At 42.0% G+C, this 230,686-nt stretch carries 207 protein-coding genes, 13 tRNA genes, 6 rRNA genes, 3 pseudogenes and 1 riboswitch (2 of these 230 running past the window's edge); of the genes and pseudogenes, 117 read left to right on the forward strand and 112 right to left on the reverse strand.

The features are described from left to right. The 3 genes in view from ACSC9N_RS02255 to rnr are tightly spaced (at most 58 nt apart) and all read right to left on the reverse strand, a layout consistent with a single transcriptional unit that may run on beyond the window. Positions 1-1,126 carry the 5' portion of a M3 family metallopeptidase gene (locus ACSC9N_RS02255; protein ID WP_171503109.1) on the reverse strand. Its footprint begins 917 nt before the window's first position, so the window shows 1,126 of its 2,043 coding nt (coding positions 1-1,126); it begins with the start codon at positions 1,124-1,126; its stop codon lies off the left edge, out of view. A 52-nt stretch (positions 1,127-1,178) separates the two neighbouring features. Further along, positions 1,179-2,060: a VanW family protein gene (locus tag ACSC9N_RS02260; protein WP_159151617.1), complete on the reverse strand. Its 882-nt coding sequence runs from the start codon at positions 2,058-2,060 to the stop codon at positions 1,179-1,181. Between the two features lie 58 nt (positions 2,061-2,118). Continuing rightward, on the reverse strand, positions 2,119-4,557 hold the full coding sequence (gene rnr / locus ACSC9N_RS02265) for a ribonuclease R (RefSeq protein WP_216070741.1): 2,439 nt from the start codon (positions 4,555-4,557) through the stop codon (positions 2,119-2,121). 264 nt (positions 4,558-4,821) lie between these two features. Between rnr and ACSC9N_RS02270 the strand changes: the two genes are divergently transcribed. The 6 genes from ACSC9N_RS02270 to ACSC9N_RS02295 all read left to right on the forward strand — a co-directional run bounded on the left by ACSC9N_RS02270 (position 4,822) and on the right by ACSC9N_RS02295 (position 6,933). After that, a tRNA-Ser gene (locus ACSC9N_RS02270) sits at positions 4,822-4,911 on the forward strand. 14 nt (positions 4,912-4,925) lie between these two features. Then, a tRNA-Arg gene (locus ACSC9N_RS02275) sits at positions 4,926-5,002 on the forward strand. Positions 5,003-5,050: 48 nt separating this feature from the next. Next, positions 5,051-5,127, forward strand: a tRNA-Arg gene (locus ACSC9N_RS02280). Positions 5,128-5,401: 274 nt separating this feature from the next. Continuing rightward, positions 5,402-5,478, forward strand: a tRNA-Arg gene (locus tag ACSC9N_RS02285). A 270-nt stretch (positions 5,479-5,748) separates the two neighbouring features. Then, positions 5,749-6,246, forward strand: a complete 498-nt coding sequence (locus ACSC9N_RS02290) for a YcxB family protein (protein ID WP_004691260.1) — start codon at positions 5,749-5,751, stop codon at positions 6,244-6,246. Between the two features lie 42 nt (positions 6,247-6,288). Beyond that, the gene (locus ACSC9N_RS02295; protein WP_131230646.1) at positions 6,289-6,933 is read left to right on the forward strand and encodes a fumarylacetoacetate hydrolase family protein; all 645 of its coding nucleotides are present in this window, start codon (positions 6,289-6,291) and stop codon (positions 6,931-6,933) included. A gap of 58 nt (positions 6,934-6,991) precedes the next feature. Here ACSC9N_RS02295 and ACSC9N_RS02300 read toward each other — a convergent pair whose 3' ends face one another. Then, the gene (locus ACSC9N_RS02300) at positions 6,992-7,798 is read right to left on the reverse strand and encodes an AraC family transcriptional regulator (RefSeq protein ID WP_131230644.1); all 807 of its coding nucleotides are present in this window, start codon (positions 7,796-7,798) and stop codon (positions 6,992-6,994) included. A gap of 104 nt (positions 7,799-7,902) precedes the next feature. On the opposite strand from ACSC9N_RS02300, the gene ACSC9N_RS02305 reads away from it, so the two are divergent. Next, on the forward strand, positions 7,903-8,838 hold the full coding sequence (locus ACSC9N_RS02305; RefSeq protein ID WP_131230642.1) for a DMT family transporter: 936 nt from the start codon (positions 7,903-7,905) through the stop codon (positions 8,836-8,838). 111 nt (positions 8,839-8,949) lie between these two features. On the opposite strand, the gene ACSC9N_RS02310 is transcribed toward ACSC9N_RS02305, so the two are convergent. Beyond that, positions 8,950-10,200, reverse strand: a complete 1,251-nt coding sequence (locus ACSC9N_RS02310; RefSeq protein WP_131230640.1) for a YihY family inner membrane protein — start codon at positions 10,198-10,200, stop codon at positions 8,950-8,952. 115 nt (positions 10,201-10,315) lie between these two features. On the opposite strand from ACSC9N_RS02310, the gene wrbA reads away from it, so the two are divergent. Beyond that, on the forward strand, positions 10,316-10,909 hold the full coding sequence (gene wrbA, locus ACSC9N_RS02315) for an NAD(P)H:quinone oxidoreductase (protein ID WP_125274120.1): 594 nt from the start codon (positions 10,316-10,318) through the stop codon (positions 10,907-10,909). Between the two features lie 43 nt (positions 10,910-10,952). Here the strand turns inward: wrbA and ACSC9N_RS02320 are convergent, their stop codons facing one another. The 6 genes from ACSC9N_RS02320 to ACSC9N_RS02345 all read right to left on the reverse strand — a co-directional run bounded on the left by ACSC9N_RS02320 (position 10,953) and on the right by ACSC9N_RS02345 (position 15,077). After that, entirely contained in the window at positions 10,953-11,327 is a 375-nt protein-coding gene (locus ACSC9N_RS02320) for a hypothetical protein (protein ID WP_004691247.1), read from the reverse strand. Positions 11,328-11,538: 211 nt separating this feature from the next. Next, on the reverse strand, positions 11,539-11,940 hold the full coding sequence (locus ACSC9N_RS02325; RefSeq protein WP_227518538.1) for a GGDEF domain-containing protein: 402 nt from the start codon (positions 11,938-11,940) through the stop codon (positions 11,539-11,541). A gap of 156 nt (positions 11,941-12,096) precedes the next feature. After that, complete coding sequence (locus ACSC9N_RS02330) at positions 12,097-12,591, reverse strand: GAF domain-containing protein (protein WP_227518665.1); 495 nt, start codon at positions 12,589-12,591, stop codon at positions 12,097-12,099. Positions 12,592-12,867: 276 nt separating this feature from the next. After that, positions 12,868-13,443, reverse strand: a complete 576-nt coding sequence (locus ACSC9N_RS02335) for a xanthine phosphoribosyltransferase (protein WP_004691243.1) — start codon at positions 13,441-13,443, stop codon at positions 12,868-12,870. Between the two features lie 90 nt (positions 13,444-13,533). Continuing rightward, positions 13,534-14,244, reverse strand: coding sequence for a DUF3108 domain-containing protein (locus ACSC9N_RS02340; RefSeq protein ID WP_078389870.1), 711 nt, complete (start codon positions 14,242-14,244; stop codon positions 13,534-13,536). Between the two features lie 155 nt (positions 14,245-14,399). After that, complete coding sequence (locus ACSC9N_RS02345) at positions 14,400-15,077, reverse strand: hypothetical protein (protein WP_125274119.1); 678 nt, start codon at positions 15,075-15,077, stop codon at positions 14,400-14,402. Positions 15,078-15,337: 260 nt separating this feature from the next. On the opposite strand from ACSC9N_RS02345, the gene ACSC9N_RS02350 reads away from it, so the two are divergent. Further along, positions 15,338-16,195 (forward strand): energy transducer TonB, encoded by an 858-nt coding sequence (locus ACSC9N_RS02350; protein WP_062032467.1) that lies wholly within the window; start codon positions 15,338-15,340, stop codon positions 16,193-16,195. Between the two features lie 45 nt (positions 16,196-16,240). On the opposite strand, the gene ACSC9N_RS02355 is transcribed toward ACSC9N_RS02350, so the two are convergent. From ACSC9N_RS02355 to miaB, 4 genes are all read right to left on the reverse strand, one after another. After that, complete coding sequence (locus ACSC9N_RS02355) at positions 16,241-16,651, reverse strand: hypothetical protein (RefSeq protein ID WP_125274118.1); 411 nt, start codon at positions 16,649-16,651, stop codon at positions 16,241-16,243. 101 nt (positions 16,652-16,752) lie between these two features. Continuing rightward, positions 16,753-17,232, reverse strand: a complete 480-nt coding sequence (gene ybeY / locus ACSC9N_RS02360) for an rRNA maturation RNase YbeY (protein WP_078389867.1) — start codon at positions 17,230-17,232, stop codon at positions 16,753-16,755. Positions 17,233-17,289: 57 nt separating this feature from the next. Further along, positions 17,290-18,366, reverse strand: coding sequence for a PhoH family protein (locus tag ACSC9N_RS02365; RefSeq protein WP_004977846.1), 1,077 nt, complete (start codon positions 18,364-18,366; stop codon positions 17,290-17,292). Positions 18,367-18,404: 38 nt separating this feature from the next. Then, on the reverse strand, positions 18,405-19,862 hold the full coding sequence (miaB, locus tag ACSC9N_RS02370) for a tRNA (N6-isopentenyl adenosine(37)-C2)-methylthiotransferase MiaB (RefSeq protein WP_078389866.1): 1,458 nt from the start codon (positions 19,860-19,862) through the stop codon (positions 18,405-18,407). A 310-nt stretch (positions 19,863-20,172) separates the two neighbouring features. Here miaB and ACSC9N_RS02375 point away from each other — a divergent pair, with 310 nt between their 5' ends. From ACSC9N_RS02375 to ACSC9N_RS02395, 5 genes are all read left to right on the forward strand, one after another. Further along, positions 20,173-22,140 carry a lytic transglycosylase domain-containing protein gene (locus ACSC9N_RS02375; protein ID WP_131230638.1) on the forward strand — a complete coding sequence of 656 codons (1,968 nt, stop codon included), beginning with the start codon at positions 20,173-20,175 and terminating at the stop codon, positions 22,138-22,140. Between the two features lie 18 nt (positions 22,141-22,158). Next, on the forward strand, positions 22,159-22,821 hold the full coding sequence (locus ACSC9N_RS02380) for a ribonuclease T2 family protein (protein WP_131230636.1): 663 nt from the start codon (positions 22,159-22,161) through the stop codon (positions 22,819-22,821). 169 nt (positions 22,822-22,990) lie between these two features. Further along, positions 22,991-23,977: a malate dehydrogenase gene (locus ACSC9N_RS02385; RefSeq protein WP_004691225.1), complete on the forward strand. Its 987-nt coding sequence runs from the start codon at positions 22,991-22,993 to the stop codon at positions 23,975-23,977. Positions 23,978-24,151: 174 nt separating this feature from the next. After that, complete coding sequence (locus ACSC9N_RS02390) at positions 24,152-24,412, forward strand: DUF2789 family protein (protein ID WP_004691222.1); 261 nt, start codon at positions 24,152-24,154, stop codon at positions 24,410-24,412. Between the two features lie 105 nt (positions 24,413-24,517). After that, positions 24,518-24,775 (forward strand): DUF2789 family protein, encoded by a 258-nt coding sequence (locus tag ACSC9N_RS02395; protein ID WP_004691219.1) that lies wholly within the window; start codon positions 24,518-24,520, stop codon positions 24,773-24,775. Positions 24,776-24,860: 85 nt separating this feature from the next. Here the strand turns inward: ACSC9N_RS02395 and ACSC9N_RS02400 are convergent, their stop codons facing one another. Both ACSC9N_RS02400 and ACSC9N_RS02405 read right to left on the reverse strand, forming a co-directional pair. Next, positions 24,861-25,388 (reverse strand): hypothetical protein, encoded by a 528-nt coding sequence (locus ACSC9N_RS02400; RefSeq protein ID WP_131230633.1) that lies wholly within the window; start codon positions 25,386-25,388, stop codon positions 24,861-24,863. Between the two features lie 72 nt (positions 25,389-25,460). After that, positions 25,461-26,063, reverse strand: a complete 603-nt coding sequence (locus tag ACSC9N_RS02405) for a 2OG-Fe(II) oxygenase (RefSeq protein WP_131230631.1) — start codon at positions 26,061-26,063, stop codon at positions 25,461-25,463. A gap of 115 nt (positions 26,064-26,178) precedes the next feature. On the opposite strand from ACSC9N_RS02405, the gene ACSC9N_RS02410 reads away from it, so the two are divergent. From ACSC9N_RS02410 to rrf (ACSC9N_RS02445), 8 genes are all read left to right on the forward strand, one after another. Next, positions 26,179-27,036, forward strand: a complete 858-nt coding sequence (locus tag ACSC9N_RS02410) for a 23S rRNA (adenine(2030)-N(6))-methyltransferase RlmJ (RefSeq protein ID WP_004691214.1) — start codon at positions 26,179-26,181, stop codon at positions 27,034-27,036. A gap of 43 nt (positions 27,037-27,079) precedes the next feature. Further along, positions 27,080-27,910, forward strand: coding sequence for a CDP-diacylglycerol--serine O-phosphatidyltransferase (gene pssA, locus ACSC9N_RS02415; RefSeq protein WP_004977822.1), 831 nt, complete (start codon positions 27,080-27,082; stop codon positions 27,908-27,910). 27 nt (positions 27,911-27,937) lie between these two features. Beyond that, positions 27,938-29,011, forward strand: coding sequence for a DUF6670 family protein (locus ACSC9N_RS02420; RefSeq protein ID WP_131230629.1), 1,074 nt, complete (start codon positions 27,938-27,940; stop codon positions 29,009-29,011). A gap of 437 nt (positions 29,012-29,448) precedes the next feature. Further along, a 16S ribosomal RNA gene (locus ACSC9N_RS02425) occupies positions 29,449-30,986 on the forward strand. Positions 30,987-31,047: 61 nt separating this feature from the next. After that, positions 31,048-31,124 (forward strand) — tRNA-Ile (locus tag ACSC9N_RS02430). Positions 31,125-31,191: 67 nt separating this feature from the next. Then, positions 31,192-31,267: transfer RNA gene (locus ACSC9N_RS02435), tRNA-Ala, on the forward strand. A gap of 395 nt (positions 31,268-31,662) precedes the next feature. Next, positions 31,663-34,556 (forward strand): 23S ribosomal RNA (locus tag ACSC9N_RS02440). A gap of 238 nt (positions 34,557-34,794) precedes the next feature. Beyond that, positions 34,795-34,909: ribosomal RNA gene (gene rrf, locus ACSC9N_RS02445) — 5S ribosomal RNA — on the forward strand. Together the 16S, 23S and 5S rRNA genes with 2 tRNA genes alongside form the textbook arrangement of a ribosomal RNA operon. Before the next feature lie 628 nt (positions 34,910-35,537). On the opposite strand, the gene ACSC9N_RS02450 is transcribed toward rrf (ACSC9N_RS02445), so the two are convergent. The 3 genes from ACSC9N_RS02450 to ACSC9N_RS02460 all read right to left on the reverse strand — a co-directional run bounded on the left by ACSC9N_RS02450 (position 35,538) and on the right by ACSC9N_RS02460 (position 37,878). Further along, positions 35,538-36,914 (reverse strand): dihydrolipoyl dehydrogenase, encoded by a 1,377-nt coding sequence (locus ACSC9N_RS02450; RefSeq protein ID WP_171503115.1) that lies wholly within the window; start codon positions 36,912-36,914, stop codon positions 35,538-35,540. Positions 36,915-37,124: 210 nt separating this feature from the next. Then, the gene (locus ACSC9N_RS02455; protein WP_281199335.1) at positions 37,125-37,550 is read right to left on the reverse strand and encodes a beta-lactamase hydrolase domain-containing protein; all 426 of its coding nucleotides are present in this window, start codon (positions 37,548-37,550) and stop codon (positions 37,125-37,127) included. Further along, positions 37,543-37,878 (reverse strand): TIGR01244 family sulfur transferase, encoded by a 336-nt coding sequence (locus ACSC9N_RS02460; protein ID WP_087014709.1) that lies wholly within the window; start codon positions 37,876-37,878, stop codon positions 37,543-37,545. Before ACSC9N_RS02460 ends, ACSC9N_RS02455 begins: the two co-directional genes overlap by 8 nt. A gap of 124 nt (positions 37,879-38,002) precedes the next feature. On the opposite strand from ACSC9N_RS02460, the gene ACSC9N_RS02465 reads away from it, so the two are divergent. The 3 genes from ACSC9N_RS02465 to ACSC9N_RS02475 are packed head-to-tail and all read left to right on the forward strand — an operon-like array spanning position 38,003 to position 39,771. Beyond that, positions 38,003-38,899 (forward strand): alpha/beta hydrolase, encoded by an 897-nt coding sequence (locus tag ACSC9N_RS02465; protein ID WP_281199334.1) that lies wholly within the window; start codon positions 38,003-38,005, stop codon positions 38,897-38,899. Then, positions 38,900-39,331: a thioredoxin TrxC gene (gene trxC / locus ACSC9N_RS02470; protein ID WP_281199333.1), complete on the forward strand. Its 432-nt coding sequence runs from the start codon at positions 38,900-38,902 to the stop codon at positions 39,329-39,331. Between the two features lie 17 nt (positions 39,332-39,348). After that, positions 39,349-39,771, forward strand: a complete 423-nt coding sequence (locus ACSC9N_RS02475; protein WP_004697616.1) for an acyl-CoA thioesterase — start codon at positions 39,349-39,351, stop codon at positions 39,769-39,771. Between the two features lie 74 nt (positions 39,772-39,845). Here the strand turns inward: ACSC9N_RS02475 and ACSC9N_RS02480 are convergent, their stop codons facing one another. The 3 genes from ACSC9N_RS02480 to ACSC9N_RS02490 form a co-directional block, all read right to left on the reverse strand. Beyond that, entirely contained in the window at positions 39,846-40,343 is a 498-nt protein-coding gene (locus ACSC9N_RS02480) for a nuclear transport factor 2 family protein (protein ID WP_395475052.1), read from the reverse strand. Positions 40,344-40,478: 135 nt separating this feature from the next. Next, entirely contained in the window at positions 40,479-40,979 is a 501-nt protein-coding gene (locus tag ACSC9N_RS02485) for a DUF4442 domain-containing protein (protein ID WP_010327555.1), read from the reverse strand. 28 nt (positions 40,980-41,007) lie between these two features. Beyond that, positions 41,008-41,496: a YajQ family cyclic di-GMP-binding protein gene (locus tag ACSC9N_RS02490; protein ID WP_004697619.1), complete on the reverse strand. Its 489-nt coding sequence runs from the start codon at positions 41,494-41,496 to the stop codon at positions 41,008-41,010. Between the two features lie 91 nt (positions 41,497-41,587). On the opposite strand from ACSC9N_RS02490, the gene ACSC9N_RS02495 reads away from it, so the two are divergent. Further along, on the forward strand, positions 41,588-41,902 hold the full coding sequence (locus tag ACSC9N_RS02495; protein ID WP_004983438.1) for a rhodanese-like domain-containing protein: 315 nt from the start codon (positions 41,588-41,590) through the stop codon (positions 41,900-41,902). Positions 41,903-42,003: 101 nt separating this feature from the next. Here ACSC9N_RS02495 and mnmC read toward each other — a convergent pair whose 3' ends face one another. From mnmC to ACSC9N_RS02515, 4 genes are read right to left on the reverse strand one after another with little or no spacing between them, the layout of a single operon-like run. Next, on the reverse strand, positions 42,004-43,917 hold the full coding sequence (gene mnmC, locus ACSC9N_RS02500; protein ID WP_394854089.1) for an FAD-dependent 5-carboxymethylaminomethyl-2-thiouridine(34) oxidoreductase MnmC: 1,914 nt from the start codon (positions 43,915-43,917) through the stop codon (positions 42,004-42,006). Positions 43,918-43,947: 30 nt separating this feature from the next. Continuing rightward, positions 43,948-44,451 carry a hypothetical protein gene (locus ACSC9N_RS02505; protein WP_131230615.1) on the reverse strand — a complete coding sequence of 168 codons (504 nt, stop codon included), beginning with the start codon at positions 44,449-44,451 and terminating at the stop codon, positions 43,948-43,950. A gap of 4 nt (positions 44,452-44,455) precedes the next feature. Next, the gene (locus ACSC9N_RS02510; RefSeq protein WP_004697623.1) at positions 44,456-44,758 is read right to left on the reverse strand and encodes a YciI family protein; all 303 of its coding nucleotides are present in this window, start codon (positions 44,756-44,758) and stop codon (positions 44,456-44,458) included. Positions 44,759-44,787: 29 nt separating this feature from the next. Continuing rightward, the gene (locus ACSC9N_RS02515; protein ID WP_078390224.1) at positions 44,788-45,402 is read right to left on the reverse strand and encodes a septation protein IspZ; all 615 of its coding nucleotides are present in this window, start codon (positions 45,400-45,402) and stop codon (positions 44,788-44,790) included. A gap of 44 nt (positions 45,403-45,446) precedes the next feature. On the opposite strand from ACSC9N_RS02515, the gene ACSC9N_RS02520 reads away from it, so the two are divergent. Next, on the forward strand, positions 45,447-46,298 hold the full coding sequence (locus ACSC9N_RS02520) for a PHP domain-containing protein (protein ID WP_131230613.1): 852 nt from the start codon (positions 45,447-45,449) through the stop codon (positions 46,296-46,298). A gap of 67 nt (positions 46,299-46,365) precedes the next feature. Here the strand turns inward: ACSC9N_RS02520 and ACSC9N_RS02525 are convergent, their stop codons facing one another. Beyond that, positions 46,366-47,277 carry a bestrophin family protein gene (locus ACSC9N_RS02525; RefSeq protein ID WP_004697627.1) on the reverse strand — a complete coding sequence of 304 codons (912 nt, stop codon included), beginning with the start codon at positions 47,275-47,277 and terminating at the stop codon, positions 46,366-46,368. A 75-nt stretch (positions 47,278-47,352) separates the two neighbouring features. Then, positions 47,353-48,045: a RadC family protein gene (gene radC / locus ACSC9N_RS02530; protein ID WP_004697628.1), complete on the reverse strand. Its 693-nt coding sequence runs from the start codon at positions 48,043-48,045 to the stop codon at positions 47,353-47,355. Between the two features lie 111 nt (positions 48,046-48,156). On the opposite strand from radC, the gene coaBC reads away from it, so the two are divergent. Both coaBC and ACSC9N_RS02540 read left to right on the forward strand, forming a co-directional pair. Next, positions 48,157-49,431: a bifunctional phosphopantothenoylcysteine decarboxylase/phosphopantothenate--cysteine ligase CoaBC gene (coaBC, locus tag ACSC9N_RS02535; protein ID WP_286406668.1), complete on the forward strand. Its 1,275-nt coding sequence runs from the start codon at positions 48,157-48,159 to the stop codon at positions 49,429-49,431. A 76-nt stretch (positions 49,432-49,507) separates the two neighbouring features. After that, complete coding sequence (locus ACSC9N_RS02540) at positions 49,508-49,897, forward strand: cytochrome b562 (RefSeq protein WP_286406669.1); 390 nt, start codon at positions 49,508-49,510, stop codon at positions 49,895-49,897. Positions 49,898-49,958: 61 nt separating this feature from the next. Here ACSC9N_RS02540 and secB read toward each other — a convergent pair whose 3' ends face one another. From secB to rsgA, 4 genes are all read right to left on the reverse strand, one after another. After that, positions 49,959-50,408 carry a protein-export chaperone SecB gene (gene secB / locus ACSC9N_RS02545; RefSeq protein WP_004697631.1) on the reverse strand — a complete coding sequence of 150 codons (450 nt, stop codon included), beginning with the start codon at positions 50,406-50,408 and terminating at the stop codon, positions 49,959-49,961. A 27-nt stretch (positions 50,409-50,435) separates the two neighbouring features. After that, on the reverse strand, positions 50,436-50,690 hold the full coding sequence (grxC, locus tag ACSC9N_RS02550; protein ID WP_004697632.1) for a glutaredoxin 3: 255 nt from the start codon (positions 50,688-50,690) through the stop codon (positions 50,436-50,438). A gap of 19 nt (positions 50,691-50,709) precedes the next feature. Then, positions 50,710-51,117 (reverse strand): rhodanese-like domain-containing protein, encoded by a 408-nt coding sequence (locus ACSC9N_RS02555; RefSeq protein ID WP_004697633.1) that lies wholly within the window; start codon positions 51,115-51,117, stop codon positions 50,710-50,712. A 97-nt stretch (positions 51,118-51,214) separates the two neighbouring features. Further along, entirely contained in the window at positions 51,215-52,273 is a 1,059-nt protein-coding gene (rsgA, locus tag ACSC9N_RS02560) for a ribosome small subunit-dependent GTPase A (protein ID WP_286406670.1), read from the reverse strand. 124 nt (positions 52,274-52,397) lie between these two features. Between rsgA and orn the strand changes: the two genes are divergently transcribed. From orn to ACSC9N_RS02575, 3 genes are all read left to right on the forward strand, one after another. Continuing rightward, a complete protein-coding gene (gene orn / locus ACSC9N_RS02565; protein WP_004697635.1) occupies positions 52,398-52,952 on the forward strand; it encodes an oligoribonuclease in 555 nt (184 codons plus the stop codon). 158 nt (positions 52,953-53,110) lie between these two features. Continuing rightward, on the forward strand, positions 53,111-53,845 hold the full coding sequence (locus ACSC9N_RS02570; RefSeq protein ID WP_004697636.1) for a Bax inhibitor-1/YccA family protein: 735 nt from the start codon (positions 53,111-53,113) through the stop codon (positions 53,843-53,845). Between the two features lie 144 nt (positions 53,846-53,989). Then, positions 53,990-54,793: an enoyl-ACP reductase FabI gene (locus tag ACSC9N_RS02575; RefSeq protein WP_004697637.1), complete on the forward strand. Its 804-nt coding sequence runs from the start codon at positions 53,990-53,992 to the stop codon at positions 54,791-54,793. Between the two features lie 94 nt (positions 54,794-54,887). Here the strand turns inward: ACSC9N_RS02575 and ACSC9N_RS02580 are convergent, their stop codons facing one another. Further along, a complete protein-coding gene (locus tag ACSC9N_RS02580) occupies positions 54,888-56,510 on the reverse strand; it encodes a TIGR04141 family sporadically distributed protein (protein ID WP_395475053.1) in 1,623 nt (540 codons plus the stop codon). Positions 56,511-56,796: 286 nt separating this feature from the next. Here ACSC9N_RS02580 and ACSC9N_RS02585 point away from each other — a divergent pair, with 286 nt between their 5' ends. Beyond that, entirely contained in the window at positions 56,797-57,213 is a 417-nt protein-coding gene (locus tag ACSC9N_RS02585; protein WP_286406673.1) for a hypothetical protein, read from the forward strand. Positions 57,214-57,237: 24 nt separating this feature from the next. Here ACSC9N_RS02585 and ACSC9N_RS02590 read toward each other — a convergent pair whose 3' ends face one another. The 7 genes from ACSC9N_RS02590 to ACSC9N_RS02620 all read right to left on the reverse strand — a co-directional run bounded on the left by ACSC9N_RS02590 (position 57,238) and on the right by ACSC9N_RS02620 (position 66,923). Then, entirely contained in the window at positions 57,238-58,647 is a 1,410-nt protein-coding gene (locus ACSC9N_RS02590) for an efflux transporter outer membrane subunit (RefSeq protein WP_395475054.1), read from the reverse strand. A 9-nt stretch (positions 58,648-58,656) separates the two neighbouring features. After that, positions 58,657-60,648, reverse strand: coding sequence for a MacB family efflux pump subunit (locus ACSC9N_RS02595; RefSeq protein ID WP_183175122.1), 1,992 nt, complete (start codon positions 60,646-60,648; stop codon positions 58,657-58,659). Positions 60,649-60,650: 2 nt separating this feature from the next. Then, a complete protein-coding gene (locus ACSC9N_RS02600; RefSeq protein ID WP_094148273.1) occupies positions 60,651-61,985 on the reverse strand; it encodes a MacA family efflux pump subunit in 1,335 nt (444 codons plus the stop codon). 114 nt (positions 61,986-62,099) lie between these two features. Next, positions 62,100-63,089: a DNA polymerase III subunit delta gene (gene holA, locus ACSC9N_RS02605; protein WP_010327542.1), complete on the reverse strand. Its 990-nt coding sequence runs from the start codon at positions 63,087-63,089 to the stop codon at positions 62,100-62,102. Between the two features lie 9 nt (positions 63,090-63,098). After that, the gene (locus ACSC9N_RS02610) at positions 63,099-63,608 is read right to left on the reverse strand and encodes an LPS-assembly lipoprotein LptE (RefSeq protein ID WP_010327541.1); all 510 of its coding nucleotides are present in this window, start codon (positions 63,606-63,608) and stop codon (positions 63,099-63,101) included. 214 nt (positions 63,609-63,822) lie between these two features. Beyond that, positions 63,823-66,444 (reverse strand): leucine--tRNA ligase, encoded by a 2,622-nt coding sequence (gene leuS, locus ACSC9N_RS02615; RefSeq protein WP_286406675.1) that lies wholly within the window; start codon positions 66,442-66,444, stop codon positions 63,823-63,825. A gap of 134 nt (positions 66,445-66,578) precedes the next feature. Continuing rightward, the gene (locus ACSC9N_RS02620; RefSeq protein ID WP_395475266.1) at positions 66,579-66,923 is read right to left on the reverse strand and encodes a DUF4124 domain-containing protein; all 345 of its coding nucleotides are present in this window, start codon (positions 66,921-66,923) and stop codon (positions 66,579-66,581) included. A gap of 789 nt (positions 66,924-67,712) precedes the next feature. On the opposite strand from ACSC9N_RS02620, the gene ACSC9N_RS02625 reads away from it, so the two are divergent. The 20 genes from ACSC9N_RS02625 (at position 67,713) to ACSC9N_RS02720 (ending at position 88,675) form a co-directional block, all read left to right on the forward strand. After that, positions 67,713-69,440, forward strand: coding sequence for an acetolactate synthase 3 large subunit (locus ACSC9N_RS02625; RefSeq protein WP_286406676.1), 1,728 nt, complete (start codon positions 67,713-67,715; stop codon positions 69,438-69,440). Then, positions 69,437-69,928 carry an acetolactate synthase small subunit gene (gene ilvN / locus ACSC9N_RS02630; RefSeq protein ID WP_004697653.1) on the forward strand — a complete coding sequence of 164 codons (492 nt, stop codon included), beginning with the start codon at positions 69,437-69,439 and terminating at the stop codon, positions 69,926-69,928. The genes ACSC9N_RS02625 and ilvN overlap by 4 nt, the downstream gene beginning before the upstream one ends. A gap of 105 nt (positions 69,929-70,033) precedes the next feature. Next, entirely contained in the window at positions 70,034-71,050 is a 1,017-nt protein-coding gene (gene ilvC / locus ACSC9N_RS02635) for a ketol-acid reductoisomerase (RefSeq protein ID WP_004983494.1), read from the forward strand. A 1,005-nt stretch (positions 71,051-72,055) separates the two neighbouring features. Further along, positions 72,056-72,568: a hypothetical protein gene (locus tag ACSC9N_RS02640; protein WP_094148270.1), complete on the forward strand. Its 513-nt coding sequence runs from the start codon at positions 72,056-72,058 to the stop codon at positions 72,566-72,568. A 72-nt stretch (positions 72,569-72,640) separates the two neighbouring features. Beyond that, positions 72,641-73,345, forward strand: coding sequence for a fimbrial biogenesis chaperone (locus tag ACSC9N_RS02645; protein WP_184118602.1), 705 nt, complete (start codon positions 72,641-72,643; stop codon positions 73,343-73,345). A 20-nt stretch (positions 73,346-73,365) separates the two neighbouring features. After that, a complete protein-coding gene (locus ACSC9N_RS02650; RefSeq protein WP_439036135.1) occupies positions 73,366-75,669 on the forward strand; it encodes a fimbria/pilus outer membrane usher protein in 2,304 nt (767 codons plus the stop codon). 13 nt (positions 75,670-75,682) lie between these two features. Beyond that, positions 75,683-76,099, forward strand: coding sequence for a hypothetical protein (locus tag ACSC9N_RS02655; RefSeq protein WP_004983505.1), 417 nt, complete (start codon positions 75,683-75,685; stop codon positions 76,097-76,099). Between the two features lie 140 nt (positions 76,100-76,239). Continuing rightward, positions 76,240-77,520 carry a glycosyltransferase family 4 protein gene (locus ACSC9N_RS02660; protein ID WP_286406677.1) on the forward strand — a complete coding sequence of 427 codons (1,281 nt, stop codon included), beginning with the start codon at positions 76,240-76,242 and terminating at the stop codon, positions 77,518-77,520. Between the two features lie 192 nt (positions 77,521-77,712). Next, positions 77,713-78,264 carry a phosphatase PAP2 family protein gene (locus tag ACSC9N_RS02665; RefSeq protein ID WP_286406678.1) on the forward strand — a complete coding sequence of 184 codons (552 nt, stop codon included), beginning with the start codon at positions 77,713-77,715 and terminating at the stop codon, positions 78,262-78,264. Positions 78,265-78,354: 90 nt separating this feature from the next. Then, on the forward strand, positions 78,355-78,555 hold the full coding sequence (iscX, locus tag ACSC9N_RS02670) for a Fe-S cluster assembly protein IscX (protein ID WP_004697668.1): 201 nt from the start codon (positions 78,355-78,357) through the stop codon (positions 78,553-78,555). A 110-nt stretch (positions 78,556-78,665) separates the two neighbouring features. Beyond that, complete coding sequence (gene ndk / locus ACSC9N_RS02675) at positions 78,666-79,097, forward strand: nucleoside-diphosphate kinase (RefSeq protein ID WP_004697669.1); 432 nt, start codon at positions 78,666-78,668, stop codon at positions 79,095-79,097. A 122-nt stretch (positions 79,098-79,219) separates the two neighbouring features. Next, positions 79,220-80,455, forward strand: coding sequence for a 23S rRNA (adenine(2503)-C(2))-methyltransferase RlmN (gene rlmN / locus ACSC9N_RS02680; protein WP_004697671.1), 1,236 nt, complete (start codon positions 79,220-79,222; stop codon positions 80,453-80,455). Positions 80,456-80,471: 16 nt separating this feature from the next. Then, positions 80,472-81,272: a type IV pilus biogenesis/stability protein PilW gene (gene pilW / locus ACSC9N_RS02685; protein ID WP_004983514.1), complete on the forward strand. Its 801-nt coding sequence runs from the start codon at positions 80,472-80,474 to the stop codon at positions 81,270-81,272. After that, positions 81,263-82,039, forward strand: a complete 777-nt coding sequence (locus tag ACSC9N_RS02690; RefSeq protein ID WP_168159468.1) for a helix-turn-helix domain-containing protein — start codon at positions 81,263-81,265, stop codon at positions 82,037-82,039. Before pilW ends, ACSC9N_RS02690 begins: the two co-directional genes overlap by 10 nt. 18 nt (positions 82,040-82,057) lie before the next feature. Beyond that, positions 82,058-83,173 carry a flavodoxin-dependent (E)-4-hydroxy-3-methylbut-2-enyl-diphosphate synthase gene (ispG, locus tag ACSC9N_RS02695; protein WP_004697677.1) on the forward strand — a complete coding sequence of 372 codons (1,116 nt, stop codon included), beginning with the start codon at positions 82,058-82,060 and terminating at the stop codon, positions 83,171-83,173. Further along, positions 83,170-84,465, forward strand: a complete 1,296-nt coding sequence (hisS, locus tag ACSC9N_RS02700; protein WP_004983518.1) for a histidine--tRNA ligase — start codon at positions 83,170-83,172, stop codon at positions 84,463-84,465. Before ispG ends, hisS begins: the two co-directional genes overlap by 4 nt. A gap of 27 nt (positions 84,466-84,492) precedes the next feature. Next, positions 84,493-85,191 carry a YfgM family protein gene (locus tag ACSC9N_RS02705; RefSeq protein WP_279745513.1) on the forward strand — a complete coding sequence of 233 codons (699 nt, stop codon included), beginning with the start codon at positions 84,493-84,495 and terminating at the stop codon, positions 85,189-85,191. Then, entirely contained in the window at positions 85,188-86,333 is a 1,146-nt protein-coding gene (gene bamB, locus ACSC9N_RS02710) for an outer membrane protein assembly factor BamB (protein ID WP_058870298.1), read from the forward strand. Before ACSC9N_RS02705 ends, bamB begins: the two co-directional genes overlap by 4 nt. Positions 86,334-86,500: 167 nt before the next feature. Then, the gene (der, locus tag ACSC9N_RS02715; RefSeq protein WP_010327527.1) at positions 86,501-87,910 is read left to right on the forward strand and encodes a ribosome biogenesis GTPase Der; all 1,410 of its coding nucleotides are present in this window, start codon (positions 86,501-86,503) and stop codon (positions 87,908-87,910) included. 90 nt (positions 87,911-88,000) lie between these two features. Next, complete coding sequence (locus ACSC9N_RS02720) at positions 88,001-88,675, forward strand: 4'-phosphopantetheinyl transferase family protein (protein WP_171519361.1); 675 nt, start codon at positions 88,001-88,003, stop codon at positions 88,673-88,675. A gap of 32 nt (positions 88,676-88,707) precedes the next feature. Here ACSC9N_RS02720 and secF read toward each other — a convergent pair whose 3' ends face one another. The 6 genes and pseudogenes from secF to ACSC9N_RS02750 form a co-directional block, all read right to left on the reverse strand. Beyond that, positions 88,708-89,682 (reverse strand): protein translocase subunit SecF, encoded by a 975-nt coding sequence (gene secF / locus ACSC9N_RS02725; protein WP_005401700.1) that lies wholly within the window; start codon positions 89,680-89,682, stop codon positions 88,708-88,710. Positions 89,683-89,690: 8 nt separating this feature from the next. After that, positions 89,691-91,592, reverse strand: a complete 1,902-nt coding sequence (gene secD, locus ACSC9N_RS02730) for a protein translocase subunit SecD (protein ID WP_004983529.1) — start codon at positions 91,590-91,592, stop codon at positions 89,691-89,693. Positions 91,593-91,647: 55 nt separating this feature from the next. Then, on the reverse strand, positions 91,648-91,977 hold the full coding sequence (gene yajC / locus ACSC9N_RS02735) for a preprotein translocase subunit YajC (RefSeq protein WP_004697692.1): 330 nt from the start codon (positions 91,975-91,977) through the stop codon (positions 91,648-91,650). Between the two features lie 104 nt (positions 91,978-92,081). Next, positions 92,082-93,212, reverse strand: a complete 1,131-nt coding sequence (gene tgt, locus ACSC9N_RS02740) for a tRNA guanosine(34) transglycosylase Tgt (protein WP_004697695.1) — start codon at positions 93,210-93,212, stop codon at positions 92,082-92,084. 315 nt (positions 93,213-93,527) lie between these two features. Continuing rightward, a pseudogene (locus ACSC9N_RS02745) lies at positions 93,528-93,719 on the reverse strand (LemA family protein); the annotation flags it as partial. Between the two features lie 36 nt (positions 93,720-93,755). After that, positions 93,756-95,156: an RNA-guided endonuclease InsQ/TnpB family protein gene (locus ACSC9N_RS02750; RefSeq protein ID WP_058951639.1), complete on the reverse strand. Its 1,401-nt coding sequence runs from the start codon at positions 95,154-95,156 to the stop codon at positions 93,756-93,758. Positions 95,157-95,238: 82 nt separating this feature from the next. On the opposite strand from ACSC9N_RS02750, the gene tnpA reads away from it, so the two are divergent. Continuing rightward, a complete protein-coding gene (gene tnpA / locus ACSC9N_RS02755; protein WP_010327522.1) occupies positions 95,239-95,706 on the forward strand; it encodes an IS200/IS605 family transposase in 468 nt (155 codons plus the stop codon). An 18-nt stretch (positions 95,707-95,724) separates the two neighbouring features. Here the strand turns inward: tnpA and ACSC9N_RS02760 are convergent, their stop codons facing one another. Beyond that, positions 95,725-95,901, reverse strand: coding sequence for a hypothetical protein (locus ACSC9N_RS02760; protein WP_010327521.1), 177 nt, complete (start codon positions 95,899-95,901; stop codon positions 95,725-95,727). 9 nt (positions 95,902-95,910) lie between these two features. After that, positions 95,911-96,951 carry a tRNA preQ1(34) S-adenosylmethionine ribosyltransferase-isomerase QueA gene (gene queA, locus ACSC9N_RS02765; RefSeq protein ID WP_010327520.1) on the reverse strand — a complete coding sequence of 347 codons (1,041 nt, stop codon included), beginning with the start codon at positions 96,949-96,951 and terminating at the stop codon, positions 95,911-95,913. A 184-nt stretch (positions 96,952-97,135) separates the two neighbouring features. On the opposite strand from queA, the gene ACSC9N_RS02770 reads away from it, so the two are divergent. The 4 genes from ACSC9N_RS02770 to ACSC9N_RS02785 all read left to right on the forward strand — a co-directional run bounded on the left by ACSC9N_RS02770 (position 97,136) and on the right by ACSC9N_RS02785 (position 102,636). Further along, a tRNA-Leu gene (locus ACSC9N_RS02770) sits at positions 97,136-97,222 on the forward strand. A gap of 359 nt (positions 97,223-97,581) precedes the next feature. Beyond that, a complete protein-coding gene (locus ACSC9N_RS02775) occupies positions 97,582-98,808 on the forward strand; it encodes a sensor histidine kinase (protein ID WP_439036110.1) in 1,227 nt (408 codons plus the stop codon). A gap of 123 nt (positions 98,809-98,931) precedes the next feature. Further along, positions 98,932-101,676, forward strand: a complete 2,745-nt coding sequence (gene glnE, locus ACSC9N_RS02780; RefSeq protein ID WP_348958147.1) for a bifunctional [glutamate--ammonia ligase]-adenylyl-L-tyrosine phosphorylase/[glutamate--ammonia-ligase] adenylyltransferase — start codon at positions 98,932-98,934, stop codon at positions 101,674-101,676. Positions 101,677-101,709: 33 nt separating this feature from the next. Beyond that, positions 101,710-102,636: a branched-chain amino acid transaminase gene (locus tag ACSC9N_RS02785; RefSeq protein WP_004983545.1), complete on the forward strand. Its 927-nt coding sequence runs from the start codon at positions 101,710-101,712 to the stop codon at positions 102,634-102,636. Positions 102,637-102,687: 51 nt separating this feature from the next. Here ACSC9N_RS02785 and ACSC9N_RS02790 read toward each other — a convergent pair whose 3' ends face one another. Further along, the gene (locus tag ACSC9N_RS02790; RefSeq protein WP_130234999.1) at positions 102,688-103,857 is read right to left on the reverse strand and encodes a nucleotide sugar dehydrogenase; all 1,170 of its coding nucleotides are present in this window, start codon (positions 103,855-103,857) and stop codon (positions 102,688-102,690) included. Between the two features lie 174 nt (positions 103,858-104,031). On the opposite strand from ACSC9N_RS02790, the gene ACSC9N_RS02795 reads away from it, so the two are divergent. Genes ACSC9N_RS02795 through ACSC9N_RS02810 form a run of 4 tightly spaced genes read left to right on the forward strand, consistent with a single transcriptional unit; the run spans position 104,032 to position 107,560 of the window. Beyond that, the gene (locus tag ACSC9N_RS02795) at positions 104,032-104,802 is read left to right on the forward strand and encodes a glycosyltransferase (RefSeq protein WP_130234998.1); all 771 of its coding nucleotides are present in this window, start codon (positions 104,032-104,034) and stop codon (positions 104,800-104,802) included. A 35-nt stretch (positions 104,803-104,837) separates the two neighbouring features. Then, positions 104,838-105,821, forward strand: a complete 984-nt coding sequence (locus tag ACSC9N_RS02800) for a Stealth CR1 domain-containing protein (RefSeq protein WP_130234997.1) — start codon at positions 104,838-104,840, stop codon at positions 105,819-105,821. A 14-nt stretch (positions 105,822-105,835) separates the two neighbouring features. Further along, positions 105,836-106,594: a glycosyltransferase family 25 protein gene (locus ACSC9N_RS02805; RefSeq protein WP_004697713.1), complete on the forward strand. Its 759-nt coding sequence runs from the start codon at positions 105,836-105,838 to the stop codon at positions 106,592-106,594. A 54-nt stretch (positions 106,595-106,648) separates the two neighbouring features. After that, a complete protein-coding gene (locus ACSC9N_RS02810; protein ID WP_131230602.1) occupies positions 106,649-107,560 on the forward strand; it encodes a glycosyltransferase family 32 protein in 912 nt (303 codons plus the stop codon). A 3-nt stretch (positions 107,561-107,563) separates the two neighbouring features. On the opposite strand, the gene ACSC9N_RS02815 is transcribed toward ACSC9N_RS02810, so the two are convergent. From ACSC9N_RS02815 to ACSC9N_RS02825, 3 genes are all read right to left on the reverse strand, one after another. Continuing rightward, entirely contained in the window at positions 107,564-109,492 is a 1,929-nt protein-coding gene (locus ACSC9N_RS02815) for an acyltransferase family protein (RefSeq protein WP_348958149.1), read from the reverse strand. A gap of 74 nt (positions 109,493-109,566) precedes the next feature. Continuing rightward, entirely contained in the window at positions 109,567-110,514 is a 948-nt protein-coding gene (locus ACSC9N_RS02820; RefSeq protein ID WP_004697717.1) for a hypothetical protein, read from the reverse strand. Positions 110,515-110,574: 60 nt separating this feature from the next. Continuing rightward, positions 110,575-111,483, reverse strand: a complete 909-nt coding sequence (locus ACSC9N_RS02825) for a hypothetical protein (protein ID WP_004697719.1) — start codon at positions 111,481-111,483, stop codon at positions 110,575-110,577. 159 nt (positions 111,484-111,642) lie between these two features. Between ACSC9N_RS02825 and ACSC9N_RS02830 the strand changes: the two genes are divergently transcribed. Then, the gene (locus ACSC9N_RS02830) at positions 111,643-112,458 is read left to right on the forward strand and encodes a glycosyltransferase family 25 protein (RefSeq protein WP_125280189.1); all 816 of its coding nucleotides are present in this window, start codon (positions 111,643-111,645) and stop codon (positions 112,456-112,458) included. A gap of 76 nt (positions 112,459-112,534) precedes the next feature. Here ACSC9N_RS02830 and ACSC9N_RS02835 read toward each other — a convergent pair. The 5 genes and pseudogenes from ACSC9N_RS02835 to ACSC9N_RS02855 all read right to left on the reverse strand — a co-directional run bounded on the left by ACSC9N_RS02835 (position 112,535) and on the right by ACSC9N_RS02855 (position 117,700). Further along, positions 112,535-113,416, reverse strand: a pseudogene (locus ACSC9N_RS02835) (lysophospholipid acyltransferase family protein). 5 nt (positions 113,417-113,421) lie between these two features. Beyond that, the gene (locus ACSC9N_RS02840; protein WP_125281242.1) at positions 113,422-113,643 is read right to left on the reverse strand and encodes a hypothetical protein; all 222 of its coding nucleotides are present in this window, start codon (positions 113,641-113,643) and stop codon (positions 113,422-113,424) included. Between the two features lie 152 nt (positions 113,644-113,795). Continuing rightward, on the reverse strand, positions 113,796-114,680 hold the full coding sequence (locus tag ACSC9N_RS02845; protein WP_131230597.1) for a lysophospholipid acyltransferase family protein: 885 nt from the start codon (positions 114,678-114,680) through the stop codon (positions 113,796-113,798). 319 nt (positions 114,681-114,999) lie between these two features. Beyond that, entirely contained in the window at positions 115,000-116,784 is a 1,785-nt protein-coding gene (gene aspS / locus ACSC9N_RS02850; protein ID WP_131230595.1) for an aspartate--tRNA ligase, read from the reverse strand. Positions 116,785-116,935: 151 nt separating this feature from the next. Then, on the reverse strand, positions 116,936-117,700 hold the full coding sequence (locus ACSC9N_RS02855; RefSeq protein ID WP_131230593.1) for a DUF4184 family protein: 765 nt from the start codon (positions 117,698-117,700) through the stop codon (positions 116,936-116,938). A gap of 138 nt (positions 117,701-117,838) precedes the next feature. Here ACSC9N_RS02855 and znuD point away from each other — a divergent pair, with 138 nt between their 5' ends. Together znuD and ACSC9N_RS02865 are read left to right on the forward strand one after the other, a co-directional pair. Beyond that, on the forward strand, positions 117,839-119,872 hold the full coding sequence (gene znuD / locus ACSC9N_RS02860) for a zinc piracy TonB-dependent receptor ZnuD (protein ID WP_348958151.1): 2,034 nt from the start codon (positions 117,839-117,841) through the stop codon (positions 119,870-119,872). A 164-nt stretch (positions 119,873-120,036) separates the two neighbouring features. Then, on the forward strand, positions 120,037-121,500 hold the full coding sequence (locus tag ACSC9N_RS02865; RefSeq protein WP_148825505.1) for a phospholipase D family protein: 1,464 nt from the start codon (positions 120,037-120,039) through the stop codon (positions 121,498-121,500). 108 nt (positions 121,501-121,608) lie between these two features. Here the strand turns inward: ACSC9N_RS02865 and ACSC9N_RS02870 are convergent, their stop codons facing one another. Beyond that, positions 121,609-122,061, reverse strand: coding sequence for a hypothetical protein (locus ACSC9N_RS02870; protein WP_131230589.1), 453 nt, complete (start codon positions 122,059-122,061; stop codon positions 121,609-121,611). 197 nt (positions 122,062-122,258) lie between these two features. On the opposite strand from ACSC9N_RS02870, the gene ACSC9N_RS02875 reads away from it, so the two are divergent. After that, the gene (locus ACSC9N_RS02875; protein WP_148827059.1) at positions 122,259-122,711 is read left to right on the forward strand and encodes an RcnB family protein; all 453 of its coding nucleotides are present in this window, start codon (positions 122,259-122,261) and stop codon (positions 122,709-122,711) included. 70 nt (positions 122,712-122,781) lie between these two features. Here ACSC9N_RS02875 and ACSC9N_RS02880 read toward each other — a convergent pair whose 3' ends face one another. The 4 genes from ACSC9N_RS02880 to ACSC9N_RS02895 form a co-directional block, all read right to left on the reverse strand. Next, positions 122,782-123,279, reverse strand: a complete 498-nt coding sequence (locus tag ACSC9N_RS02880; RefSeq protein ID WP_348958153.1) for a phosphate-starvation-inducible protein PsiE — start codon at positions 123,277-123,279, stop codon at positions 122,782-122,784. A gap of 140 nt (positions 123,280-123,419) precedes the next feature. Next, positions 123,420-125,201, reverse strand: a complete 1,782-nt coding sequence (locus ACSC9N_RS02885; protein ID WP_348958154.1) for an acyl-CoA dehydrogenase C-terminal domain-containing protein — start codon at positions 125,199-125,201, stop codon at positions 123,420-123,422. Positions 125,202-125,394: 193 nt separating this feature from the next. Then, positions 125,395-127,197 carry an acyl-CoA dehydrogenase C-terminal domain-containing protein gene (locus tag ACSC9N_RS02890; protein WP_348958156.1) on the reverse strand — a complete coding sequence of 601 codons (1,803 nt, stop codon included), beginning with the start codon at positions 127,195-127,197 and terminating at the stop codon, positions 125,395-125,397. 305 nt (positions 127,198-127,502) lie between these two features. Further along, positions 127,503-128,120, reverse strand: coding sequence for a hypothetical protein (locus ACSC9N_RS02895; RefSeq protein WP_348958158.1), 618 nt, complete (start codon positions 128,118-128,120; stop codon positions 127,503-127,505). Between the two features lie 137 nt (positions 128,121-128,257). On the opposite strand from ACSC9N_RS02895, the gene baeS reads away from it, so the two are divergent. The 3 genes from baeS (at position 128,258) to ACSC9N_RS02910 (ending at position 132,183) form a co-directional block, all read left to right on the forward strand. After that, the gene (gene baeS / locus ACSC9N_RS02900) at positions 128,258-129,910 is read left to right on the forward strand and encodes a sensor histidine kinase efflux regulator BaeS (RefSeq protein WP_205680394.1); all 1,653 of its coding nucleotides are present in this window, start codon (positions 128,258-128,260) and stop codon (positions 129,908-129,910) included. A gap of 19 nt (positions 129,911-129,929) precedes the next feature. Beyond that, positions 129,930-130,616 carry a response regulator gene (locus ACSC9N_RS02905; RefSeq protein WP_151836114.1) on the forward strand — a complete coding sequence of 229 codons (687 nt, stop codon included), beginning with the start codon at positions 129,930-129,932 and terminating at the stop codon, positions 130,614-130,616. Between the two features lie 211 nt (positions 130,617-130,827). Further along, positions 130,828-132,183, forward strand: a complete 1,356-nt coding sequence (locus tag ACSC9N_RS02910) for an amino acid permease (RefSeq protein ID WP_279664740.1) — start codon at positions 130,828-130,830, stop codon at positions 132,181-132,183. Between the two features lie 970 nt (positions 132,184-133,153). Here the strand turns inward: ACSC9N_RS02910 and ACSC9N_RS02915 are convergent. From ACSC9N_RS02915 to ACSC9N_RS02945, 7 genes are all read right to left on the reverse strand, one after another. Beyond that, positions 133,154-133,525, reverse strand: coding sequence for an MmcQ/YjbR family DNA-binding protein (locus ACSC9N_RS02915; RefSeq protein ID WP_287166246.1), 372 nt, complete (start codon positions 133,523-133,525; stop codon positions 133,154-133,156). Between the two features lie 68 nt (positions 133,526-133,593). Continuing rightward, on the reverse strand, positions 133,594-135,039 hold the full coding sequence (locus tag ACSC9N_RS02920; protein ID WP_439036111.1) for a protein adenylyltransferase SelO: 1,446 nt from the start codon (positions 135,037-135,039) through the stop codon (positions 133,594-133,596). Between the two features lie 78 nt (positions 135,040-135,117). Next, positions 135,118-135,447 carry a DHCW motif cupin fold protein gene (locus ACSC9N_RS02925; RefSeq protein ID WP_348958163.1) on the reverse strand — a complete coding sequence of 110 codons (330 nt, stop codon included), beginning with the start codon at positions 135,445-135,447 and terminating at the stop codon, positions 135,118-135,120. A 74-nt stretch (positions 135,448-135,521) separates the two neighbouring features. Continuing rightward, positions 135,522-136,688, reverse strand: a complete 1,167-nt coding sequence (locus ACSC9N_RS02930; RefSeq protein ID WP_058951655.1) for an acyl-CoA desaturase — start codon at positions 136,686-136,688, stop codon at positions 135,522-135,524. Between the two features lie 276 nt (positions 136,689-136,964). After that, a complete protein-coding gene (locus ACSC9N_RS02935; protein WP_234954228.1) occupies positions 136,965-137,687 on the reverse strand; it encodes a glycerophosphodiester phosphodiesterase in 723 nt (240 codons plus the stop codon). A gap of 308 nt (positions 137,688-137,995) precedes the next feature. Further along, on the reverse strand, positions 137,996-138,574 hold the full coding sequence (locus ACSC9N_RS02940) for a cob(I)yrinic acid a,c-diamide adenosyltransferase (protein WP_348958164.1): 579 nt from the start codon (positions 138,572-138,574) through the stop codon (positions 137,996-137,998). 100 nt (positions 138,575-138,674) lie between these two features. Next, the gene (locus ACSC9N_RS02945; RefSeq protein WP_348958166.1) at positions 138,675-140,504 is read right to left on the reverse strand and encodes a TonB-dependent receptor plug domain-containing protein; all 1,830 of its coding nucleotides are present in this window, start codon (positions 140,502-140,504) and stop codon (positions 138,675-138,677) included. 35 nt (positions 140,505-140,539) lie between these two features. Then, a riboswitch (cobalamin riboswitch) is annotated at positions 140,540-140,747 on the reverse strand. Between the two features lie 142 nt (positions 140,748-140,889). On the opposite strand from ACSC9N_RS02945, the gene ACSC9N_RS02950 reads away from it, so the two are divergent. From ACSC9N_RS02950 to ACSC9N_RS02965, 4 genes are all read left to right on the forward strand, one after another. Further along, positions 140,890-141,531 (forward strand): phosphoribosylanthranilate isomerase, encoded by a 642-nt coding sequence (locus tag ACSC9N_RS02950; protein WP_348958167.1) that lies wholly within the window; start codon positions 140,890-140,892, stop codon positions 141,529-141,531. After that, on the forward strand, positions 141,515-142,744 hold the full coding sequence (trpB, locus tag ACSC9N_RS02955) for a tryptophan synthase subunit beta (RefSeq protein ID WP_010327485.1): 1,230 nt from the start codon (positions 141,515-141,517) through the stop codon (positions 142,742-142,744). Before ACSC9N_RS02950 ends, trpB begins: the two co-directional genes overlap by 17 nt. Positions 142,745-143,254: 510 nt before the next feature. After that, complete coding sequence (locus tag ACSC9N_RS02960; RefSeq protein WP_004983617.1) at positions 143,255-143,767, forward strand: DUF1543 domain-containing protein; 513 nt, start codon at positions 143,255-143,257, stop codon at positions 143,765-143,767. Between the two features lie 162 nt (positions 143,768-143,929). Then, the gene (locus ACSC9N_RS02965; RefSeq protein ID WP_308469516.1) at positions 143,930-144,922 is read left to right on the forward strand and encodes a DUF2804 domain-containing protein; all 993 of its coding nucleotides are present in this window, start codon (positions 143,930-143,932) and stop codon (positions 144,920-144,922) included. Between the two features lie 50 nt (positions 144,923-144,972). On the opposite strand, the gene ACSC9N_RS02970 is transcribed toward ACSC9N_RS02965, so the two are convergent. Both ACSC9N_RS02970 and ACSC9N_RS02975 read right to left on the reverse strand, forming a co-directional pair. Beyond that, positions 144,973-146,805 carry a DUF3413 domain-containing protein gene (locus ACSC9N_RS02970; protein WP_171519360.1) on the reverse strand — a complete coding sequence of 611 codons (1,833 nt, stop codon included), beginning with the start codon at positions 146,803-146,805 and terminating at the stop codon, positions 144,973-144,975. Between the two features lie 113 nt (positions 146,806-146,918). Beyond that, positions 146,919-147,794, reverse strand: coding sequence for a metal-dependent hydrolase (locus tag ACSC9N_RS02975; protein WP_234954212.1), 876 nt, complete (start codon positions 147,792-147,794; stop codon positions 146,919-146,921). Between the two features lie 135 nt (positions 147,795-147,929). On the opposite strand from ACSC9N_RS02975, the gene ACSC9N_RS02980 reads away from it, so the two are divergent. After that, complete coding sequence (locus ACSC9N_RS02980; RefSeq protein ID WP_234954210.1) at positions 147,930-148,952, forward strand: AraC family transcriptional regulator; 1,023 nt, start codon at positions 147,930-147,932, stop codon at positions 148,950-148,952. A gap of 51 nt (positions 148,953-149,003) precedes the next feature. Here ACSC9N_RS02980 and ACSC9N_RS02985 read toward each other — a convergent pair whose 3' ends face one another. Then, positions 149,004-150,335: a Na+/H+ antiporter NhaC family protein gene (locus ACSC9N_RS02985; protein ID WP_348958169.1), complete on the reverse strand. Its 1,332-nt coding sequence runs from the start codon at positions 150,333-150,335 to the stop codon at positions 149,004-149,006. Between the two features lie 372 nt (positions 150,336-150,707). Here ACSC9N_RS02985 and trpA point away from each other — a divergent pair, with 372 nt between their 5' ends. The 4 genes from trpA to ACSC9N_RS03005 are packed head-to-tail and all read left to right on the forward strand — an operon-like array spanning position 150,708 to position 154,688. Beyond that, positions 150,708-151,511, forward strand: a complete 804-nt coding sequence (gene trpA, locus ACSC9N_RS02990) for a tryptophan synthase subunit alpha (protein ID WP_004983629.1) — start codon at positions 150,708-150,710, stop codon at positions 151,509-151,511. Further along, positions 151,508-152,404, forward strand: coding sequence for an acetyl-CoA carboxylase, carboxyltransferase subunit beta (gene accD / locus ACSC9N_RS02995; RefSeq protein WP_004697788.1), 897 nt, complete (start codon positions 151,508-151,510; stop codon positions 152,402-152,404). Before trpA ends, accD begins: the two co-directional genes overlap by 4 nt. Beyond that, positions 152,401-153,684: a bifunctional tetrahydrofolate synthase/dihydrofolate synthase gene (gene folC, locus ACSC9N_RS03000; protein WP_010327478.1), complete on the forward strand. Its 1,284-nt coding sequence runs from the start codon at positions 152,401-152,403 to the stop codon at positions 153,682-153,684. The genes accD and folC overlap by 4 nt, the downstream gene beginning before the upstream one ends. Further along, positions 153,675-154,688, forward strand: a complete 1,014-nt coding sequence (locus ACSC9N_RS03005; protein ID WP_395475057.1) for an SPOR domain-containing protein — start codon at positions 153,675-153,677, stop codon at positions 154,686-154,688. Before folC ends, ACSC9N_RS03005 begins: the two co-directional genes overlap by 10 nt. Positions 154,689-154,714: 26 nt before the next feature. Here ACSC9N_RS03005 and ACSC9N_RS03010 read toward each other — a convergent pair whose 3' ends face one another. From ACSC9N_RS03010 to ACSC9N_RS03020, 3 genes are all read right to left on the reverse strand, one after another. Continuing rightward, positions 154,715-155,290 (reverse strand): dual specificity protein phosphatase family protein, encoded by a 576-nt coding sequence (locus ACSC9N_RS03010; protein ID WP_348958171.1) that lies wholly within the window; start codon positions 155,288-155,290, stop codon positions 154,715-154,717. Further along, entirely contained in the window at positions 155,287-156,111 is an 825-nt protein-coding gene (locus tag ACSC9N_RS03015) for an MBL fold metallo-hydrolase (protein ID WP_010327475.1), read from the reverse strand. The genes ACSC9N_RS03010 and ACSC9N_RS03015 overlap by 4 nt, the downstream gene beginning before the upstream one ends. A 309-nt stretch (positions 156,112-156,420) precedes the next feature. After that, positions 156,421-157,062: a peroxiredoxin gene (locus ACSC9N_RS03020; RefSeq protein WP_010327474.1), complete on the reverse strand. Its 642-nt coding sequence runs from the start codon at positions 157,060-157,062 to the stop codon at positions 156,421-156,423. A 343-nt stretch (positions 157,063-157,405) separates the two neighbouring features. Here ACSC9N_RS03020 and ACSC9N_RS03025 point away from each other — a divergent pair, with 343 nt between their 5' ends. From ACSC9N_RS03025 to ACSC9N_RS03065, 9 genes are all read left to right on the forward strand, one after another. Then, positions 157,406-157,831, forward strand: coding sequence for a hypothetical protein (locus ACSC9N_RS03025; RefSeq protein WP_010327473.1), 426 nt, complete (start codon positions 157,406-157,408; stop codon positions 157,829-157,831). Between the two features lie 214 nt (positions 157,832-158,045). Next, the gene (secA, locus tag ACSC9N_RS03030; RefSeq protein ID WP_395475058.1) at positions 158,046-160,769 is read left to right on the forward strand and encodes a preprotein translocase subunit SecA; all 2,724 of its coding nucleotides are present in this window, start codon (positions 158,046-158,048) and stop codon (positions 160,767-160,769) included. A gap of 192 nt (positions 160,770-160,961) precedes the next feature. After that, positions 160,962-161,309, forward strand: coding sequence for a hypothetical protein (locus tag ACSC9N_RS03035; RefSeq protein WP_010327471.1), 348 nt, complete (start codon positions 160,962-160,964; stop codon positions 161,307-161,309). Between the two features lie 157 nt (positions 161,310-161,466). After that, a complete protein-coding gene (argJ, locus tag ACSC9N_RS03040) occupies positions 161,467-162,687 on the forward strand; it encodes a bifunctional glutamate N-acetyltransferase/amino-acid acetyltransferase ArgJ (protein WP_010327470.1) in 1,221 nt (406 codons plus the stop codon). 143 nt (positions 162,688-162,830) lie between these two features. Beyond that, entirely contained in the window at positions 162,831-163,898 is a 1,068-nt protein-coding gene (gene nadA, locus ACSC9N_RS03045; protein WP_010327469.1) for a quinolinate synthase NadA, read from the forward strand. A gap of 153 nt (positions 163,899-164,051) precedes the next feature. Next, positions 164,052-164,128, forward strand: a tRNA-Pro gene (locus tag ACSC9N_RS03050). A gap of 46 nt (positions 164,129-164,174) precedes the next feature. Continuing rightward, positions 164,175-164,251, forward strand: a tRNA-Arg gene (locus tag ACSC9N_RS03055). A 35-nt stretch (positions 164,252-164,286) separates the two neighbouring features. Next, a tRNA-His gene (locus tag ACSC9N_RS03060) sits at positions 164,287-164,362 on the forward strand. A gap of 18 nt (positions 164,363-164,380) precedes the next feature. Then, a tRNA-Pro gene (locus tag ACSC9N_RS03065) sits at positions 164,381-164,457 on the forward strand. A 115-nt stretch (positions 164,458-164,572) separates the two neighbouring features. Here ACSC9N_RS03065 and ACSC9N_RS03070 read toward each other — a convergent pair. The 3 genes from ACSC9N_RS03070 to ACSC9N_RS03080 are packed head-to-tail and all read right to left on the reverse strand — an operon-like array spanning position 164,573 to position 166,789. After that, positions 164,573-165,052 carry an OmpA family protein gene (locus ACSC9N_RS03070; RefSeq protein WP_010327468.1) on the reverse strand — a complete coding sequence of 160 codons (480 nt, stop codon included), beginning with the start codon at positions 165,050-165,052 and terminating at the stop codon, positions 164,573-164,575. Continuing rightward, the gene (locus tag ACSC9N_RS03075) at positions 165,046-166,284 is read right to left on the reverse strand and encodes a sensor domain-containing diguanylate cyclase (protein WP_063454543.1); all 1,239 of its coding nucleotides are present in this window, start codon (positions 166,282-166,284) and stop codon (positions 165,046-165,048) included. The genes ACSC9N_RS03070 and ACSC9N_RS03075 overlap by 7 nt, the downstream gene beginning before the upstream one ends. Before the next feature lie 4 nt (positions 166,285-166,288). Next, positions 166,289-166,789, reverse strand: a complete 501-nt coding sequence (locus ACSC9N_RS03080; RefSeq protein ID WP_010327466.1) for a YfiR family protein — start codon at positions 166,787-166,789, stop codon at positions 166,289-166,291. A 506-nt stretch (positions 166,790-167,295) separates the two neighbouring features. Here ACSC9N_RS03080 and ACSC9N_RS03085 point away from each other — a divergent pair. From ACSC9N_RS03085 to rrf (ACSC9N_RS03105), 5 genes are all read left to right on the forward strand, one after another. Continuing rightward, positions 167,296-168,833: ribosomal RNA gene (locus ACSC9N_RS03085) — 16S ribosomal RNA — on the forward strand. A 61-nt stretch (positions 168,834-168,894) separates the two neighbouring features. Next, positions 168,895-168,971 (forward strand) — tRNA-Ile (locus ACSC9N_RS03090). Between the two features lie 68 nt (positions 168,972-169,039). Beyond that, positions 169,040-169,115: transfer RNA gene (locus ACSC9N_RS03095), tRNA-Ala, on the forward strand. A gap of 338 nt (positions 169,116-169,453) precedes the next feature. Beyond that, a 23S ribosomal RNA gene (locus ACSC9N_RS03100) occupies positions 169,454-172,347 on the forward strand. A 243-nt stretch (positions 172,348-172,590) separates the two neighbouring features. Further along, positions 172,591-172,705, forward strand: a 5S ribosomal RNA gene (gene rrf / locus ACSC9N_RS03105). Positions 172,706-172,866: 161 nt separating this feature from the next. On the opposite strand, the gene ACSC9N_RS03110 is transcribed toward rrf (ACSC9N_RS03105), so the two are convergent. The 8 genes from ACSC9N_RS03110 to ACSC9N_RS03145 all read right to left on the reverse strand — a co-directional run bounded on the left by ACSC9N_RS03110 (position 172,867) and on the right by ACSC9N_RS03145 (position 177,223). Beyond that, entirely contained in the window at positions 172,867-173,211 is a 345-nt protein-coding gene (locus ACSC9N_RS03110; RefSeq protein WP_010327465.1) for a roadblock/LC7 domain-containing protein, read from the reverse strand. Positions 173,212-173,229: 18 nt separating this feature from the next. Next, positions 173,230-173,778 (reverse strand): GTP-binding protein, encoded by a 549-nt coding sequence (locus ACSC9N_RS03115; protein ID WP_004695077.1) that lies wholly within the window; start codon positions 173,776-173,778, stop codon positions 173,230-173,232. A 9-nt stretch (positions 173,779-173,787) separates the two neighbouring features. After that, positions 173,788-174,345: a hypothetical protein gene (locus ACSC9N_RS03120; RefSeq protein WP_228127582.1), complete on the reverse strand. Its 558-nt coding sequence runs from the start codon at positions 174,343-174,345 to the stop codon at positions 173,788-173,790. A gap of 191 nt (positions 174,346-174,536) precedes the next feature. After that, positions 174,537-174,752: a hypothetical protein gene (locus ACSC9N_RS03125; RefSeq protein WP_224216478.1), complete on the reverse strand. Its 216-nt coding sequence runs from the start codon at positions 174,750-174,752 to the stop codon at positions 174,537-174,539. Then, on the reverse strand, positions 174,745-175,056 hold the full coding sequence (locus tag ACSC9N_RS03130) for a roadblock/LC7 domain-containing protein (protein ID WP_010327464.1): 312 nt from the start codon (positions 175,054-175,056) through the stop codon (positions 174,745-174,747). Before ACSC9N_RS03130 ends, ACSC9N_RS03125 begins: the two co-directional genes overlap by 8 nt. Positions 175,057-175,452: 396 nt before the next feature. Continuing rightward, positions 175,453-176,112 (reverse strand): hypothetical protein, encoded by a 660-nt coding sequence (locus ACSC9N_RS03135; RefSeq protein ID WP_010327463.1) that lies wholly within the window; start codon positions 176,110-176,112, stop codon positions 175,453-175,455. A 17-nt stretch (positions 176,113-176,129) separates the two neighbouring features. Then, on the reverse strand, positions 176,130-176,561 hold the full coding sequence (locus ACSC9N_RS03140; protein ID WP_010327462.1) for a ClpXP protease specificity-enhancing factor: 432 nt from the start codon (positions 176,559-176,561) through the stop codon (positions 176,130-176,132). 8 nt (positions 176,562-176,569) lie between these two features. Beyond that, complete coding sequence (locus tag ACSC9N_RS03145; RefSeq protein WP_004695093.1) at positions 176,570-177,223, reverse strand: glutathione S-transferase N-terminal domain-containing protein; 654 nt, start codon at positions 177,221-177,223, stop codon at positions 176,570-176,572. A gap of 123 nt (positions 177,224-177,346) precedes the next feature. Here ACSC9N_RS03145 and ACSC9N_RS03150 point away from each other — a divergent pair, with 123 nt between their 5' ends. Further along, positions 177,347-177,676 carry a hypothetical protein gene (locus ACSC9N_RS03150; protein WP_029575104.1) on the forward strand — a complete coding sequence of 110 codons (330 nt, stop codon included), beginning with the start codon at positions 177,347-177,349 and terminating at the stop codon, positions 177,674-177,676. Between the two features lie 125 nt (positions 177,677-177,801). Here ACSC9N_RS03150 and rpsI read toward each other — a convergent pair whose 3' ends face one another. Next, positions 177,802-178,188 carry a 30S ribosomal protein S9 gene (rpsI, locus tag ACSC9N_RS03155; RefSeq protein ID WP_004695095.1) on the reverse strand — a complete coding sequence of 129 codons (387 nt, stop codon included), beginning with the start codon at positions 178,186-178,188 and terminating at the stop codon, positions 177,802-177,804. A gap of 12 nt (positions 178,189-178,200) precedes the next feature. Next, the gene (rplM, locus tag ACSC9N_RS03160; RefSeq protein ID WP_004695096.1) at positions 178,201-178,629 is read right to left on the reverse strand and encodes a 50S ribosomal protein L13; all 429 of its coding nucleotides are present in this window, start codon (positions 178,627-178,629) and stop codon (positions 178,201-178,203) included. A gap of 492 nt (positions 178,630-179,121) precedes the next feature. Here rplM and pdxA point away from each other — a divergent pair, with 492 nt between their 5' ends. Genes pdxA through ACSC9N_RS03175 form a run of 3 tightly spaced genes read left to right on the forward strand, consistent with a single transcriptional unit; the run spans position 179,122 to position 181,785 of the window. Beyond that, positions 179,122-180,090, forward strand: a complete 969-nt coding sequence (gene pdxA / locus ACSC9N_RS03165) for a 4-hydroxythreonine-4-phosphate dehydrogenase PdxA (RefSeq protein ID WP_010327460.1) — start codon at positions 179,122-179,124, stop codon at positions 180,088-180,090. Between the two features lie 32 nt (positions 180,091-180,122). Further along, positions 180,123-180,935: a 16S rRNA (adenine(1518)-N(6)/adenine(1519)-N(6))-dimethyltransferase RsmA gene (gene rsmA, locus ACSC9N_RS03170; protein ID WP_004695098.1), complete on the forward strand. Its 813-nt coding sequence runs from the start codon at positions 180,123-180,125 to the stop codon at positions 180,933-180,935. A gap of 1 nt (position 180,936) precedes the next feature. Then, entirely contained in the window at positions 180,937-181,785 is an 849-nt protein-coding gene (locus ACSC9N_RS03175; protein WP_004695099.1) for a symmetrical bis(5'-nucleosyl)-tetraphosphatase, read from the forward strand. A gap of 43 nt (positions 181,786-181,828) precedes the next feature. Here the strand turns inward: ACSC9N_RS03175 and ACSC9N_RS03180 are convergent, their stop codons facing one another. From ACSC9N_RS03180 to hflX, 5 genes are all read right to left on the reverse strand, one after another. Beyond that, complete coding sequence (locus ACSC9N_RS03180; protein ID WP_004695101.1) at positions 181,829-182,278, reverse strand: DUF2147 domain-containing protein; 450 nt, start codon at positions 182,276-182,278, stop codon at positions 181,829-181,831. Positions 182,279-182,558: 280 nt separating this feature from the next. Continuing rightward, a complete protein-coding gene (locus ACSC9N_RS03185; protein WP_010327459.1) occupies positions 182,559-183,002 on the reverse strand; it encodes a DUF2147 domain-containing protein in 444 nt (147 codons plus the stop codon). 87 nt (positions 183,003-183,089) lie between these two features. After that, positions 183,090-183,764, reverse strand: a complete 675-nt coding sequence (locus tag ACSC9N_RS03190) for an LrgB family protein (RefSeq protein ID WP_004695104.1) — start codon at positions 183,762-183,764, stop codon at positions 183,090-183,092. A gap of 10 nt (positions 183,765-183,774) precedes the next feature. Next, complete coding sequence (locus ACSC9N_RS03195) at positions 183,775-184,146, reverse strand: hypothetical protein (protein WP_004695106.1); 372 nt, start codon at positions 184,144-184,146, stop codon at positions 183,775-183,777. A gap of 43 nt (positions 184,147-184,189) precedes the next feature. Continuing rightward, positions 184,190-185,521 carry a ribosome rescue GTPase HflX gene (hflX, locus tag ACSC9N_RS03200; protein ID WP_395475267.1) on the reverse strand — a complete coding sequence of 444 codons (1,332 nt, stop codon included), beginning with the start codon at positions 185,519-185,521 and terminating at the stop codon, positions 184,190-184,192. 387 nt (positions 185,522-185,908) lie between these two features. On the opposite strand from hflX, the gene ACSC9N_RS03205 reads away from it, so the two are divergent. Then, positions 185,909-186,733 (forward strand): lysophospholipid acyltransferase family protein, encoded by an 825-nt coding sequence (locus tag ACSC9N_RS03205; protein ID WP_029575103.1) that lies wholly within the window; start codon positions 185,909-185,911, stop codon positions 186,731-186,733. 4 nt (positions 186,734-186,737) lie between these two features. Here ACSC9N_RS03205 and ACSC9N_RS03210 read toward each other — a convergent pair whose 3' ends face one another. Beyond that, positions 186,738-188,366: a phospholipase D family protein gene (locus tag ACSC9N_RS03210; RefSeq protein WP_010327456.1), complete on the reverse strand. Its 1,629-nt coding sequence runs from the start codon at positions 188,364-188,366 to the stop codon at positions 186,738-186,740. 101 nt (positions 188,367-188,467) lie between these two features. Here ACSC9N_RS03210 and ACSC9N_RS03215 point away from each other — a divergent pair, with 101 nt between their 5' ends. Beyond that, entirely contained in the window at positions 188,468-189,478 is a 1,011-nt protein-coding gene (locus ACSC9N_RS03215) for a metallophosphoesterase (protein WP_010327455.1), read from the forward strand. Positions 189,479-189,485: 7 nt separating this feature from the next. Here ACSC9N_RS03215 and ACSC9N_RS03220 read toward each other — a convergent pair whose 3' ends face one another. From ACSC9N_RS03220 to trhA, 3 genes are all read right to left on the reverse strand, one after another. Further along, the gene (locus ACSC9N_RS03220) at positions 189,486-189,908 is read right to left on the reverse strand and encodes a hypothetical protein (RefSeq protein WP_010327454.1); all 423 of its coding nucleotides are present in this window, start codon (positions 189,906-189,908) and stop codon (positions 189,486-189,488) included. A gap of 142 nt (positions 189,909-190,050) precedes the next feature. After that, on the reverse strand, positions 190,051-191,364 hold the full coding sequence (locus ACSC9N_RS03225) for an MFS transporter (protein ID WP_010327453.1): 1,314 nt from the start codon (positions 191,362-191,364) through the stop codon (positions 190,051-190,053). A gap of 143 nt (positions 191,365-191,507) precedes the next feature. Beyond that, positions 191,508-192,149 carry a PAQR family membrane homeostasis protein TrhA gene (gene trhA / locus ACSC9N_RS03230; protein ID WP_010327452.1) on the reverse strand — a complete coding sequence of 214 codons (642 nt, stop codon included), beginning with the start codon at positions 192,147-192,149 and terminating at the stop codon, positions 191,508-191,510. Between the two features lie 106 nt (positions 192,150-192,255). Here trhA and ACSC9N_RS03235 point away from each other — a divergent pair, with 106 nt between their 5' ends. Next, positions 192,256-193,470, forward strand: a complete 1,215-nt coding sequence (locus ACSC9N_RS03235) for a class I SAM-dependent methyltransferase (protein ID WP_010327451.1) — start codon at positions 192,256-192,258, stop codon at positions 193,468-193,470. 59 nt (positions 193,471-193,529) lie between these two features. Next, positions 193,530-193,964, forward strand: coding sequence for a GNAT family N-acetyltransferase (locus ACSC9N_RS03240; RefSeq protein ID WP_010327450.1), 435 nt, complete (start codon positions 193,530-193,532; stop codon positions 193,962-193,964). A gap of 32 nt (positions 193,965-193,996) precedes the next feature. Here ACSC9N_RS03240 and ACSC9N_RS03245 read toward each other — a convergent pair whose 3' ends face one another. The 4 genes from ACSC9N_RS03245 to ACSC9N_RS03260 all read right to left on the reverse strand — a co-directional run bounded on the left by ACSC9N_RS03245 (position 193,997) and on the right by ACSC9N_RS03260 (position 199,077). Next, positions 193,997-194,338: a hypothetical protein gene (locus ACSC9N_RS03245; protein ID WP_010327449.1), complete on the reverse strand. Its 342-nt coding sequence runs from the start codon at positions 194,336-194,338 to the stop codon at positions 193,997-193,999. Between the two features lie 188 nt (positions 194,339-194,526). Continuing rightward, on the reverse strand, positions 194,527-196,659 hold the full coding sequence (locus tag ACSC9N_RS03250) for a 3-hydroxyacyl-CoA dehydrogenase NAD-binding domain-containing protein (RefSeq protein WP_010327448.1): 2,133 nt from the start codon (positions 196,657-196,659) through the stop codon (positions 194,527-194,529). 11 nt (positions 196,660-196,670) lie between these two features. Further along, positions 196,671-197,876: an acetyl-CoA C-acetyltransferase gene (locus ACSC9N_RS03255; protein WP_010327447.1), complete on the reverse strand. Its 1,206-nt coding sequence runs from the start codon at positions 197,874-197,876 to the stop codon at positions 196,671-196,673. A 190-nt stretch (positions 197,877-198,066) separates the two neighbouring features. After that, positions 198,067-199,077, reverse strand: coding sequence for an AraC family transcriptional regulator (locus ACSC9N_RS03260; protein WP_004695134.1), 1,011 nt, complete (start codon positions 199,075-199,077; stop codon positions 198,067-198,069). A 209-nt stretch (positions 199,078-199,286) separates the two neighbouring features. Here ACSC9N_RS03260 and ACSC9N_RS03265 point away from each other — a divergent pair, with 209 nt between their 5' ends. From ACSC9N_RS03265 to ACSC9N_RS03290, 6 genes are all read left to right on the forward strand, one after another. Next, complete coding sequence (locus ACSC9N_RS03265; protein WP_010327446.1) at positions 199,287-200,405, forward strand: CaiB/BaiF CoA transferase family protein; 1,119 nt, start codon at positions 199,287-199,289, stop codon at positions 200,403-200,405. A gap of 119 nt (positions 200,406-200,524) precedes the next feature. Beyond that, positions 200,525-201,799, forward strand: coding sequence for a carbohydrate porin (locus tag ACSC9N_RS03270; protein WP_010327445.1), 1,275 nt, complete (start codon positions 200,525-200,527; stop codon positions 201,797-201,799). A gap of 184 nt (positions 201,800-201,983) precedes the next feature. Then, the gene (locus ACSC9N_RS03275; protein WP_010327444.1) at positions 201,984-204,386 is read left to right on the forward strand and encodes a glucose/quinate/shikimate family membrane-bound PQQ-dependent dehydrogenase; all 2,403 of its coding nucleotides are present in this window, start codon (positions 201,984-201,986) and stop codon (positions 204,384-204,386) included. 380 nt (positions 204,387-204,766) lie between these two features. Further along, positions 204,767-206,410, forward strand: coding sequence for a nitrite/sulfite reductase (locus tag ACSC9N_RS03280; RefSeq protein WP_004695142.1), 1,644 nt, complete (start codon positions 204,767-204,769; stop codon positions 206,408-206,410). Next, positions 206,403-206,888: a DUF934 domain-containing protein gene (locus ACSC9N_RS03285; RefSeq protein ID WP_010327443.1), complete on the forward strand. Its 486-nt coding sequence runs from the start codon at positions 206,403-206,405 to the stop codon at positions 206,886-206,888. Before ACSC9N_RS03280 ends, ACSC9N_RS03285 begins: the two co-directional genes overlap by 8 nt. A 103-nt stretch (positions 206,889-206,991) precedes the next feature. After that, entirely contained in the window at positions 206,992-207,345 is a 354-nt protein-coding gene (locus ACSC9N_RS03290) for a DMT family transporter (protein ID WP_010327442.1), read from the forward strand. A 14-nt stretch (positions 207,346-207,359) separates the two neighbouring features. Here ACSC9N_RS03290 and ACSC9N_RS03295 read toward each other — a convergent pair whose 3' ends face one another. The 3 genes from ACSC9N_RS03295 to ACSC9N_RS03305 form a co-directional block, all read right to left on the reverse strand. Continuing rightward, positions 207,360-207,812, reverse strand: a complete 453-nt coding sequence (locus tag ACSC9N_RS03295) for a VOC family protein (RefSeq protein WP_010327441.1) — start codon at positions 207,810-207,812, stop codon at positions 207,360-207,362. Positions 207,813-207,995: 183 nt separating this feature from the next. Continuing rightward, positions 207,996-209,171 carry a thiolase family protein gene (locus ACSC9N_RS03300; protein WP_005400250.1) on the reverse strand — a complete coding sequence of 392 codons (1,176 nt, stop codon included), beginning with the start codon at positions 209,169-209,171 and terminating at the stop codon, positions 207,996-207,998. Positions 209,172-209,271: 100 nt separating this feature from the next. Continuing rightward, positions 209,272-209,796, reverse strand: a complete 525-nt coding sequence (locus ACSC9N_RS03305) for a GspH/FimT family pseudopilin (protein WP_010327440.1) — start codon at positions 209,794-209,796, stop codon at positions 209,272-209,274. Between the two features lie 375 nt (positions 209,797-210,171). Here ACSC9N_RS03305 and omp38 point away from each other — a divergent pair, with 375 nt between their 5' ends. Further along, the gene (gene omp38 / locus ACSC9N_RS03310; RefSeq protein WP_010327439.1) at positions 210,172-211,194 is read left to right on the forward strand and encodes an outer membrane protein Omp38; all 1,023 of its coding nucleotides are present in this window, start codon (positions 210,172-210,174) and stop codon (positions 211,192-211,194) included. A gap of 649 nt (positions 211,195-211,843) precedes the next feature. On the opposite strand, the gene ACSC9N_RS03315 is transcribed toward omp38, so the two are convergent. The 3 genes from ACSC9N_RS03315 to ACSC9N_RS03325 form a co-directional block, all read right to left on the reverse strand. Beyond that, positions 211,844-213,307, reverse strand: a complete 1,464-nt coding sequence (locus tag ACSC9N_RS03315; protein WP_010327438.1) for an amino acid permease — start codon at positions 213,305-213,307, stop codon at positions 211,844-211,846. Between the two features lie 9 nt (positions 213,308-213,316). Beyond that, positions 213,317-214,342: a class I SAM-dependent methyltransferase gene (locus tag ACSC9N_RS03320; RefSeq protein WP_010327437.1), complete on the reverse strand. Its 1,026-nt coding sequence runs from the start codon at positions 214,340-214,342 to the stop codon at positions 213,317-213,319. A gap of 67 nt (positions 214,343-214,409) precedes the next feature. Next, a complete protein-coding gene (locus tag ACSC9N_RS03325) occupies positions 214,410-215,780 on the reverse strand; it encodes a uracil-xanthine permease family protein (protein ID WP_058951674.1) in 1,371 nt (456 codons plus the stop codon). 171 nt (positions 215,781-215,951) lie between these two features. On the opposite strand from ACSC9N_RS03325, the gene typA reads away from it, so the two are divergent. The 3 genes from typA to ACSC9N_RS03340 all read left to right on the forward strand — a co-directional run bounded on the left by typA (position 215,952) and on the right by ACSC9N_RS03340 (position 218,897). Beyond that, positions 215,952-217,790 carry a translational GTPase TypA gene (typA, locus tag ACSC9N_RS03330; protein WP_010327435.1) on the forward strand — a complete coding sequence of 613 codons (1,839 nt, stop codon included), beginning with the start codon at positions 215,952-215,954 and terminating at the stop codon, positions 217,788-217,790. 201 nt (positions 217,791-217,991) lie between these two features. Then, positions 217,992-218,426: a large conductance mechanosensitive channel protein MscL gene (gene mscL, locus ACSC9N_RS03335; protein ID WP_004695171.1), complete on the forward strand. Its 435-nt coding sequence runs from the start codon at positions 217,992-217,994 to the stop codon at positions 218,424-218,426. A 126-nt stretch (positions 218,427-218,552) separates the two neighbouring features. After that, positions 218,553-218,897, forward strand: a complete 345-nt coding sequence (locus tag ACSC9N_RS03340; RefSeq protein ID WP_439036112.1) for a gamma-glutamylcyclotransferase family protein — start codon at positions 218,553-218,555, stop codon at positions 218,895-218,897. A 39-nt stretch (positions 218,898-218,936) separates the two neighbouring features. On the opposite strand, the gene ACSC9N_RS03345 is transcribed toward ACSC9N_RS03340, so the two are convergent. Together ACSC9N_RS03345 and mutM are read right to left on the reverse strand one after the other, a co-directional pair. Continuing rightward, positions 218,937-219,221 carry a peptidylprolyl isomerase gene (locus ACSC9N_RS03345; RefSeq protein WP_004695176.1) on the reverse strand — a complete coding sequence of 95 codons (285 nt, stop codon included), beginning with the start codon at positions 219,219-219,221 and terminating at the stop codon, positions 218,937-218,939. Beyond that, positions 219,218-220,072, reverse strand: a complete 855-nt coding sequence (gene mutM / locus ACSC9N_RS03350; protein ID WP_010327433.1) for a bifunctional DNA-formamidopyrimidine glycosylase/DNA-(apurinic or apyrimidinic site) lyase — start codon at positions 220,070-220,072, stop codon at positions 219,218-219,220. The genes ACSC9N_RS03345 and mutM overlap by 4 nt, the downstream gene beginning before the upstream one ends. 353 nt (positions 220,073-220,425) lie before the next feature. On the opposite strand from mutM, the gene ACSC9N_RS03355 reads away from it, so the two are divergent. The 3 genes from ACSC9N_RS03355 (at position 220,426) to ACSC9N_RS03365 (ending at position 223,963) form a co-directional block, all read left to right on the forward strand. Then, positions 220,426-221,706: a carbohydrate porin gene (locus ACSC9N_RS03355; RefSeq protein ID WP_010327432.1), complete on the forward strand. Its 1,281-nt coding sequence runs from the start codon at positions 220,426-220,428 to the stop codon at positions 221,704-221,706. A gap of 108 nt (positions 221,707-221,814) precedes the next feature. Continuing rightward, positions 221,815-222,930, forward strand: a complete 1,116-nt coding sequence (locus ACSC9N_RS03360; RefSeq protein WP_010327431.1) for an NADH:flavin oxidoreductase/NADH oxidase — start codon at positions 221,815-221,817, stop codon at positions 222,928-222,930. 109 nt (positions 222,931-223,039) lie between these two features. Further along, complete coding sequence (locus ACSC9N_RS03365) at positions 223,040-223,963, forward strand: AEC family transporter (RefSeq protein ID WP_010327430.1); 924 nt, start codon at positions 223,040-223,042, stop codon at positions 223,961-223,963. 40 nt (positions 223,964-224,003) lie between these two features. Here ACSC9N_RS03365 and ACSC9N_RS03370 read toward each other — a convergent pair whose 3' ends face one another. Then, positions 224,004-224,813 (reverse strand): tetratricopeptide repeat protein, encoded by an 810-nt coding sequence (locus ACSC9N_RS03370; protein ID WP_010327429.1) that lies wholly within the window; start codon positions 224,811-224,813, stop codon positions 224,004-224,006. 292 nt (positions 224,814-225,105) lie between these two features. Here ACSC9N_RS03370 and ACSC9N_RS03375 point away from each other — a divergent pair, with 292 nt between their 5' ends. Both ACSC9N_RS03375 and ACSC9N_RS03380 read left to right on the forward strand, forming a co-directional pair. Beyond that, entirely contained in the window at positions 225,106-225,351 is a 246-nt protein-coding gene (locus tag ACSC9N_RS03375; RefSeq protein ID WP_004695190.1) for a hypothetical protein, read from the forward strand. A 337-nt stretch (positions 225,352-225,688) separates the two neighbouring features. Beyond that, positions 225,689-226,878 (forward strand): annotated as a pseudogene (locus ACSC9N_RS03380) (PQQ-dependent sugar dehydrogenase). A gap of 73 nt (positions 226,879-226,951) precedes the next feature. Here ACSC9N_RS03380 and ygfZ read toward each other — a convergent pair. Beyond that, positions 226,952-227,674: a CAF17-like 4Fe-4S cluster assembly/insertion protein YgfZ gene (ygfZ, locus tag ACSC9N_RS03385; protein WP_010327426.1), complete on the reverse strand. Its 723-nt coding sequence runs from the start codon at positions 227,672-227,674 to the stop codon at positions 226,952-226,954. Between the two features lie 261 nt (positions 227,675-227,935). Between ygfZ and acnD the strand changes: the two genes are divergently transcribed. Further along, complete coding sequence (gene acnD / locus ACSC9N_RS03390) at positions 227,936-230,542, forward strand: Fe/S-dependent 2-methylisocitrate dehydratase AcnD (RefSeq protein WP_010327425.1); 2,607 nt, start codon at positions 227,936-227,938, stop codon at positions 230,540-230,542. A gap of 79 nt (positions 230,543-230,621) precedes the next feature. Then, positions 230,622-230,686: the 5' portion of a hypothetical protein gene (locus ACSC9N_RS03395; RefSeq protein ID WP_010327424.1), read on the forward strand. It continues 157 nt past the right edge of the window; the window shows 65 of its 222 coding nt (coding positions 1-65); the start codon lies at positions 230,622-230,624; its stop codon lies off the right edge, out of view.

Genomic DNA, 230,686 nt, shown 5'->3' on the forward strand with positions numbered 1-230,686 from the left:
AAAGACGATTCACAATGCTAAATAAGCCCTGCAAAATCTTGGGTGCAGGGAAGTAGGGCTTGAGTGCTTCTTGAGATAAATTGAACTGCTGGACTTTCAATTTTTCCGAATAATACGTGCTGTCCCACGGTTTTAAATCCTCAATGCCATCTTCAGCAGCAATAGCTTTCAGCTCCGCCACTTCTTTGAGCGCAGGGGCACGTGAATGTTCAGCTAAATCACGTAAGAATTGATCCACCGTTGCTACATTTGGTGCCATTTTGCTGGCCAATGAAAGCTCGGCGTAGTTGTTGAAACCTAACAGTGCAGCCATTTCCTGACGCAGGCTTAAGATTTCTTCCATCGCCGCGGTGTTATCAAACTCAGCGTGTTCAGACTGATCAGATGCACGTGTGGTATAGGCACGATACAGTTCTTCGCGTAAAGGACGGTTTTCCGCGTAGGTCATAATTGCCAGATACGATGGGAAGTCTAAAGTGGCAACGGGTTGATCAAGTTCGCGCTGCTGACCATATTGTTTTAACAGCTCAATACTGCTTTGTGGTAAGCCTGCCAGTTCGTGTTCCGCTAAAGGTTTGAAATAGGCTTGGGTGGCATCCAGAACATGGTTGGAAAAGTCGGACGATAGTTGTGATAAACGTGCGGAGATTTCTGCATAACGTTTTTTGGCTTCACCTTCTAAAGCCACCCCAGACAGTTTGAAGTCGCGCAGTGCAAGTTTAATCGCACTTTGTTGGGCTTCAGGGAGGTGATCAAATTGCGCAGCATCATGAATGTGTTGATAGGTTTGATACAGCGCTGTGTGTTGACCTAACTCGGTATAGTATTCACTTAAGCTTGGTAATAGTGACTGGTACACCTCACGAGTTTCAGCATTGTTCATGACCGCATTGAGGTGGGACAGCACGCCCCATGCTTCACTCATATTATTTTCTAAATGATCGACTTGTTCTAAGACCGCAAGCTGTCCCTGAATTGATTCAGGGACTTCGCTCAGGTCTTTTAAAAAACTTTGGCCCTGTTGAATTGCCTGTTCGATCTGCTGTTGGAGTTGTACTAAGGTGATTTGATCAAACTGTGGAACAGGCAAGGTTGCTTTTTCTAATGTCATGCGTTTAAGCCAAATTAAATGTTCAGTTATCACTAGATGTAAGGGTGATGCCGTGGGAAATCAAGTTTTAATTGGTTTTGATGTTTTGCGCTGCTTGAAATTCAGCCCATGATGGGTAGTGCTGATCAATGCGTGAGGGCTGATAAAGCACTTTGGCAAAGTTACGGGTCATGCATTCAGTGGCTAAGATTTCACCGCTTTTATATTTTTCTTTGCGGTGTCGCCAAATTTCGTTTTGTCGGTAGTAGTCCGTCCCGATTTTTAGGAAGGCATGCTGTTGTTCAAATACATGGTAGACATAGCCTAAATCGGCGGAGCAACGCAGTTCACCTTCTAAACATTTCTCACTAAACCACAGCCGAATTTGAAAGCTATGCGGGGTGGGGTTGTAAATTTGATAATCAATATAGTTATAAAAAATTGCAGCGCCACTACCAAATGGAAGTACACGACCATGATCTGGAAAAGGGTCAAAGGAGTGCTGTGAACGCTGTACCACTTGCAATGGGCTATGCAAGACAAGCCAGTGAATGAGATTGGCAATTTGGCAAATACCGCCGCCAATACCACCGCGTGCTTGACCAAAGCTGAGTTCCATTCCCTCAACATAGCCTTTTTGAGCTGTTGGTTGTCCTACCAACTGACAAAAAGAAAAAGTCTGTTGTGGGTGGATTAAAATCCCAGAAATACACGGACTGGCAATTTTGAGATTGATGACTTTATTGTGTTGCCAGTGCTGATCGATGTCGCCTAATTTACGAAACAGAACGGACTGATGCTTTTTGACGCGAAAAGCCAAAGGAGCGTTAGAAAATGAATGTGCGTAGTCTTTCCCATCTGTTTTCCATTGCCAATAGCGCATCATACGTCGGCTACGCGTGGCCATGAAGTAAAGCAAGGGATGATATTGGCTGATGGGTTTGCTTAAAAATAAACGCAAAAAATTCATGTTGGCCCTATGAAAAAAGGTGCTAGGACACATTAAGCCCTAGCACCTTTTTCATCATTTACTCAGTTTTCGCTTTTGCGTTTGATTTTTTCTTTTTAAGTTTAGCCTTTTTCTTCACTTTATCTTTAACCTTTGTTTCAGACTTTGATGAAGATTTTTTACCAGGCTTTTTGCTGTAGGAGCTAGGTTGGGATTTATCTTTTTTGCGTCGTATGGGCTGGTCTCCGCTGTTACTGGGAGAGGCGTTTGTCGACTCGCTGAAGACTTCTTCTTTACTTTCGCTTCGTGCTGTTTTGGCTTTACCAACACGGGGTGCTCGACTACGTATGGGCCGACCACCATGTGAGAGTTGCTGCAATAATTCAAAATCAATTTTGCGGTCTTCTAAATTCACTGCTGCAACTTTGATTTTCACTTCATCGCCCAAGCTAAAGCTTTGACCACGTGCTTGCCCAATCAAGCTCTGACTTGGTTGGTCATAGACAAAGTAATCATCGCCCAGTTGGCTGACATGGATCATGCCGTCAACATATAAGTCTTTGAGTGTCACAAACAGACCAAATTCTGCTACTGCAGAAATGGTGCCGACAAACTCTTCACCCAAATGCTGCTGCATATAATGACATTTCAACCATGTGGTGACAGAGCGAGATGCTTCATCTGCACGACGTTCAGTCGCTGAGAAATGTTGACCAGCATCATCTAGCGCAGCCCCTGAAAGAGGTGCCGGTTTATGTTTTAACTTGGCTTTAATGGCACGGTGTAATAACAAGTCTGGGTAACGACGAATTGGAGAAGTGAAGTGCGTATAGGCTTCATATGCCAAACCAAAGTGACCTGCGTTATTCGCGCCGTAGTAGGCTTGCATCATCGAACGTAACAGCACGGCATGGATACTTGGGGCATCAATACGGTCTTTGGTTGCATCAATCACGGCTTGGTAGTCTTTCTGAGTCGGCTGTTCTGGGAACGGTAGACCGAGCAGTTTGACAAAGTCGCGTACTTTTTGAATACGTGAAAACTCAGGTGGTTCATGAATACGGTATAACATTGGCACATCATGTTGTAGCGCATATTCAGCCGCTGCCACGTTTGCCAACAACATACATTCTTCAATCAGTTTATGCGCATCATTACGCGTACGCGGTAAAATTTCCTTAATGCCGCCCAGCTCATCAAAGGTCATGTAAGTTTCAACAGTTTCAAATTCCATGGCATGACGTTCAGCACGTAAACCTTTGAGGACTTGATAGAGTTGGAACAGGGTGTTCAAGGATTTGCGAACATCACGGTCTTCAGGAATGGCACTGCTGTCGCCGTCAAAGTATTGGGCAACATTGGTATAGGTTAAACGTGCTTTTGAGTGCATCACAGATGGGTAGAACTCAAACTTGGTGACCCGACCTGCACGTGACAGGTTTAAATCACAGACCATACATAGACGGTCTACATGCGGATTGAGTGAACATAAGCCATTCGAAAGAGCTTCAGGCAACATCGGTAAAACAAAGTGCGGGAAATACACCGATGTACCCCGTTCTTGAGCTTCATCATCCAGTGGTTTGCCAGAACGGACATAGTGACTCACATCTGCAATCGCCACCACCACACGATAACCGCCACCTGGACGTTTTTCTGCATAGACCGCGTCATCGAAGTCGCGTGCATCTTCACCATCAATAGTGACTAAGGCTAAATCACGTAGGTCAATACGACCTTCACGGTCTTGCGCTGACGGCTCTTTAAAGCTCTCTGCTTCTTTTATGACTTCTTCTGGGAACTCATACGGCAAACCAAACTCTAAAATGGTTTGCGGAATAATAATTTCAGTATCGGCCTTGTCTGCCATCGATTGCACAATATGACCTGTCGCCAACTCATCTTTGGTTGGGTAGTCATCAATTGCGACACGAACCGAATCGCCCACTTTGACTTGTGCGTGTTCGATTAACTCTTTTTCTAAAGTAATCGGTTGGTGCGCATTCGGATTTGCTGGTTGAATAAAGTATTCACCATCATGTATTGATACTTTACCAATGATTTGCTTCACACGATGTTGCACTACCTCGGTAATAAAGCCCCAAGCTTTACCTTTGCGGTCTACTGAGGTTTGACGCACTTTAACACGGTCACCATTAAATACTTGGCGTAGTTCACGTTCAGGCAGAAGTAAGTCTTCATGACCTGCAATATTGGCCGTGCCAAAGCCTTTACTATTGATGTAAACCGTTGCTTCATGTTCAGGTTGCTCTTCGGCAATTTGAAATTTGAAGCCATCTTTCATCAGTTGACCATCACGAACCATCGCAATTAAGCGATGGCTGAGCGCTTCAATGCTTTTTTGGTCTGCAATTTCAAAAATTTCGACCAAGTCCGCATGCGATAAAGCCGTCTTTTTTTCTTCGATGGTTTCTAAAATGAGCGTGCGGCTCGGAATAGGGTTGTCATAACGTTCAGCTTCAGCTTTTGCTTCAGGATCGACCCAATTTTTCATAATGTCTTTGGCTGTATGTCAGTAGATAGGATTAGCATAAGTCATGCGAAGACAGACTGCACGCAAATGATTGCAATATTGTGTTTTATGTCGGCAATTTAGAATATCTGCTGTTTTATTCAACATGCAGATCTAGATAAAAGAATAAATTTAGCTGAATCCGCCCTAAATTGTTTAAAAAGTATTTAATTGAACAGAAATATGCAAAAAATTGAGTGTCTGTGCTTGCAGTGCTAGCATGAAGTTTGTATTATGGCCGCACGTTACGGTGAGATGGGTGAGTGGCTGAAACCACATCCCTGCTAAGGATGCGTACGGGTAACTGTACCGAGGGTTCGAATCCCTCTCTCACCGCCAACTTTACTTATGTCGCGCTCATAGCTCAGCTGGATAGAGCACTTGGCTACGAACTAAGGGGTCGGGAGTTCGAATCTCTCTGAGCGCACCAATAAGTAAACTGTATGTAACGTATCGCCTGAATTGGCACACAAGTAATGCGCTCATAGCTCAGCTGGATAGAGCACTTGGCTACGAACTAAGGGGTCGGGAGTTCGAATCTCTCTGAGCGCACCAACTTGAACAATTAACCGCACATGTTGCGGTTTTTTTGTGTCCGTAAAAATGAAGTGTTTCGCTTGAGAAAGTGATTTATCAAGAAAGATTCGATATAAATAAAGCTCTACTCTTGCGTGATTCCCCAGCTATTTTCATATGCAACGATCAATATGTTGGTTTATGCAGCGTTTTATACCCACTATGCTTAATAACTGGGCAGTTGATCGGCTTTTATGAAAATAAGACTTAACAAAAAATAAGATTCACGTATAATTCACCCCATCAAGACGTCGCGCTCATAGCTCAGCTGGATAGAGCACTTGGCTACGAACTAAGGGGTCGGGAGTTCGAATCTCTCTGAGCGCACCAATTTGATAAATATTGAAAAAATCGCACATGTTGCGGTTTTTTTTGTGCCTGCACTTTCTGTTCAGTAGAAATCCATAGCAGGGATGGATTTTTTGCCGTAGTTATTCAGTTGTTTCTTACATCTTAGTTTTATCATGCGGTTCTGATATCGGTATGGCCTCGGCTTGAGTGGATCGCCGCTAATCAACATCGATCTGCTAAAGTCCTAAAAAAATGACCGATTGTGTTGTAGTATTGAGCACAATATTTTTAGCTATTTGATATGACCCTATGTCAGAGAACAAGCCTGCATTATCGACACGTTATTTCCTCACTTTAGAAGAGTCCCAAGATGGTTTTGCCTTAGCGACCTTTGGTAAAAAGCAAATGACGCGTTTTATCACGCCGTTGATTAGTGTCGGGATTATTGTGTGGGGCTTTATGCTCGGCTTTTCAGGCGTCGGTCGCTACTATGTGGCATTGGGTATATTTTTCTTGGTTTTACAAATTCTCATGCGCTATTGGTTTCTGCCGATGATGTTTAAGCGCCAATTTGTGAAATATCAGTTTGGTAAAAGTGAGCAAGGCATCGATTTATACCAAGATTATGCGGAAATTTATGCCAATGGTCGCAAGCAAGTGGTCCATTATAATGAAGTGCAAAAGTTTGCCAGTGGCAAGTTGACCTATATGCTTGAGCTGAAAAACCGTACTGTGGTGATTGTGCCTAAGCGTGCGTTGGCCGATAGTGCGGATCAAGCAAAATTTGAAAATACTTTCAAAAAATAAACATTTTGCTCCATAACACCATCAACAAATCAGAGGAAGATCATGAGTACACGTCCATCTAAAATTGTCTGTGTCGGTCGTAGTTATGCAGACCATGCCAAAGAATTAGGCAATGCGATTCCTGATCGTCCGGTTTTATTTATTAAACCACCGAGCAGTTTGCTCAGTTTAGATGCGGGCATCTCTTGGAATCCTGCATGGGGCAGCTGCCACTATGAATGTGAACTGGTTTTACGCATTGACCATCGCCTAAGCAAAGCAACCGATCCAGCTCAAGCCCTGCAAGCAGTGGGGGCTGTGACTTTAGGTTTGGACTTAACCTTGCGTGACTTGCAAGATGACTTGAAAACCAAAGGCCAGCCTTGGGAACGTGCTAAAGCCTTTGATGGTTCGTGTGTACTGGCAGACTGGGTTGCTGTTTCCGATGTGGTACAGGACTGGGATGATGTGCATTACAGTTTTCATGTCAATGATGAGCTGCGCCAAGCGGGCAACACTGCACACTTAATTTTTGACATTGGTACCTTGTTGGCCGACATTAGCCAAGTCTTTACTTTGGAAGCAGGCGATGTGGTCATGACAGGCACACCTGCTGGGGTCGCTGCATTACAGGCGGGTGAGCAGTTGAAAATGACCCTAAAAGGCAAAAAACAAGACTATTCTTGGAATACCTTTGTTAAAGCTTAATTTACAGGCTTTCAAACCCCATCATTCAAAAAGATCACTTCGGTGATTTTTTTTAGCGTTATTGGTGGCTATGGTACAGTTTACGGAACTGATCGGGGATATATACCATCCAGCGTTTAAACATATTAATAAAGGCCGATGCATTGGCATAGCCCAAATCCAGCGCGATACTTTCGACCTTTTTTCCCTCTGTCAGCATGCTCATGGCTTTCATGACTTTTAAGCGCTGTCGCCATTCATTCAAGGACATGCCAAGTTCTTTTTGACTATAACGTGCGAGTGTGCGTTCAGTCATATTGTGCTGTACCGCCAGTTGTTGCAAAGAACTGTTGTCCGCAGGGTGCAGATGTAAAAAATCTAAAATACTTTTCAGGGTCGGGTGTTCAGAGTGCGGTAAATAGCTACTGACCAATTCTGCATGGTGTAATTGATCAAGCAAGACATAGAGTAAGCGCATGTGTTCAGGTGCATCATCTGGCAGGCTGTGTTGTCTCAAATGCTTAAATAGTGCCGTGACCAAAGGTGAGCTGAGCATAATACCGGCTTGTTGAGGCAGATGAGTGCATAAGCTTTCATGGATATACAAGGTACCATGCGAAACATCGGTACGATTTAAGCTACTATGGGCTACATTGGGTGGAAGCCAAATGCCATAAGGTGGCGGGGTAAGGTAGTCAATCTGGTTGATATTCACTTCCATCACACCATTAAAGGCGTATACAAATTCGCCCCATGCATGTCCATGCACGGGATAAACCGACTGCGCGGGATCTTCGCGAAAGCTGATCCATAATAATTTATCAATATGATCATTGGTCGGTAATTGTTTGAGTTGCGCGCTCTTTTTTTGTTGTCGTTGGGGCATGGCTGAAATTGCCTGAATAAGAAGATCTCTTGTCTGTTTTAAATTATATGTTTTATTTCAGACAAATCTATAGTGAGCTTTGATCTTTTTCAGTGGAGCAGGTCGTGAGTAGTCGTCAAGCGCTGGACAGTAAAGCTTCAGGGATTATGTTTGGGCTGTGTATTTTGTGGGGATTACAACAAGTGGTGTTAAAGCTTGCTGCCCCCGATATTTCTGCAGTGATGCAAATTGCACTTCGCTCAGGCCTCTCTGCGTTGATGGTTTACCCCATGATCAAGTTGGCAAAGGGTACATCTTTATGGGGGCGAGACTATTTACTTGCAGGAATTTTAGTCGGGCTTTTGTTTGCAGCTGAATTTTTTCTGGTCGCGCAAGCTTTACGCTTTACCTCAGCGGCGCATACTGTAGTTTTGCTTTATACCGCGCCTATTTTTGTAGCATTGGGTTTGCATTGGAAATTACCCTCTGAACGCTTATCACTCATCCAGTGGTTGGGCATTGCATGTGCATTTTTCGGGATCGTGATTGCATTTTTATTTCGCCCTACAGCTTCACAAGCGGCTGCGAGTTCGGCACTTTGGGGTGATGCTTTAGCACTTTTGGCAGGGGTATTGTGGGCAGCCACAACTATTGCAGTTCGGTTGACTAAACTAGCAGAAGCACCTGCCACCCAAACTTTGTTTTATCAGCTCTTTATCGCATTTTTAGTGTTATTGCCTGTGGCTTTCTTCATGGGACAAGCGACGATTCACTGGTCTGTATTATCTCTTACAAGTTTGCTTTTCCATACCGTTGTCGTGTCATTTGCCAGTTATTTGATTTGGTTTTGGCTGTTGAAAAAATACTTGGCATCCCAGTTGGGGGTCTTTTCTTTTTTGACCCCAATCTTTGGGATGTGTTTTGGTGTGATATTACTCAATGAGCAGCTGGAACTCAACTTTTTGGTGGGAACATGTTTTGTGTTGATGGGGGTGATGGTGGTGAGTTTGCATCACAAAATTAAGCAGTATGTACAGGCCTTTAAAATGGCTTTGCAGTAAATACTGGGTAGGCTCGAATCTATCTCAATTCAGGGTGAAGGTTGAACTTAAATTGATTTGAGTTAGCGGATAAAAAAACGTGTCATAGACACGTTTTTTTTTATAGAAGGCTTAAGATTTATCATCAAAAATTGTAGACAGCGGAATGGCGAGTTTAGCCGCCAAGTAATCATCCGATTCTACTAACGCTGGGCCAATTTTCTGCATCCAGACATCATCAGGATGGACATTACCCAAATCTTTACGCTTTGGTAAAGGGTAAGGAAGTTTGCTGTAAAAACTCCAAAAATCGACTTGAGATAAATTACGTACCAGCACATATTGGTTGTCATCGGTACGTTTGACTAAGTTTTGCTGTTCAAGCATAAACACGTAACTCGGCCAACGCCCCAATTCATCTCGCCCTAATACATCTAAAGCTTCATCATCAGAGACACTGAGTCCTTGCTGTTGCTTTTTATAAAACAGCTCCAGCAAATCTAGTAGCATAATGACAGGGTGTCGTTTTTGCTCTTTATGGGAGGTAAATGCGGTCAGTGCATAACTAATTTCGACCCCAATCAGGACAATATTCCAAGACAGAAAAATCCATAACAGGAAAATTGGAATCGCGGCAAATGCACCATAGATAATTTCATAACTGGTAAAGTTCGACATAACGAAGCCGAATAAGTTTTTTAGGAGTTCAAACACGACGGCACTAAATAAACCTGCAATCAAAGCGGATTTCATTGGGACACTGCGGTTTGGAATGGTCCAATTCAGAATAAAAAAGCCGACGACAGTTAAGCAGAATGAAATTAGCCACAGGACAAATGCGCCATTAAGCTCATAGCCTGCAAAATTATTACTCAGAACGTTGAGGGAAGCCATTGTCGACGAAATAACAAAGGCACTACCAAGTAGAATGGGGCCTAAAGAAATAATGGTCCAATAGCGCATAAAGCCAATAATGCCGCCGCGGGTTTCACGAACGCGCCAAATTCGGTTAAAGACTGTTTCAATACTGGTTAGCATCATGACGGTGGTGACGAATAAAAATAAGATCCCAATAATGGTTAAATTACTGGATTTATCGGTAAACGCATTTAAGGCCTTATCAAAAGCAATCGTGGTTTTCGGTAAAAAATTACTATAGATCAGTTGTTGTAATTGCTGCCGTGCAGGTTCAAGTGCTTTGATTGAGGAAATGATCACCAAAAAAACGGTTAGCATCGGAACGACGGCAAATAAGGTGGTATAGGTCAGTGAACCTGCTTGTTCACGACATCGATCGGCCTCAAAGCGTCGCAGTACAAATAAAACGAACTGAAACCAAGTTTTCTCATAGAAAGGAAGTTTTCTTAAGTACTGTTCTAACATAGGCAAAGTATCTCTTTTGTTTTCTTCATCTTTTCTACATTTTTCACCCTAAGCTTAACCAAAAAATAGGAAAAATACCGTATAGTTTTATTTTTTCTGTTACCGAACTCTATTCATGCAAACCTATGTTTTAGTTTTATATTACAGCAAATACGGCAGTACCCGTGAAATGGCGCATCTGATTGCAAATGGAATTGAAGCCAGTGGTGTTGCAGTTAAAATTCGAACGGTGCCAAATATTGCGGCTGTGGTGAAGGAAGCAGAGCCGAGTATTCCTGCAGAAGGCGATATTTATTGTAGTTTAGCGGACTTGGAAAACTGTGCGGGTTTGGCGCTAGGCTCACCCACTCGCTTTGGTAACATGGCTTCTGAAATGAAATATTTCCTCGATCAAACCACCAGTCTTTGGCTCAATGGAGCTTTGCATGGCAAGCCGGCTTGTGTGTTTACCTCATCAGGTTCGATGCATGGTGGCCAAGAAAGTACTTTATTGACCATGCTGCCACCATTGTTTCATCATGGCATGATGATTTTAGGATTGAACAATGCCATTCCCGCATTGTCACATACTAAAACAGGTGGAACACCTTATGGCGCTAGCCATGTCAGCGGGCCTCGACATGATCAGCGCTTAAGCCAAGATGAAAAAGTGCTGTGCGAAGCTCAAGGTAAGCGTCTTGGGGAAGTTGTGAAGAAACTACAAGCCTAGAATATTTAGACATGAAAAAAGCCCATCAATGATGGGCTTCTTATTATTGGGCTGGCTTCAGATGCTGTTCTTTGAACTTTGTACCGCACTTGAGACATTTATAGTCAAGAAATACATTTTTATCGACAATCACACCCGCTTTTTTACCAAAACGATGTCCTAAAAAACCACCTGTCACACCAATACTGACTGCACCGACAAAAGTGCCAATGGTACCACCCATAATCACCCCAAGAGGTCCAGCCGCTGCACCGATCGCCGCACCAATAGAGGCTCCAGATGCTGCACCACCGACGGTACCAGCAGTTGCACCTGCCGAACTGAGCAATACGCCCCCAATTTTAGTCAGTTGTTGCTCGTGATTGCGTTTTTCAACATCACTAGAGCCACATTTTGGGCAGAGAATTGTATTTTCCATAGTCTATTGGCCTATTGGGATACCAGTGATTGAAGCTGGCAGCCGTTTTACGGTGTGGATGACACGTTGCGCAAAACAACCGTGTTTTGCGCTTGAATTTGAAAGATCTAAACAACTGAATCTAGAGTAAATCTTAGTTGAACTTGCAGCAATAATATTTATTAAACTTGTAATTTTCTTGAGTAGTTTATGCTGTGTTTTTAAATATGGTTTAGTTGGCAAAGTGAATTCGGTTTCTTCCTGCTTGCTTGGCACAGTACAAGGCTTTATCTGCACGTTTAAAGACATCCTCTGCATCTGCGTCATGTTTGCCGACTTCAGCAACCCCTATACTGACTGTGAAACACAGCACTTCTTGCTCATAATGCACTTCCATGGCTTCAATCGTTGAACAAATGCGTTTAAAGACCCGCATGGCTTCATCACCCAAGCAGGCGGGTAAAATAATCGCAAACTCCTCACCACCGATACGGGCTAAAAAGTCTTCGTCACGCAGTACGCTGCGGATTTTTTTGGTCATCTTTTTCAGCACATGGTCACCTGCGGTATGCCCATAACAGTCATTCAGCTGTTTAAAGTGATCAATATCTAAGATACCTATCGTAAATGGCACGCGAGTATGGCTGAAGTGCTACATGGTTTGATTACTTTCTTGCAGAAATACTCGACGATTAAAGGTTGCTGTGAGTTCATCTGTAGATGTTAAGACCGCCATTTCTTGCACTTGTAAATGCAGTTTAATATTTAAAGCTAACCATGTGGCGAGGCTCTATAAAAGAATCGCTTGTTGTAGGGTGTAGTGATATTTACGTTGATCTGCCACATTTAAGGTGCCAATACACACGCCATTGTGAATCATAGGCGCATCCATACAGGTGCCCATGCCATGCTCGGAAAGCATTTTACAATCCAGCTCATCCGACTGAGCGAGGTCATCGCAAATGATCAGTTGAGACTGAGCAAAGACTCGTCCGACAAAAGTCTGCTCAATCGGAATTTTAAAATCCATCAGAATCGCATGATTGCCTGAGATCGAATACAGCTTGAGATATTCTTCAGTATCTTGCAGGGTAATACTGGCCCGATCCGCATCAAACACGTGAGAAATCCAGTAAGCAATGGTATCTAAAACAGCTTGTAAGGAGTCTGCTTTACTCAAGTCGTGAATGAAGTCTACAGGGAGTTGAATGGAGTGTACGCCATCAAATCCAGATAATTGGCTTGGGGTAAATGATCGTTCAGTTAATTGTTTCTTATTTATCATTCAATACGGTATCTCTATAAAATAGTATCCAGTTTAGTCTTTATTGGTTTTGCTCTTAGAAAGTGGACATTACCTTTTAGATTTGATCATGCTATATAAATCGCGTTTCTCCAACTTCAGTGTGTAATTAAATTGAAAAAAAACGATATATTTTTACTTTAAATTAAAAATAACCTACAGCGCAAATGTGGCATTTACATGTGGATGACCCGCGGGTCATCTGAGTGACAAAAAAAGAGCACCTGAAGTGCTCTTTTTTGAAGTTAAACGCCGTGATTAGTCACGAACAAATTCAACAGTACCATTTGCCAAAGACTTTACGCGTGCCAAAGATTCAACGCGGTAGCCTTTTTCAAGCAAAATGTCACGACCAGGTTGGAATGATTTTTCAATCACAATACCGACACCGACAACTTCTGCTTTCGCTTGGTGAATTAGGTCAATCAGCCCCAATGCTGCTTGACCGTTAGCCAAGAAGTCATCAATCACGAGGGCTTTATCTGCTGAGCTGATGTGCTTATTTGAAATTGCAATCGTGCTTTCCGTTTGTTTGGTAAACGAAAAGACTTTTGAGCGGTAAAGGTCATCTTTTAAGGTTAAAGATTGGTATTTACGCGCAAAAATAACGGGCACGCCCAGTTCTAAACCTGCCATGATTGCAGGTGCGATACCTGATGCTTCAATCGTGATGATTTTAGTGATGCCTGCATCTTTAAAACGAGCAGCAAATTCTTTACCGATTAATTGCATCATAACCGGATCGATTTGGTGGTTTAAGAAAGCATCAACTTTCAGAACTTCATCAGATAGAACGATACCTTCGCTTAAGATTTTCTGTTCTAGTGCGTACACGGGAGAATCCTCTAGGGGCAGGTGCTTTTTCAAGCAAAAGCGTATTTTAGGAAGCACCTGAAAAAATGCAAGTAAAATTCGTCAAAATGACTAATTGCTTGCACCTTTATAACCCGTTAATAGCAATCCATAGGATGTTTTCTTATCAACATGGCTGACTTTGACTGGAAGGTAGTCCAATTTAGGTGCTAACCAGAAAATGGTTTCGCGGCCAGGTTTGTCATGTTTCATGACTACTTTAATCGTGTCAAAGGTGCCATAATCGGTTTTGATTGACTCAGAGCCTTGCTTCACAAATTTACGTGCTTCGACTTCTTTGGCATCGGCCAAATAATAAGTCGATTTTAAACCGCCATTTTTGATGTCTTCCCGAAGTTGTAATTCAGCATTCAGTTCATCCAGTACGCCAGCTTTCCAAGCGAAAGAACGCGCTTCTTTGTCTTTCTTGGTGTTGATGGTTTTTGCCGCTGGATTGAAGTTAATACTCATGGTGTTGTTATGCACCAAAATTTTACTGCTACGACTAAAACTGCTGGACTGAATTTGCTTACCGTTGAAACTAAAGCGACTGCTTTCGGTTGCAGAGGCGATACCACCAGCTTTGGCTGCAAAGACATAGTTCCAGTTGTTGCCCGATTTCGATAACGTACGTGACGCTGAGCCCATGTTTTTGCCATTATAGTTAAATTGATAACTGGCTTGGAATGGACTCATGGCAAAGGTTTGACTTGAGAAACCGACAAATAGCAAGGTGCTGACACCTGTTGCCATTGCGACTGTTTTCAACATTGATTTAGCCATAAGAAAAAGTTTCCTATTCAGTTGTAGGCACAAATTTTTTGCATAGAAATATTATGCACGTTGATTATGAAGAAAAAATTCGAAACATAGGGCAAACTGTAGTTTTATGTTTCTTTTACCCACCTTAAGTCACATTTTAGTCGCAGCATCCCGAGTTATTTTTGTCGAATTGGCGAGACCGTGCTTTCGTCTAGATTGGGTTCAATCAAGTCATGGATAGAGGTTTGCGAAAACTTATTAAATAACGCTGTTAAGTTGACATTACCGATCACCACCAATTCTGCTTCACGCAATACGGCATGATTGACATGGACTTTACCTAAAGTATCGATAATGGAACGGTTTTTCCCTAACCAGCGATTCAGATCCAAATGCAGCAGATCATCTTTGACTTTAATCACATTCAGTTTTTCTAAAATCATGCCTAAGGGGTCTTGATTCAGGACTTTTTGATAAAAGAATAGGGCACAGCGCACGCCAATTTTATGAAATACCGTTGGGTATTCAGCATCCAGAACACTGGTGTCACTGATTTGCTCAAATACAATCAACTGCGTTTTTTTATTTAACTCCATTTGTGCCAGTTTCAAATCTACCGAAAGCGTGAGTTTGAGCCCGTTATAGTCGAGTGTGGCATATAAGCGTAACCAATCATCATGTAAGTCGGCATGCAGGTCTTTCAACATTCTCACGTTATCGGTCACAAAACGTTGAAAAGTGGCATTTAAAAAGACTTGAGACATTGGAAACTCGCGCTCATCCTCAATAAATCCTTCCGCCTTTTGATAAACTTGGCGTAAACGATTTGAAATGTTGGAAATAAGCGTTTGCATAAGAGGCGTCCTAGCTAATCAACGTGTTTGAGCGATCAGATCTCTGGTCGAAATGTTTAAAAAATACTGTTCATGAACCTTGCAGTTTAGCAAAATTAATTGCACCATTTTCATGATTTTACGAAACAGTGAATCTAAAGGGCACAAGGTCTCATTCTACGCAATAAAATGAAGACTGTGTCTATTTTATACTGCGCGCATGCGCTTTGGGGAACAAGACAAATTGTCGGTTTGGTGTGATGCTTAGAAAAATAAATGTAATGCCTTTGGCTCATGATTGGTGGAAAGACCCAATTTTTACAGCGACCGTCGTACTGGCGGTATTTTTGCATCTCGTGATTTTGACTTTGCAATTTGCGATGCCTCAAGAAAATGATGCGGCAGTGAAAGAAATTGCCGTTACCTTGCGTCCTTCTGATCAAAAAATTGAAAATGCAGATTTTTTAGCGCAAGCCGATCAACAAGGTTCAGGGACCTTTCGTGAATCACATCGCATGTCGAGTGACATGCCTGCACCGATGCTTGAGCAAAGTACAGGTGAGCAGCAGCGCGAGACTTTAGAGCAGATTCAACAAAAACGTGAGCTGAATTTTGAAGAAAAACTGTTGATGACGACTTTAAGCTGGCAAAAACAAGCTGAGGATAATCAGCGCAAAAAAGCCATGGAAGAAATGAACAGTCAGTTTCAAGCCAAAGCAGCAATGGTGGCCAGCCTTGAAGCGCAATATTTACAACGCCAACAAAACTTTAGCCGTCAGCAAAAAATTAAAACAGTCGATGGTATTCAAGCCAAGCAAGATATTTCGGCCGCCTATCTTGAAAAGTTCCGTCAGAAAGTTGAATTTTATGGCAACCGTTACTATCCAGAAGCAGCTAAACAGCAGCGGCTGGCGGGTGAAGTGCGTTTAATGGTGATTCTAAATGCATCAGGAGGCATCCGCGCTATTCGCCTGATTGATAGTTCAGGCCATGAGATGCTTGATGAGGCTGCAAAAGCGTCGGTGCGTAAGGCCGCACCATTCGGTGGATTTGATGCCAAAATGAAGGATATTTCTGAGTTACGCATTGTGCGTACATGGCGTTTTGACCCAGCAGAGGCGGAGTTTGAAGTGCACTGAGCTGTGCACTTTTAAGTATACTCTGATGATTTTGCTTACTTCGATTTATTGGGTTGCGCGGACATAGGCCCCGTCTTGACGTCCACCGATCCAAGTCACAGTTAAATGAGACTCTTCCACATCTAGGCGGCTAGGAAAGATTTCTAAATGCTTGCTATATTTCGGCAATGCCTTTAAACCAATGCAGTTGCCATTTTTCCACCATGTCCCCTCAGCATATTGATCTAAAGAGCCGACAGCTAAGTACCATTTAAATTTACCGTTGGTCTCTAGTAAAAGCTCGGAACCGACCTCCATAACACCCTGCAAATAATAATGTCCAGCCCACGCCTGAGCTGTGTCTTGAAACTTTACTTTCTGACAGGATGTTTGATTTTCATCATTGCTCTTGGCATAAAGTGGCGTGGTGCAGAATAGGGTAATAACGCAGAGTAGTTTTGAAATCGATGTATGCATTTTTATAATCTCTTCATTTATTTTTTCATCTTGCATTATTTTTAACATAAATAAACCCGACACATCGAGATGAATCAGGTGAGTTGTTTCAGATCTAATAGCTATTGTTCTAAATAAGGGTTTTCAAAACCGAGTTTAGCCAAAATTTCAATTTCGATACCTTCCATTTCTTCAGCATCTGCTTCTGACGTTTCATGGTCATAGCCCATGAGGTGCAAAGTGCCATGTACCAACATATGAGTGAAATGCGTCAGTGGCGCTTTGTTTTGTTCTTTCGCTTCCAACAGCACCACAGGAATGCAAATGACTAAATCGCCAATAGGAAATGAGTCAAGAATTTGCGCCATTTCATCGGGCAAGTCACTCGGGAAAGATAACACATTGGTTGATTTATCTTTGCCGCGATATTCCAAATTCAATTTATGACTTTCATCATGGTCGACACAAGCAATGCCAATTTCACAGTTACTCTGTGTGTCAATATGGCGTAAAACAGTTTCTACAACTTTTTTGATATAACCACGTTTCAAGACCAATTCAGGTGCTTGAAAGTCCTGTTGTAGAGAAAGACTCAGTTTCAAAATAGATCCTTAAATAATGACATCTGCGGGCATTTTAAAATGCCCGCAGGCTTTAACTTAATGCTGAGCATCGGCAGCGGCATCATTTTCAGCCACTAAGGCCTCTTGACGCGCTTTGCGTTCAGCACGCGCTTCAGCCGTTAAGCGATGTTGTTCTGCATCCCATCCCTCATAAGCTTCAACAATTTTTTGCACTAATTGGTGGCGTACCACATCACGAGAGTGGAAGCGGGTAATGTGAATTTCTTTGATTTTGTCGATGATGCGTAAAGCATGCGCCAGACCAGATTGCTGACCACGCGGTAAGTCGACCTGTGTGATATCGCCTGTAATCACTGCGCGCGAACCAAAGCCTAAGCGTGTGAGGAACATTTTCATTTGTTCAGGCGTTGTGTTTTGTGCTTCGTCTAAAATCACGAAAGAGTGGTTTAAAGTTCGACCACGCATATAAGCCAGTGGTGCGACTTCAATCACTTGACGTTCAATCAGTTTGGCTACTTTTTCAAAACCAAGCATTTCATACAAGGCATCGTAGAGTGGGCGCAAATAGGGGTCGATTTTTTGGCTTAAATCACCCGGCAGAAAACCAAGTTTTTCACCTGCTTCAACGGCAGGGCGAACCAATAAAATTCGTTGAATTTCATTACGTTCTAGCATGTCAACTGCGGCTGCAACTGCGAGATAGGTTTTACCTGTACCCGCAGGTCCAATACCAAAAGAAATATCGCTTTGTAGAATACGCTGCACATAACGCTTTTGGTTGGCACCGCGTGGATTGATACGACCTTTACGGGTTTGGAGCCACACTTCATCTAAACCAGTGTGCTCTTGTCCGTCGAGGTCTTCTTGCAATTCACGGTCAGTCTGACTGCCTTGAATCATGAGGTGTAAGGTATCGGCACTGATTTGTGCTGTATTTTCTGCTTCTTCATGCAGGCGATGGAGCAGACCTTCTGCTCTCTCAACTGCATCCATTTCACCATCGACATAAAATGCATCACCTCGATGGGAAATAGTGACATCTAAACGCTGTTCGATTTGTTTCAAATGACCGTTATAAGCACCGAGCATGCTCTTTAAACGTTCTATTGAAACCCCAGGAAAAGTTACTGTACGTCGAATCGCTGCAGTCAAGAGAATTCCTTTAAGTAGTCAGAATCTATTCCCTTACATTACGCCACGTCAGGCTCAAGATTCAAGAGTTCACCATAAACAAAATTCAAAGTTTTAATCTCGGTCACTTCGATTTCGGCGAAACGTCCGATCCATGCTGCATCACCAATAAAACTCACATAACGAGTGTTATCCGCCGTACCAATCAGTAAGTTTGAATCTTTGTCTGAAACTTTCTCGACCAAAACACGTTGAATGGTGCCGAGCATGGCATCGGTCTTGTCAATACTCGAGCGTTTGATCCATTTTTGAACTTTACTGAGACGCTCTTTTTTTACCTCTTCAGAGGTAGTGTCTTCAAGATCAGATGCAGGTGTACCTGGACGTTTTGAATAGACAAAACTGTAGGAATGGTCGAAGTCCATATCTTTGATGAATTGATAGGTTTCTTCAAAGTGAGCATCGGTTTCACCCGGGAAGCCAATGATGAAGTCACTGGATAAATGCATATCAGGACGGACTTTACGTAATTTGGCAATTTTGTCGATATACACATCAATGGTGTGGTTACGCTTCATGGCTTGCAATACATCGTTTGAGCCACTTTGTACAGGCAAATGCAGATGCGACACCATTTGCGGTAGGTCACGGTAACATTCAATCAAGTCATCATTAAATTCAAGCGGATGTGAAGTGGTGTAGCGTAAACGCCCAATCCCCGGGATTTCTGCAACAAGACGTAACAAGTCTGCAAAAGTACAGATATTGCCTTCGAACGTTTCACCGCGGTAACCATTCACGTTTTGACCCAATAAAGAAATCTCACGTACGCCTTTTTCGGCTAATGTCGCAATTTCTGCTAAAACATCATCCAATGGGCGAGAAACTTCTTCACCACGGGTGTAGGGCACTACACAGAATGAACAATATTTTGAACAACCTTCCATAATTGAAACAAAAGCCTTGTAACCTTCCACACGCGGTTCAGGTAAAAAGTCGAATTTTTCAATGTCAGGGAAAGAAATATCGACCAATTTGATTTTTTCTTTCTTGGGTTTTTCGATTTGATCAAAGTGCTGATCCAGCATTTGTGGCAAACGGTGCAAGGTTTGCGGGCCAAAAATCATGTCGACATAATTGGCACGTTTTTGAATGTTGTCGCCTTCTTGCGAGGCCACACAACCACCGACACCAATGATGAGATCCGGATTTTTGTCTTTCAGCTTGCGCCAGCGACCCAATTCAGAGAACACTTTTTCTTGGGCTTTTTCACGAATCGAGCAGGTATTCATGAGTAGAATATCGGCTTCTTTCGGGTCTTGGGTCAGCACATAACCGTGCGAGTCGCCAAGTAAGTCTGCCATACGGTGACTGTCATACTCATTCATCTGACACCCTTGCGTTTCGATATACAGTTTTTTAACTGATCCATCGATGGCTGGGGTGTGCTGTGGCTGGGTAACAGTGTTTTCTGAGGCAGCTTGGGCACCATTTGGAATGAAGGTTTGAACCGTCATGTAGGCTCCTAAGGGGGGATAAATCTAGGTTTTTGTGTCTGATCGGTATCTGTGGCGGCGAAAGCAGAGCTTGGCTGGCGACAAAAAAGGGCGATCAAACACCATGTGAAATCTACGAAAGGCGCATATTTTAGCAGGAAATCTGAATAAACTTATAGCTTTAAATCTGAAGCTAAAAAGATTGATTTGTGAAGTGAAAATGCAGGAAAATTAATATTGTCTAATCATAAGGTTACATAAGAGAACAATAGAGTCTGTTATGAGTTATTAAACTAATGAAAATGATGAGACGAGACTAGGCAATCCAAAGATGACTGAAGGCAAACCCATGTTAAAACGATTACAGAATAAATATTATCAAGTGTTTGCGTTGGGTGTGGCTGCCTTGGGTCTATCTGCAGCGACACATGCCGCAGATGAACAATTTAATGATGCCTTGCGTGCAACAAATACAGGTAATGTTGGTTTATTACAGCAATATCAAAGCAGTATGCAGGGTGATGTGCTGGGCTATTATCCTGAATACTGGGTGCTTAACAGTAATTTGGCGTTGCAACCTGCGGCGAATATTGTTGGATTTGCACAGCGCTATCCGCAATCTGCCATGGCTGAGAAGTTAGCAGCAGATTACATCGAAGAAAAAGTCAAAATGGCCGATTTTGCTTCCGCGCAGCCGGTATTGGCCTATGTGTCCAATGCAGATCGCGCAGAAAGCTGCGCCATGGCGCAAGTCCGTGCCAAGTCAGGCGATCCTTTGGTTTTTGCCGAATATAAAGATGTTTGGCTCACCACCAACTCACAACCTGAGTCTTGTACAGGGCTGGGGCGCATGATGTTGTCTAGTCCACTGATGACGGAACAAGACAAACAACAACGTTTATGGGCGCAGCTGCGTGCAGGGCAGTCAGGTCAAGCGGTTGCAACCGCACAAACCATTGGCATGAATCTGTCTTTGGCGCAGCTGAATAGTATTCAAGCCGATCCACTGAACTATCTCTGGTCCGCACCGAAAGCGTCGGCGGCAGATCAAGCATATTTAATTTATGCCATTGGCCGTTTAGCCGACAGTGATCTAAATACTGCACTGGCGTCGGTCAAGCGTGCTGCAGAGGGAACACCAGAGTCGGTGCAAAAAGCGTTGTACCGTGCTGTGGGGTATATCGGTGGCACAACCGTCATGAAAAATAATTTTAATGTCGAAGTGTTGCAAGCTTTCGATCGGAGCTATGGTTTAGCACTGAGTGAAGAAGAAGCTGAAATTTATGCACGCCAAGCCATTCGTTTCGGCGCATGGGAGAGTGTCATTCGTGCCATTGATGGCATGAGTGTGACGCAGAAACAAGAAGATCGCTGGCAGTATTGGTTAGCCCGTGCTTCAGAACAACGTGGTGATGCAAAATCAAAAGCACTGGCGCGCGAGATCTTCAAAAAATTGTCAGTAGGTGACGATTATCATAACTTATTGGCAAAAGATCGTATTGGTCAGCGTTATCAAACGATTCCAGCAAATACCCAACCGAGCAATGCGGATGCGCAGCGTTTGAGTCAAGATATTCACTTTAGCCGCGCTTTTGCACTGCGCAACGTCAATGCGCCAGACAATTATGTCAACCGTGAATGGAATTGGGCAGTTCGACAAGCGTATTTAAAACAAGATGATGGCTTAATTTTGGCTGCTGCCAAACGTGCAACCGAAATGGGATGGTATGACCGCGCGATCTATGCAGCCGATCGAACCGTCAAGCAACATAACTACAGTTATCGTTATGCCATGCCGCATCAAAGCTATGTGGTCAGCCATAGTCGCAATGCAGGCATAGATCCTGCATGGGCGTATGGATTAATGCGCCAAGAAAGCCGATTTGTTACCCATGCTCGCTCGCATGTGGGGGCAGGTGGTTTGATGCAAATCATGCCAGATACGGCAAAACTAGTCGCTAGACAAATGGGTGAAACCTATAATCCTGCTGCACTGAGTGATATGAATACCAATGTTCGTTATGGCACATTCTACTTGTCCATGATTCAAAGCCAATTAAGCAACAGTCCTGTACTTGCCACAGCAGGTTATAACGCAGGGCCAAATCGTGCGCGCCGTTGGCAGCCTGATAATCAGCCGATTGCGGCGGATCAATACACAGAAAGTATTCCTCTGACTGAAACTCGCGATTACGTTAAGCATGTCATGAGTAATGCGACACATTATGGTGTTCTGCTTGGACAGGGCCCACAGTCAATCACCCAGCGCATGCAAAATATTCCATTTAGAAGTCAATAATAAAGGCCTAGGCATTTTATGGTTTTGATGTCATCCCAATCAGTCTTAACGCAAAAGCTTCTGCTGTTGATCAGCAGCGGCATTGCTATGGGGTTTTTTGCGACATCAGCCCATGCAACACCGACCGTGTTTGGCTATGTGATGGAAGTTCAAATGACACCCGCCGTGTGTTTGTTCGATAACCAAGGCTCAAAGAAACGGAAATGTTTGGAAGGCTATTCACTCAATATTACAGGCTTGTACCCTGAAACCACGACACGAGAGTGTCAGACCAAGTCTTCAGCTGTATTGTCTCCGCTTCAAACTAAAGTGGTGGCTAGGGTCATGCCCGATGAGCATGCACGTCGTCAGTTGTGGGCAGAGATTGGGGGGTGTGTGCCGATGAGTGCCAGTCAATATTTCCGTAACGTGATTAATTATGCAGAACGTTTAAAAATCCCCGCAGATTTGACTTCATCTGAAAATAAAACCGCGCAACTGCATAGCTTACGTGGACAGTTCCAACGTTTGAATCCTGGACTGCCTGCAAGCGGGTTACGTTTTAGCTGCCGTACTCACCGTCAAACCAATATTTTGACCGAAGTCAAAGTTTGTTATAAACCCAATGGTCAGTACAAAGGTTGTGCAGAGAATATACAAGAAAACTGCCCAAATTCTTTTGCGATCAAGGGTTCTTACTAATCTCTTTCCCTAAATTAATTTATATTTCCTATCATACTTTTGTTGGAATTCATTCTCTTTTACATGCATCTGCCAAAGTATTGGAGTACAATCTTTGCCGTTTATGATTATTAAGATTAGATAGAACAGCTATTTAATCATATAACGTTCCTCAAATGGAGATAAGTACATGAAGCAACCTGTTCGCGTTGCCGTTACTGGCGCTGCTGGTCAAATCGGTTATAGCCTATTATTCCGTATCGCTAGTGGCGAAATGTTAGGTAAAGACCAACCAGTTATTCTGCAATTGTTAGAAGTTCCTTTTGAGAAAGCTCAAGCTGCGCTTAAAGGCGTAATGATGGAATTAGACGACTGTGCTTTCCCATTATTGGCTGGCATGATCGGTACTGATGATCCAAAAGTTGCATTTAAAGATGCTGACTACGCGTTATTGGTTGGTTCACGTCCACGTGGTCCTGGTATGGAACGTGCTGACTTATTGAAAGTGAACGGTGAAATCTTCATCGGTCAAGGTCAAGCACTAAACGAAGTTGCTAGCCGTGACGTTAAAGTACTTGTTGTAGGTAACCCTGCAAATACAAATGCTTACATCGCAATGAAATCTGCTCCAGATCTTCCAGCGAAAAACTTTACAGCAATGTTACGTCTTGACCACAACCGTGCGTTGACTCAAATTGCTCAAAAAGCGGGTGTTGCTGTAGCAGACATCAAAAACATGACTGTTTGGGGTAACCACTCTCCAACAATGTATGCTGACTACCGTTTTGCAACTGTAAACGGCGAAAGCTTAAAAGACAAAATCAACGATGCTGACTGGAACGCGAATGTATTCCTTCCAACTGTTGGTAAACGTGGTGCTGCGATTATCGAAGCGCGTGGTTTGTCTTCAGCAGCTTCAGCTGCGAACGCTGCGATCGACCATATGCGCGATTGGGCTCTTGGCACAAATGGCGAATGGGTAACGATGGGTATTCCTTCTGACGGTTCTTATGGTATTCCTGAAGGCGTAATGTACGGCGTTCCTGTAACTTGCGAAAATGGCGAATACACACGTGTTGAAGGCTTAGAAATCGATGCGTTCAGCCGTGAGCGTATGGACAAAACTCTTCAAGAACTTGAAGAAGAGCGCGCAGCAATTGCTGACATGCTTAAATAATTAAAAACCGATCGGTTCAAGATCTGTTTTGAAAAAGCACTCCATTTGGGGTGCTTTTTTTATATGGGGCCCGTATTGAACAAAAAATAACATGCTGTGATGTAGATACAACTGAGCATAGATGGGCAAAGGTTTATTCTAAAAGGGCATGATCAGGGCTTGAGGAGAACAATGATGTTTGACCAACAACCGACTTTAGAACTTTTATTTGAACAATTGGGGCTTGATGCGAGTGCAGAAGCAATCGATCAGTTTATTGAAACACACCAACTTACTTCAGACGTTCCATTGCATAAAGCACCCTTTTGGTCAAAAGCACAGCATGACTTCATTATCAGTAATTGGAAAAAAGATGATGAATGGGCAATGGTGGTCGACCTGTTAAATGAACAATTGCATACAGAACATACGCTTTCAGGATCGTGTCATTTATAATCACAAATTGAAACAACAAACCTAGTTTTATGACTAGGTTTTTTTAGAAAATACATATAAGTTAATTTAATAATAATTGACAGTAGTATTGATAAGGAGGCCGAGATGCTCAGTCAACATAAACCATCCTTAGAGCTTTTATTTTCGCAACTGGGACTCGCCAATAGTGCGGCTGCCATCGAATTATATATTCGTACGCATCAACTTCCTGCTCATCAGTCTTTACACGATGCACCGTTTTGGAATTCCGCTCAACGTGCGCTATTAATCAGTCATTTGGTTCAAGATGATGATTGGGCGATTATGGTTGATGAACTTAATCAACAGCTACATCTCGATGCTTATAAACTTCAAACTGCCTAAATTGATTTTATGCCGTTGTCATTTGAATAGTAGAATTGACCCATAAGAAAACGCCTGATTTCAGGCGTTTTTTTATTTGTACATTTTAGTGCAATTTACTTTGCATCAGCTTGATAAACCAATCTTCTTGATGAAGGTCAACAAAAGCGGCATGTTCACGTAGTAAAACGAAATCAAACTCGTTACTTTTCGTATATTTGCCAAGCCAGTGTCGTGCCAATGCCAACTCTTTTCGACTGACCGAGGCATAGGCCAAAAACAGGTAAATATCGCCCTGACCATAGCTGGTCAATGGTTTTAAAATTTGCTGTGTAATCAAAGCAAAGCGATCTTCTTTGGTGATTTCAAAGTACAGCATATAAGCCTTGGCAAGGTGCAAAGACAAATTGAGGTACAAAGACAGAGGCATTTCCTCAAACTCAATTCGACCTTGCTCAAGTAATACCACCGCTTCTTGTAAAAAGTGGACTTGCTCTTGGCGCAGCTGGCTTAGTGTGACTAACTGTAAGCGCAAATCAGCACGCTCAAGGGCTAATTCAGGGCTATTGCCTTGTAGGTAGAGTTGATCTGTTTCACCAATACGCTGAATAATTTGTTGACTGCTGGCACGCATCGGTTACATCCTCATCAATTGATGTTCAGTATATGAGGATACTTCTTACAATTTAAAGTCTTTTTGCTTGAATCACAGGATTGTACTGTCACTCCGTAACCATCCAGTAATCGATAAACGCTGATGTTTAGCTTCTAAGACCTCATGCAGTAAGTCACTTTGAAACAGCGCAATACGATTCGGTTTAGGCTGTAGTACATGCCAAATGTCATTTTTATCTTGCAGATGAAGTTCACCGCCCCAATCGTCTTGCCAATCTTCGTGTAAATAATAGACCGTAGAAATCATGCGGCCATTTTTGCCTTGAGGATTATCACGGTGTAGGGCATAAAACTCGCCAGCGTTATAGCAAGCAAAATGCGCTTCGACGTCTCGAATACCGAGATAAAAGGCACGATTTAGTTCCTGACCCAAACTATAAAGGGCTTGAACATGTTGATTGGAAATAACGAGCTCGGGATTGAGCCATAAAATGTGATCACTACGGATCTTGCTGATGACACCGTTTTGAATAGCGGCTTCACGAAAGCGGTTTAAGTTCGAAGTACATTCTTCAATGAGTTGATGTACATAGTCATTAGAATAGGCGTCATCAATGATGGCAAAACCATGTTGATCTAAATCATCTAGGATTTGATCAACATTCCAAGACTTTGGGAGAAGAACTGCTTCCATTACATTAACCTAAAAAAGACAAAGAAAAGCCACGGTTATTCTAGTGTATGAAAGCAATCTGAACGAAACTATTTTTCATGCTAAAATACTCATTGATTTTAGGAATGATAGAAACATGAATTACCGTCACCACTTCCATGCAGGTAACTTTGCAGATGTCATGAAGCATGTCCTTTTGCTTCAGATTTTGACTCGCCTCAATCAAAAAGATAAACCGTATCGTTATATTGATACGCATGGCGGTGCTGGTAAATATGATTTATCGACTTCAGAAGCACAAAAGTCGGGTGAGTTCTTAAATGGTATTCACCGTTTAGTAAAACTTGATGACTCGATTAAGCGTAATGCGCCTGAAGGTGTTCAGCAGTATTTAAAAATTGTTGAAAAAATGCGTGAAGGTTCAGGTAAGGGCGCTTATCCAGGTTCGCCGTGGTTTGCATTGGAAGGTATGCGCGAAATCGATAAAGCCACCATTTTTGAAATGCAGCGTGATGTATTCCAACAGTTGTATTACAACGTTCGTGACAAACGCGCGGGCTTACATGAGCGCGATGCGTATGAAGGGCTATTTGGCGTTATTCCACCCAAAGAAAAACGCGGTTTGGTGATGATTGATCCACCTTACGAAGTGGAGCGTAAAGATTTCCCTCAATTGGTTGATCTCATAGCGACTGCATATAAAAAATGGCCAACGGGTGTGTTTGCAATTTGGTATCCAATCAAAGACCGTGCCATGATTGATCGTTTTGAAAAGAAAATGATTAAAACCGGTATTCGCCGTCAGTTGATCTGTGAAGTATGTGTTTGGCCAGATGACACTCCAGTGGGCTTAAACGGTTGTGGTCTATTGGTGATTAACCCACCTTGGAAGTTTTCTGAAGATGCAGATGAAGCGCTACAATGGTTATTCCCACATTTGCGTATGAGTGAAAATGGTGGTCATGCTGCTGTTCGTTGGTTAGTTGGCGAATAAAGATAGACTATAAGAGAAAAGGCTACATTAGGATCGACAGAGAATGACAAATATAAATAAACCTGAAAGCGAATCTTCACCCCGCAGTACGCCTACTTTTGATGGGATTACTTTTGAGGTAGAAGAAGAAGAGCACACACAGGAAGGTCAAAAAGTAAAACGTCGAGGTATTTATTTGTGGCCGAACCTGATTACAACGGCAGCGTTGTTGTCAGGCTTTTATTCCATCATTGCCAGTATGAATGGCAACTTCCAGCAAGCGATTTATGCCATTTTCTTGGCAGCGTTGTTGGATGGCTTAGATGGCCGTGTTGCACGAGCCATTGGTGCGCAGAGTGCTTTTGGTGAACAGTATGATTCTTTATCTGATCTATTGGCGTTCGGTGTTGCACCCGCTATTTTGATGTATAGCTGGAGTTTGGATTCGCTCGGTCGCATAGGTTTGGCGTGTTGTTTTGTCTACACTGCCTGTGCTGCGTTCCGTCTAGCTCGTTTTAATGTGCAAATTGGTGTGGTCGATAAGCGTTACTTTATTGGTGTAGCTAGTCCACTTGCTGCCATTATTATTATTTCATTGGTTTGGGTCGGACTCGATTTCCCCGAAATTTTTGATATTCGTGAGCGGGGTATTCAAGCCATCAGTGCAGCAGTGATTGTGTCTGTGGGGCTCCTCATGATTTCGAATATTAAATATTATTCATTTAAAACGGTAGATCGTAAACGAGTACCATTTTTTGTCCTTCCTATCGCGGTCTTTATTTTTGCTGCAATAACTTACAATATTCCTGTCGGTATTTTGGTCATTTCCTTGATTTATGCATTATCTGGCTTTATTACTACGTTTTTAGCACGACGTCAGCACAGCCCATCATGAGTTAATGATATGTAGAAGGAGTATGATATGTGGTTGTTTCAAGATTTTCTCGATCAGTCTAAACAACTTAATCAGGCTCCTTCAGGGTCACTCCCTGCTTATCATCCGCCCAATAAAAAATATAAAATTATTCATCAAGCTTTAACCATTCCCAATCTTCCTGCACCACTGCATTATTTAAATTTTTTGAGCATGATTGGTCAGCCCAATACGCCTATGTTTCGCAATAATAGTGCAATCAGAACTACACCTTTAGATACTGCTACGGTATTGGCCAGCAGTAGCCCACATATGGCTGGGCAACTGAACCGCTATTCAATTTCTGTGGAATGTTCATTTCAAGAAAAAACATTTAAATTTGCCAACAAAGAACAACTCATGGGAGCGTTCCCAAAATTTCAAATTCAAAGAAAAGACACAGAATTGAGTTTTGAGATTGAAATTACAACAACGCCGCTGATTTCACATTTCACCAAATTGCGTTTTGGTCTTGCTGAGCATTGGTCTGTATTGTGTCGATGTCAGGGAGAAGTTAAATATAAAGAACAGTGCTTTGACATTGACCAGTTGGGAGCTTTTGAATACGCGCGCAGTATCGACTTTAGTTATTTACCCTTAGCGTTTTTCACATATCAAGTCATTAATCTAGTAGATCAGCGTCAGTTATTGTTAGAACAAATTCGAGATTCGTTTAATCGAATTGTACAGTCACGTATCTATATACGTGATTTACAAAAACAACAAACCCATATGTTTGATCGGATGGTGCGCTTTCAAGTTCATCGTGTTTATCCTGCTGTGAAAACTCCCAATGGGCAAAAAATGTATTTACCGCGAGAGTTTGAATGGCATTATCAAGATGAGCAGGGACATCACATTCATCTTTACGCTCAAAGTCGTGGTGATTTTAAATTTGGTTTGGCTGCGGGTTATGTAGGTAGCTTTAAATATCAACTCAAAATGGATAATTATGAGGAACAAGGCGAAAGTGGTTATTGTGAATATGTGGATTGTCGTGCATTAAAGTGGCAAGAAAAAAAATCACAAGAAAAAAATCGAAATGAAATTGGAGAAATTGTTCCCTTTTCACTCAAAAAATAAGAAAAAAGCGACATTTTGCCGAATAAGTAAACAGTTGGAGGTTTTTTTATAAATAATTGAGTAAAGGGGGTTGTGTTGGTTTGGAAATACTGTAGAATGCACATCCATCGGTGGTGATATTGATTAAAACTTGTTGAGAAACAAGGATTTAGCCCAAGCGGTAGAATCTGGAAGTCTTGAATAGGTTTAAAAATAATTAACAAAACCAGTTGACTTCTTCTTGAAAGAGAGTAGTATAGCCGACCTAGCTTGCTGATGACGAATCAGCAAGAAGATCATTAAGAGATTATGAAGAACAACTTGTGTGGATTTTTACTGATTGATCGATCGAAAATATTTCATTGATTGATGGTAAGAATTACTCGAAGTTTATTTGAGAAATATTTGTCAGAAAATTGATGAGCCAAGATTTGTAGCCATAAGCTACTAATGATTTTTAACTGAAGAGTTTGATCATGGCTCAGATTGAACGCTGGCGGCAGGCTTAACACATGCAAGTCGAGCGGGGTGATGTAGCTTGCTACATTACCTAGCGGCGGACGGGTGAGTAATGCTTAGGAATCTGCCTATTAGTGGGGGACAACATTCCGAAAGGAATGCTAATACCGCATACGCCCTACGGGGGAAAGCAGGGGATCTTCGGACCTTGCGCTAATAGATGAGCCTAAGTCAGATTAGCTAGTTGGTGGGGTAAAGGCCTACCAAGGCGACGATCTGTAGCGGGTCTGAGAGGATGATCCGCCACACTGGGACTGAGACACGGCCCAGACTCCTACGGGAGGCAGCAGTGGGGAATATTGGACAATGGGCGAAAGCCTGATCCAGCCATGCCGCGTGTGTGAAGAAGGCCTTTTGGTTGTAAAGCACTTTAAGCGAGGAGGAGGCTACTTGGATTAATACTCTAGGATAGTGGACGTTACTCGCAGAATAAGCACCGGCTAACTCTGTGCCAGCAGCCGCGGTAATACAGAGGGTGCGAGCGTTAATCGGATTTACTGGGCGTAAAGCGTGCGTAGGCGGCTTTTTAAGTCGGATGTGAAATCCCTGAGCTTAACTTAGGAATTGCATTCGATACTGGGAAGCTAGAGTATGGGAGAGGATGGTAGAATTCCAGGTGTAGCGGTGAAATGCGTAGAGATCTGGAGGAATACCGATGGCGAAGGCAGCCATCTGGCCTAATACTGACGCTGAGGTACGAAAGCATGGGGAGCAAACAGGATTAGATACCCTGGTAGTCCATGCCGTAAACGATGTCTACTAGCCGTTGGGGCCTTTGAGGCTTTAGTGGCGCAGCTAACGCGATAAGTAGACCGCCTGGGGAGTACGGTCGCAAGACTAAAACTCAAATGAATTGACGGGGGCCCGCACAAGCGGTGGAGCATGTGGTTTAATTCGATGCAACGCGAAGAACCTTACCTGGTCTTGACATAGTAAGAACTTTCCAGAGATGGATTGGTGCCTTCGGGAACTTACATACAGGTGCTGCATGGCTGTCGTCAGCTCGTGTCGTGAGATGTTGGGTTAAGTCCCGCAACGAGCGCAACCCTTTTCCTTATTTGCCAGCGGGTTAAGCCGGGAACTTTAAGGATACTGCCAGTGACAAACTGGAGGAAGGCGGGGACGACGTCAAGTCATCATGGCCCTTACGACCAGGGCTACACACGTGCTACAATGGTCGGTACAAAGGGTTGCTACCTAGCGATAGGATGCTAATCTCAAAAAGCCGATCGTAGTCCGGATTGGAGTCTGCAACTCGACTCCATGAAGTCGGAATCGCTAGTAATCGCGGATCAGAATGCCGCGGTGAATACGTTCCCGGGCCTTGTACACACCGCCCGTCACACCATGGGAATTTGTTGCACCAGAAGTAGGTAGTCTAACCGCAAGGAGGACGCTTACCACGGTGTGGCCGATGACTGGGGTGAAGTCGTAACAAGGTAGCCGTAGGGGAACCTGCGGCTGGATCACCTCCTTAACGAAAGATTGACGATTGGTAAGAATCCACAACAAGTTGTTCTTCATGACGATGTATCTGAGGGTCTGTAGCTCAGTTGGTTAGAGCACACGCTTGATAAGCGTGGGGTCACAAGTTCAAGTCTTGTCAGACCCACCAAATCTGACTAACAAGCATTGTTAAATGCTGAATACAGAAAACAGAAACATTGACTTATTGATAAGCTGGGGACTTAGCTTAGTTGGTAGAGCGCCTGCTTTGCACGCAGGAGGTCAGGAGTTCGACTCTCCTAGTCTCCACCATATATTGTTCATCAATATATAAGTTAAGTAGTTAGATTATAGAAATTAGTAAGAAGTAGACATTAGTTTGCATTTTATTAACTTCTGTGATTTATCACAGTTTCCTGACCTGACGAAGGCTGGAAAAATCATTAACAGAATATATTTGAGTTGAAATAATTTGTTCATACTCGTTTTTAAGATTGACATTAACAGTGATTTATTACTGATTGATGAAGATTGAAGAAATGAGTTACTAGCGAAATTAACTGAATCAAGCGTTTTGGTATGTGAATTGAATTGAAGCTGTACAGTGTTTAAGTGCACAGAACAACAAACTGTAAGGAAGTGATGAGAAATCATCATAGACTGTCTTAATCCTACTTGTAGGGATTAACGACTGTTTGGGGTTGTATAGTCAAGTAATTAAGTGCATGTGGTGGATGCCTTGGCAGTCAGAGGCGATGAAAGACGTAATAGCCTGCGATAAGCTCCGGGGAGGCGGCAAATATCCTGTGATCCGGAGATTTCTGAATGGGGAAACCCACCTGTCATAAGGCAGGTATCGTATGATGAATACATAGTCATACGAGGCGAACGAGGGGAAGTGAAACATCTCAGTACCCTTAGGAAAAGAAATCAATTGAGATTCCCTCAGTAGCGGCGAGCGAACGGGGAAAAGCCCATTAAGTCATATAAGTTCTAGTGGAATGCTCTGGGAAGTGCAACCATAGTGGGTGATAGTCCTGTACACGAAAGGGCTTATATGATGATGTCGAGTAGGGCGGGGCACGTGAAACCTTGTCTGAATATGGGGGGACCATCCTCCAAGGCTAAATACTCCTGACTGACCGATAGTGAACCAGTACCGTGAGGGAAAGGCGAAAAGAACCCCTGTGAGGGGAGTGAAATAGATCCTGAAACCGCATGCATACAAGCAGTGGGAGCCGACTTGTTCGGTGACTGCGTACCTTTTGTATAATGGGTCAGCGACTTACATTCAGTAGCAAGGTTAACCGCATAGGGGAGCCGTAGAGAAATCGAGTCTTAATAGGGCGTTTAGTTGCTGGGTGTAGACCCGAAACCGGGTGATCTATCCATGAGCAGGTTGAAGGTTGGGTAACACTAACTGGAGGACCGAACCCACTGTCGTTGAAAAGCCAGGGGATGACTTGTGGATAGGGGTGAAAGGCTAATCAAACTCGGTGATAGCTGGTTCTCCCCGAAAGCTATTTAGGTAGCGCCTCGGACGAATACCATTGGGGGTAGAGCACTGTTTCGGCTAGGGGGTCATCCCGACTTACCAAACCGATGCAAACTCCGAATACCAATGAGTACTATCCGGGAGACAGACTGCGGGTGCTAACGTCCGTAGTCAAGAGGAAAACAATCCAGACCGCCAGCTAAGGCCCCAAAATTATAGTTAAGTGGGAAACGATGTGGGAAGGCATAGACAGCTAGGAGGTTGGCTTAGAAGCAGCCACCCTTTAAAGAAAGCGTAATAGCTCACTAGTCGAGTCGGCCTGCGCGGAAGATGTAACGGGGCTAAAACTATATGCCGAAGCTGCGGATTTGCAATTTATTGCAAGTGGTAGGGGAGCGTTCTGTAAGCCGATGAAGGTGTATTGAGAAGTATGCTGGAGGTATCAGAAGTGCGAATGCTGACGTGAGTAACGACAATGCGAGTGAAAAACTCGCACGCTGAAAGACCAAGGGTTCCAGTCCAACGTTAATCGGGGCTGGGTGAGTCGACCCCTAAGGCGAGGCCGAGAGGCGTAGTCGATGGGAAATTGGTTAATATTCCAATACTTCTATGTAATGCGATGAGAGGACGGAGAAGGTTAAGTCAGCCTGGCGTTGGTTGTCCAGGTGGAAGGTTGTAGGCATGTATCTTAGGCAAATCCGGGGTACTGTATGCTGAGAACTGATAGCAAGCTGTACTTGTACAGTGAAGTGGCTGATACCATGCTTCCAGGAAAAGTCTCTAAGCTTCAGTTACATAGGAATCGTACCCGAAACCGACACAGGTGGTCAGGTCGAGTAGACCAAAGCGCTTGAGAGAACTCTGCTGAAGGAACTAGGCAAAATGGTACCGTAACTTCGGGAGAAGGTACGCTGCCGACGGTGATAGGATTTACTCCTTGAGCTATTGGCAGCCACAGAAACCAGGCCCCTGCAACTGTTTATTAAAAACATAGCACTCTGCAAACACGAAAGTGGACGTATAGGGTGTGATGCCTGCCCGGTGCTGGAAGGTTAATTGATGGGGTTAGCGTAAGCGAAGCTCTTGATCGAAGCCCCAGTAAACGGCGGCCGTAACTATAACGGTCCTAAGGTAGCGAAATTCCTTGTCGGGTAAGTTCCGACCTGCACGAATGGCATAATGATGGGGGCGCTGTCTCCAGCAGAGACTCAGTGAAATCGAATTCGCCGTGAAGATGCGGTGTACCCGCGGCTAGACGGAAAGACCCCGTGAACCTTTACTGCAGCTTGACATTGAACTTTGATCTTACTTGTGTAGGATAGGTGGGAGGCTTTGAAACCGAGACGCTAGTTTCGGTGGAGCCAATCTTGAAATACCACCCTGGTAATATTGAGGTTCTAACTCTGTCCCGTTATCCGGGACGAGGACCATGTCTGGTGGGTAGTTTGACTGGGGCGGTCTCCTCCTAAAGAGTAACGGAGGAGTACGAAGGTGCGCTCAGCGTGGTCGGAAATCACGCGTAGAGTATAAAGGCAAAAGCGCGCTTAACTGCGAGACCCACAAGTCGAGCAGGTACGAAAGTAGGTCTTAGTGATCCGGTGGTTCTGTATGGAAGGGCCATCGCTCAACGGATAAAAGGTACTCTGGGGATAACAGGCTGATACCGCCCAAGAGTTCATATCGACGGCGGTGTTTGGCACCTCGATGTCGGCTCATCTCATCCTGGGGCTGAAGCAGGTCCCAAGGGTATGGCTGTTCGCCATTTAAAGAGGTACGCGAGCTGGGTTTAGAACGTCGTGAGACAGTTCGGTCCCTATCTACCGTGGGCGTTGGAAATTTGAGAGGATCTGCTCCTAGTACGAGAGGACCAGAGTGGACGAACCTCTGGTGTACCGGTTGTGACGCCAGTCGCATCGCCGGGTAGCTATGTTCGGAAGGGATAACCGCTGAAAGCATCTAAGCGGGAAGCCTACCTCAAGATAAGATTTCCCTAGGACTTTATGTCCTCTAAAGAGCCGTTGAAGACTACGACGTTGATAGGTTGGATGTGGAAGCATAGTGATATGTGAAGCTGACCAATACTAATTGCTCGTGAGGCTTGACTATACAACACCCAAACAGTTGGTGTTGTGGTTCAAATCACTGCAAACAACTTGATTTAGTTATAAAGCTAGATACATGAGCGAGGAATAAACAAACATTAATTATGTTTGTCCGAGCGCAAGACATAAAGCTATGCTTTATGTTAAAATCAACTCAAGTATACCTGTTAATAACTCATTTGATGAAAGTTAGGCATACACAATGTGTAAATAAGACCCAACGAATAGTCATAAACAGTTGTGCTGGCGACAATAGCAAGAGTGAACCACCTGATCCCTTCCCGAACTCAGAAGTGAAACCTCTTAGCGCTGATGGTAGTGTGGAGTTATCCATGTGAGAGTAAGTCATCGCCAGCTCATTAATTCTAAATCCCCCTAACTTAATAGTTAGGGGGATTTTTTTATGCTGAAATACTAGGGAAGAATAAGAAGACGCGGCTAAAACATAGCCTTTAAAATTTAATAGGGAAAAATAAGAAGAAGTAAACAGATGAAAAGAGCCGAAAATAAGCTATCTATAAGGGTCTAAATGCTAAAAAGCCAGTATTTGCTGGCTTTTATGTCTTATTTACAAGAGATTATAGAGCATCTTTTAAGTTTTCTTGATGTGCTTTAACTTGTTTTGTTGGCATGCTTTCTATAATCTTAATAAATTTATTCTCTAAACAAAAGCAAGAATATGATGGAATTATTTGCCAAGTAAACAATTATTTGAAGAGAATAGCCATTTATGAACCAAAATGGATCAGGAATGACTGACTTATGTATTACAACACATGGTTTATTACGGTTATTAATGTGTTTTAGATCAGTTAAGTTACGCACTAAAATAAGAACTTTACCGCTAATCTAATAAGGTGTGTGTCTTGTAATTAAATCAACGTATGCCGCGAATGATTTATAGTTCACTGCACAGTGTTGATGAAATCGTTTAATTGCACACAGCAAACCTTATTAAAAGAATATGAATCATAAATTTCGCAGCCTACGTATCCAACTGTCGGCGTGCATGCTTTAATGCTGTTCTTAAACCTTCTTCAAGGGTTGGGTGATAAAATGGTTTTTCCAAAATCTCATCGATGGTCAGTTGCTCTGAAATCATCCATGCCAGTAAATGGGCCAAATGTTCAGTAGAGTCTGTGAGTAATTCAGCACCCAGCAACTTTCGGCTGCTTTTATCCACATATACCTCGATGGCCCCATGGTTTTTACCCAGAACTAATGCACGTCCTTGTTTAGAATAAGAGACTTCGCCGATGACAAAATCGATAGGTACACTTTGTAGTTGCTTAAAGTTTTGTCCAACCATTGCCATTTCTGGGCTACTAAACACGATACCTAAAGGCGTTAGGGTTTTACATGATTCTATAGTGGGAAAGTTCAATGCATTTTTGACCGAAACTTTACCTTCGTGTGCGGCTTCATGTTGTAGTGGAGTATCAGTATATGCATCGCCAATGATAAAAATCGGGTAGTCTGCAAGTTGTTTGCTATCAGAATCAACAGGTAAATGTTTTAAGTCTGTGAATGAGGTGTTGATATTTTCGAGTTGAAGAGTATTTAAAAGGCTGCTTCGGCCAGTGGCAACCAGTAAATAATCGACATTGAGTGTTTTAGGTTGACTATTTTCAGTAAAACTAATTTCAACTTGATCATTTGTATAATTAACTTCAGTGGGTAAAACTTCGAATTTGATCTCAAGTTCAGCGCTAATCTCTGTTTGTGCCAACTGTTGCAATTTTGGACTAGTCAGAATCCCGACTTTACGACTACGTGCAAAGACTGTGGTATTGACGCCAAGTCGTTGCATGGCTTGCGCAAGTTCAATCGCGATGACGCCGCTTCCAATAACGGCTAAGGAGTTAGGCAAAGCATCAAGTTCAAAGATTTGATCGGAGGTGATGAGTCGATCACCGAGTTCATTCTTCCATGCTGGGTCAAAGCTAGGTGTGGAGCCTACAGCTAAAATAAAGCTTTTGGCTTGGTAGTGTTGCCCATTAACTTCGACCGTTTTTTCATCGACAAAGCGAGCACGGCCCTGTATTTTATGAGACTCAGGCCAGCTCTCTACGGTTTTAAGGGTACTATGAGTAAAGCGATCACGGAGTTTTTGTACGTGTTGCATTACCTGACTGCGGTCTATTTTTGACTCTACTTGCAATCCGACACGATCCGCATGTTGAATATCATGCATGCGATTTGCTGTAGAAATCAGCACTTTTGACGGCATGCAGCCGACACGTGCACAAGTGGTGTCCCATGGCCCATCATTAATGATTAATAGATTTTGTGTGGACTTCACGGCTTGTTGGTAGGCTGCGATACCCGCAGTTCCAGCCCCAATAATAATCAGATCATACATAAGCTAACGTTTATCTAAGCGAGACATACTCTATAGTTAACATATTCAGGACTGTAGATGATTATATTTTGTAAAAAAAACGGCACTAGATGCCGTCTTTACTTTCATTTGACTTATAAGCCAGTACCAACGCTTACCCCAACAGTAGGACGTACATTCATTGAACTACATGCTGTCATTAATGTACAGCAGAGTAAAAGCAGCAACAGTTTATTCATGGAGTAATCCTCGTTGTTTTGCCTGATTGAACAGCAGACTAGAGCGAGCACCACTCTTACAGACCATTAAAATAGGCTTGGGCAATTCATTATAATATTTAGCAAATTCGACCACGTCTGTTTCTGAAATTTTATTGCTGGTAACTGGTTGGTAAATTACGCTGACTTTGGACTGTTCCGCGATATTACGAAGTTGATCAACGCGAACGGTATTACCTTGTTCTTGATCTGGTCGGTTGACAATGACCGACTTAAAACCTTGTTTTATCAACTGTTGAAACTTGTCTTGGGTCATTTCCCCTGAAACGCTGAGCTGTGGGCTGAGTGCTTGACTCAGGTTGTTCGTTGTCGCCCACAATGCACTGCTCGTTAAAATTAGAGCAGTGCAGATGACACTTTTAAACAACCGTTTAGTCATCTAACAGGTCCATTTGTTTCGCAAGTTGATATAAGTTGTTTGAGCGATTACCGGTACGGCAGAACATTAAAACAGGTTTTGGTAGCTCATTGAAATGATTAGCAAAAGTGCGTACATCAACTTCTGTGATTTGTCCTGCAACTACAGGTTGATAGACATAATCTAGACCTGCAACACGAGCTGCTTCTTCAATTTGAGCGCTAGTTGGTTGTTCTGGACCACCTTCCATATCTGGGCGGTTATTGATCACAGATTTAAACCCTTTTTCAACCACTTGAACCAAATGTTCTGGGCCAATTTGACCTGCAAAGCCTACATTTTCGCTCATGCTGTCACTCCAAAATTAAACTAATCAAGATATGCTTTATGATAGCATTAAGCTGAAAGTTCAGCCTATGCTGTTGAAATATTTATAAGCGATTACAACCATAAAATAACGCAATGGAGCAGGTATGCACGCCTATACCGTTGAACCGCTATATGTCAAAAGTGGCCAAGAGGTCATTGCTGCGGATTTCTATCGTCCGAAAACCGAAGAAAAACCAGCAGTGATTGTGATGGCCCATGGTTTGGCTGGGCTTCGCCAATTCAAACTGATCCAATCTGCGCAGCGTTTTGCACAAGCGGGCTATGCAGTCGTGTTATTTGACTACCGTTATTGGGGCGGGAGTACCGGACGTCCACGAGAGTTGGTCTCGATTAAGAAGCAGCTTGAAGATTGGCGGACCATGATTAACCACCTCAAAGAACGTAAGTCGATCGATAGTCGACGGATCGTGTTGTGGGGGACGGCGCTCAGTGGTGGTTATGTACTCGATATCGCAGCAGAGTTCAAAAATGTACAGGCCGTGATGGCGCAAGTGCCTTTTGTGGATGGGGCAGCCAGTGCGAAGTTATATCCTTTGCAACAATTCCCCAAAGCCTTAAAACTATCCAGCCAAGATTATATGGGGGGAAAAGTGGGGATGTCCCCAACCACTTTACCTGTGGTTGATCCACGAGAATTATGTTTTTTGCCAACGCAAGATGCCTATTTGGGGTATCGTTCGATTCTTAATCCTGATTATTATTGGAGTGGTGAGATACCTGCCCGATTATTTTTTAATTTAATTCGTTATCGTCCGATTCAAAATGTTAGGCAAATTAATATTCCTGTACTGTTCATTGCAGCCAAGCATGATAGTTTAATTCCGATTGAATCCAGTCGTGAAGCAGCGACCAATATTGCCCCTTTTGTTCAATATCATGAATGGGAGATGCAGCATTTTGATATTTATCATGCCAGTTGGTTTGAAAAAGCCATTTCGACCCAATTAGAATTCTTACATCAACATATTGGAGTCAACTAAATGATTATCGTCTGTCCTACTTGTTTAGCCAAAAATCGTGTGCCTGAAGAGAAATTGAGTGCCAATCCGAGCTGCGGTCAGTGCCATGCAGCGCTTTTACCTGCGGCGCCGATTGAGTTGAATGAGCAGAATTTTAGCCAGTTCATTAGCCATAGCGATTTGCCTGTGTTTATTGATTTATGGGCAGAGTGGTGTGGTCCATGTAAAATGATGGCTCCGCACTTTGCTGAAGTGGCCAAGCAAAATCCGCAGGTTATTTTTGCTAAAATTAATACCGAAGAGTCTCCGCGATTGAGCAGTGCGTTTAACATACGTAGCATTCCGACCCTAGTTTTAATGAATAAAACCACCGAAATTGCTAGAATAAGCGGTGCGCTCCGTGCGCCACAATTGCAACAATGGTTAGATCAACAGTTGCAAGCCCAGTCATAATGAAAATTGGAGTCAACGTGTCAGAGATTCATGTGAAACCAGAAGGGATGTTGTCTCTTCAGACAATTGCAATGCCAGCCGATACCAACTGGAGTGGAGATGTTTTTGGTGGTTGGATTGTGTCACAAATGGATTTGGCGGGTGCAATTCACGCAGAGCGTTTTAGTAAGGGACGCTGTGCAACGATTTCAATTAATCAGATGACGTTCTTAGTTCCAGTGAAAGTCGGCGATGTCATTAGTTGTTATACTAAACTGTTAAAAGTGGGCAATACGTCTATTCAGATGGAAATTGAAGTATGGGATAGTCATGACAGTTCACGTCCGCCTGTACGTGTGACTGAAGGTGTATTTACCTTTGTTGCGGTTGATGTCAAAGGCAATAAGCGTCAGATTCCAGCGGATGTTAAAGAAAAGTTCCTTGCGAGCCAATCCAACTAAGGTTTGAGCCAGTCTGCAAAAAAAGCCAGTGTAATCACTGGCTTTTTTATTGCTATTAAATACAGTCCGATGGATTAAAACATAGTATTGCGGTTGGCGGACTCCGCGGGAATACTTTGTATCACATCCCAATGTTCTACAATTTTGTCTTGTTCGACGCGGAAAATATCGACAACGGCTTCACCACAATCTTGTGCATTTTGAGTGGAATGTACATGGAGCACCACCAAATCACCTTCGGCTATGACACGCTTGATGGTGTTTTTTGCATTTGGATGTTCTTTAAAGTACTGGGTGAAGTAGTTTACAAAAGGCGCTTTGCCGTCTGCAACATAGGGATTATGTTGAATGTATTGTGTACCAATATAGCGGTCAGAATAGATTTGAACCTGATGCTTGCTAAAAACGCCTTCATAAAAGTCCACTACAAGCTTTTTATTTTGTTCGGTTAGGGTAGAGGTCGAATGGTCATTCGGCGTTGTTGAAATCGATGAGTTGGCTGGGTTGTGCTGTTGGCAAGCCACCAGCCCTAAAGAAAATAAGGCAGTCGCTAAAATTAGTCTTTTTTTCATCAAGTCAGCTCAAATATTCATATTATGTAGCATAATTTTGAGCCGAGTCGAAGTACAGATATAGTAAGTTTTAGTCGCAGCTTTAGTGTAATGTTGTAAATTTTACTTACCAAACAGTAAGTTATATTTACATTTTTACTTTTTTAATGATGCTTTGTCGAGCCACGCCCATAACATTTCACATTGAACGGGTGCTTCACCAGACTCATCCATCACTGTCACAGAAACTAAAGTTTCACCCTTGGCGGTGGTTTGCATCAGTTGCTGTTGTTCTGGTGTTAAGGTGGCTGTCGCTGTCATGGCACCTTTACTCGGACGTTTAAAGTCAACGTGCATGCTTTTAATCAGAACGATGCAATGATCAGGTACATTCATTCCTGTTACAAAACCCGTTGCCGTTTCAGCAATTAAGGCCATGGCACAGGCATGCAGTTGACCAATATGGTTTTGCATGGCACGGTGATTTTCGATTTTGACTACGACTTCGCTGTGACTGACTTGCAAATAACGAATATTGGCACTGCCGACCATGGGAACTATGCGACCAAAAGCTTGACTCCATAATCGCGTACGTAATGCTTTCGGCAAGCGTGACGTGGTTTTTACAAGTTTTGATAAGCGATTGGCCTTTGGCATAGTTACCTCAAATGATCAAACAAGAGTATTAGTCTTTAAAGTTATTGAACTGTAAAGGCAGACCAAATTGTTGTTCTTTTAAAAAGGTCATTACTTGCTGTAATGTATCGCGCTTTTTATCAGTCACACGAATTTTGTCGCCTTGAATTGAAGATTGCACTTTAATGCCGCTTTCTTTAATGGCCTTGTTAATTTTTTTTGCGGTATCTGAGTCAAGTCCGTCTTTTAATTTCACCACTTGAAGTACATTTTTACCTGAAGCAGTCATTTTTTGTGGATCAAGCGCTTGAATATCGACTTTACGCTTAAAGAAATGGTTCTCTAACATGGTATAAACTTGTTCACACTGGAAATCACTTTCAGTTGAGATTTTGATTTCTTTGTTTTTTTCATTGAGTTCAATTGAAACGTCCTGACCACGGAAGTCGAAACGGGTTGCGATTTCCTTTTGGGTGTTCTGAACGGCATGATTTACTTCAAAAATTTCTAATTCTGAAACAATATCAAAAGATGGCATGGATTAAACCTTTACAAATGGAAAGAATATCTGAGATGCTAGGGATGTTTTCTTCATTTGCCAAGTGTTGTTTACATCAAAGGAGTGCGCAATGATCCGTAAACAAGAAATTACAACATTTGAGTTCCCAGAGGATGCGATCATCTGGGATGTACGCGATTCAAGTGCTTATGCTGAAGCACACGTGAAAGGGGCGATTAATCAGCCAATCACAGAACTTTCAGCACAGAGCCTTACTCAAGTGTCGACGGATCAACCGATTTACATTTTATGTGGTGGCGGTAGTAAAGCGCCACGTGCTGCAGAGTTACTCGAAGGTTTTGACAGTGCGCGTGAGTATGTGATTTTAATGGGTGGTACCCGTGCTGCTCGTGATGCTGGTTTAGCCTTAGAACAAAGTAATTAAGCAGAAGCAAAAAAAGCGCCGTCAGGCGCTTTTTTAATGTCTTAGAAATTTACATTTCTCTATTTATAGCTCTATATGCTGTACTTGAGTCATAAGCAGAACTAAGACTGCGCTTTAAAATAAGGCTTTTTGGCTTTGAGCTTTCTATGGAATCGGGTCGGACTGAGCTTTTGTAGCAGTGACTCAGGAACGGGGCAGGCCTCTTTCAGTATCTGCGCCGCTAAAATTTCACTACATAAAGGTGCAAACAAAAAGCCTTTAGAGCCCAAGCCCGCAAAGCTATAAATTTCAGTCTGTTCAGACATTTTTCCAAGGACTGGAAAATAGTCCAAACTTTGCGCACGAACGGATGCACGGCCTTGCCAAGTCCTCACATCAGGAAGCGATTGTGCATAATCTGGAAAGACACTGTGGATAAGCTCGTAGTTATGCACATGGTCTTCAAGCAAAACATCGTTGTCATCCCGATTGGGATAGAAGGATGCACCTAAAATGAACTGTTGAGCATCAAGCTGCATACAGTAGCCGCCATAGCTATAGGCTTGATCGAGGGCCAAAGGTTGTGCAGTATTCTCCACCCAACTGACTTGTCCGCGAATGGGCTTCAGCACAGGGTACTGCTCAAAGAAAGCAGCCGTGTGGCGTGCACAACAGACAATCACGTGATCAAACTGACCGAGAGATTGGGTTTGCTCATTGAAAAGTTCATTGTGCTCTGGATGGATTTGAGTAATGTTGGCTTGTACGAACTGAATGAGCGGATGCGCTAAGATTTGATCTTTGAGTTGATGTGGTGAGACAGCGCCAGCTTCAGTTAGATTCAGACTTGGATATTCAGTAATTAACGCAGAATCAGCAGCGGTTTCGGCTGTCATAAGACCTGCAGGATATTGTTGTTCGAGATCGAGTAAGTCTTCGGCTTTTTTCAGCGCCAGTTGATGTACTTGAATGGGGCGAAAAGCCTGAAACTTGGGATAGTGCTGTAAAGCATGTTGCCAAGCTAAAGTCATTAAATGTTCATGACTTTGTTCAATCGGACAAAGTTTTGGGTTGAGTAAGGCGAGCGGATTGCCTGAACCTCCTGCAAGTGGCTCAGATTGGTCGTAGAGCGTGACTTGGTGTCCGCGCTCAGCAAAGGCCCATGCGCTAGTTAAACCTGCAATCCCTGCGCCAATGATAGCAATTTGGCGTTGCTTAAAAGCGTGTAGTACTTGATCAGGTTGATTTTGATTCAAAATTGATTTGGTATCGACAGCGTTTGATATGTTTTTAGGCTCAGCAGCTAACCAGATGGCTTTGAGCATTTCGCGTTTATGCCTATAGCCGCGCGGACGTGAAATAGAAATACCATGCTGTGTTAAACCACGTTTGAGCACGCCTGCGACACTAAACGAAGAAAATGTCGTTCCAATACCAGATAAGCGAACGATGTGATTCAGCACTTGCTCTTCCCATATGTCTGGGTTACAGGCAGGCGCGAAACCATCGAGGAACCATGCGTTAACGCTATTGGTTTTTGCCATACTGGGGAAAACATCGTGGGCATCGCCTAACCAAAGGTCAAGGCTAAAACGTTCCTCAGGGAAGTTCAGGCGATGACAACCCGCAATTGGGTGCGGGTACTGTGCGATCAGTTGATCGGCGATCGGTTTGAGGTCAGGCCAGACATTGAGTGCACGTATCAGATCCGTTTTAGACAGCGGAAATTTTTCAACTGAAATGGCATGAAGGTGGCTGTGGTTATTTGGGCGAACCTGTTGCCAAAGTTGCCAAAGCGCCAAGATGTTGAGCCCTGTGCCAAAGCCTGTTTCACCAACACTAAAATATTCAAAGGGCTGAAGATTGGACAGACGCTCAGGTAAATCATTGCCATTTAAAAACACATGGCGAGTTTCGAGTAGACCATTGTCTTTGGAAAAATAGACATCGCCAAATTGTTTTGAGACTGGCACATCTATGCCATCAATCTGTTGCCACTCTAAATCGGCAGTTTGAATTGCACGCGACACAACCACAGCACCCTATTGTTTTCAATAGGGCTTAGCTTACCACTGACGACGACGTTTGGTATAAACGTAACTGGCAATTAAGAAACCTAGTAATACACCAACAGCGATGGTCGCTGCGCCGTAGAGGAACATTTGCGCACTGCGTTCGCTTTGTAAGACTTGCACTTGTACACCGAGGCTGTCATTTTTGAGTTGTAGCTCTTGGTTTTGCGCTAAAGCATCAAGATTAGCTTTTTCCAATTGTGCAAGACGTGAAGCTTGGTCTTTGACCAGTGCTTTGACTTTTGCATCTTGCAATGCTTTGTTCTTAGCAAGTTGTTCAGCGGTGAGTGGTTTGGCTTCTTGCGGTTGACCTGTTGGGCTAACTGTGGCCACTGCAGGAATGATTTTCGGTTGAGTCGTACTGCCTTGCACCAGAACAGGTGCGGCAGTCGTTGCTGGTACAGCAGAGGCTACACTCGGGACAGGAGCGGTTTCAACGGCCCACGCCATAGAAGAAAGAAGAGATAAGCCCAATAAGCTTGTGACAACAACGCGCATGACCTTATCCTTGAGGGAATGCTTTATTAAATGGTTTAACATCAATCTGACGATAAACCCCTGCTTTTAAGAATGGCTCTTCCTGTAACCAGACATCGAGTGCTTCACGTGAGTCAAAATCAACAATGATCGTACTACCGTAAAAGCCTGCTTGCGGATTACTTGGATCTTTCGGCATCGCTCCTGCAACAATTAAACGACCTTCATCATTGAGCTTTTGTAAACGAGCAAGATGTTCTGGACGTGTAGCAAGACGTTTTTCGACTGTACCTTCTTGATCGGTACATGTGACGACGAATAGCGGCATATGAGTTCTCGATGTATATTCTGGCTAAATTACTCTTCAGAAGATTTAAAGTATTTACGCAATACAATAAACTGAATAATGATAAAGGAAAACATCACGATCATGTCACCAAAAGCCGTGAATTCTCCCCAATATTTTCCGTCCATAAATAAAAATGCGAAAAATACGTGTAAAAAAGACATGAGGGCAAACATAGCAGCCCATGCAAAGTTTAAATTTATCCAACCCGAGTCGGATAAATTGAAGATTGGGCCGAACAAGCGTTTGATCAGCGGTTTGCGTTCTTTGCCAAAATAAGGAGAAAGTAAGAAAGCGCCTGAGAAAATAATATTCAGTAAGGCCGCTTTGAGTTTGATGTAAAAGTCATCCGACAGCATTAAGGTGACACCGCCGAAAATAACCGTCATAAACAACACAATCCACTGTTGTTTGTCTAAACGGAACTTTTGCATGAAGAACAGTGCGCCGTAAACTACTAGCATCGAAATAATCAAACCTGTGGTCGCTACAAGAATATTATTATTATCGACACCCCCAGCAGAACCAATCAATTGGAGCAATGGGTGATCAGTATTTTTAGGATCTACAGTTTTATATAAATAAAAGAAAATTATCAGCGGCACAAAGTCTAAAAGTGCTTTCATGTTAGAGTATCTAAATCTGTTCAAATAAATAGCTAGTATAAGTGATGGAAGGCGTAGATTTACATACTCACAGCAATATTTCTGATGGTACTTTCACACCGAAGCAATTGGTTGATGCTGCCGCGGAAAAAGGCATCCACACCTTGGCTTTGACAGACCATGACACCATGGATGGTCTTGCGTTGGCAGAGTCGGCTGCAAAGTCGCATGCGATGCGTATTATTTCGGGGGTAGAAATTTCGAGTCAGTGGTCGAGACCCTCAACCCAGAAAAACTATGGTGTACATGTGGTTGCATTGAATATGCAAGACTTAGAACCACTGCAAAAATGCCTTGAACAGCAAAAACAAATCCGTGCGCGACGGGCTAAGCAAATCTGTGATTTGTTGATTCCACTGATTGGTGAAGATATTTATCTCGATGTTTTGGCGAAAGTTGAACAGATGCCTGACCGTGTGACTCGAACCCATATTGCCAAGACCTTGGTTGAAAAAAAGTATGTGAGTCGTGCGCAACAAGCGTTTGATAAATATATTAAGGAAGGTAAGAAAGCCTACGTGAAATTTGATGGGCTGGGCTTAGAAGAAACCATTCAAGTGATTCATGCCAGTGGTGGTTTTGCCGTATTGGCGCATCCGACACGATATGACTTATCTGCGACTAACATTCGTTATCTGATTGAAATATTTGCGCAGTTTGGTGGGGATGCGGTTGAATTGCCGCCCAATGTTGAACCGACATCTACCCGTCAAATGGTGGACCGGATGATTGCCGAGAATGGTTTGAAAGTATCGGTCGGGAGTGACTTCCATGGTGATAATATGCCGTGGATTAAGTTGGGCAATATTCCCAGAGTCAAAGACGGGCAAGTGGGGATTTGGGAAAGTTTTGTCTAAAGAGCACTGGTCATTTCCACCTTCTCCATGAGCTATATAGCCTAAGAGAAGGTAAGCGTGCGCTCGATTAGAGTAGATTATTGTCTTGTGCTTGAATGGGAGGGGGAGTCGGTTTACCTAAAGTGCCAAGCAGTTCAATTTCGATGGTACGTACCATCGAGTCCAGCGGCAAGTCATTACTTTGCGTTCCGAAAGGTTCTTCAATTTCCGAGCTCAAAGCATCGAGTCCTAAGAAAGTATAGGCTAACACACCAACTAATAGTGGGGTGAAAATACCCAAAGTTGAACCCAAGCTAAACGGTAAAATGAGACAGAAAAAATACACCGTACGATTGAGTAATACCGAGTAGGCAAAAGGTAGCGGCGTTGTCGCAATACGGTCACAACCAGTTTGCACCACACTCAAGTCAGCAACGTGCTGGTTCAACTGCGCATAGACAATGTCACTAATTTCACCTTCTTTTAATGCCTGCATTAATTCCCATTGAATCAAGCTGAGCGTATACTGCGGGGCATTGGCTTGTTGATACAGTTGAGTCAGCGCATTTTGACTTAAGCCACTGGTCTGCACCAATTCTGTTGGATTGGCTGTTTGATGGCGTAAACGGTCACGTAAGACATTGGCAAAGACAATCACATGTTGAATTACACGTTCACGACGACCTTGGGTCAAGATACGACAGTCACGGTCAAAGTGCCGCGAGTTAGCAATTAAAATGCCCCATAACTTTCGCGCTTCCCACCAACGGTCATAGCAGGCACTATTTTTAAAGCCGAGGAAAATAGAAAGTACCACCCCAATGAGGGTGAAGCCGACCAAGGGCAGTTCAGGGAAGTGGAAATAGCCGACATAGGACAAAATGCCAATAATGGCAGAGACCAACATGACCACACCCAAAGGGGGTAAAACTTTGGGAAGAATGGTGCCACGCCATGAAAAAAGCACCTTAAAAATACTTGGCTGATCACGCACAATCATGTGATTAGAATTCTTTTAAAATTTTGCTTGATCTTCATATTTGTCGCGGTATTTGTCAATCATTTGTCTGCATATTTAAACGGATTGGATCAGGCTGTGTTCAGCAAAAGAAAAAGCACCTTCGGGCGATAAAATGAAATGATCAATCAGTTGAATATCCACGAGCTGACTGGCTTGAAGAATGCGCTCGGTCAGTTCGATGTCCGCTGTGGAGGGCTGAGCTTTCCCAAGTGGATGATTATGGGCAATCACGATAAAGGTAGCATGTTGAGCAATACAATAACGTAGCAATTGATTGATCGAAATTTCACAAGAATTTACTGCACCAAAGAACAATTTTTTAAAGTTTATTTTTCTTAAATGTGCATCCAAGCAGAGCACCGCAAAGACTTCTTGGTTTTCGCCTGAAAACTCATACTGTAAAAATTTGAGCAGTTGAGCTGAATGATTGAGTTCCAACTTGTGTTGCTTGAGCTGCTGGCTACTGTAGCGTCGCCCCAATTCTTTGACGGCCATTAATTGTGAATACTTGGTCGGGCCAATGCCGTGAAATTGGCTGAGCTCGGGCAGTTCAGCATCAAAAACCGCATTCAGACTACCAAAATGTTGCAACAAAAGACGTGCCAATTCGACTGCAGAATGTTGTGTTGAACCCGAGCGGATGAAAATAGCCAGCAGTTCTGCATCGGAGAGGCTGGCTGGTCCTTGTTGTAATAAGCGTTCACGTGGCCGTTCTTGTTCAGGCCATTTTTTTATGGATAAGTGCATTATTTTATACTTTTTTATTCTTAATTTGAGAAACAGGGTCCAATCGATGATTGGGTACGAGACTATTTAATGCTATTGTGAGCGCCACTGCAACAGAAAGGTAGCCTGTTCGTGAGCTTTGATCTCAGTGTAATTCCAAATAAAAATATCCTTTTAGCTGTTACGGGCGGTATTGCTGCCTATAAAAGTGCCATTTTGGTTCGCCGTTTAAAAGATGCGGGTTTTCAAGTCCGTGTGGTGATGACCGAAGGTGCGCAGGCTTTTATTACGCCGCTAACTTTTCAAGCTTTGTCGGGTAACCCCGTCCATACTGCACTTCTCGACCCTGAAGCCGAAGCGGGCATGGGGCATATTGAGCTAGCACGTTGGGCAGACTTGCTCTTGGTTGCGCCTGCCAGTTGCAACACCATTGCAAAGTTTGCTGCGGGTTTAGCCGATGATCTGCTTTCTACTTTATATTTAGCCACCAAAGCCCTTGTATGGGTCGCACCAGCCATGAACCAACAAATGTGGGCAGCAAAAGCAACGCAGCGTAATTTAGCGACTTTGGTGGAAGATGGCGTGCATGTGATCATGCCAGATGCAGGTGCACAAGCTTGTGGTGATGTCGGTTTAGGCCGTATGCCTGAGCCTGAGGATTTGGCACATCAAGTGACAGAATACTTCCATAAAGCGCAGCGTGCCATGGCTGAAAAATTTGGGATGTTGGCGGGTAAAAAAGTCACCATTACTGCTGGGCCAACGCGTGAAGCAATTGATCCTGTGCGTTATATTTCCAACCACAGTACCGGAAAAATGGGCTTTGCTATTGCTGCTGCCTGTTATGCGGCAGGAGCCAAAGTGACTTTAATTGCAGGTCCCGTCAGCTTAGACACACCGAACGGTGTACGCCGAATCAATGTTTCATCTGCCATGAAAATGCTGGATACCAGCATGCAAATGTTAGATGAAGGCTGTGATGTGTTTATCGCTACGGCTGCTGTTGCGGACTATCGTGTTGCAGAAGTCGCAGAGCATAAGATTAAGAAAGCAGGGGACGAGCTCAATGTTTCTTTAATCAAAAACCCTGATATTGTGGCGACAATTGCACAGCAAGATAAACGCCCATTCATGGTGGGTTTTGCAGCAGAAACACGCAATGTCGAGGAATATGCCGCAGGTAAATTGGTGGCGAAAAAGCTCGATATGATTGCCTGTAATGATGTGTCACGTCCTGATATTGGTTTTGCTTCTGATGAAAATGCGATGACGGTCTTTTTTGCAGAAAGCTATAAAATGGAAAAGCGCGATTTGGAAAAAGCGTCGAAACAAGAAATTGCTTTACAGTTGGTTGAAGCGATTCACGATGCTTTACATCGAGAACCTGAAAGTGATGATGATTTTTAATTTACATCGGTCTTCATTTTTGCGATATTCAATGCAGCCTTAGGCTGCATTTTTTTGCAAACTCATAGGAATAAGAATGAAAACATTATTAAAGGTTGTGCTGTTGAGCAGTGGTTTATGTTTGGCAGGACTTGCACAAGCGTCGGAAGTGCTAGAAGGTGCGATGAAATCTTTGGCGAAGAACTCAAAAGCTTTTGCTCAAGCCAAGACTGCCACAGAGGCGAATACCGCATTAACTGAAATGCAAAAAGCCGCGGCAACTGCCAAACAAAACAAGCCTGACAGTTTGGTGAAACAACCAAAAGACAGTGTTAAAGTGAAACAATATGAACAAAAGTTTGATGCATTAACTCAAGAAATTGAACATGCTCAACATTTGGTACAGGTAGGGAAACTTGCGGAAGCCAAACAAAGTTCAGCCAAGTTTGAGGCCATTAAGCAGCAAGGCCATAAAGCATTTAAATAATTCAGTACAATAAAAAAGACCGCAAAAGCGGTCTTTTTTTATGTTTGAAGGGCTTAAAGTTTTAAGCTTGACCTTCAACAGCAGCTGCTTGAGCACGCTGCATATTTGCTTCGAACTCAGCATCAAAGTTAATTGGTGTAAGCAACAATTGTGGGAAACTGCCTTTAGTCACCATATCATTCACCGCTTCACGAAGGAACGGGAACAAGATGTTCGGGCAATATGCACCTAAGATGTACGGAAGACGTTCTTCTTCAACACCATCTACAAGGAAAATACCCGCTTGAGTAACATCGACAATAAATGCCGTGTCGCCTGCATTGTTTGCTTGTACAACCACTTTAAGTGAAACTTCATAGTGAGTTGGATCAACTTTTTCAGCAGAAGATGACAAGTTGATGTTCAACTCTGGTTGCCATTCTTTGGTAAAAACTTGCGCCCCAGGGACTTCAAAAGAAATATCTTTTGTGTAAATACGTTCTAAAGCAAGTTGTGGTTGAGCTTCACTCATTTTCTAATCCTTAATATGCTGAGCTAATTATGCCAATAGTTGGTCGAGTTTGCCTTCACGCTCTAAAGCATAAAGTTGATCAAAACCACCAATAAATTGGTCATCAATAAAAATTTGTGGAACCGTACGGTGATTGGTGCGTTGCATCAATTCAATGCGGACTTCTGGCGCTTCTTTAGATAAATTAATTTCTTTATATTCGACGCCTTTACGCTCAAGGAGCTGCTTTGCGCGAACGCAATATGGACATACAGTCGTTGAGTAAATAGTGACTTGAGCCATGAGTTTCTCCTTGTGCGAATTATTTAGCTTTAACCAGTGGTAAGCCTTGAGCCTTCCAGTTGCTAATCCCGCCATCTAAACGATAGCTGTCAGTATGTGCAACTTGTTGTAAAGCGGTACCTGCCACTTGGCCTAAGTTACAGATGAACACGAGTGGACGATCTGCAGCTTTTAACTCTTCAGCATGTTTTGTAATTTGGCTGTAGGGAATGTTGCGACTTCCACTAATATGACCTTCACGGAAATCTTTGGCATCACGTAAGTCAATCAACATGGCATTTTTAGCTTTCACTAAAATACCTAAAGATTGTGGTGAAATTTTGCGACCATTGCGTTGTCCTTCAAGTACGAAAAACAAAACAACCAATACCGCAAGTGTTCCAAATAAGAAGGGGTGATTCCCCATAAACTCGAACCAACGTTCCACAAGTCACCTAAATTACAATTCAAAAATTGCTAGAGAGTATAGCTCATAAAATATGGTGATCAAAATCACCGCTTCAAGGGCTAAGGTTGAATAAAAATTAATTTTTTTGCTGAGCTTCAGCAATTTCATCAATCAGACGTAAATAGCTGTCTAAACGGCGCGTTAAAATTTCACCATTTGCCGCAGCTAAGCGTAAAGCGCATTGTTTTTCATGTTTATGGGTACAGTTACGGAACTGACAGTAGCCCAATAAGTTTTCAATTTCAGGAAAGCCACGTTGCACTTTGTCGGTATCTAAATGCCATAAACCAAACTCACGAATTCCCGGTGAGTCAATCAGCGAGGCGCCTTCGCCAAAACCAATCAAACGGGTAGAGGTCGTGGTGTGCTGCCCTAAGGCTGAGTTTTCAGAAATCACATTGGTTTTCTGTGCAGCGTCTGGCACGATGGCATTAATCAGCGTGCTTTTACCAACGCCAGACTGACCGACAAAGGCCACAGTTTCATTTTTTAAACGCTGGGTCAGTGCTGTTAAGTCACCATCGGCTTGTGTTTGCATCACTTCATAGCCTAAGGCTTGATATTCCGCAATCAACGCTAAAATCGGGTCATTGTCTTTGAGCAAATCGGTTTTGTTCAGTACCAAAAGTGCTGGAATGTTGGCATCGGCACAGGCTACCAAATAACGGTCAATCAGACCTGGTGCAGGCTCAGGCAGTGGCGCAAACACAATTACAATCAGGCTGATATTGGCAGCGACAGGTTTTACTTTATGGTAACGGTCTGGACGAGTCAGTAGCGACTGACGTGGCTGTATGGCATTGATGATCCCGAGCCCCGTATTTGGGTCGGCTTGCCATTTAACACGATCACCTGTGACCAGTAGTTCGAGGTTGGTGCGTGTATGACAGCGCCAAATGCTGCCGAGTTCAATCGGTTTCCAAAACGGTTCAGGTTCGCCTGCTTGTACCGTTGGTTTAATGGGATGTGGATCTGGAGTCGTAAGGGCTTGCACTTCAAGCTGACGGCCGTAGTGTTGTACCACCAAGCCTTCTAAATCATTTGAAGTGTCGATATCTTCTTGACGTGTTTGCTGTTGTTTCTGAATGCGACGTTGTTGCTGTTCAGTTAAACGACGTTTACGAATTAAAGCCATTCATATCCTAAAAAACCATGAATTCAAGATGGCAAAAATAGCACGAAGCAGGGTATCAGTTACAGCATCGAAGCAATTAATTTGCTACTATCATCGTTTTTAAGCCGAATAAGATTGCACATTTATGAGCAGCACCGCTGATACGCGTTTGATTTGGATTGACCTTGAAATGACAGGTCTCGATACTGATAATGACCAAATTATTGAAGTTGCTACAATTGTGACGGATGATAACTTAAATATTTTAGCTGAAGGGCCTGTGCTTGCTGTTCATCAGCCAGACCGTGTGCTGAATGCAATGGATGAGTGGAACACTCGCCAACATGGTCAATCAGGCTTAATTGAACGTGTACGTCGCAGTAAATTGACTGCGCAAGATGCGGAGCAGCAAACTTTAGAATTTCTAAAAAAATGGGTCAATCCAAAAAGCTCACCGATGTGTGGCAATTCAATTTGCCAAGACCGCCGTTTTTTACACCGTTTAATGCCTGAAATGGAACAATATTTCCATTATCGTAATTTAGATGTGTCTTCGGTAAAAGAGTTGGCTAAACGCTGGCGTCCAGAAATTATGAGTGGCTTGAAAAAGAATGCTTCACACTTAGCGATGGATGACATTCGTGATTCGATTGCGGAACTGAAGTATTATCGTGAATACTTTTTTATTATGAATAAATAAGTAGTAAAGAAAGAGGCGCTAGCCTCTTTTTTATTGAAATCGAATAGAATAGAGCTGAGGGTATTTGTATAGAAAAAAGAAACACTTTTTTGCTATACAAGTTTAAAACAAGCTTTATGATAAAGTAAATTAATTAAATTATAACAAAGAGTTGAGTTATGCAAAGTAATAACCCTATTTTGAATCGCGTGGAAACACATGCGGACTATAGTCAACCGATGACTGTTCAAGGTGCCATTCAAAAGTCTGTATTACTTACAGTGATTGCAGCTGTGGTCGGTATGGCACTGTTTTTATACTGTTTCATGACCTTAAATATTTCACTGGCTTATGCTGCAACCTTAGTCGGTGCGATTGGTGGTCTAATTTTAGGCCTGATTGCAACTTTTAAACCAAATACCGCACGTACCCTTGCCATTCCGTATGCCTTGTTTGAAGGTGCTTTTTTAGGTGGGGTATCGGTCATTTTCCAATTGAAATATCCGGGTGTACCTTTACAAGCGTTGTTGGCAACTTTTGTCACCACTTTAGTGATGTTTGGCCTGTATCGTTTTCAAATTATTCGTGCCACTGAAAAATTCAAATCGGTAGTGATGTCAGCATCGATTGCCATCGCGATTGTGTTTGTGGTGCAGATGGTTATGCGTTTGGCTTTTGGTTCAAGCATTCCATTTTTATTTGAAAACAACTTATTAGGTCTAGGTTTTGCCGCTTTTGTTGCAGTGATTGCATCACTGAACTTAATTCTAGATTTTGATTTGATTGAAAGTGCTGCGGCACAACACGCTCCGAAAGCGATGGAGTGGCTGTGTGGTATTGCGCTACTAGCAACTTTGGTGTGGATGTACTATTCATTCCTACGTCTACTCAGTATGCTGCGTGGCGACGACTAATCTCCTTAGTTTTAACAAATACGCCCCTTCATTGGGGCGTATTTGTTATTGAATGTTGATGAATTGAAAAAAGGCGCATTATGCAATTTCGGTTTCAACTTAAACTTGGCATTATGCAGATAAATTATTTTGAGTGAGAGTCACATGGCACAAGGACTATTGGCTGGAAAGCGTTTTTTAGTAGCGGGTATTGCAAGTAAATTATCAATCGCATTTGGTATTGCTCAAGCACTTCACCGTGAAGGTGCGGAACTTGCGTTTACATATCCAAATGAAAAACTGAAAAAACGTGTAGATGAATTTGCAGCACAATTTGGCTCAACGATTGTTCTACCATGTGATGTGGCTGTCGATGCTGAAATTGAACAAACTTTTGTTGAATTGGCAAAACACTGGGATGGTTTAGACGGTGTGGTGCATTCGATTGGTTTTGCGCCTGCGCATACCTTGGATGGTGACTTTACCGATGTAACGGATCGTGATGGTTTTAAAGTGGCACATGACATCAGTGCATATAGCTTTATCGCTATGGCGCGTGCTGCGAAGCCATTACTTTTAGTTCGTCAAGGTTGCTTGTTGACCTTGACTTACCAAGGTTCTGAGCGTGTGATGCCAAACTACAACGTGATGGGTATGGCGAAGGCGTCGCTAGAAGCGGGCGTACGTTATTTGGCATCAAGCTTGGGTGCAGAAGGGATTCGTGTAAATGCGATTTCAGCAGGTCCAATCCGTACTTTGGCGGCATCAGGTATTAAGTCGTTCCGCAAAATGTTAGATGTAAACGAAAAAATTTCACCACTTAAACGTAATGTGACCATTGAAGATGTGGGTAATGCTGCATTATTCCTTTGCTCACCTTGGGCAAATGGTATTACGGGTGAAATCATGTATGTTGATGCAGGTTTCAACACTGTAGGCATGAGCCCAGACTTGATGCTCGATGACTAATTAGATTTATCTAAATTATTTGATAAAGCCGCTTTTATAGCGGCTTTGTTTTTTTAGGAGATGGATGAAACTATAAAAAACTATTACATTCAGATTATATGCTATTACGTACTACCTTTTCGGCTCCAGCAATTTTGACTGTATAGCCTCTCTGTGAAAGATTGTCGAATACACGAGTCAAATTAACTTTACTGAAAAAAGGAAGGTTCTCTTTGACACTGACATTAGTGTCACCCAAGATCAAAAATACAATTTCATAGTCCGTGCTTTTCAATCCGTCGAGTGGAACGAGCTCACGAGCATCAGGAGCAACACGGTACAATACCTTCCGTGCTTCCTTTCTAAATACTCTGTCGCCGAGCATGACTTCTGCCGATACACTACCTTGCGCGAAGAGGTGGCTTAAACCTGCTGATCCACCTTTTCTGTGTTTGACGTGAATAAGTTGTTTGTCTTTCGTCAAAAGGTCACATAGCTCGATAGGTGATGTAGTTTTTGAACATTTCACAAGCCTCTTATCTAATAAATAACAGTCCAAGTGACCAGCTACCCGCTCATTATAAGAGCCTTCCGTCTCTATCTTATTCTTTTCCTCTTCCTCCCAAACTTCAATACATGGAAATGCAATATCACTCAGATTAATCAAGGCTAACGTGGAATCAATGCCGCTCATGAAAGACTTATCAATTTCGTACCAATTGCCACCGAAAATTACATTTTTAGTATTACCGCCATCCAACTCGAAATATAGACAGTTATAGACCGAATAATTGGACTCGTTATCGTGTATATCTGTGATGTAAAGTCGGTCTGTGCAAATGGATTTGATAGATAGTGAATCGGGATTAATGTTCTCAAGATATGTGCTAGTGTCGATGGTCGGTGATAGCTCTCGCTTGGATCGGGTGAAGCTGAAACCAAGCACTGAGTCCCATTCGATGAACTCGGGCAATGTGATAACGATAGAAGTATCTTTAGCCTTCACCGCTTCAAGTAATAACTCATCCAAAGCCGAAATTGATGCTGTATCTTTCACACGCCTGATGTTGTCCACCCAGCCAAACGAATCTTTATAAAGCTCTAACTCATAGTATTCAAGAATTTGTGCTGCAATCTGCGGAATCTCTTCCACCAACATTTCTAGGCCAAATGAATAGATCGCATCGCCACCAGAAATATTGTTGTACCTGACATCTGCTCTAGGGGAACCAGTGACTGCGCGAAGTACATCTCGAAATATATCAATGCCAAATACGCTGGCTTCTGAACCTCGAGTTGCTTGGGATTTCTTTTGAATTGGTTGATCTTCAAGTGTGTGAAGATCAACACTACGTAAGCTCTGATGATTAAGCGTATTTAACGCTGTTTTTAGCCCAAAATCCTGTTCGAAATACCCTATGTTAAGAAGAAATCGACCATATCCAAAAGTAAATGCGAGCACTTTGCCATTAACACGAATCAGTAGAACCGCAGAACTAGACTTATTCGAAAGCTGACCTATTTCCCTACCGACGATTGCATCTGTCAGCTGCGCCCAGCGCGGTCGCTTTTCTTGGGAGTTTTTTATGTAAAGAACACCTTCAAAGCCGTGCTGTTCCAAAATATCCAACTGAGTAACGTCTGCATCTTCGCTAAGAAACTCTCTGAAATCAGTTGCTCCATATTCAGCTTTTGCTAGCAAGGTGTTTAGGTATCTATATAGTTTTTGATCTGGCATATTTCCCCTATAATGAATAATTATAGTTATACGGTATGACATCATATAACCAATTGGATTTTCTATGTTATTTGGGTTTATTTTAATCAGAATATAAAACCGTGCTATTTACGTCAATACATAAACGATTTTCAATTTAGTATTTATCTATCTATTCGACAAGAATAACTAATCATTTGTCATCGAATATTTTATATGCTAATAAATCCTAGTTTTTGTTGAATTAAAATTCTAAAGATAATGTCGATAAAAATATAATTTTTAGCTTTCGGGGTAGGGAAAAAGCGTGAAAAAGATAACTGTTGTTTTTGGATTAGTCACTCTTCTTTCACTTCAAGGTTGTGCCGCAGTGATGGCGAGTAACCAGCCACATAAAAAGAATTTGACGGTTTTAGAGGTTGGAAAACATCGTAATTATGTGATTTCTGAATTGGGTGCACCAGTTACTTCAGAAACCGTCAATGGAGAGCGTAAAGAGATTTATACTTTCCAACAAGGCTACTCAAAAGCAGCCAGAATCAGTCGTACGTTATGGCACACGACTGCGGATATTGTCTCGATTGGTCTATGGGAAGTGATTGGCTCTCCAGCCGAGATGTATTTCGATGGTCAGCAACTTTCGTATGAAGTTGTTTTTGATGATCAGGACAATATTAAACGTATTCACCAGATCCAGAATAATCCAGATCTGGTGAAAGAATAACAGAGCAAAACCATAGCGCTAGGACTATTGTTTTACTAGTTCTTTTACAGGACTTCCACCCAAGGCTTGCATCAACGTCACATAAGCGTTGTATTGGCTTTGTTTGGTATTGACCAAAGTTAAGCGCGCAGTGCGCGTGGTTTCCTGTTGATCCAACAAGGTTTTTAAAGCCACGGCACCATAGCGATAACGCACTTGGGTCAACCGTTCCACTTTTTCAGCCAGTTCTAAATTACGCTGTTGCAATTGTACCTGTTGACTGAGTTCAGTACGTGCTGACAATGCATTTTCCACATCGGCAAAGGCTTGGTACAAGGTCTGACGATATTGCACGATGGCTTTTTCATAGTCCAATTGGCTAATCGCAAGGTCGCGTTTCATGTCGTTATATTGCAAGAACGGCAGACTTAAACTTGCGCCTAAGGTTAGGGCTGGGTTCTTGAGCAATTGCGTTAGTGAGGTACTGCTTGAACCAAGATTTCCAGTCAAACTGATCGAAGGATAATAGCTCGCCGTGGTGGCATCTTTGGTCGCTAAACTCTCACGTAAACGTAGCTCAGCCGCTTTTAAGTCTGGGCGGCGCGACAAAATGTCGGCAGGTAAGCCCGCTGCGATACTTGGCAAAGCTAAGCGTGGTAAACGCTGAGGTTCATCAATATTCAACTGCTGTACAGGCATATGCAGTAACACTGCAATTGCGGTACGGGTCTCGACCAAACTTTGCTGAATTTGACTCAGACTGGCTTTTTGACTTTGTACTGACTGTTCAGCTTGGGTTAAGTCCAGTCCTGATACAGCCCCAGCTTGATACTGAACTTTAACCAAGTCATACAGTTTTTGTGAGGTCGCAAGGCTTTGCTCGGCCGTTGTACGGCTTTCATTATAATAGGCCAACTGCCAATATAATTTCGCCGTGGTGCCAATTAAACTTTGAGCAGTGGCTTGCAAATCTTGCTCAGTTGCCAGTGCTTCCCATCTCTTTGCTTCAGTTTGGCGGGCCAATTTACCAAATAAATCGACTTCATAACTTAAGCCAGCACCCAAAGACAGACCACTTGAGCTGTCATTGCCTGAGTTTAAGTCAAACTGATGGCCTGTAGACACCGTAGAGTTCACCCGTGGCTTTTGCTGATTCTCAGCCAGTTCTGCTTGTAAGCGCGCTTGTTTTAAGGTCATCCCTGCAACGGCCAAATCAGCATTTTTTGCGAGCACAGCATCGACCAGTTGATTGAGTTGTGCATCGCCAAATAACGTCCACCATTGATCGGCATAGAGGGCTTGTTGACGTTGTTGTGATGTTGCTTTGTCGTATTGAAACTGAGTCGGCGTCTGTACTGCTGGTGCTTGATAAGGGGTTTTAACCACAGCTATACAGCCAACCAAAGTGCTGCCAAGCAGCATCGCGGTACAAAGGCGCGTTAATAAAAAAGGCATATTTTTTCCTTATTCTCTGGCAAGTGCTGCAACAGGGTCGAGTTTGGCTGCATTTTTTGCAGGCAAGAAACCAAACACCACACCAATTAAAGTCGAGCATACAAATGCGGCGATAATAGACGTGGTTGAGTAAGCAACCCCGAAATTGCCCCCAGCAAATTTTTGAATGATTTGTCCTAGACCCAGCGAGAGCAACACGCCTAAAACCCCACCAATCAGGCAGACTAAAATGGCTTCAATTAGGAACTGCTGCAAAATATCACTTTGACGCGCACCCACTGCCATCCGAACTCCAATTTCTTGCGTGCGTTCGGTCACTGAAACCAACATAATATTCATTACACCAATACCGCCCACCACCAAAGAAATCACGGCAATCGCAGAAACCAGCAGAGTCATGGTACTGGTGGTCTTTTCAATGGTTTGGCGAATACTGTCGCTGTTCATGGTGAACACATCTTGTTGACCATGGCGCAAGGTGAGTAAGTTCACAATTGCGTTTTCAGCCGCGCTAGTGGAGTACTTATCATTGATTTGCACCACGATATTGCGCACATTACTTTGACCGAGCATACGACTCATGACCGTGGTATAGGGCATATAGACATTCAAAGTATCATCGGAACCCATGGCACTGGTTTGTGGTTCGACTACACCAATAATTCGTGCAGGGACACTTCCTAAAAGTACGACCTGCCCAATCGGACTGCTACCATCACTAAAAAACTGTTTTTGTGTGTTGGTGTCAATGACCACGTCTTGAGTACGGTCGCGGACACTTCGCTGGTCAAAGGTTTGTCCATTTTTGAAGGTCAGGCCTTTCACTGTGAAATAATCGCCACCGACACCATTAATGGTGGCATTGGCTTCACTTTGTTGATAGCGAATGGTTTTAGATGAACTCACCATTGGACTGACCGCACTCACATACGGTTGGGTGGCGAGCGCTTCAGCATCGGCAGGAACAAGAGTTTTAAAGTTGGCCGTTTTGGAGTTGTCACCAAAACCACGACCTTGGAACACCGTAATGGTGTTGGTTCCTAAACTACTGATGTTACTTAAAATCTGTTGTTGTGATCCATTTCCTAAAGCCACTACTGTCACGACGGAGGCAATCCCGATAATAATGCCGAGCATGGTCAAAAAGGTTCGCATGCGGTGTGCATTCATGGACAAAATTGCCATACGAAAGGCTTCACCTAAACGGTCGAGTAAGGAACGCCATGCGGAAACACTTTTATTTTTTTCTTGCTGGGCAGAAATCGCAGTTTCTGCATCAGGGTCACTGTGTAGTTCAGTGTCGTGCTCAGGTTGATTGACACGGTCTGCAATGATTTGCCCATCGCTGATCTCGATAATCCGCGAGGCATTTTTTGCCACTTGCATATCATGAGTGACCAAAATAATGGTATGGCCTGCGGCATTTAACTCACGCAAAATCCGCATCACTTCCACGCCACTATGCGAGTCTAGGGCACCTGTCGGTTCGTCAGCGAGAATGACATCACCGCCATTCATCAAGGCACGTGCAATCGAGACACGTTGTTGCTGCCCCCCAGAAAGTTGACTTGGACGGTTTTGAGTTTTATTGCCCAGCCCTAATTCTGTCAGTAAAGCAGTGGCACGTTGTTTACGTGCATACGGTGTTGCCCCTGCATAAACCGCAGGGACTTCAACATTACCTTCTGCGGTTAAGTCGCCTAAAAGGTGGTAACGCTGGAAAATAAAACCAAAATACTCACGACGTAATTCGGCCAATTGATCCGGTTCGAGTTTGCCAGTTTCGCGACCATTGACCTGATAACTCCCAGAGGTCGGGCGGTCGAGACAACCCAAAATATTCATCAGGGTCGATTTACCTGAACCCGACTGGCCGACAATGGCAACCAATTCACCTTCGTAAATGGTCAGATCAATGCCTTTGAGAATTTGGACAGTACTTTCGCCAGCTGGAAACTCTCGCACCAAATTGCTGACTTCAAGCAAGGCTTTTTTGGTCATGCTTACATTCCCATTGGTGGACTGTTACGACGGCGGTTGCTGCTATTGGCAGAAGCGGCAGTATTCTCCGAACTGTCTGCAATCACCACTTGATCACCTTCTTTTAAGCCTGCAAGCACCTGTGCATTGACGCGGTTATTGATACCCACCAAAATTTGTTTGGGTTGAGCTGAGCCATCCGCTTGTAAGACACGGACTACGCTCAGCGTAGCTTTACCTTCTTTGACCAATTGTTGTTGCGCTGCATTTAAATTTAGACGTTCAAGTCGCGGACCTTGAGGTCGGTCTGAGTCCGATTTGCTTTGTGTCGATGACGCTGCTTGCGTATTTGAACCGCTGTTCCGCTTTGCATTTGCAGGACGAATGGAAATTGCAGAAGAAGGGACTAATAACGCATTTTTTGCAGAATCGAGCACGATGTAGACTTGTGCAGTCATATCAATACGTAGCTTGCCATCATGGTTGGGTACATCAAATAGAGCATTGTAGTAAATTGCGGTGCTGGTTGATGTGCTGGTGGTACTTTCATCGGTAATCGAGTCTGGCGCGGGCTCAACTTGACGTAAGCTAGCATAACGCTTGCTGTCATCACCTAAAGTGGTGAAATACACCTGTTGGCCTTTTTCAACTTTCATGATGTCCGCTTCACTGACCTGCGCCTTAATGGTCATGTTTTGCAATTTTGCAATTTTAACAATAGTCGGCGCACTTTGATTGGCGTTTACAGTTTGACCTTCCTCAGTCACGATCGCCACCACAGTACCATCAGTAGGTGCCACAATGCGGGTATAACCGATATTGGTTTGTGCTGTCGACTTGGTTACTTTTGCAGATTCAATCTGTGCATCAATGGCTTTAATCTGTGCTTGTGCTGTTTTATAGCTGGCCTCAGCCGATTCTAATTCTGCTTTTGATGTAGCATCTTGTGCATACATTTGTTGTTGACGCTTATATGCCAGTTGCGCCTCATTAAGACTGGCTTCTTGTTGTAGACGCTGCGCCTGCAAATTTTTAATATTGGCTTCTGCTGTTTTAAAGCTGTTTTCTTGGGTGGTTGAATCAATCTGTGCAATCAATTGACCTTGTTTAACTTCATCGCCCAGTTGCACATACATTTTCTGTACTTGACCTGAGACCTGTGCGCCGACACTCACCAGTTTGGTTGCATCTAAAGTACCTGTCGCCAATACCGTATTTTCAAGATCACCACGAGTGACGGATTCGCTAATATACTGTGGTTGTTCTTGTTTTGGTTTGAAATATGTCCACGCGACATAAGCAAGTACGGCAACACACAGTACCGCGATAACCATTTTGACAGCTTTTATTTTTTGCATTGGAATCAGGGAGTAAACAAATTGCAGATAGTATAAAAGCGAAATACGGATAAATCGTGAATTTTTTGAACAAATAGAAATGATTATTATTTTAAAAAGACTCGTTGCGGTAATTTAAGCGGGAAAGAGTGACTTTCCACACAGCGTTGCAATGGCTTGCATCACGATATGTTCCGCATTTTCATGCCCCAAACCTTTGATCGAAGCATCGATGCGAAGCAGGAGACTGGGCCACGTTAAAAAGCACTGCGGATTCAGCCGACGTAAGGCGTGTTGATAGACGCTGACTTTATTCTTCCAAATCCCCAGTTGCAGTGCATTTTGCGGTTGCTCAAACAGTTGCATGAGTAAACGCATTTCTTTACTGATGCTCCACAAAATCAAACTGAGGGGTTCACCTGAGGCAATCAGGTATTGGTAAATTTTAATCGATTGCGCCAGATTGCCTTCGAGCAGAGCATCACTTAAATCGAAAGTACTATAGCGGGACTGATCTTGTAAGCAGGCATGTAAATGATCAATCTGAATCAGCTCAACCTCGGCAAAGGTGTCGCTGACACGCATTAAGCTATTTTTAGCTGCGAGTAAGTTGTGTTCATGGTGTTGTTCTAACCACTGCCATGCATCCTGACTCAGTTTAACCCCAAGCTTATCTGCTTCAATGCTTAAAATCTGCTGACGGTCACGCGGATAATTCGCGGTCAGGGCAACATGCACACCATTGGCTTCAACCGTTTGAAAAAATCCCGTTTTTAGGCTGGCGCTGTCCTGTTTTGGCATCACCACCAAAAGCAAATTCTGTTCATTGCTTTGGATATAGCTTTTTAGCAACTTTAAAGCATTAGCATCGGGCTTAATATTACCATGAACCTCAATGGCAAGCTGACTTGAAAATAAGGACAAACTATTGAGTGCATTAAAGACATTTTTCCAGTCATTGACATTGTTGATGTCATGCCGTTGTCGTTCAATCTCTTGCTTTTGCCAACTTGCTCGAAAGGCATCCAGTAAATTTTGCTCAAGCAATGGTTCTTGACCTTGCATAATCCACGCGCCGCGAGCTTCATCGACACGTTTTAGGGCCTGCAAATAGTCAAGTTTCATTGTTAAACCTTACTGCTGTGCTGGTGGTAGGCGGTTCGAAGAAATCTGACGCACAATTTGCTGAGCGACATCATCTACGATGACTTGATTCAAGTAGTATTTCTCTTGGTCATCGGTGTTGACGGTTTCAACGTTGTATTGATAACTACGCGTTGCAACTACGGTTCGTGGTTCAGTGATTGGACGGCCTTGGGCATCTTCAATACGGAAGGTGACATTGAGGCGCAATAACACTTCAATCAGTTTGCCGTTCAACTCTAAACGCTGCGGTTTATAATCTAGCACGCGAAGCACATAGGCATCTGAACCACTGCTCAGCTGTACACCCGACGCACCTAAATAAATGGCCAATTTTTCATGCAATTCATCGGAGTTCTTCGGAAGCACCAAATTCATTTTTGAATAAGCAATCGGTGTTGCGCTTGGATTGGTGCCTTTTAAATGAAAGCCACACCCGACCAAGCCAGCACTTAGGCCACAAGTTAAAACAATAGCTGCCAAACGTTTGCCTAAATGCATGTGTTGTCCTCTGTTTGCTCTTTTTGATAAAAGAAAAATAATATGTCGTGATTGTATGTGCAAAGCCCGTTGACTGGCAACGGGCTTTGTTTGGGTTTTGTTTATCGTTTTCAGTTCCTTCTCCCTTAGGGAGAAGGTTAGGATGAGGGGAGTTTACCTCTCCCTAGCCCTCTCCTTGAAGGAGAGGGAACTTAAGAAGGAGTTTTAAAGCTTTTTAAACCACCAAATTCACTAATTTATTTGGCACCACAATTTCTTTCTTGGTTGGACCAGTCAAGAATTGTTGAACTTCTGGCAATGCTTTAGCCAGTGCAAGCAATTCATCTTTCGATGTATCGACAGACACTTCTAATTTGCCACGCAGTTTACCATTCACTTGAACCACAATCGTTTGCGTATTACGTGTGAGTGCAGATGCGTCCACAGTTGGGAACAACACGCTGGTTAAGTCCAGTCCAAATTCAGCCAATAAAGTTTGGCTTAAATGTGGTGCAAATGGTGCAAGTAAAGTTAAAAGTGTCGTAATCGATTCGCGAGCAACCGCAACATCGTTATCATTTTTCGCTTCAAATTTGTTGTTCGCATTCAACAGTTCCATCATCGCTGCAATAGCCGTGTTAAAGGCATGGCGGCGTTCGATGTCATCACCCACTTTTTGAATGGTTTCATGCGTTTTACGACGTAAGTCTTGTGCTTCTGTAGACAATTGAGCGGTATCAATAACAGAGGCTGTATTGCCTTTTTCAAGGAAACTTGCAACCAAACGCCATACACGTTTCAAGAAACGGTTTGCGCCTTCCACACCTGCATCAGACCATTCAAGAGATTGATCTGGTGGCGCTGCAAACATCATGAACACACGTGCCGTATCTGCACCGTACTGATCAATAATGGCTTGTGGGTCGATACCGTTATTTTTCGATTTCGACATTTTCTCTTGGCCGCCAACAATCACGTCTTGACCATCACCTTGGTATTTTGCAGACAGAATACGACCTTTTTCATCACGTTCGAGGTTGATATCCGCGGGGTTAAACCAAGTTTTCTTGCCTGATTCAGCTTCACGGTAATAAGTGTCTGCCAAAACCATACCTTGAGTTAACAGGTTGGTAAATGGTTCATTGCCTTGCACTACACCTTCATCACGCATTAGCTTGTGGAAGAAACGTGCATAAAGTAAGTGCAGAATCGCGTGTTCAACACCACCGATGTATTGATTTACTGGAAGCCATGTTTGAGCAGCTTCGGGTTTAACTAAACCATCAGTAAAATCAGGAGATGCATAACGTGCATAGTACCAAGATGATTCTACAAAGGTATCTAAAGTATCAGTTTCACGACGTGCTTCGCCACCACAGCTTGGGCAAGAGGTTTGATAAAACTCAGGCATCTTGTTCAATGGGTTACCCGAGCCATCAGGTACGACATCAGTCGGTAAGACCACTGGAAGTTGCTCTTCAGGTACAGGAACCTGACCACATTTTTCACAGTTGATCATTGGAATTGGGCAACCCCAATAACGCTGACGCGATACACCCCAGTCACGTAAACGGAACTGAACTTTCGTGCTTGCAAGAGTTGTTGGTTCTAATTTCGCAAGGAACGCATCATAAGCAGCTTGGAAGTCTAAACCGTCAAATTCTGCTGAATTGACCAATTTACCTTCTTTAGAGCCGTACCATTCTTGCCATTGCGCAGCATCAAAGTCTGCATCGTCTGCACCTTGAGCATCAATCACTTGTTTAATGGTTAAGCCGTATTTATTAGCAAATTCAAAATCACGTTCGTCGTGTGCAGGTACAGCCATCACTGCGCCAGAGCCATAAGACATCAACACGTAGTTGGCAATCCAAACAGGAATTTCTTCGCCAGTGACAGGATGCTTCACAGACAGACCTGTTGCCATGCCTTTCTTTTCAGCAGTGGCAAGGTCAGCTTCAGCCACAGAACCCATACGGCATTCTTCAATAAATGCTTTAAGTTCAGCATTATTTTCCGCAGCTTTCAGCGCCATTGGATGTTCTGCTGCAACTGCAACATAAGTCACACCCATTAAGGTGTCAGCACGTGTGGTGAATACAGTAAGGCCGTCTGCGTAAATTTCAGGATTCGCTGAAGGGAAGGTGATATCCATTCCTTGTGAGCGACCAATCCAGTTACGTTGCATGGTCAAGACTTGTTGTGGCCAACCGTCTTTTAAGGTATCTAAATCGTCTAATAATTCTTGTGCATAGTCGGTAATGCGGAAGTAATACATTGGAATATCACGTTTTTCAACCAATGCACCTGAACGCCAGCCACGACCATTTTCAACTTGTTCATTGGCAAGTACAGTCTGATCCACAGGATCCCAATTTACGGTAGATAATTTACGGTAAATAAGGCCTTTTTTATAAAGTTGCACGAACAACCACTGTTCCCAGCGGTAGTATTCAGGGGTACACGTTGCAAATTCACGATCCCAATCGACGGATAGACCTAATTTTTTTAATTGGTCACGCATATATGCGATGTTTTCAAAGGTCCATTTTGCAGGTGCAACTTGGTGTGCAATCGCAGCGTTTTCAGCAGGTAAACCAAAAGCATCCCAACCCATTGGTTGCAGGACGGTTTCCCCTTTGAGACGGTGGAAACGACTGATGACATCACCAATGGTGTAGTTACGCACATGACCCATATGCAGTTTGCCACTTGGATAAGGGAACATCGAGAGGATATAACGACGTGGACCTTCTACAGAGTCGGCAACTTTAAAGGCTTTACGAGCTTCCCAGTCTTGTTGGACGGTAGGTTCAATCGCGCTCGCTTGATATTCAGGGTCAATGTGAGTAGTCATATACGTATGTAGAACAATGGTTAAAAAGTTTGTTGCACAGCATAGCGCAAAATGCACCTAAAAGTGAATTTTGCGCTATGTTTTGTGCAGGAAATTAAACAAGCTGAAAATATATCTGGAACCGTACGGAATGATTAAACCGCAGGGCGGACTTGTTGGCCTTGTTGAAGTGCTTCATTCGCTTCACGTCGTTGATTTTCTAAATCAACCGCTGGTGCTGGGGCTGCGCTTGGTACAGCATTGGGGGGAGCTGGTACGGTATTTGGCATATTGGCAGGTGGGGGTGCTTCCGGTGAAGCAGCTTGTGGCGAATTTTTCCAACCATAGGTATCGACTTTGCCTTTTTTCTTTGCTGTTTTGGGTGGAGGTGTCGTGGTGTAATGTGTCGAGCCTTGGCTATCAACCCACTTATAATACGTCTTGGCAAAGCTTTGTGTACTGCCCATTGCAAGCCCCATCCCCACCAAACATGCTGCCATTTTTGCAAACTGAATACTCATCTACCATTGTCCTTTTTATATCCGTAATCATTGGATTTTATCGGGTTTATCGTTGTCGTTATTTTATGCCAATTTTAGAGCAATAAGCATTATTTGATGCATTTTTCATCTGAGTTTTTTGAAATATTTTGCAGGCCAAATCCTCAGTTTAATACGTGAAATATGCGTTATGACACAGTATGAAAATAAGATGGTTATGCTAAAACTTGATGAACAAATGCTGATCTATATTTAAAACTGAAAAAATCTGAGATAGATGTTGGATTTAAATTTGGGTGAATATCTTATTAAACTTATTTATGGGTTTTATTATGTTTTTTTATTAATAAATTCAGTGAAATAGAAATCTATTTGTTTTTGCACTAAAAACCAAGAAAAAGCAGCTCAGTTTTCTTTGTCCGCGATGAATAAAAAACAAACGCTCTGTAAATAAACAAAAAAAAGCTAATTTTTAAACTTGACTTTAGTCACGAAACTCCTAAAAATGCTGTCTTTAGTTTTATATGCCTTTACTCGATCACCCTTCGATAAAGTGTCATTTCATGCAATGGACACGCTTTCTAGCCGAGACCGTGAACAAAGTAAAAAAATGTGTTTATCCCAACACGTTTTAGATCTCATATTGCTCAAACAGCATACAGATCAGAATTTTTTCCTATTGCTATGAAAACTAAGAAATATGTGTGCTATAACAGTGCAGACAATCAATGAATGAAACACTGCTGGTGCCTTCCACCATTGCAGTGATAAAGATTAGGGTGAATCACGTTGGAACTTTTATCTGGTGGTGAAATGCTCGTTCGCGCATTGGCGGACGAAGGCGTTGAACATGTATTTGGATATCCAGGCGGCGCAGTTTTACATATCTACGACGCGTTCTTTCAACAAGACAAAATCAATCATTACCTCGTGCGCCATGAACAAGCTGCTGGTCATATGGCAGATGCTTACTCACGCGTAACAGGTAAGACGGGTGTGGTCCTCGTGACTTCAGGTCCGGGTGCAACCAATACTGTGACTCCAATTGCAACGGCTTATATGGACTCAATCCCAATGGTGATTTTGTCAGGTCAGGTTGCGTCACATTTAATTGGTGAAGATGCATTCCAAGAAACAGATATGGTCGGTATTTCTCGTCCGATCGTAAAACATAGTTTCCAAGTGCGCCATGCCAGCGAAATTCCTTCGATTATTAAGAAGGCATTTTATATTGCAGCTTCTGGTCGTCCGGGTCCAGTTGTGGTCGATATTCCAAAAGATGCAACCAATCCTGCTGAGAAATTTGCTTACGAATACCCAGAAAAAGTGAAGATGCGTTCGTATCAACCGCCGCATCGTGGTCACTCAGGTCAAATTCGTAAAGCGATTGAAGAGCTGATTCACGCTAAACGTCCTGTGATTTATACTGGCGGTGGTGTGGTTCAAGGTAATGCTTCTGCACAGTTAACTGAACTGGCGCACATTTTGGGCTTCCCAGTCACCAATACCTTGATGGGGCTTGGTGCATTCCCAGGCAATGATCCACAGTTTATTGGCATGTTGGGTATGCATGGTACGTATGAAGCCAATATGACTATGCACAATGCTGATGTTATTTTGTGTATCGGTGCGCGTTTCGATGACCGTGTAACCAATAATCCAGCAAAATTCTGTCCAAATGCCAAAGTGATTCATATTGATATCGACCCTGCGACGATTTCAAAAACCATCATGGCACATATCCCGATCGTGGGTGCGGTAGAACCTGTCCTTCAAGAAATGTTGACACAGTTGAAACAAATGAATGTGTCTAAACCAAATCCTGAAGACATGGCTGCTTGGTGGGCGCAAATCAATGAATGGCGTAAAGTTCACGGCATGCGTTATGAGTCAGGTACAAATGGCGTAATGAAACCACAACAAGTGGTGGAAGCTCTGGATAAAATCACCAATGGTGAAGCGATCATTACTTCTGACGTAGGTCAGCATCAAATGTTTGGTGCGAACTATTACAAGTATAAACGTCCACGCCAATGGATTAACTCAGGTGGCCTAGGCACCATGGGTGTGGGTTTACCCTATGCAATGGCGGCGAAATTGGCTTTCCCTGATCAACAAGTGGTTTGTATCACGGGTGAAGCATCCATCCAGATGTGTATCCAAGAATTATCAACATGTAAGCAATATGGCTTAAATGTGAAAATTCTTTGCTTGAATAACCAAGCCTTAGGCATGGTGAAGCAGTGGCAAGATATGAACTATGAAGGACGTCACTCAAGTTCTTATATCGATTCATTGCCTGACTTCCCTAAATTGATGGAAGCGTATGGTCATGTAGGTATTCAGATTAACCATGCCGATGAGCTTGAGTCTAAGCTTGCAGAAGCAATGGCAATCAACGATAAATGTGTATTCATCAACGTTATGGTTGACCGTACCGAGCATGTTTATCCAATGCTTATTGCAGGTCAGTCAATGCAAGATATGTGGTTAGGTAAAGGGGAGCGCACGTCATGAGACACATTATCTCTGTACTTGTAGAAAACGAAGCTGGTGCGCTTTCTCGTTTGGTGGGTTTATTTTCTCAACGTGGTTATAACATTGAGACCTTAAACGTTGCGCCAACCGAAGATCCGACCTTATCTCGTTTGACATTAACGACTTATGGCGATGACCATAAAATTGAACAAATCACCAAACAGCTCAACAAATTGGTTGAAGTGGTGAAAGTGGTTGATCTGTCTGAAGGTGCGCACATTGAGCGTGAGTTGATGTTGATTAAAGTCAAATCACTTGGCTCAGCACGTGCTGAAATTAAACGAACTGCGGACATTTTCCGTGCGCAAATTGTTGATGTCACCCCAACGACCTACACCATTCAAATCGCGGGTACGACTGAAAAAATTGATGGTTTTATTGATGCACTCGCAGAGAACACCATTCTGGAAGTTGTGCGCTCAGGTGTTTCAGGCATCGCGCGTGGCGAAAAAGTTTTAACCATTTAATTAATTAACACGATTCAACCTCCTTTTGAGAAAGAGGAGGATTTCATCAAACAATAAACCCCTTGATGGAATTACAGAATACCAAGCATTTTAGCGGAGACAGCAATGCAAATTTTTTACGATAAAGACTGCGACTTATCTATCATCCAATCTAAGAAAGTAGCGATCATTGGTTACGGTTCACAAGGTCACGCACACGCGCTTAACCTTAAAGATTCTGGTGTAGACGTAACTGTAGGTTTACGCGCTGGTTCTACTTCTTGGAAAAAAGCTGAAAATTCAGGTCTTAAAGTTGCTGAAGTTCCTGCTGCTGTAGCACAAGCTGACGTAGTCATGATCTTGACTCCAGATGAGTTCCAATCACAACTTTACCGTGACGTGATCGAGCCAAACATTAAAGAAGGCGCGACTTTAGCATTTGCTCATGGTTTCTCTGTTCTTTACAACCAAGTAGTTCCACGTGCTGACCTTGACGTAATCATGGTTGCACCAAAAGCACCAGGCCATACTGTACGTTCTGAATACCAACGTGGTTCAGGCGTTCCTGACTTAATCGCGATTCATCAAGATGCGTCTGGTAATGCACGTAACCTAGCACTTTCTTATGCTTCAGGCGTAGGTGGTGGTCGTACAGGTATTATCGAGACTTCTTTCCGTGAAGAAACTGAAACTGACTTATTTGGTGAGCAAGCAGTTCTTTGTGGTGGTGCAGTAGAACTTGTGAAAATGGGCTTCGAAACTTTGGTTGAAGCAGGTTATGCGCCTGAAATGGCTTACTTTGAATGCTTACACGAACTTAAGTTAATCGTTGACTTAATGTTTGAAGGTGGTATCGCGGATATGAACTATTCAGTGTCAAACAACGCTGAATATGGTGAGTACGTAACTGGCGTTGAAGTAATCAACGAACAGTCTCGTGAAGCGATGCGCAATGCACTTAAACGTATTCAATCTGGTGAATATGCAAAAATGTTCATTAACGAAGGTGCGTTGAACTACCCATCAATGACTGCGCGTCGTCGTCAAAACGCAGCGCATGGTATTGAGGTAACAGGTGGTAAGTTACGCGCGATGATGCCTTGGATTCAGGCAAACAAGATCGTCGATAAAGAAAAGAACTAAGGTTACGTTACGTGCCTTTAAAAAAGGGAAAACAATGCTTTCCCTTTTTTTTCGTACCTTAGATTTAAGCAAACAAAATTGTAGATAAAAAAGAACTAAGTTTCTAATCTAGCTTATTTTAAGTAATAAAACCCTGCTTCGGTAGGGTTTTTTATTGATCTACTATCATGTTTTATGTAGGGCAAAGCTATTAATTAAAAAAATGTGAGTATAAATAGGGCCATGATATGGCTATCGGTACACAGCTATAAGTTGATCTTACCCGTGTTCAAAATCGTTATATGGAGTCCACGTTTATTTCATTTCAGTGCTAGATATATGGGCACCATATATCGTCAAAAAACTATTGGATTAATAACGTATCCATGGGCTTTATTGCAATAAATGAAACTCTCAAAAAAGTGTACCTATCATTACGTTTGGGTTTTTAGTGTGAGTTTTTGATTTCTAAAATAGTAGGTCATGTAAATTTAAGGCTTGATTATGTGATTTTAGTCATATTGTTCAATCACTGAAATTGGGTAAATAGCATGTGAATAAACTTTGGATTTTAGCAAGATGATCGACCTGAATTGAAAAATTTATGGAAATGTAAAGTAAAAAAAAGATGAAAAATGAATTTTTTAGCGATTTAAGAAATTATTCAACTGAAGATGTAATGAAATGTAAAAGTGAATTTCTAATATAAAACAGAGATCTATTTAAAATATAAAAAAGGACTAAAATTGTGTATCACTGAAAGTGGTGTAACTGTTTTTAGGGATTTATAAAGTTAATAAATAAATAAAATAGAAATAAAAACATTATTTTAATTTTATTTTTTTGGAGTTTTAAAGTTGGTCCTCTATTTGAGTGAAAAAGGGTGCATAGGTGGTTTTTTGTACAGAACAATTAGAATAAACACACACTTAAGAAAAGCTTGGTAGCCATGCAAGGCCCAGTTTGATTAAGGGTAAACACCATAACAATTAATTTGGTTTAGAAGAAAAATCTCGGAGAATAGCTATGAATAAAATACTTCAAGCATCATTAGTTGCAACACTATTAGGTGCAGGTTCTACAGCCCTTTATGCAGATGATGATACAGCATCACGCCCTAGTTATAACTGGGGGAACTGTACTTCTCTAGGTTGTGAAAAAGATATTCCTATTAAATTAGAAATCCCTAAAAAATGTGAAGTGCTTGGCGGTAGTGCCATTACGCTGAATAAAAATGGTGGAACACAAAGTTCAAATTACACTGTACGTAGTAATACGCACTATACACTTAACATTCAAACAGCGAACACAGGTACAAGTGCAAGTACTTATGTTAAACATGAGGACGATGGCAGTGTTCGTGTACCAACAACAATTGTTACAAATAAAACAGGTGGCGGTGTAATTCCATTTGGTAACTCAAATCACAATGGTCTAGCTGATGATGTATATTCTGTATCTGTTACAAATGCAGCAGTAAGTGCCTTCCAACGTGCGGGTACATACAACGATACTTATAAAATTAAAGTTTACTACTAATCTGGTTAAACTAAGCCTAACTTGATCACAGTATCAGGTTAGGTTTTTTAAAATTATAATAAGGGGCGTAACATGAAAAGAATAATACCAATTCTGGTGTCTTCGATGCTGTATATGTCGGGAACACATGCTGGTGTTTCAGTTGACCCAGTCCAAATGTATATTCAAAATCCCGCAAAGCAAAGAACAACAACATTAACCCTAGAATCTAAAGATGAGACAGAAAAGCGAATTTTTGAAGTTAAAGCATTTAAGTGGACTCAAAAAGATAATGGTGAAAATGTGCTTGAGCCTGACAATAGTTTAATTATTAACCCTAAGAATTTTATTTTACAAGCCAATGGCAAGCAAACCATTCGTATCGGTTTTAATCGTCCGGTAGAGTCGGTTTTAGAAGGGCAACAAGAAGGGACATGGCGTGTGATGGTTGATGAAATTCCACAGGCTGTAAAAGAATCTTCAGTAAATTTTCTGGTTAGCTTTAATTTACCCCTCTTTGTTGGTAAGCAGGAAGATGTTAAACTAAATTTCAACGTTGAAAATAATAAACTCGTTGTTAAAAATAACGCGAATTCGCATATTCAAATTGCAAATTTGAAGATTGTCGATGCTAATAAAAAAGAAGTTTTTAAAACGGAAACTATGAGTTATTTGCTTGCAAATAAAAGCACGTCCTATGATTTAAACAATACACGAATATCAAATCCTAAAAACTATTATGTTCAATTGTTTACTGATAAGAACGATAAAATGGTGGAACTCAAATTCTCGGATTAGTCTGAGGTGGGGAGTTTATGATGAATACGAAAATAAGAATACTTATCGTTATTCATATTTTTTTTGCACTAAATGTGAATGCCAGTGAAGCTGTGCTGGAAGAAAATATTGCAAATTTATGGATTAATGATTTAGATCATCATACGGATGTTGCCTTATTAAAAGAAGGCGATCAATACTATATTGAATGTAATATACTGGCAGAACGTCAAATTACAACGAGCCAATTAAAAACGCTCTCCTCTCGGCCAGAGTTTTGTTCAGTGTCATCAGGAGTAATTCAGTCAGCGTTTGATGACTCATCACAATCCATTAAATTGACTATTCCTACAGACTCTTTTGAATCTGATTTTAATAACTTAAATGCAAGTGTTATTCCAGAAAAAGCCAGTTTTGGTGGTTTCATAAATTATGATTTTCTTTATGCAAATAGTAATTCTAATAACTCATATAGTGGACTTATGGAGCTAGGGGTTTTCAAAGATTATTGGATCATGAAAAACTCGATGTTGTATCAGAATACCCCCACTGATGAGCGGGTGGTTCGCCTAAGTAGTAGTGTCGATTTTGAATTTCCTAAACATATGACCCGCTTAACGATAGGGGATACTACAACTACATATAACCCTTTGATTAATTCTTTACGTTTTGCAGGTTTAAATTGGGGGACGAATTACACTGAAAGACCAAATTTTGTGTACTGGAATATGCCAAGCTTACAAGGGAGTGCGCGCGTTCCTTCTACTGTTGACTTATATATAAATGGCGTAAATATTTATAATCAAAAGGTGAGCCCTGGTGATTATAACTTACTGATGGGGGCACAAATCCAACAGGCAGGTAATGCGCAAATTGTAGTTGAGGATGTACTCGGGAATCGAAGTGTACAAAGCTTTCCTATTATGGTGACCAATAGACTATTACGATCTGGTTTGCATGAATATAGTGTTGCAGCAGGTAAACTTCGTTATAACTATAATTTGGATAGCAGTGATTATAGGGACTTCTTTGTGAATACTTATTTTCGCAGAGGTATGTCAAACTCAACTACGTTAGGAAGCAATTTATCTTACAGTAAAGATATACAAAATATAGGCTTCATGTGGACACAAGCGATTAGTAATATTTTTGTTCTCGATAGTGTTGTTCTTGCTTCTCATGATGATGAAAACCAATTTAATTATTCCTATGGGTTATCCGCAAGTAAAGACTTTGGTCGATTTTCAATGGGGGCGAGTTCAAAATATACAGAAAAAGATTTTAAATTTTTAGGAGATGAGTTAGGTGCCAATTCTAACTATCCGAAGTTTGAAAATCTTGCATATTTTGGTATGAGTAATGTGCCCTATTTACATAATCTAAATATTAACTATGCAGAACAAAAATACTATGAAAATCCTGAGTTTCCTAATAGTAACCAAAAGGTAATAAATGTTGGGTTTAATCGGAATTTTGGTCGTCGAATTTCATTTGGTTTAAGCTATTTCAACTCTTTTGGTGACAGGAAAGACTCAGGCGGCATTCTTTCACTTAGCTACAGTTTTGATAATAAGTCCGTTTACTTTAGTCAATCAGCTGACCAAAATACAAATCTCCAGTTGGTGAAATATGATTCCAATCAAGTCGGTTTCGATTATTCTCTTGGCGTAAACCGTCGTAGTGAAGATACGATGTTTAACTTTAATGGTGTTGTTAAAACAGATGTAGGAGATTTAGATTTCTATCATGTGCAGGGTCGTAAAGATCGTGAATCACAGTTAAATTATCGAGGAGCAGTTGTTTGGTTGGGTAATAAAATCAGTTTTACTAAAATGGTTGATAACGCATTTACTCTAGTCAAAGTAGGGGATTATCAAGATATTGATATTTTAAGATCGCTGACCTATGTTGATAAAACCAATAAAAAGGGGTATGCCTTTATTCATGATGTTATTCCTTATGTTAAATACGACATTGCATTTGATCAAAATCAACTACCTATCGAAGATAAAATACAGTATTCAAGCAAACAATTAACAGCTTTAAATCAACGCGGTTATATCATCAATTTCCCAGTATTCCATGCGAAACAAGTCACTGTTAAACCAGTAGACAGTAACAATCGGTCTTTTGCTGCTGGTTCGGAGCTTTATATTGATAATAATGGTGAAGGAGAGGTTTATCCGATTTCTACCGATGGTAGCGTAACGCTTTCTGGTTTGATTCCGGGAATATATAAGATACAAATTAAAACTAAAGAAGCACGCAGTTGTTCGGCAGAACTTACAATTACAGATACTAAGAATGATGACAACTCATCAGTACTGGATCTTCAGTGTAAATAAATGGAGTAGAGCCATGAAACTGAACATTATTATACTGCTGTTTTGTGTAGCGGCCACCCCAATAGCTTATGCAAAACAGTGTCAAATTGAGCGTTTAACTTCAAGCCAGTTGAATCTAAGTTCATCGTATCTTAGTCAAGCTGCAACTTCTTTCTCAGTGGCTTGTGATAGTAATTACGCGATTAAATTCAATTCGCGTAATTTAACTAATGCAACAGGGAGTAGTTATTTAGTCAATGAGAAAAACTATAAATTGAGAACTCAAATGAATATTTCAGGAGCAAGTGCATCACGTTGGAATAGCCCTATTGCTCAACCAGCAACTGAGCAAAATAAGTTTGTAGTCTTGGTGCAATTGATGGAGCGCCCAACTGCCTTAACCCCAGCAGGTGTGTATAAAGATAGCTTGTATATTAATTTGATGTTTTAAATTTTAGGTCTTTAAACTATTAATATGTAAAAAGATACCTACTAATCATAGGTATCTTTTTATTTGATTGCATTCATTATCATAAAACTGTCAAATAGTTTGCCTAAACTTGGAGGAAAATAAGAAAAGTTTGGAATAGTATGATCGGTTCAATTACAACAAAATTATTCAAACAGCACAATTTCCCAGAACCTCAGCGGTTTTATCTCAAGCAACAACATCAGCATAATATTCAGCAAGAACTCTCTATCCTTGAAGAAACCCTCAAACCCAAGTTAAAAATAACCATCGTGACGGAAACATGGTCACCAGAAATTAATGGTGTGGCGAACTCTTTATTACAACTGTGTAAAGGTTTGCAGACACTGGGACATCGTATTCAGCTCATCCGCCCAATACAAAAAAACATATGTACCGACTTTCAGGCGGAACAGGAGTGTTTGGTTTGGGCAAAAAGCATTCCTAAATATGCCGACATGCAGTTTGGTATGCCACAGTATGTCAAAGTCAGCAAAGCGATTGAATGCTTCGCACCAGATGTGGTCCATATTGTGACGGAAGGACCGTTGGGGTTGACGGCACTGTATGCTGCTCAAGCACATCAAATTCCAGTGTCGAGTGGTTTTCATTCAACTTTTCATGATTTTAGCCGCTTCTTTGATTTGGCTTTGCTGGTCAAACCGATTGAAAGTTATCTTCGCTGGTTTCATAACCATACGGTACTCACCTGTGTGCCGAGTCAAACGACGTTAAATCAACTCCAGGCCTTTGGGGTGACTTGTCCTTTGGTTGAGGTTGGGCGAGGGGTCGATACAACTCGCTTCCATCCAGAGCACCGCTCAGAACAATTGCGTCAGCGTTGGCAAGCAGATGCAAATACTACGGTGCTGTTATATGTGGGGCGTTTATCTCCAGAAAAAGAAGTCGATGTGCTCATTGAAAGCTATTTGAATATCAAGAAGCAGCAATCACGCAAGTTGAAAATGGTGATTGTGGGGGATGGCCCGGATCGTAAGCGTTTAACTGACATGGCAAATGGCTCAGATGTTATTTTTACGGGAAGCTTAACAGGGCAGTCACTTGCTCAAACCTACGCCAGTGCAGATGCTTTTGTTTTTGCTAGTCAAATAGAGACTTTTGGTAATGTGGTACTCGAAGCCATGGCCAGTGGCTTACCTGTGGTGGCCTATAACTATGCCAGTCCGCAGCGTTATATCAAGCAAGGTATAACAGGGTGGTTGAGTCCTTTTGGACAAGTGGCACACTTTATGCAAACTATTATTCAGTTGCCAGAGCAAAAGGTGCTTAGATGTATGGGAACTCAAGCACGTCAAGACATTGAAAGTGTGGGCTGGCAGTATCCTGTAAAACAGTTTGAGCAAGCCTTATATCACGCGGCAAAGATTAAGGCAGCACCTTAACCAATAGCTATATTAAAAGCGTCGGTGATAAAGATGAGTTGGGTAATTTTGATGGGTTTTAACTTAAATCATCAAACTGTCAAAAATACCCTTTAATATGAGCCTAAAGAGAAGCGATTTTGATGAATTAAATCGTCATATAACAATGATTTTCCAGCTGAACTTTCAACATTGTTGTTAAGGAGAAGTGGTATGAATCTTAAAACTGCAAAAATAAGAATATTAGATTTAGATTTAAAAGGCTGTGTCTATCTCAATCATTTCTCCCATTCGCATGCTGTAGCTAATTTTTTTAAGCGGATCAGTCGATTGGGAGATGGCATCTTTTGGTACACGATGTTGGCTTTAACTTGGTTGTTGCAAGGATTGGTCTACAGTTTGCAAATCCTGTATTTGGTTCTCGGTTCATTGTGCGGGACTTTAATTTATAAAGTCTTAAAAATCAAAACTATTCGCCCAAGACCCTATCAAGTACATCAAGTGATTCGAATGGGTGAGCGACCTCTCGATCACTTTAGTTTTCCTTCGGGTCATACTTTACATGCAGTGATGGTCAGTACGTTATTAGGCTTTGTACAGCCAATTTTATTGGTGCTCATGTTGCCTTTTACTGTTTTGGTTGCCGCGTCACGCATGATTTTAGGGCTACATTATCCAAGTGATGTGTTGGTCGGAGCGGCTATAGGTGTGGTTGTAGCCGTCGCTTTAATTTGTAGTGCACCATTTTTAAATATCGTGTTGTAAAAAAGCCCAATTTTATCCCAAACAAACTAGCGCTTAAATTTCAGAGTTTGCTACAGTACAGCATCTTCTACATTGTGATGAGACTCCACCATGGGCTTACGTTGGTCAGACACTATTGATATTGCTATTGAGTTGTATGAAGCTCATCCAGATGTCGATCCGCAGTGGATTCGCTTTACAGACTTACATGCTTGGGTGTGTGCCTTACCAGACTTTAGTGATGATCCGACCAAGTCGACTGAAGGTTTGCTTGAAGCAATTCAAATGGCATGGATTGACGAAGCGCGATAATCCTTGTATCGAAAAAAGCAACTTTTTACAGAGTAAAAGCAGAAAATTGTGCATTATGTCGGTATAATGCGCCAAAATTTTCATGTCTACATTGACTTAAGGAGCCAATCATGGCTATTGAACGTACTTTATCTATCGTAAAACCAGACGCAGTTGCTAAAAACCACATCGGTGACATTTTTGCTCGTTTTGAAAAAGCTGGTCTTCAAATCGTTGCAACTAAAATGAAACACTTGACTCAAGCTGAAGCTGAAGGTTTCTACGCAGAGCACAAAGAACGTGGTTTCTTTGCTGACCTAGTTGCGTTCATGACTTCTGGTCCAGTTGTTGTTTCAGTTCTTGAAGGCGAAAACGCAGTTCTTGCTCACCGCGAAATCCTTGGCGCAACTAACCCTAAAGAAGCTGCTCCAGGTACTATCCGCGCTGACTTCGCTGTAAGCATCGACGAAAATGCTGCTCACGGTTCTGACTCTGTAGCATCTGCTGATCGTGAAGTTAACTACTTCTTCGCTCAAACTGAGATTGCTCCACGTACTCGTTAATTCGAAGTATTCAAACCAGATAAGTGTTATTATACTTATCTGGTTTTTTTATTCCCTGAATAAATTTCTGCTCGTTTATTGAGCTTCTCCTTTCATCGTTAGACATGGTTTAGGTAATACACATGAGTACTGAAGTGGTCGCTGTCTCTACAGTTTCGGCTGAACAGCAACAATCTCCATCCGCTCCTGCACAGCAAAACTCTGTTGCGAAAGTGAACTTACTTGGCATGTCACGTCCGCAGCTTGAAAAATTCTTCGAAGATATGGGAGAAAAAAAGTTTCGCGCAGGACAGGTGATGAAATGGATTCACCAGTTTTTTGTGACTGATTTTGCTGAGATGACCAATATCTCAGGCAAGTTGCGTGAAAAACTTGAAAAACTTTGTGAAATTAAAGCGCCAGAAGTGGTGCATAAAAATTATTCTAAAGATGGTACGCGTAAGTGGGTCTTTCGTGTCGGTGAGGGCGAAGGCTCTTTGGTTGAAACCGTATTGATTCCTGCTGAACATCGCAGTGGTTTGCGCCGTACTTTATGTATTTCATCTCAAGTGGGCTGTGCACTGGATTGTTCATTCTGTTCAACCGGTAAACAAGGCTTTCAGCGCGACTTAAACCCAGATGAAATTATTGGTCAGTTATGGGTCGCAAACTATTCTTATATGGAAGATGTGCCTGTAGCTGAGCGTGAGCGTTCGGTGACCAACGTCGTAATGATGGGGATGGGCGAGCCATTACTCAACTATGATGCCGTATTGAGTTCAATGCGTATTATGCTAGATGACTTTGCTTATGGTATGTCTAAGCGCCGTGTGACCTTGTCGACTTCAGGTGTAGTGCCGAAAATTGATCAATTGGCACAAGATATTGATGTTGCATTGGCAATCTCCCTACACGCGCCAAATGACGAACTACGGAATGAATTGGTTCCAATCAATAAAAAATATCCATTGGCACAATTGATTGCAGCATGTCAGCGTTATATCGCTAAAGACGGTAATGAAAGTGCGCGTAAGCATGTCACAATTGAATATGTGATGTTGGATGGGGTGAACGATCATCCTGAGCATGCGCAGCAGATGATTAAGTTGTTGAAGAACTTACCAAGTAAAATTAATTTAATTCCGTTTAATCCATTTCCACATGCGCCTTATGGTCGTTCAAGTCGCAACCGCATTATTTCTTTCCAAAAAACTTTGTCTGACGCTGGATTTGTGTGTACGATTCGTCAAACGCGTGGCGATGACATTGATGCTGCCTGCGGACAATTGGTCGGTCAAGTGGCCGATCGAACACGTCGTGCTGAGCAGTGGAAAAAGAAAGTAGCAGAGAAAAACGAGATTCTACGTTCACAAGGATAATATAAGGGGATGCCAATTGAAAAAACCCGTTTCTAAACTTTGCCTTGCGCTGACACTGGGTGTGTCAGTGTGGTACTTGGTGGGTTGCCAAACCGTGAATACGAAAGGTGATCCAAGTAAAGCAGTACAAGTTAGAACGCAGTTGGCGGCTGAATATATTAAGTCGAATGATTACGATGCTGCGAAACGTACATTGGATCAAGCATTAGACATCGACTCTCGTGATGCATCTGCAAATATGATGATGGGCGTATTGTTACAGCGTGAAGGCAGTCCACAAAATGTGGAAAAGGCAGAGCGTTATTTTAAGCATGCAATTGCGGCTGAGCCAAAAAATGCACAGGCTCGTAACAACTACGGTACGTATTTATATCAAATTGGGCGTTATAATGACGCGATTGATCAACTTCAAGTTGCAGGTTCAACTTTAGGGTATGATCAACGTTATCGAGCATTGGAAAATTTAGGTCGTGCGTATCTACAAGTAGGTCGAGTGGCGGAAGCAGAAGCAGCTTTTAAACAAGCCCTACAGGTAAACTCAGGTGCCTATCTTGCCATGATCGAAATGGCGGAAATTTCATATTTACGTCAGCAAAATGCTGAAGCTACGCAGTACTATGAACAGTTTGTGCGAGCGGTTGGCGAGAAAAACTTAGATGCACGTGCGCTTTGGATTGGGATCCGAATTGCGCGAGCAAATCATGACACGATGGGTTCGCAAGTACTGGTCAACCAGTTACGTGCATTGTATCCAGACAGTCAAGAATACAAACGTTATTTGCAATTACAGTACACTACTGAGGCCGTATGGAAGTAAATCCTAATTCACCACAATCGAATGGTTCTAGCAATGCTTTAGGAAATATCCAACGTCCGGGTGATTATCTTCGTCAAATTCGTATTACGCAAAAACGTGAATTAAGCGACGTTGCCAAAGAGTTGAATATTCCACTCAAGACTTTAACTGCGCTTGAGCAGGATGAATATACGGCGCTTCCAGAAGCAACTTTTATTAAGGGTTACTATCGTACTTATGCGAAGTTCCTAAAAGTGGATGCTACTACGATTATTCAGCGTTTTGATGATATCTATGCCAATGATACGGGGCTATTGCCAAATCATGCATTGAATAATTCACCGATTAAAATCATGGGTAAATTACCTGGCTCTAACCGTGACCGTAACCGTAAATGGTTGAAACGTGGACTGATTGCGATTATTGTAATTGCGATTTTGGCAGCGTTGTTCGGCATGATTCAGAATTGGTCAGGCAGTACAGATGAGGCTACGACTCCGCAGACTGAATCTGATGTACAAATCATCAATATGAATGGGGCTGCTGCAACTACAGGGGATCAGTTGAAACTTGAGTTCAATCGTCCTACGTCTGTACATATTGTCGATTCAACTGGGAAAGTACTGGCAACAGGGCGTCAAGCCTCTACACTTGAGCTTGCTGGCGAGACACCTTTTCAAATTCGTATCGATGATGCCGCTGCTGTGTCACTCAGCTTAAATAATGAAAGTATTTCATTGTCACCATATACCGTCGGTGGAAAAGCAGATTTCCGCTTGTCACGTTAATGGGATCAAGGAAAAGCAATGATTGTAAATCCAATTAAACGCAAGCCTACTCGCAAGATTCGTGTAGGTTCGGTCTATGTCGGTGGTGATGCACCTATCAGCATTCAAAGTATGACCAATACTGAAACTTGTGATGTGGAAGCAACGCTGGCGCAAATTCAGCGTTGTGCAGATGTGGGTGCGGACATCATGCGTGTTTCTGTACCGACGATGGAAGCGGCAGAGGCTTTTGGTGAAATTCGCAAGCGTTCATCAGTGCCGTTGGTTGCAGATATTCATTTTGATTACAAGATTGCACTGCGTGTTGCAGACTTGGGTGCGGACTGTTTAAGGATTAATCCCGGGAATATTGGCTCTGAAGCTAAAATCCGTGAAGTGGTAGCTGCAGCGCGCCATAACGATATTTCTATGCGTATTGGGGTGAATGCAGGTTCACTGGAAAAAGATATTCAAAAGAAATATGGTGAGCCAACTGGTCAGGCTTTGCTTGAATCGGCGATGCGTCATATTGATATTCTAGACCGTTTAGATTTCCACGAATTCAAAGTCTCAGTGAAAGCATCCAATGTGTTTTTAACCATGGACGCTTATCGCCTACTTTCACAGCAAATTGATAATCCGTTACACCTGGGTGTAACGGAAGCTGGGATTTACCGTACAGGTTCAGTGAAGTCTGCGATTGCATTGGGCGGTTTGTTATTGGATGGCATTGGTGACACCATGCGTATTTCCTTGGCAGCGGAACCTGAAGAAGAGATTAAGATTGGTTTTGATATTTTAAAATCACTCAGTCTTCGCTCAAATGGAATCAACTTCATTGCTTGTCCAAGCTGTTCACGTCAAGAGTTTAACGTGATTTCAGTGATGCAAGCCTTAGAAGAGCGTTTAGAGGATATTCGTACCCCAATGGATGTGTCGGTGATTGGGTGTAAAGTGAATGGTCCAGGTGAAGCCAAAGAAGCCGATATTGGTGTAGTTGGTGCAAGTCCACGTTCACTGGTGTATCGTAATGGTGAAAAGAGCCATTTAATTGACACAAATCAGTTGGTTGACGAAATCGAAACGATGGTTCGTCAGCGTGTTTCAGAGCTTGAAGAAGCTAAATCTAAAGAGATCATCCGTAGTTCATCATGAGTTCAATTGTCGCAATCAAAGGTTTTAATGACATTCTTCCTACGCAAACACCAGCGTGGAGACGTCTTGAACAGCATCTCGCATCATTGATGGATGCGTATGGCTACCAGCAAATTCGTTTGCCTATTGTTGAGCAAACCAATTTGTTCAAACGTTCGATTGGTGATGCAACGGATATCGTTGAAAAAGAAATGTACACCTTCTTGGACAAAGGTAATCCGCCTGAGTCTTTGACTTTGCGTCCTGAAGGAACAGCGGGCTGTGTACGTGCCATGCTGGAGCATAACTTGCTTCGCGGTGCGACGCCTCGTGTTTGGTATATCGGGCCGATGTTCCGTTATGAAAAGCCACAAAAGGGTCGTTACCGTCAGTTCCACCAATTTGGCGTGGAAACCTTTGGTGTTGCAACCCCAGATATGGATGCTGAGCTGATTTTGATGACGGCACGTCTGTGGAAACGCATGGGTGTGGCAGATAAAGTTCAACTTGAGTTGAATACTTTGGGTGAGTCTGATGAGCGTGCAGCTTATCGTGCGGCATTGGTGGAGTTCTTAGAATCACATAAAAATGATTTGGATGAAGATTCACAGCGTCGTTTAACCACCAACCCACTACGTATCCTTGACTCTAAAGATGCAAAAACCCAAGCCATTTTAGAAAATGCGCCGAAGTTGCATGACTTTATGGGGGAAGAGACGCTACAGCACTTTGCAACTTTGCAGCAGTATTTAACTGATGCAGGTGTGAGCTTCGTGATTAACCAAAAACTGGTGCGTGGCTTAGATTATTACAACAAGACAGTTTTTGAGTGGACCACCACGCATTTGGGCTCACAAGGTACAGTCTGTGCGGGCGGTCGTTACGATGGCTTAGTGGGTCAGCTTAAAGGCAAGGCTGATCAGTCTGTACCTGCAGTTGGCTTTGCGATGGGTATGGAGCGTCTGTTGTTGTTGCTTGAGCAAGTCGAAGACGCTACGCCTATACGTGACTGTGAAATGTTTTTATTGGCTGATCCAGCGTCACAGGGCAAAGCTTTGGTGCTTGCAGAACAGATTCGTAACCAGTTAGATGCAGCATCAAGCACGCTTCGTTTAAAAGTGGGTTCACATGGTTCAATGAAGTCACAAATGAAAAAAGCGGATCAATCGGGTGCTCTTTTCGCGCTGATTTTGGGTGAGCGCGAGGTGGAAGCTGCACAGTTTGCCGTAAAAGAGTTGGCAACAGCTGAACAAACTTTGGTTGCGGTGGATGACATCGTACCATTTATGATTGAAAAATTTTCTTCAAAATAAGCCAAAATATAAGGAAAGGGTAGTCACATGAGCGCATTAAGTGATGAAGAACAACTTGATAGTTTAAAGTCTTTCACTAAGAAATATGGTTCAGCCATTATTAGTGGGATTTTAATTGCGCTGATTGCCTTTTTTGGATGGCAATACTGGCAGAAGAAGACTTTAGCCGAGAACCAAATGAACACGGCTAAAGTTCAGCAATTGATGGATGAAGCGCGTGCAACGCAAGGTGATGCATTTACAGCCTTGTCTGCAACTGCGGACAAAATTGTGAAAGAAGCACCAGATTCGGCGCAGGCCATTCAAACGCAATTGTTGATGGCAAAATTGGCCTATGATAAAGCGGATTATGCAAGTGCTGAAAAAGCATTGAAGAAAGTTGAAAACTCTAAAGTGGATGACGACGGCTTAGTGCAAATTGTGAAATTGCGTTTAGCGTATTCGCAATTGGCGCAAAAGAAGTTTGATGATGCGATTAAAAACCTCGCATTGGTAAAAGATCCTGCTTTTAAAGCGACAGCCGATGAAGCTTTGGGCGATGTCTATGTGGCTAAAAATGACATCGAAAATGCGAAAAAAGCCTACCAAAGTGCATGGGATCAGTTGGTTGAACGTAAACAAGAACGCCAAATTTTACAAATTAAACTCGAAAGTGTTGGTATTTTAGTTGATGATCCTGAAATCGAACGTCCACTTATAGAAACAGCAGCGGAAGAAACTGAATGAATAGAAAATACAAAATTTCGTGCGCATTAACTGTATTGACTTTAGCGCTTGCAGGTTGTGCAAGTAGCGGAAAAGTAGAAGAAGTTAAGCCGAATCCACTTCCAAAACTGACTCAGGCGAAAACTCTGACTCCTGTATTTTCTCAAAGTGTGTCTTCAACTTCGACAGCTGATCCTTTACGTTTACGCTTAGATGCAGACAACGGTGTAGTTTTTGCGCTTGACCCTAAAGGTGTCGTGACGGCATATCAAGGCAAACAAAAACTATGGCAGAAAGAAGTATCTAAAGCCGGTTTGAGTTCAGGTGTTGAAGCTGCTGATGGTCATGTCATTGTAGGCAACGCCAAAGGTCAATTGTTTGCTTTAGATCAGGCAACTGGCGAGCAAAAATGGACCGCACAATTAACGGGTGCACTTCTTGCGCCATCGTTGATTCAAGCTGGTCGTGTAATTTCTGTAAGTAATGATGGCACTGTTTTTGCGCATGATTTGGCAACAGGTCAGCAAGTGTGGACCTATAACTTACCGAATGTACAACTTAGTTTGCGCGGCAATGCTGCGCCTGTTCCTGTCGATGCGCGTACAGTGCTGATTTCTTCAGCTAATGCCTATGTTTATGCTTTAGATGTGCTCACAGGTGTGCCACGTATGCAGCGTCGTGTAGCTGTGTCGGATGGTCGTTCGGATATTCAACGTTTGAATGATGTCGATGGTGATCCTGTAGTAGCAGGTCAGTACTTGATTACGACCAGCTATCAAGGTCAAGTGACCATGACAGATTTGGCTTCACAGCAAGTGGTGTGGAGTGAAGACTCAAGCAGTACGCAGCGCCCTGAAGTGGTGGGTAATGGTGTATTTGTGGCGCAAACTGACGGCAAATTAGTGGCTTATGAAATTAGCACGGGTCAAAAGCTTTGGGAAAATGACAGCCTGCTGAACCGTCAATTGAGTAATCCTGTGATGTTAGGTCAAGACCTGATTGTCGGTGATCTAGATGGCGTATTGCACATGTTGAACCCTGCGACAGGTGAACTGATCGGTCGTGCGAAGACGTCTGGCGAAGTGCGTACGTTACGTGTGATTGATGATCAGCTCTATGTTGCGACACGAAAGGGTGCATTAAGCATTTGGCAGAATCGTTAATTCTGTTCGACTTATGTTAAACTAGTCGAAATTCGTATTTTTTAAATTCCTCGGGGTGTTTGCTTAGTCAAAACCCCGAGTTTTTATTCAGGTTTTTCACCTAATTTTCTTCCAGTTTCTGATGTTCAGACCAGTCTCACTGGCTGATCTTGAATAAAGGTTAATCTATGAAACCCGTAATTGCGCTCATTGGTCGTCCGAACGTCGGAAAATCAACGCTATTTAACCAGATCACCAAAAGCCGAGACGCGCTTGTTGCTGACTTTGCCGGTCTGACTCGTGACCGTAAATATGGTGATGCTGTATTTCAAAATAAGTCTTTCATTGTGGTTGATACTGGTGGTATTGGCGAAAATGAAGGCGGTATCGACTCTTACATGGCAGAACAGTCTAAAACTGCCATCAATGAAGCCGATATTATTGTATTCGTAGTTGATGCACGCGCAGGCCTGCTCGCATCGGATGAGCAAATTGCGCGTGAGCTACGTACACTCGGTAAGAAAGTTTACCTTGTGGCGAATAAAGTTGATGGTGTACATGCCGAAGCTGCACTTGTTGAATTTTACAAGTTGGGTATGGGCGAACCTATGCAAGTGGCTGCGAGCCATGGTCGTGGTGTACAGCAAATGCTTGAAGATGTGCTTTCAAGTGTGCCTGAAGATGAAGATGCAGATGAGCACGACAAGAACACAGGCTTACGTTTAGCGATTATTGGTCGTCCAAACGTCGGTAAATCGACGCTAGTGAACCGTTTGTTGGGTGAAGAGCGTGTAGTTGCATTTGACCAACCGGGGACAACCCGCGACTCGATCTATATCCCGTATGAACGTGATGGCCGTCATTACACCTTAATCGATACTGCAGGTGTGCGTCGTAAAGGTAAAGTCGATGAAATGATTGAGAAGTTCTCAATTGTGAAAACGCTACAGGCCATTAAAGATGCCCATGTCATTGTGGTTGTTCTTGATGCACGTGAAGGTGTGGTTGAGCAAGATCTACATTTGATTGGTTACGCGCTTGAAGCGGGCCGTGCGATGGTGATCGCGATTAACAAATGGGACAATATGTCTGAGTATGATCGCAAACAATGTAAGTTGGATGTTGATCGTCGCTTTGACTTTATTCCTTGGGCGAAAGTGCATTTGATTTCTGCATTGCATGGTACGGGTGTGGGGGATCTATATCCATCGATTCACCGTGCTTATGATTCGTCACATTTGAAAGTTTCACCTGCAAAAATCACACAAATTTTAAGTGATGCTACGGATGCGCACCAACCGCCAATGGTCGGTGGTCGCCGTATTAAAATGCGTTATGCCCATATGGGTGGACAAAATCCACCTACGATTGTGGTGCATGGTAACAAAGTTGATAAAACGCCTGCGGATTATCGTCGTTATTTAGAAAACGTATTCCGTAAAGTGTACAAACTTGAAGGTACGCCAGTACGTATTGAGTTTAAAACCTCTGAAAACCCATTTGAAGGACGTAAATCACAGGTGGATGAACGTACAGCAGCGCGTAAGCGTCGTTATGTTCAGAAATTTAAGAAAGCTGAGAAGAAATTCAAACGCTAATCAGGCATTAAGGTTTTGATGCTGAAAAGCCCAAAGTGATCTTTGGGCTTTTTTATTTTATGATGCATGAAACTATGATAGGAAGGCAAAGTGGCAAGGACAATACGTGTTGAGCTGAAAAAGATTGAGGACATTGTGCTGGTGGATCACAACCTGTCACGTGTTGAGCAAATTGCACAGCGAAAACAAGCCATTTATCAATATCGCAATCAATGCTTATCCGAACAACGGCAGATGATTGTGGATGATCACTCCATTGCGTTGAGTGAGACAGGTAAACCTTATTTGCTTGATCAGCCCTCCTTTCATTTTAATCATAGTCACAGCCAAGATTACTATGCTTTAGCTACCAGTGAGTGGATGCAAGATTTAGGCGTGGACGTGGAAGAATTAAGCCGAAAAGTACGCTTTGAGGCTTTGGCTAAACATGCTTTTCACGTAGAGGAACTTCGCGTGTGGCACGAGTTTGATCAGGACAAAGCATACTGGTTTAAGGTCTGGACCACCAAAGAAGCGGTGCTTAAAGCCTCGGGTTTAGGCATTCGTTTAAACTTAAATGAACTGAACACTCAAGCACATCCAACGCATAATGGCGGCATGTGTAGTCATCCGCTGATTGGGAGTTTTGCCTATCAAAATTTTGAGTTGGGAGATGTGATGTTGACCGTGGCTTGGCGGGCAGAACAGTCCTGCCGTGGCTATGCGTTGCCTCAGATTGAGCTGGTACAACACCTTCTCACCGACATAAAAAAGCCTCTCGATTGAGAGGCTTTCTTTTTTCATACTATGGTAAGTATTTATGGAATTTCATTTTCTTCTTCAAACTCAGGCTTCACTTGAACAATGAAGTCTTGACGGTTTAAGCCACGCCATAAAGCAAAAGCTGTACCGATGTAGATTGAAGAGTAGGTACCCACAAAGACGCCCACAAACATTGCAACAGAGAACCATTTAAGGCCATCACCACCGAGGATCATCATTGAGATCACCACCAACAATAAAGTCATTGAGGTGTGAATGGTACGACGTAGGGTCTCAGTTAAAGCGATGTTAACGATCTCTAAAGGCGAAGCGCCACGAATCTTACGGAAGTTTTCACGAATACGATCCGAAACGACAATGTTGTCATTCAGTGAGAAACCAATCAGAGCCAGAATTGCAGCCAATACAGTTAAGTCAAATGGCCACTGCATCATGGCAAAAATACCAATGGTGACCACCACGTCATGGAACAAAGACAGTACCGCACCCATCGCCAGTTTGAATTCAAAGCGAATCGTTACGTAGACCAACATCAGCAGTAATGCTAAAGCCACAGCACCCGCTGAGCGAATGTAGAGTTCATTGCCGACTTGTCCACCCACCACATCAACTTTGTTAACTGAGGCTGAGTTACCCGGTAGCTGTACAGCTTGGGTAATGGTTTTGGTTAAGTCTTCTGCCGCTGTGTCTTCTTGTACAGGCATACGTACAATCAAATCACGATCTGAACCAATGGTTTGTACCACAGGGTCATGAAAACCTGCTTTGGTCAGTGCGGCAGAGACATCGGCCGATTTCACTGGTTTGCTATAGTTTAGTTCGGCAGAAATACCACCAGTAAAGTCCAAACCTAAGTTGAGACCCTTGGTGAAAATAAAGAATAGGCTGCCGATGGTTAAGACAATAGAAAGAATGGCTGCAGGCAGCGCAATCTTCATAAAATCAATCACACGTTCATCATCTGGACGGCCGTATTTTTTTGAATCTTGTTGAGTCACATCAGTCATCATCGATCTCCTTATATGCTCAACTTTTTCAAGTTACGTTTTTTTCCATAAATGAGCTGTACAATCGCACGTGTTACTGTAATAGCAGTAAACATAGAGCAGATAATACCGATCATTAAGGTCACAGCGAAGCCTTTAATTGGGCCTGTACCGATAGCAAATAGGATAAACGCAACCAAGAACGTGGTTAAGTTTGAGTCGAAAATGGTGTTATAAGCACGGTCATAACCCGCCACAATGGCTTGTTTGGGCGATGCTCCCCACTTTATTTCTTCACGTATTCGCTCACAGATCAAGACGTTGGCATCGACCGCCATACCAATGGTAATCACGATACCCGCAATACCCGGCAGGGTAAGGGAAGCACCAATCCAAGACATGACCGTTAGAATCATGGCTAAGTTGAAGACCAAGGCAAAGTTAGCAATTAAACCAAAGAGACGGAAGAAGACGACCATCCAGATTGCTACCAGTAAGAAACCGATTTGAGTCGATAGCACACCTTTATCAATGTTTTCTTGACCGAGGCTTGGACCAACAACACGTTCTTCAACAAAGTACATTGGCGCAGCAAGTGCACCGGCACGTAGCATTAGTGCGAGTTCAGACGCTTCTTGAGGTGAGTCTAGACCCGTAATACGGAATTGAGAGCCGAGTACTGCTTGAATGGTTGCAGCGTTAATCACGACAGACTCTGCATAGGGGGTACGGACTTCAGTTTGCGCACCAGTTGCAGGATCGGTGATATAGCTAATACGTTGTTTATTTTCAATAAACAACACAGCCATACGCTTGCCCACAGCATTACGGGTTGCATCGGCCATCAGTTTGCCACCTGCTGTGTCTAAGGTAATGTTTACCTCAGCACCGCCAGTGTCTTGGCTAAAGCCACTTGATGCGTTTTGAACACGTTCACCCGTTAAAATACGGTTACGGTTTAAAAGTAATTCACGTCCGCTGTCTAAAGACTGATATGCAAAAAGTTCGGTTCCTGGTGGAAGCGGTTGACCATTGCTCTTGCCCGTATAAGGGTCAATCACTTGGTCATTTTGGTCAGAGACCAAACGAAACTCTAGGTTTGCTGTACGACCCAAGACACGTTTTGCCTCAGCAGTGTCTTGAACACCTGGAAGCTCAACCACGATGCGGTTACTACCTTGTGTTTGTACCAAGGCTTCTGCCACACCTAACTCGTTAATACGGTTACGTAAAGTGGTTAAGTTTTGGTTCACGGCATAAGATTGAATTTCTTGGCGGCGAACATCGGTATAGGTTAAGCGTAAGGTTGAACCTGTCGCAGTTGCGACTGCTTGCTGATTAAACTCATTACCATTACTACGTAAGTAGTCTTGAGCCGCAGTACGATCATCATTGTTGGCGAACTGAACGGTAATGGTGTTGTTGTTTAATGCAAGGCTGTTAAATTTAATTTTGTTGTCACGGAACTGACGACGTAAATCTGTCGCAGAGGTTTCCATGCGCTGAGCAATCGCTTTATCCATATCCACTTCTAATAAGAAGTGAACACCACCACGTAAGTCCAGACCGAGCTTCATTGGTTTTGCACCAATTTTTTGTAGCCACTCTGGCGTGGTTGGTGCCAAGTTCAACGCGACAACATAGTCATCACCAAGGCCACGACGTAACGCTTCTTTAGCTTTTAATTGTGCTTCGCTAGAGTCAAGACGCAACAGTGCAGCATTATTGCTAAAACTGTTGTCATGGCTTGAAATACTTTCAGATTTTAAAATCTGCTCTGCTTTTTGTACGATGCTTTGGTCAATTTGGGTACCAGCTTTGGCACCAGAAATTTGAACCGCAGGCTCATCCGGATACAAACTAGGCAGGGCATATAATGTACTGATCGTCAAAACCACGAGAATCAGTAGATATTTCCATGCTGGGTAACGCATTTGTTTTCTTCTTAAAATGAAAAAAGTCGTGCGGATGCACGACTAATTTTTTTGATTAAAGGTTATTTAATGTGCCTTCAGGAAGAACTGAAATCACACTTGCGCGTTGAATTTTTACGTCTACACCGCGGCTCAGTTCAACCACTGCAAAGTCACCTTCGAGTTTAGTGATTTTACCCATTAAGCCACCAGCAAATACCACTTCGCTGCCTACGCCAAGACTTTCAACCAAAGAGCGGTGCTCTTTGGCACGTTTTGCTTGAGGGCGCCAAATTAAGAAATAGAAGATTGCAATAAAAACAGCAATCATCAATAAGTTTGCGACCATACTTGGTTGTTGTGCAGCTTCACCCGCTGCGTGAGCTGTAGAAATAAAAAGGCTCATTTCAAATTCCTAAACTAAAAAAACGGTGACCAACGAATTGATCATAAATAGACTTGTTCTGCAATTTACCTTGTCTTTTTACCAAGCGCAAATGCTCACAACAATTAATCTTGGGGGCAAGGTGGAACTTCTAAACCACGACGTGCATAAAAATCTTCAACAAAGGCATCAAAGCGATCATTATCCAATGCATCACGAATGTCTTGAGTGAAGCGTTGGTAGTAACGTAAGTTGTGAATAGTACCGAGCATTGAACCCAGCATCTCGCCACATTTTTCCAAATGGAATAAGTACGCGCGAGTAAAGTTGGTACAGGTATAACAGTCACAGTGTGGATCCAGCGGACTTTGATCATGACGGTATTTACTGTTACGGATACGTACTAAACCGTCGGTCACAAAATAATGTCCATTTCGGGCATTACGTGTAGGCATGACACAGTCAAACATATCGACGCCACGGCGGATGCCTTCTACGATGTCCTCAGGTTTACCCACGCCCATCAGGTAGCGCGGTTTGTCTGCTGGCATTTTTTCTGGAAGATAATCCAGCACTTTAATCATTTCTTCTTTCGGTTCGCCGACGGACAGACCACCAATGGCATAACCGTCAAAACCAACTTCAAGCAAGCCTTTTAAAGACTCATCACGTAAGTCTTCATACATACCACCTTGAATAATGCCGAATAGCGCATTTTTATTTTCAAGCACATCATGATGCTGAGTCTTACAACGCTTTGCCCAACGCAATGACAATTGTAGAGACTTTTGCGCTTCTTCATGCGTTGCAGGATAAGGCGTACATTCGTCAAAAATCATCACGATGTCAGAGTTCAATGTATGTTGGATGTCCATTGAGATTTCAGGAGACAAAAATACTTTAGAACCGTCAATTGGAGAGCGGAACGTTACGCCATCTTCTTTAATTTTACGCATCGCGCCCAAACTGAAGACTTGGAAGCCGCCTGAATCGGTTAGAATGGGTTTATCCCACTTCATGAATTTATGCAGACCGCCGTGCTCTTTAATCACTTCAAGGCCAGGGCGTAGGTATAGATGGAAGGTGTTGCCTAAAATAATTTGCGCTTTGATGTCTTCAATATCACGCGGGAGCATGCCTTTCACCGTACCATAAGTACCGACAGGCATGAACACAGGGGTTTCAACCACACCATGCTCTAAAGTTAAACGACCACGACGGGCGCGACCCGACTGACCTAATTTTTCAAACTTCATAAAATATCCTGAACAAGAGCAAAGCACTGCTCTGCTTGCAGTGCAAGAGCGAAAAAACAGTTCGCCGCTAAAAGGAGGCTATTTTCCTTGATTATGCAAATAAACACCAGTGTTGTAACACTTTTAACGCAAAGCTTTTCTGTACGAAATTGTGTGCGGTGACAACGGTTTTGATTTGAGTATGTTGGGGAGAGTGGGAGATGAATTGCCGTGGCATAGCAAGCGATAGCTGCCAGAAGTGAAGTAAATGTAGATATTAAAAAAGGCAATCAAAATGAGTGCCTTGGATGTGTTCTTTGTGTTAGCGCGATCTTTTTAGTTGAAATTGGGACGGTAATCAAAATTTTGCAGCGCAGCAGCGTCACGGAATGGACGCACAGCTTTTTTACCGACAGTCATGGTGTTTACAATGTTGTTGGGAAAGATTTGAATGTGGTTGTTAAACAGTTCGACATTGCGGTTAAAGATGCTGATCGCAGCACCGACATTTTCGTTTTGCTCATGAACTACTCGCAGCTAAAGCAACGAGTTTCTGAAAGCAACTTAAGCTGCAATCATCTCTTTTGACGTTTCATCGGCAATGCGAGAAAGAGTTTTAACACTCTTTTTCGTCTTACGACTACCTCCACGCCCACTAGAGGAAGACATTAAGCCTTTCTCCAACACCGTTCCAGTGTCTAAAATTAATTTTATTGCTCGGCTTTTTATCACTTTGGATGCGTTTTTATCCGCATTATCAGTGTGACCACAACTCACGCATTTAAACTTTTCTTGAGTTTTGCGATTGTCGGGATGAGTGTGACCGCATGAAGCACACTCCTGACTTGTGTAAGCTGCCTGAACCTTAAATACAGCTTTTCCTAAACGAATGGCTTTGTATTTAACATATGCCTCAAGCATATACCAACCAACATTTAGAATTGCTTTATTTAAACCTGCTTTTGCCTTTGCCTTGTTGGGGATAAATCGACCTAATTCATCCTTTTTAGGGTTTGGCTTTTTCGTCATTTTTTGAGTATTTAACTTCTCAAAAATGAATACTTTATTTCGCTCATTGCTTACTAGGCTATGGCTAGTCTTGTGATTGAAATCCTTTCGGATATTGGCTTTCTTAGCGTGATGGATCGCAATACGGTGCTTGGTTTTAGCTCTACGGTTTGACCCTTTTTGCTGTTTGGCTAACTTGCGCTGTAATCGTTTAATGTAGCGCTCAGCTTTGGTTAGATGGTTCTTTTGTTCCCTGGTAAAATCAAATTCTTGCGCTGGTGTACAAACAGGGATTGCCACGCCACGATCAATACCAACAACGTGCTTATTTAGTTCATTGGCATCAGTATCACTTAATAATGCTAATTGCTTTTCCAGGTACTTATCTTCATTGAATTTTTTGCCATCAAAATCCTCCATCTCAATTCCATCTTCATAGCAGAATGAAACAAAGTATTGACCACGCTCTTTACGGATATAAAGAGATTTTGGCTCATTAAAATCGGCATGTTTATTGAAGCTCAGATAGCCAATATTGTATTTACGACCACCAATTTGAAGTCGTGTTTTACCAAATTGATCTTTCTCGAAAGAGAACAGGTCACGAGTCAGGTAGATGCTACCTTTATCGGTTTTGGCTTTGCGCTTTGGTCGGCCACAAATCCCCTTGGTTGATTTTTTGAGGGTGTTGTACCAATTCACAGTCGAGTTCTTGAGAATGGTACTTGGACATTTATCAAGCCATGGGGTCAGTTCTTCTGACTTAAACTGAGCGTATTTCTGATCTTGAGTATCAAAATACTGCTTAAACGGTGTGAACTTACGAGCAAAACCTCGGAAATACTTATCCTCATCACATTTAGCATTCCAAGCAAATCTCGCACAGCCCATCCATTGGCTCAGAATTAACTTCTGTTCCTCCGTTGGGTATGCTCGAAATTTAATGCCTGAAATCATTACTAAGTGAAGTGTTCTTGCTATTTATATGCTGGAATTTTATACTATCTTTTATCTTAAGTAAATCTAGTATGTGATAAAAATGTATGAGTGGAGAACAGGTAGAAGCTGTATTTTTAAGAATTATGTTCATCTAGTATTTGTAACTAAATACCGTAGAGATGTGCTAACCCAAGAAATGTTAGATTCATTAAAAGAAATAATGAAGGAAACCTGCGAACAAATGGATTGTGAGTTGATGGAGTTTAATGGCGAGGATGACCATGTTCACATGATGGTTAATGTTCACCCTAAAATTGCTATCTCTAATCTAGCTGGAAAACTAAAAGGGAAAAGTTCTTATTTGCTACGAAAAAGCTTTTGGGACTCAATTAAAACAAAGCTATGGGGTAATCATTTTTGGTCGCCTAGTTACTGTGTAGTTTCGTGTGGTGGTGCAAGCCTTGAAACGGTTAAACAGTACATTGAAAACCAAAGACAACCACCATCTGAAATAGCAGTTAAACGCTCAAAAAACCTGAGTGCTAAAAGTGGCTTGACTCGCCCCTAAAGAAGCGAGAATGCGCCACTAAACTTGTTCAAATTTAAGGGTAATCGGTGCTTTCCATGGATGCAACCGATCCAAGATTTCTTGGGCAGTGTCCGCACTCCGAGCAATGCCCCAAAGCTTGTCGATATTATCAAACACGACCTGATTCTTTTTACGTCGAATATGAATAGAATGTTTGATCGTATCGAGAGGCATGTGAGGTTCTTATTTGGGTTGAAGTTGGTCAACTAACATGGCATCGCCATAACTAAAGAAGCGGTACTGGTTTGCAACTGCATGTTGATAAGCCATCAAAATATTATCACGATTTGATAGCGCTGAAACCAACATCAAGAGAGTCGATTCAGGCAGATGGAAGTTGGTGATAAGACGATCCACCACTTTGAACTCATAACCTGGGTAGATAAAAATTTGGGTATCTCCAGTCCAAGCTTTTAGTTCACCATCATGTGCCTGCGCTGCACTTTCAACCGCACGTGTCGCTGTCGTTCCGACAGAAATGACTTTATTACCACGCGCTTTGGTTTGACGAATAAGCTCAACTGAATGCTCAGGAACATCACACCATTCACTGTGCATAATGTGATTGGCAATGTCATCGGTACGTACAGGCAGAAAGGTACCAGCACCCACGTGTAAAGTGACAAAGGTTTTCTGAATACCTTTGGCTTCAAGTTGATCCAACAGCTTTTGGTCGAAGTGTAAGCTTGCGGTAGGTGCAGCGACACTGGCTAACTTGGTTGGATCATTAAATACTGTTTGATAACGCTCGGTATCAATGGCTTCAGCTTCACGGTTGAAGTAGGGAGGGATCGGAAGTTGTCCGTATAATTCCAGCACCGTTAAAATTGGCTGGGAAAACTCCACAATAAATAAATTTTCATGACGACCTAGTATAGTGATTTTAACGGCATCTGGGCCAATAAAGAGCTCAGCGCCTGCTTTGGGTGTGTTACTAGCTTTGATGTGGCAGTGTGCAATAAATGCATCTTGCATGCGTTCTACCAGAACCTCGACAGCTCCACCGCTGGCACGTTTGCCTTTGAGGCGTGCTTTCATCACTTTGGTGTCATTTAAGACCAGTAAATCACCTGCATTGAGCAAATCTAAAATGTCGGTGAATTGAAAGTCATGATGCTGACCTTGAGCATCGAGGTGTAACAGTCGAGAAGCACTACGCGTGTCTAAAGGGTAACGGGCAATGAGTTCATCAGGGAGGTCGAAATTAAAATCAGAAAGTTGCATGATCGGAAAGCAGCGTCAAAATAAGGGAGGTCAAAATTGCGCTTAGTATATGCGTTTTTGCAGAAAAACGCTGAAATTGCACAAATATAAAGCTAAAAAATCAAATATGACTTAAAAATAGCCAATCACTATCAACTTGCGTTGACAAGTTTTTCAAAAAGTTTAATATACGCATCAACACCTTCCCGAGGTGGTGAAATTGGTAGACGCGGCGGACTCAAAATCCGCTGTCAGAGATGACGTGTCGGTTCGAGTCCGACCCTCGGGACCAAGATATTAAAAAACCCAAGCATATTCAGTCTTGGGTTTTTTATTGCCTGAAATTTAAGATTTGAATCAAATCGCCATAAAACATTACAGATGACTTAAAGCAATTGAATGTTTGTTGCGGGTTTGCTTAATTATGTCCTCATATGATGGACTCACAATTTTGTTTTAATCCTTCTGATAAATAACGAGTTTTCTAAAAAGAGAAAGTAGTCACAATATAAAATTCTGAAATAATTAATTTTTTTTTTAAATGCCACGCTTGTATTGTTGTATTTTTATATTGTTTTAATGTTGAAAATTTGCTAATAAATACAAGTAAATAATAGGTTTGTGCCGAAAATCACAAAAGATGAGGCAGAAATGGGTATTCAATTGCTAGATATCGGGTCTGATACAGAACAGTTAAGTGCTTGTCACTTATCTTTATTGTTGGGCGTGAACAGTAATGACAATAAAATTAAGAGCTTTCTCAAATTTGCGCGAAAAATTTTAGGTGCAGATGCCGCAATTTTAACGTTTAGCAATGAACCTTATAGTTGGTATGCGGGCAAACACGCATTCAATGCTTTTCAGTTACCCGCTGCAGCCAATTTTGCTACTCATTTTGAAGGGGAGATTGCGATTGATAGCCTGCATTCCCATTATCATCATCTTTCTCAGCAGGTGAGTGCTTTAGGGTTTAAACATCAGCGGATCATCGCATTGGATTTAAAGGTATCGGATAAATCTGTAGGGCAAGTGATTTTCTTTGATGAACAGTTGGACGCTTTTACGCAAGATGCTATAGAAAATGTCTATGAACTGGCCTCTGGGTTTCTTAATCTGCTGCATTTACGCATGGAAAATGCGGAGCTCAAAGAGTTATATGAACAACAGGTGGCTATGAATGTCAGTAAAACCAAATTTTTCCAAATTATTGCACATGACTTAAGGGCGCCTTTTCATGGCTTAATTGGTTTCTCAGAAGTGTTGGCTGAAGAGCGCGAAAGTTTGGATGAGTCTGGTGTGCAAAGCATTGCAGATTATTTGCATGATACCGCGCAATCGACTTATAGCTTGTTAGAGAGCCTACTGAATTGGGCGATGGCAGAGGGCGGACGTTTTGTTTATCACCCCATCCATTACAAACTTAAGCACTCCTCTCAAATTGTTTTTGATGTGTTGCATGCGTTGGCTATCAATAAAAATATTCAACTGATTGACCGTGTCCCCGATGATTTAAAAATTTTTGCAGATATCAATATGGTGACCTCAGTGATCCAAAACTTGGTCTCAAATGCACTGAAATTTACCCATATGCATGGCGAAGGTGTTGTGACGATTGATGCCAAACAGCGTGATGATTTTATCGATATCTACATTCAAGATACAGGTTTAGGTATGACCTTAGGGCAAATTGAATCTTTGTTTGAACCGAAACTAACCGTTAGTTTTAAGGGGACAGCTGGGGAGAAAGGTACGGGGCTAGGTCTGGTGTTGTGTAAGCGTTTTGTTGATTTGAATAAAGGTGAAATTTCAGTCACATCGAAAGAAGGTGTAGGTTCAACTTTTATCGTCAGCCTGCCCCGTTCGAACAGCGCACATTAAGCATTGTCACTCGAGACATCCCAGCAAGAATTTAGTGAATAATCATACTTTTCTTATAAAATAATTCACCTAATCTCATGATCTGCTGTTATAAATAACCAAAACAATGCGAAAGAGTCGATCATGAATGCTGAGCAATTGCAAAAGACATTGCGCGCAAGTCAATATGCGGAACAAGTCCTATCTATACATCAGGTTTATCTTGAACAAGATTATGCAATTGATCAATTTTCTCAGCCATTGACCACCGAACAAATTTTCGATGTCGTTCAAAACACCTTAAAAGACATCAGTGATGAAATCACGTGGATGCGCACCATCCGAATTTTACGTGCGCGTTTAATGTTTCGCTGGATTTGGCAGGATGCCAATCAATTGATCGATGTGATGACGCTAACGCGGGAGTTATCTGATTTTGCCGATGCGGCCATTTGTGTGGCAAAAGCATTTGCCTTGGCGCCATTGGTGGCTAAACATGGTCAGCCTGTGGGTTATAACCATAAAATTCAAGATTTAATTGTGGTCGCAATGGGGAAGCTCGGTGCGCAAGAGCTGAACCTGTCCAGTGATATCGACTTGATTTTTGCTTTTGATGAGCAAGGTGAAACCGATGGTCGTAAATGCATCGATGTACAACAGTTCTGTATTTTGTGGGGGCAGAAGCTCATTTACTTGTTGGACCATATCACGGCTGATGGTTTTGTCTTCCGTGTGGATATGCGCTTACGCCCTTGGGGTGATGGTTCTGCACTGGCGATTAGTCATGCGGCGCTGGAGAAGTATTTAAGCCAGCATGGTCGCGAGTGGGAGCGCTATGCGTGGATCAAGGCGCGGATTGTAACAGGGGGCAAAGAGGGGTATGAGTTGTTGGACATGACTCGTCCTTTCGTGTTCCGTAAGTATGTCGATTACACCGCTTTTGAAGCCATGCGCGAAATGAAAGCCATGATTGAGCGTGAAGTATTACGCCGCAATATCGAAGATGATATTAAGCTGGGTGCGGGCGGTATTCGTGAAGTCGAATTTATTGTGCAGGTTTTTCAGCTAATTTATGGTGGGGCAAAATTAGAATTACAAGACCGTCAATGTTTAGTGAGCTTACATCATTTGGGCGAAGTGGGTTTGCTGGATGGGCAAGCGGTCAGTGAGCTGGAAGATGCCTACTTATTTCTGCGCCGTGTAGAGCATGCCATTCAAGCTCTGAATGATCAACAAACCCAGTCTTTGCCAACGGAACCAGAACTTAGACAAAGGATGATTGACACCTTGGGTTTTGTAAGCTGGGATGCATTTATTGAACATTTAAATCAAAAGCGCGCCAAAGTCATTTACCAGTTTGAGCATTTAATTAAAGAAAAAGAACATGACCCTTTCGTAGAAAGCTTTAGTCAGTTAGAAGCGCGTTTAAATGAGGTGTTGGATGCGAATGCAAAAAACCTCATTCATGAATTTTGGAATGGTCATGCGCTGAAAAAACTGCCTGCAAAAGCGGTGCAGCGTTTAAAAATGTTTTGGCCGCATTTGATTGAAGCGATTTTACAGTCAGATAAGCCGCAAGCCGCGCTGCTTCGCCTCATGCCTTTGGTTGAGTCGGTGATGCGACGCACCGTATATTTGGTTATGTTGATTGAGAGTAAAGGGGCTTTACAGCGCTTAGTGAAAATGGCAACCGTAAGTCCATGGATTTGTGAAGAATTGACCCATTATCCAGTGCTCTTGGATGAATTTTTGTCCATGGACTTTGAGCTGCCGCGCCGTCAAGATTTGGAAGATTCACTGCGTCAACAGTTGCTTCGCATTGAGCTTGATGACGTTGAGGATTTGATGCGTGTGCTGCGCCTATTTAAAAAATCCAATGTTTTGGCAGTTGCGGCTAGTGATGTCTTGGCTGAAAGTCCGTTGATGAAAGTATCCGATGCCTTGACCGATATTGCAGAAGTTTCGGTCAGTACGACTTTAAATTTAGCCTATCAAATGACGGCAAAGAAACATGGTTATCCGCTCGATGTAGAAGGGCAGCGTTGTTCGATTGATCATTTGGCATTTGCTGTGGTGGGCTATGGAAAAGTTGGTGGGATTGAGTTGGGTTATGGCTCGGACTTAGATCTGGTCTTTATTCATTATATGGATGAGCAAGCCGATACCGATGGGCTGAAGTCGATCAGTGGATTTGAGTTTGCAATGCGTGTTGCGCAGAAATTTATGTCGTTGATGACCACGCAGACCCTCGATGGTCGGGTTTATGAAATCGATACGCGCTTACGCCCATCGGGTGAAGCTGGGGTCTTGGTCACCAGTTTAAAAGCTTTTGAGCAATATCAACTGAAAAATGCATGGGTCTGGGAGCATCAAGCATTGGTGCGTGCTCGCTCGATTGCGGGTGAGCCAAGTTTGCGTGATAAATTTGAAGCATTACGTTGTCGGATTTTGATGCAGCCGCGAGAGGAAGAAAATGTACGCGCAGAAGTGCTGAAGATGCGTCAAAAAATGAAAGACCATTTGGGTTCTTCTAAAGAACAACAAAAAGATGGAATTTTTCATTTAAAACAAGACGCAGGTGGTATCGTCGATATCGAATTTATGGCACAGTATGCTGTGTTGGCATGGAGCGGATCTCATCCAGATCTTGCCCATTATTCCGACAATGTACGAATCCTTGAAGACGCCGCAAAAGCCAGTTGCTTATCCAGTGACGATGCGACTGCATTGATTCAAGCTTATCTCAGTGAACGAGCCGAGAGCCACCGTTTAGCCCTTGCGAATCAATCCATGCAAGTAAATGCTGCGGACTGGCGCGATACCCGAGTGATCGTTTGCAAATTATGGCAAAGATTAATTGATCCAAGCTCAATCGTGAGCATTGGGTAACATGACTGTGTATATAAATTTGGAGTGTGTGTCATGAATTTGGCTGATCGTGATGGTTTTATTTGGCAAGATGGACAATTGGTTGACTGGCGTGAGGCAAAAACTCACGTATTAACACATACCTTGCACTACAGCATGGGTGTGTTTGAAGGTGTCCGTGCCTATGAAACACCGAATGGCACGGCTATTTTCCGTCTAAAAGAACACACTAAGCGTTTATTGAACTCTGCAAAAATTTATCAAATGAAAGTCCCATTTGATCAAGCAACACTAGAGCAAGCTCAAATTGATGTGGTTCGTGAAAATAAATTAGCGTCTTGCTACTTGCGTCCAATTATTTTTATTGGATCGGAAAAATTAGGTATTGCTGCAACAGACAATACGATTCATGCAGTAGTAGCGGCATGGAGCTGGGGTGCGTACCTCGGTGATGAAGCAATGGCGAAAGGTATTCGTGTGAAAACCTCATCGTTTACCCATCACCATCCAAACGTGACGATGTGTAAAGCGAAAGCGTCAGGTAACTATACCTTGTCGATTTTGGCTCACCAAGAAGTAGCGCACTCAGGTTATGACGAAGCAATGTTGCTCGACCCTCAAGGTTATGTATGCCAAGGTTCTGGCGAAAACGTATTCTTGGTGAAAGATGGTGTTTTACATACGCCAGATATCGCAGGTGGTGCACTTGATGGTATTACGCGTCAAACTATTATTACCATCGCAAAAGACTTGGGATATGACGTGGTTGAGCGTCGTATTACACGTGATGAATTCTACATTGCAGATGAAGCATTCTTTACGGGTACTGCTGCTGAAGTTACGCCTATTCGTGAATATGATGACCGTGAAATCGGTTCAGGTACGCGTGGTCCAATCACTGAACAAATTCAAACCACATTCTTTAATGCGGTTAAGGGGAAAGACCCGAAATACGCACACTGGTTAACTTATGTAAAATAAGTAATTAGGTGGAAAAGGGCTCTTCGGAGCTCTTTTTTGTTGCTCTGTAGTTTAGTCATCGATACCGAAAATATCTCGAGTGTAGAGTTTATTTTGGACGTCATTTAGTTCTGATGTTTGACGATTGCTAATAATTAAGTCAGCTAGTTGCTTAAATTTTTTTAGATCGCGAATAACTTTACTATTGGCAAATTTTTTTTCTGAAATATTTGGCTCATAAATAATCACCTTAATGCCTTGCGCCTTAATTCGGCGCATAATCCCTAAAATTGCGGATGAGCGGAAATTATCAGATCCTGATTTCATGACTAAACGGTAGATGCCAACCACTTTGGGATTTTTATGAATAATTGTTTCAGCAATGAAATCCTTGCGGGTTCTATTTGCATCTACAACTGCTTGAATTAAGTTACTTGGGACTTGCTCATAATTTGCTAAAAGTTGTTTAGTGTCTTTAGGGAGACAATATCCTCCATAGCCAAAAGAAGGGTTGTTGTAAAACTTTCCAATACGCGGATCAAGACACACGCCATCAATAATTTGACGAGTATTTAAATCAAAAACTTGAGCATAGGTGTCAAGTTCATTGAAATAAGCGACACGCATGGCAAGATAAGTATTGGCAAATAATTTGATAGCCTCTGCTTCAGTGGAGTCAGTAAATAGTACAGGGCAGTCTTTTTTAATGGCACTATTAAGAAAGAGTTGTGCCAATGTTTCAGCACGTTCCGATTGCTCACCTATAATAATTCGAGAAGGGTAAAGATTATCCTGAAGTGCTTTGCCTTCACGTAAGAATTCAGGTGAAAAAATAATATTGTTTGTGTTAAATCGCTGTCGCATTCTTTGTGTAAAGCCGACAGGTACAGTCGATTTAATTATTATGGTCGCAATCGGGTTAGTGAGTTGGATGTCGTGAATGACTTGCTCCACACTTGAAGTATCAAATTGATTGGTGATGGGGTCGTAATTGGTGGACGTTGCAATCAGAATAACCTCAGCATTGATGTAACTGTCTATTTTATTTGACGTTGCTTTAAAATGAAGCTTGTCATTTTCTAGGAATAATGAGATGTCTTTATCTTGAATTGGGGAGATTTTTTGATTTAACTGGTGAATACGATTTTCATCGATATCAAATGCAGTGACACAGTGCTGCTGCGCTAAAATCAAAGCATTAGAGAGTCCAACATAGCCTAAACCGACCACTGTAATTTTCATTCTGTTGATTCTGAATTATTTTTTATTACGGTGCAGGAACAAGATGTCATGTAAATGAACAATACATTTCAGTTTAATTACCGTGTAATTACTTGGGATTTTATGGCTCTAATCTTCAATCAAACCTAGACTATGTTATGATGCAAAATACTATGTAGATCGGTAGTTTCAAAGATGTCTGTACATGAAAATGATGACGTTTTAAATACGACAGAGCAACAAAATCAGAATATTGTGCTGTGTATGAAGTGGGGAACCAAATATGGTTCGGACTACGTTAATCGTTTGTATAACATGGTAAAACGCCACACTACTATTGACTTTAAAATGGTGTGTTTAACGGACCGTACCGATGGCATTGATCCTGCGGTACAGTGTTTTCCTATTCCTCCATTAGCACTTCCAGAGGGAAGCCCTGAACGTGGCTGGAATAAATTGTCCACTTTTGAGCCTGATCTGTATGGTTTGGAAGGCAATGCACTCTTCCTCGATCTTGACGTGGTGATTGTCGATAATATCGATGAGTTCTTTACCTATCCGGGCGACTTTCTGATTATTCATGACTGGAAACGGCCGTGGCGTATTACCGGTAACAGTTCGGTTTACCGTTTTAAGCTGGGTGCTTTCCCGGGGCTTTTGCCTTATTTCCGTGAAAACTTTGATGAAATCCGTAAAAAATTCCGTAATGAGCAAGCCTATTTGTCTTGGTATGTCGATCAAGAGAAAAAGCTCTCTTACTGGCCTGACAGTTGGTGTAAAAGTTATAAGTATCATTGCTTGCAAAAAATACCTTTGGCGTACTTTAAAGCACCAGTAAAACCCGAAGGTGCAAAAATTATTGTTTTCCATGGGGAAATTAATCCACCTGATGCAGTAAATGGTGGTGGTGGTAAATGGTATCGCTATGTGTTGCCATCAGATTGGATTAAAGAGGCTTGGCATTAAAAACCCAATGTTGGTTTACTTTTGATTAGAAAATTATGAAAAAACTAGATTTTGTTATTGCTTGGGTTGATGGAAGTGATGAAAATCATCGATTGAAACGTCAACAATTTCAACCTGAAAATGTTGTAAAAGGTGCAGCGGAAGACACTCGATTTGCCCATAATGATGAAATCTATTTTTCGATTGCTTCAATTCTGAAATATGTTCCGTATTGTGGAACGATTTACATTATAACTGATCACCAACAGCCGAGTTTTGTTGGGGAGTTTGAAGCGCAGGGGCTATGTCGCTCTGGTCAAATTCAAGTGGTTGATCATCAAGAAATATTTAGAAATTACCAACAGTATTTACCTACTTTCAATTCATTAAGTATTGAAAGTATGTTGTGGAATATTAAAGGGATTTCAAATCATTTTATTTATCTGAATGATGATTTCTTTCTCAATCAACAGTCTGATTTAAGTGATTTTCTTATTGATGGTCAGATGGTGATATATGGACATTGGCAAGCAACACTCATCAAGAAAATGAAATATATTTTCCGAAAATTCTTACAGCAGAATTTTGGAATGGTAGCTGAAGCGAAATATTCAACGGCTCAAATGCTGAGTGCAGATCGTGTGGGAATGACTAGATATTACGAAATTCATCATCGCCCTCATATTCTCAGTCGTGATTTGCTCAGTACTTACTTTAAGAATAATAAAGAGCTTTTAGAGCAGCAAATTCAGTTCAAATTTAGGAACATTGATCAACTGTTACCAGTGGGATTGTCTAATCATTTAGCAATTCAATCTGATCAAGCCATTTTAAAAGATGATATTGATATTGCTTATTTAAAAGATGGTCGTGATTTGGAAAAATTTATATTAGCTTTATCTAATTCTGAGATTAAATTTGGCTGTATACAAAGTCTAGATCAATTGGAATCATTAGCTGAAGGACGCATCCGAGCCGCACTGATTCAAAAATTTACAGGGTTTTTACCCAGCCAAATTCAACCGACTACTGTGGTCTAAACGAAGGAAAGCAAATGAAAGTTGTGACTTATCTTATTAATTTAGACGGCAGTGATCAACGTTTAGCAAGTGCGACAGCTCAGCTCAATCAAGCGGGATGGGATTTTAGCCGATTCTCTGCTTATGATGGGCGAGGTAAAGCCTTATCTGAATTTGAAAACTACGATGATCTTGCTGCTCAGAAAATATTAGGGCGTAGTTTAATGAATTCTGAGTTGGGTTGTTATCTAAGTCACTACGGTTGTGCTGAAAAATTTCTAGAAACGGATGCCGATTATTTAGTTGTCTTAGAAGATGACATTGAAGTGTTGCCTAACTTTAAACAGAAGCTTGAATCTTTATTAAGTTATTTAGATCAACATAAAGAGTTGGATTGGTATACCGTCAATATTGCTGCTAAAAAGAAAAAATTAGCAAAAGACATTGTTGAGTTTGATCATTATACCTTGTGGCATGCATATTATTTCCCAATACGTGGTGTAGGCTTGGTTTGGTCTCGAAAAGGAGCTGAACAGTTTGTACAACTGGGTAAAATCATGACCGTTCCAGTCGATATTTTCTTCCAAAGTTGGTTAAGTAAAACAGGAAAAGGGCTTGGCGTTTGGCAGCCATTTGTGCAGCCAGCAGGTCTGGATAGTGATATTTTAGGTACTGTTGCTGCTCAAGGTATCAAACGGAAGCAACTTGAGAATCGAAGTGCTTCTCATGGATTTAAGAAACAGAAGCGTATGTGGCGTGATCGCTTTTATGCAATTAAACATTTAATGTCTTGAGTCCTAGTTATAGACTGTAATAAATAATTTTCTTTATTTTGTTGAGTACATTTTATGAAGTTTTTTAAGAAGCTCTTCTATCTTTTGAAATTTTATACAATGTATTCAAACCAAAAAAGAGAAATCAATGAGTCAATAGATAACTACGCGGACCTGATCGTTCTCAATCCTGGTCAGAAAAATGCAGTTATTCCCAAAATTATCTGGATGTATTGGGAAGGCTCACTCCCTGAGTTTGTGCAGAAGTGCGTTGATAATATAAAAAAGAACAATCCAAACTATGTTGTAAACTTTCTAACACCTAATAATGTCAAAGAGTTTTGTGATATTGATTATGGTCGTTTAAAGCATGCGACACCACAACAGAAAGCTGATCTCATTCGATTTGAATTAATTTATCAACACGGTGGGATATGGTTAGATGCCAGTACAATTGTTTATGAAAATCTAGATTGGATTGAAAGGTTAGTTACTCAACATCAAACTAACAGTTTTGCCTATTATCGAAAGAAAAATACGACTTGCCCAGACTTTCCTGTTTTAGAGAATTGGTTATTGGCAAGTTCTGCCAAAAATATGTTTTTTAAGTCTTGGTTTGAGGAGTTAATAAAAGCTATAGAATTAACACCAAAGGTTTATATTCAGCAGATTAAAGAAAATAACGAAAATTATCAGGACTATTTTCAAGAGATAGGCCGTTTAGAATATTTGGTTGCTTATGTTGCCTGCCAAAAAATTATGCGTACAACTTTACCGAGTATGACCTTGATTAACTGTGATCGGAATGCTTTTTTCTATCAAGTAAAAAATAAATGGATGAAAGAAAAAGTGTTGATTGATCTTGCCCTCAATTATCCGCCAGTTGAAAAGCCTAAGCTGATCAAACTGGCAGGAAAAGAAAGGGGAATATTAAGTCGTTATTACAGTAAAAAAATGTATTTTAACGACTCGTTTATTGATATCTAATCACTACTTTTTAGCAATAAAGTTTTCTAATACTTTAAATTTTGGTCGTGTTTCAAAGTATTGTTCAGATGCTAATGACCCAACAATTGAGATATGACGTCCATCAAATGAATACGGTGTGTTTTTGGTTGCCATATGATCTGATTTAAATAGATCTGCTTGGCTTAACAAGAGTGTATTCGGATGTTCTGAAACGATTTTATTAATCACACTCGTTGCATATTTTTGCTTTGTAGCGAGTGGATTGTTCATATACTCATTTAGATTAAAGTTTCGCTCTAACCATATTGCACGTTTGAAAATTGAGCTGATGTTTTGATCAAAAGTATATGGTTCAGACATTACAATCACTTTCTTATTATTCATTTGTGCAACTTTGAGTAGCTCACTAAATGAATTCTGCTGATTTTGACGAACAATATCAGTCCAACGACCAGCAAAAATAAGAACGTCATACTGAGCTATATGATTCTTCAGATAGTTTCGGTTGATTAAGCACTGCTGATAAGCGGTAGATGACTTGTCACCTGTAAATTCTTTATCAAGACTTGGATAGCACCAATTCGTACTGATCGTATGGATGTTCAAGTTTAGCTTTTTGCCTAGATGATCCCAAAATGGAATATTGTGACCTGCAAATGAATCTCCAAACAAAAGAGCTGATTTAGCATTTGTTGAGTTAGATGCTATATGACATTTTAATCCATTTTCTCCAACAGTCAGACTATGATCATCTTTAATGTTATAGAAACACCAACCATTCGAGACCATAGGCATCTGTATTTTCTCAATACGCTTTAGGTATTCTGCATCGGCTCGATTTTCTAACCCATCCTTACCTAGAAACTTATAAAATGGATAGAGAATCGCAATACTTAAGATAAAAAGTAGATAAACATACTTTTTATTGATTTTATTCAGATGAATACGACAGGGTTCAATATGTTTGTAACTCAACCATCCTAAAATAAAAGATAATAAAAGAGCAAAACTGATATTGATAATATTTTTTTGAATTAGGAAATAGCTCAATAAAAATGAGATCGGCCAATGCCACAAATAAATAGAATATGAAGCACTGCCTAAACTCTGTATAAACTTGGGTTTCGTTAGTATAGAGTTTTGACGGTTGGCGATTAGAATTAAAACTGTACCCAAAACAGGAAGGGATGCAGCATAACCAGGCCAAGGCGTATCTTTGGTTAAAAAAATCAAGCTTAGCGCTAAAAGTCCAAAACCTGTATATTCAATAATTTTTTGCTTAATCGATGATAAAGAATATTGGTTAAAATAAAAGTACACCAGTCCACCTGCAATTAACTCCCATGCACGTGTTGAGAGTTTAAAGAAAGCATATATCGGATTTTCTGGTGTAAGTTTTACAGACAACAAAAATGAGCAAGAAAATAATATTAGAAGTAATATGCCTATATATTTAGTTTGTTTTGTAAGCTTTTTAAATGTGTACAAAATGATGGGAAAAAGGATGTAGAACTGCCATTCAACAGCTAAAGACCAGGTATGCAGTAATGCTTTATCATGTGAACTAGTTGCAAAATAGTCTCCTGATTGTTCATAGAAGAGATTATTTGATAAGAAAGTGAGACTGTATCTCGCATCTTTAGCAAAGTTTTTTAGATCTTCTGGGATAAACACAAATAGCCCCAAAGCCGTTAAAACTAAGACTAAGAATAATAGTGCGGGATATATACGAATAATTCGAGATAAGTAAAAATCAACAAAAGAAAAATTATTGTGTTCAAGCTTTTCCACAATGATTTTTGTCATCAGATAGCCTGATATCACGAAGAAAACATCAACGCCCAAGTACCCAGCAGAGAAACCGAATACATTGAAATGGAAAAGAACAACAAAAACTACAGCATATGCTCGAAGTCCATTAATATCAGTTCTAAATTGATGATTATTCATATATTTGGGATGACTACAGAAAGAATTGAGCGTTCACATAAGGATGGAAGGAAATTACAGGTGAATTGTAAGTTCTACTCACCACTTTGTGTCAATAGAGTATTTTGTAATTGTTCAGGAGGTATTTTTTCAAAAGCTTTTACTGCACTGTTCTGAGATAAATTATAGACATTTATTTGCTGAGATTTTAGAAAGCGGGCAGCGGCATCGAATGCAGGCAATGTTACATCTAAATACTGATTCAACATAGTGGGTTGTTTATTTTCTTTATTTTCATAGAATCTGGGTTGGGAAAAATTATTCATATCCAAACCTGCAATATAAATGTCTTTATATTTCAAATGATAAGTGATTTGAAGTGCAACATAAGCCACTGTAAAATAGTCAAAAACAGCATTAAAAATGTGACTAGAAAACCCTAAGCGGTCATAGATATGAAAATAATTTGGAGTTTCAGTCACGCGTATCCGCTCACCTAAAAATCGCTCAATTTCACCTTCAGTTATAGGCTCAACAACTTTAATGTCGCAAAGAATATTTTCTAATTTTATTTTTCTTAAAATCAGGTCTAAACAACGTGGTGTTGTAAATAGTGTACAAAAGGAAGTTTTAAGTACATTTTCAATTAGATCAAAACGATTGTTGGTGAAATTGTGATCAATGATCACATAATATTTAAATTTGACACCACTTAAGGCAATTGCACCATTTACACCAATATAATCAATATCCGATCGCTGTAAATATGACGTTTCTAGTTGATGCACAGATGGACCTGTTGCAATTAGCATACATTTTCGATTGGGACTAAAATTTAATTGGGAATTATCGACAATAAGTTGTTTTTTAAAATAAATTTTTTGCAAATCACCATCGGGACTACGTTCTACTTGATAGTATGGCCAATAGCGACGATTGTGTTTATATGATTTTGGATGACTATACTTGTAAATAAATTTATACAGATTTCTAAGGATATAATTTGAAAAAAAACGTTGGGCTGAGATTATTGGTTGAGACATAAAGATCAAATTCTATGTAAGAAAATATGAAACAGGATACAACGTAGCCTGCTACCAATTTTAGTCATCTAAAGTAAAATTAGGTTTTTTACTAAACTTTGATTTTATGGCTTTGATGCTAGCTGTAAGCCAAGTTGTCCCTTTGACAGGGCGTGTAACTTTATTGCCTTGATAATTGATTTGAGTCGCTTTTTGAAATGGACCATAAGCTTTTACTAAATAGTCTTCAGGTTTATAACCATTATCCAATGCTTCTTGATAATATTGATCAAATAACTCAACTAAGTCTTGTCTTGGATGAGGCATGATTTTTCCATCAAACCAATGTTTTTGATTGTTTTTTTCTAGGCGCGGTAACGAGTATTTATGGCTAAACTGAGTACCCATGTCGGAGTAATGTAGAATTTTGATGTCTTCTATTTTTAAGCCTTCACCATCAATACAGTTATATGAATTATTGTAGTTTTGGACTAAATGAGGTTGGTCTTTGATTAGTTGCATTAACTTCTTGTGACCATCTGGATCCGATTGCAACGTTTTAAGTGAAGGTAAATATTGTTTAGCTTTTTTACAATCCCAAACACAAGTACATAAACGAGCTGAACTTTTGCCACCTTTGGCGATGACGATTGCATCATCTTTCATCGGATGCGACCATAACTCTGCGATATCACATAAAACGATGACATCAGCATCCATATAGATCGAACGCCCTTCAAAGTTGGATGATTCAGGAATTGCCCAACGGAAACCAGAAAATGGGGTTGCCCATTTCTCAGTATGCCATCCTTCATGCGTTTCTTGATTGCTATACCACGGACTAGTAGGATCATGGCTCAACTGCATCCATGTAATTTCAATTGGGTGCTGTGTATTTTTACGGATGCTATAATCAAGCACCATCATTTGTTCTAAATCACAGTTATTTGGATCACAGCCAACAAAAATTTTAATTGTTTCTTTGGGCATTCTGATTCTCGTCACGCAGAAGATAGCAAGCAGTTTGATAAGTATAATCTGAAAGCAAATAATACAAAACCCTTTGTTAAAATGAATTCAAATAATGTCTAGTTTAATTTTATAGAAAATTGTTATTATTGAATTTAAGAATAAATTTAGCCTTAGTTTATGAGAAATTTTGTTATTAGTTTGTCTAGCGCGACTCTTCGACGAGCGCATATAAGTTCGGAGTTTGCTAAAGAAAAGGTCGATTTCGAGTTTTTTGATGCAATTACCCCTGTGACATTACAAGCAACTTCATCTGCAATAGGCTTAGTAACTAAGCAAACTGATTTACATCAGAATGAAGTTGCTTGTCTATTGAGTCATGTGGTGTTGTGGAAAAAAGCAGTAGATGAACAGTTAGACTATATTGCTATTTTTGAAGATGATATTTATTTGGGTAAACAGGCTGTTTCGTTTCTTACCAATGTTGCGTGGATACCATCTTTCTGCGGCATCATTAAATTAGAAACCTTAAATAAAAAGATTCAACTTCCTAAGATGCAATCAATTATTCCTTTGCATTTGAATAGAAAACTCATGTTATTGGGCGAGCCACATATGGGTGCAGGTGGTTATATACTTTCATTAAATGTCGCGAAGGAATTATTGGAGTATGTATTGCGAAGTCCAAAACTAATACCAATTGATCATATTCTTTTTAGAGAATTCCCTGAGTCCTCAGGCGAAAAGATTTTTCAATTGTCCCCAGCAATATGTATTCAAGATGTGATTTTAACCAAAGGCAAGACAAACTTTCCAAGTTCACTTGAAAACGTGAGAAATGCGCGAAAGGGTGAGGATAAAAGTAAGAAGAAATTAACTTTATTGGGCAAAATGAAACGTGAAATGAGTCGTTTAATCTTGCAAGTTCATGTATTTTTCCAAGAAAGAATTCAATCTATCAAGGGTAAGGCTTTGATTAAAATAAAATTTAAGTAATACGGCGGCGGTTATGAGTGATGAACAGACTTCTGAGTCGATTATTTGCTTAGTTAAATTTAGGAAGGAATGATTATTATTGAGATGATGGTTGGTAGTAATTTTCAAAATTAGGATTTCCCTTAAACCGCTTATATCCCCACATATATTCAGCAGGAAAGCGGTTGATCATTTGCTCTACCGCTTTATTTAATGCAGTTGTCGCAACTTCTATAACTCGATCATAGAGTTCAGGATCATTGAGATCATCACAGTAGACCTCAAAACCTTCACCATCCTCTCTACGGAAACAACTTAATCCCACTAAGCGGCATTGAGTTTTTTGTACCATTTTGCTGGCTAAAATACTGGTTAAGCAAGGAATTCAAAAAAAAGGAACCACGACACCACCAGAGGGTTGAGGGACATGATCTGGCAGAATTACACTGAAACCACCTTGTTTGAGGTTTTTGAATAATGCTTTAACACCGTTGGCATCAGTTGGAACTAATGTCGCGTTTAACCGTTGGCGAGCATGTAAAGCAAAAGCATTAAATCCTGAGTCTTTCATGGGTTTATACATAATGGTAGGAATACCATATTGGTGTACCCACGCATTCATCATTTCCCATGTACCGAGGTGAGGGGTAATAATTAAAGCACCGCGGTGATCATTTAATGCATTTGTTAGTACATCTAAGTTATGAACCGTCTTTATTTGCTGGATACTCCATTCGGGAGGCATTGCCCAGCATTTCCCAGATTCGATATAACTTAGACATTGCTTCGTTACGCTTTCTTTAGCAAGCTTTTCACGCTCACTCTCAGGAATATCTGGATAAGTAAGACTTAGATTTACCCGTGTTTTCCAAAGCATACTTTTATCTGAGTTTTGATTAATAAAGTAAGCCGCCACTTTTGCAATACTGCGCAAAAATGCTAAAGGTAGGATACGGAGTAAAGTGGTATAAAACGACATTGCGATTAATCTTGTTTATTCGCGTTGCCTTTCAGCACCATATAAATCAAACCGACAAAAATGACAAAAGCACCTGCCAAGCTACTTACACAGAAAAAGACAATACGGTCATAGGTGGTTAAATTAAATAATTGATTGTCTAAAATATAGCGCATGAAAAACCATTGTACGATTGCAAACACAATTAGCACAATACCGCGACGACGGACTTCAGGACGCATAGCCATTTGGTTGCTCACAACTTATCTAAAACAGTGCGCTATTATGCCACTGCTGAGAATTGATCTCAAATGAATAAAAGTATTCTATTCAGGCCTCTAGGAAATAACATACATTATTGTTTTCGAATTACTTGAGATCACGTGTTGGTTTGTGGAGCCTACATTGGTGGCTGTATCCGATAAGCATTGATATTGCCATAACAATTTCTAAAACGTTTATAGGACCAAATATACTGTTCAGGTGCTTGGTTAATTATGTCTTGCATGGCAAGATTTAAACTGTCTACAGATAGCTGTAGATCTTTCGATAAAATATCTTGAGATAGCTCAGTACAGTACACATCAAAACCTGCTGCGTCAGTATTACGAATACAACTTAATCCGATCACATTGCATTGTGTTTTTGCCGCCATTTTAGAGACCAGTGTCGTGGACAAAGTATTCTGCTGGAAAAAATATGAATAAATACCGCCACTCGGTTTTGGCAGATGATCTGGTAAAACAACAGTTAACCCACCTTGCTTGAGGTGTTTAAAAATCTGACGAATCCCTGTTTCATCAGTAGGAACAAGGGTTGCATTAAACTTTTGCCGTGCAGCTAGAATATAGCGGTTAATCCCTTTAATTTTATAGGGTTTATACATAATCATGGGTTGCGTATAGACATTTAACCATGCATTTAACAGCTCCCAACAACCAAAATGCGGAATGACCACAATCACGCCTTTTTTATTGGCTAAAGCCTCGGTTAGAACAGATTCACCATGAATGTTTTTCAATAAATCTAGGTTGTATTGTGGAGGCATTCCCCAACATTTTAAAAATTCAATATAGGTTTGGCATTGGCTTTGAATGCTGAGATGAACGCGTTTCTGGAGTGCTATTGGGTCGAGCTCAGGGTAGGCCAATTGCAGATTAATAGTGGTGATACGCTTGATTGAAGAGTCACTATAGTGAAGCAGGTGCGCAATTCCGCGTGCGATGTATTGTAAAAAGGACAAGGGAAAAAGTGAGATGATTTTAAGTAGATAATAAATAGCCATATTTTGACTCAGAAATCTTTTTAAAAGATGAGATGAGAGAAAATTTTGCAAAGAGACTTAAAAATCTAAGATAGATAAAATCAAAAAAAGATGAGCGTCTTAAGAACAAAATAAATGAATAAATCAATAGAGTGATTCAGTGCAAGAACTGCTGCAATAAAATATAGACTATCGTGAATCACTGTAAGGGGGATAGATTAAAAGTTCAAAAGAAATTTTGGAAAATTTGAAGCGAAAATAATATCTATGAAATGGATGGTGTTGCCGTGAATGAAAAAACCCTGCGCATGGCAGGGTTTCTTTAATCAAAATCTAAAGATTATTTGGTTTCTTCAGCTTTTGGTTTTTCGCGTAAGCGAATACCTAAATCACGTAGTTGATTTGATTCAACTGGTGCAGGTGCTTGCGTTAATGGACATTCAGCAGTTTTGGTTTTCGGGAATGCAATCACATCACGAATAGACGCACCACCCGTCATGAGCATGACTAAACGGTCTAGACCGAATGCTAAACCACCATGCGGAGGAGCACCGTAACGTAATGCGTTGAGTAAGAAGCTGAATTTCTCTTCAGCTTCTTCTTCACCAATACCTAATGCTTCAAAAATTGCTTTTTGCATTTCTAGGTTATGAATACGCAGTGAACCACCACCAATTTCGGTACCGTTTAACACCATGTCATAAGCCACAGAAAGCGCAGCACCTGGGTTATTTTTCACATCTTCAACGCTTGATTTAGGCAGTGTGAATGGATGGTGAACAGAAGTCCATTTGCCATCATCTGTTTCTTCAAACATTGGGAAGTCAACCACCCAAAGCGGTGCCCACTCGCAAGTCGACATTTTTAAGTCATGACCGACTTTAATACGTAAAGCACCCATGGCATCGTTCACAACTTTAGCTTTGTCTGCACCGAAGAACACGATATCCCCATTTTCTGCGCCAACACGTTTCAATAGATCAAGCACGATCGGCTCGATGAATTTCACGATTGGAGATTGTAAGCCTTCGATGCCTTTTTCAAGCTCGTTTACTTTAATGTACGCTAAACCTTTTGCACCGTAGATGCCGACAAATTTCGTGTACTCATCAATTTGGCTACGTGGTAAAGAGCCTGCACCTGGAACACGTAATGCAACGATACGGCCTTTAGGATCTTTCGCTGGACCTGCGAATACTTTGAATTCAACTTCTTGCATTAGGTCTGCGACGTCAACCAATTTTAAAGGAATACGTAAGTCTGGTTTGTCCGATGCATAGTCACGCATTGCATCGTTGTATGTCATGCGTGGGAATTTATCAAACTCAACATTTAGAAGTTCTTTGAACATCTTCACGGTTAAAGTTTCCATCAAATCCATGATGTCATCGTCACTCATGAACGATGTTTCAACGTCGATTTGGGTGAATTCAGGCTGACGATCTGCACGTAAGTCTTCATCACGGAAACATTTTGCGATTTGGTAGTAACGATCGATACCACCCACCATCAACAATTGTTTGAATAATTGTGGTGATTGTGGAAGTGCGTAGAAGCTACCATTTGAAACACGGCTTGGCACTAAGTAGTCACGTGCACCTTCAGGCGTTGCACGGGTTAAAATCGGAGTTTCGACGTCTAAGAAACCATTGTCTTCGAAATAGTTACGAATTAGGTTGGTTAGTTTAGAACGGAAACGTAAACGATCTAACATTTCAGGACGACGGATGTCCAAGAAACGGTATTTCAAACGGATTTCTTCAGAAATATTAGTGTTGTCGTCATTCAATGGGAACGGCGGAGTTTCTGATGCAGCAAGAACTTCGATTTCTTTACCTAAAACTTCGATTTGACCGCTCACCATATTGGCATTTTCTGTGCCTGCATAGCGGCGACGTACACGACCTGTAATTTTTAATACGAATTCTGAACGTACTTTGTCTGCAGTTGCGAATGCTTCAGGAGTGTCTGGGTCAATAACCACTTGCACAAGACCATCACGGTCACGCATATCAAGGAAGATGACACCACCGTGGTCACGGCGACGGTGTACCCAACCGCAGAGGGTTACTGTTTCATCAATTTGAGCTTCGGTTAAAGAACCGCAGTAATGAGTTCGCATCATGGCGTTAAAAATCCAACTATATGGCTAAAGGTAGCGAATACGTAAACAGCGTACCGCCAGAAATAAAGGTAGGATTATGCCTCTTTGGGCATTGACTCTCAAGGTATAGCTTAAAAAAGGCATGAAATAGCATTTAAGCGTTGGTCTAAATTCAGCCTAAACGATAGTCTCGATCTAAAAATAAAAACAGAATGCAGCCAAAGATTAAAATCAGCAAAGCGACTTGGCTAAACTCATTAATACTTCGCCCCGTAAAATAATACAGGTCTGACTGCCACACTTGCGTGGGGATATAACGTGCATAGTCCCAAACACTGACTAAACCGCCCAAAAGGCTCAGTATGAACAGTCCCATCGCAAAGCGTTTGATTTTTAGACTGACAGGAAAATGTTGCTGATGTGTTTGGTAATAACACCAACTCATCCACGCCAACAAGGGGAGGGCCAGTGCCGATGTGCCAATTTGTAAAATGCGGTGTAGCGGATAGCCGTGCCCTAACAAAGAGAACCTCTGGCTTAAAAATTCATGTCCGAACAAGGTGCGGAAGTCAGCATGGGTGAGTCCATCCCATAACAGATGCGTAGCTGTGCCGAGCAGTATTGCTAGAATAACGGCCACAGAAAATTTAAAAAAACGTAGCATACTGCTCAGCCTTAATTCATGCTGAATACCTAAAAAACGATAAAAACAGGGCCGCAATAGCGCGTACCACAAAACACAAAAACTGAGTCCAATCCAAAGATCAGGGTGAATCAGTGAAGTCCAATAGTGGGTGGTATTTGAATTGGCTTGTGTAAACAGTCGATAAAGATCGGGGGTCATACAACCAATGGCAATGGCAGCAATCGGTAGACGGTCACCACTGAGTTTGGCTAAAGGAGGCGCGAGAACGGCATGTGAAATGGTAAAGGGCATTGATCTGTTGGCGTTGGCATCGACTTAGATGGATAGGGCAGTTTATCTTTTTTCTACGATTGGAATGTTTTTTATTGCAATGAATTTGAAATGTTATATTATAACAATATTCAAAAATTGTACGCTTGAGTGAGTTCCATGTCTTTCCATAAAAATTTGATAACGCTCTCTATTTTGGCGGTGGTCGCACCTGCCGTTTTTGCAGATGACACAACAACACAACAACTTGAAACGTTGATCAGCCAAGCACATCCACTCGTTCAGACCGCTGCTGATTTTGCAGTCGCTGATCAGGTGATTGATCAAAAAAGCTTAAAAGAACGTGCACCGACCATTGGGGATGCTTTGGCCGATGAGCTAGGCGTATATTCAAATCAATATGGTTCAGGTTCAAGCCGACCTGTGATTCGTGGTCAAGATGGCCCTCGCGTGAAAGTCTTACAACATGCTTCAGAAACTGCTGATGTCTCGACTTTATCGCCAGACCATGCCGTGACTGTTGATCCGATTTTGGCCAAGCAAATTGAAATCATCCGTGGCCCTTCAACCCTGTTATATAGTGCAGGTGCCGTGGGCGGTTTGGTGAATGTCACCGATCAAAAAATTCCAACCAGCATGCCTGAAAAAGGTTTAGAAGGTACGGCTGGATTACGCTACAACTCTGGTAGTGATGAAAAATTGGCCAGTGCTGGGGCGACGGTTGCTTTGGGGAGTCAGTTTGCTCTTCGAGTTGAAGGTTCAAAGCGTGAAGCAAATGACTATATTGCGCCGAACTATTTCCATGAGCATGAAGGTGAACTCGAAAAAGAACGTCGTGTTGGAAATACCTTTGCCAAAGGTGAAACAGTCAGTGTTGGCGGTTCATGGATTGGTGAGCGTGGTTTTGCGGGTATTGCCTATACCAACCGTCAAGATCAGTACGGTTTACCTGGGCACAGCCATGAATATGAAAGTTGCACTGTATCAGGTAATTTATTAATTGGATGTGGTGAGAAAGATTATGGAGACGAACATGAGACAGGGCCTTGGGTTGACTTGAAGTCGGAACGTTATGATTTCCGTGCAGAAATCTTAAATCCGCTTGCAGGGTTTGAGAAGTTACGAGCACATGCCAGTTATACCGACTACCAACATGATGAAATTGAAGGCGATAGTGTTGCAACTACCTTTAAAAGTAAGAGTTATGATGCGCGTCTAGAAATGGTGCATCAGCCGATTGCGGATTGGGAAGGTGTGGTTGGCGTACAGTACAATCAACAAAAATTAGATATCACGGGTGAAGAGTCTATTTTAGAACCGACCAAGACGCAAAAGTGGAGCGTATTTGGTTTAGAACACAAGCAGTGGAATGACTTCCATTTTGAGTTAGGGGCACGTGTCGATCAGCAGACCATTGATATTGAGTCAGATCGAAAAGACTATGATGATTATGCCGTGTCTTATTCGGGTGCTGTGAATTGGATGTTTGCACCGAACTATAAACTATCTTTGGTCGGGTCACATCAAGAGCGTTTACCTTTGGCACAAGAGCTTTATGCTGATGGTAAGCATCTTGCAACCAATACTTATGAACGTGGCAATGAAAATCTCGATGTCGAAAAGTCAAATAACCTAGAGTTAGGTTTCCATTACGATACGGATAAAATTGATTATCACGTTCATGTTTACCACAACTGGTATGATAACTACATTTATGCTCAAACCGCAGACCGTTACGAAAACTTCCGCCTAGTAGACTACACTCAAGACAAAGCGCGTTTTTATGGGACTGAAGCAGAAGCCTCTTATGCCATCAATGATGTTTATAAAATGAGTGTCTTTGGTGACTATGTACGTGGCAAAATTGACAATGAAAATGCACCACGGGTGCCTACTGGCCGTTTAGGAACAAAAGTGAATGCGAACTTTAGTGACACGTGGTCAGGAACAGCAGAGTACTACCATGTGTTTGAGCAAGATCGAATTGCAAGCTATGAGACCGAAACCGAGGGCTATAACATGGTGAATCTGGGCTTGGCGTATAATGGTCAGTATATGCAGGGCAATGATTATCGCGTGTATTTCAAAGCCAATAACCTCTTAGATGAGACGGTTTATTCGCATACCTCTTTCTTATCGACCATTCCACAAGTTGGGCGTAACTTCACAGTTGGACTGGACTTTAGTTTCTAAGTGCTATTTCAAGACTCAACCCCACCTTTTCCGTAAAGAGGAAGTGCTCCCTCTTCTTAAAGGAGAGGGTTAGGGAGAGGTTGCCAAAACATTGACAACAGAAATCCTCTTGAAAAATCAAACAATAAAACCTAGTCTGAGTATATTGGATTAGGTTTTTTGTTATGCGTATCTTTCGAAAATTACATCAAAAGCTCAACTGGACATCGACGCGTTATGTCGGTGTCGTGGTGGGTTTATTGGCTCTGACTTATTTAACCTCCGCAGTTTACCATAGCGTTAAACCACTGCCTGATGGGCTGGACTATACGGGCAAGTTACGTCATGCCGATGTCAAATTTATTGCAGATCAAACCTATATCGATGCACAAGGCAAGCAGCAACAAGATCATCATATTTTCAATGCAGTGTTTAAACTGATTGAAGATGCACAAACCACGATTGTGTTGGATATGTTCTTGTTTAATGATGAAGTGGGGACATCTCAAGCATCACAACGGGCGTTGACTCGGCAGCTGACCGATGCGTTGATTGTCAAGCGAAGCTTGCATCCGAATATTGAAATCAAAGTCATCACTGACCCGATTAACTCAGTGTATGGCGGGCTCTTACCTGAGCATTACCGTAAATTGCGTCAGGCGGGTGTGGATGTGATTGAAACGGATTTACGTCCGCTTCGTGCCTCGAATCCTGTTTGGTCTGGTTTTTGGTATATCTGTTGTCAAAATGCAGGCAATAATCCCGACGGTGGTTGGTTAAGAAACCCGTTTGGGGATGAAAAAATTACCCTACGTAGTTATTTAAACTTATTTAATTTTAAAGCCAATCATCGCAAAACATTGGTGGTCGATACCGCGGAAGGTTGGAAAACCTTGGTCACATCGGCGAATCCGCATGATGGCAGTTCACGACATTCCAATGTAGCGCTGTTGGTGACAGGCAATACCGCAATAGATGTGTTGAAAACAGAGCAAACTGTGGCTCACATGTCTCAGGGCGATGTACCAATGGTGATTCTGGGCGAAATTGCAGGAAATCCATTGCAGCCTCAGGTACAGGTGTTGACGGAAAAAGCAATCCTAGACGCAACACTCAATATGTTGAATAGCGCAAAGGCCAATGATCAGATTGATTTGGCGATGTTCTATTTGTCTGAGCGTCAAATTATCAATGCTTTAAAAGATGCGCAGAATCGTGGAGTTAAACTTCGGATTTTACTCGACCCAAATAAAGATGCATTTGGTCGTCAAAAGAATGGAATTCCGAACCGTCAAGTTGCGTCTGAGCTTAACGATGCAGGTATTACAGTGCGGTGGTGTAATACTCAAGGAGAGCAGTGTCATAGCAAAATGATTTTAAAACGCCATGCACAAGAAGCAGAGCTCATTTTGGGTTCAGCGAATTTTACCGCACGAAATTTGAAGAATTATAACTTAGAGACCAATTTACGTGTGATAGGCCAGTCTAATGTAGCGGTGTTTACAGATGCACAGCAATATTTTGATGGGGCATGGTCGAACTTAAATGGTCGTCAAATGAGTGTGGGCTATGAGCAATATAAAGATGAGTCAAAACTCAAATATGGGCTATACCGCTTTATGGAGTGGAGTGGTTTGTCGACATTTTAATTTCGAATTCCTTTTGCCATTTCATGAAAAGCGGCACTTCCTACGCTGTGCAAGATGAAAAGTCCCTCTTTTTAAAGAGGGATTTAGGGAGATTTAATTTTTAAGATTTTATTGCTCAGGATTTGGCGGGATGATTTGATCCAAATCTTTATCGGTCATCTTATCGAGTTCATGCAGATCGGTTTTGATTTTCCATTTTTCGGCATCTTCTACAGGGCTTGGTAGGCGTGCCTCTAACCAGTCGCAAATGACATCGGGTGGAAAGTCAGGATGGTTACACTGAATGACCCATGCCAAGAATTGCTTGGCTTCACCATTCATATACGGCGGCGGTGACACAGGTAAAAACTGCGTCGGTAGGCGCTCATTTTTAGAAATATAGTTCAGTACATGTCCCAGCTCTTGTACCGTTTGCCATGCCAAAGGATGATCTACATCAATTTGAAACTTAAACCACCATGCACTTTTTCCATCTGTGCCATAAGCATCAATCAGATTTTTTTGAATACTGGGCACTTTTGTAAAATATTCATAGAGTCGATCAAAACTTAATTCAGCCACGATTGTTCATCCACTACATTTATAAACAAAGATTAAGTATAAACTGAAAACATATACGATTTTTTGCTTTTCAAAGAAATCCTGCTTCAAACCTTATAGCGGTGATAATGGGCAGTGATCTAAAATTGACAACTTGTGCATTTTTTATCCATAAAATAGGTTTAAAATAATAGTATTCACCTCAGTGGAGGAAGATGATGAAATATTTAAAAATAATCTATGGAATAAGTTTACTCAGCTTATGTCCTGCACTGAGTTTTGCTCAACCAGCGACGCGTTATTATGGAAAACCGCTGACTTCGCAAACCCAGCGTTTCCCAACCTATGCTGGGCCGTATCAAGGTGCAATGCCCAGACCTACATCACCGCCTCAAATTGAACCCCCTCACCACAGACCACCTCCGCACCATCCACCACATGGAGGATATCCAATGCGACCGGGTGTGAGTATTATTTACCGAGCTCCCAGCTATTCAACCTATAGTCAGAAAACCAATAGCTATGTGTATGGGGATGGCGACTCTAGTATTGAAAGCCGTGATTATGTGTTGATTACCGATTGGCGACGTTTGGGACTGCCAGACCCACCTGAAGGTATGCACTGGATCTACGAAAATGGACGCTACGCTTTAGAACCAGATTCAAAATAAATGAATCTTTGATCGATAAAGAAAACCCTCCGTTGCTTAGACTGAGGGTTTTTTAGTGGTCAATAAAGAATTAAGCGAGTTCATCATCTTGTGGGCTTGGTGTTTTCCCTTCAGCTAAAGGCTTGTCGGCATGTTTATCCCGAATTACTGAAGGATAATTCCACGATGCATAACGCACCACCAAAATTGCAATCGCCATAATTAAAATTGAACCCGTAATAATCACCAAATCCATATCCGCTTTGTGGTCATGCTGGATATCGGAAATTAAAAGTCGGGTGAGGGCAGTGATGGCGATATAAATTAAAAAGCGGACAGGCATGTGGTTGGTTTTAAAATAGATACCGACCATTGCGCCCAGTTCGAGGTAGATGAATAATAATAAAATATCATCAATCGAGGCATATTGTTTAATGGTCAGAATCTCATAGACGGTATGTCCTGCCGACCAAATCACCATACAGCCAATAATAAATAAAGCCACATAGTGAAAGCTTTCTACTGCAGTATTGCCCAGCTTATCGAGGAGGGTTTGTATTTTCTCTATTTTAGGGTCACGGTTAGTCATGGCTGCCTCCTGATATGTTGATGGTGGTTTATTGCATCATAAGCAAATTTCATGCACATGACGTATAAAAGCAAAAATAAAGCTGAGCCATAAAAAAACGCCTGACGAAGCAGGCGTTTTTTTATTCAGTCTTTAGGCGATTAAGCTTGGCTAGTGAAATAGTCTTCAGAGAAATTCATGATGACTTCTGCACCTGCTTTTACTTTTGCAATACGTAAGTCGATTTCAGGCAAAATACGTTGAGCGAAATAAGCTGCAAGCGCCAGTTTGTTTTGATAGAAGTCACCATCTTTAGCTTTTGCAGCATTGGCAATTCTTGCAAACATATAGGCAAAGCTGAGTAGGCCGACTGCATGTAAGTAATCTACTGCTGCAGCATTCGGGAACTCTGCACTTTCAGCAGCACGTTCAAGGATATACTTGGTCACTTCTTCCACTTCAGTTGCTGCATCGAGTGTTGCATCTTTAATGAAGTTTAGGTCAGCGTCTAAGCCGTTAGCAAAGTCACGGATTTCAGTAATGTAGTCTGCGATGAATGCACCACCACATTTAATGGTCTTACGACCGATTAAATCTTGAGACTGAACACCGTTGGTGCCTTCATAGATTTGTGCAATACGTAAGTCACGTACACATTGCTCCATGCCCCATTCACGAATATAACCATGACCACCGAAGACCATTTGTGCATCTAAAGTTGCTTGGAATGCTGTGTCGGTTAAATACGCTTTTGCAATAGGGGTTAACAATGCAACACGGTCATTGGCTGCTTTCACCGCTTCAGGGTCTGTTGAGAACTTGGTGATATCCAGTTGCTGACCCACGTAAACTGCAAATGCGCGAGATGCTTCATTATTGGCACGTGCATTCAGCAACATACGACGCACATCACCATGAACTAAAATGCTGTCTGCAGGTTTAGCAGGCGATTGAACACCAGAAGCGCTACGACCCTGTAGACGATCTGTTGCGTACTGTGCCGCATTTTGGTAGGCAAATTCAGATGCGCCTAAACCTTGAATACCCATCGATAAACGTTCGTAGTTCATCATCACGAACATTGCAGCAAGGCCTTCATTTTCTTTACCCACCAAGTAACCTTTGGCACCATCAAAGTTCATTACACAAGTCGCAGACGCTTTGATCCCCATTTTGTGTTCAATTGAACCTGGACCTGCCGCATTACGCTCGCCTACAGAACCATCTGCATTCACTAAGAATTTAGGTACGATGAATAGTGAAATACCGCGTGAGCCCGCAGGCGCATCCGGCGTTTTCGCCAATACTAAGTGAATGATGTTTTCAGACAGGTCGTGGTCACCGCCAGTGATGAAGATTTTCGTACCTGTAATGTTATAAGTACCGTCTTCATTACGTTCGGCTTTAGTTTTGATAATACCTAAATCTGTACCTGCATGCGGCTCAGTTAAGCACATCGTGCCTGACCATTCACCTGTGTACATTTTTGGCAAATAAGTTTCTTTTTGCTCTTGTGATGCATAGCTGTTTAACGCCATGCCTGCACCTACAGAAAGAAGCGGGTAGAGCATGAATGATGGGTTAGTTGCAAACAGCATTTCATCAGACAGAACAGTCAGCATTTTCGGCATGCCTTGACCGCCCCATTCTTCATCTGCGCCTAGACCAATCCAGCCACCTTCAGCATATTGCTTAAACGCTTCTTTAAAACCAGCAGGTGTAGTCACTGCACCGTTGCTAAAAGTTGCGCCTTCTTCATCACCGGTGCGGTTGATGGGTAGGGTGACGTTTTGCGAAAATTTAGCCATTTCTTCGAGGATCGCTTCAGCCGTCGCACTGTCTACATGAGCTAGATTTTCATTAGACTGCCAGAACTGTTCAGCGTTAAAAACGTCATTGAGGATAAACTTCATATCCGCAAGGGGAGCATTATAAATGGGCATGTTGGTTCACCTGTTTATTGTTTGAATCCGGGTAGACTTAGGGCAGCTTAGTAAACAACTGCAGAGGTTGTTAGATGACCCAAGGGAAATAACGCTTTATTTATAAAGAAAAAGGACCATCAAAGCTATGACCGTCCTTTTTCATTTCTGTACTCAAGAGTACAACATTTTGAATATCATTTAGAGATTCAGATTAGAATGCAAAGTGTTCTGCATCTAATGCAAGTAACGGTTCTACGCCGCCTGCAATCACATCTACATGTGAACGAACACGTGGCAGAATCTTCTTAAAGTAGAAGCGCGCTGTCGTTACTTTCGCATTGTAGAAGTCTACATCACTGCTGCCCGCTGCAAGCTTGTCTTGTGCAACCAAAGCCATACGTGCCCATAGGTAAGCAAGCGTTACATAGCCAGAGAAATACATGTAATCAACTGCAGCTGCACCCACTTCATCAGGGTTTTGCATTGCGCGCATACCAATTTGCATGGTTAAGTCGCCCCACTCTTTGTTTAGAGCAGCAAGAGGTTCAACAAACTCTTTTATTGCAGCATTGTCTTTGTTTGCTTCAACAAACTTATGGATGATTTTGGTGAAGTCTTTCAACATTGCACCTTGAGTACCCAAAACTTTACGACCTAACAAGTCAAGCGCTTGGATTTCAGTTGTCCCTTCGTATAAACACGCAATACGTGTATCACGAACGATTTGTTCCATGCCATGCTCTGAAATAAAGCCGTGACCACCAAATACTTGAACGCCGTGTTTTGCAGACTCAGAACCTGTTTCAGTCAAGAATGCTTTTGCAATTGGGGTAAGGAGTGACAAAATGTTGTCAGAAGATTTACGCTCTTCTTCTGTCGCACCTTGCTCAACCACGTCTGCATGTAGAGACAATAAGTAAACCAGAGCACGACCACCTTCTGCAAATGCTTTTTGAGTTAACAGCATGTTACGAACAGCAGGGTGAACAATAATTGGATCGGCTTCTTTTTCTGGTGCTTTAGGACCTGTTAAAGAACGCATTGCTAAACGGTCTTTCGCATAGGTTAATGCACCTTGGAATGCACCTTCAGATGCCGATAAACCTTGAACTGCTGTACCAATACGAGCAGTGTTCATGAAGGTAAACATGCAGTTTAAGCCACGGTTTTCAGGTCCAATCAGGAAGCCTTTTGCGTTATCAAAGTTGATCACGCAAGTTGAGTTCCCGTGGATCCCCATTTTGTGTTCGATAGAACCACAACGCACCGCGTTACGCTCACCCACAGTACCGTCTGCGTTTAAGTTAAACTTCGGCACGATGAATAAAGAAATACCTTTGGTGCCTTTAGGTGCGCCAGGAAGACGAGCAAGTACGATGTGAACAATGTTCTCAGCCATGTCATGTTCACCCGCTGAGATAAAGATTTTCTCACCAGTGATTGCATAGCTACCGTCAGCTTGTGGCTCAGCTTTAGTACGGATAATACCCAAGTCAGAACCTGCATGAGATTCTGTTAAGCACATCGTACCTGTCCAAACACCTGAAACAAGGTTTGGTAAGTAAGCATTTTTTTGTTCAGCTGAACCGTGATGTTCTAAAGTACGAACTGCACCGTGAGAAAGACCTGGGTACATACCCCATGCCCAGTTCGCAGTACCCACCATTTCTGAAATCACGTTACCCAAAGAAACAGGTAATGCTTGACCACCGTATTGCTCTTCAGCAGAAAGAGACGGGAAGCCTAGTTCGATATATTTTTGATACGCTTCTTTAAAGCCTGTTGGAGTTGTAACAACGCCATCATTCCAAGTACAACCTTCGCGGTCGCCACTTTGGTTGATTGGAGACAATTCGTTTTCACAGAAATCTGCAGCAGCTTCTAAATATTGGTCAACCAATTCACGGCTTACGGTTTCCTGAAATGCAGGCAATTTAAAATAGTGTTCTTCTGCATTCAATAGCTCATGCAGTACGAATTGCATATCACGTAAGGGCGCTTTGTATTGTGGCATATCGGTTTCCTCAATACTGGTTTAACCAGCTTATAATCCTAATAAACATAAAAACGTGTCTTCTTTGACACGGATTGGAATAACTTAATCGTGCAACATCTTCTAATTTGGTACAAGCGGTTCAGGTGCTTTTCTTGGTGACTGTAAAGTCAAATAAATATTATTCAAAATCGCTAAGTGCACTGAGTGTAAACAGTTTTGCTGCTTTTGGCATGACATAAATAGTCAAAAAGCGTAAAAAGTTATGTCCAATAAAAAAGGCGCAATTTGCGCCTTTTTTATCTATTTATGCTTTTTAGAGTGGTTTAAGCGGCCTTATTCGGTGCTGAAACAGGGGCTTTAGGCTGGAAGTGAACCATACACTTGCCATCTACTGTTTGTGTGCCAATTTTTAACTGCACGGCTTTACCATTGGTTTGACCTTGGCAGGCTTTGGCCGCAGCTTGTTGACGCGCTTGATGTTCAGCTAAACGTTGATCGTATTGCTGGGTTAACTCAGCACGTTTCGCATCGGTTAGTGGTTCGCCGCGTTGCATATGCATGCCACGGAATTCACCACGATCGGCTTGATCACCATGCATTGGTCGATGTTCACCACGTTTCATTTCATCACGGTTCGGTTTAAACGAAATCGCACATGTGCCTTCTAGTGTTTGTTCACCTGCTTTAATTTGGACTGCTGAACCCACCGCTTTGCCATCGCAGGCTTTTTTAATGTCTTGCATGACTTGTTTACGTTCAGTACGCATTTTTTCAAACTGTTCGCGTTGTTCAGGTGTCATGTGACGGTCTTTTTGATAATGACCATGCATATGTTGCGACTGCTCCATATCTTTCGATGCTTGGGTGGATTGACAGGCAGTCAACGCACCTACAGATAAAACGCTGGCAGTGGCTAAAGCAATTTTTGTCATCTTATTCATTCTACAACTCCCCCATACAAGAGCATGTGATTTTGGATGATTAAAGATTAAATAATAAAGATGTAGAAACAATGGAGAGTTTTTTGATGCAGTGTTCTATACAATAACAAGGCAAAAGAATGACCGAGAGACTGCTTTTGAAGATTCGCCGCGTACCGATTGCTTTACGCTTATTCCTCACTGTATTGCTGACCACTTTGGTGATTACCACGGTGAGTTTAGGTGTGCTGCATTGGACGATGCAAAAGAATTTTGCCAAATATGTGGCGGACGTGGAAATGCAAAAGCTCGATCATCTGATTGATAACTTGGCTGGCGTTTATAGTACCTATCATGACTGGGGCAATGCCATTCAAGCGCAAATTTTGCAGATTGAAGGACATGCCGCGCCAGATGATTATGACCGTCTCTCTCGTTGGTGGTTGCGCCGCCAGTACGATATTGCTCTGCAACAGCGTTATTTTAAAGAAAATACCAAAACCTTACTCAGTGATGTCTCTACCACTGAAGTCAAACATGAAAAACAGATTTTAACCGAACAAGAATTGCAAGCTTTGGAGGAAAACTTACCTTCGGAGTTTCAACCCTTCGAAGGTTTAAAGTTTCCACTCAGCGCCAATCAAAATGTGTTCCGCCCAGATCGTAAAAAAGAAGAGATTGAACAAGAGAGCAAACAAAACACAGGCAAAAAACAGTTTATTTCCACGCCTGACCGTTTGGGTCTGAGCTCGCGTTTGTCTTTATACGATACGCAGCGTCAGTTTGTGGTCGGTGAACCCTCGGATGATCAAGTTTCTTTCCGTCCTATTGTGGTGAATAACCAAGTGGTGGGGTATTTGGGGCTGAAACCAGTCCTTGATCAAGATGATGCATTGAGTATCAACTTCTTTAGTAACCAAAAACGTTATTTATTGCTGGTCTATGGTTTAACCGTTTTTGCTAGTTTAATTGCTGCGTTGTTGCTTGCGACTTATTTTAAGACACCGATTCAACGCTTGTTGAATGGTACGCGTGAATTAACAAAGGGTAATTTTCAGCATCAAGTTAAAGTGAATCGAAACGATGAGCTGGGTGATTTATCCAATGAACTGAACCAACTGGCTGTGATTTTAGATCAGCATGAAATTTCGCGTCGTCAGTGGGTGTCAGATACTTCGCACGAGTTGAAAACACCGCTGGCAGTGTTACAAGCGCAGATCGAAGCGATGCAAGACGGAATTCGAAAACCAACGCCTGAGCATTTTGAATCGATGTTACGCCAAGTCACCAGCTTGAAAAAACTCACACATGACTTGGCTGATTTGGCACAAGCGGAAGCACAGCAATTAAACTGTTACTTTGCAACCGTGAACCCGTGGGCGGTGATTGAGCAAGAAGTGGAAAACTTTAAGCCTAAATTTGAACAGGCCCATTTAAGCATTAGTGTCGAAGGTGAGGGCGCTGAGTTACAACTTGATATTGACCGCTTTAAGCAAATCATGGTCAATTTGTTGGGTAATAGCATTCGTTATACCGAAGCAGGTGGTCAGGTTCGAGTTCATACGGAACAGTCCACAACATCTTGGACGGTCTATATTGATGACAGTCCTTATGGTTTAAGTGATGAGCAACTGGCACGACTCGGTGAGCGTTTCTACCGAGTAGATGACTCGCGTACGCGTAGCACAGGTGGTACAGGTTTAGGTTTGGCTTTATCGGCTAAACTGGCTCAGGCTTTGGGCGGCGAATTGAGTTTTGATCATTCGCCTTTGGGTGGTTTACGTTGCAAGTTAACGTTCCCAAAAAAATGAAACACAAAAGGAAGTATGTATGAAACATATTATGCTAGTTGAAGATGAAGTAGAACTTGCACAATTGGTCCGCGATTATCTTGAAGCAGCGGGCTTTGAAGTCAGTATGTTTCATGATGGTCAGGAAGCTTACGATAGCTTTACGCAGCGTAAACCGAGTCTGATGATTTTAGACTTAATGGTGCCTCGTATGGATGGTTTGACCATTTGCCGTAAAGTTCGTGAACAGTCGGATTTGCCGATTATTATGGTCACTGCACGTACGGAAGAAATCGTCCGCGTGCTTGGCTTGAACATGGGGGCAGACGACTACGTGTGTAAACCCTTTAGCCCGAAAGAATTGGTGGCACGTGTGCAAGCCGTGTTACGTCGTTTAGAGCGTAAGGCTGAGCCCGAAGATCAGTCTTTGTTCCGTATGGATAAAGCACAGCAACGCATTTGGTATCAACAAAAGCCTTTAAACCTAACGCCGACCGAGTTTCGTTTACTGGAGTTGTTTTTAGAGCATGTGGGTCAAGTCTATTCACGTGCGCAGTTGCTAGATCATATCAACCCAGACAGCTTTGAAGTAGCTGACCGTGTGATTGATAGCCATATTAAGAATTTACGTCGTAAGATTTCGGACGCGGCTGAAACAGGCAACCGTCATGAATGGGTTCAGGCGGTATATGGGGTAGGTTACCGTTTTGAATATCCTGAAGATTAATTCATTTTTTGATTAAAAGTAGAAGCGGATAAGCCTTGGGTTATCCGCTTTTTTTATGGGGTTCAAGCAAAGATGGCAATCAAAATCAGCAGTTCGCTTAAATCTCCAACTGGTGAAATGAAACTGAGCAATCGGCGATTTTAAAGGACAAGACTGGTTGATCGTCTGTGCAAGCGGTACAATTCATTTTTTTATCAGATGAGCATGTGTTTTGAGCAGCGAGACGCCTAAACTTCAGCGCCGTTTAAAGAACCGCCATATTCAATTGATTGCCATGGGCGGTGCAATTGGCACAGGGTTGTTCTTAGGTTCAGCACATATTATTGAATCTGCTGGCCCATCTATTATTTTGGGTTATATGATTGGCGGTTTGATTGCATTTTTAATTATGCGTCAGCTCGGTGAAATGATTGTGCATGAGCCAGTGACGGGTTCATTCAGCTACTTTGCCTTTAAATATTGGGGGCGGTTTTCAGGCTTTTTAACGGGCTGGAACTACTGGGTATTGTACATCTTGGTGGTGATGACTGAGCTGACCGCGATTGGTAAATACGTCAATTACTGGTGGCCACATATTTCTGCTTGGGTCTCGGTGCTGGTGTTTTTTGTGGTGATCACACTGGCCAATCTTGCCAATGTCAAACTGTATGCGGAGTCTGAGTTTTGGCTGTCGATGATTAAAGTTGTGGCGATTATCGCCATGATCATCTTCGGGGTTTATCTGTTGTTGACGGCTGATGTCGGTTCAACCGCATCTGTCACGAACTTATGGGCACATGGCGGGTTTTTCCCACATGGTTTTGAAGGCTTGTTTTATATGCTGGCCTTTATGATGTTTGCCTTTGGCGGCATTGAGCTGATCAGTATGGCGGCTGCGGAAACCGAAGATCCTGAAAAGAACATTCCAAAAGCAGTCAATCAAACGGTGATTCGGGTTTTCCTGTTCTATATTTGCTCACTGGCGATTCTTTTGTCTCTGGTGCCTTGGAATCAATTGGATTTGGGTGGCTTAGATAAAAGTCCATTTGTGCTTATTTTTAAGCAAATGGGCATTGATTGGGCAGCGCATTTACTGAATTTTATTATTCTGACTGCATCGGTTTCTGTTTGTAATAGTGGGATGTATGCCAATAGCCGCATGCTTTTAGGTTTAGCGGAACAGGGCAATGCCCCGCAAGTTTTTAAGCAGGTGAATCGGCAAGGGACACCGATTGCGGCGGTTTTATTTTCAGCATTACTGATTTTTGGGTGTGTGCTGTTGAATTACTTCTTGCCTGAAAAAGCGCTCAGTTATCTGATTTATATTGTGGTCAGTGCGGCTGTGCTGAATTGGATGATGATCAGTTTGATCCATCTTAAATTTAGACAGAGTATGAAAAAACAGGGCATTCAAACCAAGTTTCCAGCGTTATTTGCACCGTTTAGCAATTATTTTGTTTTAGTGTTTATGCTGATGATTTTATATATCATGTGGAATCAGGGTTTTATGCTTTCCGTGTTGATGCTTCCTGTGTGGATCCTCGTGTTATTTGTTTTATTTAAAACATTGAAGCCGAAGAAAAGCTAAAGCTTAGGTGATGATGTTGAAAAGGACTTAATATGAGTCCTTTTTTATTGGGCTTTTGATCGGTATATAAATTATAGATATTTCAAATCATGTGTCAGTTTGTCTTTTTACTTTTACATTTGTTTTAGACAAGGTCGATGAGTCTGTATTCAAATCAGCGAAGTATTCTTCTAGCCATTTGCATACCACTTAGGGTTGGATTGTGAGATGGCATTCTAACTTTTCAATAATGGAATCAAATAAGCAACTGAATATGAAAATGACTAAGACTTTACTGATTCTCAGTCTGTCTTTGTACGAGTTCAGCATGGCTTTCTGATTAACTTGAGTGGAGAGTGAGCTACTCTCATACTTCATCTTTTCGGATTGATATGTATAGATAATTAAATAGGCAAAATTGAGAAAAGAGAGGTTGTATTTCCAACAGATTGAAGCAGTGAGCTATAAAGCTGCTTTTAAATCACGCAAAAATTCATTTTAAGGAGTCAGGTTCAGCTTAGGTCATCCTGAAAACTATCCACAATTTCTGCGGATAATTTTGGGGGTAAGTCTAATTAAGCTTATTTTTCCATGTACGTTTTGGCTTACAACTATTCAAGTCGATTGCGTCTAGGTCAGTCCCAAGATTTTTTATATGATGCAGTCATAGAGAACAGGAAGTTCCAAAACATAAAACAAAAATGATAAGTTCAACACTAGGATGTGAGGTACAACAGGAGTTATACCTAGCTAACCAATACGAAAAAGCCCGACAGGATGTCGGGCTTTTTTTTATCATCTATAAATGTCTCATTTCACTTTTCGTTTCGAATTTTGGGTTCCAAAGTGGGCAATACGTAGAAAACGTTGAAAAACTGTTTAGCCGAAACAATATACGTTCAAATCCATGACCTGTTTGATGCAGTGATAGGGTTGCGCTTTAGGAAATCTAATAGGAATAATTTAAAAATCTTTTTCATTCAATACATATTTAGGTGATGGCTTTAAGCGCAGCGATTCGCTGTCTTTGTAGTTTATTCAGCTTGGATACCACGAGCTCATAAGAGCTGTGTACTAGATCTATGACTAAATCTGAATCTAAGTCTTCATCCTCATAAATTGAAATCCAATGTTTTTTATTCATATGCCAACCTGCATGAATATATGGATAAATATCACGTAGCATCGCGCCGTGGTCAGGCGTGACTTTTAAATTACTTAAAGCCGCGCCACTTAAAGATGAATTGAGCAAAAACATTTTATCCATGATTTTATAGACATCACAGCCTTCACCAAAGGGCTGACTACACGTCACTTCTGGTAGGGCAAGTGCAGCTTTTGCAGCAATAAGGTGTAAGGACATGGTGATCATCACTCTAGTGGAAAGCCTTGTGGATATTGTTTAATTTATCCACAGTTTAAGCCAAATGCTTAAGAGGAACAACTCACCATCACCTCAGGAACATCCGTTGGCAAAGGTGCTAAATCTTCCGCTTTCTCTAGTGCTACATTCCGCTCAAACGGTTGGCTAAGCAGGTCAAATAAGCGTTCGACTTCTGAGAAATCATTTCGTTCAGCCAGTTCAATCGCTTTTTGCGCCATGTGATTGCGTAGGATATAAACAGGGTTGGCTTGTTGCATGGCTGCATTGAGTGCTGCTGTGTCTTGATTTGCACGAATCTGTTCATATTGCGCGAGGAAACTTTCAAATTGACGACGGTCAAGGCAGTCATCTTTAATCATTTCATATTGCTGCTCTTGCAAACGCGTAAAGCTTTGTGTGTAGTCGAGCTGTTCAGTTTGTAGAATCCGTAAGAAGGTCATGGCACAGTCAAAACTGTCCGTGTGGAAATGAGGTAAGCCCATTTTCTGGCTTAAACCTTGTTTATAGTGCTCCAAGAACGTGGGTTCATAGTGCTCTAGGCAATTGGCAAGGTCTTGCTTCCATTGTTCTTTGTCATAATCTTGCGGACAAAGCGGAATCAGGTTATTCAACCATGTCCATAAGTTCCAATGTCCAATGCTTGGCTGCTGCTGATAGGTATAGCGGCCTTGGTAGTCGGAATGATTGTTAATCCAATTCGGACGAAAGCGTTCCATAAAGCCATAAGGGCCAAAATCGAGGGTTGAACCTGTAATGTTTAAATTATCGGTATTCATTACTCCATGTGCGAAACCGACCAGTTGCCATTTGGCAACCATTATCGCAGTCCGTTGAATCACTTGGGTTGCAAATGCCAAAATGGGTTGCTCTGCCTCTAAACACTCGGGGTAATGCCATTCGATGCATTTTTGGGTAAATTCGTCGAGTAAATCAGGTTGGTACTGGTTGATCCACTCAAAATGTCCCAAGCGAATATGACAGTCTGATGTACGTAACATCATTGCACCGAGTTCCAATTTCTCCCGTTGCACGCCTTGAGCCGACGAGGTAAAGCCTACGGCATTACTCGATGCGACGCCTAAATTATTCAGCGCATGTCCAGCCAAATACTCACGAATGACGGAGCGAAGTACCGCACGACCATCTCCCATACGCGAATAAGGAGTAGAACCTGCGCCCTTTAAATGCAGGTCAACGGTTTGCCCATGTTGATCGAGAATTTGCACAATCAATAAACCTCGACCATCACCGAGCTGTCCTGCCCACTGACCAAATTGATGCCCAGCATAGACCATTGCCAATGGTTCAAATTCACTAAAGGTTTTTTGTCCGCTACAAATCTCTATCCAAGACTGTTTGTCGGCTTCAGACCATTGCAACTGTTCTGCTAAAGCGGCATTGAAATGACCTGCTTTTGCCCCTTTTAGTGGCAAGGGCTGTTGATGGTGATAAAGTTTTGAAGGAAGGAGGGAGTAGCGTGAATTGAACTGCATAGTGAAGGATCACAAGGGATAAGCCATGACCCCATCAATATAGCAAAGTTTTAGTGTTAAGACATATATCCAACTGTTTTAGTCAACTATAAACAGCTTGGCACGCTTTGAGGTGGACGAGCGATGGGCTTCAGCTTGATCTGCAACTTGGTAACTCATGCCAGCCGTGAGGGTAAAGCTACGACCATCATCTAGTTCGGTGTGTAGTTCGCCTTCTAAGCACAACAGAATATGCCCTTTAGAACACCAATGGTCGGCCAGATAGTTCTCAGAATACTCCACCATACGCACGCGAATCGCGTCAAATTGTTGAGTACGCCATAGTGCATAACCTTGATCACCTGTATGGCGGGTGGTTGGTATCTCGGCCCAGTTGGTGATCCCGAAAGGAATATTCTTAATATCCATGTTGTTATCCTTTATGAACTGCTAAAAAAAGCCCCTTGCGGAGCTTTCTTTTGAAATGGTGAATCAGAGATCAATTATTGTGAAACAGGCGCTTTTTTAATGCTACGCATCAAGGTGGTCAAGGTTTGACGGTGATGACCTAAGCGCTGTTCGACTAACTGAAACTCAATTTTGAGCTTTTCATCCATTTGATGGATTTTTTCAGCCACAGCCGTTTTCTTGGCTTGAATTTCTTGCTCTTTCAATTTTGCCCAGTCATTCAAGGTTTGGGTGAATGCATCATACTCTTGCGCAATACGAGCTTTCGCCGAGCTGATGTCATCACTGACATTGAGACCATGAACTTCTAAGTCTTGTTCTGCGTATTTAAACTTCATCGCAAGTTCAGCTTTTTTAATATTAAAGCTCGGAATACGACGTAAGTTTTTAGCTAAACCAAGTTTTGAGCATGACCAAATCAACCATTTGGTTGGGTCATACTGCCACCATTTCACCCCGTTACGATAGTCGTATTGGAAAATGTGGTGGTAGTTATGATAACCCTCACCCCAAGTGGCAATAGCTAACCAGAAGTTGTCACGTGCGGTATTTTCGTCTGTATATGGACGTTTGCCCCACATGTGGCATAAAGAGTTAATGAAGAACGTGACGTGGTGGCTGAGGATTAAACGCATTAATCCGCCCAACAATAACACGCCCCATAAGTCGCCTACAGCCCAACCAATCGGTAATAAAATACCAGTGTGGACGATGATCACTAAAGGAACATAGTATTTGTGTTGGAACATCACCAATTTGTCATTCAGTAAATCGGGTGCATTTTTAAAATCAGGTTCTGCTGATGGATAGTCACGAAGCATCCACCCCATGTGCGCATACCAAAAACCATTGTTAATCGAGTATGGATCTTTCTCGATATCATCGACATGGCGGTGGTGGGTACGGTGACCTGAACTCCAAAATAAAATACTGTTTTGCACGGCAAAGGTACCCATAATCATCAAAATGATTTTTAAAGGTAAGCTTGCTTCATAAGCACGGTGTGCCCATAAGCGGTGATAGCCAGCGGTAATACCTAAGCTACTAACACCCAGTAATACAAACATACTGATCCAAGCGGCTAAGCTGAAATCATGCTGAAAGGCATATAAGGGAATTGCAATCACAGCCACAATGGGAAGAAAAACCAATGCAAAAATTGCAACCCAGTTAAATGGGGCTTTGGGTAGGGGAGCATTCATCTCCAACAGCACTCCTGAAACCTTGGGAGGTATAAATGGAAGGTCAATCCATTACTTTTTGCATGGATTAAGCTACAGCATATTAGCATGAGCGAACCTTGGTTCACTAGCATTATTGTACAGATGTATTGTACTAAACAGTAACAGAATACGAATGTTTAGATATCGAAATTACCGAAGCATTTCTAGGCTTTATCGTAGCAGAGCGATCAATATGAAAAATCAATATTTTCAGTGTCACTACTCATGTAAAACTCAAGTCAGTCGTTGGCTTGTTCAATGTGCATCTGCCAAATGTTGTAGCATCATTTTAGGAAAATCGGTAATTAATCCATCAATGCCACAGTCACGTAAATGTTTGGCGCGTTCGATGTCATTCACTGTCCAAACACTAATGGCTAAATTCGCTAGTTGTGTGGCTTTTAACAAGTCATCGGTTGCCAGTTGGTTCATCCAGCCGATTTGGCAACAGTCGTATTTGAGCGCTTGTTCAATCGCAAGTTGTTGAATATCGTCTTCAATCAATAAGCCACGTTTAAATGTTGAATGTTGATCTAGGAGTGCTTGTAGGATTTTAAGATCAAAACTAGTGATGACCGCAGTACGTTCAAAGCCTCTAAGTTGATGTGTTAAATGTTGCGTCAGTCGCTCAGCTTCAGCTTGTGTTTCTACAGCTTTGACTTCAACTTCAAGGTGTTCAAAGTCCTGCATAATCTGGAGTGCTTGTCGTAGTGTTGGGGTACTTTGCTTTTCCCAGTCTAGCCAAATATGTGCTTGGTTATAGCTATCGAGTTGTGTGCTGTTTAATGGGTAGAGTGCTTGGTCGATACCGGTGGTTCGGAGCATGTTGTCATCATGCATAATGATCAGCTCATGGTCGTTGAGCTGACGAACATCAAATTCGACCGCACGTATGCCTAGATCATGAATATATTGAAAACCACCGAGTGTATTTTCTGGGGCTTCGCCACGTGCACCACGATGTCCGATGATTCTCATATTGAACCTGATTTATATACGCCTTTCGCGTGATTGTAGCGCTAAAAACATCGGATTGGGATCGATTCTAAGGTGGAGATATCAGATATACGTAAATGCGATTCGTAATGGTTTTCGGCAGAATTGAATTTGAATAAAATTTTTCTGTGATATTCACTATAACTGATCGTATTTGATGAGTTTTACAATTAGCAAATGGTTTTGGTTTCTTTTCCCAAAAGAAAAGTAACATTAACAATGTCTTCCAGTGAATTGATCACAGGAAGACTCTGAAAAAAATCTATTTCGTTCTAAATACTTAGAATTGTTTAAATAGTTTCATTGATATTTTTTTGCCAAAGTACTTCCGAGCCACCTTCAGCACGCTGTAAAGCACGCGATGTGACAAAAAGCCAATCCGATAAGCGGTTGAGCAACTGTAGTGCGGTGCTTTGAATATTTTGATCACGCGTGTGCACTGACATTAAGCTACGTTCAGCTCGGCGACATACCGCGCGTGCTTGGTGTGCATAGCTACATGCTAAAGAACCCGAAGGTAAGATAAATTCTTTCAGCATGGGTAAGTCTTCATTCATACGGTCAATTTCTTGTTCAAGAAACTCAATACAAACTGGTTGGAGCAAATGATAGTTTGGAATACAGACTTCACCGCCTAAGTCGAAAAGCCAGTGCTGAATCAGGCTTAAGCTTTTATCCCATGTTGCTTTGTCTGTGATTTGACTTGCAGTAATTTGAGCACGAAGTACACCAATGGTTGAATTGAGTTCATCCACATCACCAAGTGCGGTAATTCTTAGATCATCTTTAGTGACACGTGATCCATCACCCAGACCTGTGGTGCCTGAGTCGCCAGTACGGGTATAAATTTTACTTAAACGGTGGCCCATAATTTGTCCTGCCTAAAGAATGAAAAAAAGGATAATGCCGGTCAAAACATTATCCATAAACTGCGCTGTTTTAAATTGTTTTTTGAGTCTTTACATTAAATTAATAACGGAAAGTGACTCCTACAGAGGCTTGACGGCCGCCATTCATATAGTAATAACCACGGTCTTGATATGCAGTTTTATATTCAACATCACCAATATTTTGAATATTCGTGAAGAGTTTTACATATGGATTTACATTCCAAAATGCGTTGATATCAATGGTTGCATAACCTGGAGTGCTATAGTTCTTATTCCATTCTTTGGCTTTAGATTTAGCAACTAATGAAGCACTAATGCCATAAACTTCGTTTTGTAAACCAGTCGTTAAGGTGAATCCTTGGCGAGGTCGACGTTTTAGGTCTTCATTGGTTTCTTCATTTTGAGCTTTAACATAGCTATAGGTTGCTTTCGTAAACAAATCATCTTGTTGCCAACCTAGATATAGCTCGCCACCTTGATAAGTTGCCTCTTGAATATTGGTTAGTAAACCATTTGAACCAGATGCAATTAAGTCATCTACTTTAGTGTAATAAGTAGATAAACCTGTTTGGAAACCGTAAGCCAAAACCTGATCAAGACCAATTTCATAGGAGGTGCTTTCTTCAGGATCTAGGTTAGGATTACCATTCCATGAATTATAGAGTTCATTTAACGTTGGTGATTTAAAAGCAGTGCCAATATTTGCATAAATACTTGTGTTGGTGAGTAATTGATAACGTGCCGCCATTTGGCCTACTGTATGTGAACCATATTTTTCGTTATCTTCAAGGCGAATACCGACTTGAGTATTTAGTTTTGAGCCGTTGTATTGATGTTGAGCATAGTAACCAGTTGAATCTACATCTTCATTATAAGGCGTACCATAAGATAAGATGTCGCCTTCAAGTTTGCGATGGGTAATCCCAGAAATAATAGATTGGCTAGGAGTGAAGTTCCATTTGCCATAAAGTTCAGCTTCTTGTGTCTTACTATGGACGTAGTCTGTTGAATCTTTTTGATCAACTTCATCATTAAATTGAGATAAACGTGTGTTGAGTTCAAATTGATCCGTTACATTTAAACGGCTACGCAGATTGATGATCTCATTTTCAAAATCTTGTTTTAGTAACGTACCATCAAAGGTATAAGCATCGTATAAACTTGTACCTTTATTACTGCTGTAATCTACTGATACAGCATAGTCTTCTTTTTCGACGCCTAATTTGGTACTAAAGCCTTTTTGATCGAAAGATGCAGTATCAGTTTTATTGGTTTTTTGATTCGTCACTTTAGTTGCATCTGATTCAAGGCGTTGACCACGAACTTGTGCATAAAAACCATTTTCTGCTAAGTCTGCACCTATTACAGATTTATAAGTGCTGTGCTCACCCATTTCTCCTGTAATAAAAGCGCCTGTTTTTTCTGGTGTTTTAGATACAAGTTGAATTACACCGCCAATCGCATCGGTACCATATAAGACGGATGCTGGACCTTTGAGAACTTCAATTTGTTTAATGTCAGTAGTATCTAAAAATGCAAGACTTGCAGTACCTGAAGAAGCATTATTTAAACGAACACCATCACGTAAAATTAAGGTGTGATCTGATTCAGTTCCACGTAAGTAGATATCTGCAAGCTGCCCCATACCACCGCTTTGCACCATATTGATCGCGGCATCTGTTTTTAATAGATCAGGTAAAGATGCAATTGGCGATTGTTCTACAATCTGTGGTTCAATAATTGAGATACGTGCTGGTACGTCTTTAATCTTTTCTTCAGAACGTGTTGCAGTGACAACTAGTGTATCTAAAGACGCATTAATGCTGTCTTGTGCAGATGCAGAAACGGAGAAACCCATCGCAATAGCGATTGCGCCCACTAAAGCTGTAGGCTGAAATAAATTTGGCATGCTGGCTCCATACATTCACCCCCCGTGAATGATTGAGTTAAATGGCGCAATAAGCAGGTCTCCGGACTTAAATATAAATATTGCGAACAATATTGGTATATCCATCTTCCCACACGAGTGCAGTGATGTAAGTGCAAACACTTATAAAGATATACGTTTCGTTTTACCGTTGCGGGGGCAGTGTTGGATTTGCACCAACTTCCCTAAAGCATAAATGCTCAGACTTATTGCATTTGGGCGCAGTATACGGTTTGTATGCGAATTAAACAATCGATGTAAAGATTTTTCAGGATGAACTTTACGCAAGGTGAAAAAATTGCATTACAATGATTCGCCCAGATATTTATAGATCATCTATAAATAGGGCTGAGCCAGAGTCATAAATATGCGAACCCGTGCCAAAATTTGTGGAATTACCCGTAGCCAAGATATTGATGCTGTGGTCAAAGCAGGGGCAGATGCAATTGGTTTTGTATTTTTCCCACCTAGTCCACGTTATGTTAGTGTGGATCAAGCCAAAGAACTCATTCAACATGTTCCTGCTTATGTTCAAACGGTGGGATTGTTTGTAAATGCGACTGCGGATGAGATTGCGGATGTGCTAAAACAAGTTGCACTGGATATCATTCAGTTTCATGGTGATGAAACACCAGCGGACTGTCAGATGATTGCTACACAAGTCGGGCGTCGTTGGTATAAAGCCATTCAAGTGAAACCTGAACTGGATGTGGTCACAGAAGTGAAACGCTATCAACAGGCAGGGGCAAGTGCAGTACTCTTAGATGCATGGCATCCTGAATTAAAAGGGGGAACAGGACATAGTTTTGACTGGTCACAATTCCCTAAGCTCGATATTCCTTTAATTTTAGCGGGTGGTTTAACCCCAACTAATGTTGAAGACGCTATAAAGACGACTGGGGCTTATGCTGTAGATGTCAGCGGAGGCGTCGAATCCGCTAAAGGTATAAAAGACCAACAACTTATAGAAAACTTCATGCAAGGAGTCCATCGTGGATCAGCAAAGTAATGTGATTGACTATACCCAATACCCAGATGAACGTGGGCATTTCGGTATCCATGGCGGACGTTTTGTGTCAGAAACTCTAATGGCAGCATTAGAAGACTTAGAAAAGCTCTATTTCCGTATGAAGGATGATGAGCAGTTTCTGGCAGAATTCGACCGTGACCTCGCCTACTATGTAGGTCGTCCTAGTCCTTTATATTATGCTGAGCGATGGTCGAAAGAGTTGGGTGGTGCGCAAATTTACTTAAAACGTGAAGACCTGAATCATACAGGTTCGCATAAAGTGAATAACACCATTGGTCAGGCTTTATTGGCAAAACTGTCAGGTAAAAAACGAATTATCGCTGAAACTGGCGCAGGACAACATGGTGTTGCAACAGCGACAATTGCAGCACGTTTAGGTCTTGAGTGTGTGGTGTTCATGGGTGCGGAAGATGTAAAACGTCAAGCTATGAACGTGTATCGTATGCGTTTATTGGGTGCTACGGTTGTGCCTGTGGAAAGTGGCTCTAAAACATTGAAAGATGCCATGAACGAAGCCATGCGTGATTGGGTGACCAATGTTGATTCAACTTACTATGTGATTGGTACTGTTGCAGGGCCACATCCATATCCACAATTGGTTCGTGACTTCCAATCGATTATTGGTCGTGAAGCACGTAAACAAATTCAAGAGCAAGCAGGGCGTTTACCTGATGCTTTAGTGGCATGTGTGGGTGGTGGTTCAAATGCAATGGGCTTGTTCTATCCATTCTTAAATGATGCCGATGTCAAAATGTATGGTGTTGAAGCCGCAGGTTATGGCATTGAAACGGGCAAACATTCTGCACCGTTAAATGCAGGTCATGTCGGTGTATTACATGGTAACCGTACGTATTTAATGTCGGATGAACAAGGTCAAATCATTGAAACTCATTCAATTTCCGCGGGTTTAGATTATCCAGGTGTAGGCCCTGAACATAGCTTCTTAAAAGATATGCACCGCGTGGATTATGTGCCAATCAATGACAATGAAGCTTTACAAGGTTTCCGTGATTTGACTCATATTGAAGGGATTATTCCGGCATTGGAAAGTTCTCATGCGATGGCTTATGTCACTAAACTTGCGCCAACGATGTCTAAAGACCAAATTATTATTGCGACGGTTTCAGGCCGTGGTGATAAGGACTTAATGACTGTGGCACGTATTGATGGCGTGGAAATGGTTGAGATGTAATTTTCCTCTGATGTGAAACCTCTCTCTGTGGAGAAGGTTATACAATATTAAAATCGTGCTGAATTACTTCAGCACGATTTTTTTTGAAATAGAAGTTTATCCAAAACATGAATAAGGAAAGGCGACATGGATGTCGCCTGTTGAGCAGCCTTACAGGGATGTAATGTCTGCTCAATAAGATGATTTTGTTACTTTTGCCGAAACAAAAGTAAGATATTTCCTAGCAATAAAAACTCTGGTCAAATCTATCTTATTGGTTGTAACGTTATTTACATTTTGACGGAGTCTTGCTGTTTAAACCTCAAATGTAATGAGTTCATAGTGTTACTTTGGATAAGCCCAAAGTAACCAAAGGCATTGTCATTCGCAAAACTCGTCCTATACTTTCATGTGATTAATATCGTTGCAAAAAAAATTCTCTCGAAGTGTGGTCTACCTCGAACAATTGCGAATGTCGTTTCCGTGAATCGCATGTTAGCTTTAATAATGTCTCAAAAGAAAGGAAATAGAATGCCCAGCCTATTTATGGTCATGCTTGGTGGTCGTCATGCCCGCGCCAATACCGAAGTTCATGATGTTGTATTTGCAGTCGCTGACAGTTTAGAAGAGAGTTACCCGCAACTTAAAAATGCATGGTTTGGTGAACAAAAAGGCTTACATATTGATGCTTGGATGCAAGTGAATGGTATTGAATGTCGAGGGAAAAAATACCAAATACAGTTTAGTGATGCCCAGCCTCAAGTCACAGATGCAAAACTGTGGCTCATCAATTTAGGTGGTTATGACGCACGTGAATTTGGGGAGTTACATCGTTATGTACTCGTCGTTGCGCCGCATGCCGCGGAAGCTAAACAACTTGGCAAACAATATTTTGATCAAAAATGGCAAAAGCAACATACTGACCGTGTTTTAGACGTTGATGACTGTATTGCGATTGATTGTGTATATGGGCGTTATGTGGTTTTGGTTGAAGCTGAGTTTGATGCAAACATCTGGGAAAATACATATCTGATGTTAAATTAAGGTTGGATCATTCTTAATTTTTAAGTGGTGTCTTCAAATGAAAGAGAGTAGGTTTAGCGAACAATTTGATGAAAAAACAAACTAAAGACTTTTCACCTTTAAAATTATAGGCATAATAGGCTTAGGGATATTAATTAACTTTTGCTTAAGGATAAAGCATCAATGGATTTGATTCAGTCCAACGGACAACCACATTATGGTCGGTTTAGCGAACTTCCAAAAACCATTGATTTAAATAAGTATCAGTATAAAACCCCATATGGTGAAGTACTTACGGGATGGCGGAAAAAGCTGAAATATAAGAAATTTAAGTTTTGTAGCATTCAACATGAGCATTACACCATTGGCTTAGCGATTGCTGATATTGCTTGGGCTGGGCATGGTTTCGTTTATATTTACGATCATCTCAAAAAAGAAGTACTTGAATGGAACGCCGTGAATTTTCTAGCGCGTAAAACCGTATTAGATGAACAGCCTTTGTATAACCAAAGTGTGTTTGCAAATTCACCGTTTCAAATTGAAATTCAGCATGCCAATGGTGTGCGCTATGTTCAAGTCACCAAGTATGGTGAAATTAAGCTGAGCGCCCGTATTTTCTGCGCAGGTACTGATCCATTGAGTATGTGTAGTCCAACAGGGATTAATGGTTGGACTTATACTCAAAAATTGACCACCTTAGCGTGTGAGGGTTTTTTTACCAACAAAGCAGGGCAGATCATTCAGTTTAATGAGCGGACCTTGGCTGCGCTAGATGATACCTGTGGTTTCCTCCGACCGGAAACAGCTTGGTTTTGGCTTTCTTGTAGTTTTTGGGATGCACAGGGTAAGCGTATTGGTCTGAACTTAGCCTCTGGTGTGAATGAAAGTTTTGGTAATGAAAACTGTCTGTGGGTGAATGGAAAGCTCTATACCGTGAGTGATGTTCTGTTCCAAATGGAAGAAGAAGGGCGTTGGAGCATTCGCTCGCTAGATGAACGCTTAAATTTAACAGTGACCACGGGGTGGTGCCGTTTTGAAAATCTAAATTTGCGTCTCGTGGGCAGTCAGTTTAGTCAGTGGCAAGCCAAAATTAGCGGTACGATTCAGCAGGGTGATCAAGAGATTGTATTGCTAAATGAATATGGACTGCTCGAACAGCACTATGCAAAGTGGTAAAAAGACCTGTGATAAAAAAAACCGGCATCATGCCGGTTTTTCTTTTGCCTTTATTTATTAAAGCGACTAATTTGCTCCAATGCTGCTTGAACATGAGCATAGTTTGGCTCTTGATCTGACATTGGCTGATTCTTTTTGTCTAAGATTTCGAACTGCCCAACAGCCCCTACTTCTAAGATGTTTTTAGGGGTAACAATGCCATATTTACTATAGCTTGAGGTTAAAATCCAATTACGTTGAATTTGTGGTCCCAACAAATCTTCACCCACTGAATAGTCGTGAATTTTTGTGGTCACACCCAAATAGTTCTTCATGAGGGTTGGAATAATATCTTGATGGCTAGTTAAAACTTGGTTATTCCATAGTTTATCAGCTTGAATCTTCGGACCAATGATTGCAAAGGGAACTTTGACTTGAGGGTCGGTAAAGTTACCATTATGTCCCCAGAAGTTTTGAAGATTATCATTCACCTCTTGTCCGTGGTCGCCGGTAATGATGACCAATGTGTTTTCTGCATCACCCGTTTCTTTTAGTTTATCTAAAACCTGTTTCACAATGCTGTCGACATAATGCACACTGGTTTTATAACGATTCATCATTAATGAACGATCAGAATCATTACTTAACTTGAGATAATTAACCTCATCCAGCATAGGTTTGTACTGGTGTGGATAGTCTTTAGGGAAGCTGTATCCGTGTGGGGAGTCGTAAAATAAAAATGAAAAGGTCGGTTTGTTTCGATCTCTTTTTTCATACCACTTTAACCAATCCTGCGTTAGTTCTTCATCTATACCCCCCGCCACTTTGCCAGAAGAACCAATACGTAAATTTGGCACTTTTGAAAACGCGGTTTCGTGGAATTCAGGGTTGGTTAATTTGGCAGCAGCAAATAAACCGAGTTGATAATTCAGTGCTTGCAAACGGTCAATAAATACTGGACTTTGGCGGTTCACAATCATGCCATGCCAGTAAGTACCAGGAATACCATAAAACATGCCGAAAATACCTGTGCGTGTGGCATTTCCTGTTGAATAGTGTTGATTAAAAATCTTTCCGTTCTGCGCATAACTCCACAAGTTTGGTGAGTTATCTGCATTAAATGTATCTGCACGCCAAGAATCAATCACGATAAACATAATATTGGTGGGTTGCTTTGGAGCTTCTCCAACAATCGGCGTCAGCGGATAATTCAGGTCACTTTTACGTTCTAAAGACATAGCCTTTTGTTTTTCTAAAGCTTCTTCATCAATCCAGCCGTATTTTTTCATGGTTTTATTCGAGGTCATCGGATAAAACATTGGTAAATAGCGTTGTGTCATGGTCACAGGCTGATACACATGTGCCGCTGCCCAAACATGGATACCATTACTTAAAAGTAACGTGACAAACACTAAGCCTGTAAACTTTTTACCAATGCTCCATGAAAACGTGGGTAATTTTTTCTCTAAGAATCGAATGAAGTAAAATTGTGCCGCAAAAATACAGGTAATCGCAGCAATGACCATCAGCCATGTTGAGAGTGAGAAACTCACAACCTGACCTGACATCACCAGTTCCAACATGACAGTATTGATGTGGAAACGGTACTGTGCATAAACAAAGGTATCTATGATCAGTGCAATGAGTGCCAAGCTAGCAATACTTGCTTGCGTAATATGACGTAGCGTATTGGGTAGAAATAAGCTCGGAATCAAGATCAAGCCAATCAGGGACGCAAGCACAGTCATGTGCGAGAATGTTCCAGTAAATAAGAAACTGAATCCCAGTAAATCTGTTGGAAACTCAGATAAATACAGGAAATATCTGCAAGCAATGAGCATCGAAATCACTGCATTGACCATGATCAGATAACCAAGAACGCGGAGTTTGAATTTAAACGACATTTTTAACTTCGGATGTAATTGGACATACAAATTCAACTTCATATGCCCATGTTTTAAGATGGGCGTATGATACCTAAACTCATCCAAAGTGTATATTTGTTGCGCTTACTGAATTATTTCCCAGCTTGCCAAAAAGCTTCACCTGCTAAAATTGGGTCATGACTTTCTGCTAGGGTGTCCATCCAAACATCGTACTGTGCAATCACAGGATGTTGATTGGGATGAAAGTCTTTCTTAAACCAATCGAGATATTGACCACGCATCCGAGACAGTATCCCTTTTTTCCCAAAGAACCAGGGCAGTCCTTTACGCATCATTTGCAAGCGTTGAATACGGCTAAAGCCATCATGCTTGAGCATGACATCTGCACGATAGGTGGTGAAACCAAACATCATCACCGTGGTAAAGGCCAATGCAAATAGACGCGTTGTTTCGGGTACATGTCCGACTTGTTTCATCACATCAAACGCCACATCACGGTGTTCCATTTCTTCAATGGCATGCCATGCAAATAAAGCACGCACATAAGGATGAGCCTCAGCCAACGTGGCTTTATGGCTATAAAAAGTCTCGGCCATCAGTGCAGTTAAATGCTCTGCCGCAGCCGTCATGGCAATGTTGTACTGCGGCGAGCGTTTGCTTAATTCGAACTTGAAGATTTTATTTAAACGCTGAATAAACTGATCGACAGGCATGCCTTGTTCTCGCATGACCTGATTCATTTTGTCGTGGGCAATGCCATGCTGTGCTTCCTGTTTAATAAAATCACTGACACGAGCCGCTAAGCTTGGTTCTGTAATTTGGTCCCTAAACAAACGCACGCTTTGAATAAAATAGCGTTCTCCATCGGGGAAAGTGAGGCTGAGTGCATCGAACATGCGCGTCCGAAATGGGTCACCGCCAAACCAAAAACAGGGCACTTCATCGAGCTTAAAATTAAGTTGGGTTCGCACAATCGGTTCAACAGGCGCTTTAACAATGGCATTCATTTTGTTTTACTTCATTTGCCTTGGATGATTGCAGTATGTCGGAGAAAATGCAGTTTGTTTTGACAGATATTGCCATTTTTTATACATTTTACGCCAATGTGAAAATATCGCATGTCAAATAGCGGGTTGGCCGTCATGCAAGAATTACAAATCCCCAATGGTTATTTTCAGCTCTGGAACATGTACCTCATAGAGCAAGGAATTGATTTTCATCAACTCGGTTTTTTAGAGCAATATCAGTATGAACTGGAGCATGTATTACAACTGCCAATAGATACCCAATCGCCATTTTCGTTCTTTCAAACGATTTTACAACTGACGCGAGAACAGTTGGATTGCCCTCAGTTGATTATGGAGATGGCAAAATTTATTCAACCTGAGCATTTTGGTGTTTTGGGCTATATGGCCACACGCAGTAATAGCGTGGCTGAAGCATTGAGTTATGTGATGCGTTTTAGTCGTTTGGTGATTGATGGTGCAGAAGTTAGTCCCATGCAGATGCAGCAAAGGGGCAATGAGATTTGGCTGACTTGGCCTTTTCTCAATGATAAATATGCTTCACTGAATGAAATGACCATGGCATCCATTGTGTATTTGGCCAAGAAAATTTTCCCCGATCAATTACAATTCTTAAAAATCCAAATGGCGCATCCAGCCCAGATGGCACAGTATCATTATCAAAAATTTTATGGCTGTGAAGTGAGCTTTAATCAAGGCTTCTATGCCTATGTGATGAGTGCGGACAGTCTGGCGTTAAAATCGGGCTTTGCTGATCCTTCTTTAACGCAGCTTTTACTGAAACAAGCAGAAGTTGCAATCGCACTCAAGCCTCGTTATGAAAGCGTATTACAACAGATTCATAGCGCCGTGGCCGATTATCTTAAAGCGCATGCAGAAGCCCCTAAAATTGAACAGATTGCTAATGAATTACACTTGTCAACGCGGACCTTACAACGCCAGTTGCAAGACTGGGATAGTTCATTTCAGCGAGTACTTGAGTCAGAGCGCATGAAGCGATGTGAATATCTCTTACAACAAGGTTTGAGTTTAACTGAAATCGCCTTACAACTCGGCTATTCGGGACAGTCTGCTTTAGCGCGTGCCTATAAACAGCACAGTGGACAGACCTTATTGCAGTTGAAACGACAACTGAAATAACAGCAGGCATAAAAAAGCGCCTTTTGGAAGGCGCTGAAATGTATGTAATGATCAGGCTGATTTCAGTCGTGGAAAACGGAATGCAATCGCAAGGATGGCAAAGATCGCCAGTATCCAACAGTAGTAAATGCTGCCGATGAGTTCAACTGGCGAAAGCTTTGCAATTGAGCAGGCCAATAGAAGCTGTGCTCCATAGGGAATAAGTCCTTGTACAACACATGAAAAGATGTCGAGCAAAGCGGCTGCACGTTTGGGGTCTACGCCATATTCTTTAGCGACTTCACGCGCCATATCGCCCGATAAAATAATCGCTACAGTGTTGTTGGCCACAAAAATGTTGGAAAACACCACTAAAAAGCTCAATCCGATTTCACCTGCGCGCTCACGACCAACTTTAAATAAACGGGTTAGGCTGTAAATACGTTGAATAAGCCAGTCGAGTCCACCTTCTTTTTGCATAATGGTCGAAAGACCGCCCAAGAACATCGACAGTAACGCGACTTCAAACATACCGACAAAACCATCGTAGATGGCTGTGTTGAGTTGAATGACCGTAAATTCTGGCTGTGTAATCAGTCCCATCACCCCAGAGAGCACTACACCGACTGTAAGTACCGCAAGCACGTGTAAACGACTGAATGCGAGGAAAAACACCACCACATAGGGCAATACTAGCCAAGGGGTAAAGTCTTTGGATTGAATGGTTTCGGTTTGGTGAATACTAAAGACATAAATCGCGATTGTGATTAAAGCCGCAGGTACTGCAATCCAGACATTGACGCGAAACTTGTCTCGAAGCTGAACGTTTTGACTGGTGGTAGCTGCAATGGTGGTATCCGAAATCATTGAAAGATTGTCACCAAACATCGCACCGCCTACGACCGCACCTATGGCATAGACTGCGGCAATATCGGTGGCTTGAGAGAAACCAAAGGCAATGGGGGCGCAGGCTGCAATGGTGCCCATTGAGGTGCCCATTGCTGTTGCAATGAACGCTGAAATAATAAATAGCATTGGTAACACAAAGGCTGGTGGAATCGCAGACAAGCCCATTTGTACTGTGGCATCGACACTACCAATGGCGCTGGTGGTACTGGCAAATGCGCCTGCCAGCATGAACACCATGAACATCAAGATGAGGTTTGGATGACTTGCACCGCGCAGAAAGGTTTCGATGCCTTGATTCAGCTCACCGCGATAAATCAATACCGCCAAAATAATGGCAGGAATGGCCGCAACAGGCGCTTTCGTTTGATAGAACGCAAACTCGGTTCCAATCACAGAATGGTAAATACCACTGCCTAAGAAAATGGCTAAAAAAACAATAAGCGGTAACAGCGCAAGCGCACGTGCTTGCACTAAACCTGAGTTATCGGTGGTCATAGGAGATAGGGAAATGAAAGAATGTGCGTAGTATAATGCAGGTTTTGCTATTTCATAAAACTTTAAATGTAAAAGCTAAGCCATCTATTTTTATCATTTTTTTGCAAATAAAAATAAGTTTATCTAAAACTTAGACATTTTGGTATTTCCTAAAATTAGGCATCTTTGATCATTGAGAAAAAAACCGAAATATCAGTAAATGGTGCTTTACGGTTGTTCTGAAAATATTTGACGAAAAATGAATTGGAACGCGAACGCGATGTGCTCTATTCAATGAGTAAAAAATAGCGTTACAATGCAGCGTCTTGTATTTTTACAAAGCCAACTCCTCAGTAGTTTTAATTTTAAACAAGTTAAGGAAAGCACAACCCTATGTCACGTTTAGCCACTCGTTTTGGACAGCTTAAATCTCAACAGCGTAAAGCTTTGGTTTCTTATGTTATGGCTGGTGACCCTCATCCACAGGTAACAGTTCCTTTGTTACATCAGATGGTCGAGGCGGGTGTGGATGTGATTGAACTCGGTCTTCCATTTTCAGACCCTATGGCAGATGGTCCTGTGATTGCCCTTGCAGCAGAACGTGCATTGGCAGGTGGCACCAATACCTTAGATGCTTTGAATATGGTCAAAGAGTTCCGTCAAAAGGATCAAGAGACCCCAGTCGTATTGATGGGCTATCTGAATCCAGTTGAAGTCATTGGTTATGAAAAGTTTGTATCGACTGCGCATGCATGTGGTGTCGATGGCATTCTACTGGTGGACTTACCACCAGAAGAAGCAGCAGAGCTTGATGTTGTATTGAAGCAATTTGATATGGATCAAATCTTTTTACTAGCGCCAACCTCAACGGACGAACGCATTAAACATGTGGTGAAACAGGCGAGTGGTTTCATCTATTACGTGTCTTTAAAAGGGGTCACAGGTGCAGCAACTTTAGACGTTGCTGAAGCTGCAAACCGAATTGCGAAAATTAAAGCAGAAACAGATATTCCTGTCGGTGTTGGTTTTGGGATCAGTGATGCGACATCTGCCAAAGCAATGGGCGGAGTGGCTGATGCTGTGATTGTTGGTAGTGCTTTTGTTAAGCAATTTGCAAGCTTAGCACCAGAACAAGCCGTGGTTGAAACGGTTAATAAAGTCAAGGAGCTTCGAGCAGCGCTCGATGAGTTAGTATGAGTCAAGATGTTAAATCAGGGAAAATCCTAAGCCCATCGACGCCATGGACTGAACGTGGTGTACCCGGTATTCAAGTACCTGATGAGCAAACCTCACTCAAGGCGACGTTTACAGAACCAACGATTGAATGCCCTGAGTGCCATGCACTTGTTACACGTACTGCAATGTCATTTAACGCGTATGTTTGCCCTCAGTGTGATGAACATTTGCGTATGAAAGCCCGTGATCGTTTGAATTGGTTCTTTGACCAAGTGCAAACAGAGTTGGGACAAGAATTTAAAGCCAAAGATCCGTTGAAATTTGTCGACTCAAAGCCATATCCAGCGCGTATGAGTGAAGCACAGACCAAAACAGGTGAAACTGAAGCCTTGGTGGTGATGCAAGGTTTACTTAAAGGTATTCCTTTGGTTGCCTGTGCCTTTGAATTTGACTTCATGGGTGGTTCAATGGGTACGGTTGTTGGTGACCGTTTTGTGCAAGCGGCTGAAAAAGCCATTGCGGACAAACAACCTCTGATTTGCTTTGCTGCTTCGGGCGGTGCACGTATGCAAGAAGGCATGTTGTCTTTGATGCAAATGGCGCGTACATCAGCAGCCATCCAAAAAATGAAAGACGCGGGTCTGCCATATTTGGTGGTGTTGACGCATCCTGTTTATGGTGGTGTAACGGCATCTTTAGCGATGCTCGGTGATGTACATATTGCAGAGCCGAAAGCGATGATTGGTTTTGCTGGTAAACGCGTGATTGAACAAACGGTACGTGAAAAGCTAGAAGAGCCGTTCCAGCGTGCGGAATACTTGCTTGATCATGGTGTAATCGATCAAATTGTTCACCGTCACGCATTACGTGATACAGTTTATCGTATTGTCGCGAAACTGATGAATTTGTCTTGAACACAGCACCACTTGCAACAGACTCTTTAGAAACATGGCTCGATTATTGGGGCCATGTTCACGTTACGGGGATTGATTTAGGATTGGAACGGGTCATTCCTGTAGCTGAAAAGCTCGGTGTGACGCGTCCCGATGCTAAAGTTTTAACCGTAGCGGGAACCAATGGAAAAGGTTCGACCACCACCACACTGGCTGCCATTTTAAATGCGCAAGGCTATAAGGTGGGACTGTATCAGTCACCACATATTTACCGTTTTAATGAACGGGTTAAATTGCGTGGTGTAGAGGTCGATAACCAAAGCTTGGTCAATGCTTTTGTACAAGTGGATCAAGCGCGCCGTGATTGTGATTTAAGCCTCTCGTTTTTTGAGGCGACTACACTCGCGGCTTTTGTCATTTTTAAAGACCAAGCATGTGATGTTTGGGTGCTTGAAGTGGGTCTAGGTGGTCGCTTAGATGTGGTCAATGTAATTGAACCCGATGTTGCGGTGATTACCAATATTGGTTTAGACCATACCGACTGGTTGGGCGATACCATTGAAAAGATTGCTTTTGAAAAGGCAGGTATTATCCGTCCCAATATTCCTGTGGTGTTTGGCGGCTTACAACAAATCCCTCAAGCGATTATCGATAAAGCGGATGCTTGTGCTGCAAAACTTTATGCAGTGAATCGTGACTATTTTTATCAACGCAGTGAGCATGGTCAGTCGTGGATGTTTGCATCCTCTGGTACAACCTTAAAATTACCGCAGGGTGCACTCGCTGTTGAAAATATTTCAACAGCCGTTGCTGCTGTTTTATTGAGTGGTTTAACGGTTACTCAAGTGGCTATTTCTGAAGGAATTCAAAACGCAAAATTGCAAGGTCGTTTTGAAATTCGCCAAATACAGAACAAAACAGTGATTTTTGATGCAGGGCATAACCCGCATGGTGTTGCTTTTTTATTAAATCAATTGCGAAATTTCCTAAAATACAATAAACAGTACACTGAAGTAGTCAGTGTTTTCTCGATGTTGGCAGATAAAGATGTGAAATCTGTCACAGAGTTATTGAAAGACTCCATACAAACGTGGAAAATTGCGGCATTAACGGTCCCGCGTGCAGCTCCAATTGAACAATTGGATCAAGCGCTGCAAGGGCAACATGTGCAGCACTTTGACAGTGTGAAATTGGCTTTTAAATCAGCGCTCGACGAAACAAAGAATAATCAGCTGATTTTGGTATGTGGTTCATTTCATACCTTAGAAGCGGTATGGGAGTATTTGGAAGAATGTCAATGAATAGCAAACAACGTTGGATGGGTGGCGTTGTTTTATTAGGTGGTGGTGTCCTTTTGGCGGCATTACTGCTTAAAGGCAAAGAAGAAATACATCAAAATAATATTAAAACACCAGAGCTAGTCACACAAAATGTGCAACGTAATGCCGAAGGTGAGTTGGTTCAACTTCAGCCGTTAACGGTTGATGTCGAAACAGAAAAGCGTTTGCTGGAACAACAACGTGTAGCACGTGAAAAATCGGTTGCTGAACAAGAAGCTCGTGCGGCCGAATTTTTAGCAATGCAACAGCAAGCCGAAGCAGATGCTGCACGTAAAGCAGCGGAAGAATATGCCGCGTTGAATGCGCACCGTAATGCTGCACAGCAAAGCTCGGACAACATTCCACCAGAATTGGTTGAAGATGAAAAAGCCAAGCAACAGCGAATTGCTACGGACAAAGCGGCTGAAGTAAAGAAGTTGGAACAGCAAAAGCTGCAAGCGCGTACTGAAGCTGAAAAAGCAGTGGCTGCAAAAAAACTGGCTGAGCAAAAAGCCTTAGCAGAAAAGCAAGCACTTGAAGATAAAGCTAAGCGAGAAGCAGAGGCTAAACGTAAAGCAGAAGATGAGCGTAAGGCTGAAGCGAAAAAAGAAGCTGAACGTAAAGCAGATGCTGATAAAAAAGCGGAAGACAAACGTAAGGCAGATGAAAAGCGTAAAGCTGATGAAGCCAAGAAAAAGGCGGAAGCTGAGAAAGCGCGTGATTTGCTTGAACATGGCGATAAGCAATGGATGGTACAGGTGGCATTGGCTGCCAATGAAGCCAATGCGGATGCACTGGCTGCTAAGCTTCGTGCCAAGGGTTATAAGGTCACTAAAAGTCCAACCTCTAAAGGCGTACGGATTATGGTGGGGCCATCCAAAGACCGTGATACTGCCGATGCAGCCCGCAAGAAGATTACTTCAGATGCGAGCCTCGGCATGAAGTCCGCATGGGTGATTGACTGGGTGCCACTCGACAAACGCTAAGATCGGATTCAACCTAATTGCCTTCACTAAGATGGATTCAACAGTTGCTGTTGAATCCATTTTATATTTTCGGGACTAAATAACGGTTCGATATTTTGCCAAATCGGATGAAAACCATAACCGCCATATTTCATCGCAGCCAAGGCATCAGCGGTAGGCCAGTTTTGAAAGATAATGCGGTACATAGCTACACTCGCACCTGTACGGTCTGAGCCATGGTAGCAATGCAGTAAAACTTTTTGCTGGTTTTGCTCCGCATGTTGAATTTGCTGCATCACCTTTAACAAGTCTTCTCGGTCAATCGCCCATGTATGAATCGGGATATGTACCAGTTCAAACCCTTGGTTGGACAGTTTTTTAAGGTCTTGATTGCGTGAGCGTAAATTAATAATCACATCAATTTCTTGCGCCTTTAAACTCTGAACTAAATCTTGATCGGGTTGCTCACTACGAAAAACAGTTTCACTGATTTGATAGAAATTATGCGCAGGTTGGATAGACTGTCCCCAGTGTTGTGGACGCTCTGTCTCGGGCAGCGCAGGCGTAGTCATACAGCCAGAAACACTGATACACAGAGAAAGAATAACAAGATATTTGGTCATAGGATCAGGCTCTGATGGTGTGAAAGTTCAACCGGATCATGCGCGCAAAAGATTTCGATACGTGGTTCCGACTGTGCCAATTGTTGAATTTTATGCAGGTTGCTTAAACGCTGTGCATTATCTTCGGCAAAAAATACTTCCAAGGCATTTAAGCTGCGAAGTCTGTTTTGGGGATTGAGTTCTAGGTGGGAGTAGTAGGCATCCCCGCAGAAGAGTGTCCAACCCTGTTGGGTTTTAATGGCAATGCCACAGTGACCTTCAGTATGCCCAAACAGTGGAATCAAAAGAATCTCATTATGAAATAAGTCAAACCCTTGCACTTGAGTCAAATTAAACCATGCGTCACCGTGGATCGGCTCAATAAAGTGCCAATGGCGATGCTGCTGAAATTGTTGTGTTTTATAACGGGCTTTATTTTTAAATGATTTCAGGTTTTGTGCTGCATTATATTCGTTAGACAGAATATGTACGGTTGCATTGGGAAAGTCAGAAATACCCCCCGCATGGTCAAAATCCAGATGTGAAACCAAAATATGTTTGACATCCTTTGGGCTAAAGCCAAGTTTTTGGATTTGTGCAATTGCGGTTAATTCTAAGTTTTGTTCAATTTTTCCAATTCGAGCCACCAACTGCCCCAAACGCTGCTTGGTGTGTAGATAGTCCTGTATGCCTAAGCCCGTATCAATCAGCACCAGCCCTTGATCTGTTTCAACCAAAAGACAATGGCACACAACCTTAGCTTGAAAACCTTTTTGACCAAAGAGAGGGGCACACACTGGACACATGGTGCCGCAATGTAAATGGTGAATGTTATAAATCATAAAGTCGTTTTTATCGTATTGTTTTGATTGTTATAGCGGAAGATGTGAGTTTTAACAGTTTGATTTTGTTAAAGAGTCATGTGTATCTGCTTTAAGCGGAAAAAAGCCTGTCGATTGACAGGCTTTCAAAAGTTCAAACTCGGCTCGTCATTGGAGTTTGAAACGATCATACAAGGTGACTCTGAACGTATTTTTATGGGTTAGTTTCCTCTTTGGATTGCTTGGAGCTCAGTGTCCCATTTTTGTTTTCAATAGGGCTGCTCGGTTAAAACTTCGGGCTTCGCTTGTCTAGTGCAAGAGTAGAGTATTTTATCCTTGCTCAGGCTGTGGAGTCAGGCGTAAATACGGGGTGACTGCTTTATAACCTTTCGGAAAGCGCTGTGCGATTTCAGCTTCATCTTTGAGTGATGGCACAATCACCACATCTTCGCCTTGTTGCCAGTTCGCAGGAGTTGCAACTTTGTAGTGATCGGTCAGTTGCAGTGAGTCAATCACGCGTAAGATTTCATGGAAATTACGACCAGTTGATGCAGGGTAGGTAATAATCAAACGGACTTTTTTGTTTGGGTCGATAATCACTAAAGAGCGAACCGTTAATGTTTCACTGGCATTGGGATGGATAAAACCATATAACTCAGACACTTTACGGTCTTGGTCGGCAATGATCGGGAAGTTCACCGTGGTGTTTTGGGTTGCATTGATGTCTTTAATCCAACCCTGATGTGACTCGACATCATCGACTGAGAGGGCAATGGCTTTTACGCCACGTTTTTCAAATTCATCTTTGAGTTTTGCGGTAAAGCCAAGCTCGGTGGTACATACTGGCGTGTAGTCAGCAGGATGTGAAAATAGTACTCCCCAGCTATCGCCTAAAAATTGATAAAAATCGATTTCGCCTTCGCTCGAAGCCTGTTGAAAGTTGGGTGCGATGTCGCCTAAACGTAAACTCATGTTGAACCTCAAATTATCTTTATGTCTATGGAATGAACATCACTATGGCGCAATTTCTTTTGCATGAAAAATAGTGTTTTATTATTTATTTATACAAAATATTCATAATTAGTCGGATAGGTGTTCTGTATTTGGGTATACCAAAGATGACCTCATTGTTGCTCTAGAGACCGCTTATTTGCATATTTGGTAACGGTGTTTAGACGAGATTATTTCTGCTTCTGAAGTGTATCGCTCTATAGAATTGATCGCGTATATGATTGGCTACAATTCTTTTCATTATTGATTTATATTTGTTTTTTAAAGCAATTTCACAAAGTATAAAAACTTGAGTATTAGAACAATGAAAAAAATAGGTATCGCCCTGACTTTAGTGTTATGGGGACTGGAAGTAACCCATGCGCAGAATGGTGGGCAATTGAAACAAGCCCAAGTCAGTACTGCTTGCCAAACGCCACAACAAATTACAGATCAATATCTAGCGTCTCAAAAAAGCCTTACACAGCGGAAAGTGGCACTGTCTCAGGCTCTCGAGCGTGAGTTGGCTCAAGGTCAGAATACGAATGCGAGTAATGTCTATAATATTACCTGCGTACAGCTTGTTCCGATTCTTACCGCAATGCGGGTCAATGATGAACAACTCTTGGGTTTCCTACAGAGCATGAATCCAAGTCAGTCCAATAATGGGGTGAAAGCCTTGCTGCGGCAAAATCAAGCACTTGAAAGCAAAACCTTGAATAACTGCGAACAATTAAAGTCACTACTTTAAAAAAGACCTTGAATCCTGATGAGTTCGGATGAAATCTCTATGTCGGCTGTTTAAAATTTGTTACATTAGTTTGCCTTAGATTCGACGGGCTAGAAACAATGAATAGATTTTTTAAATGGTTTTGTGTAAAGCCCTTGTACTTCAAATTTCTAGCACCATAATAACGACTAAGAAAACATATTCATTTGACAAGCAAGATTTAGAGAGTCTATTCATGTTGGCAAGTCTGATCGGAGGAATCTTCGGTACCAAAAATGAGCGCGAACTCAAACGCATGCGTAAAATCGTAGACAAGATTAATGCGCTCGAGCCGACGATATCCGCTCTTGGCGATGCAGACTTATCTGCAAAAACTGAAGAATTTAAACAACGTTATAACAAGGGCGAAAGCCTCGATAAATTACTCCCGGAAGCATTTGCCGTCTGCCGTGAAGCAGCTAAGCGTGTAATGGGCATGCGTCATTATGATGTACAGTTGATCGGTGGTATTACCTTACACGAAGGTAAAATTGCAGAGATGCGTACAGGTGAAGGTAAAACCCTGATGGGTACCTTGGCGTGTTATTTAAACGCGATTAGTGCTCAAGGTGTTCACGTCATTACTGTGAATGACTACTTGGCACAGCGTGATGCTGAATTAAACCGTCCGCTGTTTGAATTCTTGGGTTTAAGCATCGGGATTATCTATTCCATGCAAGATCCAACAGAGAAAGCTGAAGCCTATCGTGCTGATATTACCTACGGTACCAACAACGAATTTGGCTTTGACTATCTACGTGACAACATGGTGTTCTCGCTTGCTGAGAAAAAACAACGTGGTTTGATCTATGCCATCATCGATGAAGTTGATTCGATCTTAATTGATGAAGCGCGTACGCCTTTGATTATTTCAGGTCAAAGTGATGACTCTTCACAGTTGTATGCTGCAATCAATAGCATTCCACCCAAACTGCATGCGCAGAAAGAAGAAAAAGTGGCGGATGGTGGTCATTTCTGGATTGATGAAAAACAACGTTGTGTTGAAATGACAGAAATTGGTTTTGAAACGGTTGAAAATGAACTGATTGAAATGGGCTTGTTGGCTGAAGGTGAAAGCCTGTATTCATCGACTAACCTAAACCTAGTTCATCATGTTACTGCTGCCATTCGTGCGCATTACTTGTATCAACGCAATGTGCATTACATCATCAATGATGGTGAAGTGATCATTGTCGATGAAAACACAGGACGTACCATGCCAGGTCGTCGCTGGTCAGAAGGTTTACACCAAGCAGTTGAAGCAAAAGAAGGCTTAGAAATCCAGCCTGAAAACCAAACGCTTGCAACTACGACCTTCCAGAACTATTTCCGTCTATACAAAAAGCTTTCGGGTATGACTGGTACTGCCGATACTGAAGCTGCGGAAATGAAAGAAATTTATGGTCTAGACGTGGTGATCATTCCAACGCACCGTCCAATGATTCGTCTCGACCAAAACGATTTAATCTATTTAAATCGTAATGGTAAATACAATGCAATTATTCAAGAAATTCAACGCGTACATGAGTCTGGTGTAGCCCCAATTTTGATTGGTACAGCAACCATTGAAGCTTCTGAGATTCTTTCTGATAAATTACGTGATGCTGGTATTCAGCACGAAGTGTTGAACGCGAAACAACACGAACGTGAAGCGGATATTATTGCGCAAGCGGGTGCACCGCGAGCAGTAACTATTGCAACCAACATGGCAGGTCGTGGTACAGACATTCTGCTCGGTGGTAACTGGAAAGCTTTACTGGCAAAAATTGAAAACCCAACCCCTGAAGATGAAGCGCGCTTAAAAGCCGAATGGGAACAAAACCATGAAATGGTATTGAGTTCTGGTGGCTTACACATCATTGGTTCTGAGCGTCACGAATCACGTCGTATTGATAACCAGCTCCGTGGTCGTGCAGGTCGTCAGGGTGACCCTGGTGTATCACGTTTCTACTTATCACTTGAAGATGACTTAATGCGTATCTTTGCGGGTGATCGTGTTGTGGGCATGATGCGCGCGATGGGCTTACAAGAAGATGAAGCCATTGAGCATAAAATGGTGTCACGTTCGATTGAAAATGCGCAGCGTAAAGTTGAAGCACGTAACTTCGATATTCGTAAGAACTTATTGAAATACGATGACGTCAACAACGAACAGCGTAAAATTATTTACTCGCAACGTGATGAGGTTTTGGCGGAAAGCACATTGCAAGATTACATCGAAGAGATGCAACGTGATGTGATGAAAGGCGTGATTTCTAACTATATCCCACCTGAGTCAATTCATGACCAATGGGATATTGATGGGCTTGAAAAAGCGTTACGTGAAGACCTTGCGATTGATTTGCCAATCAACCAATGGTTGGAAGATGACCGTCGTTTAGATGAAGAGTCTTTGGTTGAGCGTATTACTGATGAAGTGGTACAGCGCTACCGTAGCCGCCGTGAGCAAATGGGGGATGAAACAGCAGTTATGCTGGAGCGTCACTTCATGTTGAACTCGCTGGATCGCCACTGGAAAGATCACTTGGCGGCGATGGATTATTTACGTCAAGGCATTCACTTGCGTGGCTATGCACAGAAAAATCCTGAGCAAGAATACAAAAAAGAAGCGTATAACTTATTTGTAAATATGTTGGCGATTATTAAATCAGATGTTGTGACCGATTTATCTCGCGTACATGTACCAACGGCTGAAGAGCTGGCTGAAATGGAAGCTCAAAAGCAAGCTCAAGCTGAAGCGATGCAATTGAACTTGTCGCATGCAGACTTTGATGGTTTGTTGGCCGATGATCAAAGCCAATTCGCAGAAGTAGATGCACAGTACGAGCCTGTAGAAGAGTTTGCGGCACCTGCGAGTCGTAACGCGCCTTGCCCATGTGGTTCAGGCTTAAAATACAAACAGTGTCACGGTAAAATCTAAACTGTGAACGAGTGAAAAAGCAGAACTTCGGTTCTGCTTTTTATTGGCATGGCTGAAAAATTGACATTAAGATCAATCCAAATACGATTCTGATTACAGCTAAAGCGTTGCATAATGTGAATAGCATTTGCAGTGTTAGGCATTAAATGCTATTTAGTTGCTCATCATCTAAACCTCTAAAGTGGAAAGACAATGAAAAAAGTATTAAAACCAATCATGATTGTAGCTTTAGCGCTTCCAACTTTTGCATTTGCAGATACCACTACCGCAGCTAAAGTTCAACAAGCACGCGGTGCAACCACAGCACCTGCGGCACAAGCCAATGGTAATATTACGGTACAAAGTCCGCGTACAGGGATTCGCTATACCTTTGCCAACCCAAATCAACGTCCAGTAGTTCTGCAAACGGCTGCTATTGCTCCTGCAAATGCAGCAACGGTGAACCGTATTGTGGCTTCAAACCCAGCACTTTCTCCTGTAAGTCAAGAAAATGCTAAACAAGTGCTTTTGTCTAGCTCAGCACAGCTTGCTTCAAATTAATCAAATGCTGCTACATAAAACCAATCTTCGGATTGGTTTTTTTATGTCAAAAATGAGTGTGCATTGAAAAGTTAAAGCAAACAAAGTCTTCTGCTCGATTTTTTCTGAAAATTCTAATAAGCTGTGTTTTTTCTAACAAATGAATTGGACGTTTAAAATGCCAGTAGGTGACGTGTCAATGCCACAAATGCACGTGGTGAAAGGGGTGAGAATCGGAACGGCTGAAGCTTATGTGCGCTATCAGAACCGACGTGATCTTGTCATTTTCGAATTTGCTGAAGGAACGAATGTTGCAGGTGTTTTCACTCAAAATGCGTTCTGTGCAGCGCCCGTGCATGTGTCTAAAGCGCACTTACAAGTGGCGAATCCGCGCTACCTCATTATTAACACCGGTAATGCCAATGCTGGTACAGGCAAGATGGGCATGCTGAATGCTGAGCGTACTTGTGCAAAATTGGCTGAGCTTGCTGGTGTGAAAGCAACGGAAGTGTTACCGTTTTCAACAGGGGTGATTGGTGAACAATTGCCGTTGGAGCGTTTGTTAAATGGTTTACAGCCTGCATTAAATAGTTTGAGTGCTGATGCTTGGGATGCTGCTGCTACTGGGATTATGACCACAGACACCACACCGAAAGGAGCATCTGAGCAATTCGAATTGGATGGCGTCACGTATACCATGACGGGTATTTCTAAGGGTGCAGGCATGATTCGTCCAAATATGGCGACCATGTTGGGCTATGTTGCAACCGATGCACCGATCAGTCGTGAATTGGTTCAGCAACTGTTGAGTGAAACGGTGAATGTATCATTTAACCGGATTACCATTGATGGTGATACATCAACCAATGACTCTTGTATCTTTGCTGCAACAGGTCAAGCGGGTGGTACTGAAATTAGTTCAGCAGACGATGCGCGTTATGCTGTAGTGTTAGATGTATTGACGCGTATGATGAAGCGCCTTGCACAACTGATTGTGCGTGATGGTGAAGGTGCAACTAAGTTTATTACCGTTGCTGTTGAAGGCGGTTATGATACGCAAGAGTGCTGTGATATTGCCTATAGTATTGCCCATTCACCGTTAGTGAAAACGGCTATTTTCGCATCAGATCCAAACTGGGGACGTATCCTAGCTGCGATTGGTTATGCTGGGGTTAAAAATTTAGATGTTGAAAAAATTCAAGTTTGGTTAGATGATGTGCAAATCTGTAAGGATGGCGGAGCTGCTGCTGATTACACTGAAGCCGAAGGTGCTCGTGTGATGTCACAGGCTGAAATGACCATTCGTGTAGATCTAGGACGTGGGGCAGCGAAAGACACAGTGTATACCTGTGACTTATCTTATGACTATGTGAAGATTAATGCGGATTATCGCTCTTAATCTTAACGAGTTTAAAAAAGCCTCCTTTGGAGGCTTTTTTACCATAAGAACTTTTGAATGATTGGTCAAAAGCCGAGAAGCCATTTGGCCAATAAATTAAGTGCGGGACTTGCTTGCCGACAAGCAGAAGGGATGAATGAATGATGAACAATGCGACCAATTTAATTGCCAATGACGCAAAATCAATTGTGCAGGCGCATTTGGACCGTTTGGGTGAAACCAAAGACTCAAAGCTCAGTGAAGAAGTGAAGCAAGAAAAATTTGCTTTAATCTTGGCCGAGTTGAAAAAGCGCGATGCGGTATTGGTAGCGCACTACTATTGCGATCCTGAAGTGCAGGAATTGGCCGAGTTAAGTGGTGGCTGTGTATCCGATTCATTGGAAATGGCCCGCTTTGGTCGTGATCATCCAGCATCGACCTTGGTGGTGGCGGGCGTTAAATTTATGGGTGAAACCTCAAAAATTTTATCACCGAATAAAACCATTCTGATGCCAACTTTAGAGGCTACATGTTCTTTAGATTTGGGTTGTCCTGTTGAAGAATTTAGTCAGTTTTGTGATGCCCATCCAGACCATACAGTAGTGGTCTATGCCAACACTTCAGCAGCCGTTAAAGCCCGTGCTGATTGGGTGGTGACCTCAAGTTGTGCGGTCGAAATTATTGAGCATCTAGACAGTTTGGGTGAAAAAATTATTTGGGCGCCCGATCAGCATTTAGGCCGTTATATCCAAAAGAAAACGGGCGCAGAGATGTTGCTTTGGGATGGTGCATGTATTGTGCATGAAGAATTTCGTGCACGTGGCATTGCACAAATGAAGGAGCTTTATCCTGATGCTGCGGTGCTGGTACATCCTGAGTCACCTGAGTCGGTGGTGGATGTTGCTGATGCTGTTGGAAGTACGTCACAACTAATCAAAGCTGCGCAAACTTTACCCAATGAGCGACTGATTGTGGCAACTGATCGGGGTATTTTCTACAAAATGCAACAAGCGGTGCCCAACAAAATTTTGGTTGAAGCACCAACAGCCGGAGAGGGTGCAACCTGTCGTTCTTGTGCACATTGTCCGTGGATGGCAATGAATGAGCTGGATGGTATTTTAGAGGTATTACAGCGTGGCGATCAGGAAATATTTGTAGAGCCAGTACTTGCTGAGCGTGCGAAATTACCTTTAGATCGCATGTTGGATTTCAGTGCATCGCTAAAACGTTAAAATTTGTATAAAAAATGCCTGAAACGCTTGATTAATATACATTTGACGTGATTTTTTTATTTTTTTTAAATATAGGTGTTGACGTTATCAAGCGTCGCGCCTAGAATGCACACCGTACCGAACGAGATGTTCGATACAAAAGCTGAGATGAATCGGAGCATAGCACAGCCTGGTAGTGCACCTGGTTTGGGACCAGGGGGTCGTAGGTTCGAATCCTACTGCTCCGACCAATTCTTCAAGGCAAGGTTATCCATAATACCTCGTATTATTGGTCATGCGCCTGTAGCTCAGTTGGATAGAGCATCCGCCTTCTAAGCGGATGGTCACAGGTTCGAATCCTGTCAGGCGCGCCATTAGGTAGCTTGGTATTAAGAACCGAAACGTTATGGTGGATGTAGCTCAGTTGGTAGAGCCCTGGATTGTGATTCCAGTTGTCGCGGGTTCGAATCCCGTCATTCACCCCAACTTTAAAAAGTTGAAATCGGAGCATAGCACAGCCTGGTAGTGCACCTGGTTTGGGACCAGGGGGTCGTAGGTTCGAATCCTACTGCTCCGACCATTTATTGAAATGGTCGAGATAAAGATACCGCGTTAAGCGGTTTTTTTATGCCTGAAATTTAGTAAAGTACATAAAAAAGCCTTCGTAACGAAGGCTAAAGATAAAACATAAATGCTTAAGGAATAATAATAATATTTACACGACGATTCAGCGCTCGATTTTCCTCGCTGCTATTTTCTACCAGAGGTTGTGATGCACCGCGACCCATGCTCTGAATATTTTGAGTTTTAAACCCTGTTTCGATAAAAATCTGACTAACTGTTGATGCGCGTTTCTCCGAGAGTGTTTGGTTGTAGCTTGGGTCACCAATATTGTCTGTATGTCCAACCACTTTAATTTTATTTAAATTGTATTGCTGTAGCTGTTTAGAAAGCGCTTCGAGTGCGGGTTTTTGAGAGGCTTGAATATCTGATTGGTCAAAGCCGAACAATAATTTTTCAGGCAGTCTCAGCGTCCAGCCTTCTTCGGTCAAGGTAAAGCCTTGTTTCTTCAGCATGCGCGCTTGTTTATAGTTGAGGTGCCCTAAACTGAGACAGCCAGATAAAGCAGTGATAAGACCTGTGATAAGCATAAATTTGCAAACATGTTTTAACATGAGGGTTCATGATTAGGATTTATGCAAGGTGTGATATACCACCCTTGAGCTAAGTTTTTGGCTTTATACATGGCATTGTCTGCTTCAGCAATCAAATCTTCAGGTGTTGTTGCACATTTTGAGAAAGTAACGCCAATACTGAAACTAAAATGAATCTGATGTTGATCAAAATATAATGGTGCTTTACTGCATTCGATTAAATGCTCACAAATCAGTTCTAGGTGATCATAGTGTTTGATATTACGGAGCAGAATTGCAAACTCATCACCACCTAATCGTGCTACCACATCGTGGCTTCTGACATTCTTTTTTAAGCGTTGAGCCATTTCTTTGAGCACGGCATCACCTGCTAAGTGCCCATAAACATCATTAATGTTTTTAAAGTTATTGTTGTCAATAAAAAAGAGAGCTGTCTGGTTTTTCTCAGGGTGCTCAAATTGATTGAACAAAATATTGTAAAAATAATGACGATTCGGGAGTTCGGTTAACTGATCATGCAACGCTTGATGTGATAACTGAGAATTTTCGCTTTGTAGTTTTTCATTGGTACGCTGCACTTTATCTAATAAATTATTAAATGCACCACTGATGACGCGAAACTCATAAATGGGGGATGATGGAAGACGTGCTTGATATTGAGGATCAAGATTAAGGCTTTCAACGGTATTGACCATGGGTTGAATCGAGTGCATCAGTTTTTGATAGGTTGAATGTACCAACCACAACATAATCAACAGGATGATAAAAATCCCAGCGGAGAGACAAATCAAGAGCTGAAAGAAAAAGCTCATGAGTTGAGTGGCACTACCGTAAATGATCAATGTCCCGTACTGGTTATTTTGATGTTTGATGGTGCGTGTCACAGGGTGTTTAAAGAAGACCTTATCAAACAGATTTTCCATCCATGCAAACTCAGGTGTGGGTTTGTATGCTTCGGCCAGTGGTTTCCCTTGTAGGTTGATGACTTGAATAGCGCGAATTGGATATTGCTGAATATGATTGTTCAGTGTTTGCTGTAGTGTAATAGGATCATTGAAAATGACAGCAGGTTGAATTTGCTCACTTAAGGTTGCGCTAAAAATATTAAGGCTTTGCTTGGCGTAGGTATTCATGGTGTAGATGGAAATCACCACGAAAATTAAACTACAAATTCCAAGAGTAAGAGCAAAAATCAGCAATTGAGACTGACTAAAAATTTTTTGTAGAGAAGTATTAGAGCTTTTACGAAACATTGACTTAAGGCTCCGTAGATTTTGCTAATAATAAAACACGTGGATCTACACGTGCTTGGGACTGGGACAGGCTGGCCAAGTTTACCTTAAAGGAAGTTCGCGTTTTGTTTTGATATAAGCAAAATGCGCTACCTAATTTGCATTCAGTATTGTTAGAGCTAAAAGTCAGTGGAGCATCTTTTAGGTTATTTATAATATTTTGCTCTTCACGTGGTGTGTAGGTTGAGAAAAAAACAGCATTGCACATAATCTTATTTAATTCAGACAAACTGACCGCTTGAATTTGATACGCACTCTTGAGTTGCTGATTGACTTGAATGAACTGATTGGATAATTGGCTGTTATTTAAAATGCATAAAGAAATAGGATTGGGAGTATTCCAACGTACATAGCTCAAAATCGTCAACGTGGTTGCAGGGAGATTTAGTTGTGGCTGTGCCTGTACCTGAGAAATCATTAAACAGGACAAGAGAGTTAAATAAATTTTGTATTTAAAAGCTGTCATTATTCATTTTGCTTGGCAGCGAAAGTGAGCCTATTTTAACGAAAAATAAACAGTGATGGTTAAAATTGCTTTAATAATCGACAAAAATCACATTTTTGACCAAAAAATATGCGCTTGAAATGAAATAATCGAAAAAGGTGTTGCAAGGGATTAGAAATACTGTAGAATGCACATCCATCGGCGGTGATGTTGATTAAAACTTGTTGAGAAACAAGGATTTAGCCCAAGCGGTAGAATCTGGAGGTCTTGAATGAGTTTGAAAATAATTAACAAAACCAGTTGACTTCTTCTTGAAAGAGAGTAGTATAGCCGACCTAGCTTGCTGATGACGAATCAGCAAGAAGATCATTAAGAGATTATGAAGAACAACTTGTGTGGATTTTTACTGATTGATCGATCGAAAATATTTCATTGATTGAAGGTAAAAATTACTCGAAGTTTATTTGAGAAATATTTGTCAGAAAATTGATGAGCCAAGATTTGTAGCCATAAGCTACTAATGATTTTAACTGAAGAGTTTGATCATGGCTCAGATTGAACGCTGGCGGCAGGCTTAACACATGCAAGTCGAGCGGGGAAGGGTAGCTTGCTACCTGACCTAGCGGCGGACGGGTGAGTAATGCTTAGGAATCTGCCTATTAGTGGGGGACAACATTCCGAAAGGAATGCTAATACCGCATACGCCCTACGGGGGAAAGCAGGGGATCTTCGGACCTTGCGCTAATAGATGAGCCTAAGTCAGATTAGCTAGTTGGTGGGGTAAAGGCCTACCAAGGCGACGATCTGTAGCGGGTCTGAGAGGATGATCCGCCACACTGGGACTGAGACACGGCCCAGACTCCTACGGGAGGCAGCAGTGGGGAATATTGGACAATGGGCGAAAGCCTGATCCAGCCATGCCGCGTGTGTGAAGAAGGCCTTTTGGTTGTAAAGCACTTTAAGCGAGGAGGAGGCTACTTGGATTAATACTCTAGGATAGTGGACGTTACTCGCAGAATAAGCACCGGCTAACTCTGTGCCAGCAGCCGCGGTAATACAGAGGGTGCGAGCGTTAATCGGATTTACTGGGCGTAAAGCGTGCGTAGGCGGCTTTTTAAGTCGGATGTGAAATCCCTGAGCTTAACTTAGGAATTGCATTCGATACTGGGAAGCTAGAGTATGGGAGAGGATGGTAGAATTCCAGGTGTAGCGGTGAAATGCGTAGAGATCTGGAGGAATACCGATGGCGAAGGCAGCCATCTGGCCTAATACTGACGCTGAGGTACGAAAGCATGGGGAGCAAACAGGATTAGATACCCTGGTAGTCCATGCCGTAAACGATGTCTACTAGCCGTTGGGGCCTTTGAGGCTTTAGTGGCGCAGCTAACGCGATAAGTAGACCGCCTGGGGAGTACGGTCGCAAGACTAAAACTCAAATGAATTGACGGGGGCCCGCACAAGCGGTGGAGCATGTGGTTTAATTCGATGCAACGCGAAGAACCTTACCTGGTCTTGACATAGTAAGAACTTTCCAGAGATGGATTGGTGCCTTCGGGAACTTACATACAGGTGCTGCATGGCTGTCGTCAGCTCGTGTCGTGAGATGTTGGGTTAAGTCCCGCAACGAGCGCAACCCTTTTCCTTATTTGCCAGCGGGTTAAGCCGGGAACTTTAAGGATACTGCCAGTGACAAACTGGAGGAAGGCGGGGACGACGTCAAGTCATCATGGCCCTTACGACCAGGGCTACACACGTGCTACAATGGTCGGTACAAAGGGTTGCTACCTAGCGATAGGATGCTAATCTCAAAAAGCCGATCGTAGTCCGGATTGGAGTCTGCAACTCGACTCCATGAAGTCGGAATCGCTAGTAATCGCGGATCAGAATGCCGCGGTGAATACGTTCCCGGGCCTTGTACACACCGCCCGTCACACCATGGGAATTTGTTGCACCAGAAGTAGGTAGTCTAACCGCAAGGAGGACGCTTACCACGGTGTGGCCGATGACTGGGGTGAAGTCGTAACAAGGTAGCCGTAGGGGAACCTGCGGCTGGATCACCTCCTTAACGAAAGATTGACGATTGGTAAGAATCCACAACAAGTTGTTCTTCATGACGATGTATCTGAGGGTCTGTAGCTCAGTTGGTTAGAGCACACGCTTGATAAGCGTGGGGTCACAAGTTCAAGTCTTGTCAGACCCACCAAATCTGACTAACAAGCATTGTTAAATGCTGAATACAGAAAAACAGAGACATTGACTTATTGATAAGCTGGGGACTTAGCTTAGTTGGTAGAGCGCCTGCTTTGCACGCAGGAGGTCAGGAGTTCGACTCTCCTAGTCTCCACCATAGATTATAGAATTTAGTAAGTTAAAGCTTATTAACTTCTGTGATTTATCACAGTTTCCTGACCTGACGAAGGCTGGAAAAATCATTAACAGAATATATTTGAGTTGAAATAATTTGTTCATACTCGTTTTTAAGATCGACATTAACAGTGATTTATTACTGATTGATGAAGATTGAAGAAATGAGTTACTAGCGAAATTAACTGAATCAAGCGTTTTGGTATGTGAATTGAATTGAAGCTGTACGGTGTTTAAGTACACAGAGCAACAAACTGTATGATCGAGCAATCGATCTGTCCTAGTACTACTTGTAGGTGCTACGACTGTTTGGGGTTGTATAGTCAAGTAATTAAGTGCATGTGGTGGATGCCTTGGCAGTCAGAGGCGATGAAAGACGTAATAGCCTGCGATAAGCTCCGGGGAGGCGGCAAATATCCTGTGATCCGGAGATTTCTGAATGGGGAAACCCACCTGTCATAAGGCAGGTATCGTATGATGAATACATAGTCATACGAGGCGAACGAGGGGAAGTGAAACATCTCAGTACCCTTAGGAAAAGAAATCAATTGAGATTCCCTCAGTAGCGGCGAGCGAACGGGGAAAAGCCCATTAAGTCATATAAGTTCTAGTGGAATGCTCTGGGAAGTGCAACCATAGTGGGTGATAGTCCTGTACACGAAAGGGCTTATATGATGATGTCGAGTAGGGCGGGGCACGTGAAACCTTGTCTGAATATGGGGGGACCATCCTCCAAGGCTAAATACTCCTGACTGACCGATAGTGAACCAGTACCGTGAGGGAAAGGCGAAAAGAACCCCTGTGAGGGGAGTGAAATAGATCCTGAAACCGCATGCATACAAGCAGTGGGAGCCGACTTGTTCGGTGACTGCGTACCTTTTGTATAATGGGTCAGCGACTTACATTCAGTAGCGAGGTTAACCGCATAGGGGAGCCGTAGAGAAATCGAGTCTTAATAGGGCGTTTAGTTGCTGGGTGTAGACCCGAAACCGGGTGATCTATCCATGAGCAGGTTGAAGGTTGGGTAACACTAACTGGAGGACCGAACCCACTGTCGTTGAAAAGCCAGGGGATGACTTGTGGATAGGGGTGAAAGGCTAATCAAACTCGGTGATAGCTGGTTCTCCCCGAAAGCTATTTAGGTAGCGCCTCGGACGAATACCATTGGGGGTAGAGCACTGTTTCGGCTAGGGGGTCATCCCGACTTACCAAACCGATGCAAACTCCGAATACCAATGAGTACTATCCGGGAGACAGACTGCGGGTGCTAACGTCCGTAGTCAAGAGGAAAACAATCCAGACCGCCAGCTAAGGCCCCAAAATTATAGTTAAGTGGGAAACGATGTGGGAAGGCATAGACAGCTAGGAGGTTGGCTTAGAAGCAGCCACCCTTTAAAGAAAGCGTAATAGCTCACTAGTCGAGTCGGCCTGCGCGGAAGATGTAACGGGGCTAAAACTATATGCCGAAGCTGCGGATTTGCAATTTATTGCAAGTGGTAGGGGAGCGTTCTGTAAGCCGATGAAGGTGTATTGAGAAGTATGCTGGAGGTATCAGAAGTGCGAATGCTGACGTGAGTAACGACAATGCGAGTGAAAAACTCGCACGCTGAAAGACCAAGGGTTCCAGTCCAACGTTAATCGGGGCTGGGTGAGTCGACCCCTAAGGCGAGGCCGAGAGGCGTAGTCGATGGGAAATTGGTTAATATTCCAATACTTCTATGTAATGCGATGAGAGGACGGAGAAGGTTAAGTCAGCCTGGCGTTGGTTGTCCAGGTGGAAGGTTGTAGGCATGTATCTTAGGCAAATCCGGGGTACTCTATGCTGAGAACTGATAGCAAGCTGTACTTGTACAGTGAAGTGGCTGATACCATGCTTCCAGGAAAAGTCTCTAAGCTTCAGTTACATAGGAATCGTACCCGAAACCGACACAGGTGGTCAGGTCGAGTAGACCAAAGCGCTTGAGAGAACTCTGCTGAAGGAACTAGGCAAAATGGTACCGTAACTTCGGGAGAAGGTACGCTGCCGACGGTGATAGGATTTACTCCTTGAGCTATTGGCAGCCACAGAAACCAGGCCCCTGCAACTGTTTATTAAAAACATAGCACTCTGCAAACACGAAAGTGGACGTATAGGGTGTGATGCCTGCCCGGTGCTGGAAGGTTAATTGATGGGGTTAGCGTAAGCGAAGCTCTTGATCGAAGCCCCAGTAAACGGCGGCCGTAACTATAACGGTCCTAAGGTAGCGAAATTCCTTGTCGGGTAAGTTCCGACCTGCACGAATGGCATAATGATGGGGGCGCTGTCTCCAGCAGAGACTCAGTGAAATCGAATTCGCCGTGAAGATGCGGTGTACCCGCGGCTAGACGGAAAGACCCCGTGAACCTTTACTGCAGCTTGACATTGAACTTTGATCTTACTTGTGTAGGATAGGTGGGAGGCTTTGAAACCGAGACGCTAGTTTCGGTGGAGCCAATCTTGAAATACCACCCTGGTAATATTGAGGTTCTAACTCTGCTCCATTATCTGGAGCGAGGACCATGTCTGGTGGGTAGTTTGACTGGGGCGGTCTCCTCCTAAAGAGTAACGGAGGAGTACGAAGGTGCGCTCAGCGTGGTCGGAAATCACGCGTAGAGTATAAAGGCAAAAGCGCGCTTAACTGCGAGACCCACAAGTCGAGCAGGTACGAAAGTAGGTCTTAGTGATCCGGTGGTTCTGTATGGAAGGGCCATCGCTCAACGGATAAAAGGTACTCTGGGGATAACAGGCTGATACCGCCCAAGAGTTCATATCGACGGCGGTGTTTGGCACCTCGATGTCGGCTCATCTCATCCTGGGGCTGAAGCAGGTCCCAAGGGTATGGCTGTTCGCCATTTAAAGAGGTACGCGAGCTGGGTTTAGAACGTCGTGAGACAGTTCGGTCCCTATCTACCGTGGGCGTTGGAAATTTGAGAGGATCTGCTCCTAGTACGAGAGGACCAGAGTGGACGAACCTCTGGTGTACCGGTTGTGACGCCAGTCGCATCGCCGGGTAGCTATGTTCGGAAGGGATAACCGCTGAAAGCATCTAAGCGGGAAGCCTACCTCAAGATAAGATTTCCCTAGGACTTTATGTCCTCTAAAGAGCCGTTGAAGACTACGACGTTGATAGGTTGGATGTGGAAGCATAGTGATATGTGAAGCTGACCAATACTAATTGCTCGTGAGGCTTGACTATACAACACCCAAACAGTTGGTGTTGTGGTTCAAATCACTGCAAACAACTTGATTTAGTTATAAAGCTAGATACATGAGCGAGGAATAAACAAACATTAATTATGTTTGTCCGAGCGCAAGACATAAAGCTATGCTTTATGTTAAAATCAACTCAAATATACCTGTTAATAACTCATTTGATGAAAGTTAGGCACGAAGAGCACTGCTCTGAGGTTAGACCCAACGAATAGTCATAAACAGTTGTGCTGGCGACAATAGCAAGAGTGAACCACCTGATCCCTTCCCGAACTCAGAAGTGAAACCTCTTAGCGCTGATGGTAGTGTGGAGTTATCCATGTGAGAGTAAGTCATCGCCAGCTCATTAATTCTAAATCCCCCTCCGCTAAGCGCTGAGGGGGATTTTTTTATGCTGAAAAGATTAAAAATAAAAAGAATAGAGCGGAGAATGCGTGTTAAATTATAAAAAAATGCATTTATATAAATTAAAATTATGTGAAATATCTACCATTTATCAGAAATATCAGTATTGCATAATTTTGTTACTTGCATTTTTTAGGGTATACAAAGGAATCGAGGTTAAAATGGCTTTACCATTGTCCGCATCCAAAGTAATCGACTGACAACCTTCGAGATGAATTTCATTCATAAAAGCAGCAACCATAGCTAAAATCGAGCTACTAACTGCCGCAAGTTTAGTACTGTTATAACCATCTCTTTTATAAACATGTGCTAAATCGAAGCCATCTGTGCTACACAGCATGACATAATTGACGCTGCGGACATTCATGAGAACATCTTGAATTTCATTCTTAGCAAAATCAATTAACTCTTTTGGTGCTGAGCGGCTTTGCGCTAAAGTAAACATATAGAACCTCGTTAAGGGTTAATTGGCAATATTTGAGTTGATCTCAATGGATGTAATGAGCGCTTCTAATAATAACAAAACGTCATCTTTCTTCCTTGCATCGATAAAGAAGAGTGGAGAAAAGAGATCATTTTGTAATAACCAGTCTTTATAGATAGTGGTTGATTTGGTTGACTCAGAAAGAAGATCGGTATGTGTAATGCCGATCGCAATATTGTCGGTAAAGTTTTGAAAGGTTTCCAGATAACTTTCTAATTCTTGAATAGGGTTATCTGAATGATGGTCAATCAAAATTACAGCACCAATAGCACCTTTAGTAATGGCAGACCAAATAAAGTCGAAGCGGCTTTGCCCAGGTGTACCATATAGCCCAATGGTCAGGTTTTCATCAAGCGTGATTTCACCATAATCAATACCAACTGTAGTTTCCAATTTGGTATGGCGCTGTGCATCTGTGTTGAAAGCCTCCGTTTGCAGTACAGGAATCTCTGAGAGTGATCGAATCGCCTCTGTCTTACCCGCGCCCATACCACCAGCAAAAACAATTTTAAAGCGTTGTAAAATCATATTATTATCCTATATGCCTAGTTTTTTTCTTAGTTTTCCAAAAAAGCTTTTAATTAATCCTGCTTCTTCTGTAACTTGAGGCATTTCTGGTGGGTTAAAGTGTTTATCCCAAATATTGATTTTTGAGAGATTATGGGTCGCGATATTGGCTGCAATAAAGCGCTGCACAGTTTCAATAGGGAGATTCAACTGCGTTGCAATTTTTGAAATTTTACCACCTTGAATAAAGCAGCTGGAAAGTTGAAAAATGGTTTTCCTGTCCACATTACTTGCTGGCTTAGGCCACATATGGATCTTAAAATGTCCATCTTCAGGTGCAATTTTTTTCAAAAATATGGGTGAATCCCAAAAAAACTGCCATAACCAGTCGCTAAGTATATGGGGTTGCTTGCGTGAGACTTTCATGAAGTTGCTGGTGCTGGCAATGTCATAATCAAAACCAGAATCTGTAAAGGCTTGTTCTCGTTCTGTATTGAGCCAAGCGATATTTTTCTGAATATCAATAATGGCAATGGTGCCCAAAGTATCAAAAAGATGTAGCTTTGAGTTGCGTTCGGTATCCAGCATTTTGCTGAAATATTCTAATTTGTAGTGTGTTTTTTTATTCTGAGTTTCGATAGGAAGGATTTGTTGATTGTCAAAAGAGGGGGGCAGTAGATGTTGAATAATCCAATTCGAGAAGCTTTCAAGATGAGTAATTGGTAAAGAAATTGTGTTTTCGTGGAGTCGGTTTTCGTTATGGGTTTGCTTAGAAATTTTTAGCCATGGGAACTGACGACTTCGAATGATCTTTTGGATCCTTCGGTTTCATAAAAACTTTCATGGATAAATAAACGATCAATAGTTGGGTCAGCAGCGGAGCTCCAGTTAATTTGATACTCTTGAGGAATGAGATTACGTAGCTGTGTTTTAAGTTCGTCAGAATGGTTTGAACTCAGGCCAGTAATCGCAATATTAATATATTGCTTATTCATAGTGTTTCTTTAATTTAATTAGGTTGAAGAGGACAACGCATACAACCCCTTTCCCAAAAGGACGAATAAGGTGATACTGCTTACCTAGTGTAATTAAAATATCTTCGATGGTGTCATTCAAGTTCAATGCTTGTGCAACACGTCGTTTTGAGCGAACGACTTCAGTATTACCTGCAGCCGCGAGTTCTAAATCGATGCTTCCACCGCCTTGAGTTGCTAGGGCCAAACCGCTTTCCCCATCGACCAATGCTGCTGCATAGAATCCATCGATATTTGCTAATGCTTCCAATGACACTTTAGCCATAGTTTTTCTCTTTAATTTTATGAGTTTTGAAATCCTTTTAACTTGTTGTTTCACAATTCGATTTAATTATATGGACGGCGTGAAAAAATTATTAATATAAATAAATGTAACAAAAAAAAGATGAATAAATGTACGATTAAACCCGAGGCTTTTAGTCAGTTTTTGCTATAGATTCTGTGATTAAGTTTGCGTATTTAGAAAAGGAGTGTGAGAAAGCTTATTGTTATTTGAAAAAGTGTTTAATTTATTTGCTATTGCAACAAAATGTAAATTTTATCATTTGGACAAATAAAAGCAAAAAAAGAAATCGATTTTTTTGATTTTTAAAGATGAGATATATAATTATTTTTCATTAAAAAATAAAGGGATGCGCAAAATGAGTGCATCCCTTGGGAATTAGACAAACATTTGACTTGCTGCGCAATAAAGTCCCCATAAAATAACAATAGCCACAGCAGGCTCAATCAGTTTTGCCCATGTTGGCGTTGGATTTTGCTCTACTACCTGTGTGTGTAGCTGATCTGAGTGGTCAGTTGCGTGTTGATTTACCATTTGATTAAACTCCTTCATCGTCTCTTCTAATGATAGCTCTTCTTCAGGCTTTGGTTTAGAGCCAATCAGTTCTGTTAGCTCACTTGTTGTCCAAACCCAGTCATCAGCCAGACCAGAGAGGTGCTCGATTTGACCGACAAGCAGCTCACGAATTCCATGTTCGCCAAAGTTTCCCGTGACATCAAGTTGTTTGAGTTCAGCAAACTGAAGACCCAACATTGTAGTCAAGCTATGTTCTAAGTCTGCCTTCGCTAACTGTGATTCATTTTGCGGAGACGTGGTGAGATGCCTTGCAAGTTCTTGAATATAGAGATGATCCTGAGTTTGAATCTCTTGATAGAGCTTGGTGCCATCTTGACGCATCAAAGTGATGAGTTTTCCAAGGGAGAGGGTGTTGGCCTCAGACAGATATTGAAGTCGCTCCTCATCTGAATATTGACTCAGAAGCTCAGGCTTTTGAATTTTAATCTGCTCTGCAAAATATTGTACTAAATCAAAAGCCATATAATTACTCCATTTTATTAATCTAATAACCTTAAACTTGGTTTTTTCTTAGCGGGTTCAGTTTTTTCTTCATTGTCTGATTTTAAAGCATTTTGCTCACTTTGGGTATGATTGTCATACTCACTTGGATCGAAGAACAAGCCCTGTCCATTTTCACGGGCATAAATGCCTATCACAGCATTAAATGGGACATAAATATCACGAGATACGCCACCAAAACGTGCAGAGAAGGTAATCGCATCGTTGCTCATATGTAGCGCATGTACGGCATGAGGGACGATGTTTAAGACAATTTGGCCATCTTGAATAAACTGTTCAGGAACGAGAGTATTGGGCTGGGTTGCATCGACCAATAAATGCGGTGTCAGTTGGTTATCACAAATCCATTCATAAATGGCGCGAGCTAAATATGGACGAGTCGGCGTAAGGTTTAATTCTTGATCAGACATAATGTTCTCTACGGCTGTTTAAATTCAGATTGATAATGGTTTTTCTCCTGCAAAGTTAAAGACTTTAAAAATGCAGGACGACTAAAAATACGTTGACAATATAAATAGATTGGGCGGCATTGCTGTTTCGGTAAATGCACGCCCATGCTGTTTAAGCGTAGAAAGATAGGCGCAAGCATGCAATCTAAAATACTAAAGCTTTCCGACATGAAATAGGGGAAATGCTGGAACAATGGTGTTAAGGAAATGAGTGTATCTTTCAGTTTTTTTTGTGCTTTCAGTTTTGCTTGTTCATCAAGTGTATCCGGATGGCGTAACATCATATCGGCAAGTTTTAACCAATCTTGTTCAAAGCGCCAAATGTACTGACGCTGTTCCGCGCGAGGCATAGGCGCGTCGGCATAGAGCTTGTTTTGACGATAACGATCGTCTAAATACTCAGAGATGATATTGGCATTAAATAGTTTTAAATCATTTTCAATCAACATGGGCAGTTGATTATAAGGGTTTAAGCTGGCGAGATCTTCATCATCTGCATCACTTAAAACCAGATGGTATTTGATTTGCTTCTCTGCAAGTACATAACGAATCCAGTGGGAGCGAAAATCATCTGCATGGCTATACAGCGTAATTCCTTGAAGCGGAGTAGTTTCGACAGACATATTTCAAGAAACTAGGTGAAGTGAATCGGTTAGAATACTAAAAATAGCCAATAAAATCATCTTAACTTTAATATGCTTATACAATCGAACAACTTGGAATAAATGAAAAATAAGGATAGAACTATGCAGCTTAGGCTCAGAATCACCCAATCGATTGCAGTTATTATACTAATGACTTCCATCTCAAGTAGTTATGCTCAAAATCAAGATGCAGCCGAACAGGTAGATGTAGCGCAGCAGACTGCTGAATATGCAGCTTGTATTGCCGATGAAGCCTGTGATGTTGCTACTTCTGTATCTGAGGATGAGATGTATGGCGGCATTCAGCAAGAATATACAGTAAAAGGCTGTAAGGTCACTGTTTATAATGATGGGCCTGTGAAAATGGTCGATGAGAAAACCGACGAGCCATGTAATGCACCACTTCCCAAAGATCATCAATTTTCAAAATAAGCTGGAATATGTAACTACAGGGATGTAGTGCGAATAAAGCCAGAAGCATAGACTTAAAACTTGAAAATCACGTATAAAAAAGCCTTGGATAAACCAAGGCTTTTTTGTCCGATTCGGTAAACGAATTAACGTTTAGAGAATTGAGGACGTTTACGAGCTTTACGTAAACCAAGTTTCTTACGTTCAACTTCACGAGCATCACGAGTAACGAAACCAGCTTGACGAAGAGCAGGTTTAAGTGTTTCGTCAGAAGCGATCAACGCACGAGTAATACCGTGACGGATAGCGCCAGCTTGACCACCGATACCACCACCAGCAACAGTGATGTAAAGGTCATACTTTTCAGTAACTTCAAGAAGCTCTAAAGGTTGACGAACAACCATACGAGCAGTTTCACGACCGAAGTATTGCTCAAGAGTACGGTTGTTAATTACGAGCTTGCCTGTACCAGCTGACAAGAAAACACGTGCAGTTGCGGTCTTACGGCGACCTGTACCATAATTAGTAGCCATGTGCTGTATCCCTTAGATGTCCAAAACTTGTGGCTGTTGAGCAGCGTGTGGATGCTCTGTACCTGCATACACTTTCATTTTCTTGATCATTGCATAACCAAGAGGACCTTTTGGTAACATACCTTTAACAGCTTTTTCTAAAACTGCTTCAGGTTTGTGAGCGATTAACTTTTCAAAGTTAGTCTCACGGATACCACCAGGGAAGCCAGTGTGGCGATAGTATTTTTTATCAAGCGCTTTTTTACCAGTCACTTGAATTTCTTCAGCATTGATTACAACGATATAATCGCCAGTGTCAACGTGAGGAGTATAAGAAGTCTTGTGCTTACCACGTAGACGACGAGCGATTTCAGTCGCAAGGCGACCTAAAGTTTTGCCAGAAGCATCAACAACGTACCAGTCGTGTTGAACTTCAGCAGGCTTAGCGCTGAGAGTTTTCATTAAACCACTACCTATTATAGTTGGTTTGGACTATGGAATCTGTCCAAACAAAAGGAGACGCGATTCTAAACGAAGTTGCTCAGAATCACAAATGAAAATATAAAATTTCAAGAGCCGTATTTTAAGGTATTTCCCTACATAAAGGAAGAGATCAAAGTTTATTCTTTTTAAAAAACCACAAAAGAGTTCAAACTTTAAAAAAATGGGGAACAGCGATATTGAACTTTATGACTTCACTGAATGAAATGCAGGATTATCACCATAGAACCATTTTAAATTAACGGACAGTGCAGCAGTTACGACTCGCAATTTCTTTGCTCATGTTTGATGTGTTTGAGGCTTTATTTTTTTCTTTGAAAGTTGATGGAATGTGAAAACAGGATAAGTGAGGATTTAAATATAAAAGAATAGGTTCAAGTTGAGTACGGTGAATGCGGAGATACTGGGTGAGACGTTGTATAATAGTCAAAACGCATTTTATTTGAGTTGATCATGCTGCCTTTATATGTCACCAGTGGTGAACCTGCTGGGATTGGTCCAGATATTTGTTTAAGCCTTGCTGCTCGTATAGATGAGCGTCCGATCGTGGTCCTTGGTGATATGAACTTGCTACGTACACGTGCAGCATGTTTGGGATTGGACATTGAACTGATTGAATATTCAGGGCAAGAAGCATCATCAACTCAGGGTCAACTTTATGTTGAGCATGTGCCTTTAAGCAAAGCTGTTGTAATGGGTGAGCTCAATCCTGAAAATGCGCCTTATGTCTTAGAGCAGCTACGACGTTCGGCCGATTATGCTATGTCCGGTAAAAGTGTAGGTGTTGCAACTGCTCCTGTACAAAAGTCAGTCATCAATGATGCTGGGATTCACTTTAGTGGACATACCGAATACTACCAAGAGTTTGCTGGGGTTGAATGTGTGGTGATGATGCTCGCAACCAAGACCTTGCGTGTCGCGCTGGCTACTACACATTTGCCATTAAGAGCAGTACCCGATGCGATTACCAAAGAGCGATTGCATCAAGTCATTGATATTTTAACTCAGGACTTAAAAAGCAAATTTAAAAAAGAGCATCCCCACATTTTAGTGTGTGGCCTAAATCCACATGCTGGGGAGGATGGTTATTTGGGCATGGAAGAAATTGAGGTGATTAACCCTGTGCTGGAAAGCTACCGTGCTCAAGGCATAAATATGAGTCTGAGCCTACCTGCCGATACCTTATTCACCCCAGAAAACTTAAAAGATGCCGATGCTGTTTTGGCGATGTATCACGATCAGGGCTTACCTGTGTTAAAATCGCAAGGGTTTGGTGAAGCCATTAATATTACTTTGGGCTTACCGTTTATTCGTACCTCAGTTGATCATGGCACAGCTCTCTCCCTCGCAGGCACAGGTCTTGCGAAAAGCTCAAGCTTACAGGTCGCTGTTGATTTAGCGTTAGAATTAGCTCGTCACTAATGTTCAGTGACTAACTCACGTTGGAAAATTTTATGTATCAAATTAATGCCTTAAACCCTAAAGATGAAGGGCACCATACGCGGAAGCGTTTTGGGCAAAACTTCTTACATGACCAACGTGTGATTGCCAAGATTGTACGTTCAGTTGCACCACGTTCAGGTGATAACATTGTGGAAATTGGGCCGGGTTTGGCAGCCTTAACTTCTCCGTTGATTGGTGAGTGTGACGCACTTACGGTGGTCGAATTAGACCGTGATTTGGCGGCAGGTTTGCCGGGGCGTGTGCCACATCCTGAACGTTTAACCATTATTGAAACCGATGCACTGAAGTACGACTTCACCAATTTATTTGAAGATGGTCGTCCTTTACGGGTTGTGGGTAATTTGCCGTATAACATCTCAACGCCACTTTTGTTTCACCTTTTGGAGTTTGGTGACAAAGTTAAAGACATGCACTTTATGCTACAAAAAGAAGTGGTTGATCGTATTACGGCTTCTCCAAATAGCAAAGAGTATGGTCGTTTGTCGGTGATGATTCAGTATTTCTGTAAACCGACGTTCTTGTTTGAAGTGCCACCGGGTTCATTTAACCCACCACCCAAAGTGACTTCTGCGGTGTTCCGTTTAGAGCCGTATGCGGTTAAGCCGATTGTGGCAAAAAATGAAAAAGCCTTGGCACGTTTGGTCTCGCATGTCTTTACTCAGCGTCGTAAAACTTTGCGTAATAGCTTAAAAGGCATGTTGGTTGAAGATGGTTTTGAACAAGCAGGTGTTGATCCGATGGCGCGTCCAGAGACTTTAACACTGGCTCAATTTGTGGCATTAGCAGATCAAATGGTGGCTTAAGATGGCAGGTGCAGAGATTCGATACAATTATGTCATTGGTGATGTGCAGGGTTGTTTTGAAGCACTAAAAGCTTTGTTAAAGACCATACAGTTTGATCCTGACCAAGATTTTATTTGGTTTGCAGGGGATTTGGTTGCCCGTGGTGAAAACTCATTGGGTGCTTTACGCTTTATTAAAAAATTAGTAGAGCGTAATGCGGCTGCAACAGTTTTAGGCAATCATGATTTAACTTTGCTGGCGGCTGCACGTGGCATTAAAGCAATCAAAGACAAAGATAACATTCGTGATGTGATTGATGCGATTGATAGTGATGATTTGATTGATTGGCTACGGAAACAACCCTTGTGTGTGTTTCCGAACGCAACCACGGTTCTGACGCATGCAGGCATTCCAACCAATTGGACAGCAGAACAAACTGCTGCTTTAGCCGCAGAAGTTGAGGCGGTCATTGCAGCAGATGATTTTGATGTTGTCGATGCCTTTTTAAAAGAAATGTATGGCAAAGAGCCCACCTTATGGTCGGATGAACTGACGGGGCATGCGCGTTTACGTTGTATCGTAAATTATTTGACTCGTATGCGTTTAACCGATAGTGCTGGGCGTTTGGAGTTTAGTTTTAAAGACTCGCTCAACGACCCGATGCCTGAAGGCTTCAAACCATGGTTTGAATTTGCTTCGCAAGCGGCACAAACCCATAAAGTTGTGTTTGGTCACTGGGCAGCTTTACAAGGTAAAACCATTTCGGACTCGATTCAAAATGTAGATGGCGGTTGTGTTTGGGGACATCAATTAATGGCTTATCGTCTAGAAGATGAGACCTTATTTGCCGTTGATAATCCAGTTCAATAGCACATGCATTAAAAAAGCCACGAACTTCGTGGCTTTTTTATTCTTAGTCGATTCTTAACCAGGTTTGGTTACGACCTAAAGCAGAAACACCGATGTAAGCACGTAGCGAAAGACGCTTTCCTGTGGCATTCAGTTTCATTTTCGCATCATAAAGTTTGCCAGACAGCGGATCAATCACACGACCTTTTTCATAGTTATTGGTGCCGTCGACATGTTTTAAGCCTTTAATAATGTCCATACCCAAAATTGGTTTATTGGTATATGGCGTAGGGCAATTCACACAAGTTTCTTTTGGCGTATAACCTGGGCGTGGTGTAATTTTTACAATTTTTCCAGTGTAAGTATTATTCGATTCTTTACGAATTTCGATAATGGCTTTTGGTGAACCTGATTTATCATCAATTTGTTGCCATGTCCCTGTTAAGTCCTGTGCAAATGCTCCCCCGCAAAGCATGGACAATGTTAATCCCGCGATAAAAAACTTACTTTTCATATAAGGTTCTCTATAGTTTCACAAAAAGATATCCAAGACACAGAAAAATAAACAGTTTGCACAAGGCAAACTGTTTTGTGTTTAGATATGAATTAGGCAGTTGCCTTTAAAAAATGAAAAATCATACACGCTTAGCTGAAACACTTTTATTCATTGAATTTGAAACAATCAGACTAAGTTTGGAGCAATGTATAAGTGACTCAGTAGTGGTCTACAAAATCTAAAATGAATCGATCAAGTGATTGCGTAGACCAGGCCTGTTCAGTAATAAGAACCTAGATTATTCTCGAATCCAAGTTTGGCTGCGACCTAGAGCCGATATGCCCACGTATCCTCGCAAGGTTAAGCGTTTGCCATTCGAACTGAGTTTTGCTTTACAACTATAAATATTACCAGACAGTGGATCAATGATTTTTCCACCCGTGTAATTGGTATCACCGCTGTGTTTCAAACCTTTCATCACATCCATGCCTAAAATAGGCTTATTGGTATACGGCGCAGGGCAATTAATACAAGTTTCTTTTGGTGTATAACCCGGACGAGGCGTTACTTTAACGATCTTAGCGGTATATGTCCCATTTGATTCTTGGCGAATATCAAGGATGGCTTTTGACGACCCAGTTTTGTCATCAATATTTTTCCAAGTGCCGCTAATATCTTCAGCGAAAGCTGTACTACCCATAACGGTTGTAGCGAATGCGATTGCAAGTGTCAATTTGCTCATGAACAAAATCCTTTTATCATTTAATCAACGACAAACTCATCTTAAGTCGATTTTTTAAACAATACAATTGTTTATGTGAGGAACATATCACATTTTTTGCAAGTATAGAATAAACAAAGGTAACCAGATTGCTGTAAATACCGCATTGACAGCCATTCCAAAGGCTGCGTAACGTCCAGCAATACTTCCCCGTTGCCATGCTTGAGCTGTACCGATGGCATGAGCTGCAAGACCTAGCGCTAAGCCCGATGCTCGTTCGTCATTAATGTGTTTGAGGATCAGTGGTGAAAATGCAGCACCAATCACACCGGATAAAATCACGATTAAAATGGCCAGACTCACAGGGGCTTGTAGCAGTGTTGCAATGTTAATTGCGATAGGCGTTGTGACTGCGCGTGTGGCAAATGCCATAATGGTAGGGTCAGACAAATGTAATAGATAAGCCAGGCCCATCGGCAGTCCGACCGCACTGATACTGGCAAAGACCAAAATGCCCACCACGGCTTTGAGGGGGAGGTCGTCATAGCGCATGGCAGCCAATGGAATAGCCAATGCGACTGTGACATAACCGAGCAGATGGTTAAACACTGGATTTACCTGTGCCATATATTGCTCATACGGAATGTTTAACAACAACAGCAGGGCAATCACAAAGCACATGCCAAAAACAATCACTGGAATTTGTGGCAGTTTTTTGTTGAGTGGCTTTGCCAGTAAGTAGGCAACGAGGGTTAGGAAAAAACCGAAAATAATGGGAATCATGTGCACACTCCTAAAGCCATTTCTTAGACATTTTTGCGTAAACCCACAGTGGAATTAGTGTGCTGACAAACAGCACCACCAAAAACATTGGGATTTCACTGCCTAAATGCGTCATCATTAACAGGGAGCCTGCACTGATAGGTAGAAAAGCAAAGGCACTTTCTTTCATGATTTTATTGTTGGTATCCACCAAACGTGCTGGAATTTTATGAAATTTTCTCCAACCCAAAAGGACGATTAATAAACTAATCAGTCCAATTAAATTGCCCAGTTCAGGATGTCCAAAACGTCCAGTGATCCACACAGCCGCCTCACGAAAGATGATGATCAGGGCAACCGTGCCGATCCATGCTTTCCAATCAACAGTTTTTATCCATTCCATTTTGTTCTGTCATTAACATTTTACTTATCACGTTTTAACCGATTTAGCTTTTGATTTCAAATTCTTCGAGTTCACGATGAAATTGTTTTGCTTTCAAACCTAAAATTTCATCAATCGGTAAATGTGCTTGTTTGATCAATTGTTCAAGTTTATGTGGCGCAATATACACTTGTAGGTGTAGGTTGCCCTCATCATCATAATTTTCAGATTGAATCACATTTAGGGCGTACAGTTGATTACGCAATTTGCCATAGGCAGGTTTGAGTAGGACGTCAAAGTTTTGAATTTGGCCCATCAAGCACTCTTGGACCGCTTGGCGTAGTAGATCAAATCCTTCGCCTGTATGTGCTGAGACATAGACACGCTCAGGTACATTGGGTTTAGCGTAAATGATTTTGGCTTGTTCGCCACTTTGATCGATCTTGTTATACACCCGTAGGATTGGAATATCTGCGCCAATTTCTTTGAGCACTTTTTCAACAGCTTCAATTTGTTCCATATGGTCTGGACTGCTCGAATCAATCACATGCAACAGCAAACTGGCTTCTAATGTTTCCTCTAGCGTCGCTTTAAACGATTCCACTAAAGCATGCGCAAGATTACGCACAAAACCAACCGTATCGGCTAGGACCAGTGGGCCAATACCATCCCATTCCAAACGTCTTAAGGTTGGATCTAAGGTTGCAAATAACTGATCTGCGGCATAAACATCAGATTTGGCTAGGGTGTTAAACAGGGTCGATTTGCCCGCATTGGTATAACCAACCAAAGAAACGGTTGGAATCGCGGCTTTTTGACGTGCAGCACGGCCTTGGATACGGGTCTGACGGACTTTTTCTAATTTATCTTTAAGTTGTCCAACACGGACACGGAGTAAACGACGGTCAGTTTCGAGTTGCGTTTCACCTGGACCACGGAGTCCAATCCCGCCTTTTTGGCTATCGAGGCTAATGCCTGTACCGACCAGTCGAGAAGACAAGTGATCCAATTGAGCCAATTCGACTTGAAGTTTACCTTCATGGGTACGGGCACGTTGTGCAAAGATATCCAAAATAAGGCGTGTACGGTCAATGACCCGGCACTTAATAATACGACTCAGGTTACGTTCCTGACTGGGTGTTAGGGCATGGTCAATAATCACCAGCGTGGCTTCAAGCTCCTCAACGCGAGCAGCAATTTCCTCTGCTTTGCCTGAACCAATGAAATATTTAGCATCGGGTTTGAATCTTTGAGCGTGAACATGCTCCAGAATTTCTGCACCTGCCGACTTAGCAAGCAAACGAAATTCTTCTGCATCAAGGTCTTCCAGAATATGGATGGCAACACTGACTAAAATGGTTTTTTCGCCACCTTGCTTCTGCTCAAAATATTCCACTAAATTCGATCTCACATTGAAAACTCTAGTGTAGATGAATTTGCTGAGATTGAGCGAAATAGTTATGCCGTTGCCTTACATTGAGCGAAATAAGTGAACCAAAAGCAGTAAGGTGCCAAAGTATAAAATACTGAGCCCTATAATAAATTTCAGTGCCTGAACAGGATTTAACGGCGGAGCTGGAGGATTTACGTGGTCGTTCATATACACACCATGTTTTAGTATTTCGATTGATTTATTTTAATTAATTTGTTTAAGCGATTAAAATTGAAAATAATCATCTGGGCCTTCGGTTTTTATGATCAATGCAAGTTGCTCAAGATCAGTATAGAATGAGCCGAAATCAATGATTAAATGTTGAATGAAGCTGTGCCAAGTGAACCGTCTATGCAATCGAATACTGAAATAAAAACAACATCAATAAAAGGTGTCTCTAAGCTTTTTCTGTATGGTAAAAAGCTGGCTTCAGGGCTTGGCGCCGTGTCCGAAGGGTTTTATTTGGTCTATCGACATGGCTTGTATAAAGACATTAACAATCCACAAAATACCCGTTACGTGCAGTATTTCTGTCGTCGACTGTGCAAGGTTTTTAACATTGATGTGCATGTCCACGGGGATATTCCACGTAAGCCTGCACTTTGGGTCAGCAATCATATTTCGTGGTTAGATGTCGCGGTTTTAGGTTCAGGCGCACGAGTTTTCTTTTTGGCCAAGGCTGAAATTGAAAAATGGCCTGTGTTTGGCAAGCTGGCAAAAAGTGGTGGAACTTTGTTTATTCAACGTGGTTCAGGCGATTCCATCAAAATTCGAGAGCAAATTACAGCGTTTTTAAAACAAGATATTCCTGTGTTGTTTTTCCCGGAAGCGACCACGACCGATGGTTCTAAAGTGAAAAAGGTTCATGGACGTATATTAGGCGCAGCAATTGAGGCCCAGCGTGATGTGCAAATTTGTTTGATTTGCTATGTGAATCAACAGGGCGGACTTGACCAAGTCTCTCCGTTTATCGGTAATATTAGTTTTGCCGAGCATGTTAAAAAAGTACTAGAAATGCCACAAGTCACGGCACATTTAGTTGCGCTCCCAGCCATTTGTACAGCAGGACATACGGTTGAGAGTTTAACGGCACTGGTCCAACAAAAAATGGTGCAAGGTTTGGCTGATTTACATCACAAAGTTTTGAAGTCCCAACCTAACATGCAACAAGCTTGAAGGCTTACATAAAGCCTTCAATCGGTAGCCAAGAAACGACTTTGAGACCAGCGCGTTTAAACCAATTCATTTTGGGTTCAGTAGTATAGGTTTTGGTAGAGCCATCAGCTTGTTTGATTTGCCAGTTAATGTTTTTGTTTGCATCTAGGACCAGCTTATAGGCATATTTACTGAGGTTTTGGTCCATGGTGTAGTGTACCGCTTTAGCCAGCGGTGGACTGTTCAGTAAAACCCCAATTTCTGTATTTAAGTTGGCAGAGCGGGGATCAAAATTAAATGAACCAATAAAAACCTGTTTCTCATCAATGGCCATGAGTTTGGCATGCAGACTCGAGCGGCTTAATCCTTTGATGCTGACTTTGGCTTTTTTGGAAATTTCTTCATTGTTTTCGTTTAGGGCTTCGGCCGCAGGCGTGGCTAAAAACTCATAGAGTTGAACACCACTTTCCAGCAAGTCTTCACGATATTTTCCATAGAAAGCATGCACCAACGGTACATCATTGGCTTTAAATGAGTTGGTCAATACGCGGACTTGAATGTCACTCTGTGCTAGGTTAGCCAGATGTTTTTTGCCTTTACGCTCAGGTACAAAATAGGCTGAAATAATGTCGATGCTTTCCATTGGCTTTTCTAAATGGGTTTGCAACTGGAAGTTTAAATGTTCTTCTTTTTTTGCCCGTGATTTGATTTTACTCGGTGAGTCCTTCACCACTTCGGCTTTGACCCAATCGAATTGGATACTATCATTTAACCAGTGTTCAAAGGCTTGCGAACGATTGGCTAGATCCAAATAATTTTGGACGGTCACTTCCTGATAGTGCTGCTCTAACTGGGTTTTTAAACCTTCATAACGCAAGCTGTAATGGTTAGCGTTGACAATTTGACGCACTGGAAAGGCATAATCGTCATTCCAGTATTCATCGAAGGAATGCACAATTTCATCTGAGGCAGAGCCGACCAACATCACATCAACATCTGAAAACTGATAACTGTCGCTGACGTTATAATATTGATTGCTCATGTTACGCCCACCAATCAACGAAATTTGATTATCGGCAATGAAGCTTTTGTTGTGCATCCGGCGGTTGATGCGTTTTAGATTTAAGACCATATCCATCGCACGATAGTGACGGAAGCGGTAGGGGTTATACAGTTTGATGTCAATATTGGCGTGCTGATCGAGCGCCAAATAAATGCCTTCCATTTTCTTGGCATTGTTATCATCGATTAGTAATCGAACCTTCACCCCGCGATCAGCGGCTTTCAAAATAGAATAAAGCGCTAAAGAACCAATACGATCGTTGTCCCAAATATAGTATTGTAGATCTAAGGTTTTTTCTGCCTTATCAATAAGATGGATACGCGCGGCCAATGCTTCGAGTGGATTATAGAGAACATGGAAACCTGTAAGGCCTGGATTTTGTTCACGTAAAGGCAGAACGATTTTGCCTAAACTGGTTTGATCTGTCGGTAGATCAAAAGCATAGACAGGCGTCTGTGGGATTTGTTTGGGTAAGGTATTACACGCTGGGACAGTCAAAACCATACAGCTCAGCAACAACAGTTTGGCACCTTGCTGAGTCGCAGATGAGCGGAATAAAGTTTGTTTCGCTAAGCCGTGAGGTTTTTCCATCGTCATAAAGTCTATAAATTTGGTTTGAGTATAATTCTGAGCTGTGAAAAGATAAACAGAAGATTATGTGTTCTTGATGAACAGTTTGTGAGTAAAAGTCTATGATGAATATACACTCCGTCGTGTTCTATTTTTATATTGCGATGGCCTTACTTGCGGGGTGGGCGGTGTATCAGGCATGGATCAGTCAAACCAATACGGAGACTATTCATCCGTTTAAAGCCTTTGTGCATTTGTTGGCTTTTTATCTCTCTTATTTACTCATTCCTTTGTTTTTCTTTAGCTTATATGCCGGTTTTCAGGGCTATTATTCATGGCATGAAGCTATTTTTGTGTTTTTGGTTAGTGGTGTGCTGTGTTATGCACGTTTCATTGAACCGCATTTTGTACATGTCAAAACTACTCAATATCAAATCCAAGAAGATTATAAATTACTCAAACCCGTTCGTATTGCCTTAATTGCCGATCTACATATTGGTCTATTTTCAGGGCATGAGCGACAACTGAAAACCATCGTCAAACGACTGAATGAACAAAAACCTGATTTGGTGGTGGTTGCAGGGGACTGGACGTATGAACCTGAAAATACACTGGCAGAAGAATTAGAGGTGTTACAAGAAATTAATGCCCCTGTCTATTCGGTCAATGGTAATCATGATGAGCAGTATCCTGGTCCGCCGATTCAAAATTTGTTAAGACATGCTTTGAAGGTGAATAATGTGATTGATATTGAAGGTCAGATTGTTGAATTTGAAGAGTTTCGTTTGATTGGAGTCGGAGATTTGTGGGCAGGTAAGGCGGATATGCGTTTTATGCCGCATTTACCGCAGGACAAACCATGGGTCATCTTATCGCACAATCCAGACACGGTCGATATGATACCCGCTTTACCCAGCCGTCCTTTAATGCTTTCGGGTCATACCCATGGTGGTCAAGTTGAACTGCCATGGCTCACAGACTATGTAATGAAAAAAGTATCTATATTAGGACACAAAAAAGGCTTGTACCGACATGAACATGCGGATGTGTTTGTCACGGTTGGAACAGGTATGGTGGGTGTGCCGTTTCGTTTTCGCGTACCACCGACGATCGATATTATTGAACTGATTTAAGTTGGGTTTAGAACCAATAAAAAATAAAGCTTAAAACCAAAATGACCACAGCCAAGACGATCCAAAGGTTGTGATTTTTTGTATGAAGCGCTTGTAGGTCTTGTATTGCATCGAGGTTATTCACTGCTGTGCTATGCGGGCTTTGTGGCTGTTGTTGTGTAAAGCTCTGTCCTTCAGACACAAGGGAGCTGCGGTGTCTTAATTCAGCGGTTGATATGCGTTGTTGTTGATGTCGTTTATGGCGATACATGCTTTTTAGTGCAGCATCATGCCGCTTCGTGAGTTCAGTCACGATCTCTTGTGCATCATCGTATTGAAAAGCGGTATGTGTGGCGATGTATTGAATGGCTTGAATAATTTTATTTTCTTCAACTAATACGATGACATCAAGGAGTTGTTCATTGGTGAGTTGTTGTATTTTTTCATCCATTTTTCGGTCCTATTCATCTGTATCTCTCTCTATTTTTGAAGTAAAACGACAGATTTTAAATATGGTTTTTGTAGCGTTTGTTAAAGCATTGGTATAAAAAAACCAGCATCACTGTGCTGGTTTTTAGACATCAAATTCAGGGTCAAATTTGATTATTTACATCATCATTTTTGGTTTCACGGATCATTAAGAACGCACATAAAGACAGTAGTGATGCCGCCGTGAGGTAGTAACCTACTGCGTGTAAACCGTAGGTGGTTGCAAGCTTGGTGGCAATGAGAGGTGCAAATGATGCCCCAAAGATCCCCGCAAGGTTAAAGGTTAGTGCTGAACCTGTATAACGAACGGATATTGGAAAAATTTCAGAGAGCACAGTACCAATTGGTCCATAGGTTAAACCCATGATGGATAAACCAATACACAGGAACAAGAACACAACAAGGGTACTGCCTGATTCCAACATGCTTGAGAACACTAAACCAAATAACGCCGCAGCAACACAGACAGCAATAGATGTGGTTTTACGACCAAATTTTTCCGCTAAAACTGCTGACAAGGGGATGAATGCAGCAAAGCACAGGGTTGCGACCAGTTGAAGTTGTAAGAACTGTTCGCGGGTGTAACCCAGCTGTTTGGTACCCCATTGCAAAGCAAATACCGTCGTGAGGTAGAACACCACAAAGGTACAAATGGCTGCAATGGTACCTAAAATCAACATGCCCCAGTGTTTGGTGATCACTTCTTTAAACGGAATGTTAACTTCTTTTTGCTTGTCTAAAACTTTCTGGAATGCAGGAGTTTCATGTAGTTGTAAACGAATCCATAGGCCTACAATCACCAGTAATGCACTCGAGATAAAGGGAATACGCCAGCCCCATGTCATAAACGCTTCTTCAGTCATAAAATGACCCAGCGTCAAGAATGAACCCGTTGCTAAAATAAAGCCAATCGGTGCGCCCAGTTGGGGGAACATGCCATACCAAGCACGTTTACCTTCAGGTGCATTTTCTGTGGCAAGCAATACCGCACCCGACCATTCACCACCTAAGCCGAGTCCTTGACCTAAACGACACAGCGCAAGCAGTAATGGTGCGGCAATTCCAATTTGTGCATAGGTGGGTAATAAGCCGATACACACGGTTGAAAGTCCCATGGTCAGCAAAGCTGCAACCAAGGTCGCCTTTCGGCCGATACGATCACCTAAATGTCCAAAGAGTGCAGCGCCAATCGGGCGTGCAATAAAGGCAATGGCGAAAGTTGCCAAAGACTGAATGGTTGCAGTCATTGGATCGGTACTTGCTGGAAAGAACAGGTACGGAAAAATAATGACAGCCGCAGTGGCATAAATATAAAAATCGAAGAATTCGATAGTTGTACCTACCAGACTGGCTGTAAGTACGCGGAATTTTGAGTTTACAGGCTGCTGTTCAGCAACAGCAGTATTTAATGACGCCATGGTAGACCTTACACTTAAAAAATAGTCGAACTGAGTTTTAAAAGCGTCATCTTTTTAAAAAAGGCGTAATTTTTTAAAAAAATACGAATGTTCCTCGGGCAGACTACGGAATTAGGGTTGCTAAAAAATGTAGTGTGCGCGGGTTATATCACGTAAAGATAGATGGACAGGAAATGTGATCCTGCACCAATCAATACAAAAATATGCCAGATAGCGTGCGTATATCTTACCTTTTTTAGCGCATAAAACAATGCACCGATGGTATAGGAAAGTCCACCAATGATTAAAAAAGTCAAAGCTGGTTTAGATAAAAAGCGTTGCATATCATCCATTACCAGCACAGCCAGCCAACCCATGAGCAGATAAGCAATCAGTGAGATTTTTTCAAAGCGATGAATGAAAACTAACTTGAATAGTGTACCAATGAGTGCAATCACCCAAAGTGCAATGAGTAGGTAATGGGCTTTTTGCGTGGGCAGTGCGATAGACAAAAATGGAGTGTAGGTGCCTGCAATCAGATAATAAATGGCAGTGTGATCTAATTTTTTATACCAGCCGCGAAGCTCTGGTGATTCCGCAAAATGATACAAGCTTGATGCGGCGAACAATAAAAATAGGCTCAAAGCATAGACCCACAGCCCGATCCATTGTGCTGTTTCTAAGTAAGACCCTTTGATAATCAATAAAATACCGGCTATGAGTGCAAGACCTGCTCCAATAGCATGGCTAATAAAATTGATTCTTTCTTCAACTGGATCGTAGTTTACAACAGGGTGAGCGCTCATAAGTCATGTGCATTTTTATAAAATATACAACTGTATCGTAATTCAAGTTTGCATTTAGCGTAAGACGCTTTAAAATTTAATCGCAATTCTTTTTTTGGTTTCTATTATGACCGTTTCGGTATCGTCCTCTGCACAAGAGCAGCAATTCCTTCAAGCCTTCCAGCAAGCGCTTGAATCTCAAAGTTTTGATCGGATGATTCTGAGTCAATATCAGGGTGAACTGGAGCAACTCGAGAAGATGACTTTTCGAGTCGTCATGTTGCAAGGACAGCCTGTATTGAGCTGTTTATATCGCCATAAAACCCAAGATGTCACCAAAAATTATTCATTAGACACAGCACTTGATACGGTAACTGCACTTTTGGCGCAGTGTAAACAAGCCAATCTGCTGACAACTGAACAAGAGTGGCAACTGAAGAAGAACAAGAAGAAAGCCATACTGACGCAAAGTAAAAATAAAACGGTAACCAAAGCTGTTGAGCAGAAAGGTCATGACCGTGTCAAACAGCGTTTTGTCGATCAAGACAGTTATTTCTTACAGCCGCTTGGTATTACCGATGCAAAAGCGCACATCATTCCCAGTATGGCGCGTAAGTGGAAGCAGATTAATAAGTTTGTCGAAATTTTCTCAGGGGCACTAAGTCATATTCAGCTGCCTGAACAACTGCGCGTGGTCGATTTTGGCTCAGGAAAAGGCTATTTAACTTTTGCTTTATATGATTATTTGCTGAAGCAAGATTTGAACCCTTTTGTGACTGGGGTTGAGCTAAACAGCAAAATGGTGGAATTCTGTCAGGAGGTTGCGGACAAGTCAGATTTTCAGCAACTTGATTTTTTTCAGGGTGATGTTCGGACGTACCAACCTGAACGCCTCGATGTGATGATTGCGCTGCATGCATGTGATGTCGCGACGGACTTTGCGATTCATACCGGCATTCGTTTAAATGCCGAAATGATCATGTGCGCGCCGTGTTGTCATAAAGAATTACGCCCGCAACTGAAAGCTCCGCTCGTGTTGCAACCCATGTTGCAGTTTGGCATTCATGCAGGACAGCAAGCTGAAATGCTGACCGATACTATTCGTGCCTTGTTACTCAAAGCCTATGGCTATGAAACCAAAGTGTTTGAGTTTGTAGCACTTGAGCATACCAGCAAAAATAAAATGATTTTGGCAACCAAGCGTAAGGATTATCAAGCGCCCGATGTTGCTGTCTTGGCACAAATTCAAGCCTTGAAAGAGATGTATGGTATTCAAAAGCATTCACTGGAATTGCTGTTGAATAATCAATGGGATCAGCAAGATGTAGGCTGCAAATGCTGATCTGAACATCACTTTTTAGTGCAATGACCAATATAGAGATGATTTATAGGGAAATGAAAATGCCAAGCTTGAGAATTACGCACGGAACATGGGAAGAGTCGCAACGGGCTGCGAAAATGATTCGTGAGCAGGTCTTTATTCAAGAGCAAAACATTGCTGCTGAATATGAATGGGATGAGCAAGATGAAATCGCAGTTCATTTTGTGGTCTATGAGCAAGATCAAGTCATCGCCACCGCACGACTTTTGCAAAATCATAGTATTGGTCGTGTTGCAGTTTTGAAGTCAAATCGTGGTTTGGGCGTGGGCAAAGTCCTGATGCAGGCGGTGATTGCATATGCCCAACAGCAACAGCGTCCATTTTTAGTCTTGTCCTCTCAAGTGCATGCGCAAGCGTTCTATCAGGCTTTGGGCTTTATGCAAGAGGGTGAGGAGTATTTAGATTGTGGCATTCCGCATATCCATATGCGTTTATCATCCATAAAAAAGCCCTGATCTTTCAGGGCTTTTTTATTAGTCACAGCATATTAGTGACCATGTTCAGATGACATTTTCGCATGTTCATCGGCACTCATGTCGTACTCATCAGCGGTTGCATGTTCTGTGGTATCTTCAGAAGCTGCTTGAGCTCTTGCTTCGCGCGCATCTTTATCCGCTTGTGCTTTGGCCATCGCTTCTTCAGACATTGCAGGCGCGTTTTTAAAAGCATGTTGCTGAGAGTTTTGCTGCGTTTGCTGACTTGGCATATAGTCAGGCTCATTGGTGATCGCAAGGTAGAAGATACCTAAGAAAATTCCACTTAAAATGAAAGCAATAATCAGTGCTTTCCAACCCCATGGTGATTTTTCAGGAGAAGTATTGTCAGTCATGTGCAACAGCCCAATTGAATAAAAATAAATCTAAAACTATGTAACTTTATAACACAAAAAACGGTGTCGGGCTTGAAAAGAATGCACTAAAATAAGTCAAAATTAGATGCTGAATCAGCAGGTTAATTTTGTTGTGTGCTGAGAGTGCAAAAAAGGGATCTGCTGATCCCTTTTTTAAGGTGGAAGTTTTAGCGAATCTGACCCGATGGCACCGATTCAACCAGACGTTGCGGTGCTTTGAAACGCTCACCATACTTCGCTTCAAGTTCACTGGCACGTTGTACAGCTTGGTCTAAACCATATTGATTTAAAAACTGAATTGCACCACCTGTCCACGGTGCAAAACCAATCCCAAAGATCGAACCGATATTGGCGTCAATGACAGACTCAAGGACATTTTCTTCATAACAACGTAAGGTATCTAGCGATTGTACAAACAGGAAGCGGTCTATCATTTCTTGTTCAGAAATATCTACATCTTGCTTCCAATGCTTCAAACCTTCCCAAAGATGCTTTTTACCACCTTCTGGATAATCATAGAAACCTGCACCAGCAGCTTTACCTTTACGGTCAAAAGTATGAATCATGGTTTGAATCACATCATCTGCACCTGAACGCGGTAAATCTTTACCTTCAGCTTGAAGCGCCTTACGGGTTTCATTGGCAACATGTTCAGAAAGTGTTAATGCAACTTCATCTTGAATGGCTAATGGGCCAACGGGCATACCTGCTTTAAGTGCTGCCATTTCAATACGAGCTGGGTGTACACCTTCATGTAATAAACGCAAACCTTCCTGAACAAAAGTACCAAATACGCGACTTGTGAAGAAGCCACGGCTGTCATTCACAACAATCGGAATTTTGCCAATTTGCTGTACATAGTCATATGCTTTTGCCAAAGTTTCAGCAGAGGTATTTTTACCTTTAATGATTTCAACCAATTGCATTTTATCGACTGGACTAAAGAAATGCAGACCAATAAAGTTTGCTTGATCTTTCGATGCATTTGCCAAACCAGTAATTGGTAATGTCGAAGTATTTGAAGCCATCACACCGCCCTCTGCAAGGAATGCTTCGGCTTCTTGAGTGACTTTCGCTTTGAGTTCTTGATTTTCAAATACCGCTTCGATAATTAAATCACAGCCTTTTAAATCTTCCACAGATGCTGTAGCAGTAATTAAACTTAAAACCTGATCACGTTTTTCAGCGGTCATACGACCTTGGGAGACCTTTTTATCCAGTAATTTTTGGCTATAGGCTTTACCTTTTTCTGCATTTTCTACAGAAACATCTTTCAGTACAACGGGAACCCCTTTGATTGCTGTAGAGTAAGCAATACCTGCCCCCATCATACCTGCACCAAGTACACCGACTTTGCTTGCTTGCCATTTTGCAACGTCTTTAGGACGACTCGCACCTGCCTTAATTGCATTCATTCCATGCCAAAAAGTACCGATCATGTTTTTTGAAACTTGACCTGTGGCAAGATAAGTAAAGTAACGTGATTCAATAGTCAGCGCCGTATCCACATCGACTTGCGTACCTTCAACCGCAGCTGCCATGATCGCTTCAGGTGCAGGATAACAACCTTTGGTTTTATCTCGGAGCATTGCAGGAGCAATCGCCAGCATTTGCGCAACTACAGGTGTTTTAGGATCACCACCCGGAATTTTATAACCTTTTACATCAAACGGTTGTTGCGACTTTGGATGTTCTTTTACCCAAGCGATGGCTTTATCCATCAACTCTTCAGATGTTTCCGCCGTGTCTTGGATTAAACCAAGAGATTTTGCTTTATCTATACCAAACTGCTTACCTTCCATTAAGAATGGAAAAGCATTTTGTAGACCTAAAAGGCGTACCATACGCACGATACCACCACCACCCGGCAGCAGACCTAAAGTTACTTCTGGAAGTCCAAATTTAGTTTTAGGATCATTCAATGCAATACGTGCATGACAGCCTAAAGCGATTTCCCAACCGCCACCTAAAGCCGTACCATTCAATGCTGCAACCACAGGAACACCTAAAGTTTCGATATAACGAAACTCTGCTTTCATTTTCTGAATCATTTCAAAAAAAGGTGTGGCATCTTCCAAACGTGCTTGGATTAGCTCATCCAAATCACCGCCTGCAAAAAAAGTTTTTTTCGCTGAACGGAAAATAATTCCCGTAATAGAAGTTTCAGATTTCAGTTTAGAAACAATATTTTCCAAAGCCACACGGAAATCACCATTCATGGTATTTACAGATTGGTTTGGAGAATCCAAAGTTAGAATAATAATGCCATCGTCATTTTTTAAATATTGAATTGCGCTCATTATTATTCTCCTTATACCAACTCAATAATGGTCGCAATACCCATGCCACCACCCACACATAATGTTGCCAAGCCACGCTTTTTGCCCTGACGCTCTAATTCATCCAGTAATGTTCCGAGAATCATTGCGCCCGTCGCCCCCAATGGATGTCCCATCGCAATTGCACCACCATTCACATTGATTTTTTCAGCAGGCACTTTTAATTCTGTCATAAAACGCATCACCACAGATGCAAAGGCTTCATTGACTTCAAATAGATCAATATCGTCAATCGTTAAACCAGCTTTTGCCAATGCTTTACGAGCAGCAGGTGCAGGCCCTGTCAGCATAATGGTTGGATCCGAACCCACCAATGCAGTCGCCAATACTTTGGCACGCGGTTTTAAACCTTGTTCTTTGACCGCTTTCTCGGAAGCAAGTAATACAAGTGCCGCACCATCGACAATACCCGATGAGTTTCCTGCGTGATGCACATGGTTAATTTTTTGTGCTTCTGGATATTGTTGTAATGCAATCGCATCAAAACCCATTGCACCCATCATTTCAAAACTTGGATTGAGTTTTGCTAAACCATCTGCTGTTGTTGACGGTTTAATAAATTCATCTTGATCTAAAATGGTCACGCCTGCTTTGTCTTTGATCGCAACCACTGATTGATTGAAATAACCCGCAGCTTGTGCTGCTGCCGCTTTACGTTGCGAATTTGCAGCAAATGCGTCGACATCTGAACGTGTATAACCATCCAATGTTGCAATTAAATCTGCACCAATCCCTTGCGGAACGAAGTGTGATTTTAAATTGGTTTCAGGGTCTAATGCCCACGGGCCACCATCTGAACCCATTGCAATACGTGACATTGACTCAACACCACCTGCAACAACAATGTCTTCCCAACCTGAACGTACTTTTTGCGCAGCCATGTTTACGGCTTCTAAACCTGATGCACAAAAACGGTTAATTTGCACACCTGCAACATCATTATCCCAACCCGCTGCGATTGCCGCAGTTTTAGCAATATCACCACCTTGGTCTGCAATAGGCGTGACACAACCCAATACAATATCATCTACTTTAGAAGTATCTAAATGATGACGATCTTTCAATTCATTCAACAATGTGGTCAATAGCGTAATCGGTTTCACTTCATGCAGTGAACCATCTTTCTTTCCTTTTCCGCGTGGTGTGCGAATGGCGTCAATGATATAAGCCTCGCGCATAGCTGTTCCTTTTTATGACTTTTAAGTTGTTATGCATTTGAGTGTACAAATTAATGGCCGTGATGCAATGACTAGAACGGGTCAGGTCAGATGAGTCTTTTTGCCAATAGACTGAAGATTTGGGCATAAAAAAACCCAAGATCGAAATCTTGGGTTTAGCAATGTGCCGAACCGTCGTCAAACTAAAAAATTAGTGATAGCCGTGTAGTTGGCGATATAAACCGGGTGTAACCCCAGTCCATTTTTTAAAAGCACGGTGGAAGGTACTGGTTTCACTAAAGCCTACTTGCTGTGCTACATCTTCTAAAGTTAAACCCGGATTTAACAGTAGGTGGATTGCGGCATCACGACGTAATGCATCTTTCACACCTTGGTAACTTTTACCTTCAGCAGCTAAGCGGCGACGCAGCGTTTGTGGAGATAAATACAGCATAGAAGCCACATCATTCAGGGTTGGCATTTCCTCACCAATTTGACTCTTCAATACATCACGAATACGTGAAGTGAGTGAGTTGGTGTTTTTAAATTTCACCAACAACTGTGCAGGCGCGGCTTTTAAAAACTCTTCTAACGTTTCTTCATTTTGACGAATTGGTAAGTCCAAATAATCTGCCGCAAAAGTGATTTCGGTACGCGGCATGTCGAACTGCATCACAGGTGCGAAGAACAGAGCATCGTACTCATCTGCATGGGTTGGACGTTCATACCCAAAGTGCACACGTTCTAGCGGTAAACGACGTTCAATCAACCAAGATGCGAGACCATGCCAAATCATCAGCATACTTTCGGTAATGAAGTGATCTGGGTCCATCGATTTCGGAATCTGAGGAACAAGACGAGCTTCATGCTTGTCGCGCTCTAATGTCACCGACCACTCATCGCCAAACAGTTTATAAAACTGTGAAGACAGTTCTAAAGCATCACCTAAGGTTTTGGCATGAATAATCAGCTGACACATGATGGCAAACGTACCTAAACGACGTGGTTGCTTATCGAAGCCAACATGTTCGTCTTGGGTCACCATCCATAACATTTTAACGAAGCGAGTATATTGTTCTGGAGAAATACGGGCTTTAGGTTGACGCAGCAGTTCTGCCTCAATCCCTACGTGAGAAAGTAATGTTTCGACATCCATGCCGAGACGTTTTACGCCAGTTAAAGCCGCATTGACGAAATGGATACTAATGGTATCGCGGCTCATATTTAATCCTTCAGTCTCTTTTATATTCACTTGCGTTTGACCTAAATGACGCTAAAAAAAGTATTTTAGGCAATTTACACTAAAGTTTTTTGCCTTTTTACATGTTAAATTGCCGAAATGATCAAGGTAAATGGCTGAACATGACATTGTTTTGTTGCTTTTATATTTCTAAAATAGCTAAAAAATCAACATAAAAAGAGAAAATAAACATGGATATGGCATTGAAAGGATTGAAAGTTCTCGATTTTTCTACACTTTTACCCGGACCTTTTGCAACAATGTACTTAGCAGACTTAGGTGCAGAAGTGATCCACATCGAGTCTCCAACCCGCCCCGATCTGATCCGTTTAATGCCACCTTATGCCAATGGACAGGCCACTGCACATAGTTATCTCAACCGAAATAAGCATGCTGTCGCTCTGGATTTGAAAGATCCTGCCAATATTGAACTGATCAAATCGAAAATTTCAGACTATGACATTGTGATTGAACAATTCCGTCCAGGTGTGATGCAAAGATTAGGGCTCGATTATCAGACCTTATCTGAAATTAATCCGCGCTTGATCTATTGTTCCATTACGGGTTATGGGCAAACAGGAGGGTATCAAAATAAAGCAGGACACGATATCAACTATGTGGCTTTGTCAGGGATCGCGGGACATAGTGGCCGACAGCACAGTGGACCACCACCAATGGGGATTCAAATTGCGGATATTGCAGGTGGCTCTTTGCATAGTGTGATTGGAATTTTAGCCGCAGTAATTGAAAGACAGCGGAGTGGTTTGGGGCAGTATATTGATATTTCCATGACCGACTGTGTAGTAGGGCTCAGCAGCATGGCCGCAGCTGCGAGCTTAGCAGGGCAGGAAAAACAAGGGCCCGAGCAAAGCTATCTCAATGGTGCGACTTTTTATGACTATTATGAAACGCAAGATGGACGTTATTTATCGATTGGGAGTTTAGAGCCACAGTTTTTATATGGGTTGGCACAAATTTTAGAATTGCCGATTGTGGCTGAAAAAGGAGCCTCATTGGCAACTGATGACCGTCAGGTGGTGAAACAAGCAATAAAAGACAAAATTAAAACCCAAGATTTTGCCACGTGGAATGCAATTTTTCAGCAGCAAGATGTCTGCGTTGAGCCCGTATTAAAGTTGGATGAAGCACTCGATTCGCAGTTAGCCAAAGATCGTGCATGGGTGGTTTCTGTACCTTTACAAGAGGGGAGTACAAAAAGCGAACAACAATTAGCTTGTCCAATTAAGTTTTCACGTTCAAAAATAAGATATGAATTTATAGGCAAACCGCTCGGTTTTGATTCTTTATAAATATCATATAGCGATAATTTGAATATATTTAAAACAAAAAAACGTCATAAAATGGGTTTTTATACAAATAAAGCGTATCATATCGATTAGTTGTAATTTTGTAAGAAAGGTCACCAATTATGAATAAATGTAAAAGAAGTTGGTGTTTTAACCTCAGTCTCTTAGCGCTCAGTTGCTGCTTTCAAAGTGTGTATGCTGCAAATGCCTTTGAGGCAGAAAGCCCTTGGATGCTGGGTGACTGGAATGGTCAGCGCAGCGCATTGCAGCAAAAAGGCTACGACTTTAGCTTTGGTTATACGGGTGAAATGGCAACGTTGCTCGATGCCTCGCATTCTTCAAGTCATGGTACCGAATATGCAGACCAGTTTGCATTTGGTACACACTTCGATTTAGACAAGATTTTGGGTTGGCAGGATACTGAGGCTCAAATCACCATTACCGAACGCAATGGGCGTTCACTTTCTCAAACATCCGATGCTTTAGATGGACATTTAAGTTCCACTCAAGAAGTGTGGGGACGTGGACAGACGTGGCGTTTAACGGATTTGTGGATTAAGAAAAAGTTCATGGATCAAAAGTTAGACATCAAAGTCGGTCGTTTTGGTGAAGGGGAAGATTTCAACAGTTTCGACTGTGATTTCCAAAACCTTGCGCTCTGTGGCTCTCAAGTTGGTAACTGGGTCGGTGACCAGTGGTACAACTGGCCTGTCAGCCAATGGGCTGCACGAGTCAAATATAACCTTCGGCCAGACCTGTATGCACAAGTCGGGGTGTATGAATATAACCCTGAAAACTTAGAACGTGGCAAAGGCTGGAACTTAAGTACTGACGGTTCGCAGGGAGCCATTATTCCTGCTGAAGTGGTGTGGCAACCTGCTGTAGGTGTAAATAAGTTACCTGGTGAATATCGTGCGGGTTATTACTACAGTTCGGCAGATGCCACAGACATTCAAAACCCACAGCAAACCTCACATAAACAAGGCGGCTGGGTTGTTGCCAAGCAACAATTCACAGCACATCATGGTAATGCCGCGCGCGGTTTAACAGGTTTTGTGAATCTCACGCTACATGATTCAGATACCAATAAGGTTCGTGACATGCAGAACATTGGTTTGGTCTATAAAGGCGCTTTTGATACCCGCCCTCAAGATGAAATCGCGATTGGCCTAGCCCGTATTAATATCAATGATGATGTCAATGACGCGAATATTGTCAATAACAGCGTCAAAGCCCGTTTACAAAGTGAAGAGTATGATGCCGAGATTTACTACGGTATTCATGCAGCCAACTGGTTAACCATTCGTCCCAATATCCAATATATCCGCCATGTAGGCGCATATAAAAATGGTGAAAATGCATGGGTCGGCGGAATTAAATTCCAGACCGCATTTTAGTTTCTAGATCGATAAGTATTTGTCCAGCAAGGTTGATAAAAACTTTTAACGGTTGTTCAAAGCATAAAACTGTTCGAAATAAGTCGTTTGGACAGATACTTAAAATCTAAAAACTGTCTAGGTGTTCATATCGATATTAAAACGATACGAGCTTTTAACAGAATCTAAGGAAAAGGTGGTCAATATGAGTACTCCGTCTTCAGGTTCAGGACTTAAAACTTTTACAGCTGTGATTGCTGTGATCTTTGGTTTAGTCCTGCTGATAGGAGGGATTTATCTTGCAGTGCTTGGTGGGTCTTGGTACTACATCATTGCAGGTTTACTCTTCATCGCGACTGCAGTTCTACTGCAAAAATTAAAAAGTACGGCATTAATCGTTTATGCGTTGTTGGTCTTGGGTACAGTGATTTGGGGCTTATGGGAAGTGGGTTCAGACTTCTTTGCCTTGGCGCCACGCTTAGATATCCTTGGTTTATTTGGTTTATGGCTACTCATTCCAGCGGTCACACGCGGTTTTGACAATGCTAAAAGTGCAAAACTAGTTTTAACAGGTTCACTGGCGGTGACTATTGCCGTGATGATTTTTGCTGTGTTTAATGATCCTCAAGAAATTCGAGGTGAACTGAGCAGCAAGCAACCTGCAACCGCACAGTCCATTCCGGGTGTTGCTGATGGCGACTGGCCTGCTTATGGTCGTACTCAGTCTGGTTTGCGCTATTCTCCTTTAACGCAAATTAATTCTGAGAATGTTAAAGATTTAAAAGTGGCTTGGACCTATAACACAGGTGACTTTAAAACAGAAAATGACTCTGGTGAAACCACCAATCAGGTCACCCCAATTAAAGTTGGGGACAATATGTATATCTGTACCACGCACCAAAAACTGGTTGCCCTCGACCCAGCGACAGGTAAGGCGAAATGGACTTTTGATCCGAAGTTGAAATCGGACAATACTTTTCAGCATTTAACCTGTCGTGGCGTGTCTTATTATGATGCGAACAATACAGTTGGTTTTGAAGCCAGCTTGCAACATAAAAAGTCATCGTCTGAGTTGTGCCCACGTAAAGTAATCTTACCTGTCAATGATGGTCGTTTGGTTGCCATCAATGCTGATACTGGTGAGCGTTGTACGGACTTTGGTAAAAATGGTGAAGTCGACTTACAAAAAGATATGCCATTCCCTTATCCGGGTGGTTATATCCCAACTTCTCCACCTGTGGTCACAGGCACGACGATTATTATTGCGGGTTCAACCACAGATAACTATTCAACTGAAGAACCTTCAGGTGTGATTCGTGGTTATGATGTGAATACCGGCGCATTGTTGTGGGTCTTTGACACAGGTGCCGAAGATCCAAATGCGATTCCCGCTCCGGGTCAAAAGTATGTTCAAAACTCACCGAATGCATGGGCACCATTAGCCTATGATGCAGCCTTGGATATGGTTTACATTCCAACGGGTGTGGGTACGCCAGATATTTGGGGCGGTAACCGTACTGAGTTGCATGAGCGTTATGCTAACTCAATGCTGGCACTGAATGCTTCAACAGGTAAGTTGGTGTGGAACTTCCAAACCACGCATCATGATTTGTGGGATATGGATGTACCATCACAGCCGACATTGACGGATATTAAAGATAAGTCAGGCAAAATGGTTCCTGCCATTTACGTATTAACGAAAACGGGCAATGCCTTTGTTCTAGACCGTCGTACTGGTGCAGCCATTGTTCCAATTACGGAAAAACCTGTACCACAAACAGTGAAACGTGGGCCGCAAACCAAAGGTGAGCGTTACTCTGCGACACAACCTTTCTCTGACTTTGACCTTGCGCCAAAAGAGAAACTGACGGATAAGCAAATGTGGGGTGCAACCATGTTTGACCAGTTGATGTGCCGTGTGTCTTTCCACAAACTGAACTATGACGGTATTTATACCCCACCTTCAGAAAATGGAACTTTAGTTTTCCCAGGCAACTTGGGTGTATTTGAATGGGGCGGTATGTCCGTTAACCCTGATCGTCAAATCGCGGTGATGAACCCAATCGGTTTACCGTTTGTTTCTCGACTCATTCCAGCCGATCCAAACCGTCCGAAAACAGCCAAAGGTGCAGGCACCGAAGCGGGTGTACAACCGATGTATGGTGTGCCTTACGGTGTAGAGATCAGTGCGTTCTTGTCTCCATTTGGTTTGCCATGTAAACAGCCTGCTTGGGGCTTTGTGGCGGGTGTGGATTTAAATACTCACGAAGTTGCATGGAAACGTCGTATTGGTACAATCCGTGACAGCTTACCGGGGATTCAATTACCACCATTTAAAATGGGGGTGCCTATGCTTGGTGGTTCAATCTCAACTGCGGGGAATGTGATGTTTGTCGGTGGTACGCAGGATAATTATATCCGTGCCATCAATGTGACCAATGGTGATGAACTTTGGAAAGGTCGTCTACCAGCGGGCGGTCAAGCTACACCAATGACCTATGAAGCCAATGGTAAGCAGTATGTGGTCATTATGGCGGGTGGTCATGGTTCATTTGGGACCAAGATGGGAGATGCTTTGGTGGCATATGCCTTACCCGATGCAAAATAATCTTTTGTAGTCATTTAAACTTTCAAATAGCCTGATTCGTCAGGCTATTTTTATGTGCAATCGGTTTAAAAGGGTAAAGTGAGAACGAGGAAGCAATAGAAAAATTGAGATCTGCCCAGAAAGCCAGGTTTAAAATTTATGCGGTAGCAATGCATTGGTTAGTGTGTATGTGATAGGCTGAACGGAGTTAGCTGAATAATGTATAAGTATCTAATAAAAAATACTTTAATCAGAAAAAACCTTTAGGATTAGGGACAAACAGTACATCTACTTATCCTTATCAATAAAACAGCTATGAAATATGTAAAAAACGCATTTTGTTGATAGTTTAAATCTCGTTATGCTGTCAGCCGTTATAATGAAACTACTAGCTGTACGCCATGTATTTATATACTGATTTCGATCAGCAACTGATCAATGAACGTGTTGCACAGTTCCGTGACCAAACGGAACGTTATTTAGCTGGAAAACTCACTGAAGATGAGTACCGCCCATTACGTCTTCAAAACGGTCTCTATGTACAACGCTATGCGCCAATGTTACGTATTGCTGTGCCTTATGGCTTAATGAACTCAACGCAATTGCGCAAAGTTGCAGAACTTGCAACTGAGTTTGACCGTGGTTATGCACACGTTTCAACCCGTCAGAATATTCAGTTTAACTGGCCTGCGCTAGAAAATGTTCCAGACATGCTTCAAGAGCTAGCTTCTGTACAAATGCATGCAATCCAAACTTCGGGTAACTGTATTCGTAACACGACTACAGACCAATATGCAGGTGTGGTTGCTGGTGAAGTGGCTGATCCACGTCCAACGTGTGAATTGATCCGTCAATGGTCAACCTTCCACCCAGAATTTGCTTTCTTGCCACGTAAGTTCAAGATTGCGGTATCAGCACTTGAAGAAACTGATCGTGCAGCGACCTCATTCCATGATATTGGGGTGTATATCGTTAAAAATGAAGCGGGTGAGATCGGCTATAAAATTAAAGTCGGTGGTGGCTTAGGTCGTACCCCTGTGATTGGTAGTTTCATTCGTGACTTCTTGCCACGTGAAGACCTGATTGCCTATTTAGAAGCCGTACTGCGTGTTTATAACTTGCACGGTCGCCGTGATAATAAATACAAAGCACGTATTAAGATTTTGGTGAAAGCGTTGACGCCTCAAGTCTTTGCTGAAAAAGTCGAAGCTGAGTTTGCGCATACCATTAAAACTTTAAAAATTCAGCCTGAAATTTTGCAGAAATTAGACGAAGAATTTATACCGTTTGATTATCAAGATTATGCAGACGAAGATTTTTCTGAACAGTTTGCTGCACATCCAAAATTCAAACAGTGGTTCAATATCAACACCAATGCTCACAAAGTGAAGGGCTACCGTATTGTAACGATTTCGTTGAAACGTACGGGTATTGCACCGGGTGACGTGACCACGGAAGAGATGAATTTGATTGCAGACCTTGCAGACAAATACACCTTTGGTGAACTGCGGACCACGCATGAGCAAAATATTTCTTTGGTGGATGTTCCGCAGAAAGATTTATTTGAATTGTGGACTATTCTTGAGAAAAACAATTTAGCTCGTGCGCACATTGGTTTCTTAACCGACATTATTTGCTGCCCAGGCGGTGACTTCTGTTCACTGGCAAATGCGAAATCAATTCCTATTTCAGAAGCGATTTCACGTCGTTTTGATGACTTAGATACCATTTATAACCTTGGCAAACTTGATCTGAATATTTCAGGTTGTATGAATGCCTGTGGTCACCACCATGTGGGGAATATCGGTATTTTAGGTGTGGACAAAAAAGGCGCTGAGTTCTACCAAATCACTTTGGGTGGTAATGCCGATCATGATGCTTCAATTGGTGACATTCTAGGCCCATCATTTGCAGCTGAAGTTGTGCCAGATATCGTTGAAGAGATTTTAAATACCTATCTTGACCTTCGTGCTGAGGGTGAAGAATTCATCGATACTTATCGCCGTGTGGGCATTCAACCCTTTAAGGAGCGTGCATATGCTTAATCTAGCACTACAAGTCCTCTCTAAAGATGGCTCGATTGCAGACAATACTTATCAAGTGATTGGTGAAGATGGTGTTTTACCGCAAGGTGATGTGGTTTTAACGGTTGAGCAGTTAGATCAATTGGCTGAAGTTTCAGGTAAAAAAGCACTCCTTGTTACAGTTGATGCCTCTCCTGAAACGCATGATTTCCCTTTAGATCAGCTAGATGCCATCTTTATTGATTTTGCGGGTTTTAACGATGGTCGTGGCTATTCATTTGCAGCGTTATTACGCCGTCAAGGTTTCCAAGGCGAACTACGCGCAACGGGTGATGTGTTTAAAGATGTCTTGAACTACATGAAACGTTCAGGCTTTGATACCTTTGTTATTAAAGAAGGTAAAGACATTCTTGAAGCTGCTGCGGGTTTAAATGATTTTCGAAATCCGTATCAAGCATCAACAGCCGTTGCACAAGCCAGTTATCAAACGGGCGCTTAAATTTTCAAGTGAATAAAAAGCTGGACTTCGGTTCAGCTTTTTTGTATTTATACGCAGCATTTTTGATGAATAAATTGAAGAAAAAGAAGCAGGTAAATTGGACATGATGGCACTTTTTGCAAAAATTAATCCCGGTGTCATTTGGCTACTTATTGCTATTGCTACAGATGTGCTTTCGACTTTTTATTCCGCAAAAGGTAATGGCTTGGTCAATAAATTGGATCAAGGCATTGCACTGGTGCTTTATATGATTTCTTTTGCGTGTGCAGCCTATGCTTTAAAATTTATGCAAGCGGGAATTTTATATGTGCTGTGGTCTGGCATTGGTGTCATTGCCACAGCACTTCTTGCTAAAGCATTTTTAGGACAGAGCATCGATTTGGCTGGATGGCTCGGTATAGGTTTTATTACCGTGGGGCTCACTATTATTGCGCAATTTTCAAATATTGATGTTTAAAAAGAAAAAAGCTTTTATCCTTCTTCTAATTGGCAATTCACCATCCATTTAATTCCAAACTGATCGGTAAATGCACCATAGAGTGCGCCCCAAAACGTTTTCTCTAGAGGCATTTCTATTTTTCCATTGACTGAAAGTGCATCAAATAAGCGTTTTGCATCGGCTTGTTCATGGGCATCTAAGTTAATGGAAATATAGTGGTTGTTGCCTACAGTAAAGACGGTATTGCTTTGAGCGCAAAACTGATCATTGGTATCCGAAGCCATCAGAATCGTGCTGGCATTGATGGGAAGCGAAACATGCATGATTTTTTGTTGGTCAGCTTCGGAAAGGGCGAATGAACTTTCATCTGAAGGTAAGTCTCCATAACGCATGAACGTTGCAAACTCTCCACCAAAGACAGACTTGTAAAAATTAAAAGCGGCTTCAGTTTGACCATCAAAGTTGAGGTAGTGATTCAGTTGCATTGTCTTATCCTTGTTGTTTTTTTCGTCGTTATTTTAACAAGTCGTTGAGATCGGCCCTAATACAATCTTGTAATAAAAAATCCCTCGCAGTCGAGGGATTTTCATAAATGTCGCTTTTATATCAGCTAATTATCCAATGTTTTATTGTATAAAATATGTCAATAAAAGAGGGTTGCTTGCATCTTAAAGTAATTCAATCGCTACAGCAGTCGCTTCACCACCGCCGATGCATAGTGCCGCAATCCCTTTTTTACCACCTGTACGTTTAAGCGCATGAATCAAAGTCAGGATAATACGTGAACCAGTTGAACCGACAGGGTGACCCAATGCGCAAGCTCCACCATTGATGTTCACTTTTGCTGGATCAAGTTTGAAGTCATCGATTGGACACATAGTTACCATCGCAAAAGCTTCATTGATTTCCCAAAGATCTACGTCCTGTGCATTCCAACCTGTTTTCTTAAGCACTTTTTCAATTGCACCGACTGGTGCAATGGTGAACTCTGATGGATGTTGTGAGTTCGATGCATAAGCCACAATTTTGGCTAATGGTGCTAAACCTTTGCTCGATGCATTTTCTGCTGAAGTTAAAACTAGTGCGGATGCACCATCCGAGATTGAACTTGCATTTGCTGCAGTGATGGTGCCATCTTTAGCAAAAGCAGGGCGAAGGCTTGGAATTTTTGCAATATTGGCATTGAACGGTTGTTCATCTTTATCAACGACAACATCACCTTTGCGAGATGAAACTGTCACAGGCACGATTTCATCTGCAAAGTAACCTTCGTTGACCGCTGTTTGTGCGCGCTCTAAAGAGCGAATCGCGAAGGCATCCATTTGCTCACGCGTATAGCCACGAGTATTGGCCATATCTTGTGCAAAAGAACCCATCAATCGACCTGTTTCTGCATCTTCTAAGCCATCAAGGAACATGTGGTCTTTAACATCGCCATGCCCCATACGGTAGCCCGCACGCGCTTTGGTTAAAATATAAGGAGCATTGGTCATCGACTCCATGCCACCTGCAACCACGATATTTGCTGAACCTGCTTTGATCATATCCGCAGCTTGCATTACCGCTTTCATGCCAGAACCACATAATTTATTGATGGTCACAGCACCTGTTGAATCAGGTAAACCTGCTTGGCGCATAGCTTGGCGTGCTGGACCTTGCTTTAATCCCGCAGGTAGAACACAGCCCATGATTACTTCTTCTACATCGTTTGCGTGTAGGCCAGCACGAGCAATCGCTTCTTTAATCGTTACAGCACCGAGCTCTGGAGCGGTTACACTGGCTAAACTGCCTTGAAAACCGCCCATTGCTGTACGAGCACCATTCACAATTACGATGTCTGTCATTTTCTTCTCCGAATCACTTATACGTTTTGTTGGAAACTTAAGCAGTATATGCAAATTTGCTAGCGAGAAAAGCTGAAAACGTGATTATGGACTCATGGGTCTAGTTACAGGCATCGAGGGGTTCAGTCCGGGTCTGCCCCATTTTGCTCATGACTAATTTAAAGTGATCCTGACTTTGCATAGAGCAATAATAGAAAGTTCCATTTGAGCCAAGGGGGAGGCCATTTTCAGCTTTAAAGCTTAACGATGGAAGACTGAGTGTGCCACGCCAATCAAGATTGCCATATTTGAGCTGCTGTTGTTCTGTCCGAATAATCGTTTCACTGGTATCTACTCGTCGGTTTTTATTATTATCGATAAATACAATAAAGCCCATGTTCCACTGATGATTTTGGCATTGAACGAGGTCTTGACTTGGGCAAATGGTGATATTTTGACGTTGCAGGTTGGCCATATTTTTGGCTGCCTGAATACTATTTCGTAATGTATTCAGTGTTTTGCTGCGCTCTTGTGAGGCCATATACTGATGAAAGTGAGGAAGTGCGATTGTACAAATGATCAGAATAATGCTAATAGTGATCATGAGTTCGAATAAAGTGAACCCTTTTTTATTGATAAAAAACATATGGTTATCCAGTTTTGTTGTTATAGAGCTATTTTTTATTTATTAAAGCTTTGTTTATCAAACAAATTTTATACATAATTAGTAGTACTCAACTTGTTTAAAAAGCTGTTAAAATGTAATACAAGTGAAAATAAGCTATTCGCAAGTAAAAATTGAGTAAAAAATTACCGAATTACAACGGAAATTGTAAGTAATTTTGTCAATAATTTACTTGATTAAAGTTATCAAGCACTTGGAAAAAAAATAAAGTGTTTGTATGATTCATTGCGAATAGCTTAAAAATAAAACTGGGGTATAAAAAAGCCTATCTCAGAATTGTTAAATAATTTTAAGCTTAAGCTTGAAAAACAATTGTTATCTCTGGAGGATAAATCCATGAAAATGAGTCGTATTGCATTAGCAATGCTCGTAGCTGCTCCTTTAGCTGCTGCAAACGCGGGCGTAACTGTTACTCCATTAATGCTTGGTTACACTTTCCAAGACACTCAACATAATAATGGTGGTGATCATTTGACTGATTCAGCTCAAATGGATGATGACCTATTTGTTGGTGCTGCACTTGGTGTAGAGCTTACTCCTTGGTTAGGTTTTGAAGCGGAATACAACCAAGTTAAAGGTGACATGGTTGACCAAGCGAATGCTGAATACAAGCAAACGCAAATCAACGGTAATTTCTATGCTACTTCTGACTTGATTACTAAAAACTACGACAGCAAAATCAAGCCATATGTACTTTTAGGTGCTGGTCACTACAAATACGAGTTTGATAACGATCTAGGTCGTGCTGGTCGTGGCCTTAAAGAAGAAGGTACTTTAGGTAATGCTGGTTTCGGTGCTTTCTGGCGCTTGAACGATGCTTTGTCTCTACGTACTGAAGCTCGTGCTACTTACAACATCGATGAAGATTTCTGGAACTATACAGCACTTGCTGGTCTTAACGTAGTTCTTGGTGGTCACTTGAAACCTGCTGCTCCAGTAGTAGAAGTTGCTCCAGTTGAGCCAGTTGCTCCAGTTGAACCACAAGAGTTAACTGAAGACCTTAACATGGAACTTCGTGTGTTCTTTGATACAAACAAATCAAACATCAAAGACCAATACAAGCCAGAAATCGCTAAAGTTGCTGAGAAGTTAGTTGAATATCCAAACGCTACTGCTCGCATCGAAGGTCACACAGACAACACTGGTCCACGTGCATTGAACGAACGTTTATCTTTAGCTCGTGCTAACTCTGTTAAATCGTCTCTAGTAAACGAATACAACGTTGATCCAGCTCGTTTGTCTACTCAAGGTTTCGCTTGGGACCAACCGATTGCTGACAACAACACTAAAGAAGGCCGTGCTATGAACCGTCGTGTATTCGCGACAATTTCTGGCAGCCGTACAGTTCAAGCTCAATAATCTGAGTTTTAACTAAAAAACGACTCTTCGGAGTCGTTTTTTTATGTCTAAAATAATGAAATTTATGTTAACTCACATCGTTGAAAATAAACTCGAGCTCAATGCAAGAGCCTTTAAGGCTTACGGTGGTCATGGTTAGCTACGTATAGGATATTAAATATAGTTAGAAGTATTTAATTTTAGAGGATGAATATAAGAAGAATGAAAAGTGGATTTCCGTCACTCATGCTTCACTACATCGATAATAATTTTGCCTTAAGAGTGAATGGATATTTCTAGTTATTGATTTTTATAAAGATTTGTTTGCTAGCGAGATAATATTTCTGGCTTGATATTTAGGGGCTAGGAATTTGAGAGAGATCAGTGCTCAATAAGCCGTTTTATTTAGTTATGGCGGTGCGAATTGAGAGGCTAAATTTTTACTACCTAAATATGTAAATTGTTCATCGCGCAAGTGAACGGATGCTAGTTACAGAATATTAACTAAGTTTAGGATGGATCCGAGTCATAACTATCGATTCTATGTAACTTCAATAATTGAACTGTCTTATTGAAAATTGCGTTATTAATTTATGCTTTACGGCTTTAGTAAATGAATAAATGATAATAAAAAAACAGCCCGAAGGCTGTTTTTTATTATGAAAGAATTTTATTCGCGATCAGGATTCATTGGACTGACATCCATTTCTTGGTAAGAAACCAGTTTGGTTTTGTATTTCCATTTATAGCCTAGCCAAATCGCCAAGAATAAGAAAATACCAATATAGGTCGATAAAACAGAGAGCCATTCGCCATCAAGTACCGCTTGGTAGTTTTGACCTAAAACAACAATGGCGCACAGGATAAAGGCAAACCAAGGGGCAAAGGGGAAGAATTTTGCACGATAAGCTAAGTCTTCAACCTTATGCCCTTGGGCAACATATCCTTTACGGAAACGATAGTGTGAAACAGCAATCCCTAACCAAACAATAAAGCCACACATACCCGACATGTTGAGCAGCCAATTAAAGACCTGTTCTTCGCCAATGAAAGTAGTTAAGAAGCAAAGTGCAGCAATTGCAGTTGTCGCATAAAGTGCATTCATGGGTACGCCGCGTGGGTCTAATTTGGCAAACAGTTTAGGTGCACTGCCATTTTGGGCCATATTGAACAGCATACGCGTCGATGAATACATCCCTGAATTACCTGCCGATAGAATCGCGGTTAAAATCACGGCATTCATAACACTGGCAGCAAAGGCAAAACCAGCTTTTTCATAGAGTAAGGTAAATGGAGAGAGTGCAATATTCTCTGATGAAGCCGCTTGTAACAAAAGTGGATCATCATATGAAATGAGTGTACCGATAATGAAAATACACACCACATAAAACAGTAGGATGCGCCAAAAAATCTGTTTGATGGCAATCGGGATCGTCTTTTGTGGATCCTTCGATTCACCTGCAGCAACACCGACCATTTCGGTACCTTGGAACGAGAACCCTGCAATCATAGCGACACCAATCAGTGCAGATAAGCCACCAACGAAGGGTGCTTCACCTTTGGTCCAGTTGGCAAAAGTTGCGACACCTGGCGTCATCATGATTTTACCAATCATGAAAATACCAATGATGATAAATACAATGATGGCAAGGACTTTAACCAAGGAGAAGAAGAACTCACTTTCACCAAAGCCTTTGACTGTCAGTGCATTGATCCCAAAGACAACAGCTAAGAAGAGAGCACTCCAGTAGAAACCGGGCAGATCGGGAAACCAGAATTTCATAATGAATTGGACTGCAACCAATTCAAATGCAACCGTAATGGCCCAGTTATACCAATAGTTCCAGCCAAGGGCGAAACCAAAACCACCTTCAACATACTTGGTGCCATAGGTGAAAAATGCACCGGATGTTGGGTTGTGTGTTGCCAACTCACCCAGACTGGTCATGAGAAAGTAAATCATCACACCAATTAAGCAGTAGGCCAATAACGCCCCGCCAGGGCCAGCATTTGCAATGGTTGCACCTGAGGCAAGGAATAAACCTGTACCAATTGAGCCACCAATGGCGATCATATTCAGATGGCGAGCTCCAAGCTTCCGCTTGAGTTGAGCTGGTTGAGTCATTTCGCTCATCATTGTTCCTTAAGATTTCTTTTGTGTGCTGGCAAACAGCACTTTAAAGCCTTGTTGATCGGCTTTGGTTGTACATTGGCCAAAACTTTGCTCAATGAGTAATGGATAATTCAGAAAGCGGTTGGCAACAATCCACAACTCGCCATCCGATTTAAGATGGCGACGGGATGTTTTGCATAAATTTTCGCTGGCATTGTAATCTGTATGAATGCCTTGATGGAATGGGGGGTTACTGACGATTGCGTGTAAAAACAGAGGAGCATCCTCAATTCCGTGTACCGCTTTAATCTCAAGTTGTTCTGGTAAAAGGTTATTTTTCTCAAAAGTCATTTTTGTTGAAGCTAATGCAAAGGCATCGACATCGAGTGCAAAAATGCGATTTTTCGGATTTAACTTGGCTAAATAAGCACTGATCACGCCTGCACCACAGCCAAAGTCTGCAATTTTTCCAGAAGTGACCTGTGAAAGATGAGGCAATAACACGGCTGTACCCACGTCCAGACGATTTTGACTAAATACACCCGGTAATGCGCAAATCTGTAATTCACCTTTCGGGGTTGGTACAGTGTAGTGTTGTGCCCAATCGGCCAAAGGTTTTGCCGTTACGGTTTTTTCGGTGACCAGTTGCCACATTTGACAATGTCGAGCGCTGTCTAATTTGAGGGTTTTACCAAAAGGTTGCAGCTGTTTAGAGGCGCGTTCTACACCGCCTTTCTTTTCACCAACTAAAAAGATCGATGCGCCTACGGCCAAACGACTCACCAGTTGGTGTAGCACATAATTGAGTAGTTCTTTTGACTTTGGAACAAACACGATGGCTTGATCAAAAGCGACATCAGGCAAATCTGTATCAAAATGCACATCACTTTGTTGGTTTTGGAAATATTGTAATTCGTTAAAATTCCATGTCCAAAAATGTGGTTCTACAGTACCAATTAACTGTGTGTTTAATTCGTCACACGGTGCATTGACCAGTAAAACTGAACCAGAGAGAAATTCTTGCTGGCGAAGAACAACTTCACTTCGTGGATCCATTTTATATACTCCATTGTAAAAACGATGCCCAGACAGTGCTGGGCAAAGTGCATACTGAAATGAACAATTATTTCTTCGTTTCAGGAAGAATAATATTTAATAACAAGGCTGCAATACCACCTGTCGCAACACCTGAACTGAAGATGTTACGGAATAATTCAGGTAAGTGTTCCAAAATTTGTGGAACTTGTGCAACACCTAAACCGAGTGCCAATGAAATGGCAATAATCAGTAGTGCGCGGCGGTCAAGATGAATACCTGACAGAATGTTAATTCCAGAAGCTGCTACAGCTCCAAACATTACCATTACAGCGCCACCTAAAACAGCTTGAGGCACTGCCTGAATCACACCTGCAACAGCAGGGAGTAAACCTAGAATCACCAATAATGCGGCAATCCAGATGCCGACATAACGGCTCGCAACACCAGTAAGCTGAATCACGCCATTATTTTGTGCAAAGACCGAACTAGGAAAGGTATTGAAAATACCAGCAAGGAAAGAGTTTGCACCATTCACCAAGACACCGCCTTTAATACGTTCCATCCAAGTGGCACCATCCACAGGCTGGTTGGAAAGTTTTGAAGTCGCGGTGATATCACCAATTGCTTCTAAAGACGTCACTAAATAGATGAAGGCCATTGGAATAAACAAGCTCCAAGAGAAGCTGAGTCCAAAATGCATTGGCGTCGGAACTTGGATTAAAGGTGCGTCTTTAAGACCAGAAAAATCCAGATGCCCCATAAAGCCTGCAAGAGTGTACCCTGCAATTAAGGCAATTAAGATAGCAGAACTTTTTACCCATGTAATACGGATGCGATTCAGCAAGATAATTAAGCCTAAAACCGTACACGACATGATTAGGTTGTCTGCATTGGCAAAGGTATTGTTTGACATGGCTTGATAGCCACCACCCATGCTGATCAGACCTTCTTTAATGAGGGTCAAACCAATCAATAACACCACAATGCCTGTGACCAATGGGGTAATGAGCATTTTCACCCAAGGCAGAATACGTGACACGCCCATTTCAATAAATGAACCTGCGATTACCACACCAAAAATTGCAGCCATGACGGATTCTACAGGAGTACCAGCAGCAACCATGGCAGAGCCAATTCCAATAATCGGTCCGATAAAGTTAAAACTGGTGCCCTGAACAATCAATAAGCCTGCACCAAAAGGTCCAACTTTTTTACATTGTAAGAAGGTTGCAATCCCTGAGATGACCAAAGACATGGATAAAATCATGTTAGTGTCTTCTTTCGACACACCAAGCGCTAGGCAGATGAGTAAGCCTGGAGTAACAATTGGGACAATAATTGCAAGGAGATGTTGAAAGGCAGCAAGAAAAGCAATGATTGGGCGAGGGCGGTCGTTTAAACCATAGACCAAATCGAGTTGATCTGTTTGATTGGGAGAGAGATTTTGATCAGACATATGTCAAAGGGTGTTAGCAAGGTGGCGCTATTCTAATCGCTTTACACAGCTTTACAAAATTAATTACACACCACTTATCAAAAAAAATGAGTCTGTCAATAAACTGTCACTACTAAATTCTATTATTTTTCTGTATAATTTGCCCTCAAACTTTAGGCGTATCGAATTTACATGTCAGATATCAAAACTCTCCGCAACATTGCCATCATTGCGCACGTTGACCACGGTAAAACCACTCTAGTAGACAAACTTTTACAGCAATCAGGTGCACTTGGCGATCGTGCAGGCGAGATTGAGCGTGTCATGGATTCAGGCGCGATTGAAAGTGAACGTGGTATTACCATTCTTGCAAAAAACACTGCAATCAAATGGTTAGATGCACGTACCAATACAGAATACCGTATTAACATCGTCGACACCCCAGGACACGCAGACTTCGGTGGTGAAGTTGAACGTGTAATGTCGATGGTTGACTGTGTACTTCTTCTTGTCGACTCTCAAGAAGGCCCAATGCCACAAACTCGTTTCGTAACGCAAAAAGCGTTCGCACGTGGTTTGAAGCCAATCGTAATTATCAACAAAGTCGACAAGCCAAGCGCGCGTCCAGATTGGGTTATTGATCAAGTATTTGATTTGTTTGATAACCTTGGTGGTTCTGACGAACAGTTAGACTTCCCAGTTGTTTACGCTTCAGGTCTTCGTGGTGTTGCTGGTCCATCTCCAGAAGAATTAGCGGAAGATATGACGCCGTTGTTCCAAACAATTGTAGACATTGTTGAACCACCAGCAGTCGATGTTGATGGTCCATTCCAAATGCAGATTTCATCACTTGACTATAACAGCTTCGTTGGTGTTATCGGTGTTGGTCGTATTCAACGTGGTTCTGTAAAATTAAACACACCAGTAACTGTGATTGATAAAGACGGTAAGACACGTAACGGTCGTATCTTAAAAATCATGGGTTACCATGGTTTAGAGCGTGTTGATGTTGAATCTGCTCAAGCAGGCGATATCGTGTGTATCACAGGTATTGATGAACTTCATATTTCTGACACCATTTGTGATCCGAAAAATGTTGAAGCTTTACCAGCATTGTCTGTAGATGAACCTACAGTAACCATGACTTTCCAAGTAAACAACTCTCCGTTTGCGGGTAAAGAAGGTAAATTTGTTACTTCACGTAATATCCGTGAACGTCTTGACCGCGAATTAATTCACAACGTTGCGCTTCGTGTTGAAGATACTGATAGTCCTGATAGCTTTAAAGTATCAGGTCGTGGTGAACTTCACCTTTCAGTTCTTATTGAAAACATGCGTCGTGAAGGCTTCGAGATGGGCGTATCACGTCCACAAGTAATCTTGAAAGAAGTTGATGGCGAAAAGCAAGAGCCATACGAAAACGTAACATTTGACGTTGAAGAACAGCACCAAGGTTCTGTAATGGAACAAATGGGTCACCGTAAAGGCGAAATGACGAATATGGAAGTTGACGGTAAAGGCCGTATCCGTATTGAAGCAACTGTTCCTTCACGTGGCTTAATTGGTTTCCGTTCAGAATTCTTGACCATGACTTCTGGTACAGGAATCATGACTTCAAGCTTCTCACACTACGGTCCAATGAAACAAGGTACTGTTGCGAAACGTCAAAACGGTGTGTTGATTTCTATGGTTCAAGGTACTTGCCTTGGCTATGCATTGTTCACATTGCAAGACCGTGGTCGTCTATTTGCTAAACCTCAGTTAGAAGTTTACGAAGGTATGATCATTGGTATTAACTCTCGTTCAGATGACATGACAGTTAACCCAACTAAAGCAAAACAGTTAACAAACGTACGTGCTTCTGGTACTGATGATGCGTTGACTCTTGTTCCTGCTGTTGAATATACGCTTGAACAAGCGCTTGAATTCATTGAAGATGATGAATTAGTTGAAGTAACACCTAAGTCAATCCGTATCCGTAAGCGCTACTTGACTGAAAACGAACGTAAACGTAATCGTTCTGGTAAATAAGTTTTAAAAATGATGTTGCCCCATGCGGGGCCGCAACATTTAAAAATGCCATCAATTTATTGATGGCATTTTTTTGTTTAAAATTAGCAAACCAATATATAAAAGCAGATGATTTCCGAGTAAATTACGTGGAAATGAAGCTATAAAATTAATGTATACTTCGTCACATAAATTAAAGTCAAAAAATAACTGGAGATTTAGATGAGTATTGTTCAAGAATTCCGCGAATTTGCGGTAAAAGGCAACATGATTGATTTGGCTGTCGGTGTAATCATCGGTGGTGCATTTGGTAAAATTGTCGATTCATTGGTGAAAGACATCATCATGCCATTGATCACGGTTGTGACTGGTGGTGGTGTAGATTTCACACAGAAATTCTTTGTTTTGGGGGACAACCCAAATAATTTACAGTCTTTAGATGAGTTGACCAAAGCTGGGGTGAACGTCCTGACTTATGGTAACTTCCTTACGATTTTAATTAACTTCATCATTTTGGCATGGGTGGTGTTCTTAATGGTGAAAATGATTAATCGTATGCGCCGTAAACAAGAAGAAGCAGCGCCAGAACCAGCAGCAACGCCAGAAGATATCGAGTTACTACGTGAAATTCGTGATGAATTGAAAAAACGTCAGTAATCGAACGGTTAAAATAAAACGGCACATTAAGTGCCGTTTTTTATGTCTGTATCTTATCCAAAGACTGGTTTTTATACAGTTTTGGTTTTATGATGCGCGCTGATTGAATAGCTGTGGTGATGCCAAATGAACCAATTATTTGTCTATGGGACGCTCCGTCCAAATCATGAAAATGCCCATCTTTTAGAGCGCATAGGTGGAACATGGCAAAAAGGCTATGTGCATGGCGTGGTGCATATTTTGGATTGGGGACCCGACAAAGGCTTATTCGCCATCGTCTTAGACCCACAAGCAGCAGCGGTTGAAGGATATTTTTTTAGCAGTGAAAAATTGGCCGAACATTGGGATGCATTGGATGAATTTGAAGGGATACAGTATCGACGGGTGAGAGTACAAGGGACGCTGGAATCTGGCGAACGCGTTGATGCTTGGACATATGAGAAGAAAGAGGCTCAGATACAGTGTTCGTGATGTGCTTATACTCAAACACATCACACACTGGGTAACTATTTAAAAATCCATACGGAATTTAATTTCTAGTAAATGAAAACCAAATTGGCTCTTGATGGGGCCATGTAGTACTTTTTCAGCAGCACTAAAGACCAATTTATCAATCACAGGCACCAATTGGCCTTTTTTGACTTCACCTAGTTCACCACCGCGTTTAGCTGAATTACAGGTGGAGTATTGCTTAGCAATTTTGGCGAAATCGGCGCCATCGTGGATTTTCTTTTTCAGTTGTTCAGCGAGGTCTTTGTCTTTGACCAAAATATGACGAACAATGGCAGTTTTCATTTGGTTTTTCCTCGAGCTGTGGCTTTGGGCTTAGGTTGCACTTTTTTCAGCGGTTGGCATTCGGGACAAAACACAGAAGCACGCTGTCCCAGTTTGATGTTTTCAAGCGTAGTCTCGCAGTTCACACACATTTCACCTGCTCGACCATAAGCCAATAAAGTTTGTTGAAAGTAACCATTTTCACCCATTGCGTTGGAATAGTCCCGCAGGGTAGACCCACCTAAATCGATGGCCTGCTGCAAAATACGTTTAATCTCGACCACCAATTTTTCAATTTGGCTGGGTGTTAAACTAGACGCCACTTGCGCAGGGTGTATGCTCAAATTAAACAAACTCTCTGTGGCATAGATATTTCCGACACCAACCACCACATGGTTATCCATGATTGCAACTTTTATGCCGACCTGTTTGCTTTTTAACTTTTGGCTTAAATATTCAGCGTTAAAATCAGCACTCAGTGGTTCAGGCCCAAGGGTATCGATTAACTTGGTTTGCGAATATTCATCCAACCATAAAATACAGCCGAAGCGGCGCGGATCATGGTAGCGTAGCTCGACATCTTCAAAACGAATAATCAAATGATCGTGTTTACGCAGGGTTTCACCCACCTCACAAATACGGAAACTACCAGACATACCCAAATGCCAAAGCATCGTGTCTTGTTCAAAAATGGCCAAAATGTATTTAGAACGGCGTTTGAGTTGAATTAAACGCTGACCCACCAGTTTGCTGAGATCGGCGGGAATCGGCCAGCGCAGGCTCGACTGGCGAACTTCAACACTGAGCACTTGTTGATCTAATAACGGAGCTAAACTGGCTTTGGTGGTTTCAACTTCGGGTAATTCTGGCATGGCAACATGAGCTGATAAAACTTGAGGCTAATATTGCGGTGTACACGCGAGATTGCAAGTGATTTCAGCGAGAGGCTTGGCTTTAGCACATTTTTAGAAAGCTAAAGTGCGGGATTGTCTGCTGTGATCAGGAATCATCCTCCTTAAATTACACTCTTGAATTGAGTGAAAACTGCCATGAATCACTCAAATCAAATCTTCTATTTATAGCTGTGGGCGATATTGATAACTTTTTTTTGACTTAATGATAAAAATTTTGCTGAGATCTTTATTTAAAAATTATGTACTTTTCATTAAATTTTTCATTTAAATGAAATGGATTGTTCTTCATTTTAGTTTGGGGCTTGGGTTTTATGCGACAGTTTTCTTTTTCTTTATTTGCAACAGCAATGTGTGCCTGGGCGACAGTGAGTCATGCGGAGCAGATGTTAGATGTACAGGGTCAGTATTTGTTTGGTGACTGGCAGGGAAAACGAACTGAATTGGCGCAAAAAGGCATTAAGTTTGAAGCCAATGCTTTAACAGATACCAACTATTTGGCGGATGGCGGGCATAATGCAGGTGCAAGCCCAAGTACCGCTTCGCAGTTTTGGTTAGGCACACAATTTGATTTAGAAAAGCTAGCCGGCTGGGAAGGGGTCACCATTCGTTTTGTTGCGACTGCGCGTCAAGGACAAAGTACCTCAATTCGAGATTTGCAAGATCCTTCTGCACCGCAATTAGCCAATGTACAAGCCACCTATGGCCGTGGAAACCAAGACAGCCGTTTGTCAGAGCTTTCGATTGAAAAGCGTTTTAAAGAACAAGGGCTCAGTGTCAAAGTTGGGCGACTGGGTTTAGGTTCTGATTTTGATGTGATGGCGTGTGATTTTGTTAGTAATGCCTTTTGTGCCGCACAAATGGGGAAATGGCAGGGCAATATCTGGATGAATACGCCGGTTTCACAATGGGGCGGTCGCATTAAATATCAACTGACCCCTGAAGTGACAACTCAAGTGGGTGTTTATGAATTCAATCCAGATAATGGCAATGGCAAAGCCGAGGGACAAGGTTGGAGCCTAGACACAGAACATGCCGACGGTGTGACTATTCCAGTAGAAGTGATTTGGACACCGAAAGCACTATTGAATGGTTTGGCGGGGAGCTATCGGGTTGGTGGGATATATAACACCGCAGATGATCCAAATAACCAATATGATGTGGCTTATGGCAAAGGTGTGGTTGGCGAAGACCGGACATTTGCAGGATGGATTGCCATCGAACAGCAACTGACTTCAACGGGTGCAGGGCGCCAAGGTTTGCATAGTTTTGCCAACTTTACATGGCATGACCGCATCACCAATAAAGTAGACAACTCACAGCAAGTGGGGCTGAAATATATTGGGGTATTTGAGCAGCATCCGACGGATATTTTAGGTTTGGGAGTGAATCGTGTACATCTGAATGAGCGATTTACTGCGGGTAAAGCACAGTATGATGCGAGCGCAGAATACAATATTGAACTGAACTATAGCTATAACGCTACGCCGTGGTTAATGTTACGTCCCAACATTCAGTATGTGATCAACTCAGGTTCAAGCCATGTGGTGGATAATGCATTAGTCTTGGGGCTTGGAAGCCGCATTACTTTCTAAATGGATAGCCATAAAAGTGCAAAGGTTTGACAGCAGATTTGCACTTTTAGCGTTGAATGCAAGGCACTTTATTTGTTATAGATCATAGTGAGTACAGGGAGAGCTGTGATGCCATTATTATTTCAACCCATTCAATTTGGGGATTTAAACTTAACAAATAAAATCGTGATTGCGCCGATGTGCCAATACTCAGCCAATGATGCGGGTGAGCTGAGCTATTGGCATGAGCAACAATGGGCCAATTATGCTTTGTCAGGTGCGGGCTTGTGTATTGTTGAGGCAACAGCCGTACAAGCTGTAGGACGAATCAGTTTTGCGGATTTAGGGCTGTGGAATGATTTGCAACGTGCACAAATGAAGGCCTTGCTTCAAAAAGTCAAAACACTTTCACCAATGCCTTTTGCCATTCAACTGGCACATGCGGGGCGTAAAGCATCGACCGATCGTCCTTGGTCAGGAAAAGGTCAGATCAAACCGAATGAACCGCATGGTTGGCAAACGGTTTCTGCCAGTGATGTCCCCTTTAAGCCCGAAGAGCATGCACCACATGCTTTAAGTGTGACGGAGATGCAAGACATCATCGAAGACTTTGCCAGTGCTGCAGTACGCGCAGTAGATGCAGGTTTTGAGCTGATCGAACTACATGCAGCCCATGGCTATTTGTTGCATCAGTTCATGTCACCGCTGTCGAACCGACGTACCGATGAATATGGTGGAAGTTTTGAAAACCGTATTCGATTTACCTTAGAGGTCTTCCAAGCCATTAAACAAGCTATTCCTGAAAATTATCCCGTAGGTATACGTTTATCTGCAACTGATTGGATGGAGTCGACTGCAACAGAAAGTTGGGATATTGATTCAACGGTTGGGCTATCGAAAGCGTTAGAGCAACTCGGTGCGGCTTATATTCATGTTTCAAGTGGTGGCTTGCATGTGGAACAAGACATTCAGATTAAGCCCAAGTATCAAGTGCCTTTTGCCCATGCAGTGAAACAAGCGGTGAAAATTCCAGTCATTGCGGTGGGCTTGATTACAGAAGCTAAGCAGGCTGAACATATTTTAGAAGCGCAAGAAGCCGATGCAATTGGTCTGGCGCGTGCCATGTTGTATGACCCACGATGGCCGTGGCATGCCGCTGCAGAACTGGGTGGGAAAGTCTCTATCGCACCGCAGTATTTACGGTGTCAGCCACATGGGATCAAAGATTTGTTTTCTGCGTTCTAATCTCATAAGTGTTTTGCTTCGCCATTGGTATTATAAAATATTTCAACTGAGTAAAGGTGTATCCTAGGATAGGTCTTTACTTACATCATCTGGAAAAGGAACAACTTGAATGATTTTTTCGGTAATTTTTCCAGTATTTTTCCTGCTCTTCCTCGGTTTTGCTTCTGTCAAAATCCAGTTGCTCGCTAAAGAGCAAATGACTGCAATCAGTGCTTTTGTCATCAAAATTGCGTTACCTGCTTTATTGTTGCACGCCTTAGCTTCAAAAGATTTGCATGAAATTTGGTATCCCGCTTATTTTTATGTTTATGCCGCTGTGACCTTTGGCTTATTTATTACGGCTTTTATTTTAGGTCAAAAGCTGTTTAATAATCACTTTACCCATGCTGCAGTCTTTTCACTGGGTGCATCCATGTCCAATACGGGGTTATTGGGAGCAGCAATTTTGACGCTGCTGATGGGGAGTGAAGCGATGATTTATATTTCATTGGTGGTGATCATTGAAAGTGTATTTCTTGTGCCGCTGATGCTCACTCTGGCGGAAATAGGGCGACAAAGACAAGCCAATTTAGCCTCTATTTTAAAAACCACATTTCTTACGCTACTTAAAAATCCGTTGTTCTTATCGGTAATGCTTGGCATGAGTTGTGCGATTTTTGAACTTCAAATTCCACATTTAATCGACCAAGTGTTTGCGATGTTAGGTCAGACCGCTGCACCTTTAGCGCTCTTTATTATTGGTGGGGGAATGGTGGGTCTCACTATTCAGTCTTTTAACCTGCAAACGGTTTATCTGGTGGTGTCTAAAAATATTTGTATGCCACTTTTGGTTTATTTAGGGCTGACCTATTTGACTGAATTGGACCCAAAGATGATTTATGCAGGGACCTTGATTGCGGCTTTGCCGATGCCGTCTTTGTTTGGAATTTTTGGGCAAGTGTATGGTTTGAATGAAAAAGCATTCACTCCACTGATGATCAGCACGCTATTGAGTTTTGTGGTGGTCAGTGTCTTGATTGGTATTTGGTGGTAAAAAAATACTCTCCGAGGAGAGTATTTTTTGAAGAAGAGATTTATTTTTTGACCGCAGCTGTTGCAGCAGGGGCTTTGGCTTGATCGGCAATCATTTTATCAACCATCGCCAAAGATTCTTTGGCTTGCGGTACATTTTCTTTAGCTAAAGCGGTGAAAATTTTCTTCGCTTCAGGCAAGTTCTGCGGAATGATATTGCCATTGGCAAACATATTGCCTACGGCCATCAGGGCAGGAATGTAACCTTTTTTGGCTAAGTCTTGAATGCTGTTGAGACCTTTTTGAATGGGTGCTTCTTGTTTGTTTTTAAAGCCTGTGCTGATGTCGTACAGGGCTTGTGCATGAATGGCTTGATAGTTGCCTTTTTTCACCAAAGGCTCAAGTTTCTTAAGGGCTAACTTTTCAGACTCTGGTTTATTTTCAGAAAATAACAGCACGGCATATTCAACGGTTGCATCATCAAAGCCTAGTTTAGATGCGGCTTCAAAGTGTTGTTTGGCTTTGTTAATGTCTTGAGGCAAGCCTAAAGTACCCGTGACATAGTTTTTCGCAAGCACATAATGCGCAACGGGGTAGCCTTTGTTTGCAGCATCTTGATAGAGCTGAATGGCTTTCTTCTCATTCTTCGCTGTGCCTTGGCCAGTCTGAGTCAAATAAGCCAAGTTATACATGGCTTGTGGGTTGCCAGACTTTGCCAGTTTTTCTAAAGCCTGATATGCCCCCGCCATATTGTTGGCTTTAACCATTTCCTCAATCTTGGCAAATTCGGGGTTGATGGTATCTTGAGTGGAGGCTGCAAGTGCAAGCTGGCTAGAGAGTGCAATTAAGCTTGCAAGTACGATTTTCTTCATGTTTTATAAACCTTTTTCTTACACATAAGTCCATCTATGTGTGTATTTGTTTTTAGTCATTTCACATCATAAGTTGAATTGTGTGAATGTAAATATCTGAATTGTGTCTTGGTCTTACAAATTTCCGTTGATTGTGTTGATCGGTATATATTTTTCCAATACAAACCGCGTGATGTACAGTGGAAAGGAGTGCAATGGGTTATTGGTATTTGCAGCTGATGGCTTCGGGTTTTATTAGAATTCTGGCTTAGATTCTGTTTAAATAGCGCTGAAAATGAGTAGCGAGTTCAGCATGTTTATTAAGTCAATTAAGCGAAATTATTTAAAAGTTTTGGCCGATGAGTCGATTCCAGATGGCGAAAAAATTGATGCCTTATTGATGAAATTGGGTGGTGAGTTTTTAGTGAGCAAAGATGACCGTGTATATATCTTTGAAAAAGACGGTGTGACTGCAAAATTTGATGCTAAACATGCGCGAGATTTTTCATTTAAAGACTATCTCTGCAAAGACATGAATAAGCTGTTTCATGATTTTTGATGTTTAATCTTCATTGAAGATGAGTGAACTATTAAATAAGGCTCTAAAAATAGTTTAAGTCCTTGGATGAGCCTTTTATCCAAGGACTGATGCTTGCTATAGAGTTAAAGCAATATTTTCTATGTTCTGTTTATAGCCGCAGAACGAGTGTGAATGGATTTACCCACTGTAAAGATACTTGCAGTGGTCAGGCTAAAAGATAATATAAAATAATAGTTTGTATAGAAGAGCCTATACGTTTTTCTAGCAAAAGCGTTTGATTATGCACTCATCATTCAAGTTATATCCTATAAAAAAGAAGATTACTTTTCATAAGATGAATCGAGACGTCTCTAAAATGATAAAAATATTCTCAATCTTATTCATATGTTTAGTTGGTTCAATGGCAGTTTTAGCTGGGCAGCCAAATCTTGTTCCTCATCAAATCAACTTGAAAAATGGGAAGCGCTTTTCTCTAAACCTTCCAGCAAATTACGACATCATTCCTGCGGCTGAGGGTTTAAAACGTGTTCGTTTTTTAGCAAAGCACCTGACGGTAGAATGTTTGTCACAGATATGCGCGATTTGACCGACAATAAAAAAGGCATCGTTTATATTTTGGATGAATGGAATGCTGAGACAGGAAAATTCGGCAAAATTATTCCTTATATGACAGGTTTGAAAAATCCAAATTCAGTCCAGTTTTATACAGACTCTTCTGGGCAAGACTGGTTATATTTGGCTGAAACTCATCAGCTCACCCGACGAAAATTCACCCAAGGTGAAATTAAACCCACGGACAAAACCGAAGTTTTAGCGACTTTTCCTGATTATGGTTTAAGCTATAAATATGGTGGCTGGCATCTAACACGAACCATTGCCGTGGGTGGGAACGGTAAAATTTATGTTTCAGTCGGCTCAAGTTGTAATGCTTGTACCGAGAAAGAGAAAGTTAGAGCGACAGTTTTAGAAATGAACCCCGATGGTTCTGAACAAAAGATTTATGCCACAGGTTTACGCAATGCTGTCGGTTTGAAATGGGTGGGTAAATTTTTATTTGCCACCAATCAAGGTGCAGACCATCTGGGTAAAAATAAGCCTGATGAAACGTTTTATGCACTCAAGCGTGATGCAGATTATGGTTGGCCATCTTGTTATTCGTCGAATGGTAAAATTTTAGCAGACCCAAAATTTAAACGTCCAACAGGATGTAAAAATGTACCGCCTCCTTATGCCTATTTCCCATCGCATTCATCTGCACTAGGCTTTGACTATTTTGATCATCCAAATACGGATGACACCATTAAAAATTCTTTTTTAGTTGCTTTACATGGTTCTACGGATGCCACGATTGGTCATGGTTATAAAATTGTGATTATGCGTAAAGGGCAAAAACTTGAAACCTTTATGGATGGTTTTTTAGTAGGGAATAAGGTGAATGGTCGACCTGCGGATATTTACCGTATAGATGCAAATTCCTTTTATTTTTCAGATGATCGAAGTGGTGTAGTTTATTTTGTGAGGAAGAAAGAGTCCTCATCGCTCTAAGTTTTAAAAAGCCCCCAAAACCAAGAATAAGTTTTAGAGGCTCATTTATCATAACAGCATAAAATTTAAAGTCTTACTGAGGTCGTGCCACATCACTATTTAAGTGTTCTGGTAAGTCTAAAACTGTCACATCAAGCTCGCTCAAAGACTCAGGACGTGCCACCACTAACGCGACATAACCGCCATCAATCGCAGCGCTATTCACCACTTGAATACCTTTATTCAACTGTTCAGCTTGTGCAGGTGCACTGCCTGTACCCTGAATTAAATGCAACCATGCTTTTGGTTTGGCTTTAAACCATAAACGTGCAATCACTTCCTGACCCAAGTAACAGCCTTTGTCATAGTGCACGCCTTCACGTTGGTGTAAACGTAGCTCTTGAGGTTGAAACACATGCTCAATGGCTTGGTCGATAAACGCTTCACCATGAGTAATGGCTTGCACTTGCCATGCAGCAATATCGGTAGGCTCAGCAGAAAAGGTGGTGCGGTCTTGCGTAAAGGTTGGGAAAACTGAACCCATAGGTTCAAGTTTCATTTTAGAGAAAGCACCAAACTTTTTAATGTGCTTAGCAAATTCTTCCGACTGGTCTTGAGTGGTGACAATTTCAAAATGCTCAGGGTTGCGTTTTGTCAGCCACAAACCAAAGTGGATACGGCCTTTCAAGTCACAAATTGCGGTGTATTGCGTTGTATTTTCAGCTAAAGCTTCAACGTTGACCGTCACTTGGCCTTGTAAAAATTTGAGTGCATCTACACCAATTAAAGTGAAAGAGGAGAAAGCTAGATCGCTCATGAATTGCTCGCCTACCTTAAAATCTAATACTAAAGAATTAGGGCTATTTTCCGCTATTTTTCAGAAAAAATCATATTTAAAGTAAATATTTAAAAGTTAATGTAACTAAATATTTCAAAAATCCCTGTTTTTATATCTAAGTTTATGAAATATAAACGATTTGGGAAATGGGTTTTCGACAGTGTAGTATGCCTAGCAGACAAAGATGAATTGTCTAGTAAAGACAGTGAAGAAAAATGAAACACCAAAGGCAGGAACGCTATGAACAATAATCACCGCAAACCACTGCAAGGCACCCAGCTAGAATACTTTGATGTGCGAGAAGCCGTTGAACAGATTCAGCCAGGCGCTTATGCAAAACTTCCATACACCTCAAAAGTATTGGCTGAACAGTTAGTGCGTCGTTGTGATCCTGCCATTTTGGAGCAGTCACTAAAAGAATTAATTTTCTCAAAACAAGATCACGATTTCCCTTGGTATCCAGCTCGCGTCGTCTGTCATGACATTCTTGGACAAACGGCATTGGTTGACCTTGCAGGTTTGCGTGATGCGATTGCAGACCAAGGTGGTGACCCATCGAAAGTGAATCCTGTGGTGCCGACTCAGTTGATTGTCGATCACTCTTTAGCTGTGGAATTCGGTGGTTTTGACCCAGATGCTTTTGAGAAAAACCGTGCTATTGAAGACCGTCGTAATGAAGACCGATTCCATTTCATTGAATGGACCAAGACTGCTTTTGAAAATGTCGATGTGATTCCTGCGGGTAATGGCATCATGCACCAAATCAACTTGGAGAAAATGTCTCCTGTAGTGCAAAGTCGTGAAGGTGTGGCATTCCCAGATACTTGTGTCGGTACAGACTCACACACGCCACATACCGATGCGCTTGGTGTGATTTCGATTGGTGTGGGTGGACTCGAAGCTGAAAATGTAATGCTCGGTCGTGCATCGTGGATGCGTCTTCCAGACATTATCGGGGTGGAATTTGTTGGACAACGTCAAGCGGGTATTACTGCAACCGATATCGTTTTAGCACTGACTGAATTCTTGCGTAAAGAACGTGTTGTCGGTGCGTACCTTGAGTTCTTCGGCGAAGGCGCGGACAGCATGTCAGTGGGGGATCGTGCCACGATTTCCAATATGACCCCTGAATATGGTGCAACTGCGGCAATGTTCTATATTGACCAAAACACGATTGATTATTTAACGCTGACAGGTCGTGAAGCTGAGCAAGTTGCACTGGTTGAAAACTATGCCAAAGAAATTGGTCTTTGGGCATTGGATATGAAACAAGCGGAATATCCACGTGTCCTTCGTTTCGATCTTTCAACAGTAACACGTAATATTGCAGGCCCATCAAACCCACATGCACGTGTATCTACAGCAGATTTAAAAGAAAAAGGTATTGCAGGCGTGGTTGAAAACCGCACCGATGGTTTAATGCCAGATGGTGCTGTCATCATCGCTGCAATTACTTCGTGTACCAATACATCCAACCCACGTAATACCGTTGCCGCAGGTTTATTGGCACGTAAAGCCAATGAATTAGGCTTAACCCGTAAACCTTGGGTGAAATCATCATTTGCACCGGGTTCTAAAGCAGCTGCGCTTTATCTTGAAGAAGCAGGCGTATTAGACGACTTAGAAAAACTCGGTTTTGGTATCGTGGCGTATGCATGTACCACCTGTAACGGTATGTCAGGTGCTTTAGATCCTAAACTACAACAAGAAATTATTGACCGTGACTTGTATGCAACAGCGGTACTTTCGGGTAACCGTAACTTCGATGGTCGTATCCATCCTTATGCAAAACAAGCGTTCTTGGCATCACCTCCGCTGGTTGTAGCGTATGCGATTGCAGGAACCATTCGTTTTGACATCGAAAAAGATGCATTAGGAAACGACAAAGACGGTCATCCAATTTATTTGAAAGACATTTGGCCTTCGGATGAAGAAATTGATGCTCTGGTCAAAGAAGCGGTGAAGCCTGAACAGTTCCGTAAAGTGTATATTCCAATGTTTGATTTGGGTGTCACTGAAAAAGCGGCAAGTCCTTTGTATGACTGGCGTCCGCAAAGTACTTATATCCGCCGTCCGCCGTATTGGGAAGGGGCATTAGCTGCACCACGTACACTGGCAAATATGCGTCCGCTTGCCATCTTGCCTGACAACATCACCACGGATCATTTGTCACCATCGAATGCAATTATGATGGATTCGGCAGCAGGTGAGTACCTACACAAAATGGGTGTACCTGAGGAAGACTTTAACTCCTATGCAACGCACCGTGGTGACCACTTGACTGCGCAACGTGCAACATTTGCTAACCCGAAACTGTTTAATGAAATGGTGGTTCGTGCGGATGGCACCATTAAGCAAGGTTCGAAAGCACGTGTTGAGCCTCAAGGCGAAGTGATGCGTATGTGGGAAGCGATTGAAACTTATATGAATCGTAAGCAACCGCTCATCATCATTGCAGGTAAGGACTATGGTCAGGGTTCTAGCCGTGACTGGGCTGCAAAAGGTGTACGCCTTGCTGGTGTTGAAGCGATTGTGGCGGAAGGTTTTGAGCGTATTCACCGTACTAACTTGGTCGGTATGGGCGTGTTACCGCTTGAGTTTAAAGCGGGTGTTGACCGTAAAACTTTAGGTTTGGATGGTACTGAACTTTATAGCGTGATTGGTAATATCGCACCGCGTTCGACGTTAACTTTAGTGATTGAACGTGCGACGGAAGATGGTAAGAGTGAAATCGTTGAAGTGCCTGTAACCTGTCGCCTAGATACTGAAGAAGAAGTGTCTGTATATGAAGCGGGTGGTGTATTGCAACGCTTTGCGCAGGACTTTTTGGAAGGGAATGTGGCGTAGTTTAAATAAGTCTTTTTAATACTTGAAATAATTTTATAAAGCCATATTTCATATATGGCTTTATTTTTTGAGTATGGATATGGAAAGATATTTGGATTTAGATGATGATTCAGGTGTAGTTGGATATGAAATTGGGGATACTTT

Source organism: Acinetobacter sp. PC34 (genome assembly GCF_051789135.1).
Taxonomy (GTDB): domain Bacteria; phylum Pseudomonadota; class Gammaproteobacteria; order Pseudomonadales; family Moraxellaceae; genus Acinetobacter; species Acinetobacter johnsonii.

What these genes read in the sequence shown, in the direction of transcription:
- ACSC9N_RS03115 (WP_004695077.1), bottom strand. Translation starts at nt 173,778, where the DNA reads ATGATTTTACAACGCTTTAAAATTGTTTTTGCTGGTGGTATGGGCGCG.
- ACSC9N_RS02855 (WP_131230593.1), bottom strand. Translation starts at nt 117,700, where the DNA reads ATGCCCTTTACCATTTCACATGCCGTTCTCGCGCCTCCTTTAGCCAAA.
- ACSC9N_RS03175 (WP_004695099.1), top strand. Translation starts at nt 180,937, where the DNA reads ATGGCAGGTGCAGAGATTCGATACAATTATGTCATTGGTGATGTGCAG.
- ACSC9N_RS02930 (WP_058951655.1), bottom strand. Translation starts at nt 136,688, where the DNA reads ATGAATGCTCCCCTACCCAAAGCCCCATTTAACTGGGTTGCAATTTTT.
- omp38 (WP_010327439.1), top strand. Translation starts at nt 210,172, where the DNA reads ATGAAAATGAGTCGTATTGCATTAGCAATGCTCGTAGCTGCTCCTTTA.
- ACSC9N_RS03020 (WP_010327474.1), bottom strand. Translation starts at nt 157,062, where the DNA reads ATGAGTTTACGTTTAGGCGACATCGCACCCAACTTTCAACAGGCTTCG.
- ACSC9N_RS03345 (WP_004695176.1), bottom strand. Translation starts at nt 219,221, where the DNA reads ATGAAAACTGCCATTGTTCGTCATATTTTGGTCAAAGACAAAGACCTC.
- ACSC9N_RS03035 (WP_010327471.1), top strand. Translation starts at nt 160,962, where the DNA reads ATGAAAAAAGTATTAAAACCAATCATGATTGTAGCTTTAGCGCTTCCA.
- ispG (WP_004697677.1), top strand. Translation starts at nt 82,058, where the DNA reads ATGATTGTAAATCCAATTAAACGCAAGCCTACTCGCAAGATTCGTGTA.
- typA (WP_010327435.1), top strand. Translation starts at nt 215,952, where the DNA reads ATGTCAGATATCAAAACTCTCCGCAACATTGCCATCATTGCGCACGTT.
- ndk (WP_004697669.1), top strand. Translation starts at nt 78,666, where the DNA reads ATGGCTATTGAACGTACTTTATCTATCGTAAAACCAGACGCAGTTGCT.
- ACSC9N_RS02610 (WP_010327541.1), bottom strand. Translation starts at nt 63,608, where the DNA reads ATGCATTTAGGCAAACGTTTGGCAGCTATTGTTTTAACTTGTGGCCTA.
- mscL (WP_004695171.1), top strand. Translation starts at nt 217,992, where the DNA reads ATGAGTATTGTTCAAGAATTCCGCGAATTTGCGGTAAAAGGCAACATG.
- ACSC9N_RS03005 (WP_395475057.1), top strand. Translation starts at nt 153,675, where the DNA reads ATGTCAATGAATAGCAAACAACGTTGGATGGGTGGCGTTGTTTTATTA.
- ACSC9N_RS02810 (WP_131230602.1), top strand. Translation starts at nt 106,649, where the DNA reads ATGAAGTTTTTTAAGAAGCTCTTCTATCTTTTGAAATTTTATACAATG.
- ACSC9N_RS02420 (WP_131230629.1), top strand. Translation starts at nt 27,938, where the DNA reads ATGTGGTTGTTTCAAGATTTTCTCGATCAGTCTAAACAACTTAATCAG.
- ilvN (WP_004697653.1), top strand. Translation starts at nt 69,437, where the DNA reads ATGAGACACATTATCTCTGTACTTGTAGAAAACGAAGCTGGTGCGCTT.
- ACSC9N_RS02690 (WP_168159468.1), top strand. Translation starts at nt 81,263, where the DNA reads ATGGAAGTAAATCCTAATTCACCACAATCGAATGGTTCTAGCAATGCT.
- ACSC9N_RS02645 (WP_184118602.1), top strand. Translation starts at nt 72,641, where the DNA reads ATGAAAAGAATAATACCAATTCTGGTGTCTTCGATGCTGTATATGTCG.
- ACSC9N_RS03025 (WP_010327473.1), top strand. Translation starts at nt 157,406, where the DNA reads ATGAAAAAAATAGGTATCGCCCTGACTTTAGTGTTATGGGGACTGGAA.
- ACSC9N_RS02345 (WP_125274119.1), bottom strand. Translation starts at nt 15,077, where the DNA reads ATGCAAACGCTTATTTCCAACATTTCAAATCGTTTACGCCAAGTTTAT.
- ACSC9N_RS03270 (WP_010327445.1), top strand. Translation starts at nt 200,525, where the DNA reads ATGAATAAATGTAAAAGAAGTTGGTGTTTTAACCTCAGTCTCTTAGCG.
- ACSC9N_RS02775 (WP_439036110.1), top strand. Translation starts at nt 97,582, where the DNA reads ATGGGTATTCAATTGCTAGATATCGGGTCTGATACAGAACAGTTAAGT.
- ACSC9N_RS02465 (WP_281199334.1), top strand. Translation starts at nt 38,003, where the DNA reads ATGCACGCCTATACCGTTGAACCGCTATATGTCAAAAGTGGCCAAGAG.
- ACSC9N_RS02825 (WP_004697719.1), bottom strand. Translation starts at nt 111,483, where the DNA reads ATGCCCAAAGAAACAATTAAAATTTTTGTTGGCTGTGATCCAAATAAC.
- ACSC9N_RS03265 (WP_010327446.1), top strand. Translation starts at nt 199,287, where the DNA reads ATGGATATGGCATTGAAAGGATTGAAAGTTCTCGATTTTTCTACACTT.
- ACSC9N_RS03110 (WP_010327465.1), bottom strand. Translation starts at nt 173,211, where the DNA reads ATGTTTACTTTAGCGCAAAGCCGCTCAGCACCAAAAGAGTTAATTGAT.
- ACSC9N_RS02525 (WP_004697627.1), bottom strand. Translation starts at nt 47,277, where the DNA reads ATGATTGTGCGTGATCAGCCAAGTATTTTTAAGGTGCTTTTTTCATGG.
- ACSC9N_RS03245 (WP_010327449.1), bottom strand. Translation starts at nt 194,338, where the DNA reads ATGACTGACAATACTTCTCCTGAAAAATCACCATGGGGTTGGAAAGCA.
- tgt (WP_004697695.1), bottom strand. Translation starts at nt 93,212, where the DNA reads ATGAAGTTTGAAAAATTAGGTCAGTCGGGTCGCGCCCGTCGTGGTCGT.
- ACSC9N_RS02330 (WP_227518665.1), bottom strand. Translation starts at nt 12,591, where the DNA reads ATGATAAATAAGAAACAATTAACTGAACGATCATTTACCCCAAGCCAA.
- ACSC9N_RS02760 (WP_010327521.1), bottom strand. Translation starts at nt 95,901, where the DNA reads ATGCCTCTCGATACGATCAAACATTCTATTCATATTCGACGTAAAAAG.
- ACSC9N_RS03370 (WP_010327429.1), bottom strand. Translation starts at nt 224,813, where the DNA reads ATGAAGAAAATCGTACTTGCAAGCTTAATTGCACTCTCTAGCCAGCTT.
- ACSC9N_RS03315 (WP_010327438.1), bottom strand. Translation starts at nt 213,307, where the DNA reads ATGAGCGAAATGACTCAACCAGCTCAACTCAAGCGGAAGCTTGGAGCT.
- ACSC9N_RS03145 (WP_004695093.1), bottom strand. Translation starts at nt 177,223, where the DNA reads ATGTCTGTCGAAACTACTCCGCTTCAAGGAATTACGCTGTATAGCCAT.
- ACSC9N_RS03305 (WP_010327440.1), bottom strand. Translation starts at nt 209,796, where the DNA reads ATGTTTTTTATCAATAAAAAAGGGTTCACTTTATTCGAACTCATGATC.
- ACSC9N_RS03015 (WP_010327475.1), bottom strand. Translation starts at nt 156,111, where the DNA reads ATGATTTATAACATTCACCATTTACATTGCGGCACCATGTGTCCAGTG.
- trpA (WP_004983629.1), top strand. Translation starts at nt 150,708, where the DNA reads ATGTCACGTTTAGCCACTCGTTTTGGACAGCTTAAATCTCAACAGCGT.
- ACSC9N_RS02320 (WP_004691247.1), bottom strand. Translation starts at nt 11,327, where the DNA reads ATGGAAAATACAATTCTCTGCCCAAAATGTGGCTCTAGTGATGTTGAA.
- ACSC9N_RS02805 (WP_004697713.1), top strand. Translation starts at nt 105,836, where the DNA reads ATGAAAGTTGTGACTTATCTTATTAATTTAGACGGCAGTGATCAACGT.
- ACSC9N_RS02310 (WP_131230640.1), bottom strand. Translation starts at nt 10,200, where the DNA reads ATGTTAGAACAGTACTTAAGAAAACTTCCTTTCTATGAGAAAACTTGG.
- wrbA (WP_125274120.1), top strand. Translation starts at nt 10,316, where the DNA reads ATGCAAACCTATGTTTTAGTTTTATATTACAGCAAATACGGCAGTACC.
- ACSC9N_RS02410 (WP_004691214.1), top strand. Translation starts at nt 26,179, where the DNA reads ATGAATTACCGTCACCACTTCCATGCAGGTAACTTTGCAGATGTCATG.
- ACSC9N_RS02655 (WP_004983505.1), top strand. Translation starts at nt 75,683, where the DNA reads ATGAAACTGAACATTATTATACTGCTGTTTTGTGTAGCGGCCACCCCA.
- ACSC9N_RS02450 (WP_171503115.1), bottom strand. Translation starts at nt 36,914, where the DNA reads ATGTATGATCTGATTATTATTGGGGCTGGAACTGCGGGTATCGCAGCC.
- iscX (WP_004697668.1), top strand. Translation starts at nt 78,355, where the DNA reads ATGGGCTTACGTTGGTCAGACACTATTGATATTGCTATTGAGTTGTAT.
- ACSC9N_RS02295 (WP_131230646.1), top strand. Translation starts at nt 6,289, where the DNA reads ATGAGTACACGTCCATCTAAAATTGTCTGTGTCGGTCGTAGTTATGCA.
- ACSC9N_RS03325 (WP_058951674.1), bottom strand. Translation starts at nt 215,780, where the DNA reads ATGTCTGATCAAAATCTCTCTCCCAATCAAACAGATCAACTCGATTTG.
- ACSC9N_RS02395 (WP_004691219.1), top strand. Translation starts at nt 24,518, where the DNA reads ATGCTCAGTCAACATAAACCATCCTTAGAGCTTTTATTTTCGCAACTG.
- ACSC9N_RS03190 (WP_004695104.1), bottom strand. Translation starts at nt 183,764, where the DNA reads ATGATTCCCATTATTTTCGGTTTTTTCCTAACCCTCGTTGCCTACTTA.
- ACSC9N_RS02795 (WP_130234998.1), top strand. Translation starts at nt 104,032, where the DNA reads ATGTCTGTACATGAAAATGATGACGTTTTAAATACGACAGAGCAACAA.
- grxC (WP_004697632.1), bottom strand. Translation starts at nt 50,690, where the DNA reads ATGGCTCAAGTCACTATTTACTCAACGACTGTATGTCCATATTGCGTT.
- ACSC9N_RS02505 (WP_131230615.1), bottom strand. Translation starts at nt 44,451, where the DNA reads ATGCGCGTTGTTGTCACAAGCTTATTGGGCTTATCTCTTCTTTCTTCT.
- ACSC9N_RS03010 (WP_348958171.1), bottom strand. Translation starts at nt 155,290, where the DNA reads ATGACCAAATATCTTGTTATTCTTTCTCTGTGTATCAGTGTTTCTGGC.
- ACSC9N_RS03225 (WP_010327453.1), bottom strand. Translation starts at nt 191,364, where the DNA reads ATGGCGTCATTAAATACTGCTGTTGCTGAACAGCAGCCTGTAAACTCA.
- ACSC9N_RS03295 (WP_010327441.1), bottom strand. Translation starts at nt 207,812, where the DNA reads ATGCAACTGAATCACTACCTCAACTTTGATGGTCAAACTGAAGCCGCT.
- ACSC9N_RS02340 (WP_078389870.1), bottom strand. Translation starts at nt 14,244, where the DNA reads ATGGCTAAATCAATGTTGAAAACAGTCGCAATGGCAACAGGTGTCAGC.
- ACSC9N_RS02665 (WP_286406678.1), top strand. Translation starts at nt 77,713, where the DNA reads ATGAATCTTAAAACTGCAAAAATAAGAATATTAGATTTAGATTTAAAA.
- ACSC9N_RS03285 (WP_010327443.1), top strand. Translation starts at nt 206,403, where the DNA reads ATGCTTAATCTAGCACTACAAGTCCTCTCTAAAGATGGCTCGATTGCA.
- glnE (WP_348958147.1), top strand. Translation starts at nt 98,932, where the DNA reads ATGAATGCTGAGCAATTGCAAAAGACATTGCGCGCAAGTCAATATGCG.
- hisS (WP_004983518.1), top strand. Translation starts at nt 83,170, where the DNA reads ATGAGTTCAATTGTCGCAATCAAAGGTTTTAATGACATTCTTCCTACG.
- ACSC9N_RS02660 (WP_286406677.1), top strand. Translation starts at nt 76,240, where the DNA reads ATGATCGGTTCAATTACAACAAAATTATTCAAACAGCACAATTTCCCA.
- ACSC9N_RS03130 (WP_010327464.1), bottom strand. Translation starts at nt 175,056, where the DNA reads ATGGCTAAAGTGTCATTGGAAGCATTAGCAAATATCGATGGATTCTAT.
- radC (WP_004697628.1), bottom strand. Translation starts at nt 48,045, where the DNA reads ATGCACTTATCCATAAAAAAATGGCCTGAACAAGAACGGCCACGTGAA.
- ACSC9N_RS03280 (WP_004695142.1), top strand. Translation starts at nt 204,767, where the DNA reads ATGTATTTATATACTGATTTCGATCAGCAACTGATCAATGAACGTGTT.
- ACSC9N_RS02385 (WP_004691225.1), top strand. Translation starts at nt 22,991, where the DNA reads ATGAAGCAACCTGTTCGCGTTGCCGTTACTGGCGCTGCTGGTCAAATC.
- ACSC9N_RS02885 (WP_348958154.1), bottom strand. Translation starts at nt 125,201, where the DNA reads ATGCCCATTTATAATGCTCCCCTTGCGGATATGAAGTTTATCCTCAAT.
- secB (WP_004697631.1), bottom strand. Translation starts at nt 50,408, where the DNA reads ATGAGTGAAGCTCAACCACAACTTGCTTTAGAACGTATTTACACAAAA.
- ACSC9N_RS02380 (WP_131230636.1), top strand. Translation starts at nt 22,159, where the DNA reads ATGGTTTTGATGTCATCCCAATCAGTCTTAACGCAAAAGCTTCTGCTG.
- ACSC9N_RS03255 (WP_010327447.1), bottom strand. Translation starts at nt 197,876, where the DNA reads ATGCGCGAGGCTTATATCATTGACGCCATTCGCACACCACGCGGAAAA.
- ACSC9N_RS02355 (WP_125274118.1), bottom strand. Translation starts at nt 16,651, where the DNA reads ATGCATACATCGATTTCAAAACTACTCTGCGTTATTACCCTATTCTGC.
- ACSC9N_RS02290 (WP_004691260.1), top strand. Translation starts at nt 5,749, where the DNA reads ATGTCAGAGAACAAGCCTGCATTATCGACACGTTATTTCCTCACTTTA.
- tnpA (WP_010327522.1), top strand. Translation starts at nt 95,239, where the DNA reads ATGTATGAGTGGAGAACAGGTAGAAGCTGTATTTTTAAGAATTATGTT.
- ACSC9N_RS02905 (WP_151836114.1), top strand. Translation starts at nt 129,930, where the DNA reads ATGAAACATATTATGCTAGTTGAAGATGAAGTAGAACTTGCACAATTG.
- ACSC9N_RS03355 (WP_010327432.1), top strand. Translation starts at nt 220,426, where the DNA reads ATGCGACAGTTTTCTTTTTCTTTATTTGCAACAGCAATGTGTGCCTGG.
- ACSC9N_RS02490 (WP_004697619.1), bottom strand. Translation starts at nt 41,496, where the DNA reads ATGCCATCTTTTGATATTGTTTCAGAATTAGAAATTTTTGAAGTAAAT.
- ACSC9N_RS03205 (WP_029575103.1), top strand. Translation starts at nt 185,909, where the DNA reads ATGCAATCGAATACTGAAATAAAAACAACATCAATAAAAGGTGTCTCT.
- ACSC9N_RS03210 (WP_010327456.1), bottom strand. Translation starts at nt 188,366, where the DNA reads ATGGAAAAACCTCACGGCTTAGCGAAACAAACTTTATTCCGCTCATCT.
- secD (WP_004983529.1), bottom strand. Translation starts at nt 91,592, where the DNA reads ATGCGTTACCCAGCATGGAAATATCTACTGATTCTCGTGGTTTTGACG.
- yajC (WP_004697692.1), bottom strand. Translation starts at nt 91,977, where the DNA reads ATGAGCCTTTTTATTTCTACAGCTCACGCAGCGGGTGAAGCTGCACAA.
- ACSC9N_RS03140 (WP_010327462.1), bottom strand. Translation starts at nt 176,561, where the DNA reads ATGTCTGATCAAGAATTAAACCTTACGCCGACTCGTCCATATTTAGCT.
- ACSC9N_RS03080 (WP_010327466.1), bottom strand. Translation starts at nt 166,789, where the DNA reads ATGACAGCTTTTAAATACAAAATTTATTTAACTCTCTTGTCCTGTTTA.
- pssA (WP_004977822.1), top strand. Translation starts at nt 27,080, where the DNA reads ATGACAAATATAAATAAACCTGAAAGCGAATCTTCACCCCGCAGTACG.
- ACSC9N_RS03215 (WP_010327455.1), top strand. Translation starts at nt 188,468, where the DNA reads ATGATGAATATACACTCCGTCGTGTTCTATTTTTATATTGCGATGGCC.
- ACSC9N_RS02980 (WP_234954210.1), top strand. Translation starts at nt 147,930, where the DNA reads ATGCAAGAATTACAAATCCCCAATGGTTATTTTCAGCTCTGGAACATG.
- ACSC9N_RS03120 (WP_228127582.1), bottom strand. Translation starts at nt 174,345, where the DNA reads ATGCTGGATACCGAACGCAACTCAAAGCTACATCTTTTTGATACTTTG.
- ACSC9N_RS02400 (WP_131230633.1), bottom strand. Translation starts at nt 25,388, where the DNA reads ATGCGTGCCAGCAGTCAACAAATTATTCAGCGTATTGGTGAAACAGAT.
- ACSC9N_RS02405 (WP_131230631.1), bottom strand. Translation starts at nt 26,063, where the DNA reads ATGGAAGCAGTTCTTCTCCCAAAGTCTTGGAATGTTGATCAAATCCTA.
- ACSC9N_RS03365 (WP_010327430.1), top strand. Translation starts at nt 223,040, where the DNA reads ATGATTTTTTCGGTAATTTTTCCAGTATTTTTCCTGCTCTTCCTCGGT.
- ACSC9N_RS03220 (WP_010327454.1), bottom strand. Translation starts at nt 189,908, where the DNA reads ATGGATGAAAAAATACAACAACTCACCAATGAACAACTCCTTGATGTC.
- aspS (WP_131230595.1), bottom strand. Translation starts at nt 116,784, where the DNA reads ATGATGCGAACTCATTACTGCGGTTCTTTAACCGAAGCTCAAATTGAT.
- ACSC9N_RS02350 (WP_062032467.1), top strand. Translation starts at nt 15,338, where the DNA reads ATGCCTTTGGCTCATGATTGGTGGAAAGACCCAATTTTTACAGCGACC.
- pdxA (WP_010327460.1), top strand. Translation starts at nt 179,122, where the DNA reads ATGCTGCCTTTATATGTCACCAGTGGTGAACCTGCTGGGATTGGTCCA.
- ACSC9N_RS02375 (WP_131230638.1), top strand. Translation starts at nt 20,173, where the DNA reads ATGACTGAAGGCAAACCCATGTTAAAACGATTACAGAATAAATATTAT.
- ACSC9N_RS02575 (WP_004697637.1), top strand. Translation starts at nt 53,990, where the DNA reads ATGGCACAAGGACTATTGGCTGGAAAGCGTTTTTTAGTAGCGGGTATT.
- ACSC9N_RS02815 (WP_348958149.1), bottom strand. Translation starts at nt 109,492, where the DNA reads ATGAATAATCATCAATTTAGAACTGATATTAATGGACTTCGAGCATAT.
- mutM (WP_010327433.1), bottom strand. Translation starts at nt 220,072, where the DNA reads ATGCCAGAATTACCCGAAGTTGAAACCACCAAAGCCAGTTTAGCTCCG.
- ACSC9N_RS02865 (WP_148825505.1), top strand. Translation starts at nt 120,037, where the DNA reads ATGCGTATCTTTCGAAAATTACATCAAAAGCTCAACTGGACATCGACG.
- rsgA (WP_286406670.1), bottom strand. Translation starts at nt 52,273, where the DNA reads ATGGCTTTAATTCGTAAACGTCGTTTAACTGAACAGCAACAACGTCGC.
- ACSC9N_RS02495 (WP_004983438.1), top strand. Translation starts at nt 41,588, where the DNA reads ATGATCCGTAAACAAGAAATTACAACATTTGAGTTCCCAGAGGATGCG.
- ACSC9N_RS02790 (WP_130234999.1), bottom strand. Translation starts at nt 103,857, where the DNA reads ATGAAAATTACAGTGGTCGGTTTAGGCTATGTTGGACTCTCTAATGCT.
- ACSC9N_RS03135 (WP_010327463.1), bottom strand. Translation starts at nt 176,112, where the DNA reads ATGGCTTTTGATTTAGTACAATATTTTGCAGAGCAGATTAAAATTCAA.
- rlmN (WP_004697671.1), top strand. Translation starts at nt 79,220, where the DNA reads ATGAGTACTGAAGTGGTCGCTGTCTCTACAGTTTCGGCTGAACAGCAA.
- ACSC9N_RS02830 (WP_125280189.1), top strand. Translation starts at nt 111,643, where the DNA reads ATGAGAAATTTTGTTATTAGTTTGTCTAGCGCGACTCTTCGACGAGCG.
- ACSC9N_RS02750 (WP_058951639.1), bottom strand. Translation starts at nt 95,156, where the DNA reads ATGATTTCAGGCATTAAATTTCGAGCATACCCAACGGAGGAACAGAAG.
- der (WP_010327527.1), top strand. Translation starts at nt 86,501, where the DNA reads ATGAAACCCGTAATTGCGCTCATTGGTCGTCCGAACGTCGGAAAATCA.
- ACSC9N_RS02580 (WP_395475053.1), bottom strand. Translation starts at nt 56,510, where the DNA reads ATGCCAGATCAAAAACTATATAGATACCTAAACACCTTGCTAGCAAAA.
- ACSC9N_RS03240 (WP_010327450.1), top strand. Translation starts at nt 193,530, where the DNA reads ATGCCAAGCTTGAGAATTACGCACGGAACATGGGAAGAGTCGCAACGG.
- ACSC9N_RS03375 (WP_004695190.1), top strand. Translation starts at nt 225,106, where the DNA reads ATGTTTATTAAGTCAATTAAGCGAAATTATTTAAAAGTTTTGGCCGAT.
- rsmA (WP_004695098.1), top strand. Translation starts at nt 180,123, where the DNA reads ATGTATCAAATTAATGCCTTAAACCCTAAAGATGAAGGGCACCATACG.
- ACSC9N_RS02595 (WP_183175122.1), bottom strand. Translation starts at nt 60,648, where the DNA reads ATGACCAAAAAAGCCTTGCTTGAAGTCAGCAATTTGGTGCGAGAGTTT.
- ACSC9N_RS02940 (WP_348958164.1), bottom strand. Translation starts at nt 138,574, where the DNA reads ATGGGCCACCGTTTAAGTAAAATTTATACCCGTACTGGCGACTCAGGC.
- ACSC9N_RS02480 (WP_395475052.1), bottom strand. Translation starts at nt 40,343, where the DNA reads ATGAAAAAAAGACTAATTTTAGCGACTGCCTTATTTTCTTTAGGGCTG.
- ACSC9N_RS02510 (WP_004697623.1), bottom strand. Translation starts at nt 44,758, where the DNA reads ATGCCGCTATTCGTCGTCACATGTACCGATCAAGAAGGTACAGTCGAA.
- ACSC9N_RS03185 (WP_010327459.1), bottom strand. Translation starts at nt 183,002, where the DNA reads ATGAGCAAATTGACACTTGCAATCGCATTCGCTACAACCGTTATGGGT.
- ACSC9N_RS02650 (WP_439036135.1), top strand. Translation starts at nt 73,366, where the DNA reads ATGAATACGAAAATAAGAATACTTATCGTTATTCATATTTTTTTTGCA.
- ACSC9N_RS03180 (WP_004695101.1), bottom strand. Translation starts at nt 182,278, where the DNA reads ATGAAAAGTAAGTTTTTTATCGCGGGATTAACATTGTCCATGCTTTGC.
- ACSC9N_RS02975 (WP_234954212.1), bottom strand. Translation starts at nt 147,794, where the DNA reads ATGAATGCCATTGTTAAAGCGCCTGTTGAACCGATTGTGCGAACCCAA.
- ACSC9N_RS02785 (WP_004983545.1), top strand. Translation starts at nt 101,710, where the DNA reads ATGAATTTGGCTGATCGTGATGGTTTTATTTGGCAAGATGGACAATTG.
- orn (WP_004697635.1), top strand. Translation starts at nt 52,398, where the DNA reads ATGAGCAGCACCGCTGATACGCGTTTGATTTGGATTGACCTTGAAATG.
- ACSC9N_RS03235 (WP_010327451.1), top strand. Translation starts at nt 192,256, where the DNA reads ATGACCGTTTCGGTATCGTCCTCTGCACAAGAGCAGCAATTCCTTCAA.
- ACSC9N_RS03340 (WP_439036112.1), top strand. Translation starts at nt 218,553, where the DNA reads ATGAACCAATTATTTGTCTATGGGACGCTCCGTCCAAATCATGAAAAT.
- ACSC9N_RS03125 (WP_224216478.1), bottom strand. Translation starts at nt 174,752, where the DNA reads ATGAATAAGCAATATATTAATATTGCGATTACTGGCCTGAGTTCAAAC.
- ACSC9N_RS02705 (WP_279745513.1), top strand. Translation starts at nt 84,493, where the DNA reads ATGAGCGCATTAAGTGATGAAGAACAACTTGATAGTTTAAAGTCTTTC.
- ACSC9N_RS02890 (WP_348958156.1), bottom strand. Translation starts at nt 127,197, where the DNA reads ATGCCACAATACAAAGCGCCCTTACGTGATATGCAATTCGTACTGCAT.
- ACSC9N_RS02820 (WP_004697717.1), bottom strand. Translation starts at nt 110,514, where the DNA reads ATGTCTCAACCAATAATCTCAGCCCAACGTTTTTTTTCAAATTATATC.
- ACSC9N_RS02960 (WP_004983617.1), top strand. Translation starts at nt 143,255, where the DNA reads ATGCCCAGCCTATTTATGGTCATGCTTGGTGGTCGTCATGCCCGCGCC.
- ACSC9N_RS02965 (WP_308469516.1), top strand. Translation starts at nt 143,930, where the DNA reads ATGGATTTGATTCAGTCCAACGGACAACCACATTATGGTCGGTTTAGC.
- ACSC9N_RS02570 (WP_004697636.1), top strand. Translation starts at nt 53,111, where the DNA reads ATGCAAAGTAATAACCCTATTTTGAATCGCGTGGAAACACATGCGGAC.
- nadA (WP_010327469.1), top strand. Translation starts at nt 162,831, where the DNA reads ATGAACAATGCGACCAATTTAATTGCCAATGACGCAAAATCAATTGTG.
- miaB (WP_078389866.1), bottom strand. Translation starts at nt 19,862, where the DNA reads ATGACGGTTCAAACCTTCATTCCAAATGGTGCCCAAGCTGCCTCAGAA.
- ACSC9N_RS02485 (WP_010327555.1), bottom strand. Translation starts at nt 40,979, where the DNA reads ATGCCAAAGGCCAATCGCTTATCAAAACTTGTAAAAACCACGTCACGC.
- ACSC9N_RS03275 (WP_010327444.1), top strand. Translation starts at nt 201,984, where the DNA reads ATGAGTACTCCGTCTTCAGGTTCAGGACTTAAAACTTTTACAGCTGTG.
- ACSC9N_RS03250 (WP_010327448.1), bottom strand. Translation starts at nt 196,659, where the DNA reads ATGAGCGCAATTCAATATTTAAAAAATGACGATGGCATTATTATTCTA.
- ACSC9N_RS03195 (WP_004695106.1), bottom strand. Translation starts at nt 184,146, where the DNA reads ATGGAATGGATAAAAACTGTTGATTGGAAAGCATGGATCGGCACGGTT.
- ACSC9N_RS02600 (WP_094148273.1), bottom strand. Translation starts at nt 61,985, where the DNA reads ATGCAAAAAATAAAAGCTGTCAAAATGGTTATCGCGGTACTGTGTGTT.
- acnD (WP_010327425.1), top strand. Translation starts at nt 227,936, where the DNA reads ATGAACAATAATCACCGCAAACCACTGCAAGGCACCCAGCTAGAATAC.
- leuS (WP_286406675.1), bottom strand. Translation starts at nt 66,444, where the DNA reads ATGACTACTCACATTGACCCTGAATATCAAGCGAGCGCGATTGAACCT.
- ACSC9N_RS02950 (WP_348958167.1), top strand. Translation starts at nt 140,890, where the DNA reads ATGCGAACCCGTGCCAAAATTTGTGGAATTACCCGTAGCCAAGATATT.
- rpsI (WP_004695095.1), bottom strand. Translation starts at nt 178,188, where the DNA reads ATGGCTACTAATTATGGTACAGGTCGCCGTAAGACCGCAACTGCACGT.
- ACSC9N_RS02880 (WP_348958153.1), bottom strand. Translation starts at nt 123,279, where the DNA reads ATGACTAACCGTGACCCTAAAATAGAGAAAATACAAACCCTCCTCGAT.
- ACSC9N_RS03320 (WP_010327437.1), bottom strand. Translation starts at nt 214,342, where the DNA reads ATGGATCCACGAAGTGAAGTTGTTCTTCGCCAGCAAGAATTTCTCTCT.
- ACSC9N_RS02925 (WP_348958163.1), bottom strand. Translation starts at nt 135,447, where the DNA reads ATGGATATTAAGAATATTCCTTTCGGGATCACCAACTGGGCCGAGATA.
- ACSC9N_RS02300 (WP_131230644.1), bottom strand. Translation starts at nt 7,798, where the DNA reads ATGCCCCAACGACAACAAAAAAAGAGCGCGCAACTCAAACAATTACCG.
- ACSC9N_RS02455 (WP_281199335.1), bottom strand. Translation starts at nt 37,550, where the DNA reads ATGACTAAACGGTTGTTTAAAAGTGTCATCTGCACTGCTCTAATTTTA.
- secA (WP_395475058.1), top strand. Translation starts at nt 158,046, where the DNA reads ATGTTGGCAAGTCTGATCGGAGGAATCTTCGGTACCAAAAATGAGCGC.
- ACSC9N_RS02515 (WP_078390224.1), bottom strand. Translation starts at nt 45,402, where the DNA reads ATGAAAGCACTTTTAGACTTTGTGCCGCTGATAATTTTCTTTTATTTA.
- ygfZ (WP_010327426.1), bottom strand. Translation starts at nt 227,674, where the DNA reads ATGAGCGATCTAGCTTTCTCCTCTTTCACTTTAATTGGTGTAGATGCA.
- ACSC9N_RS02845 (WP_131230597.1), bottom strand. Translation starts at nt 114,680, where the DNA reads ATGGCTATTTATTATCTACTTAAAATCATCTCACTTTTTCCCTTGTCC.
- trhA (WP_010327452.1), bottom strand. Translation starts at nt 192,149, where the DNA reads ATGAGCGCTCACCCTGTTGTAAACTACGATCCAGTTGAAGAAAGAATC.
- ACSC9N_RS02840 (WP_125281242.1), bottom strand. Translation starts at nt 113,643, where the DNA reads ATGGCTATGCGTCCTGAAGTCCGTCGTCGCGGTATTGTGCTAATTGTG.
- ACSC9N_RS02985 (WP_348958169.1), bottom strand. Translation starts at nt 150,335, where the DNA reads ATGACCACCGATAACTCAGGTTTAGTGCAAGCACGTGCGCTTGCGCTG.
- ACSC9N_RS02620 (WP_395475266.1), bottom strand. Translation starts at nt 66,923, where the DNA reads ATGGCAGCATGTTTGGTGGGGATGGGGCTTGCAATGGGCAGTACACAA.
- ACSC9N_RS02590 (WP_395475054.1), bottom strand. Translation starts at nt 58,647, where the DNA reads ATGCCTTTTTTATTAACGCGCCTTTGTACCGCGATGCTGCTTGGCAGC.
- ACSC9N_RS02945 (WP_348958166.1), bottom strand. Translation starts at nt 140,504, where the DNA reads ATGCCAAATTTATTTCAGCCTACAGCTTTAGTGGGCGCAATCGCTATT.
- trxC (WP_281199333.1), top strand. Translation starts at nt 38,900, where the DNA reads ATGATTATCGTCTGTCCTACTTGTTTAGCCAAAAATCGTGTGCCTGAA.
- ACSC9N_RS02970 (WP_171519360.1), bottom strand. Translation starts at nt 146,805, where the DNA reads ATGTCGTTTAAATTCAAACTCCGCGTTCTTGGTTATCTGATCATGGTC.
- queA (WP_010327520.1), bottom strand. Translation starts at nt 96,951, where the DNA reads ATGCAACTTTCTGATTTTAATTTCGACCTCCCTGATGAACTCATTGCC.
- accD (WP_004697788.1), top strand. Translation starts at nt 151,508, where the DNA reads ATGAGTCAAGATGTTAAATCAGGGAAAATCCTAAGCCCATCGACGCCA.
- ACSC9N_RS02915 (WP_287166246.1), bottom strand. Translation starts at nt 133,525, where the DNA reads ATGTCCTTACACCTTATTGCTGCAAAAGCTGCACTTGCCCTACCAGAA.
- secF (WP_005401700.1), bottom strand. Translation starts at nt 89,682, where the DNA reads ATGATGACTGATGTGACTCAACAAGATTCAAAAAAATACGGCCGTCCA.
- ACSC9N_RS02920 (WP_439036111.1), bottom strand. Translation starts at nt 135,039, where the DNA reads ATGCAGTTCAATTCACGCTACTCCCTCCTTCCTTCAAAACTTTATCAC.
- ACSC9N_RS03150 (WP_029575104.1), top strand. Translation starts at nt 177,347, where the DNA reads ATGCAGCTTAGGCTCAGAATCACCCAATCGATTGCAGTTATTATACTA.
- ACSC9N_RS03290 (WP_010327442.1), top strand. Translation starts at nt 206,992, where the DNA reads ATGATGGCACTTTTTGCAAAAATTAATCCCGGTGTCATTTGGCTACTT.
- ACSC9N_RS02540 (WP_286406669.1), top strand. Translation starts at nt 49,508, where the DNA reads ATGAAAACATTATTAAAGGTTGTGCTGTTGAGCAGTGGTTTATGTTTG.
- ACSC9N_RS03260 (WP_004695134.1), bottom strand. Translation starts at nt 199,077, where the DNA reads ATGAGCCGCGATACCATTAGTATCCATTTCGTCAATGCGGCTTTAACT.
- argJ (WP_010327470.1), top strand. Translation starts at nt 161,467, where the DNA reads ATGCCAGTAGGTGACGTGTCAATGCCACAAATGCACGTGGTGAAAGGG.
- ACSC9N_RS02935 (WP_234954228.1), bottom strand. Translation starts at nt 137,687, where the DNA reads ATGAGAATCATCGGACATCGTGGTGCACGTGGCGAAGCCCCAGAAAAT.
- znuD (WP_348958151.1), top strand. Translation starts at nt 117,839, where the DNA reads ATGTCTTTCCATAAAAATTTGATAACGCTCTCTATTTTGGCGGTGGTC.
- ACSC9N_RS02520 (WP_131230613.1), top strand. Translation starts at nt 45,447, where the DNA reads ATGGAAGGCGTAGATTTACATACTCACAGCAATATTTCTGATGGTACT.
- ACSC9N_RS03070 (WP_010327468.1), bottom strand. Translation starts at nt 165,052, where the DNA reads ATGTTAAAACATGTTTGCAAATTTATGCTTATCACAGGTCTTATCACT.
- rplM (WP_004695096.1), bottom strand. Translation starts at nt 178,629, where the DNA reads ATGAAAACTCTCAGCGCTAAGCCTGCTGAAGTTCAACACGACTGGTAC.
- ACSC9N_RS02895 (WP_348958158.1), bottom strand. Translation starts at nt 128,120, where the DNA reads ATGAATAAGATGACAAAAATTGCTTTAGCCACTGCCAGCGTTTTATCT.
- ACSC9N_RS02875 (WP_148827059.1), top strand. Translation starts at nt 122,259, where the DNA reads ATGAAATATTTAAAAATAATCTATGGAATAAGTTTACTCAGCTTATGT.
- bamB (WP_058870298.1), top strand. Translation starts at nt 85,188, where the DNA reads ATGAATAGAAAATACAAAATTTCGTGCGCATTAACTGTATTGACTTTA.
- ACSC9N_RS02260 (WP_159151617.1), bottom strand. Translation starts at nt 2,060, where the DNA reads ATGAATTTTTTGCGTTTATTTTTAAGCAAACCCATCAGCCAATATCAT.
- ACSC9N_RS02460 (WP_087014709.1), bottom strand. Translation starts at nt 37,878, where the DNA reads ATGAGCGAAAATGTAGGCTTTGCAGGTCAAATTGGCCCAGAACATTTG.
- ACSC9N_RS03300 (WP_005400250.1), bottom strand. Translation starts at nt 209,171, where the DNA reads ATGACAGACATCGTAATTGTGAATGGTGCTCGTACAGCAATGGGCGGT.
- ilvC (WP_004983494.1), top strand. Translation starts at nt 70,034, where the DNA reads ATGCAAATTTTTTACGATAAAGACTGCGACTTATCTATCATCCAATCT.
- ACSC9N_RS02800 (WP_130234997.1), top strand. Translation starts at nt 104,838, where the DNA reads ATGAAAAAACTAGATTTTGTTATTGCTTGGGTTGATGGAAGTGATGAA.
- ACSC9N_RS02640 (WP_094148270.1), top strand. Translation starts at nt 72,056, where the DNA reads ATGAATAAAATACTTCAAGCATCATTAGTTGCAACACTATTAGGTGCA.
- ACSC9N_RS03075 (WP_063454543.1), bottom strand. Translation starts at nt 166,284, where the DNA reads ATGTTTCGTAAAAGCTCTAATACTTCTCTACAAAAAATTTTTAGTCAG.
- ACSC9N_RS03360 (WP_010327431.1), top strand. Translation starts at nt 221,815, where the DNA reads ATGCCATTATTATTTCAACCCATTCAATTTGGGGATTTAAACTTAACA.
- ACSC9N_RS02390 (WP_004691222.1), top strand. Translation starts at nt 24,152, where the DNA reads ATGTTTGACCAACAACCGACTTTAGAACTTTTATTTGAACAATTGGGG.
- holA (WP_010327542.1), bottom strand. Translation starts at nt 63,089, where the DNA reads ATGAAACTTGACTATTTGCAGGCCCTAAAACGTGTCGATGAAGCTCGC.